Source organism: Pseudomonas rhizophila, from assembly GCF_003033885.1.
In the GTDB taxonomy this organism is placed as follows: domain Bacteria; phylum Pseudomonadota; class Gammaproteobacteria; order Pseudomonadales; family Pseudomonadaceae; genus Aquipseudomonas; species Aquipseudomonas rhizophila.
In genome coordinates, this window is record NZ_CP024081.1 from 338924 (window position 1) to 569609 (window position 230686).

Below are 230686 nucleotides of genomic sequence, written 5' to 3' on the forward strand. Positions count from 1 at the left end.
ACACCAAAAGGAAATACCCGACGCTGATCGGTGATCGTCTGCTGGTGCTGGCGGCCATGAACCTGTGCTCGCAGCAGATGGAAATGCAGAAGCAACATCAAGCGGAACTCGACCGTTACCAAGAGCAAGTCAGCGCCACGGTCGAGGTCATTTCCAAGACGATTCAGCAGGCTTGAAGTCGCAACTTGGCTTACAAAGCGTCGTTGTCTGTACTTAAGTCATCGCGAGCAGGCTCGCTCCCACATGGGGCTGAGTGAACGCAATATCCGTGTTCACCGCCGATTCACTGTGGGAGCGAGCCTGCTCGCGATTGGGTTTCAGCCGCGCCGCAAGAACTGGATCAGAACCACTCCTCCCGCATCCCAAGGCAGGTATCATCCCGCGCCTCAAGCAGCGCCAGCTCATGCTGACAACCCGGCACTTCCCAGGTCAGGAAATACCGCGCCGCTTGCAGCTTGCCCTTATAGAAGTCGGTGTCCGTCGCGTTCCCCTTGGCCAGGCCTTCCTCGGCCCGAATCGCCTGCTCCAGCCAGCGCCAGCCAATCACCATGTGCCCAAACACCTTGAGATACAGCGCCGAGTTGGCGAGGCTGCTGTTGACCTTGCCTTGGGCCAGGTCCGTCAGCAGGCCCAGGGTCACCGTTTGCAGGCGCGCCACCAGGGCTTCCAGCGGCTGACGCAAAGGCGTCAACGATTCGTACGCCTGGGCGCGTTCGCTGGTGTCGGCCACCAGGCGGATCAGTTGCTTGAGCCCTGCACCGCCGTTTTGCGCCAGTTTGCGGCCCAGCAGGTCCAGGGACTGGATGCCGTGAGTACCTTCATGAATCGGGTTCAAGCGGTTGTCGCGGTAATACTGTTCGACCGGGTATTCGCGGGTATAGCCGTGGCCCCCCAGAATCTGGATCGCCAGTTCGTTGGCTTTCAGGCAAAACTCCGATGGCCAGGATTTGACGATGGGGGTCAGCAGATCCAGCAACTCATGGGCGCGTCTGCGCTCGGCTTCGCTTTCAAGGGTGGTGGTGTCGTCGAACAGGCGTGCGGCGTACAGGCCCAAGTCAAATGCGCCTTCAACGTAGGCCTTCTGGGTCAGCAGCATGCGACGTACATCGGCGTGCTGGATGATCGCCACGGGAGCGGTGGTGGGGTCCTTGCTGTCGGGCACCCGGCCCTGCGGACGTTCGCGGGCGTATTCAAGGGAATACAGGTAGCCGGCGTAACCCAGCATGACCGCACCCATGCCAACGCCGATCCGCGCTTCGTTCATCATCTGGAACATGTAGCTCAGGCCGTGGTGCGGTTTCCCCACGAGGTAACCGACGCATTCGCCGTTGTCGCCGAAGTTCAGCGCCGTGGAGGTGGTGCCGCGCCAGCCCATCTTGTGGAACAGCCCGGCCAGCAGCACGTCGTTACGCTGGCCGAGGCTGCCGTCGTCGTTGACCAGGAACTTGGGCACGATAAACAGCGAGATGCCCTTAACGCCGGGTGGCGCGTCCGGCAGTTTCGCCAGGACCATGTGCACGATGTTTTCCGACAGCGGATGATCGCCGCCGGAGATGAAGATCTTGTTGCCCTTGAGCCGATAAGTGCCGTCGGATGCCGGCTCCGCACGGGTACGAATATCCGATAGCGAAGATCCGGCGTGGGGTTCGGTCAGGGCCATGGTGCCGAAGAAGCGACCATCGATCATCGGTTGCAGGAAACGTTGTTTCTGCTCCTCGCTGCCGAAGCTTTCGATCAGGTTCGCCGCGCCCATGGTCAGGAACGGGTAAGAGGTCGAAGCGGCGTTGGCCGACTGAAAGTGCGCGAAGCAGGCTTGGGACAGCAGCGTCGGCAATTGCATGCCGCCGGCGTCGAAACTGCGTGCGGCATTGAGAAAACCGGCCTCCAGGAAGGCATCCACCGCCGGCTTTACTTCCGGAATCAGGATCGCCTGACCGTCCTCGTAGCGCGGCTCGTTTTCATCGTTCTTGCGGTTATGCGGTGCGAAATATTTTTCGGCGATGCTGCGGGCGGTGCCGATGGCCGCGTCGAAGGTTTCGCGATTGTGCTCGGCGAACCGCTCGCGCTGGGTCAAGCCCTCGGCATCAAGGACTTCATACAGCTCGAAAGCCAGATTTCGGGAACTGAGCAACGTCTCGGACATGGCGGCTTACCTTTTTTTGGAATGGGCCGAGTCTAGGCGTGGCAATAGAGGCTGAACAGGATGATTGATTTGGGTGATGGAGGAGAGAGGGCGACGCTAATCAAAATGTGGGAGCGAGCCTGCTCGCGATAGCGGTGGGTCAGTCAGGAATGTTGTCGACTGATCCACCGCTATCGCGAGCAGGCTCGCTCCCACAGGGATTTTGATGACCAGGCACCCATTGCAGATGCCTGGTCTACAGCGGTTTAGCCGATGGTCATCAGGCTGGCGTTGCCACCCGCCGCAGCGGTGTTGACGCTCAACGCCCGTTCGATCACCAGACGCTCCAGTGCAATGTTGGTTTCGCCCTGGGACAAGCCTTGGACTCCGACAATGGCGCCGGCACGCTTGGCCACTTGCTGGCAAACGCTGCGCAGTTGATCCGAGTCGCCATGATGCAGGACGGCGTCGTAAGCCACTTCGTCCTTGGCCCAGTCGGAAACCCGCTGGATGCGCGCTTGAATTTCTTTCGGCAAACGTGCGAACAGAGCTTTGCTGGTGTCGGTTTCCGGCCAAACAGCCGAGCCGCCTACCGCCAGCACCGCGGCCAGTTGCGTCAGCAGATCGCCCTCTACGTCCGCCAGGCACAGCACGTGCTCGCGGGGCAGGATGGCGTAGCTGTTGCGTTCGCCGGTCGGGCCGGTCAGTTGGCGGGTGATACCGCTTTGCGACTGAGCCGCGAACTGTACGCACAGGGCGCTCAATTCGGCGAGTTTCTGGCTGTCTGCCCAGGCTTGCAGGGCGGTCAGCGGCTTGCTCATGGCGTCACGCAAGCGCAGGTCTGGCGCGTTGAGGGCGTCGTCACGGACGAACGACTGCTGGATCGCATCGGTAGGCCGTGTCGACAGCAGGCGGTACAGGTACAGCGGACCACCGGCCTTGGGACCGGTGCCCGACAGGCCTTCGCCACCGAACGGTTGCACGCCGACCACGGCACCCACGATGTTGCGGTTCACATAGACGTTACCGGCATGGACGTTATCGATCACCTTGGCGATGGTCTCGTCGATGCGGGTGTGTACGCCCAGGGTCAGGCCATAACCGGAGGCATTGATCTGGTTGATCAGTTGATCCAGTTCCTTGCGCTTGTAGCGCACTACGTGCAGCACCGGACCAAAGATCTCACGCTGCAGCTCGTCGAAGCTTTCCAGCTCGATCAGGGTCGGCATCACAAACGTGCCGCGCTTGCACTCGGCGCTGTCGGCGATTGCCATCTGGTACACGGTGCGACCTTTGTCGCGCATGGCCTGGATGTGTTTCTCGATACCGGCCTTGGCTTCAGCATCGATCACCGGGCCGATGTCTACCGACAGGCGCTCCGGGTTGCCGAGACGCGATTCAGCCATGGCACCCTTGAGCATTTCGATGACGCGGTCGGCCGAGTCTTCCTGCAAACACAGGACCCGCAGGGCGGAGCAACGCTGGCCGGCGCTGTCGAATGCTGAAGACACCACGTCGATGACCACTTGTTCGGTCAGGGCCGAGGAGTCGACGATCATCGCGTTCTGGCCACCGGTTTCGGCGATCAGCGGGATCGGACGCCCCTGGTTGTCCAGGCGCCCGGCGATGTTGCGCTGCAACAGACGAGCGACTTCGGTGGAACCGGTGAACATCACGCCTTTGACCCGATCATCACCCACCAGGCGGGCACCGACGGTTTCGCCACGGCCCGGCAGCAGTTGCAGCACGCCTTCCGGAATACCGGCTTCGAGCATCAGGCGCACGGCCTGGGCAGCCACCAACGGCGTCTGCTCGGCAGGCTTGGCCAGTACCGGGTTACCGGCGGCCAGCGCGGCGGCCACTTGTCCGCTGAAAATCGCCAGCGGGAAGTTCCACGGGCTGATGCAGACCACCGGGCCCAGTGGGCGGTGGGCATCGTTGGTGAAGTCGTTGCGGGCCTGCACTGCGTAGTAACGCAGGAAGTCCACGGCTTCACGCACTTCGGCGATGGCGTTGGCGAAGGTCTTGCCGGCTTCGCGGGCCAGCAGGCCCATCAACGGCTGGATCTCGCCTTCCATCAGGTCGGCGGCGCGCTCCAGGATCGCAGCGCGCTCGGCCGGTGGCGTGGCCTGCCAGATCGGCGCCGCGTTGAGGGCGCACTGGATGGCGTTGTCGACGTCAGCGACCGTGGCTTCCTGCACATGGCCGACCACGTCACGGTGATCGGACGGGTTCAGCACCGGTGCCGGTGCTTCTTCGCTGGCTGCGCAACCGAGCATCGGCGCGGCTTTCCAGTTGTTATGGGCGGTGGCCAGCAGGGCGCAGGACAGCGAGGCCAGGCGATGTTCGTTGGCCAGGTCGATGCCGCTGGAGTTGGCGCGTTCGCTGCCATACAGGTCACGCGGTAGCGGGATGCGCGGGTGCGGCAGGCCGAAGCCGCCTTCCAGGGTTGCCATCTGCTCGATGCTGGCTACCGGATCGGCCACCAGCTCCTGAATGGAAATGGACTGGTCGGCGATGCGGTTGACGAACGAGGTGTTGGCACCGTTTTCCAACAGGCGACGAACCAGATAAGCCAGCAGCGTCTCGTGGGTGCCGACCGGAGCGTACACGCGGCACGGACGGTTCAACTTGCCTTCGGAAACTTTGCCTACAACCTGTTCGTACAGCGGTTCACCCATGCCGTGCAGGCACTGGAACTCATACTGGCCCGGGTAATAGTTCTGACCGGCGATGTGGTAGATGGCCGACAGGGTATGGGCGTTGTGCGTGGCGAATTGCGGGTAGATGGCTTCCGGCACCGACAGCAGTTTGCGGGCGCAGGCGATGTAGGAAACGTCGGTGTACACCTTGCGGGTGTAGACCGGATAGCCTTCCAGGCCTTCGACCTGGGCGCGTTTGATCTCGCTGTCCCAGTAGGCGCCTTTCACCAGGCGGATCATCAGGCGGTGACGGCTGCGGCGGGCCAGATCGATGACGTAGTCGATCACGTACGGGCAACGCTTCTGGTACGCCTGGATCACGAAGCCAATGCCGTTCCAGCCGGTGAGCTGTGGTTCGAAGCACAGGCGTTCCAGCAGGTCCAGGGACAGTTCGAGGCGGTCGGCTTCTTCGGCGTCGATGTTCAAGCCGATGTCGTATTGCTTGGCCAGCAGGGTCAGCGACAGCAGGCGCGGGTACAGCTCTTCCATGACGCGCTCGTACTGGGCGCGGCTGTAGCGGGGGTGCAGGGCCGAGAGCTTGATGGAAATGCCCGGACCTTCATAAATCCCGCGGCCGTGGGACGCCTTGCCGATCGAGTGGATGGCTTGTTCGTACGAGGCCAGGTACTTCTGGGCGTCATGTTCGGTGAGTGCGGCTTCACCCAGCATGTCGTAGGAATAGCGGAAACCCTTGGTCTCGAATTTGTTGGCGTTGGCCAGGGCTTCGGCGATGGTTTCACCGGTGACGAACTGCTCGCCCATCAGGCGCATGGCCATGTCGACGCCCTTGCGGATCATCGGCTCGCCACTCTTGCCAATGATGCGGCTCAGGGAGGAAGTCAGGCCCGCTTCATTATGGGTGGCGACCAGTTTGCCGGTCAGCAGCAGGCCCCAAGTGGCGGCGTTGACGAACAGCGATGGGCTGTTGCCCAGGTGCGGGTGCCAGTTGCCGGTGCTGATCTTGTCGCGGATCAGTGCGTCGCGAGTACCTTTGTCCGGGATACGCAGCAGCGCCTCGGCCAGGCACATCAGCGCCACGCCTTCCTGGGACGACAGGGAAAACTCCTGCAACAGCCCCTGAACAATACCGGCACGGCCGCCGGCACTCTTCTGGTTGCGCAGTTTTTCAGCAATCGAGGAGGCCAGTTTGTTGGTGGCTTCGGCCATGTCTGCCGGCAGGCGCGCCTGCTCGATCAGCATCGGCACCACTTCCGGCTCCGGACGACGGTAAGCGGCGGTGATAGAGGCGCGCAGGACCGATTGCGGCAAAATGCTTTCGGCAAACTCCAGGAAGCACTGGTGCGCGTGGTCGACCTGGACGTCGCCGGCTTCATCGTTGTCGGCGCGGGTCGAACCGTTCAGTTCGGTCAGGGTTGCACCACCCTCGAGTTTTTCCAGGTAATTGAAAATTGCCTGCTTGATCAGCCAGTGGGGCGTGCGATCAATCGAGGTTGCGGCCGCCTTGAGGCGTTCGCGGGTTGGGTCATCGAGTTTGACCCCAAGGGTGGTGGTAGCCATATTTTTATCCTCATGTTTACCACGTATTGCGTGGCATCAGCTGGCGGCAAGATTAGCTGCGAGCTGGCCGAGGTGCAACCGGGTGCAACCTTTTTTCGTCGAAAAAATAAGCAGCTCATCAGGAAAGCAAAATTCGCGGCGTGAGCGGTGCTTCTGCTTAGTGCATTGGCTTCTAGCCAAAGGTTGATATCGCACTAAAAGGGAGCAAAAAACGGTCATTTGGCGAAAAAACCGACTGGGTGCAACTGAATCGAGCGAAACTGGTTGCACCTTATTTCATTTGTTGAATAGCATTCGTCGCCAAGGTGCAACCGGCTCGAAGCCGAGGGGCATCGGCTGATGGCTTTCCTGGGGAAACATCAGTCATAAATTCGCGGGTCCTGGAAACGTCAAGCAAGGTCTATGGTTGTCTTGTCGACGCTTCCTACTGCCACCGCTACATAAAAACAAAGCCAGGGCGTAACTCATGAGTGTTAGTAATCCCACCCTGATCACTTTCGTGATCTATATCGCTGTAATGGTCCTGATCGGCCTGATGGCTTATCGCTCCACCAATAACCTTTCCGATTACATCCTGGGCGGTCGCAGCCTGGGCAGCGTCGTGACTGCATTGTCCGCCGGTGCCTCCGACATGAGCGGCTGGCTGTTGATGGGCTTGCCCGGTGCTATCTACATGTCCGGCCTGTCGGAAGGCTGGATCGCCATCGGCCTGATCATCGGTGCCTACCTGAACTGGCTGTTCGTGGCCGGTCGCCTGCGGGTACAGACCGAGCACAACGGTGACGCGCTGACACTGCCGGATTACTTCTCCAGCCGTTTTGAAGATACCAGCGGCCTGCTGCGGATCATCTCTGCGGTGGTGATCCTGGTGTTCTTCACCATCTACTGCGCTTCCGGCATCGTGGCCGGTGCCCGTCTGTTTGAAAGCACCTTCGGCATGTCCTACGAGACAGCGCTGTGGGCCGGTGCGGCGGCAACCATTGCCTACACCTTCATTGGTGGCTTCCTGGCCGTGAGCTGGACCGACACCGTACAAGCGACCCTGATGATCTTCGCGCTGATCCTCACGCCGATCATCGTGCTGCTGGCGACCGGCGGCGTGGACACCACGTTCCTGGCCATCGAAGCGAAAGATCCTACTGCTTTCGACATGCTGAAAAACACCACGTTCATCGGCGTGATCTCGCTGATGGGCTGGGGCCTGGGCTACTTCGGCCAGCCGCACATCCTGGCGCGTTTCATGGCTGCTGACTCGGTCAAGTCCATCGCCAAGGCTCGTCGTATCTCGATGGCCTGGATGATTCTCTGCCTGGGCGGCACCGTGGCTGTCGGTTTCTTCGGTATCGCTTACTTCTCGGCGCACCCGGAAGTGGCCGGCCCCGTGACCGAGAACCCTGAGCGTGTGTTCATCGAGCTGGCCAAGCTGCTGTTCAACCCATGGGTGGCCGGTGTGCTGCTGTCGGCGATCCTGGCAGCTGTCATGAGCACCCTGAGCTGTCAGTTGCTGGTGTGCTCCAGTGCCCTGACCGAAGACTTCTACAAGGCTTTCCTGCGCAAGCATGCTTCCCAGTTGGAGCTGGTCTGGGTCGGTCGCGCCATGGTGTTGCTGGTGGCAGTGGTTGCCATCTTCCTGGCTGCCAACCCGGAGAACCGTGTCCTGGGTCTGGTGAGCTACGCTTGGGCCGGTTTCGGTGCTGCCTTCGGTCCTGTTGTCCTGATCTCGGTGATCTGGAAAAACATGACCCGTAACGGCGCGCTGGCAGGCATCCTGGTGGGGGCGATCACCGTGATCGTCTGGAAACACTTCGAGCTGCTGGGCCTGTACGAAATCATCCCAGGCTTCATCTTCGCCAGCCTGGCTATCTACTTCGTCAGCAAGATGGGCTCGCCTACCGCCGGTATGCTGCAGCGCTTCGAAGCGGCTGAGAAAGATTTCCGCCTGAACCAGTAAGACCTCCAGCGAGGCCTTGACGGCTCGCGCGAAGCTTCTGAATAGAGAAACGGCCCGTCCTCCCATGGAGACGGGCCGTTTTTTATGGGCATCAGTCCAGCTCTGTGTCGGGCTGATTGAGAAATATCAGCACGCCCAGTAGCGCCATGTAGGACCTGAAGGCTGCGTCCTGGCCATTCCAGATTTCTGATTGCCACATCAGAAACCATTCCCCGCCGACGACCATGAAGCCAAAGAACCAGACGAAGAAACCCACCGTCAAACCGATGATGGCGCAGCGTTTGGCCTGAGCGAAAACCACGCTCGGGGTTTTACGTGCCTGCCATAGTTCGAGCGCGCCATAGCCCAGCAAGCCTGCGGTGAGCGCTTCGCCAAGGATGATCAGCCAGTAGGCGCCGTGCCATGCCCAAGGCTGGTCGATGGCGCGATAGCGCGCGGCATTGTCGGGAAAGGTGGTGTCCATACTCAGCACGTGATGGACGAAATTGAAGTTGGAATGGTAGTCCGTGATGTTGTTGAACACGGTCAGCAAGGCGAAAGCGGCGAGAGCCAGGGTCATTGCGATTTTTGCGTAGCGAGTCGTCATGGGTTGCGTCCTTTGCTTTTTTGCGACGAAAGGACGTTAGCACGGCCCAGTGCGGTCCTGAGGCCGTCAGGTTGTAGGAATTTGCTGATTGTTTCCTGCGGCGACTTCGGTCACCACCATGCGCGGAATGTCTGTCGGAAAACGCAGCGGACAATGCGGCTTTAATCTCCTTGAATGTAAGGCAATTCTGTTTTTCCTGAGGTCCGATCAACTCTCCCTGGTGCTCATGCAGAATCGCCCGCTTTTATTCAGCAGAGGCACATCGGATGTTCGCGCCTGCCAACCAACCACGTTTCACCCTGGCACTCGACAGCGGGCCGAATGAACTCAAGGTGCTTGAGTTCAGGGGCAAGGAAGCCATCAGTCAACCCTATTGCTTTGATCTGGAACTGGTCAGTGAGCGGCCGGATCTGGCGCTGGAAGAGCTCCTGCATCGTCAGGCCTTTCTGGCTTTTGATGATCAGGGGCGGGGCATACACGGCCAGGTTTATAGCGCGGCCCAAGGCGACTCGGGCAAGCGCTTGACCCGTTACCAGATCAGACTGGTACCACGCCTGGCTTACCTGGACCATCGAATCAACCAGCGGATTTTCCAGCACCTGAGCGTGCCGGCAATCATTACCCTGATCCTGACGGATCACGGGATTCAGGGTGACGCGTTCCAGTTCAACCTCGGTGGGCAATACCCCGAACGCGAATACTGTGTGCAGTTTGGTGAAAGCGACCTGGCCTTCATCGGGCGGATCTGCGCCGAGGCCGGGATCCATTATCACTTCCGGCACAGCCGCGACGGCCATCTGTTGGTGTTCGGTGACGACCAGACGGTGTTTCCCCGCCTGCCCGAGGCGACGTTGTATCTGCCCGGCAGTGGCATGGCCGCCAGCGAGCCGGCGATCAAGCGCCTGGCTGTGCGTCTACAGACCCGGACCACGGCGGTGACGCTGCGTGACTACGATTTTCAAAAGCCCGGTCTGCTGTTGCAAACCAGTCTGGACAGTCAGCAGCAACCGGCTCTGGAGGCGTATCACTACCCCGGCCGGTTTTCCGATCGCGACCATGGCCGGCACCTTACCCGGCGCGCACTGGAGCGCCATGGCGCCGACCACCGTCTGGCCGAGGGGCGCAGCGACCAATGCGCACTCGTCAGTGGGCACTTCCTCCAAATCAACGGGCATCCTCGAGCGCAATGGAACGATCTCTGGCTGCTCACGCAAGTCACCCACCATGGGCGCCAGCCACAAGTGCTGGAGGAAACGGTCGGTGACAGTCCGGATGAGTTCCAGGGCTACAGCAATACGTTCCTCGCCACCCCCTGGGATGTTTTCTTTCGTCCGCCCCTGTCCCACGAAAAGCCAGCCGCCCACGGTTATCAGTCGGCGGTGGTGACGGGGCCGGTGGACAGCGAGATCCATTGCGACGAATACGGACGGGTCAAGGTGCAACTGATCTGGGATCGCCACGGTCAGCGCGACGAGCACTCCAGTTGCTGGCTACGGGTGGCCACGGGTTGGGCCCATGATCGCTATGGCAGCGTGATGATTCCCCGGGTCGGCATGGAGGTGCTGGTGGGTTTCATCGACGGTGATGTGGACAAGCCATTGGTCGTGGGCTGCCTGCCGAACGGCGCGACCCCGGTGCCCCTGGACCTGCCGGCCGATAAAACCCGCAGCATATTGCGCAGCCAGAGCAGCCCTGGCGGGGGCGGTTATAACGAATTGCGCATCGAGGATCGCCAGGGCGCCGAGGAGATTTACCTGCGGGCTCAACGCAACTGGACCCAGCATGTGCTGCATGATCAGCGGGTTCAGGTTGATCACGAACGCAGCATCGTTGTCACCGGCACCGCGCGGCATGAGCTCAAGGCCGATGAGTTGCGCATCACCCATGGTCAGCGCCAGGTTGAGGTCAGGCAGGATGATCATCTGGTGGTGGCCGGCGAGCGGCATATACGGGTAACCAGTCAGGCCCTCAATGCCACCCAGCAATTTCACGTCAGCGCCGGGCAGCAAGTGGTGCTGGATGGCGGCGTCAGCGCGACCATTCAGGCCGGTGGGCATTGGATCAACATCGGGGCTGGGGGGATCTTCAGCAGCGTGCCGATCCAGGTGGGTGGGGCACCGATGACGGCCAGGAGTGCCGCGCCAGGTTTACCCGGCAGTCCCGAAACACATGTCGCGGCCGCAGCCGCGCAACTTTCCCTCGCGCAAGTTTTCAGCCTGCAGGGCCAGGCGCCATTCTGTGAGGAGTGTGAGCGTTGCAAAGGAGGCGTCTGCGAACCATTGCCGGTGATGCCCAGGCGGGCTGGTGTCCAGGAGCGTCCATGAGTACCGGTCAATCTCCCCGCGCCTGGCTTGAGCAACAGCCCTTGCAGGCATCCGAGCAGCTCTACGCCATTTTCAGCAGCGCCAGCACCGCCGGGCCGCTGATGGCCTGGAGGCGTTCGATGACGGTGGCGCCCAGCCCGATCTGGGCCGATACGCCTTACGCCGACTGGGAAACGGTCATGCCCTATGTCGGAGCTGTCGCCCCGGACAGCGAGTTTCTTGACTGGGTCGCGACGACCGACTCGCTTGATTGGGGCTGGCTGGCGGTGACCGCTTGCAGCCAGCAAAGCCTTGCCGAACATCTGCGTGGGCTCACCCAGGTTCTGCTGCCCGGTGGCAAGTCGGTTTTTTTCCGCTTTTGGGATGGGCGTTTTATCCAGCCGATCCTGCGATCGGATGCGGTGGAGGTCAGCCAGCTGTTGCCCGCCATCAGCCGTTGCCTGATCAACGGTCGGTCTTTCGAGATCCCGGGAAATGCCCTGCGCCCGGCCCGGGCGTTCCCCTGGTGGGAAGTGCCTGCGCTGTTGTTGCAGGAACTGGCCGGGGATACGACGGACTGTCTGCTCAATAACCTGCTCAAGTGGTTGAGCGAAGAGCATCCGTATCTGTTCGAACAGGCCGACGAAAGCATCCTGCGCTGCAAGATCAGGCATTTTCTTGGGGCGCCAGGGATGGTCCATGGGCCAAAAGCCCCCCTGCAAGAATACTTGATGCAGGAGTTGGGCAGATGACCACCGGGTGTGGTCACGGCCCTTCCGTTCGGCTGCGACCCCCTGACGTTGGGCGCGCTTCAAGGTAAACTCCTCGGCCTTCGCAGGAGCCGCCATGAATTATCGCCACGCCTTCCACGCCGGCAATCACGCCGATGTGTTCAAACACCTGACCTTGACCCGTCTCATCGCTTTGATGTCGCGCAAGGAGCAGCCCTTCGCCTATCTCGATACCCATGCGGGCATCGGTCTGTACGACTTGCAGGGCGATCAGGCCAATCGTACCGGCGAATACCTTGAAGGCATCGCGCGGTTGTGGGGCCAGGAGGATCTGCCCGCGCTGACCGCCGACTACATGAAAGTGCTGCATGAAATGAACCCGGACGGGCAGTTGCGTTACTACCCGGGGTCACCGGAACTGGCGCGGCGCCTGACCCGTCCGCAGGATCGGGTACTTCTGAACGAAAAACATCCAGAAGACGGTGTGCTGCTCAAGGACAACATGAAAGGCGATCGTCGCGTGGCGGTGCACCTGGGCGAAGGCTGGCATGTGCCCCGGGCGCTGCTGCCGGTGGCGGAAAAGCGCGGCCTGATGTTGATCGATCCGCCCTTTGAGCAGCTTGATGAGATGCAACGCTGCGCCGCGTCACTCAAGGAGGCCATCGGCCGGATGCGCCAGACAGTGGCAGCAATCTGGTACCCGGTGAAAGACCAGCGGATGTTGCGCCGTTTCTACCAGGACCTGGCCGGCACCGGTGCGCCGAAATTGTTGCGAGTGGAATTGCTGGTGCATCCGCTGGCCACGCCCAATAGCCTGAACGGCTCCGGCTTGGCGATTGCCAATCCGCCATGGGGGCTGGAGGAGGAATTGCGCGAGCTGCTGCCTTGGTTGTCGAAGAAGCTTGGGCAGACCCAGGGCGGCTGGCAGATGGATTGGTTGATCGCTGAAAGCTGATCAGATGCATTGATACCGTCTGATAGGGCGCCTTCGCGAGCAAGCCCGCTCCCACATTGGTCAGACTCAGAACCATGTGGGAGCGGGCTTGCTCGCGAAGCTTTTCAGCGGCAAAAAGTCAGATCGGGCAAGTCACGCCCGTACCGCCAATTCCGCAATAACCTTCAGGGTTCTTCGCCAGGTATTGCTGGTGATAGGCCTCGGCGAAGAAGAACGTCGGGGCTTCTTCGATTTCGGTGGTAATGACGCCTTTGCCGGCCTTGGTCAATTCAGCCTGAAATACTTGCGCGCTGTGCTTGGCGGCAGCCAGTTGGGTTGGGTTGGTGGCATAGATCACCGAGCGGTACTGGGTGCCGATGTCATTGCCCTGGCGCATGCCCTGGGTCGGATTGTGCAGCTCCCAGAACATCTTCAGAAGCTGCTCGTAGCTGACTTTTTCTGGCTCGTAGACCACCAGGACCACTTCGCTGTGGCCGGTAAGGCCCGAGCAGACTTCTTCGTACGTCGGGTTCGGCGTAAAGCCACCGGCGTAACCCACCGCTGTACTGACCACGCCTTCGCGCTGCCAGAACTTGCGTTCCGCGCCCCAGAAACAGCCCAGGCCGAAGATCGCGAAATCCACGTCCATGGCAAACGGACCCAGCAGCGGCGCATCGTGGACGAAGTGTTTTTCCGGCACGGTCATTGGGGTTTCGCGGCCAGGCAGAGCTTGTTCTTGAGTAGGGAGCACGTTTTTGTTCACCAGGATTTCCGAGCGCAAGACCATCATCAGTCCTCTCAGTCAGATTGAGTTGAGCGAATGTAAGCAATGAGACCGTCAGTGTGCCCGAGTGTTACACCGCTTGTCAGGCAATTGGGCCGCGCGGATAACGCTTGAGCTTCTCGATCAGCTCCGCGCCGGGGATCGGTCGGTCGAACAGGTAGCCCTGGCCGACGTCGCAGCGGTGGCGCCGCAGGAACGCCAGTTGCTGTGCGGTTTCGATACCTTCGGCCACCACCTTGAGTTTCAGGTTGTGGGCCATGGCGATCACCGCGGAAGTGATTTCCATGTCGTCCTGGTTGTCCGGAATCTCGTGGATGAAGCTGCGATCGATCTTGATGATGTCGATCGGGAATTTTTTCAGGTAACTCAGGGATGAGTAACCGGTGCCGAAGTCGTCCATGGCCAGGGTCAGGCCCAGGCGCTTGAGTTGGTCGAGCTGCAGGTGGGTGTCTTCGGTGGCCTCCAGCAGCAGACCTTCGGTCAGTTCCAGTTCCAGCAGGCGGGCCGGCAGTTGTTCTTCCTTGAGGATGCTGGCGATCGAGGCGACCAGGTCCGGGTCGGAGAACTGCTTGGGCGAGAGGTTGATCGCCACTTGCAGGTTGCCCAGGCCAGCGGCGGTCAATTGCTTGCTCATGCGGCATGCCTGACGGGCGATCCATTTGCCGATGGGGATGATCAGGCCGGTTTCTTCGGCCACGCTGATGAACTGGTCCGGGCGAATCATGCCCTTCTCGGGATGGTTCCAGCGCAGCAGCGCCTCCATGCCCAGCAAGCGACCGCTGCGCAGGCACAGTTTTGGCTGGTAGAACACGTCCAGCTCGTTCTGGGTCAAGGCGCGGCGCAGGTTGTTTTCCACGAACAACTTGTAGCTGGCCTCGGCGTTCAGCGCCTCGGTGAATACCTGGACCTGATGCTTGCCGTTGGCTTTGGCCTTGTGCAGGGCGAGTCCGGCGTTGCGCATCAGGGTCTGGGGGTCGCGGCCGTGCAGTGGCGCGCAGGCCAGGCCCACGGAGCCGGTCACGCTGATCAGTTGGTTATCGACGAACATCGGCTTGTCGAGCGTCATCAGCAACTGGCTGGCGATCTGCTGCCCGGCCTCCAGGTCGGTGTCGTCCAGCAGTACGGCGAATTCATTACTGGCGAACCGTGCCAGGCTGCCGCTGGGGCTCAGGCTGTTGCGCAGGCGGCGGGCCAGGCTGATCAGCAGCTTGTCGCCGGTCTGATGGCCGAGGCTGTCATTGATGCGCTTGAAGTTGTCGATGTCCACCAGCAACAGGCTGATGGGCGAATCGCTGTCCCGGGCAAAGCGCTCATCGAGGTTGCGGATGAACGCCGGGCGGTTGCCCAGGTTGGTCAGGTTGTCGGTGTAGGCCAGGCGCTCGATGCGCTGCTGGGCCAGTTTGGTCTGGGTGATGTCTTCGTAAATGCCGATGTAGTGGGTCAGTTCACGGTTATCGCCATAGACCTTGGAAATCGACAATTGGCCCCAGTAGGGTTCCAGATTCTTGCGTCGGCTCTTGAATTCACCTTGCCAGCTATTGCTCTGGGCGAGGGCCGACGGTGCATCGAACAGCAGCTCGCTGAGGTTTTCCAGGGCCGGTAGTTCCGACAGTCGCTGGCCGTGGACTTCCTCGGTGGAATATTGGGTGATGGCGGTGAAGCTGGGGTTGACGTATTCCACCACGCCGTCGCAATTGACCAGCAGGAACGCGTTGGCGCTCTGCTCCACGGCGCGCTGGAACAAGTGCAGGGCGTTGGTGGCGGTCCGGCGGTTGTGGTTGTTGATGACCTGGGCGAACTGGTCAGCCAGTTCACCGGCAAAGGCGATCTCGTCGGACTGCCAGGCGCGGGTGACGCCTATCTGCTCCAGGCACAGTACGCCCACCACCTGGCCGTCGATACGAACGCTGGCGTCGAGCATGGCGTTGACTTCGCGGGTGCGCAGGCTTGCGGCCATTTCCCGGGTACGCGGGTCGCGCATCGCATTGTGCGCGTCGATGGCGCGGCAGGTCTGCAGCGCCTCCATGTAGTCAGGAAACTCGTTGGCGTTGATCACGTCCGGCAGAAAGTAGTCTTGGGAGGCGCGGTTATAAGCCGAAATCGGCACCAACTGGCCATCTTCCAGGTTCCAGATGCTGGCGCAATCAATCTGGTAGATGTCGCAGGCGCTGCGGGTGATGAGCTCGGCGGCTTCCTGCAGGGAATTGTTGGCGCTGTAGCGCTGGCGGGTCAGCAGCAGGATCAGGTCCTGCTGGGCGCGCACCCGGTCCAGGTGTTGCAGCTGCTCCTGCTGGGCGCGCTGGTTCAGTTCCAGGGCAATTTGCAGGCGCGAGTTTTGAGTTTCCAGGTCCAGGGCCGGCATCGACGGCTCGCTTGCCAGCAAATCGTCCACGGCCAGCAGGTAGCCGCGTAGTAGATGGCGATTGTGCTGTTTATAGGGCTCGCCCATTTCCAGCATATTCATGGCGCCCTTGGCGGTGTGGAGCGTGTAGCGGATCAGGTAATGCGGGGCCTGGGCCAACTGCTGCTGGATCGCATCGTGGAGTTGATAGCGCGCTTCGGGCTCCATCAGGCTGGCGTAGGGCGAACTGACCAGCGAGCAAAGCTCGACGGCCGGCAGACCGAAGTAACGCTCGCAGTTGGGGTCGAGGAACAGCAGCGCCCAGCTTGCTTCATTCAGCCGTTCGAAACGCAGCATGCCGAGCCGCGAGGGCACCGGTAACTGCGTCACTACCTCGGCCGCCATACGGCTGGCGGCATCGGGTTGGCTTTTCATGGGGAAACTCGCTTCGAAAATGCTGATCGCGCCGGGCTGACGCCCTCGTTATTACGGACTGCCGCAAGGTTGCATCATTGCGGCACTGGCTGACAAGAGAGATGAAGGCCAAGTGCTATAAACCTTTTATCGGCCGACGAAGGGATTTCTCCAGTCGCCCGCCGATCAGACGGCATGGGTGGTTATACCACCCGTCAGCGCAGCGGGATATCTACTGTCTGTAATGGGCTGCCATCACGATCGTGAAACGTGACCTGAACGCTCTGCGCCGTGACTTTCAGGTGGGCGAAGTTGTCCTGGCTGATGACCTTGCCGCTCAACCCATAGCGATAGTCCCCGCTGGGCGTCCGAGCCATGGCATCACCAAAAATAAAACTCGCGGCGCTGGCATAAGGAAGCAGTTTGCTGTTGCAAAACGGCGAGGAAACGATGGTATGTACCTCGAAGTCAGGGTCCTGGCTGTGACTCAGGCGACTGGTGAGAGAGCCATGGACGTCGCCGGACACGAAAATAACGTTCTTGATCCGATGGCGGCGAACGGTTTCCAGCAGGCGCAGACGCTGTTCCGGGAAGGCCTGCCAGGCGTCCGAGGTATTGAGCTTGCGGTCCGGGTAGAACATCACGCCGGTCACGATGAACTTGACCCGCGCCGGACTGTTGACCAGCCATTTGATCAGCGATCGTTCCTGCGCTTGATCCAGGATACGTCGATCATCCGGCGATAGATTGCGCTGGGTCCGACTGTCGGTGACGAACCATTCGATATCGCCGTGAGCGAACTGATACCAACATTGTCTCAATGGTTTGCTTAATGTTCCGTCACTTAACAGTTCATGTGCCGGACTATGGCTGGCTTGATAAAGCGCATAGGCGTCCATGGCATTGGCATAAAAGTTTTCGTCGCCTTTTTTCTTGCTGGCAGGCCAATTATCTTTGATTTCATGATCGTCGAGAATCATGTAGCTCGGTGTTCCCGCTATCAACTTTCTAATATGCGGCTGGGAAAAGGCGGTGCGGTATTTGAAAAGAATATCCTTTGGGTTCCGGTCCGGGGCGACAATATTCAAATCGTCTAGATAAACCTGGTCGCCGGTCATCACTACAGCACTGATCGGCGGGTCGGCCTGGGCCACGATGCGGTTGATGCCAGCGAAAGTCCGGTCGCCCAGTTCAGGTCTGGAGGGGACGCCGGCCGTCACCCGCAGGTAGCGGCAGGAACCCACGATATAGCTGCGCGGTGCACCGATTTTGCTGGACGGCGTGCGCATCTGGTAAATATCCCGAGGCCATTGCAGCGGCAGTTCCTGAACGGTTTCGATTGTATGAGTAGGGCTCAGGCGGCTGAACCAGCCGGCTTGGTATTCATAGGCGGTATCGGCTTGAAGGTTCTTCAATACGATGACATCGGACATGTCGCGGTAAGCATGCAACTGAACAAAGTGTCCTTTCGACCAGATTGAATCTCCCTGGCGCCGGTAACGGATGGCGGCAAATACCAGGCTGTTCTTATCGTTATCCCCTCGCAGGAATATCCGCGTGTGATGAGGTGTCGTGTGGCCGACAATAGGGCCAACAGTGGGTTTGAACATCATTCGAGTCCATTCGAAGTTAAAGTTTTTTAGGTAAGTAGTTAATGGCTTCCCTGAACTCATCCTAAAGCGATGCATGGGATAAATATTGATAGGAGAGGGGGCGCGTGTTGTGGGAAACGTCCAATAGATGACGTAGTCATCTAGGTGAAGTGCAGTAGGAAAGTTGGGCCCTGGAACGGGCTGCTCTGCAAGTTCGACTTTATTTCAGGCAAAAAAAAGCCCCGCCAAACGGGCGGGGTTGAGGTACGAGCGTGGCGCTCGGAAAACAGCGGTCCGAAGGGCCCTCCGTGGGGAGGGCCGCCCGGTGTTACAGCAAGATGGTACGGATGTCGCCCAGCAGGTCGCTCAGACGCTTGGTGAAGCGTGCAGCGGCGGCGCCGTTGATCACACGGTGATCGTAGGACAGCGACAGTGGCAGCATCAGCTTCGGCTGGAAGGCTTTACCGTCCCAGACGGGCTGGATGGTGGCTTTGGAGACTCCCAGGATCGCCACTTCCGGCGCGTTGACGATCGGCGTGAAGCCGGTACCGCCAATGTGGCCGAGGCTGGAAATGGTGAAGCAGGCACCCTGCATGTCGTCGGCGGTGAGCTTTTTGCTCCGGGCTTTTTCGGCCAGGGCAGCGGCTTCGCCAGCCAGTTGCAGCAGGCTCTTCTGGTCGACGTTGCGGATGACCGGTACCAGCAGGCCTTCCGGGGTGTCGACGGCAAACCCGATGTGCACGTATTTCTTGCGAATGACAGCCTTGCCGCTTGGGGCCAGCGAGCTGTTGAAGTCCGGCAATTCCTTGAGCAGGTGCGCACAGGCCTTGAGCAGCAGGGGCAGCACGGTCAGCTTGACGCCAGCCTTCTCGGCCACGGCTTTCTGCGCGACGCGGAAAGCTTCCAGTTCGGTGATGTCGGCCTGGTCGAACTGAGTCACGTGCGGAATGTTCAGCCAGCTGCGATGCAGACTCGACGCGCCGATTTGCATCAGGCGAGTCATTGCCACTTCTTCGGTTTCGCCGAAGCGGCTGAAATCCACCGCCGGGATCGGCGGGATGCCCGCACCACCGCTAGCGCCTTCGGCCGGAGCGTTCTTGGCCTTCTGCATCATGGCCTTGACGTAAGTCTGCACGTCTTCTTTCAGCACGCGGCCATGTGGGCCGCTTGGGCTGACGGCGGACAGCTCGACACCAAATTCACGGGCCAGCTGACGCACCGCAGGGCCGGCATGCACCTTGGCACCGCTGGGTGCAGGTGTGGCGGCAGGAGCAGGAGCTGTCTCGGCCTTGGCGGCAGGCGCGGCAGCCGGCGCTGGAGCAGGAGCTGGAGCGGCTTCGGCCTTGGCGGCAGGCGCAGCAGCCTGGGCTGGGGCAGCAGGTGCCGCAGCACCGGCCACTTTCAGCTTCAGGATCAGGTCGCCGGTGCCCACTTCGTCTTCCAGCTTGATCTCGACGCTTTCCACCACGCCGGCGGCCGGCGACGGGATTTCCATGCTGGCTTTGTCGGATTCCAGGGTGATCAGCGACTGGTCGGCTTCGACGGTGTCGCCGACCTTGACCAGCACTTCGATGATCTTGGCCTTGCCCGAGGAGCCAATGTCCGGAACATGAATGTCCTGGACCGTGGCAGCGGCAGGCGCGGCGGCAGGGGCGGGAGCCGCCTCGGCAACCGGTGCGGCGGCAGGCTTTTCAGCCGCCGCCGGGGCAGCAGGAGCCGCCGCCTCAGGCGCCGCAGCGGCGCCCTCGACTTCCAGCTCCAGCAGTTCGTCGCCTTCTTTCAGGCGATCGCCCAGCTTCACTTTCAGGCTTTTGACGATACCGGCCTTCGGCGCAGGCACTTCCATGCTGGCCTTGTCCGATTCAAGCGTCAGGATGCTCTGCTCGGCTTCGATACGGTCGCCGACCTTCACAAACAGTTCAATTACTTCACCTTCACCGCTGCCGATGTCAGGTACGCGAATGAGTTCGCTCACGGAAATTCTCCTCAGCAGTCCAGTGGGTTGCGTTTTTCCGGATCGATGCCGAACTTGACGATGGCCTCGGCCACCACCTTGGGTTCGATATCGCCACGGTCAGCCAGGGCTTCCAGGGCTGCCAACACAACGAACTTACGGTCGACTTCGAAGAAGTGACGCAGCTTCTTGCGGCTGTCGCTACGGCCGAAACCGTCGGTGCCCAGCACCTTGAATTCCTTGGAAGGAACCCACTGACGGATCTGCTCGGCGAACAGTTTCATGTAGTCGGTAGAGGCGATGACCGGACCTTTGCGGCCGTTCAGGCATTCTTCGACGTAGCTCAGTTTCGGCTTCTGGCCCGGGTGCAGACGGTTGCTGCGCTCCACGGCCAGGCCATCGCGACGCAGTTCGTTGAAGCTGGTAACGCTCCACACGTCAGCGCCGACGTTGAACTCTTCACGCAGGATCTTCGCTGCTTCACGCACTTCGCGCAGGATGGTGCCGGAGCCCATCAGCTGGACGTGGTGCGCCGCTTCGCGGGTGTCTTCTTCGAGCAGGTACATGCCCTTGATGATGCCTTCCTCCACGCCGGCCGGCATGGCTGGCTGCTGGTAGGATTCGTTCATCACGGTGATGTAGTAGAAGACGTCCTGTTGCTCTTCGGTCATCTTCTTCATGCCGTCCTGGATGATCACCGCCAGCTCGTAGCCGTAGGTTGGATCAAAGGTGCGGCAGTTCGGGATGGTGGCAGCCAGGATGTGGCTGTGACCGTCTTCGTGTTGCAGGCCTTCGCCGTTGAGCGTGGTCCGGCCGGCGGTACCGCCGATCAGGAAGCCACGGGTCCGGCTGTCGCCAGCGGCCCAGGCCAGGTCGCCGATACGCTGGAAACCGAACATCGAATAGAAGATGTAGAACGGCAGCATCGGCTGGTTATGGCTGGAGTACGAAGTACCGGCAGCGATGAAGGAGCTCATGGCGCCTGCTTCGTTGATACCTTCTTCGAGGATCTGGCCCTTCTTGTCTTCCTTGTAGAACATCACCTGGTCTTTATCGACTGGCTCGTAGAGCTGGCCGACGGAGGAGTAGATGCCCAACTGACGGAACATGCCTTCCATACCGAAGGTACGGGCTTCGTCCGGGATGATTGGAACGATGCGCGGGCCGATTTCCTTGTCCTTGACCAATTGCGCGAGGATCCGCACGAAGGCCATGGTGGTGGAGATTTCACGGTCGCCCGAGCCGTCAAGGATCGCCTTGAGGGTATCGAGCGATGGGGTCGGCACGCTGAAGCTCTGGGCGCGGCGCTGGGGCACGAAACCACCCAGTGCGGTGCGACGCTCGCTCAGGTAGCGGGCTTCGGCGCTGTTGGGCTCCGGCTTGAAGAACGGCAGGTTTTCCAGTTCCTCGTCCTTGACCGGGATGTCGAAGCGGTCGCGGAACAACTTCAGGCTGTCGACGTCGACTTTCTTGGTGTTGTGCGCAGTGTTTTTCGCTTCGCCGGCACCGGTGCCATAACCCTTGATGGTCTTGGCCAGGATGACGGTCGGTTGTTCCTTGTGGTTGACTGCTTCGTGGTACGCCGCGTAGACCTTGTACGGGTCGTGGCCGCCACGGTTGAGCTTCCAGATCTCGTCGTCGGACAGATCGGCAACCATTGCCTTGAGTTCAGGCGTGTTGAAGAAGTGCTCACGGACGAACGCGCCGTCCTTGGCCTTGTAGTTCTGGTATTCGCCGTCGATGACTTCGTCCATGCGGCGCTGCAGGATGCCGTCGACGTCCTTGGCCAGCAGTGGGTCCCAGAAACGGCCCCAGATGACTTTGGTCACATTCCACTGGGCGCCACGGAACACGCCTTCGAGTTCCTGGATGATCTTGCCGTTGCCGCGAACGGGGCCGTCGAGGCGCTGCAGGTTGCAGTTGATGACGAAGATCAGGTTGTCCAGCTTCTCGCGGCCAGCCAGGGAGATCGCGCCCAGGGATTCCGGCTCGTCGCACTCGCCGTCGCCCAGGAAGCACCAGACTTTCTGCTTGCCTTCGGGAATGAAGCCACGGGCTTCCAGGTACTTCATGAAACGCGCCTGGTAGATGGCCTGGATCGGGCCCAGACCCATGGATACCGTCGGGAACTGCCAGAAATCAGGCATCAGCCAAGGGTGCGGGTAGGACGATAGGCCCTGACCATCCACTTCCTGGCGGAAGTTGTTCATCTGCTCTTCGCTGATGCGGCCTTCCATGAATGCACGGGCGTAAACGCCTGGCGAGGTGTGGCCCTGGAAGTAGATCAGGTCGCCGCCGTGTTCGTCGGTCGGGGCCTGGAAGAAATAGTTGAAGCCGATGTCGTACAAGGTTGCGCTGGAGGCGAAGCTGGAGATGTGACCGCCCAGGTCAGAATCTTTCAGGTTCGTACGCATCACCATGGCCATCGCGTTCCAGCGTACCAGCGAGCGAATGCGGCGTTCCATGAACAGGTCGCCGGGCATGCGTGCTTCGTGGGTAACGGGGATTGTGTTGCGGTATGGCGTGGTGATGGCGTAAGGCAATTGCGAACCGCTGCGGGTTGCGAGTTCGCCCATACGGGTCATCAGATAGTGAGCACGGTCTTCGCCTTCTTTGTCGAGAACCGATTCCAGGGCGTCCAGCCATTCCTGGGTTTCGACGGGATCGAGGTCTTGCATGGCTTGCTCCAGGGCGGAAAGGCTACCAGAATCGGTTGCCTGAGTTTGCGACTGGCCTTGTGGGCAGACGGTATAAATTCTTGGATTGCCGAAGGTTGTTTCGGCGGCGTGTAGTTTTACTACAAATCGTCGGCCGTTTCAGCCTTTCGAATGTATAGACGAGTAGTAAAACTACACATGAGCGGCTTATAGCCCCTCGTTTCGTTGTGAGAATAATCGTTACTGTTGGTCGTTAGCCAACTCGTACAGGTAAAAACTTGATGTCGGCTGCCAATAAAATCAGATTTTCAGCTATTTATCATCTTTGTTCGACAGTCGATCAGGTAGTGGCAGTTGAAAAAACACTACATCCAGCCTTTCCCCGCGCCGATCAAGGATAGACCATGAGCCTGCCCCCGCTTACCGAAGTTCCGGCAATTCTCCAGTCATTGGTCAGTCGTGCCGAGCAGTCGTTCCGTGCGGCGGTCGCTTCCCTGGACGACGACCACGGGCTGTCCACCTGGGCGCCCGAACGCTGGAGCGAGTTCAACCGTGTCGCCGCCGCCAGTGATTTTTTTATCGAGCAGAGTGTTCGTGACCCCTCTATGTTGCTGGAACTGGTGCGCAGCGGCGAACTGGACCGCCACCTGGCTCCCGGCGAAATGTGCGCTCAGATTGGCGCAGCCGTCCAGGCCGCCGAGACTGAAGACGAACTGGGTCGCATCCTGCGTCGCCAGCGCAGCCGCCAACAGGTGCGGATCATCTGGCGCGACCTGACCCGCCAGGCCGACCTGGTCCAGACCTGTCGCGATCTCTCCGACATGGCCGATACCTGCATCGACCAGGCCTATCAATGGCTGTACCAGCGCCATAGTCAGCAATTCGGTACGCCTACCGGGCGGCGCAGCGGTGAACCGCAGCACATGGTTATCCTGGGCATGGGCAAGCTTGGTGCGGTGGAGCTGAACCTGTCGTCGGACATCGATCTGATTTTCGCCTACCCCGAGGGCGGCGAGACCGTTGGCGCCAAGCGGGCCCTGGATAACCAGGAGTTTTTCATTCGTGTGGGGCAGCGCCTGATCAAGGCCCTGGACCCGATGACCGTCGACGGCTTCGTATTCCGCGTCGACATGCGTCTGCGCCCTTATGGTTCGGCCGGAGCGCTGGTGCTGAGTTTCAACGCGCTGGAGCAGTATTACCAGGATCAGGGCCGTGACTGGGAACGCTACGCGATGATCAAGGCGCGGGTGGTGGCGGGAGACCAGGTGGCCGGCGCGCAACTGCTCGACATGCTGCGTCCGTTCGTTTATCGCCGTTACCTGGATTTTTCCGCCATCGAAGCGCTGCGCACCATGAAGCAGTTGATCCAGCAGGAAGTGCGGCGCAAGGGCATGGCCGACAACATCAAGCTGGGTTCGGGCGGCATCCGTGAGGTGGAGTTCATTGCCCAGGCGTTCCAGTTGATCCATGGCGGTCGTGACTTGAGTTTGCAGCAGCGCCCGCTGTTGAAAGTGCTGGCGACCCTGGAAGGCCAGGGCTATCTGCCGGCCAAGGTGGTCGATGAGCTGCGCCAGGGTTATGAATTCTTGCGTTACACCGAGCACGCGATCCAGGCCATCGCCGACCGCCAGACCCAGATGCTGCCGGACACCCCGCAGGATCAGGCGCGCATTGCGTTCATGCTGGGTTTTGCCGACTGGGCGGCCTTCCATGAGCAATTGATGTACTGGCGCGGTCGCGTAGCCTGGCACTTCGGCCAGGTCATCGCCGACCCGGATGAAGAGCAGGATGGCGAAAGCGAAGTGACGGTGGGCGGCGAATGGTTGCCGCTGTGGGAAGACAGCCAGGATGAAGGGGCGGCGTGTCGTCAACTGGAGGAGGGCGGCTTCGCCGACGCACCCAAGGCGCTCAAAGCCCTGGCCGCCCTGCGCGGCAGTGCGCAATTGCGCGCCATGCAGCGTCTGGGGCGCGAGCGTCTGGATGCATTCATTCCGCGCCTGTTGGCCCAGGCGGTGGAGCATGCCAATCCGGACCTGGTGCTTGAGCGCGTATTGCCGCTGGTGGAAGCCGTGGCGCGCCGATCGGCCTATCTGGTGCTGCTGACGGAAAATCCCGGCGCCCTGCGACGCCTGCTGACGCTGTGCGCGGCGAGCCCGTGGATTGCCGAGCAGATCACCCGCTTTCCCCTGTTGCTCGATGAATTGCTCAACGAGGGGCGACTTTTCAAGCCGCCCCTGGCGCCGGAACTGGCGGCGGAGTTGCGTGAACGCCTGACACGCATCCCCGAGGATGATCTCGAGCAGCAGATGGAGGCGTTGCGGCATTTCAAGCTTGCGCACCGTTTGCGGGTGGCCGCCTCGGAAATCGCCGGCAGCCTGCCGTTGATGAAAGTCAGCGATTACCTGACCTGGCTGGCCGAAGCAATTCTTGAACAAGTGCTGGCCCTGGCCTGGCGCCAGACCGTGGCCAAGTATGGCGTGCCGCTGCGCACTGACGGCAGCCTGTGCGATCCGGGCTTCATCATTGTCGGTTATGGGAAAGTCGGCGGTCTGGAATTGGGGCATGGTTCCGACCTGGATCTGGTGTTCATCCACGATGGCGATCCGCAGGCGGAAACCGATGGCCCGAAACCCATCGACGGCGCGCAGTTTTTCACCCGGCTCGGCCAGCGAATCATCCATTTGCTGACGGCCCAGACCAACTCTGGACAGCTCTACGAAGTGGACATGCGCTTGCGGCCGTCCGGAGCGTCGGGGTTGCTGGTCAGCTCCCTCGGGGCTTTTGCACGCTATCAGGAGAACGAGGCCTGGACTTGGGAGCATCAGGCTTTGGTGCGGGCTCGGGTGCTGGTGGGCAGCCAGGACGTGGGTCAGGCGTTCGAGAAAGTTCGTGCCCAGGTGCTGGGGCGCAAGCGTGATTTGTCGACGCTGCGCCAGGAAGTCAGCGAGATGCGCGCCAAGATGCGCGATAACCTCGGCAGCAAGGTCACCGCTGCCGGAACCGCAGCGAATGCCTTCGAAGCCACCGCGCCGTTCGACCTCAAGCAGGATGCCGGAGGTATCGTCGACATTGAATTTATGGTGCAATACGCGGCCCTGGCGTGGTCCGAGGAGCACCCGTCGCTGCTGCGCTACACCGATAACATCCGCATTCTGGAAGGGTTGCAGGACGTCGGGCTGATGCCGGTCGAAGACGCTACCCTGCTGCGCGAGGCCTACAAAGCCTACCGCTCAGCCGCCCACCGCCAGGCTCTACAGAAAGACGCCGGGGTGATTACAGGCGACCAGTTTGTGGATGAGCGCAGGCAGGTGCTGCGAATCTGGCGAGAACTGGGGCTGAGCTGAAGATTAAGTAATGTGGGAGCGGGCTTGCTCGCGAAGGCGGAGTATCAGGTGACATTGATGTTGGATGTGCCGGCCCCATCGCGAGCAGGCTCGCTCTCACAATGGATTTGTGGTGCTGCACCATACTTGAAGTAGATGAATTTCCCTGTGGGAGCGAGCCTGCTCGCGATAGCGGAGTGTCAGGCGACATTGATATTGGATGTGAGAGCCTCATCGCGAGCAGGCTCGCTCCCGCAGTTGTAGAGTGACGGCAGCAGGCAACGTCCTAAGCCACAGTGATTGTCGAGGCGGGGAGGCGTAGGCCTCCCCGCATCGTTTTTGGAAGCCACATGAATATTCTGATCGTAGGGCCCAGTTGGGTCGGTGACATGGTGATGGCGCAGACACTGTTCCAGTGCCTCAAGCAGCGCCACCCACAGTGCGAAATCGACGTGTTGGCCCCCGAGTGGAGTCGGCCGATTCTTGAGCGCATGCCCCAGGTGCGCAAGGCCTTGAGCTTCCCGCTCGGCCACGGTGTGCTGGAGCTGGCGACCCGTCGACGCATCGGCAAGTCCTTGGCCGGTCAGTACGACCAGGCGATCCTGTTGCCCAATTCGTTGAAATCGGCACTGGTGCCGTTCTTCGCCAGTATCCCCAAACGCACCGGTTGGCGTGGCGAGTTCCGCTACGGCTTGCTCAATGACGTGCGCACGCTGGACAAAGAACGCTACCCGCTGATGATCGAGCGCTTCATGGCCCTGGCCTACGAGCCAGGTGCCGAGTTGCCCAAGCCGTATCCGCGCCCAAGCCTTGCGATCGACCCGGTGACCCGCGAAGCGGCGCTGGCCAAGTTCGGTCTGAGCCTGGACCGCCCGGTGCTGGCTCTCTGCCCAGGCGCTGAGTTCGGTGAGTCCAAGCGCTGGCCGGCGGAGCATTACGCCCAGGTCGCCGAGACGAAGATTCGCGAAGGCTGGCAGGTCTGGTTGTTCGGTTCGAAAAACGATCATTCGGTGGGCGAGGACATCCGCTCGCGCCTGATCCCGGGCCTGCGGGAGGAGTCGGTGAACCTCAGCGGCGATACCTCCCTGGCCGAAGCCATCGACCTGTTGTCCTGCGCCGATTCGGTGGTGTCCAACGACTCGGGCCTGATGCACGTGGCCGCCGCCCTGAACCGGCCACTGGTGGCCGTGTACGGTTCCACTTCGCCGGGCTTTACGCCGCCGCTGGCCGAAAAAGTCGAAGTCGTACGCCTGGGCATCGAATGCAGCCCGTGCTTCGACCGCACCTGTCGCTTCGGTCATTACAACTGCCTGCGCCAGCTCATGCCGCCGTCGGTGAACGATGCCCTGGGGCGTTTGCAGGGCGCACCGGTGGAGGTTCAGTAACTTGCGGGTATTGCTGATCAAGACCTCTTCGCTGGGGGATGTGGTTCACACCCTGCCAGCGCTGACCGACGCGGCGCGGGCGATTCCCGGCATCAGGTTCGACTGGGTGGTGGAAGAAGGCTTTGCCGAAATTCCTACCTGGCATCCGGCGGTGGATACAGTCATTCCGGTGGCGATTCGTCGCTGGCGCAAGAACCTCTGGCAAACCATCAAAAGCGGCGAGTGGCGACGTTTCAAGCAAAGCGTGCGTGCCAAGAAGTACGATCTGGTGATCGACGCCCAAGGCCTGCTGAAAAGCGCCTGGCTGACCCGCTACGTCAAGGCCCCGGTGGCAGGCCTGGATAAAGAATCGGCCCGCGAACCCCTTGCAGCGCGCTTCTATTCCCGTCGCCTGGGCGTGGCTCGCGGTCAGCATGCGGTAGAGCGCGTGCGCCAGTTGTTTGCTGTGGCACTGGGTTATGACCTGCCCAAAACCATGGGCAGCTACGGCCTGAATGTCGATCGCCTGGTTGAATTGCCGCGCAGCTACCCCTACGTGGTGTTCCTGCACGGCACGACTTGGGAATCCAAGCACTGGCCTGAGCTCTACTGGCGTCAACTTGTTGAGCGCATGGGCCAGTTCGGCGTCGTGGTGAAGCTGCCATGGGGCAGCCCGCTGGAGAAAGCCCGGGCCGAGCGGATTGCCAATGGCCTGCGCAACGCCCTGGTATTGCCAAAGCTGAATCTGGGTGGGATGGGCAAGGTGTTGGCCGGCGCACAGGCCTGTGTGGCCGTGGACACCGGCCTTGGCCATCTGGCCGCGGCCCTGGATGTACCGACCATTTCACTGCTCGGCCCCACCAATCCGGTGCTGACCGGTGCCTATGGCAAGGGGCAGATTCACCTTGCCAGTGATTTCCCTTGCGCGCCCTGCATGCAGAAACAATGCACTTATCCGCCGACCGCCGAAGATGCCCGTCGGTTTGACCTGAAACGCGAGCAGCCTCTGTGCTTCACGCGTCTGAATCCCGAGCGTGTTGCCAGCCACTTGAGCACGTTATTGGCTGAGGAGCCGCGCTGATGCAATTGGCTTTTGTCCTTTATAAATACTTCCCTTTCGGCGGCCTGCAGCGTGACTTCATGCGCATCGCCCTGGAATGCCAGCGGCGTGGTCACCAGATCCGCGTCTACACGCTGATCTGGGAAGGTGACGTCCCGCCGGGCTTCGAAGTGCTGGTGGCGCCGGTCAAGGCGCTGTTCAACCACCGTCGCAATGAAAAACTCAGTGCGTGGATGGAAAATGACCTGGCCAAGCGTCCGGTCGACCGTTTGATCGGCTTCAACAAAATGCCCGGCCTGGACGTGTATTACGCCGCTGACGGCTGCTTTGAAGACAAGGCGCAGAACCTGCGCAATTCGCTGTACCGGCGTTGGGGGCGTTACCGCCACTTTTCCGAGTACGAGCGAGCGGTATTCGCCAAGGATGCCAAGACCGAAATACTGATGATTTCCGAAGTGCAACAGCCTTTGTTCATCAAGCACTACGCCACGCCGCTGGAGCGCTTTCACCTGCTGCCACCGGGCATCGCCCAGGATCGTCGCCGGCCCGCCGACGCCGATGAGGTTCGCGCCGCGTTTCGTGCCGAATTCGATCTGGCCGATGATGACCTGCTGCTGGTGCAGATCGGTTCCGGGTTCAAGACCAAGGGCGTGGATCGCAGCCTCAAGGCCCTGGCCGCGCTACCTTCGCAGCTTAAAAAACGCACCCGCCTGTTTGTAATCGGCCAGGACGACCCCAAAGTATTCCAATTGCAGAGCGCCGCGTTGGGGCTTGGTGACAACGTACGCTTCCTCAAGGGCCGCAGCGACATTCCGCGTTTCCTGCTGGGCGCCGACCTGTTGATCCACCCGGCGTACAACGAGAACACCGGCACCGTACTGCTTGAAGCGCTGGTGGCCGGCTTGCCGGTGCTGGTCAGTGCGGTGTGTGGATACGCCCATTACATCGCCGAGGCCGACAGTGGCCTGGTCTTGGACGAGCCGTTCGAACAGGCGCAGCTCACCGAGTACCTGGGGCGGATGTTGGGTGACGCCGACGCACGCGCGGCCTGGAGCCGCAACGGTCTGGCCTTCGCCGAGACGGCCGACCTCTACAGCATGCCGCAGCACGCGGCCGATGTGATATTGGCGGAGCACGCACAATGAAATTGATGCTGGCCGAACCGTTCAAGAGCCTTTGGGCCGGACGCGATGCGTTCGCCGAAGTCGAGGCGCTCAAGGGCGAGGTCTATCGCGAACTGGAAGCCCGGCGCACCTTGCGCACGGAGGTGGATGGTCGTGGCTTTTTCGTGAAAATCCACCGTGGCATCGGTTGGCGCGAGATCTTCAAGAACCTGCTGACCGCCAAGTTGCCGGTACTGGGTGCGGGACAGGAATGGAAAGCCATCCAGCGCTTGCAGCAGGTCGGTGTGCCAACCATGACCGCCGTCGCCTATGGCGAGAAAGGCAGCAACCCGGCCGACCAGCATTCGTTCATCGTCACCGAAGAACTGGCGCCGACCGTCAGTCTCGAAGATCTCAGCATGGACTGGGTCAAGCAGCCGCCACAGCCGAAGCTCAAGCGAGCCCTGATCGCCGAAGTGGCGCGCATGACCGGCATGATGCATCGGGCCGGGGTCAACCATCGCGACTGCTACATCTGCCACTTTCTGCTGCACACCGATAAGCCCGTGACCGCCACGGATTTCAAACTTTCTGTGATCGACCTGCACCGTGCGCAGATCCGTCCGGCCATCCCCCTTCGTTGGCGCAACAAGGACCTGGCGGCGCTGTATTTCTCTGCACTGGACATCGGTCTGACCCGGCGTGACAAGTTGCGCTTCCTCAAGGGCTATTTCCAGCAGCCGCTACGGCGGATCCTGGCCGAAGAAGCTTCGCTGCTGACCTGGCTCGAAGGCAAAGCCAACCGGCTTTATGCGCGCAAGCTGCGGTACGGGGGCGCGCTCTGATGTCGGGTTGGGTACTGGAGCCTTCCTACGCTGAGCTGGCAGAGGATTTCGGCAGTCTTGATGCAGTGTTCGCCCTAGAGGGCGAGCGTCTGACGCGGGACCCGCTGTCCGAGGTGATTCGGGTACAGCGCAGCGGCGTGAATTACTATGTCAAGCGCTACACCGGGGCCGGCAAGGGGCTGCGGCGATACTTGGGTAAGCCGCGGGTCAAGTCCGAATGGCAGAACCTCAAGCGCTTCGCCAAGTGGGGTATCCCCACTGCCGAAGTCGTGGCCTGGGGGCTGGAGCGACGTGGCGCAGCCTATGACCGTGGCGCGATGATCACGCGCGAGCTGCCGGGCACCGAAGACCTCTCGGCATTGGCAAGGCGTCACGATCCAAGGCTGGCCAATCGTGCCTGGGTCGACGGGGTGAGTCGGCAACTGGCCGGCTATACCCGGACCATGCACGAAAATCGTTTTACCCATAACGATCTGAAATGGCGCAACTTGCTGATCGACGAGCAGTCACGGCTGTTCTTTATCGATTGCCCCAACGGCGATTTCTGGCGCGGCTTCTGGCTCAACTATCGCATCACCAAGGACCTGGCGTGCCTGGACAAGGTCGCCAAGTATCATTTGTCGGCCACTCAGCGCCTGCGTTTTTACCTGCAGTATCGCCAGCGTAACCGGCTCGATGCGTGTGACAAGAAGCGCATCCGTCACGTAGTGAGATTTTTCGAGGGGCGTGAATGACTGATTTTCTGGCGACTGAAGACCAGTCATTGTTGCAACGCCACGGCCTGGATAGCTTCGAAGCCCTTTGGGACCTGCAATTGGATGCGGTGGATGAACCCAACACCGCGGGCGGCGGTTGGAGCAGTGTCTTCCGGCTGGAACTGGAAGGGCGGGGTTATTACCTCAAGCGCCAGAGTAATTACCTCACCAGGACGTGGTCCCACCCCTTCGGCGAGCCCAGCTTTTCCCGGGAGTTTCGCAACATCAGCCGCTACCGCCAACTGGGGATTCCGGCCCTGCAAGCGGTGTTCTATGGTCAGCGCAATGTGGGCGGGGAGGTGCGGGCGATTCTGCTGACGCGTGCCCTGGACGGTTGGGATGACCTGGATTCATTGCTGCAACGCTGGTCCAGCCTGGCGGCGACGCAACGCGCCACCGTCCTGCAGGCTTGCGGGCAGTTGGCGCGACGCCTGCACGGCATGCGCCAGGTCCATGGTTGCTTCTACCCCAAGCACATTTTTCTGCAAGCCACCGCCAGTGGCTATCAGGCGCAGTTGATCGACCTCGAAAAGACCCGGCCGCTATTGTTCGGTCAGCGGGATCGAATCAAGGACCTGGAGCCCTTGCTGCGTCGCGCGCGAGCCTGGAGTGACGACGATGTGCGCCAGATGCTCTGCACCTACCTGGATCAACCGCTCAAGAGTGCACTGGTTGACCGCTGGATGACTCGTCTGACCGCCCGGCGCAGCCATAAGGAGGCTCGTTGATGCATTTATCCGAATTGAAGAACGCCGGCCGCAGTCCCAGCCTGCCTTTGAGCCTGGAGCTGGCGGACGCCGCCGGCCCGGCGCAATTGCAGCTGCTTTCCCTGTTGCGTGTGTTGCCGGGACAGCGCTACGTCGGTGCTGGCGTCTGGCGCGGTCGTCCGGTGTTGGCCAAGTTGCTGGTCGGCAGTAAAGCGGGCAGGCACTTTCACCGCGAACTGCAAGGCGTGCGCCTGCTGGCCGAGCAGGGGCTGACTACGCCGCTGTTGCTGGCCGATGGCCTGAAAGAAGGCGAGGGTGGCTGGCTGCTGTTCGAATTGCTCGAGGGGGCCGAAAGCCTCGGGGACGCCTGGAAACAGGTCGAGGGCCTGCCACTGCTCGCCGACGAACAAACGGCGGTACTGGCCGAGGCGTTGGGAGCGATTGCACAACTGCACAGCAAAGGCCTGTGGCAGGAAGATCTGCACCTGGACAATCTGTTGCGTCACGGCGGCAAACTCTATTTGATCGACGGCGCCGGCATCCGCGCCGAAACCCCGGGCCAGCCATTGTCGCGCAACAAAGTGCTCGAAAACCTGGGGGTATTTTTCGCCCAGTTGCCCAAATCCCTCGAGCCTTTCAACGAAGAGTTGTTGGTGCATTACCTGCTGGGCAACGCCGAGCACGCATTGCCCATGGAGGCGCTGCAAAAACAGATCGACAAGGTGTACGCCTGGCGCCTGAATGACTTTCTGGAAAAAGTCGGGCGTGAGTGCAGTCTGTTCAGCGTGCAGCGTGGTCCGTTCGGTTTGCGAGCGATTCGTCGTGATGAAGAGGCGGTCATGGCGCCGGTACTGGAGCAGGCCGATGCCTTGCTTGACCAAGGCCACTTATACAAGACCGGTGGGTCGGCGAGCGTTGGTAAAGTCGATGTGGACGGGCGCTCTGTGTTGATCAAGCGCTACAACATCAAAAACTTCGCCCACTGGCTCAAGCGCTTCTGGCGTCCGAGCCGCGCCTGGCATGCCTGGCGCGAAGGTCATCGCCTGACGTTCCTCGGTATCGCCACGCCCAAGCCGCTGGCGCTGCTGGAAAAGCGTTTTCTGTGGCTGCGTCGCGGCGCCTACCTGGTGACCGAGCACCTGTCGGGGCCTGACATCATCGAACGCCTGGCCCCTTACGTCGAAAACGGCGCCGCTCCCGAGCCTGAGTTGCTGGCGCTGGACCGGTTGTTCGCCGGCCTGATCCGCGAGCGTATCAGTCACGGCGATTTCAAGGGCCACAACCTGCTCTGGCAGGACGATCGCTGGGCGCTGATCGACCTGGACTCCATGTGCCAGCACCGCAGCCTCTCCAGCTTCACCCCCGCCTATGCCAGGGATCGTGCGCGGTTCATGCGCAACTGGCCGCAAGACAGTGCGTTGTATCAGGTGATTGATCAGCGGTTGCCCAAAAGTTTTTGAAGGGTGCCCCGATAGCTGCTTTGGCACGTCTTCTGTGTAGGAACTGCTGAAGGCTGCGATCTTTGTTTTACCCCTTGAGGTTCAAGGGAAAGATCAAAATCAAAAGATCGCAGCTTCGGCAGCTCCTACGAGGCTTGCCAACGCTTTTAAGCTATAATCCCGCCCTTTAGCTGCCCCGCGCCCCGGCGTGCGGCACATCTTTTTTCGAGGCGTTTGTCGCCTCGCATGCAGACATTAAGAGGCTAGACCCCTGTGGCATTGACGATTCTTGGCCTGTCCGGCGCCCTTAGCCATGATCCCTCCGCAGCGCTGTATATCGACGGCAAGCTGATCGCGGCGGCCGAGGAAGAGCGCTTCGTACGCGATAAACATGCAAAGAACCGCATGCCCTACGAGTCGGCGAAGTTCTGTCTGGAACAGGCCGGCATCAAGCCGTCCGACGTCGACGTGGTGGCAATCCCGTTCGCCCCGATCAGCCTGTTCGGCGAAGCGCGCTGGCATTACGCCAAGCGTTACTGGTACGCCCCGGATCGCGCCCTCGATGCGATCCTGATGGGCAACCGTCGCTACAAGCGCTATCGCCGCAAGATTGTCTGGTGCCTGGAGCAGCTGGGTTTTGATCCGAAAAAGATCAAGATCGAGCCGGTCGAGCACCATCTGGCCCACGCCTCCAGTGCGTACCACTGCTCGGGCTTCCAGGAGAAAACCGCGATCCTGGGCATCGACGGCAAGGGTGAATACGCCACGACCTTCTTCGGCTACGGCGAAAACGGCAAGATCCACAAGATCAAGGAATTCTTCGACCCGGACTCCCTCGGCGGCCTGTATGGCGCGATCACCGAGTTCCTGGGTTTCGAGATGCTCGACGGTGAGTTCAAGGTCATGGGCATGGCGCCTTACGGCGATGCCAGCAAGTACGACTTCTCGCGCCTGGCCTCGTTTGAAAACGGCGAACTGGTGATCAATACCGACTACGCCAACGTGATCGGCCTGCGTCGATATAAAGAGAAGGGCAAAGGCTTCTACTTCTCGCCGAAGCTGATCGAATGGCTCGGCCCGAAACGTGAAGGCGACATCGCCGACGAGCCGTACATCCACTACGCGGCCAGCATGCAGGCGCTGTTCGAGAAGCTTGCGCTGCAGATGATTGACCACTATCTGGGCGACGTGCTCAAGGAAACCGGCAAGCTGGCGTTCGCCGGTGGCTGTGCGTTGAACGTCAAGCTGAACCAGAAAATCATCGCCCGTGACGACGTCAAGGAACTGTTCGTGCAACCGGCTTCCGGCGATGCCGGCACCGCCGTGGGGGCGGCAGCTTATGTGTCCCACGCCCGTGGCGTGCCGGTGGAGAAGATGGAACACGTCTACCTCGGCCCGGCCTACAGCAACGAAGACGTCATCGCCGCCTGCGCCCGCCATCCGAGCAAGCCTGCGTGGCGCAAGATCGACAACACCCCTGAGCGCATCGCCAAGATCATGGTCGACGGCAACCCGGTGGCCTGGTTCCAAGGGCGCATGGAGTTTGGCCCGCGTGCCTTGGGCGGTCGCTCGATCATCGGTTGCCCGAGCGCCAGCGGCGTGGCCGATCGCATCAACGAACAGATCAAGTTCCGCGAGCGCTGGAGGCCTTTCTGCCCGTCGATGCTCGACACGGTCGCACCGCAGATGATCAAGGTCGATCACCCCGCGCCGTTCATGACGTTCACCTTCGAAGTGGCTGAAGAGTGGAAAACCCGCGTGCCGGAAGTCGTCCACGAAGACGGCACATCCCGGGCCCAGGTACTCAAGCGTGAATACAACCCACGCTATTACGACATGATGAAGGCCCTGGAAGTACTGACCGGCAACGGCGTGTCCCTGAATACCTCACTCAACCGCCGTGGCGAACCGATGATCTGCTCGCCTACGGACGCTCTGAATATGTTCTTTGGCTCTGACCTGCAATACCTGATCATGGAGGATATTCTGGTGGTCAAAGACGGCGTGGATGCATATGACACGTTCGGCTGAGCGGCATGTATTGCAGTTCTGTCACGGTTACGATGGGCCGTTCCTCGACTGCGCCCGTCAGTATGCCAGTCTGTTCGCAGGCACTGGCTATCGCGTGACGACAGTGTTTCTTACCGGGGCGGCCGATACGGAAGTGGCCGCCCGTTGCGCCTCTGACGAGGTGCTGTTCATGGAGTACAGCTCCAGTGCCATCAGAGGCTTGAAGCTGGGCGCGATCAGCGATTTGAGAAAGATTGCCGCCTCGCGCAATTTCAGTTTTTGCATCGCCCATCGCTTTAAGCCGATCTACATCACCTTGCTCGCTACCGGTCTGCCGGTGATCGGAGTGCACCACGCGTTGGGGGACTATCAGCGGTTGACCAGACGGGTGTTCGTCCAGTTTTTCCGCAAACGCCTGAGCCTGCTTGGTGTCTCCGATGCAGTGCGTGACGACATTCGTCGTCTCTTGCCGAAATGGCCGGCTAGCCGGATCCAGACCCTCTACAACCGTATCGACCTGGAAGCCGTACAGGCTGGCCTGGTGTCCCGGGACGAAGCGCGGCATAGCCTGGGGTTGGATGCCCAGGCCTGGATTGTCGGCAATGTTGGCCGTCTGCACCCGGACAAGGACCAGGCCACGCTGTTGCGAGGTTTTGCCCTGGCGCTGGAGTATTTGCCCGCCAATAGCCAGTTGGTGATTCTCGGCAAGGGCCGTCTGGAACAAGACCTTAAGGAACTGGCGCTGGAACTGGGCATTGCCGACCGTGTGCTGTTCCTCGGTCAGGTGCCTGAAGCGCGTCGCTATTTTCGCGCCTTTGATGTATTCGCTCTGAGTTCTGACCATGAGCCGTTCGGCATGGTGCTGCTCGAAGCCATGGCCGCCGGTGTGCCGCTACTGGCCACCGCCTGCGGTGGAGCAAAGGAAGTGGTGGAGGGTGTCGGCATTTTATTTCCGCTAGGCGATGCCGAGCATATGGCGCAGGGACTGCAACACTTGGCGGCCATGGACGAGTTGCAGCGTCGCAGGTGTGCAGAGCTGATGCTTGATCGCTTGCGTGAACGCTTTTCCGATCGGGCTGCTCGTGAGGCTTTCTGGCGTTTGCCTATGGTCGCCGAACTGGCGTCAAGGGCCTGATCCAATAAGATCCGCAGTTGGCGTCGGCGTAGCAGCCTCGCATGATGAGGCGGGGAAGTCCGCCCGGCGCGATACCGGGTTATTTATCAAGTCGTTCGGTGCCGCAAGGAAGACGATGAAAGTTTTATTTTTGGTCCAGAAAGAGCAGCGGGCCATCCTGGACCGCCTCTATGAAGGCGTGGCAGCCCATTGCGAGTGTGACCTGCGCTGGCTCGACAGCAATGAGCAGCGTAACTTGCGAGGGTATTTCCGGCGTCACGTGGACGTATCGCGTTACGATCGGATCGTATTTTTCCTGCGCTTCAAGCAGGAGATCCGCCAGGCGGCATTCATTCGCACGATCCCGAATCTGGTGATCCTGGAACACGACGCCTATCAGAACTACATTGCGTGCAAATACACGGGCAAGTTCAGTGCCCATTATCGTCGTCTGCCATGGGTGCGGGTCATCAGCTCCGGTTTCATGGTTGCTCAACGTCTTCGCACCGAAGGTTTCGATGCGGTGTTCGTACCCAAAGGCTACGATCAATCGTTATTGCAAAATCAGAATCGCGAGCGGGATATCGAACTGGCCTTTGTAGGAAGCACCAACAGCGCCGCCTACAGTGGGCGCAAGATACTGCTGGATGAGTTGGCACGCGTTGAGCCGCTGGTGGTAACCCGCACCAAGTCCGGGGAAGAGTATTGCGAGACCCTGAACCGCATTCGTTTTTTTGTCAGCGCCGATGTGGGTATGGGCGAGTTCATGATCAAGAATTTCGAAGCCATGGCCTGTGGTTGTGTGCTGCTGGCTTTCGATCAGGGGGTCGATGAAGCGCGTGCGCTGGGGTTGCAGGACATGCATAACGTGGTGTTGTATTGCGACGTTGCGCAGCTTCAGGAAAAGCTTTACCGACTGCGAGCTGACCCCGAACTGGCCCATCGTATTGCGCGCAACGGCCATGAGCTGGCGCTGGAACAGTTCAGTTTCGCACGCATCGGGCAAAAAATCGTTGAGGCACTGGAGCCGCCCTTGCGGCCTCGTGCACCGTTGAGTCTGCTGGAAAAATTGCGCCTGAAATTGGGCGTTTGACGGGAACCGTTCAGCCATCTGGCGTTCGGATGGCGTTTGACTAAATGGTATTTCAGGTGCAGTTTTCCGACGAAAGTGACATTACCCTGGTGGTGACCAGTTGCGGTCGGCTCGATCTGCTCAAGCGAACCCTTGAGAGCTTCGACCATTTCAACACCGCGCCGATTCGTGAAGTCTTCATTACCGAAGATGCCGGCGACGAGGGCGTAAATGCAGTTATCCCAGCGCATTGGAAGGATCGCTGTACCGTATTAGTCAATCGACCGAAGCTGGGGCAATTGGCGTCTATTGACCTGGCGTACGGGCATGTGAAGACCCCTTACATCTTTCACTGTGAAGACGACTGGGAGTTCTATCGCCCGGCCTTTGTAGAAGACTCGCGCAAGATTCTCGAATTACGTCCAGAGATCCTACAGGTATGGCTGCGCAACTATGTTTACGACCTGTGTGTACACAGCCCTTACATTCGCCTGGGCGAGCGTGAGATCGTCGGCGGCGTGCCGTGTTATCCGCTTATATCCGACAAGCCCGAGTGGCAGAGTTTTTCCCTCAATCCCGGCCTGCGACGCCTGAAGGAGTATCAGCTGTGTGCCCCGTTTGCGGGCTATGGCGGCGAGAAGGCACTGTCGCTTCGCTATGCGCAACTGAACTTGACGGCGGTCACGCTGGAAGGGGATGCTGTTTTGCATACCGGATTCGGCGTCCATGTCGAAGTCCCTGTCGAGCGTCAGCGCAAAGCGCGTCGCAGACGCAGAGAGCAAATCAAGCTCTTTCTGGTTCTTTTGCTCGGAGTCTGCGTTGGCTGGATTATCAATTATTAGATGTCTCGAAGCACGAATCCTGGTCGGCGATAAAAGGTTTGCTGCTTGATGAGCATTATCAATGTTATGTGGGCAGGCGGTTTGCCGTTTGCTTCGGTACACAAGGTCCATCATCAGATCCTTTCGCGAATCGAGCCTGGGATGCCCGTAAAAACTTGGCTTTTGCAGGGGGCGGCTTCTGACTGTCAGGTCGATGTCGGGCCCGCGCATGAGTGGAATCTGACGTCAGCCCGACTCAAGGGGCGGCACATCTGGCGCCTGTTCAGACCCTGGATGCGAAGCCGTTTTCGGGAGGCTTTGCTCGACAGTGATGCCCGCGTGGTATTGCTCGATGGCCTGGGCGTGGCCCGGACTCTCTTGCCTGTGCTCAAGGACATGCCTCAGATCCGCGTGGTGGTGATCTTCCATGGCGCGACACGCCTGCACATTACAAGCCGTGAGTTGCTGCGCGGGTTTCCCGCTTCGCGCCTGAGTCTGGCGGCAGTCTCCGAGACCTTGGCTACGTCGCTGCAGGACGAACTCGGCCTGCCGGTCGTTGCATTACGCAGCGCGTTCGATCCGGTTGCCTTTCAGGCTTCACTCAAGTCCCGTGAGGAGGCTCGCGCTCGTTTGGGTTTGTCCTCTGCAGATCGGCGTGTATTTGGTGCCGTCGGCCGGCTGGTGGGTAAAAAGGGATTTGCCAGCTTGTTGGACGCGTTCGCGCGAGCGGCGTCGGGCCATGGCGATTGGCGCTTGGTCATTGTAGGTGAAGGGCCGAGACGCGATGCGCTCCAGGCTCGGATCGCCCAGCCGGATCTTGTTGGCAAGGTCTTGTTGACTGGGCATCTGGAGGATGTCGCGACGCTTTATAAGGCATTCGACTGGGTGTTGATTCCGTCACTCGACGAAGGGCTTGGTCTGATCCTTCAGGAAGCAATACTGGCAGGCATCCCGGTACTGGCCAGCGAAATCGCTGTATTCCGTGAGCAACTGGGGGATACCGGCTGGTACGCACCGGTCAATGACGAAGTGGCATGGAGTGAGGTGATTACGCTGGCCTCACAGGCTCCAGCCGACGCCGTGGCGCAGGCCCAGTACCAGGCGCTGGCCCCTGAGCAGGCTTGGCTGAGTTTCAGCCAGACTGCTCGGGAGTTGATCTCAGGCAGACAGTAAGGCGCTTTCCAGTGCCTGCATGGGAAAGCTCTCGTTCAGGTTCTCCCTGGCAATATAACGAGCGAAATGTTGCAGGTTGCGACGCACAAGGCGGCGTGGCAGTGGGGAGCGCAGGAAGCGCATGTCGGCCACGTCGATCAGTCCCAGCTTGTTCTCAGGAGTGACGACGATGTTACCCAGGTGCAATGAGCGAAAATAAATGCCACGAGCGTGAAGGCTGCGAATCAGCTCGACCAGTGTCGGAAGGGTCTGCTGCCAACTGAAGTTTTCCTGATTCGATAGTTGACGCAGGGTTTTTCCTGGCAGAGGTCGATACAGCACGGCGGTCATGCCGGGCTTTTGCAATTTGTAGAAGGCCAGCACTTCGAGCGTAGGCACGCCGAGTTCCTGCAATCGGGTCGCGTTGTTGATGAACCGCGCTGAATAAGGCCGTAAAAGGGCCGAAGAAAAAAACCGCTTGAGGCGAAACAATTTGAGGATATTCCCATCCTGCAACAGATAGACTTTCGGGCCGTGGCCGTCGGCCTCCAGAATACTGGCGCCTTCAATCAATTGATTCAAAGCGGCTTGGGGAAGCCGTGAGGATTGCATCGTAGGAAAGCCTTGTTGAAAAAAGAACCGGTGCCGTAGCGGGCCATGATGCCCAAAAGTTTGTGTTTTAACCATGCCGGTTTTGGCTGGTAGACCGTTTAGGAGCGATAGATGTACGCGACGCGTTGGGCACAGGTGTGGATGGCCTTTGGCTTGTTATGGTTTTTGATGGCGATAGCCCTGGCACCGACCAACAAGGTCTATCAGCAAGGTTTGATCGCGTTTCTCTGGTTGCCGGTGATTATCTTCGCTTGGTCAGCGCGCCATCGGCTGTTGGAGGTGTGGCGTGCCCAGCGGTTGATTTACCTGGCGCTTCTGGCGTTGGCGGCCTGGGCGCTGATTACACTGTTATGGTCCGAGGTGCCGGAGCCAGGCCGCGAAGCCAAGCGACTGCTCTATATCCTGGCGTTCCTGTTGTTTTTCCCAATCCTTGCCAATCGTCAGCCCGAGCGAGTGATTCGTATCATGCAGTGGGGAGGGCTGGGGCTTGCGCTCGTCGCGCTGGTGTCGATTGTCGACTTCTACGGCATTGAAGGGCGCAACTGGGTGGCGCGCCTGGAGGGGTTGGGCAAGCTTTCCCATCCGATCCTGGGCACCTACGTGATTGGGCTGGCGGCGGTCTGGATGCTGCACTGGGTGCCGCGCCATATCGGGTTGCAGGTACTTTGGGCGTTGGCGTTGGCTGTGCTGGGTGTCTTTGTTGTGATGTCCCAGAGTCGCGGCGCGGCCCTGGCCTTGTTGCTAAGTGTGCTGGCAATGCCTCTTTACTGCACCGACCAGCGTACACGGGTCATCGCCGCCATGACTGTGGTGCTGGCCATGCTGACCTTCTGGTTGCTTGAGCCGCTGGTGATGGCCAGAGGTGCGTCCTATCGGCCCGAGATTTTAATGTCGAGCCTGCATATGATCGCCGAACGGCCGTGGGGTGGCTTGGGGTTGGCGGGTGACTACAGGGTCGCGACTCCAGGCCACTCTTTTGATCACGCGCATAACCTGTTCAGCCACGTTGCCATTCAGCTCGGGCTGCCTGGGCTGCTGCTTTGGTGCACTGTCTGGTTCGCTGTGCTGCGTGAAGCCTGGCGTGCCCGGGACACCCTGCTGGGCCGAGGCGTGCTGGGCATGTGGGTATTTTCATTCCTGGCGATGCAGTTCGACGCCGCGAGCCTGACAGGAACCCCTCGCGCGGAATGGTTCATCAGTTGGCTGCCGATCGGCTTGGCCGGGGTTTTGGTCTGGGCACGGGCCAAGCCGGGCGCCTGTGATAAAGTTCCGTGTTCTTCTTAATCAGTGAGCTCGACAATGAGTGACGCACCGCCCAAAACGGAACAGGATTCCAGCCTGAAGATCTATTTTCGTTTGCTGGGATACGTCAAACCCTACGCTGGCATTTTCCTGCTGAGTATCCTGGGCTTCGTGATATTTGCGTCCACCCAACCCATGTTGGCGGGGATTCTCAAATATTTTGTCGATGGTCTGAGCAATCCCAATGCGGTGCTCTTTCCCACCGTTCCGTATCTCAAGGACTTGAAACTGCTGATGGCGGTGCCGCTGCTGATCATTCTGATCGCTGCCTGGCAGGGCCTGGGGTCGTTCCTGGGAAACTATTACCTGGCCAGGGTATCCCTGGGACTGGTGCACGACCTGCGGGTCGAACTGTTCAACAAGCTGTTGGTGCTGCCTAACCGCTACTTCGATACGCACAACTCCGGGCATCTGATTTCCCGAATCACGTTTAACGTCACCATGGTTACCGGCGCCGCCACCGATGCTATCAAGGTGGTGATTCGTGAAGGTCTCACTGTGGTCTTCCTCTTCGCTTACCTCGTCTGGATGAACTGGAAGCTGACGCTGGTGATGTTGGCGATCCTGCCTTTGATTGCATTAATGGTGAGCAGCGCCAGTAAAAAATTCCGCAAGCAAAGTAAAAAAATCCAGGTGGCCATGGGCGACGTTACTCATGTCGCGTCCGAGACCATCCAGGGGTACCGCGTAGTGCGCAGTTTTGGTGGCGAGGGCTACGAAAAGCAGCGCTTTGCCAATGCCAGCCAGGGTAATACCGATAAACAACTGCGCATGACTCGCACCGGCGCTGTCTATACACCCATGCTGCAACTGGTGATTTACACCGCCATGGCGGCTCTGATGTTCCTGGTGCTTTTTCTGCGTGGCGATGCGACGGCCGGCGATCTGGTGGCCTACATTACCGCGGCGGGCTTGTTGCCCAAGCCGATTCGCCAGCTTTCGGAAGTCAGCTCCACCATCCAGAAAGGCGTGGCCGGTGCTGAAAGCATTTTTGAACAACTGGACGTCGAGCCGGAAGTCGACAGGGGAACGGTCGAGAAGGAGCGCGTCAGCGGCCGTCTGGAGGTTCGCAATCTGAGTTTCACCTACCCTGGCGCTGATCGGGAGGTGCTCAAGGACATCAGTTTCACGGCGGCACCTGGGCAGATGATTGCACTGGTGGGGCGTTCAGGTAGCGGTAAGTCGACCCTGGCGAGCCTCATCCCGCGCTTCTATCACCATGACGTCGGGCAGATTTTTCTCGACGAGGTGGAAATAGAAGACTATCGCCTGCGCAACCTGCGTCGACATGTCGCCCAGGTCACCCAGCACGTCACACTGTTCAACGACACGGTGGCCAACAATATCGCCTACGGGGATTTGGCCGGCGCGCCACGGGCCGATATTGAGAAGGCGGCTGAAGACGCCTACGCCATGGACTTTATTGCGCAGCTGCCCAAGGGGCTGGACACCGAGGTGGGTGAAAACGGCGTGCTGTTGTCCGGCGGGCAGCGTCAGCGTCTGGCCATTGCCAGGGCCCTATTGAAGAACGCACCGTTGCTGATTCTCGATGAAGCCACGTCGGCCCTGGATACCGAGTCCGAACGGCATATCCAGGCCGCGCTGGATCAGGTCATGAAAGGCCGCACTACGCTGGTCATTGCGCATCGTTTGTCGACCATCGAAAAGGCCGATCTGATCCTGGTGATGGATCAGGGCCGGATTGTCGAGCGTGGTGTTCACAGCGAGCTATTGGCGCAGAATGGCTATTATGCTCGTCTCCACGCCATGGGATTGGACGCTCCCACTCAGGACATCGCCTGAGTACGGGTCAAGCCTGTGGGGGGCTGTGCTCCTGCAGGCATTTGTATCTAATCGCTTACTTGTAGTGACCAACCCACAATAAATCTATGACCCGCGCTTGATATGGTTCCGACTACAGGAAGTCCTGCTGAACGAATTTTGGATCATTAGGGGGTAACCCCCGGCGCGCGGGTATTCGAATGCTGCAACGTTATCTCTGGAAGCTGCTGCCCAAGTCGCAGCGCTCCTTCTTGTTGGGACGCTTGTCGGTGGTTGACCGACAGATCGTGAACAAATCGATGTCAGCCAACTGCCGCTTCCCCAAAGCCTTCGCGCAGCGCGCTTGTCTGTTCATCCATGTGCCCAAGTGCGCCGGAAGCAGCATTTGCACGGGCATGTTCGATGGCTACAGCCCGGGTCACTTGCCGCTGTACTGGTACCAGGAGCAATTTCCAGAGCAGTACGCGGGCAGCTTCAAATTTGCTTTTGTCCGTGACCCGTTGGAGCGCACATATTCGGCCTATGCTTTCCTGCGAGGGAATACGTTGGGAGCACGCGATCATGCCGCACAAAACCTGGTAAGTCATTATCGGGACTTCGATGATTTCGTCGCCCGCTGGCTGCATCCGGAAAACATTACACGGCAATTGCATTTCACCGCCCAGACGGATTTCCTCACCGACTCCCTTGGCCACTTGGCGATGGACTTCATCGGTTATCAGGAGTACCTGAGCCGTGATTATCAAAGGGTGTGCGAGCATTTGGGGTTGACTGCAACGTTGCCCCACGTAAATCGTACCCAGCAACGCGTGGCGTTGCCGGTCCGGGAAATCTGCTCTGTGCGTACCCGCCGTTTGGTACGGCGAGTGTATCAACGTGACTACGAGATGCTCGGCTATGAATGAAACGTCAAAGGTGTTGATGCCAAAGTCAGAGATTGGCCCTTGCGCACTGGCTGTTGCGCCAAAGGACCGGGCCGCGATCAAGTCCCAGAGGCCGCGTTGTATCTGGCTGACTGGGCTATCAGGTGCGGGCAAGTCTGCGCTGGGCAATGCTTTGGAGGTGCAGCTCAACCAGCAAGGCTTGCACACCTGCCTGCTCGACGGCGACAACCTGCGCCGGGGGTTGTGCCGTGACCTGGGGATGGACGCCGAGGCGCGCAAGGAAAATATCCGCCGGATTGGCGAAGTGGCGCGCTTGATGGTCGATGCCGGCCTGATCGTGATAGTGGCAGCAATCTCCCCGTTTCGCGCTGATCGGGAGACGGCGCGAAAATTGTTCCCTCAGGGCGTCTTTCTGGAGGTTTATGTAAGCACGCCTTTTGAAGTTTGCGCCCAGCGTGATCCCAAGGGGTTGTATCGGGAAGCGCGCGCCGGGCGGATCAAGAATTTCACCGGGCTCGACAGCCCCTACGAGGCGCCGCTGTCGCCCGACTGTGAGATCGATACCAGCGAGGTGGAACTGGCCCAAGCCGTTGGCCGACTTTCGGCACTGCTGCAAAAGGAATGAAAAAAGCGCAGGTCAGGAGGGCCATGGACGAGCCTTCGCCAACCCTGTGCTAATATCGCGGCCCTGTTCATTTTGTATGTGGGATGCTCCATGAAGTTGTCCATGCCGCGATTCGATCAAGCCCCTGTATTGGTGGTCGGCGATGTCATGCTCGACCGCTATTGGCATGGCGGTACCTCACGGATTTCCCCTGAGGCGCCGGTTCCGGTGGTCAAGGTCGAACACATCGAGGACCGTCCCGGTGGTGCCGCCAACGTTGCCTTGAACATCGCCGCCCTTGGTGCACCGGCCTCTCTGGTGGGGGTGACCGGTGACGACGAAGCCGCCGACAGCCTGACCAATAGCCTCAATGGCGCCGGCGTGCGGGCGATATTCCAGCGGGTTGCGCACCAGCCGACCATCGTCAAGCTGCGGGTCATGAGCCGTCACCAGCAACTGTTGCGGATCGATTTCGAAGAACCGTTCGCCACCGATCCCCTGGCCCTCGGGGCGGAGGTCGATAACCTGCTCGAAGGCGTCAAGGTGCTGGTGTTGTCGGACTACGGCAAAGGTGCGTTGAAAAACCATCAGGCGCTGATCCAGGCCGCTCGTGCCCGTGGCATTCCGGTACTGGCTGACCCCAAGGGCAAGGATTTCTCGATCTACCGCGGCGCGAGCGTGATCACGCCGAATCTCAGCGAATTCGAAACCATCGTCGGCGGTTGCGCCGATGAGCACGAACTGGTGAGCAAAGGCGCACAGCTGATGCAAGACCTCGACCTCGGCGCTTTGCTGGTGACCCGTGGCGAACATGGCATGACCCTGTTGCGTCCCGATCATCCGGCGTTGCACCTGCCGGCGCGTGCCCGTGAAGTGTTCGACGTGACTGGTGCCGGCGATACCGTCATTTCCACCCTGGCCGCAGCCATCGCCGCCGGCGAGGAACTGCCCCATGCGGTGGCCCTGGCGAACCTGGCGGCGGGCATTGTCGTCGGCAAGCTCGGTACTGCCGCCATCAGCGCCCCGGAGCTACGCCGCGCGATCCAGCGCGAAGAAGGCTCCGAGCGGGGCGTGCTGGGCCTGGAGCAATTGCTGCTGGCCGTCGACGACGCCCGTGCCCACAACGAGACAATCGTTTTCACCAACGGCTGCTTCGACATCCTGCATGCTGGCCACGTGACCTATCTCGAGCAAGCCAGGGCCCAGGGCGATCGCCTGATCGTCGCGGTCAACGACGATGCATCCGTGAGTCGTCTCAAAGGGCCGGGGCGGCCGATCAACAGCGTCGACCGGCGCATGGCGGTCCTGGCTGGTCTTGGCGCGGTGGATTGGGTGATCAGCTTCAGCGAAGGCACGCCGGAAAACCTGCTGCGCGAGGTCAAGCCGGATGTGCTGGTCAAGGGCGGTGATTACGGGATCGATCAGGTCGTGGGAGCGGACATTGTCGCGGCCTACGGCGGCACTGTGAAGGTGTTGGGGCTGGTGGAAAACAGCTCGACGACGGCGATTGTGGAAAAGATCCGCAATCACTGAGCCTTTGCTGGTGACAATGTGTCAGGCAATGCGCCAACCTGTGGGAGCGAGCCTGCTCGCGATAGCGATGTGTCAGCCAAATCGAGGCTGACGGGTCCAACGCCATCGCGAGCAGGCTCGCTCCCACAGGGCCCATCACCAACTCGATGACGTTAACGAGCCACCTTGCGCGGCACAATCTTCTTGAGCAATTGCCGGGCCTTGCCCCTCAGCCGGGTCAGCCCCGACTCCTTGCCCGGTGGCGTCAGCCCTTGCTGGTGCAGCCAATCCTTCCAGCGAATCCGCTCGTCTCGTACCAGCCAGCCGTCCTGCCTGGCAAAACTCTCCGCCAGGTACAGCCCGCGGGTGCTGGCCGGGTACAGTTGATCCTTCTTCAAGGTGTACAGCTCGGGCAAGGGTTGGCCGTCCTGTAGCGGCATCAGGTAAAGATCGGGTCGCTTGCGGTCCAGGCGCGCCACCAGTTGGTCTCCCTCCAGGCGCTCATCCACATGAAACAGGCTCAGGGACTTGGCTTCCTTAGGCACATCCAGGCGCAAATCGTAAATCAGTTGCAGCGAGGCCGTCGGCAGGTGCACGTAGGCGCGTGGTCGCTCGATCAGTTGCAGGTTGGCGCTGCGCACTGGGCGGGCCGAACCGGACAGCGGCGTCAGGCGAAACGGCAAGGCTTCACGATAATGCAGGGCGGTGGCGTAGGGCGCGGGCAACCAGGTGTCATTGAAGCGTCCGCCAAGCCAGCCCTCGGGGGTTTCCAGAAGGCATTCTTCGGCAATTTCACTGATGGCGGTGAGCAGCGGCAGGTTAAGCTCATGGGCCGGGACATAACCGGAAATCAACTTGAGCACCACGTCGCCGCGGTCCTGTCGACGCTGGCGCACCAGCACCCAATAGTCGCGGTTCTGCCAGTGCAGGGTCAGGCGCACCGAGACACCGAGGTTTGCCAGTTCCAGGGAAAAACGCTCGGGGTCGTCCACCGTCACCGGACGGCGCCGCTGCAGGGTTTGGGAAAAGTTCAATGGCATCCCGACGCTCTGGTAAGTCAGGCCTTCGGGTGTCGCTTCGACGAACAGGGGCAGGGTCTTGAAGTTGCTGGGGTTTTTTCTGATGAGCGTGCGCGGCATGTCGGCTCCTTCCTTAAGGCCGCGCAGGGCGGCGTCAGTTTTTACGTAGGACCTTGGCTACGGTCGCGACGTTATGGGCGAGGTGCAGCGGATTGATGGTGCCGACAATAGCACTGGCGACACCGGGATGTTCAAACAACAGTTCGAAGCTGGCCCGGACCGGGTCCACGCCAGGGTTCAGGCAGACGTGACCGCTGGCCAAGGCTTTCTTCACCAGAATGGCCTTGCCATGCAAGGCTGCGTAGTCAATGACAGTCTTCTCGTTTCGTTCGTTCAGATTGTAGGTGACCATCGCGCAATCGCCTTGCTCCAGGGCTTTCAAACCGCCCTCGACGGTTTTGCCGGAAAAACCGAAGCCGCCGATCTTGCCCTCGCGCTTGAGCGCCGCCAGGGTTGGGTAGACCTCGCTGTCGTTGAGGATCGCCAGGTCGTTGCCGTCGGAGTGCACCAGCACCATGTCGATGTAGTCCGTTTCCAGGCGCTTGAGGCTGCGTTCCACCGAGAGTCGGGTGTGGGCGGCACTGAAATCGTGGTGCGACTGGCCGTCACTGAACTCTTCACCGACCTTGCTGACAATCACCCAATCCTGACGCTGGCCGCGCAACAACGGGCCCAGGCGTTCTTCGCTGCGGCCATAGGCCGGCGCGGTGTCGATCAGGTTGATGCCCAGGTCACGCGCCAGTTTGAGCAGCATGCGCGCTTCGTCGTCATCGGGAATCTGGAAACCGTTGGGGTATTTGACCCCCTGGTCGCGGCCGAGCTTGACGGTCCCCAGGCCCAGGGGTGAAACCCGCGGGCCGTTATTGCCCAGCGGGCGATGCAAGTCGTGCAGGGTCGGTTGGCTCATGGCAGCAGTTGCTCCCAGGCCGGGATGCCCATGGGCGGTTTCTGCAGGTCCGGCAATGGCGCCGGATGGCTGGGGGTGATGCCATCGCGTTGCAGCGTGGCGATCACTCGATCGGCAAAGTCCGGGGCCAGGGCCAGTTTGGTCGGCCAGCCCACCAGCAGGCGATCCTGTTCGGCGAGAAAGGCGTTGTCCGGGCGGGTCAGGCCCGATTGCAGCGGTTCGGCGCGGTCGACCCGCAGCGTGGCCCATTGTGCGGCGCTGAGGTCGACCCAGGGCAGCAATTGGCCAAGTTCTTTCTGGGCGGTAGCAATCTGCGCGGCGGGCTCGCGGGCCACGCCGTCGGCTTCGGCAATGTCGCCGCCCAAGTACCAGACCCATTGGCCATCGGCGGCCGGGTGGGTGGTCACGGTGATGCGCGGCTTCGGCCCGCCCCCCAGGCAGTGAGCGTACAGCGGCTTGAGGCTCGGTCCCTTGACCAGCACCATGTGCAATGGCCGACGCTGCATGGCCGGTTGCTCCAGGCCCAGGGCACTGAGCAGATCGGCGGTGCCGGCCCCGGCGCTGAGGACGATACGCTGGGCGCGGATCTCGCGGCCATCAACCTTGAGGCCGATCAGTTCGTCGCCGTCGCGCAACGGCTCGATATCTTTGCCGGCCAGCAAACCATCGCCGGCCAGATCTGCCAGCCGCGCAAGCAGGCTGGGGACGTCCACCACCAACTCGGCCAGGCGATAGACCTTGCCCTTGAAGCGCTTGTCTTGCAGGGCCGGCGGCAGTTGCTCGCCCTTGACCTGATCGACCCGCCCACGCACGGCCTTGCTGGCGAAGAAGCTGGTGAGGTTGCCGGCCAGGGTGCCGGGAGACCAGAGGTAGTGAGCTTCGGACAGCAGGCGCACGCCGGACAGATCCAGTTCGCCCTCGCCGGCCAGGGCTTCGCGCCAGCGGCGTGGCATGTCGGCGATGGCTTCCGAGGCGCCGGTGAGGGCACCGTGCAAGGCGTACTTGGCGCCACCATGGATGATGCCCTGGGATTTGATGCTCTGCCCGCCGCCGAGGCTGGCGCTTTCCACCAACACAGTCGAAAAGCCCTGGCGGCGCAGGCGCGCATTCAGCCAGAGGCCGGCGACTCCGGCGCCGACAATCAGAACGTCGGTGGAAATAACGGATGGCATGCAGCGACCTCAGTGTTCAAGACGAGGGCGCAGTATACAGACTCGATGGATGGAGTTTTCGCCGCTCAACCTGTGGGAGCAACGCTTGCTCGCGATACCGGCGCCTCGGTTCCAGAGAGACCGCGTCATTTTATCGCGGGCAAGCCTTGCTCCCACAGATTTCTCCTTGCCACACATGTGCTATCAGCCCCATTAATCCATGTTTTCAGTGCCCGGCAGTCTTGGAAAACAGCTGGATCACCACCACCCCCAGTACAATCAACGCCATCCCCAGCATCGCCGGCACGTCCAGCTTCTGCCCGTAGATGAACAGCGCCGCCACGCTGACCATGACGATCCCCATCCCAGCCCAGACCGCATATGCCACGCCCACCGGAACGGTGCGCACCACCAGGGTCAGCATCCAGAATGCGATGCCGTAGCCGGCGATCACCAGCAGCAGAGGCAGGGGTGTGCTCAAGCCTTTGATCGCTTTCATCGACACGGTGGCGATCACTTCGGCGCAGATGGCGATGGCCAGGTAGTAGTAAGCGTTCATAGGCGAAAATCCTCTTGAAGGGTGCGTCTTTCTGTGTGGACATTTTAGGGCACGGTCAGATGGGGTAAAGTCATTACCTATCTGTATACGAGATAGGTCGGGGCATGAGTGTTCTGTGGAATCTGGAGCAGCTGCGGCTGTTTGTCGGTGTCGCCGAGAAACGTTCGTTTTCCGCCGTGGCGCGGGACCAGCGCAAGGCTCAATCGGCCATTAGCAGCGCGATTGCGTTGTTGGAAACCGACCTGGGCGTGACGCTGTTCGAGCGCAGCAGTGGCCGCCAGCCGAAGCTCACCGAAGCCGGCGAGGCCTTGTTGGAAGAGGCGCGGGAAGTGCTGCGCCAGTGTGAGCGTCTCAATGGCCGGGCCCTGGCCCTGATGCGCGGTCAGGAGGCGATGTTGCGCCTGGCTCAGGATGAGGCGATGCCCTATCAGCCGGTCATCGACAGCCTGGCGGCCCTGGCCGAGCGGTTCCCGACCCTCGAGGTACAACTGGCCAGCGCCGCGCAGGGCGATGTGGCGCGCAAACTGGTGGAGCGCCGCGCTGACCTGGGGTTGTTGTTTTATCACGACCAGATCCCCGAAGCGCTGGAGCGCCGGGTGCTGGGCAGCGTCGAGATGGTCACGGTCTGTGGCAGGGGGCATCCACTGGCGAGCCATGATTACGTGACCTGCCTGGAAATGGCCCGGCATCGGCAATTGCTCATGGCGACCCAGTCCAGTGTCTACCCCGGGAGTGAACAGGCCAGCCCGCAGGTCTGGCGCGCCGACAGTTTCTACGTCTTGGCCGAATGGCTGAGAAGCGGCCTGGGCTGGGCGTGGCTGCCACGGCATGTGGTGCAGTACCCGGCGTACCTGGGGGATATGGTCGAGCTCAACAGTGAGTGGACCCCGCCGGCCCTGGTGGTGGAACTGGTCTGGCGCCGCGACGAGCCTTTGGGCCCGGCCGCGCGCTGGCTGGCGGAACGTTTTGCCGTGCAGTTGCAGGCGATCGGCTGAAAACCCGATAAACTCCGCCGCCATGAACAGAACTCTCTATAGCGCATTGTTTTATCTGGGGCTGCCACTGGTAGCGATTCGGCTCTGGTTGCGGGCACGCAAGGCGCCGGCCTACGCCCGGCGCATCGGCGAGCGTTTTTCCTGGGGGTTGCCGGTGATGGTGCCGGGAGGCATCTGGGTCCACGCCGTGTCGGTGGGCGAGAGCATTGCCGCCGCGCCGATGATCCGCGCCTTGCTGCAACGTTATCCACAACTGCCGATCACGGTCACCTGCATGACGCCCACCGGTTCCGAGCGCATCCAGGCGTTGTTCGCCAACGAGCCGCGCATCCAGCATTGCTATTTGCCCTACGACTTGCCCTGCGCGGCCAACCGTTTCCTCGATCGGGTTCGGCCGGTGCTCGCGGTGATCATGGAAACCGAATTGTGGCCCAACCACATTCATCAATGCGCCAGGCGCGGCATCCCTGTTGCCCTGGCCAACGCGCGACTGTCGGAGCGTTCTGCGCGCGGTTATGCACGTTTGCCCAAACTCACCCGGCCAATGCTCGCCGAGATGAGCCTGTTCGCTGTCCAGACCGAAGCCGAGGCCGAGCGCTTGCGCCAGTTGGGTGCCCGCGCGCAAAACGTCGAGGTCACCGGTTCGATCAAGTTCGACCTGACCATCGACCCGCAACTGTTGGAAAGCGCCAGCGCCTTGCGCCATGAGTGGCAAGCGACGGAGCGCCCGGTATGGATCGCCGCCAGCACCCATGAAGGCGAAGATGAGGTGGTGCTGGCCGCCCACCGTCGGTTGCTCGCCAGTTATCCCGATGCGTTGCTGATCCTGGTGCCGCGCCATCCCGAGCGTTTCGATTCAGTGCATCAATTGTGTGAGAACGAAGGTTTCGCCACGGTGCGGCGTTCCAGCGCACAGCCTGTCACTGCCCAGACCACGGTGCTGTTGGGCGATACCATGGGCGAGCTGTTGTTTCTCTACGCGCTGGCCGACAGCGCGTTTGTCGGCGGCAGCCTGGTACCCAACGGCGGCCATAACCTGCTGGAACCGGCGGCACTGGCCAAACCGGTGCTCAGCGGGCCGCACCTGTTCAACTTCCTCGAAATTGCCGCGCAACTGCGCGAGGCCGGGGCGCTGACGGAAGTCGAAGACGCCGAAAGCCTGGCCTTGGCGGTACAACGCCTGTTCGAACTGCCTCGCGATGCCCAGCGCATGGCCGAGGCGGGGCTTGCGGTGATGCGCACCAATCAGGGCGCGTTGCAGCGGTTACTGGAGGGGTTGGGGCGGTTGATCGACTGAGTATCTGTGGGAGCAACGCTTGCTCGCGATGCAAGCGCCCCGGTTCCAGGGCGATCGAGTTGTATTCATCGCGGGCAAGCCTTGCTCCCACAGGGAGGTTGCTGAGGGGGCTTCCCTCCGAGGGGTTACTGCGTCGGCCGCGAGCGCAGTTGCTCCGCCGCAGCCTGTGCCAGATCCGGCGGTAGAAAGTCCTTGTCCGGGTTGTAGTCGGGTTTGAGATAGCGCGACAGGTCCTGCAGATCCGATGGGCTCAACGTACCCGCTGCCTGCTTGAGCCGCAGGTTGTCGAGGATGTAGTCGTAGCGGGCGTTGTTGTAGTTGCGCACCGAGGTGTACAGCTGACGCTGGGCATCGAGTACATCGACGATGTTGCGCGTGCCCACCTGGTAACCGATCTCCGTGGCTTCCACTGCGCTCTGGTTGGAGATGATGGACTGGCGGCGGGCCTGGACCTGTTCCACATCGGTATTCACCGCCCGGTGCAGGTTGCGGGTGTTCTCCACCACCTGCCGGCGCAGGGCCTCGCGCTGTTGTTCGGTCTGAGTCAGTTGCGAGTAGGATTCGCGAACCTGAGAGCTGGTCAGCCCGCCGCTGTAGATCGGGATGCTCAATTGCAGGCCGATGGTGCGTTGCTCGGCATCGCCACCATAACGCTGACCGGTGGGGCTGGGGTTGGTAAAACCGAGGCCATCGTTGTCGCCTTTTTTGTATTGGGCGATCGCATCGAGGGTCGGGGCATGCCCGGACTTGCGCTGACGCAGGGTGTCCTCGGCGGCCGTGACGGCGTAGTTGCTGGCCAGTAGATTGAGGTTCTGCTTGGCGGCCGTATCGACCCAGGCCTTGGCGTCGTTCGGTGCCGGCGGCAGGATCGGCAGCGTGTGGACGATGCCCTGGAGCGAGTTGTACTGACGGTTGGTCAGGGTGATCAGGGCTTCGAAGGCGTCGTCGACCTGCCGCTGGGCCAGGATCCGGTTGGCTCGCGCGGTGTCGTAGCTGGCCTGGGATTGCAGCACGTCGGTCTTGTCCGACAGACCCACGTCGAAGCGCTCGTTGGACTGGTCGAGCTGACGCTTGAACGCCGCTTCCTCGGCCTTGGTCGAGGCCAGGTTGTCCTGGCTGCGCAGCACGTTGAAATAGCTCTCGGCGCTTTGCAGGATCATGTTCTGTTCAGTGGCCGAGAGTTGCAGCGACGCTTGTTCGTTGACCGACTTCGCCGCCTGGAACTGAAACCAGCGATCGGCACGGAAAATCGGCTGGGACAGCGTGGCCTGGTAGACCGTACCGCTACGGGAGGCGGTCATGGCGGGCTCGTCGAGCTCGGTACGGGTGTTGTTCAGGTCGGCACCGGCCGACAGGTTGGGTAGCAACCCGGCGCGCGCCTGGGGCACCACTTCTTTCTGGGCGCCATACTGGGCGCGGGCGGCGGCCAGGTCGGCGTTGTTGTCCACCGCTTCCTGGTACACGCTCACCAGATCGGTTTTGGTGGTCAAGGGCGCTTCGGCAGCCCAGGCCATTCCATTGGACGCACAAGACACGGCAAGGGCCAGTGAGAGTTTGCGCAGCATGAGGCGTTCCCTACTTCTCAAATGATTGCGCACAAGAGGCGCGGCGTAGCGAGTGTAGTTGCGCCCGCGCACGGCAACAATCCTGTATATGCGCCATTCATCACGCCTTTTGCCCTGGCGATGGCGTTCTGGCGTGGTTGTGTCTAGACTGGCCGGGTTCTTGTCGGGGTGCCTTGCTATGAGGCTGAGATCGAATAATTTCGGATCCCGTTGAACCTGATCAGGTTAGCGCCTGCGTAGGGAACAAGATTTCTCGTCACCCGGCGAGTCCTCTTGTGCTTCGTCCGGGATGTTGTTCGACAATCGACTTTCGATCTTCGAGCAGCCTCGAGCAGCAAGCACAGCGTCCGCACTCTCGTGCAGGGACGCGTCCATTCGTTACAGGTTCGCTCCGACAAAAATCCACTGCCTGGATGTGTGTCTGGAGAGCCCGTGATGACGACAAAATCAAAAAACGCGACCAACCTCAGTGATTCGGCCAAGGTCGATGAGCAATCGGTTCAGCCCTTTACCCGCTCGCAAAAAATCTATGTCCAGGGCAGCCGCCCGGATATTCGCGTGCCCATGCGCGAAATCAGCCTCGACGTGACCCCCACCGACTTTGGCGGCGAAATCAATGCGCCCGTGGTGGTGTACGACACTTCGGGTCCCTACACCGACCCGAATGTGATCATCGACGTACGCAAAGGCCTGGCCGATGTGCGCTCACCGTGGATCGAAGCCCGTGGCGACACCGAGCGCCTGGCGGGACTGAGCTCCAACTTCGGCCAGGAACGCCTGGCCGATCCCGAGCTGACCAAACTGCGCTTCGCCCATGTGAACAACCCGCGTCGCGCCAAACCCGGCGCCAACGTCAGCCAGATGCACTACGCGCGCAAAGGCATCATCACCGCTGAGATGGAATACGTCGCCATCCGCGAAAACATGAAGCTGGAAGTGGCCCGCGCCGCCGGCCTGCTGGACCAGCAACACGCCGGCCACAGCTTCGGTGCCAGTGTGCCGAAAGTCATCACCCCGGAATTCGTGCGTGACGAAATCGCCCGGGGGCGCGCGATCATCCCGGCCAACATCAACCACACCGAACTGGAACCGATGATCATCGGCCGTAACTTCCTGGTGAAGATCAACGGCAACATCGGCAACAGCGCACTGGGCTCGTCCATCGAAGAAGAAGTGGCGAAGCTGACCTGGGGGATTCGCTGGGGTTCGGACACGGTCATGGACCTGTCCACCGGCAAGCACATCCACGAAACCCGCGAGTGGATCATCCGCAACTCGCCAGTTCCGATCGGCACCGTGCCGATCTATCAGGCCCTGGAAAAAGTCGGCGGCGTGGCCGAAGACCTGACCTGGGAGCTGTTCCGCGACACGTTGATCGAACAGGCCGAGCAGGGCGTCGACTACTTCACCATCCACGCCGGCGTGCTGCTGCGTTATGTGCCGATGACCGCCAAGCGCGTCACCGGCATCGTCAGCCGTGGTGGTTCGATCATGGCCAAGTGGTGCCTGGCGCACCACAAAGAGAACTTCCTCTACACCCACTTCGAAGACATCTGCGAAATCATGAAGGCCTACGACGTCAGCTTCTCGCTGGGCGATGGCCTGCGTCCGGGTTCGATTGCCGACGCCAACGACGAAGCGCAGTTCGGTGAGCTGGAAACCCTCGGCGAGCTGACCAAGATCGCCTGGAAGCATGACGTGCAGTGCATGATCGAAGGCCCGGGCCACGTGCCGATGCAGTTGATCAAAGAGAACATGGACAAGCAGCTGGAGTGCTGCGACGAGGCGCCGTTCTACACCCTCGGCCCGCTGACCACCGATATTGCGCCGGGCTATGACCACATCACCTCCGGTATCGGTGCGGCGATGATTGGCTGGTTCGGTTGCGCCATGCTCTGCTACGTCACCCCGAAAGAACACTTGGGACTGCCGAACAAGGATGACGTGAAGACCGGGATCATCACCTACAAGATCGCCGCGCATGCGGCCGATCTGGCCAAAGGGCACCCAGGCGCGCAAATCCGCGACAACGCCTTGAGCAAGGCGCGTTTCGAGTTCCGCTGGGAAGACCAGTTCAACCTCGGCCTGGATCCGGACACCGCCCGCTCGTACCACGATGAAACCCTGCCGAAGGATTCGGCCAAGGTCGCGCATTTCTGCTCGATGTGCGGGCCGAAGTTCTGCTCGATGAAAATCACCCAGGAAGTGCGCGAGTACGCGGCCAACCAGCGCATTGAAGCGGTGGATGTCGATGTCGCCCAGGGCTTGGCGGAACAGGCTGAGCGGTTCAAGAAGGAAGGTAGTCAGCTTTATAAGAAAGTCTGATCAATGCTGAGGGCGGCGGTGACTTCACCGCCGTCATCGCGAGCAGGCTCGCTCCCACAGTGGATCTCGGTTGTTCACAAATTTTGTGTTCGCCGCAAATCTCCTGTGGGAGCGAGCCTGCTCGCGATAGCAATCGCCAGAACAACAAATATCCCCCGAGATAACAACTTTGAACATCCAACCCAGCACCTACTCCCCCGACGCCGCCGTCCCCTTGGACAGGCGCGTCTTCGGCGCCCGCGATCTGTTTTCCCTGTGGTTCTCCCTCGGCATCGGCCTGATGGTCTTGCAGGTTGGCGCCTTGCTCGCGCCGGGCCTGGGCCTGAGCGGTTCGTTGCTGGCGATTTTCCTCGGCACATTGGTGGGCGTCTTGCTGCTGGCGGCCGTCGGGGTGATCGGCAGCGACACCGGCCTGTCGGCCATGGCCGCCCTCAAGCTCAGCCTGGGTGGCAAGGGTGCGAGCGTGCCGGCGGTGTTGAACCTGTTGCAGTTGATCGGTTGGGGCTCATTCGAAATCATCGTCATGCGTGACGCCGCCAGCCTGCTCGGCGCCCGGGCCTTCAGCGAGGGCAGCCTGGGCTCGAACCCTCTGCTGTGGACGTTGTTTTTCGGCGCACTGGCGACCCTGCTGGCGGTGAGCGGGCCGCTGACGTTCGTGCGTAAGGTCCTGCGCAAGTGGGGCATCTGGCTGCTGTTGGCGGCGTGCATCTGGCTGACCTGGAACCTGTTTGCCAAGGCTGATCTGGCGGCGTTGTGGGCGCGGGCGGGAGATGGTTCGATGCCGTTTGCCGTCGGTTTCGACATTGCGATAGCCATGCCGCTGTCCTGGTTGCCGCTGATTGCCGACTACTCACGCTTCGGCAAACGCGCAAAAAACGTCTTCGGCGGCACCGCGCTGGGGTTCTTTATCGGTAATTTCTGGCTGATGAGCCTGGGCGTGGCCTATACCCTGGCGTTCGCGCCGAGCGGTGAAGTCAACGCGCTGTTGCTGGCCCTGGCGGGCGCCGGGCTGGGCATCCCGCTGCTGCTGATTTTGCTGGATGAATCGGAAAATGCCTTCGCTGATATCCACTCGGCGGCGGTGTCCAGCGGCATGCTGACGGGGTTGAAAGTCGAGCACCTGGCCTTGGCGATTGGCGTGGTCTGCACCTTGATCGCCTGCTTCGCGCCGTTGGCGCAGTATCAGAATTTCCTGTTGCTGATCGGCTCGGTGTTCGCACCGCTGTTCGGGGTGGTGCTGGTGGACCACTTCATCCTGCGCAAGCGCGCCAGCCGGGTCGTGTCAGCGGCGTTGTGCTGGCCGGCACTGTTGGCCTGGCTGGGCGGGGTGAGCACCTATCACCTGCTGGCCAACTTCTACCCGGACATCGGCGCCACCCTGCCGTCGCTGGTCCTGGCAGGGTTGCTGCAACTGATACTGGGCCGGGCTTTCAACTACGGCCGGGAAACAGCTCGGGCTTGAGGATGCCATTGAGGCGCGGGTAAGCGATCTTCAGTTCGATGTGGCCCAGGGCGTATGGCGCGATGGTGCTCACTTGGTACTTGAGGATCACGCCGCCGTAGGTCAGCGCCACGTTCGGGGTTTTCTGGAACGGCCACTGCTTCACGAACTCCGGTTCCTGATCCAGTTTGGTGCTGATCAGCCAGCTGTTGTGGGCGACCTGCACGGCTTTCCAGAACGCCTCTTCCTGGCCCGGCAGCAGCATGTCCGACAGCGTCAATACCTTGTGCTGTTGGCGTGAATAGTTGATGAAACCACGACCCGGTGTACCGTGCGCACCGCCAGTGTCCAGGTAGCTGGACAATTCGATGATCACCAAGCCGTCATGCTGCTCCCGTACCTTGGCTTGCAAGTAACTGCTGTTGCGCGGCGCGGCGCTGCGCAAAAACTGCTCGCGGTAGGCGGCCAGCGTCGGCGCCACCGGAGCGTCCGGTGTGGTGCGGGTCATTTGCAGCAGGCGTTTCTCGATAATGCCGTCCAAGGCCGGCTCGGCGGGAAAGCGCAGGGTGTCAATGTTGACCAGGGGGCAGTCGGCGCTGGCGCATCCTGGTTGTAGTTGTTCCGAGGCATCGCGAGTGGTTTCCAGCGGAGCGCGGTAGTTGGGCTGGAACAGGCTTTGGCAAGCGCCCAGGGTCAGGGCAATAGCGGCCACGCAAAGGGTTTTGAAAAGCGACATGGGCGTCCTTCATGAAACAGGGAAAGGCGAAAAGTTACCCGCTTCGACTGTCGGCAGGGCAATCAGTTCGCCACTAAGCTCATTAGAGTGGCTTTGAGGGCAGCCGTCTATCCCGATGACTGGAAAGGGGCTGCATCAAACGGTACGGGCGCGTTAGGATGGCGCGAAGCCGAGGCTGGAACCTCGCATCGATCCGCTGCAAACGAGGACTGTCATGACCGATTTCGCCAACGCCACACCGAGCGCCGTGGACATCGTAAAGCGTGAAAACTGCTTTCAGGGTTTCTACAAACTCGATCGCGTCCACCTGCGCCACGAGTTGTTTGCCGGTGGCATGAGCCGTGAAATCAGCCGTGAACTGTTCGTGCGTCATGACGCGGTGTGCGTGCTGCCCTACGATCCGCAACGCGATGAGGTGGTACTGATCGAGCAGTTTCGCGTCGGCGCCATTGGCAAGACCACCAACCCCTGGCTGGTGGAACTGGTGGCCGGCCTGATCGACAAGGACGAGCAACCGGAAGAAGTTGCTCATCGCGAAGCGCAGGAGGAAGCTGGGCTTGTCTTCGCTGCGCTCTGGCCGATGACCAAGTATTTTCCATCGCCGGGCGGCAGTAATGAATTCGTGCATCTTTATTTGGGGCGTTGCGACAGTGCGGGGGCAGGTGGCCTGCATGGGCTTGTGGAAGAAGCCGAGGACATTCGTGTGAAGGTCTGGGCTTTTGAAGATGCCTTGCAAGCAGTGCGCGACGGGCAGATTTGCAACGCGGCCAGCATCATTGCCTTGCAATGGCTGGCCTTGAATCGCGATGAAGTGAGGGGGCTATGGTCTTAAGCAAGCTGCGCGACCGTTATCGCGTCGATCTGGTCGGGTTGCAGGCCGCCTGCGAGGCCAACTACGCCCGCCTGATGCGCTTGTTGCCGGACATGCGCAACGACCCCGCGCCCCGGCGCATCGCCGTGACCCATGGCGACCAGATGCTCGGCGTGCTGGCCATTGAAGTGCTGCAAACTTGCCCATACACCACCACCTTGCAAGTGCGCCAGGAACACAGCCTGCCCTGGTTGCCGGTGCCGCAACTGGAAGTGCAGGTCTATCACGATGCGCGCATGGCCGAAGTCGTGAGCGCCGAACATGCGCGACGTTTTCGCGGCATCTATCCTTATCCCAATGCGTCGATGCACCAACCGGATGAAAAGGCCCAGTTGAACCTGTTTCTGGGGGAATGGCTGAGTCATTGCCTGGCGCTGGGCCACGAATTCGAGGTTGTTCGGTAGCTGCCGGTCAAAAACTGGACACTGGTTGTGAACCGGTTCCGGTTCGCGGGTTTCCCCTTTCGATCTTCCCCAGCATAATTGCCGCTTCATCCAATGGCGTAGTCGCGCCTGGGAGAGAGCGATTTGCCGAGCGTATCCACCTTGACCACCGCCGATACGGCGCTGCTGGTCCAACTGTCTGACAGTCACCTGTTTGCCGAGGCCGACGCTTCGTTGCTGGGCATGAACACCCGCGACAGCCTGCGGGCGGTCATTGACTTGGTGCTCAGGCAGCAGCCGAGCATCGATCTGATGCTTGCCACTGGGGATTTGTCCCAGGACGGTACGCTGCAGTCCTATGAGGCGTTTCGGCAGCTGAGTGCGCGTATCGACGCGCCGGCGCGTTGGATTCCCGGTAACCATGATGAGCCGCAGGTGATGCTTGAGGCGGCGGTCAAGAGTACGTTGCTCGATCCGGTGGTGGACATTGGCAATTGGCGGGTGACGATGCTCGATTCTGCCGTGCCAGGTTCTGTGCCGGGGTTTTTGGCCGAGGAGCAATTGATTCTGTTGGCCAATGCTTTGAGCGAGGCGCCGGAGCGACATCACTTGGTGTGCCTGCATCATCATCCTGTTTCGATTGGGTGTGCGTGGATGGAGCCGATTGGGTTGCGTAATCCTGAGGCGCTGTTTGCGGTGTTGGATCGGTTTCCTCAGGTGCGTGCTGTTCTGTGGGGGCATGTGCATCAGGAGGTTGATCAGGTGCGTGAGGGGGTTCGTTTGTTGGCTTCGCCTTCGACCTGTATTCAGTTTGAGCCGGGGAGTGAGGATTTTGCGGTGGGGGGGCAGGCGCCGGGGTATCGGTGGTTGCGGCTCTTGCCGGATGGGCGGTTGGAGACGGGGGTTGAGCGGGTGGTTGGGTTTGCGTTTACCCCGGACTATGGCTCCAACGGGTATTAAGTTCGGCCCAACTGTGGGAGCGAGCTTGCTCGCGATGGCGGCCTTACAGCCGGCCAGGATGTTGTTGACCGGGTACATATCCATTGCTGCGGTAACGGCCACTTATGGTTCCGCCCTTACGGCGGGTCACTTTCGAAAAGCGCGAAAGTAACCAAAGCGCTTCTGCCCCACCACTCGGTGCCTCGCCTAGGCTCGGCATGCCCGAACGAAGGCATTGCTCCGTGGGCCCGCCGCGAAGGGCCATCCATGGCCCAGCGCGGCTACCTCGGCATCCATGCCGAGGTGCCCACTACGCAATACCTACGTTCGGCCAGCGTGGTTAACGGGGCGCCCAAGATCAACCTCCACCGCGAGGCGGCCTGATAGCCGGCCTGGTTTTAGCGGGTGTACACCCATCCGATTTGTTTGAGCAGGATCTGTGGGAGCAAAGCTTGCTCGCGAAGGCGGCGGTACATTCGGCATTGATGCAAGCAGACTCACCGCTATCGCGAGCAAGCTTTGCTCCCACAAGATTGGCGGTGGGCACTGATCTTATAAACGACCGAAACCAGTGTGGGAGCGAGCCTGCTCGCGATGGCGGCCTGACAGCCGACCAGGGTTTGTGGGAATGGTCGGACAGGCCTCCGGGCTGCAGTAGATTTTTCCGACGAACTCTGGCGGTTGCCGGGTGGGAAGGGCTGTCGCTAGTCTTTTTCCGTCGCTGCAAATTCAGCGGCCGGGCTTGGAAATCCGATAAGTAGACGGCGCGAAAGCGCCCTTCATAACGTATGCTTGCGGTCGTTTTTTGACCATGCTTTCGTTATGGCGGCTGTGCGCGGGAGACCTTCGGGTCTGTCGGGCTCGTTTACCCCGGTTTTCCAACCTGCGTACGGCTGCCACCCCCTCGCTTGGAAACGAACGTGGTAGCTCCAACCAGTAAACGGAGTGTCACCCTATGTTCAAAGCCACACCCAATCCCCCCGAAACTGATCCCTCATCACCCCACGCCGGTCTCGATCCCCAAAAACTCGATGAAGCCGCCAAGCGCGCCATCGACCATTATCTCGACCCCAAGCCCCAACCCAAGAAGAAACAACCCTCAAGCCAACTGTTCTCCGTCGCGGAGAGCGCAGACACCGAAACCCTCCTAGCCAACCTCAGCGAAACCCTAGCCTCCGCCAACGCCATGCTCGGCGACCTGACCTTCGACCTGGAAGGCTCGCGTCGGCATTTCGCCCTGGGAGTCCAGCAGATGATCGAACTCAGTGAATTGTTGGCGAACCGGGCGTTGGATATCGTCGATCCGCGCTAGCGCCGAGCGGAAGCATTGTGTGGGAGCACTTATCGCCGACCTGTCTCCGGTGGCAGTACTTCAATCCAACTGTGGGAGCGAGCTTGCTCGCGAAGATGGTGGTACATCCAACGCTGATGCAAGCTGGTCCACCGCCATCGCGAGCAGGCTCGCTCCCACATTTTTTTCGAGTTGTTCTCAGGTATCGCATTCACCACAAATCCCTGTGGGAGCGAGCCTGAACTGGTCAAGTAATTCTGGACACCAGTTAAGGTTTCACGCCGCCAGTTTCTCCATGGCTACCGGCGACCGGTAGTCGTTGTAGCTATGGAGCCTGACGTTGTTGTATCGCATCACATAACGTTGCACATCCACGCGGGCTTCATGCTCCGAGCTGTAGCCATCGTCTGGCACCCACTCTGATTTCAGGCTCCCAAAGAAACGCTCCATCGGGGCGTTGTCCCAGCACTCACCTTTACGACTCATGCTGTGCAGGAGATAGGTGGGGTGTGTAAGCGCTGTGAGGCGTTGAGCTAACCCATACTAATTGCCCGTGAGGCTTGACCATATAACACCCAAGCAATTTGCTGACCCGATACAGGGCACCAGATTGCGGTGTGTGAAGACGCTATGAACCGAAAGTTCGCACAACACACAAACCTATCGCATACCCATTCGCTGGAACGTGACCGCAAGGCACGCGCTGGCTACCGAATTTCTTGACGACCATAGAGCATTGGAACCACCTGATCCCATCCCGAACTCAGCAGTGAAACGATGCATCGCCGATGGTAGTGTGGGGTTTCCCCATGTGAGAGTAGGTCATCGTCAAGATTAAATTCCGAAACCCCTATCTGCTGACGCAGGTAGGGGTTTTGTTTTAGTAGAAGTTATCGATTTTCGCTGGCACGTTACTGTTGAACGGGCCGGTCACAGAATTTCTTGACGACCATAGAGCATTGGAACCACCTGATCCCATCCCGAACTCAGCAGTGAAACGATGCATCGCCGATGGTAGTGTGGGGTTTCCCCATGTGAGAGTAGGTCATCGTCAAGATTGAATTCCCAGAACCCCTGTCTGCTGATGCAGACAGGGGTTCTGTCGTTTTGGGCCGGTAATCGGATCGCCCCTCATGATTGCTGGCCACACACGGCAAACCCTGTGGCCATTGCTATGCTGTGATAGTCGGGGCATCTGAAAAATGGCCCGCGACGTCACTGGTCATGGGGATTCCAATAATGAAAAACCCTTATGCTCCTGGCTTCTGGTGCGCCCTCGCAGCGTTGGTGTTGCTTTCGGCCACTTATTTCTATGGCGTCATGCTGACTCACCAGATCGACAAAGCACTGATCTTCCTCGATAGCGCGGCTGCGCTGATCGGTGTGATATCCATCGCAATCGTGGCCTGGGCATCGCTCCAAGGCCAACGCATCAAAAAAAAGCATCTTGAGCAGGGCAAGACTCTGGTGCTGATCTGGGATACCAAGGTTGCATTACGCCGGGTCGAAACGGTCTTCGATCGTTACTTCTGGGGCAGTTACTGGCAGCCTGGCCGCACATTCCAGGAAGTCATGGGTGAACTCACCGGTACTCCATTGGAAAAAAGTCTCGAGGCCTTGAAGACCCAATGTGCGGCATTGGACAAACAGGTCGCCGAAGACGACTGGCATTGGCTGAACAACGCTCGTGAGCTCTGCGACGTCGCTAACGCTATGGCGCGGGAGCGCTATCAACTGGACTTCTGCGATCCTCGCGCGGACTCATCGGGCGCGACGGTGATCAATCGTGATTTCGAAGTGTTGGTGTACACCTGGACGGCACGGCTGAAGACGTTCGACCATCAACTCGATGAGATTGAAGTTCAATATTCGTAGACCCTCTCTCAAGAAAACGCTTCCCCCCTTTAAACATTGGGCCCGCTGGCATGCCTGATGGTAATCTCCCTCCACTTCGCGGCGTCGAGCCACACCCTTAGCGGTGTCAGGGAAGACGACGGCTTTTTCAACCATGGATATTGATCGGATCACTCATGAATAAATCAGCAAGCGTACTTCTGGGAATCGTTGTGGTCGTCGGTGCAATCAGCGCGGGTGGCGCCTGGTACACCGGAACGAAACTCGAAGGAGTGCTGCAAACCGCCATTGCCGACAGCAACAAGCAAATGCAAACGGCCCTGGCCGGGTCAAATGGCACGGCTTCGATCGAGCTGGTGTCATTGGACCGTGGGACTTTCAGCAGCACCGCCCATTATCGCCTCAAAGGTGAAGGCGAGATGTTTGGTGATGAACCGGTTGAATTGCTGTTCGTCGACAACATCGAACATGGCCCGCTGCCGTTCTCGCGCCTGATGACGCTCAAATGGTTGCCGGTCATGGCTACCAGCCACACCGAACTTGAACGCACGCCGTTGACCGAGAAATGGTTCGTCGCTGCCAAGGACAAGTCGCCGCTCAAAGGTGTGGTCAACCTGGGCTACGACCAGTCGACCCACGGCACGTTCGAGTTGCTGCCCCTGGACACCAAGCTGGATGAACAGTCCCAGCTCAGTTTCTCTGGTCTGAAGATCGACCTGGCCTCCAGCGCCCAGGCAGAGAAAATCAAGGCTGACGGTTATATGGACAGCTTCAAGCTGACCACTGTTGCTGAAGACCAGACGCCGGTGCAAGTCGAGCTCAACGGCCTGACGCTCGCCAGCAACCTGAGCAAGAGCACTTATGGTTATTACATGGGTGATAACGTTTTGATGCTCAGCAACAGCAAGACTACTTTTGGTGAGCAGAAGTCGGTCTTGGGCCTGAAGAACTTCGAAATGAAGAACAACAGCACCGAAAATGGCACCAGCGCATCGGGGCGTGCTGATTACAAGGTCGGTGAGTTGTCCTTCAACGATAAGGCTATCGGTTCTGCGCAGATGGCGGTCAGCCTGAAGAACCTGGACATCCCGGCCACCATGTCGCTCATGCAGGTCTATCAAACCAAGCTGCAACCCTACGAGCAGGCGGCGGCTGAAGCGGCAGCAGCCGGTGAGCCAGCGCCAGAGCTGGTGCTGAGCGAGGCTGAGGAGGCGCAGGTCAAGGCCGACCTGGAAAAACTCCTGGCCGGCGGCCCGCAAGTGGCACTGGAGAATCTGTCGTTCACTACAGCCAATGGCGAAAGCCGCGCGACGCTGGTCATCGACCTTACCAAGCCGCAATCCATGGACCTGCCGCCTGATCAACTGGGTCGTCAGTTGCTCGCCTTGCTGGATTTCAATTTGAAAGTCTCCAAGCCGATGCTGGTTGATCTGTTGACCGTGCAGGCGAAAATGGAAGGCCAGACCGACGCCAAGTTGATCGCCGATCAGGCCACTGCCACCAGCGATATGTTCAGCGCGATGGCGGTGGGCACAGAGCTGGCAACGCTTGAAGGCAACGATGTGGTCACCAAGCTGCACTACGCCAACAATCAAGTTGATTTCAACGGTCAGAAGATGACAGTCGAACAATTCACCGCGTTTGTGATGAACAAGTTGGGTGGCGGCGTAACCATCCAGTAATCGACTGGAGCAACATCCAAAGCCCGGCCTGTGCATTGCGCACAGGCCGGTTTTTTTTGCCCGCGAAAATCTGCATCGATTCTGAAGAATTATGGCGTTTTGGAAAACGACCCGCTCCAGAGTGCAAAACTAGGTCCATTAGAGCTTGGCTGGATTCCTTTGATCCGGCTTCCTGTTTGATGGGCAAGGGGGCACTGCGACCCGGCTGGCCATGTAAGGATGCTGACGAATGCCGCGTACTGTGGGTCCCTTTATTCAATGTGGTTTGCGCCCGTTGTTTCGCCTCGCGCTGTGCAGCCAATTGTGCTGGCCGGTGCTGGCGTTTGCCGATACCGCCTATGACCAGATGGTGCATGACGCTCGCGCCGGCCATTACACGCCTGCATTGACCGCCTTGCGCCAGGTCCCGGTCGATCAGGCCAGCACCGCGCAAATCAGTGACCATCTGCAGATTGCCAGCTGGGCCGGTTTCGATGCCGAGGTGGTGAAAGTCTATGAAGCCCAAGGCCGCTATCGCGACCTGCCCGTTGCGGCGCTGACTGCAACGGCACGTGCCTATCGCAATCTCAAGCGTTGGGACTCGGCCACCGCGCTCTATCGCCAGGCTTTAATCGTCGAACCTCAGAATCCCCATCTGCAACTGGGTCTGGCCTTAACCCAGGCCGACGCCGGTAAACCCGACGAAGCAGTCAGTCGTGCCAGGACCATGGTCGCAGCCAAACCTGAGGACCCGACGCGTCGACTGGCCTTGGGTTATGCCCTGACCCGTGCCAACAGTCCACACGAGGCGCTGTTCGAATACGACCAGGCCTTTACCCGCGCCGGCAACAATCTTGAGGTCGCCCGCGAATACATCATTGCGCTGCAACGTGCCCGCTTGCCTGAGCCGGCCTTGCGCCTGGCTCGTCTGCAACCCGGGTTGATCGATCAGGGCGTGCAGCGGCGACTGGAGGGCGATGTTGCGGCTGAACGGGTGCGCCTGGCGGACATGGCCAGCCGCAGCGAGAAGGATCGCTTCGTTATCGCAGACCGCGCCCTGGCCGATTACGACAAGCTGCTCGCCACCTGGACTCCGGTGGCCGAGGCTCATGACGATGTACTGCGCTGGCGCATCGACCGCATCGGCGCCCTGAACGCCCGTGCTCGACGAGCTGAAGTGATTGCTGAATACCAAAGGCTGCTCGCCGAAGGGGTTGCCATTCCCACCTATGCCTTGCGCTGGGTGGCGTCCTCCTATCTGGAGCAGCGTGAACCGGAGATTGCCGTCGATCTGTACCGCCGGGTACTGACGGCACCTGATGCCGATCCGGCGGACCGCTTCGAAGACAGCACCGCGCTCTACTACGCACTGCTGGAAAGTGAAAAATCCGAAGAGGCCCGTGCCCTGGCTGAAGACTTGGCCAAATCCCAGCAACCACGCGTCGAGCTCAAGGGGCTGCCCATCGGCAACCCCAATGACGAGTGGATGGACGCACAACAACTCGCCGCTCAGGCCGGCACATATGGCGCCGACCTGCCCACCGCCGAGACGCGTCTGGCGACCCTGGTCAATCAAGGCCCCGGCAACATCGGGTTGCGACTGGCCCAGGCTGATCTGTATCAGGCCCGGCAATGGCCGCGACGTTCTGAAAGCCTGCTCAAGGAAGTCGAGACCACGACCCCGCGTAACCGTGAGCTGGAAGTCGCCCAGGCCCGCGCCGCCATGGATCTGCAGGAGTGGCGGCAGATGGACGCGCTGACCGATGACGTGGTCGCCCGGTACCCGGAGAACGCCCACGTCAAACGCCTGCAACGCCAGCGCGAAGTGCACGACATGGCTGAACTGCGTATCGAAGCCTACACCGGCAAGAGTTATGGCGGCGGCAGCGGCGATGCCGGTGCAGTCACCGGTAGTCGCGACTTCGGCATTGAAACGCTGCTCTACAGCCCACCCATCAATGAAGACTGGCGGCTATTCGGTGGCGTCGGTTACGCCACCGGTGATTTCGAAGAAGGCACCGGCCACCATCGCTGGCAGCGTCTGGGTGTGGAGCGCCGCACCCGTGACATGACGCTGGAAGCGGAAGTCTCCAACCACTCGTACGGCTCCGGTGACAAGCAGGGGGCACGCCTGGCCGTGGCCCGGGACATCAACGATCACTGGCAGTACGGTGGCAGCCTGGATTACCTCTCGGCCGCCACCCCGCTGCGGGCGCTCAACAGCGGTATCCGCGCCAACGGCGGCAGTGGTTTTGTTCGCTGGCGTGCCCATGAAAGCCGGGAGTGGCAACTGGCGGTCAGCCCATCGCATTTCAGTGACGGTAACAACCGTCTCGAAACCCTGCTCACCGGTCGCGAAGGCATTTACAGCGCTCCGCGGCTGCAAGTGGAGCTGGGCCTGGAAGTGGGTGCCAGTCGCAACAGCGGCTCTGACGAAGTCCCCTACTTCAACCCCAAGTCAGATCTGAGCGTCATGCCGACCGTCAGCGCCAATCATGTGTTGTACCGCCGCTACGAAACGACGTGGAGTCAGCAGTTCCAGGCCGGCGCCGGTACCTACAGCCAGCGCGACCACAGCACCGGTGCCATGGGCCTGCTCAGCTACGGCCAGCGTTTTATCTGGAACGACGTGCTTGAGGCAGGTGCCGCACTGAGTTGGCTCAACCGCCCCTATGACGGCGACCGCGAAAGCGATCTGCGCCTGCTTGTCGACCTCACCTACCGCTTCTAGAAGAGTTTGAAGATGCCTGTCATTTCGCGATTCATCCTTCTGCTGGGGGTCTTGCTGATCAGCGCTTGTGCCCAGCAAGCCCCGGCGTTCACAGCGCCCTCACAGCGCCCGCTGGCGGCCAACGACGCCCCGTGGCCGAAAAACCATGTGCTCGGCATCGCCTATCACGACGTGGAAGACCGCGACCCCGACCAGGCGCTCGTGGCCGTGCGTACCGAACGCCTGATCGAGCAATTGGCTTGGCTGCGGGAAAACAACTACCAGCCGGTAACCGTGGACCAGATCATCACCGCTCGCAACGGTGGCCCGGAACTGCCGCCGCGGGCGGTGTTGTTGAGTTTTGACGACGGTTACTCAAGCTTTTACACCCGCGTCATGCCGATCCTGCGCGCCTATAACTGGCCGGCGCTATTGGCCCCGGTCGGTAGTTGGATCGACACGCCGTCGAACCAGCCGGTGGACTTCGCTGGAGTGCCGCGCAAGCGCTCCGAGTTTTTGACCTGGGAGCAAATTCGCGAGGTCTCGAAATCGGGCCTGGTGGAAATCGCCGCCCACACCGACGCCAATCACAAAGGGGTACTGGCCAACCCGCAAGGCAACCTGCAACCGGCGGCGACGACCCGGCGCTACGATCCCGCCACCGGTCGTTATGAAAGCGAAGCTGATTTCCAGGCTCGCCAGCGCAAGGACGTGGTGGCCATTTCCGAGAAGATCCGCAAGGTCACCGGCTACAGTCCGCGCGTGTGGGTCTGGCCCTACGGTGCCGCCGATGGCACCGCCTTGCAGGTGATTGGCAGCGAAGGCTACCAAATGGCCCTGACTCTGGAAGATGGTCTGGACAGCCTCAATAACCTGATGAGTGGCCCGCGTTTTCTGGTGGCCTCCGATCCGGATGGTGCGCACTTCGCCGAGAGCGTCGTCGGCGTGCAGACCATGGACCCGTTGCGGGTGGTCCATGTCGACCTGGATTACGTCTATGACCCGGATCCTGTGCAGCAGGAAGCCAATGTCGGCAAGCTGATCCAGCGCATTTACGACCTGGGCGCCAACACCGTTTTCCTGCAAGCCTTTGCCGATCCGAAAGGTGATGGTCTGGTGCATTCGCTGTACTTTCCCAACCGTCATCTGCCGGTACGGGCCGATCTGTTCGATCGGGTTGCGTGGCAACTGAAAACCCGGGCCAACGCCAAGGTCTTCGCCTGGATGCCAGTGCTCAGTTTTGGCCTGGATTCGAAACTGCCCCGCGTACAACGTTGGGACCCGGAAACCGGCCGCACGGGTGTGGACCCGGATCAGTACGTACGTTTGTCGCCCTTCGATCCGAGCGTGCGGCGGGTCATCGGCGAAATCTACGAAGACCTGGCGCGGATGAGTTCGGTGGACGGCGTTCTGTACCACGACGACGCCGTGTTTTCTGACTTCGAGGACGCCGGCCCCGCCGCCCTGAAAGTCTATGCCGCCAACGGCCTGCCGACGTCCATCGCCGCCCTGCGGGACGACCCAGCGGCGATGCAGCGCTGGACTCGTTTCAAGAGCCGCTACCTGATCGACTTCACCCACGAGCTCACTGCCAAGGTCCGCGCGATTCGTGGCCCGCAGGTGCTGACAGCGCGCAATATTTTTGCCGAACCGATGCTCAATCCCGAAAGCGAAGCCTGGTTCGCCCAGAACCTGGACGACTTTCTTGGCGCCTACAACTGGACGGCCCCGATGGCCATGCCGTTGATGGAAAAGCAGACCCGCGAGCAATCCGGTCCCTGGCTTGAGCGCCTGGTGGAGACCGTCAAGGCCCGCCCCGGTGCGCTCAAGCGCACGGTGTTCGAATTGCAGGCCCGTGACTGGCACAGCAAACCGGTCAGCGACATCGACGGCGAACAATTGGCCGAATGGATGGGACGCCTCAAGCGTTCAGGCGTGACCAGTTTCGGCTACTACCCGGACAACTTCATCGAAGACCAGCCCGCTGTGAAAACCGTGCGGCCGGCGCTCTCCAACAAGTGGAATCCTTGACATGCTCGACAGACTGCTCGCCCTGCTGGTGCTGGCGATCGTCCTTGGGGTGCCCCTGGGCCTGATCTTCCTGGTCACCGGGCAATTCCTGATGGACTTCGTGTTCTTTTACCCGCTGTTCATGTCCGGGCTGTGGATCGCCGGCGGCCTGTATTTCTGGCTGCACTGGGAGCGTCACTGGCCGTGGAAGGACGACACCCTGCCGCCGCCGCTGGCCGGGGAACCGCTGATCAGCATTCTGATTCCGTGCTTCAACGAGGGCGACAACGTCGCCGATACCATACACGCCGCGCTGGGCCAGCATTACCCGAACATCGAGGTCATCGCCATCAACGACGGCTCGAAAGACAACACCGCGCAAGTGCTCGACCAACTGGCGGCTGATGACCCGCGCCTGCGCGTGCTGCATCTGGCGGAAAACCAGGGCAAGGCCGTGGCCCTGCGCATGGGCGCCATCGCGGCGCGCAGTGAATACCTGGTGTGCATCGACGGTGATGCGCTGTTGGCACCCAACACTTGCGCCTACCTGGTGGCACCGATGCTGGACAATGCCCGCCTCGGTGCAGTGACCGGTAATCCGCGTATCCGTACTCGTTCGACTTTGATCGGCCGGGTGCAGGTTGGCGAGTTCTCCTCGATCATTGGCTTGATCAAGCGTACCCAGCGCGTCTTCGGGCGGATCTTCACCGTCTCCGGTGTGATCGTCGCCTTCCGTCGTACGGCCCTGCACCGGGTCGGCTACTGGAGCCCGGACATGATCACCGAAGACATCGACATCAGCTGGAAGCTGCAACTGGACCACTGGAGTATCTTCTACGAACCCCGTGCCCTGTGCTGGATCCTCATGCCCGAAACCCTGCGCGGCCTGTGGCGGCAGCGCCTGCGCTGGGCCCAGGGCGGGGCCGAAGTGCTGTTCAAGAACATCCGCGGCATCTGGCAATACCGCCACCGCTACCTGTGGCCGCTGCTGTTCGAATATTGCCTGTCCACCGGTTGGGCGTTCACGTTCCTGCTGTCGGTGATCTTCTGGGGCGCCGGTAAATTCGTCGAAATGCCAGCGGCCATCGCGGTCGATCACCTCATGCCACCGGCCTTCACCGGGTTGCTGTTGGCGGTGGTGTGCCTGATGCAGTTCGCGGTGAGCATCCTGATCGATCGCCGCTACGAAAAAGGTTTGTGGCACATCATGTTCTGGGTGGTGTGGTACCCATTGGTGTTCTGGCTGATCAGTCTGTTCACCACCTTGGTGAGTTTCCCGAAAGTGCTGTTCGGGCAGCATCAGAAACGCGCGCGCTGGGTCAGCCCGGATCGCGGCATCAAACCGTTCGATGACGAAGAAGAGGAAGTGATCCGATGAAAATTATCAGGACCCGACAAAGACCTTTTCTGGTGGTCATCGATGCGCTCTTTACCGTGCTGGCGTGGCTGGGGCTGTTGTATCTGTTGGTCAACGGGCTCTGGCCCCTGTTTGACAGCCAGGCAGGCCCGCGCCTCGGTGGCTCGCTCATGGACACGCTCGGGACGTTGCAGATATATGGCTGGATCGCCTTGGTCAACGCGGTGATCCTGATTACCTGGGCGCGCTATCAGCAGCGCAAAAGCCGCAGCTTCGCCCAGCGTCGGCTGCCAGCGCCGGTGGTGGACGATCAAAGCTTGAGCGAAAGCTTCAAATTGACCGACGCGCGTCTGGACACGTTGCGCCGGCCCGGCTCCAAGATCATCCATAACAACCAGGACGGTGATATCAGCCACGTCGTGGCGCATTTCCATCTGCTGAGCCCGGAACTGCAACCGCCGCCACTGGCACCGCTGGAAAGGCCCCGGGTGATTCACCTGCCGGTCGATCACTCGGTGTAAGCGCTGCCGCAGGCTGTGATTGTTGATCTTGTTGCTTTCCAGTTCCTCGGAGATTTCCTTCAAAACGCCGCGTTCGCTCCCACAGAGTACGGTCAGCACAAATCAAAATGTGGGAGCGAGCCTGCTCGCGATAGCGGTATTTCAGTCAACATGGATGCCAACTGAACCATCGCCATCGCGAGCAGGCTCGCTCCCACAGGGGGATGGGTGATGTCGCGAATCACGGTCAACGCAGATCGATGTGGCGGATTCGAAGTTCATCGTAATTGTCACTGAAACCTGGCAGGCGCTGCGGCTATAGTTCGCAGGCCGTCCATGGCCTGATCTGCATAAGGTGCCCGGTATGACTCGATCGACTTCCCTTACTCCCTGGCTGGCGGCCATCGCCCTCGTGCTGTGCGCACAAGGGGCGGCCCAGGCTCAGGAACGTTTCACCCTCAGCATGCCAGGTGTGTCGGATAACCGGCTGTTCACCGCGGCGGCCGCCAGTGACGCCAACAACTGCGGCGGTAAGAACATTTCCCCGGCCTTGAGCTGGACAGCGGGCCCGCCCGGCACCCTCAGCTACGCCATTGTCATGCACGACCCGGACGGCCAGAAAGGCCAGGGAGTCGACCACTGGGTTCATTACGGCATCAAGGCCAGCACGCGGCATATTCCGACCGGCATGGGCACCCAGTCCGCCCTTGAAGGCGTAAGCGGTACCAACAGTAAAAACACCCGCGGCTATATAGGCCCTTGCCCACCTATCGGCGACAGCGCTCACCATTACCTGATTCAGATATACGCGCTCGACCTGCCCCCGCACGCCTTGCCAGCCGGCCTCACACGCCCTCAACTGATGGAAAGAATCAACGGTCACGTCTTGCGCAACAGTAGCGTAGTGCGTCGCTACCACCGCTAACCCAAGCAACAGCTCCCTGTGGCCAGGGAGCTTGCTCCCGCTGGGTCGGGCAGCAACCCTCAACCACAAAATTGGCATCACGCGCCAAAAGCGAGCACTATCGAGCCCCTGTTCATTCATACCGGAGGATGGCGATGACGCAGAAACCCGACGGCATCGCCCGCCTCAAGAACTGCCCCACCAAAGGCGACGAAATACGCCGGGCCATCGCCCAGAGCCGCAAGGATTTCCTGCCTGCTGAAGAGGCCGAAGACGCTGAGCCAGACCAACCACCGGCACAGCCCATGGACGACGGCCAAGACGCCTGAACCGTCCTTCTCAAAAACTTTTCTTGTTTAAATCTGCCCATGACTGCCACAACTCATCTGCCAGACGCCCGATTCAGCCGATCCGACTACAAAACCCTGGGCCTCGCCGCCCTGGGTGGCGCGCTGGAAATCTACGATTTCATCATCTTCGTCTTCTTCGCCCTGGTGCTCAGCCAACTGTTCTTCCCGCCGCAAATGCCCGAATGGCTACGCCTGTTGCAAAGTTTCGGGATTTTCGCCACCGGCTACCTGGCACGGCCCCTGGGTGGCATCCTCATGGCGCACTTCGCCGATCGCCTGGGGCGCAAGCGGGTGTTCAGCCTGAGCATCCTGATGATGGCCTTGCCTTGCCTGCTTATCGGCGTGATGCCGACCTACGCGCAAATCGGCTATTTCGCCCCGTTGCTGCTGCTGGCGCTGCGCATCCTGCAAGGCGCGGCGGTGGGCGGCGAAGTGCCGAGCGCCTGGGTGTTCGTGGCCGAACATGCACCGCTGCAGCATCGCGGCTACGCGCTGGGTTTCCTCCAGGCTGGTCTGACCTTCGGCTATTTGCTGGGCGCCCTGACCGCCACGGCGCTGGCGCAGATATTCACTGCAGCAGAAATTCTCGATTACGCCTGGCGCTTGCCGTTCCTGCTGGGTGGGGTCTTCGGTGTAATCGGCGTCTGGCTGCGCCGCTGGCTGAGCGAAACGCCGATCTTCATGGCCCTGCAAGCCAAGCGCGAGGGCGCGACGGAACTGCCGCTACGCACCGTGCTGCGGGACCATCGCCACGCCTTGTTGCCCGCCGCCATTCTCACCTGCGTGCTGACGTCCGCCGTGGTGGTGTTCGTGGTCATCACCCCGACCGTGATGCAAAAAAGTTTCGGCATGACCCCTAGTCACACGTTCGCTTTGAGCAGCCTGGGCATCGTCTTCCTGAACATCGGCTGCGTTCTGGCCGGCCTCATCGTCGACCGCATCGGCGCCTGGCGCACTGTCATGCTCTACAGCCTGCTGTTGCCGATGGGCATCGCCGTGCTCTACGCCAGCCTGATCAGCGGCGGCGCCTGGCTGGGCCTGGCCTACGCTGTGGCGGGCCTGGGTTGCGGCGTGGTCGGTGCGGTGCCATCGGTGATGGTCAGCCTGTTTCCGCCGAAAATCCGCGTGTCCGGCATCTCGTTCACCTACAACATTGCCTATGCCTTGTGGGCCAGCGTGACGCCTTTGGTGCTGATCGCACTGATGCCGTGGAGCCCATGGGTGTGCGTGGGGTATTGCGTGGTGATGGGCGCGGTGGGTGTGGCTGCGGCGGCGTATTTTCCCGCCCGGCATTCGAAGACCGCGCAGGCCTCGTTGGCCTGTGAATCGTAAGGACTCTGCCCCAGGTGCACGACTACACTCATGAATGACCCCGTTTCCAACTTGAGGAGGACGGCCATCATGAAGGCGCACAAGCACGACCTGCTGGAACAAGTCCTGATTGCCCACGGCGGTCTCGAGCGCTGGAACACTTTCAACACTGTCCAGGTCACTCTTGTGACCGGCGGTTCGTTGTGGGCCATGAAGGGGTTAACGCAAGACAATGCTCCACGGCAGATGACTGTCTGGCTGCATGAACAGCGCGCCTCGGTCATGCCGTTCGGTGCGCTGAACCAGCGCACCGCCTTCACGCCTGATCGCATCGCCATCGAAACCACCGAGGGCAAAGTGATCGCTGAGCGTTCGGACCCCAGGGCTTCGTTCTTCAAGCACGAGCAAACCACTCCGTGGGATCCGCTTCACCGTGCCTACTTCAATGGATATGCGCTCTGGTCCTACCTGACCATGCCGTTCCTGTTTACTTTTCCGGGTGTCACCAGCCAGGAGCTGGAACCCTGGAAGGAAGGTGGCCAGGTCTGGCGCCGCTTGCGGGTGAACTTCCCGGACACCCTCGCCACTCACTGCCCGGTCCAGGACTTCTACTTTGGCGATGACTATCTGCTGCGCCGGCATGATTACACCGTGGACGTGAGCGGTGGCCTGCCGGCGGCCCAGTATGTGGAGGACTACATCAAGGCCGATGGGCTGTGCATGCCCAGCAAGCGCCGGGCGTATCGGCGGGATGCGGACGATCAGGCGGTGGAGGGGGAATTGCTGGTGGCGATTGATATCAGTCAGGTTCGTTACGCATAACCGGCTGCTCAAAGACGCTCGCGCAGAAAATCCACAAAGGCGCGAGTTCTTGCCGAGCGGCGCCGGTCTTGGCTGAACACGGCGCTGATGGGCAGCGCTACGGGTTGATAAGCCTCCAGCAGGCTGGACACGGTTCCCTGGCGAACATCCGCGGCGAATAACCACTGCGGTGAAAGCGAAATGCCCAGCCCGCTAAGAACCATCTCGCGAATTGCCTCGCTGCTGTTGCTGGTGACATTGCCCTTGATCGTCACGCGGTGCTGTTTGTCCTGCTGGTCGAAACGCCAAACGTCGTAATGCTCCAGCAGCGTGAAGCCCAAGCAATTGTGGCGGGCAAGATCCGCCGGCTCCAGCGGGGTGCCGTGTTGTTGCAGGTAGGCGGGAGCGGCATACACCCGGCGCGGACTATCGCCGAGGGAAACCGCGACCAGCCCTTCGTTTTTCACCACGCCGATACGAATGGCGACGTCGATGTTTTCTTTCAGCACATCTTCATTTTGGTCGTTCAGTTTCAGGTCGATTTGAACCTGTGGATGGCGCGCCAAAAACTCCCTCATCAAGGGCGCAATGCACAGCCGCCCGAAACTCACCGGGGCGGCCACACGCAAAGGGCCGGCGATCTGCTCCTGGCCACGGGTGAAACTGAGCCGGGCCGTGTCGAGGCTGCTGAGTATTTCCTTGCTGTGGATATAGAAACGCTGGCCTTGGTCGGTCAGCGCAAGATGGCGAGTGCTGCGGGCAAACAACGCACCGCCAAGGTGTTGTTCCAGCGCGCGGATCTGCTTGCTGACCGCTGGTTGACCCAGGTTCAGCTCCCGGGCGACCGCCGAGAACGAACCGCGCTCTACCACTCGCACGAACATCTGCATCGCGTCGAATAGATCCATCGGGATTTGGCCTCTGGTTGGAATAAATCCTATCCATAGTTGCTTACTTATCGGAATGCGTCGACGGCCGCAACATGTACTCACCCACTCATTGGAGGTTTACTGTCATGAACAACACCATGTTCGCCGCCATTGCCCAAACCGCTCAGGCTCCGCTGGTCGTTCGCTACATTCCCCGGCCTGTTCCCGGCAAAGGACAGGTATTGATCAGGGTTCACGCCGCAGGGATCAATCCTCTGGATACCAAGATCGCGGCAGGTGGCGGCGCTCATGCCCGCCAGCCGCTGCCCGCCGTACTGGGTATCGATCTGGCCGGAACAGTCGTTGAGCTGGGAGAGGGCGTGCACGATTTCGCCCCCGGCGATGACGTGTTCGGCATGGCCGGCGGCATCGGCGGCGCCCAGGGTGCGCTGGCCGAATACATTGCCGTCGATGCTCACCTGATTGTGCTCAAGCCCGGTTCGTTGAGCATGCGCGAAGCGGCAGCCTTGCCATTGGTCTTCATCACCGCCTGGGAAGGGTTGGTAGACCGGGCCAATGTTCGGGCCGGCCAACAAGTGCTGATCCACGGCGGCGCGGGCGGCGTCGGTCAAATGGCCGTGCAAATTGCCAAGGCCCGCGGCGCCGAGGTCTATGCCACCGGCTCGGCCACCAGCCTGGATTTCATCCGTGAACTGGGCGCGACCCCTATCGACTACCGGGCGCAGGACACCGACAGTTACGTGCGCCAGCACACCGGCGGCGAAGGCTTCGACATCGTCTACGACACCGTCGGCGGCTCGACACTGGATGCGTCCTTCAACGTAGTGAAAACCTATACCGGCCACGTACTCAGTTGTCTCGGCTGGGGACAACACAGCCTGGCACCGTTGTCGTTCAAGGGGGCGAGTTATTCCGGGGTGTTTACCTTGATGCCGTTGCTGACCGGCAAGGGGCGCGAGCACCATGGTCGGATATTGCGCGAAGCGGCGGCTTTGGTTGAGGCCGGGGTACTGCGCATCAAGGTAGACCCACATCGGTTTGGCCTGGGAGACGTGAATGAGGCGTTTGCGCAAGTAGCGCAGGGGCGTGGGCAAGGGAAGACGGTGGTAGAGATGGCGGGGGAGTGACGCGGTCTGCAACTGTTATCCGGAAGCCGCACCCATAAAATCGCCCCGGTCTGCAACGGCCGGGGTTTTGCCGCCATCCGCTGCCGCCAAAACTTGAGAACCCGTCCAAACTCCGTAGAATGAAGCTGTCACTATGCCACTACCTTTCAGGGACGAATTCAGACATGCGCGTTTTTGCCATATTCCTGGCCCTCTGCCTTATGGCGGGCTGTGCCTCCAAACCCGATTACTATGTCTCCGCCACTCCGGTAACGATTCCCAAAACCGCCACCTTCTGGATCGACACCTTCGACGTTGAAGTCGTAGGCAAGAACGATCGCTTTTTGCCTGACGAAAAGGTCCGTGAGCAATTGCACACCGACCTGATCGGTCGCCTGCTCGAGGACAATCGCTATGCCTCCAGCAAGGAAACCGCCGACTATCTGCTGGACGTCAACAGCGTCTACGCGCGACGTATTCAAGACACCCAAGGCGGCTTCATGAGCAAAATCGTTGCCGATGGCACGCTCCTCGCCAGTGTCGATTTCAGCTATCAGGTCAAGGTGAAGAAGGCCGGCGCAGAGGTTTTGCACTTTGCCCAGGCCCGTCAGGGCCTGATGCCGGGCGGCGCGATCGGGCAATTCCAGAACATGAGAAGCATGGTGGGCGCTCTGACCAACAGAGGTAACTCGGATGTCGAAGGCTTCTACACCGGCCAATTGAGCCGCTTTATCGCCGACGACCTGCGGGCCATTCCGTCCCGTTAGGCATGCTCGCGTATTAAAAGAATATCGTGGTCGTTAACCCGAACCACGAGTGCCTCGCGTCTGACCCTGTGAACGGATCATTCATTTATGGCTGTCCCGGCAGCTATGCCAATGTGCGACGTCTGCTCAATCACAAGGCCCCCAAAAAAAGGCGCTTCCCCACTCAAGGAGAAGCGCCATCTTTTTAAGTGAACAGCATTCCGCCGGCTGGCGGGGTTGCTTATCAGGCCGTTGCAGGCCGTAGCGAGTAGGTCTTGAGCTGGTCAGCGAAGTCGCGCAGGGACTGGATGCCGCTGGCCTCGGCTTCGTGAATCCATTCCTTGATGGCCGCGAGCATGTCGTGGCCGTTGCTGCTGGTCTTGGCCCAAATCTGCTGCAAGGCCAGGCGTTTTTCGTAGATCACCTTCAACGCCTGACTGTGTTCCAACATGCTCTGGATGCGCGCGTGGTGACGCTCATCCAGCAGGCTGGTTTCCCGCGATAACAGGCGTTTGGCCCGGTGGAATTGGTGGCGGACCGAGTGATCGACCTTTTCCAGTTCCTGCTTGACCAGCGGCGCGATGACCAGCCTGCGGTACTGGGCCATGATCTGGAAACGGTTGTTGAGGATCGCCATGGCGGTGTCCATGTCCAGATGCCCCTTGCCCTCGACACGGTGGGCGATCGGCGCGACGCGCTGGACCTTGGCCAGGCGCAGGAAACTGAATACCTGGATCCAGGCCCAGCCCAGGTCGAACTCCCATTTGCGTACCGACAGCTTGGCCGAATTGGGGTAGGTATGGTGATTGTTGTGCAGTTCTTCGCCACCGATCAGGATGCCCCAGGGCACCAGGTTGGTCGCCGCGTCGCGGCATTCGAAGTTGCGGTAGCCCACGGCATGACCCAGGCCATTGACCACGCCCGCGGCCCAGACCGGAATCCACATCATCTGGATGGCCCAGATGGTGATGCCGATGGTGCCGAACAGCAGCAGGTCGATGACGCCCATGATCGCCACGCCCATGAGTGGGAAGCGGCTGTAGAGATTACGCTCGATCCAGTCATCAGGGCAGTTCTTGCCGTAGATGCGCAGGGTTTCGGGGTTTTCCGCTTCGGCGCGATAGAGTTCGGCGCCTTTGCGCAGCACGGTGGACAGGCCTTTGATCACCGGGCTGTGGGGATCATCGACGGTTTCGCATTTGGCGTGGTGCTTGCGGTGGATAGCGGTCCACTCGCGGGTGTTCTGCGCCGTGGTCAACCACAGCCAGAAGCGGAAGAAATGTTTGAGGCCGGCGTTGAGCTCCAGGGAGCGATGAGCCGAATAACGGTGCAGGTAGACCGTGACGCCAATGATCGTGACATGGGTCATCAGCAGGGTGACTGCCACCAGTGACCAGGGCGACAAGCCAAGAAAACCTTCGTACCACATAGGCTATAGGGCCCTCGATAAAGATAGAAACAGCCGTTGCATTATCACCTGCCGCACAGATAAAACCAGTCGGCCTTTCAGATAACAGTGGCAGGATGTTTCTTACTCTATAATTCCCACCTCTTTGTGGGGACATGGATCGCCGAATGACCGTCTATCACCGCAGCGCCATGCGTGGAGCGCTGCTTTATCTCGTGCTGTCGGTCGTCTGGCTGCAGCTGGTTGGTTATTTATTGAGCAGCTTTTTCGATCAATCTGCCGATCAGCTTCGCTGGCAGTTGATCAACGGATATGCCTGGGTCCTGGTCAGCGCCGGATTGGTTTTCCTGGCGGGTGTGCGGATATCCCGGCTTTTCGGAAAAGGTGAACACCGTGCCGACGGCGAACGTTTGCGCCAGGCCGCCGCCGTCTTCGATTGCACGCGCGAAGGGGTGTTGGTGACGGACCCGAACGGCCTGATCGTGCACGTCAATCGCGCCTTCATGACGATTACAGGGTATGCCCGGGATGAGGTGTTGGGCCGGCGGCCCAACCTGTTCAAGTCTGGCCGTCATGGGGCGGATTTCTACCAGGAGATGTTTGCGTCCCTGGGCAGCCGTGGCGAGTGGAGCGGCGAGATCTGGAACCGACGTAAAAGCGGTGAGATCTACCCGCAATGGCAAACGATCCGCGTCGTTCGCGACGATAACGGTCAGGTCAGCCATTACGTCGCGGTGTTTTCGGACATCAGCGCGATCAAGGATTCGGAGCACGAACTGGCGTACCTGGCCCACCACGATCCGCTGACCGGTCTGCCCAATCGCCTGCTGTTTTCCGATCGCGCCGAGCAGGCGCTGGCGTCGTCGCAGTTGCACAAACGCGGCTGCGCCTTGTTGCTGGTGGACCTGGACCATTTCAAGAACATCAACGACAGCCTGGGGCATCACGTTGGCGATCAATTGCTCAAGAGCGTGGCGGAGCGATTCCGGGGGTTGTTTGCGCCAGGCGTGACCTTGGCCCGGCTGGGGGGCGACGAGTTTGCGGTGCTGGTGGAAAATTGCTCGCAGCCGGCGCAGGCGGCGGTGCTGGCCCAGCGCATTATCGATGCCCTGAAAGAACCGTTGCGCCTCGAAAACCAGCTCTTGTTCATCAATGCCAGCGTGGGCATCAGCCTGTTTCCCGGGGATGCCCTCAGCGCGGGGCAACTGCTGCGCAATGCCGACTCCGCGTTGTTCAAGGCTAAGAGTGCCGGGCGCGATGGCTACGCCCTGTATACCGAAGAACTCACCGCTCATGCCCAGCAACGAGTCGAGATCGCCTTCGAACTGCGACGCGCGCTCCAGCAGCAGGAGCTGCGGGTTCATTACCAGCCGGTACACGATCTGGCGACCAGCCGCCTGATCGGTGTCGAGGCTTTGGTACGCTGGGAGCATCCCGAGCGCGGGCTGGTTTCGCCGGCCGAGTTCATTCCCATCGCCGAGCGCACCGGGCTGATCGCCCAAATCGATGCCTGGGTCATGGAGCAGGCCTGTCGACAGATGCGTCAATGGCAGGAGGCTGGGGTGGCGTTATCGTTTGTCGCGGTCAACGTTTCCAGTCGGCTGTTCGCCCGTCGCGAGTTGTACGAACAGGTCGCGCGGGTGCTGCACGTTTCAGGCCTGGACCCGGCCTGTCTGGAGTTGGAAGTGACCGAAAGCGCGGTGATGGACGATCCGGAAGTGGCCCTGGAGCAAATGCACCGTCTGCGGGAATTGGGGGTGCGACTGGCTATCGATGATTTTGGTACCGGTTATTCGTCGTTGCTGCGACTCAAACGCCTGCCTGTCCAGAAGCTCAAGATTGATCAGGGCTTTGTGGCCGGGTTGCCGTGGGATGAGGACGACGCAGCGATTGTCCAGGTAATCATCGCCCTGGCCCGCAGCATGGGTATGCAAGTGCAAGCCGAAGGCATCGAGCAGCGCGAGCAGGCAGCGTTTCTGCTGGAACATGCCTGTGGGATGGGGCAGGGCTACTGGTTCGGGCGACCCGTTGCCGCGCACCAGCTGGATTGGGATCGCGCGCCCGCAATCAATTAATTGCCTTTGCACATCGGCTGTTTGTGTTTTTGGTTATATAAAAATTCTTAAATAGTCTTTTTAAGAATATCTAAGCCTATCTAGTATTGCTCCTACGCCACAAACGGTGCCGCCCACTTCCAGGCATTCAAGGAGCAATAGCATGAGCGCATCTCTACGCAGCGTTGACGGTCAGGACGAAGCAACTCTGTTGCGCGAGATCCTCAATGCCTTGCGGGACCTTCGTTTTGGCGCGGTGGAAATCACCGTGCACAACGCGCAAGTCGTCCAGATCGAGCGCAAGGAAAAATTCCGGTTGCAGCAGCCGAGCCACAAACCGGGTTGAAGACCAACACTTCACAAACATAAAAAACCGGAATTCCAGGAGTTTTCACCATGCCGTCAATTCGCCGTTATGCCTTGGCCGTCTTGGCCAGCGCTGTTTTTGCAGGTTCCGCCGTCGCCAAGGATTACGAGTTGCTTAACGTGTCCTACGACCCGACTCGCGAGCTGTACCAGGATTACAACGCCGAATTCGCCAGTTTCTGGAAGAAAGCGCACCCGGACGATAGCGTGAAGATCCAGCAATCTCACGGTGGCTCGGGCAAGCAGGGTCGGGCGGTGATCGATGGCCTGCGGGCTGACGTGGTGACCCTGGCTCTGGCTGGCGACATCGACGAAATCGCCAAGCTGGGCAAGTCCCTGCCGGCGGATTGGCAAACACGCCTGCCGGAAGCCAGCACACCGTACACCTCAACCATCGTGTTCCTGGTGCGCAAGGGCAACCCCAAGGGCATCAAGGACTGGGGCGATCTGATCAAGGATGACGTGTCGGTCATCACCCCGAACCCGAAGACCTCCGGCGGTGCTCGCTGGAACTTCCTCGCCGCCTGGGCCTATGGCCTCAAGGCCAACGGTGGTGACGAAGCCAAGGCCAAGCAATACGTACAAGCACTGTTCAAGCATGTGCCGATCCTCGATACCGGCGCCCGTGGCTCGACCATTACCTTCGTCAACAACGGTCAGGGCGACGTGTTGCTGGCCTGGGAAAACGAAGCTTTCCTGGCGCTGAAAGAAGACGGCGGCGCGGACAAGTTCGACATCGTCGTGCCGTCGTTGTCGATCCTCGCCGAGCCGCCGGTGGCGGTGGTGGACAAGAATGCCGAGAAAAAAGGCAACCTGGAGATCGCCGAAGCCTACCTCAAGCACCTGTACAGCCCGGCCGGCCAGGAAATCGCCGCGAAAAACTTCTATCGTCCACGTGACAAGGACGTGGCCGCCAAGTACTCCCGGCAGTTCCCGAAATTGGACCTGGTGACCATCGACAAGGACTTCGGTGGCTGGAAAACCGCCCAGCCGAAATTCTTCAACGATGGCGGCATTTTCGACCAGATCTATCAGGCGCAGTAAGCTGGGCAGGCCTGAATGAGCTGATTACAAGCTAAGGCCGGACACTGAATCTGTGGCGAGGGGATTTATCCCCGTTGGGGCGCGAAGCGGCCCTGAATCTGGCATGTCTTTATGCTCAGGTGAATTGAGTCGGCTGCTTTGGGGCTGCTTCGCAGCCCAACGGGGATAAATCCCCTCGCCACAGTTTTTGCGCGTTCTCAACCAAGGACCTTTATGTCGCGTCGCATATCCCCCGTCATACCCGGCTTCGGGCTGACGCTGGGCTACACCCTGGTGTACCTCAGTCTGATTGTGCTCATACCCCTGGCGGCAATGTTCGTACATGCCGCCCAACTTACCTGGGAACAGTTCTGGGCGATCATCTCCGCGCCACGGGTGCTGGCGGCCTTGAAGCTCAGCTTCGGCACTGCTCTGTGCGCGGCGATCATCAACGGTGTGATCGGTACGCTGTTGGCCTGGGTGCTGGTGCGCTACACCTTCCCCGGTCGCAAGATCATCGATGCAATGATCGATCTGCCGTTCGCCCTGCCCACCGCCGTGGCCGGTATCGCGCTAACGGCGTTGTATGCGCCGACCGGCCTGGTCGGCCAGTTCGCCACCGACCTGGGTTTCAAAATCGCCTACACCCCGCTGGGCATCACCCTGGCGCTGACCTTCGTGACGCTGCCGTTCGTGGTGCGCACGGTGCAGCCGGTGCTGGCCGATATCCCCCGTGAAGTCGAAGAGGCCGCCGCCTGTCTCGGTGCCAAGCCGTGGCAGGTGTTCCGCCACGTCCTTGTGCCGGCGTTGTTGCCGGCCTGGTTGACCGGCTTCGCCCTGGCTTTTGCCCGTGGCGTGGGTGAGTACGGGTCAGTGATTTTCATCGCCGGCAACATGCCGATGAAAACCGAGATCCTGCCGCTGCTGATCATGGTCAAGCTCGACCAATACGACTACACCGGCGCCACCTCCATCGGCGTGCTGATGCTGGTGGTTTCCTTCGTCCTGTTGCTGCTGATCAACCTGCTGCAGCGGCGCATCGAAACCCCATAAGGAGGCGCGAACATGTCCCAATCGTCTATTTACGCGGCCTCCACCAACGCCGCCCGCCGCGGCAGTGCAACATCGCGGCGAGTCCTGATCGGTCTTGGCTGGTTGATCTTTGCGCTGTTCCTGCTGCTGCCGCTGTTCATCGTAGTCTCCCAGGGGCTGAAGCTGGGCCTGGGGGCGTTCTTTGCCGCAATCTTCGAACCCGATGCCCTGTCGGCGCTCAAGCTCACGGTGATCGCGGTGCTGATCTCGGTGCCGCTGAACCTGGTGTTCGGGGTCAGCGCCGCGTGGTGCGTGAGCAAATATTCATTCCGTGGCAAGAGCATGCTGGTGACCCTGATCGACCTGCCGTTCTCGGTGTCGCCGGTGATCGCCGGCCTGGTCTATGTGCTGATGTTCGGTGCCCAGGGCCTGTTCGGGCCGTGGCTGTCGGATCACGACATCCAGATTGTGTTTGCGCTGCCGGGCATCGTGCTGGCGACGATCTTCGTCACCGTGCCGTTCGTGGCCCGTGAGCTGATCCCGCTGATGCAGGAGCAGGGCACCCAGGAAGAAGAAGCCGCGCGGCTGTTGGGTGCCAATGGCTGGCAGATGTTCTGGCATGTCACCGTGCCGAACATCAAGTGGGGGCTGATCTATGGCGTGGTGCTGTGTACCGCCCGGGCCATGGGCGAATTCGGCGCGGTATCGGTGGTGTCCGGGCACATTCGCGGGGTCACCAACACCCTGCCTTTGCACGTCGAGATCCTCTACAACGAATACAACCACGTGGCCGCGTTCGCTGTGGCGAGCCTGTTGCTGATCCTGGCGCTCTTCATCCTGCTGCTCAAGCAGTGGAGCGAAAACCGAATCAACCGCCTGCGCGCCAGCGCCGCGGAGGAATAAGTCATGTCGATCGAAGTTCGTAACGTCAGCAAGAATTTCCACGCCTTCAAGGCCCTGGACGATATCAGCCTGGACATCCAGAGCGGCGAGTTGGTGGCCCTGCTGGGGCCGTCGGGTTGCGGCAAGACCACTTTGCTGCGGATCATCGCCGGCCTCGAAACCCCGGACCAGGGCAACATCGTGTTCCACGGCGAGGACGTTTCCGGCCACGACGTGCGTGATCGCAACGTCGGTTTCGTATTCCAGCACTATGCCCTGTTCCGCCACATGACGGTGTTCGACAACGTTGCCTTCGGCTTGCGCATGAAGCCCAAAAACCAACGCCCGAACGAAAGCCAGATCGCGACCAAGGTCCACGAGTTGTTGAACATGGTGCAACTGGACTGGCTCGCCGACCGTTACCCCGAACAGCTTTCCGGCGGCCAGCGCCAGCGTATCGCCCTGGCCCGTGCCCTGGCGGTGGAGCCTAAAGTGCTGCTGCTGGATGAACCCTTCGGCGCCCTCGACGCCAAGGTTCGCAAGGAACTGCGGCGCTGGCTGGCGCGGTTGCACGAGGACATCAACCTGACCTCGGTGTTCGTGACCCACGACCAGGAAGAAGCCATGGAAGTCGCCGACCGGATCGTGGTGATGAACAAGGGCGTGATCGAGCAGATCGGCTCGCCGGGCGATGTCTACGAAAACCCGGCCAGTGATTTTGTGTACCACTTCCTCGGCGACTCGAACCGCCTGCACTTGGGTGAAGACCGGCATGTGCTGTTCCGCCCTCACGAAGTCTCGCTGTCGCGTTCGGAACTGGAGGATCACCACGCCGCCGAAGTGCGCGACATTCGCCCGCTGGGTGCCACCACCCGGGTGACCCTGAAGGTGGAAGGCCAGAGCGAGCTGATCGAAGCTGAAGTGGTGAAGGACCACGACAGTCTGGTGGGCCTGGCGAAGGGCGAGACGCTGTTCTTCAAGCCGAAGGTCTGGCAGAAAGTCGCTAACCTCTAGGATCAAAAGCATCGCGAGCAGGCTCGCTCCCACAGTGGAATGGGCTTGACCACAAGTCTGTGGGCAACCCAAAAAAACCTGTGGGAGCGGTGTCGGCCACAACATCTGCGGCCCAGCCCCAGTCTCCTGTGGGAGCGAGCCTGCTCGCGATGGCGGTCCCACTCACGCCCCGATCAGAATCTGAATAACCCCGCCCAACCTTGCTTCGATTGGTTCTACACCAATACCTTTTCCCATCTAAATCCCTACCTAGACTCTGACTTGCCAGGAGGCAGTAAGAGTCCAATGACGGACCGGTGTTATCTCCTGGCGCCCTGATGCCAAGGAGATAAAGCATGAGAATGGAAGTCAGTCGGCATGGCCCGTTTGGCTGTGCCTTGCTAAGCGTTTTATTGAGCCCATCCGTCAGCGCCACCCCCTCGTTGTCACCGCAGATACCCTTCGATGTCACGGTTGCCGAGGAACATCCCACGCTGGCCAGCCTTCAGCGCGATTTCGATGACCTGTCATGGCAGACCTTCATTGCCCTGAACTGGCCGGCGCTGGACAACGGCAATCCCAATACCGGCACCTCCATCGGCAAGCAGGATGGGGCAACGGTGTGGGAAAGCTGGAAAGAGAGCTACCAGATCTTCCGGGCCAAGGGTCAGGCGCCGTTGGCCTGGGACGCGCCGGCGACGCTTCCCGAAGCGTGCAAGTCGCTCAAGTCCGGGCGCCTGTTGCAGCAGATGGGCAAGGTGCCCGATGTGCTGGATGAGTTTATCCAGCCTTTCGAGAGCGGCCCGCTGGTGGATCAGAACGGTACCTATACGCGCAACGAAATCGTGGTCAACCGATCGATGTTCAATTCCATTGTCGACAATGGTCTGTACAGCATCGAAGGCCAGCAGAAGTTTTTTGCCGCAAACCCGACCAACGCCGTGGCTTTCAGTTGCGGCTCGGCCAAGACACAGGACGTCGGCGCGCTGATGGTGAAAGCATCGTGGAAAGTGCTGGGCGCCAATGATCGTCCGCAGGATTTTCACACCGTCGATGCGCTGGTCTATACACCGGGAAACAGCGACCCGAGCAAAGGACCCATTGTCGGGGAGTCGTGCAAGTCCGAACCGGTGGGGTTGGTGGGACTGCACATCGTTCACAAGACCGACAGCGCCGCGCAGTGGGTCTGGTCGACCTTTGAACATGTAAAAAACGTACCCGAACAGACCACCCCCCCGGCCCAACGGGTGGGACCTTATCTGTTCTACAACGCTGCCAGCCAAAGCGATATCAACCAGCCGCCGCCCCGGCCATGGAACCCGGCGGTCAAGGCAACCCCCTCGCAGATCGTGCGTGAGATACCGCTGACCGAAGCCACCAAAACCCTGAACGCCACCTATCAAGCGCTGTTGCGTACGGTCAACCCACAGAGCGTCTGGGCGAACTATCAATTGATCAGTACCCAGTGGCCGTCGGCACCACAGCCCAACTGTCAGATATCAGCCGCCAACCCGCTGGGCAATCCTGCCCCGTTGTTCCTGGCCAACGCCACACTGGAAACCTACATCCAGGGCACCGTGCCCCAAGCGTCCTCCAGTTGCATGGCGTGTCATGGCAATGCGGCAACCCATGTCACCGAATCGCCGCGCACCAGCTTCGCGGATTTCACCTATTTGCTCGAACGCGCGCAGTCCACGACTGGACAAGGAGTCAAGCATGAGCAGTGAACTGGAAAATTTCGTAGGCCTTTCATCGGTCCTGACTGGCATTTCCACTGAGCGATTGGCACCGGCGATCGACCAGGTGGGTTTGCCTCCGCTGTTTCTTGAATTCATCACGCCAAGAATCACGCCTGATGTGCTCAGTACATTGCTGACTCAATACGCCAACCTGGCGGGGGACAATCAATCCCCGGATCAGATCGCCCAAGCGGTATTGATGGACGGAGCGCTACCGGCCGACACGCAGACCGCCAAAGCCGCGCGTTCGATCATGAAGCTGTGGTTGCTGGGCGTCTGGTACCAACCCTATGACGCGGCGAGTTTCAAAAAGGATGAGCAGACGGTGGTGTCCGACCAGGCTTATATCAATGGATGGGCCTGGAAAGCCGCCCAGGCTCACCCTATGGGCTACAGCGAGATGTTCTTCGGCTACTGGAACACGACGCCGCCCAGCCTTGAGGATTACACCGGAGTAGCTGCCAACGCGCAGCAAGGAGCTTCGTCATGAGTACCGAACAAGCAGAGGTGGTCATCGTTGGTGCGGGGCTGGCCGGCAGCATCATCGCTTATCAGTTGGGCATGGCTGGCGTGGATGTGCTGGTGCTCGAATCGGGCCCGGAGATCCCGGCCAATCGTACGCAGTATCTGGAGCGCTTCTACACGGCGACCCTGAAAACCCCGGAGTCGCCCTATCCTCCGGTATCGACCCTGGACACACCGCGCGACCCGACCAAGGAAAATGCCCCGCGGGCAACCATCGCCGATCTGATCCTGGGTTGGGACAAACCGGAAATCAGTTACCTGGTGCAGAAAGGCCCGTTGCCCTTCAACAGCACCTATGAACGGGTGGGCGGCGGGACGACCTGGCATTGGGTCGGAACGTGCCTGCGCATGGTGCCGAACGATTTTCGCCTGAAGAGCAAATACGGCGTCGGGGTGGACTGGCCGATCGGCTACGACGATCTGCAAAGTGCCTATTGCCGGGCCGAGGCGGAAATCGGTGTGTCGGCCAATGTCGCCGACCAGGCTTATCTGGGCATGACCTTTCCCGAGGGCTATTCATTCCCGATGCACAGCATTCCGCTGTCACTGGTTGACGGCAGTTTTGTCAGCGCCGTGACCGGGCAGACGTTCGACGGCTTGCCGCTGGTGGTCAGTCCGACCCCGGCGGGGCGCAATTCCCAGCCCTACGCCGGGCGCCGGGTGTGTGCCGGCAATACCAACTGCACGCCGATCTGCCCGATCCAGGCCAAGTACGACGCCACGGTGACCATGAACAAGGCCCGGGCCACCGGCAAGGTCCGGGTCATGTACCGGACCGTGGCCAGCAAAGTGACCGTGGGCCCGGACAAGAACATCAATGGCATCGAATTCATTCAATATCAGCTTGGCGAGGGACCGAAGACGGGAAACGGTGTGGCCATCGGGCAGCGTTACGTGATCGCGGCCCATGCCATCGAAACCCCTAAATTGTTGCTCAACTCCAAAACCCCGGACTGGCCTAAAGGTGTGGCCAACAGCAGCGGGCAGGTGGGACGCAGCCTGTCCGATCATCCGATTTACCTGGCGTGGGGGCTGATGCCGGAAGGCAAGACGGTTTTCCCATATCGTGGCCCGGTGTCCACGGCGGGCATCGAGAGCCTGCGTGACGGTGCCTTCCGCAGCCAGCGAGCGGCATGGCGCATCGAAATTGGCAATGAAGGCTGGAACTGGCCGGTTGGCGATCCTTACGTCACCGTGGCCGATTTTATCGACGGGAAGAACATAAGTCGCACCAATCCATTGCCGGCGAAAGAGACACCGCCGCCGCCCACTGAAGCGCTGTACGGCACGGCACTGATCAAAAAACTCAACGAACTGTTCATCCGCCAGTTTCGGATCGGCTTCCTGGTGGAACAGGTGGAAGACCATCCCGACCAGTCCAATAGCTACATCGTGCCCTCGACGGATAACTACAAGGACGGGCTCGGCATTCTTCGGCCGGAAATCCACTACGACCTGTCCGATTACACCAAGGAAGGTTTCAGGCAGGCGAAGATACTGGCGAGCCACATCATCAAGGACCTGCTTGGCGCCGTGGAACTGACAGCACCCATTGGCAAAGGGACCTTCAACTACAAAGGCGAAGATTACAGCTTCCAGGGCGCCGGACACCTGATGGGGACCTATCGCATGGGCGATGATCCAGCCAAGTCGGTGGTGGACAAATACCAGCGCAGTTGGGACCACAAGAACCTGTTTCTGGTGGGCGATGGCGTGTTCCCCAGCACGGGCACCTCGAACCCGAGCCTGACGATTGCGGCGCTGTCGTTCCAAGCCGGGGACACCGTGGCCAACGACCTGAAGGCGGTGACCATGCAGGTCCAATCCAACATCGCCTGGCAGGGCACTGGAGTGCAGATCAACGGGTTGATACCGCGCGTGGTTCGCTACGTCAGTGGGTTATGGTGCGCGAGTCCGCAGGGCGGCAATGTCGATGGAAACGGTGGTTCGCGGCACATCGACTACAGCAGCTATGCCTTGCCCGGTGCCGCCGAAGGCGCCTTGATCGGTCGTGTGGGCAACGATGGAACGCCGTTCCTGGTGGGTGATCTGGCGCAGGTTCCGAGCGACCAGCAAGGGGAACTGCAACTGTGCATCAACGATGACCTGACCGGGCAACATGGGTCTGGCTTGAAAGATAACACCGGCGCGCTGACGATACGGGTCGAGTTTGGTGCGCTGTAACCTGAGCGGTAAGGCCTGACTCTTGTGGGAGCGAGCTTGTGGGAGTAAGGCTTGCCCGCGATGCAAACACCTCGGTGTAGCTTGATAGACCGAGGCGATGCCTTCGCGGGCAAGCCTTGCTCCCACAGATTCAGACGGCCGAGCGTTGGTGACGCAAGGCCACGGGCCCGGCGCGTTCTTCAATGGCCCGCTTCAGTTCGCTACGAAGCCCCAGCAGGAAACCCGCCTCCACCACCACGAACAGAGGCCCGACAATCAACCCGGTGAGGTCATCGACGAACGCCGGTTTACGGCCTTCGTAATAGTGACCGACGAACTGGATCACCCAGCCCACCACGAACATCCCCAGGCCACTGCCCAGCCACACCAAGGTGCTTTGCGCGGCGAGCACCTGGCCCAGCCATAGCGCCAGGGCCAGCAGTACCGTCATCAGCACCCCCAGGCGCAACTCAAGGCGTAGATAGAACCAGGCACTGGCTACCGCTATCAGCAGCGCCGGCGACACCAGAACCGCGCCCACCGGCCAACCCGGCCGTGACAGCAGTACGGCGACGGCGACGAAAATCAGCGGAATACCGATGAAGTGCGTGGCGATGTTGCGTGGGTCGCGGTGGTAGGCAGCGTATTGACTGAGATGATCAACGAGGCTTTTCATTGTTGTTCCTCCTGAGGTGATGCCTGCATGATGCCCGGGTTCCACGAGGCGTTCTGTCAGTTAGCCGACACTTGTCCCGGAGTTTCCATGAATACCCATCCCTGGCACTCGCACCTGTTGGCCGGTCACTGGTACAGCCACTTGCCCGCTGAGTTACAGAGTAGTCTGTTGGGCATGTCGCGGGTGCGCCGCCTGGTGCCGGGGCATCGGCTGTTTCAGCGCGGTGACCCACCCTGCGGGATGTACGCCGTATTGGAGGGCGCGGTACGGATCGGCGCAGTGAACGAACAGGGCAAGGAAGCGCTGCTCAGTGTGGTGGAAGCCCCCCACTGGTTTGGTGAAATCTGCCTGTTCGATGGCCAGCCGCGCACCCATGACGCGGTGAGCGTGGGCCAGTGCACCTTGCTGCACTTGCCTCAGGCGCCGTTGATGGCGTTTCTGCAAGAACATCCGGTCTATTGGCGAGATATTGCACGGCTGATGAGCCACAAACTGCGCCTGACCTTCATCAATCTCGAACACCTGAGCCTGATGCCCGCCCCGGTACGTGTTGCCAATCGCCTGCTGATGATCGCCGAAGGCTACGGCGAAATCGAACCGGCGCGACGGGTCTTGCAACTGCCCCAGGAGCAACTGGCGCTCATGCTCTCACTGTCGCGCCAGACCACCAACCAGATCCTCAAGGACCTTCAGGCCCAGGGCATTGTGCAGTTGGCTTATGGTGAGATTGAAATCCTGGATATCGAGCGGTTGCGGGCATTGACCACGATCTGAAGGCCTTTATCGACTGATCCACCGCTATCGCGAGCAGGCTCGCTCCCACAGCGTTGGTGGCGGGCCTGAATGTTGAGTTCACCTCAAGACAATGTGGGAGCGAGCCTGCTCGCGATAGGGCCGGCCCAGCCAACGCAAACCCCTAGCGCAACCCATCCCGAAACTGCCCCGGCGTCATTCCGGTCCAGCGCTTGAACGCCCGGCTGAAGCTGCTGGCATCGGCAAAGCCCAGAAGATAACCGACTTCACTCAGTGAGCACTGCGGGTCGCGCAGGTGCAGCAGTGCCAGGTTTTCCCGACATTCGTTAAGCAGCGTGTCGAAGCGGCAGCCTTCATCGGCCAAATGCCGTTGCAGGCTGCGCAGGCTCAGGTGCATGGCCTGGGCGATGCGCTCGGCGCTGGGTTCGCCTTCGGGCAGTTGGGCCTCGATAGCGGCTCGCACCTTGCGCTCCCAGGTCAGCGGCTGGAGCTGGGCGAGGGTGCGCTTGAGTACCGTCTCGTTGTGTTCAGCCAGCTCCGGATTGGCGTCGTCCAGGTGGCTGTCGAAATCGACGAGGCTGAATTCCAGGCAATCTTGCTCGGCGCCGAAATACACAGGTGAACGGAACACTTTATGCCAGGGGCCGGGGTCCGTCGGTTCCGGGCGCCGCAAGTACACCGCCAGCGGCGCGTAATCGCGGCCCAGTCGGTTGCGACACGTGCGCACGTAAATCGCGGCGAACGCATCGATGGCTTCAAAGGCCGGCGTCGCCCGGCCTTGGGGCACGTCGAGCGTGAAGCGGTATCGGTCTTCGCAGCGGCTCAGTTGCAGCATCAACGCATCGCTGACCACCGGGTGATAACGCACGATTCGCTCAAACACTTCTCGCAAACTGCCGCTGGCCACCAGGGCATAACCCAGAGCGTGGAACGTGGTGGGACTGACGAAGCGCGAAACCCGCAGGCCGATCGCCGGATCACCGCTGGCCTGCACGGCCAGTTCCCACAGGCGCGTGGTGGCCGAGAGCGGATAACGGGCATTCGGGTCGTCCATCAACTGCGGATCGAGCCCGGCCTCCAGGCACAGGGCATGGCTGTCCAGGCCCAACGCATCAAGCTGTTTGCGCAGGGCGCGGGTCCAACTGGCGAGGGAGGTGGGTTCAGTCATGGCGATTGGCGCTTGCGGTCAACAGGTTGGCGTTTACGGCTACCACCCTAGGGGGCATCGCCCGGCAGGATGAGCACATCGATAGAAGAGGATGTAAGCCATGCACGGCACTTGCGCAAGCCCCGAGCGATTGAATGCACAACAGCGATCGGCCCATATTCGCCAGGTGGTCTTGGCCCGAGGCGAAGAACTGCGCCAGCGCTACCCGATCCTGCGTCATCAGGATGCGTTGGGCGCGGGCATCCTGGCGTTCGCCCTGGCCGGGATGGTCGGTTCGGCGCTGCTCTACATCAACGGTCACCTGGCCGGTTGGGCATGCCTGCTGCTCAACGCTTTTTTCGCTTCACTGACCCACGAGCTGGAACACGACCTGATCCACAGCATGTATTTTCGCAAGCAACGTGCACCCCACAACCTGATGATGGGCCTGGTCTGGCTGGCGCGGCCCAGCACCATCAACCCGTGGATCCGCCGCCATTTGCACCTCAATCATCACAAAGTGTCCGGCAGCGAGGCCGACCTGGAAGAGCGGGCCATTACCAATGGCGAGCCCTGGGGGCTGGCGCGCTTGCTGATGGTGGGCGACAACGTGATGTCGGCCTTCATTCGCCTGCTGCGGGCCAAGACCTGGGCGCACAAGCGCAGCATCCTCAAGCGCACGCTGAAGGTGTATTTCCCGCTGGCGCTGTTGCACTGGGGCGCGTGGTACGTGTTTCTCGGTTTCCATGGGGCCAACGCTGTCGCCTATTTGCTTGGCACGTCGATTGATTGGTCGCCGACCACGCTGGCAGTGATGCACGTGATCGATATCGCAGCGGTGGTGATCATCGGCCCGAACGTGCTGCGCACCTTTTGCCTGCATTTCATCAGCTCGAACATGCATTACTACGGCGACATCGAGCCGGGCAATGTCATCCAGCAAACCCAGGTGCTCAACCCCTGGTGGCTGTGGCCATTGCAGGCGTTCTGCTTCAACTTCGGCAGTAGCCACGGGGTCCATCATTTCGTGGTCAAAGAGCCGTTCTACATCCGCCAGATGACGGTGCCGGTGGCCCACAAAGTGATGCGTGAGATGGGCGTGCGGTTCAATGATTTCGGCACGTTTGGGCGGGCGAACCGGTTTGTGCGGGAAGAGGGTGTGGTGCGGGAGGAAGGGGATGCGGTGCGGGTTTGACGCAAACAGGTTCGAGAAGTAAAAACCGAACCTTGTGGCGAGGGAGCTTGCTCCCGCTGGGTGGCGCAGCAGCCCCCCAAAAAACAGGGCCGCTTCGCGTCCAGCGGGAGCAAGCTCCCTCGCCACAGAGAATGAGTTACCAAAGAGAACGGGTCAGAACTGGTAACTCACCGTCGCCGCCACGTTGCGTTCTTCGCCCAGGTAGCAGTAGCTCAGGCTGGCGCAGGAGGCGACGTAGGTTTCGTTGGTCAGGTTGTTTGCGTTCAGGCGCACGTCCACGCCTTTCAAGCCGACCTTGCCCAGGTCATACCCCACCGACGCATCGAACAACGTATAGGACGGCACCTTCATGGTGTTTTCCGCATCGGCCCAGCTGTAGCCGACATAACGTACGCCACCGCCCAGTCTCAGGCCATCGAGCGCGCCGCTGTCGAACTTGTAGTCCGCCCACACCGAAGCCATGTGGCGTGGGGCCTGGGTCGGTGAGTTGCCCTTGTTTTCGATGATGTCGGTGGCGGTGCTCAACGTGCTGATCATCGATTTCGAATATTCGATATCGGTGAAGGTGTAGCTGCCCAGCACTTTGAACTGCTCGGTCAGTTGCAGGTGCGCTTCCAGTTCCAGGCCCTGGGAGCGAACGGCACCGACGGCGCGGTAGAAGTTTTCCTGGGGCAGTTTGGTCGCCAGGTTCTCCTGGTCGATGCGGAACAGCGAGGCGGTGTACAGGTCATCCGTACCCGGTGGCTGATACTTCAGGCCCAGTTCCCATTGCTTGCCATCGGTCGGCGACAGCGGGTTGCCGGCGCTGTCGGCGTAGGAGTTGGGGTTGAACGACTCGGAGTAGCTGACGTACGGCGCCAGGCCGTTGTCGAACAGGTACAGCGCCCCGGCACGGCCAGTGAGCTTGCTGCGTTTGTCGTTGATCTCGGTGCCTTCCGGGCGGCCGAACTCAGCGATGCGGTTTTCATCCGAGGTTTTCACCCAGTCCTGACGCAGGCCCAGGGAGAAACGCCATTTATCCATCTCGATCAGGTCTTGCAGGTAGACACCGGTCTGTTCCAGGCGCCGCAGGTAGCTGGTGGGGCTGAAGTAGGTGATGGCCGAGTTGCCATAGACCGGGTCGAAGGCGTTGATCGGGGCTAGGCTGCCGCTGGTCCAATCCACCACGGTCTTGCGCCGCTGATAGTCAGCGCCCATTAACACGGTGTGCTTGGTCGCCCCGCTGAAAAATTCAGCCTGCAGCATGTTGTCGACGATGAACGAATGCAGTTTTTCTTCGGCACCGGTGTAGTAGCGGTTCAGCTCGTTGCTGGTCGGCGTGGTCCAGCCGTAGGCGTAGACCTGATCATTGGTGACTTGGGAGTCCAGGTAACGGAAGTTCTGCCGGGCGGTGAAGACATCGTTGAAACGGTGTTCGAACTGGTAGCCGAACGACTGCTGATCACGTTCATAGCCATCGACGCCTGGCTCGCCTTCGAAGAAATTTTCCGAGATACGCTTGCCGTTGCGCTGATGCAAGGTGCCGTCGGCCGGCATGCCGCCGTGATAACCACCGTCGGGGTCGTGCTGCAGGTAGGCCTGAAGCGTCAGCGACGTGTCTTCGGTAAAGTCGATGCTCACCGTGGGGGCGAGGGCAAAGCGCTTTTCCTTGGTGTGGTCGAACTGCGTGTCGGACGTATCCGCCAGCCCCACCAGGCGATAGGCGATGCGTTTGTCATCATCCACCGGCCCGGTAAAGTCGAAGCCCATGCCGCGTTGGCCCTGGGTGCCGACCGTGGCCTGGATTTGGTGATAGGCCTCGTACAGCGGTTTCTTGCTGGTGAGCGCCACCAGGCCGCCGGGCGAGCTGCGCCCGTAGAGCACCGAGGATGGGCCTTTGAGAATGTCGACCCGCTCAAGGAAGTACGGGTCGACTTGCATGGAACTGTAGGTGCCGCTGTCGCCCATGGACTTGAGGCCGTCGAGGTAGATGTTGTCCACCGAGCCATCGTTGAAGCCGCGCATCGCCACGTAGTCGTAGCGATGGGTCGCGCCGTAGGGGTTGGTCAATACCCCTGGGGTGTAGCGCATGGCCTGGGAGACGGTTTGCGCGCCTTGGTCGTCCATTTGCTCGCGGGTGACCACGGAGACGCTTTGCGAGGTTTCCCGCAGGGCGGTACTGGTCTTGGTGGCGACCTGGCTGTGGGTGGCGTTGTAGCCCGCCATGCTGCCCAAGGCGTTACCCAGGGCAAATCCCTTGATGTCGGTGGTCGGCAGCGCCAACGTGCCGCCCGAGGCCTCGGCTTGCAGCACATAGCTGCTGCCATCCGGGCTGACGGCGGTCAGGCCTGAAGCGCTGAGCAGATGGCTCAGGGCCTGGTCCGTCGAATACTCGCCGTGCAGTCCCGGGGACTGGATGCCGCTCGTCTGCTGCGGAGTGCTTGCCAGGGTGATGCCGGCCTGACGAGCGAACTGGTTCAGCACATCGTTCAGGGGGCCGGCGGCAATGTTGTAGCTCTGGCGCGCGGTGGTGACACCGTCTTGCGCCGCGACGGCGAACATCGGCACGGCGCCCGCACTCAACACCGTGCAGAACAGTGCAGCACGGATGGCATGGCGCAACAGGCCTGTTTGCGAGGAGCAGCCAAAGGGGATGTTGAGGTTTACGCGCTCAGTCATTGTGGGTTTCCGTTGGAGTCGCTAAGGGCAGATAAGCGTTGCTTACTGTCCTAGCCGGACTTGCGCGCAAAACCCGCCAAAAAAAATCAGACCGATTCCTGCACCGTGACCCACCAACGGGTTCGATAGCGTAATTGAACGGGGAGCGTGCGCGGCAGGACGGCCAGCAACCTGTCGGTGTCTTCCAGGCGGAAAACGCCTGACAAGCGCAGGTCCGCAATCGACGCGGCGCATTTCAGATAGCCCTGGCGGTAACGTCCTACCTCGTTGAGGAAGTCCTCCAGACGCATGTTGCGCGTCACGAGCAAACCCTCCGCCCAGGCACCGATGTCCATATCCAGCGGCGGCGCCATGGTCGCTGTCGATGAGCTGAGCAGATAGCTCTGCCCGGCGCTCACCTGTAGCGGGGCACCATCGGCGCCACGGTGCGAAAGGATCGCGACCCTGCCACGGGTGACGCTCAGGCGTGTGCAGGCATTGTCCTGCCGCACCACGAAGCGCCCGTCCAGCCCTTCGAACAGGCCATGTCGGCTGCGCACCAGCAGCGGCCGCTCGGGATCGCGACCGCAGGTGAGCATGATTTCACCTCGCGTCAGGCTGATCAGGCGATGCTCGGTCGTGTAGTCCAGGTCGGCGGCGCTGTCAGTGTTCAGTTCAAGCCGCGTACCGTCGGGCAACTGGAAACCTCGATGTTCGCCGGTGGCAGTGGCGAAATCCGCGCTCCACGGCTGCCAGCCCAGGTCCTTGCCCAGCCAGGCGGCGGAGCCTATCAGCGCCACCCCCGACAACAGTTTCAAGGCCTGGCGCCGACCGAGTCGCTGGGCGCTGTTTTCCAGGGTGTCGAGAGCGACGTGGGCGCCGGGGACCGCCCGCAGGTTCGAGGTCAACTCACTGTGCAGCGCTTGCACCCGCTGCCAGGCCAATTCGTGTTCGTGATGGGCGGCGCGCCAGACCTCGCATTGTTGGCGCAAGGCCGGATTGGCAGCATGGTTGCGCAGGCGCAGCAGCCAGTTGATCGCTTGCCTGACTACCTGTTGGGATGGGCCGCTGCGTCGATTCAACACGTTATCCACAGGCTCAGCTTTCATAGCGCAACACATAGCAGTGATACAGCGCATCGGCGACGTATCGTTCCACCGAGCGCAAGGAAATGCCCATCTGCTCGGCAATCTGCTTGTACGTCAGGCCTTCGCACTGGGCCAACAGAAATGCCCTGCGCACTTTCGGCTTCAGGCCCTCGAGCATTCTGGCGATGGCTTCCAGCAGCTCCAGGATCAAGGCCTGGGCTTCGGTGTCGGGGGCTTGGGCGGGTGGCAGGTGGGCGATGGATTCCAGGTAAGCGCGTTCGATTTCTTCCCGGCGCCAATGATCGATCACCAGGCCTTGGGCGATGGTGCGTAGAAAGGCGCGGGGCGACTTGAGCTCCAGGCGTTCGGTGCGTTGCAGCAGGCGCACGAAGGTGTCCTGGGCCAGGTCCGCTGCGTCGGCAGCATTGCCCAAGCGGCTGCGCAGCCATGTGTGAAGCCAGCCGTGATGGTTGCTGTAGAGCGTCTGTACTGCAAACTCGGGAGATGACATGAACGCGAAGGCCTGGATGTCGCAAATGATAATAGGTCGCATTGTCGTCAGGGGTCAGTGAATTTGCAACCACCGTTCGACGCACCGTGTCCTTCCGTCGCCCATTTGTTTAAAGGGCTCATATTTTTTTAACTTTTGCCGACAGCGTTATATGCGTGCACCAAAGTGGAGCAGATCACAAGTCCGCCCGCGCTGTGACATGAATGCTGCAACCGGAATGCACCCCCACTCCCTGCATAAGAAGCCTGTCGATGAATCTGAAGTTCAGCCATAAAATCCTTCTGGCCGCCTCTGGTGTGGTCGTTCTGGCTTTTGCCCTGTTCACGCTCTACAACGACTACCTGCAACGAAAAACCATTGGCAGCAGTCTCGAATCCTCCATCCAGCAGTCCGGCGACCTGACGGCCAGCAGCGTCCAGAACTGGATGAGCGGCCGGGTGCTGGTGCTGGAAAACCTGGCGCAGAATATTGCGCACCAGGGCGCGGGTGCCGATCTGCCGGGGCTGGTGGATCAGCCGGCGCTGACGTCGAATTTCCAGTTCACTTACGTGGGTCAGGCCAACGGCGTCTTCACCCAGCGCCCTGACGCAAAAATGCCCGACGGCTACGACCCGCGCCAGCGCCCCTGGTACAAACAGGCAGTCACCATCGATCAAACCATGCTGACCCCGCCCTACCTGGCTGCGGTCGGCGGCCTGGTGGTGACCATCGCCCTGCCGGTGAAGCACAACGGTGAGTTGCTCGGTGTGGTGGGGGGCGACCTGAGCCTGGAAACCCTGGTGAAAATCATCAACTCCGTGGATTTCGGCGGCATCGGCCATGGGTTTCTGGTCAGCGGCGACGGCCAGGTCATCGTCAGCCCGGACAAGGACCAGGTGATGAAGAACCTCAAGGACATCTACCCCGGTACGCCAGTGCGCATCGAGAAAGGTATCCAGGAGGTTGAGCTCAATGGGCAGGATCGCATTCTTTCGTTTACCCCCGTCGCAGGCCTGCCGAATACCCAGTGGTACATCGGTCTGTCGATCGACAAAGACAAGGCCTACGCACCGCTGAGCCATTTCCGTACCTCGGCGCTGATTGCGATGTTTGTGGCGGTGGCGGCCATTGCGTTGTTGCTGAGCCTGTTGATCCAGGTGTTGATGCGTCCATTGACCACCATGGGGCGCGCCATGCAGGACATCGCCCAAGGTGAAGGCGACCTGACCCGGCGTCTGGTGGTACAGGGCAAGGATGAGTTCGGTGAGCTGGGCAGCTCGTTCAACCAATTCGTGGAGCGGATTCACGCGTCGATCTCGGAAGTGTCTTCCGCCACTCGGCAAGTGCATGACCTGTCGCAGCGGGTGATGACTTCGTCCAATGCCTCGCTCATTGGCTCCGACGAACAGAGCGCCCGCACCAACAGCGTGGCGGCGGCCATCAACCAGTTGGGCGCCGCGACCCAGGAAATCGCCCGCAATGCCGCCGACGCCTCGCAACAGGCCAGCGGTGCCAGCGAACAAGCCGATGACGGACGCCAGGTGGTGGAAAAAACCATCCAGGCCATGACCGAGCTGTCACAGAAGATCAGCCTCTCGTGCACCCAGATCGAAACCCTGAACGCCAGCACCGACAACATCGGGCACATCCTGGACGTGATCAAGGGCATCTCTCAGCAAACCAACCTGCTGGCGCTGAACGCTGCCATTGAAGCGGCCCGTGCCGGTGAAGCCGGGCGTGGGTTTGCGGTGGTGGCCGATGAAGTGCGCAACCTGGCGCACCGCACCCAGGAGTCGGCGGAAGAAATCCACAAGATGATCACCTCGCTCCAGGTCGGTTCCCGTGAAGCGGTGACGACGATGAACGCCAGCCAGCTTTCCAGCGAAGAAAGTGTGGAAGTGGCCAACCAGGCGGGTCTGCGGCTGGTCAGCGTGACGCAGCGCATCGGTGAAATCGACGGCATGAACCAGTCGGTGGCCGCGGCCACCGAAGAACAGACCGCCGTGGTGGAAACCCTCAACATGGATGTCAGCCACATCAACCTGCTGAACCAGCAAAGCGTCGCCAACCTCAATGAAACCCTGAAGGATTGCGATGCCCTGTCGCAACAGGCCAATCGGCTGAAGCAGTTGGTGGACAGCTTCAAGATCTGATCTCAGCCGACCTCACCGCCAACCGTGCCGCCGCCATCGCGAGCAGGCTCGCTCCCACAGGGGATTGGCGGTGTGACTGGATCTTGCGGCCAACCGAAATCAGTGTGGGAGCGAGCCTGCTCGCGATGGCGACAGCACAGCCAACATCATCGCCAGCTGACCCGCCGCTTTCGCGAGCAAGCCCGCTCCCACAGGGGATTGGCGGTGTGACTGGATCTTGCGGCCAACCGAAATCAGTGTGGGAGCGAGCCTGCTCGCGAAGACGGCGGCACAGCCAACATCATCAGCCAGCTGACCCACCCCTTTCGCGAGCAAGCTCGCTCCCACAGGGGATTGGCGGTGTGACTGGATCTTGCGCCCACCCCGGAACCAAAACTGTGGGAGCGAGCTTGCTCGCGATGGCGACAGCACAGCCAACATCATCGCCAGCTGACCCACCGCTTTCGCGAGCAAGCCCGCTCCCACAGGGAATCGGCGGTGGGACTGGATCTTGCTGCCAATCGAAATCAGTGTGGGAGCGAGCCTGCTCGCGATGGCGACAGCACAGCCAACATCATCGCCAGCTGACCCGCCGCTTTCGCGAGCAAGCTCGCTCCCACAGGGGATTGGCGGTGTGACTGGATCTTGCGGCCAACCGAAATCAGTGTGGGAGCGAGCCTGCTCGCGATGACGGCAGCACAGCCAACATCATCGCCAGCTGACCCACCGCTTTCGCGAGCAAGCTCGCTCCCACAGGGGATTGGCGGTGTGACTGGATCTTGCGCCCAACCGAAATCAGTGTGGGAGCGAGCCTGCTCGCGATGGCGACAGCACAGCCAACATCATCGCCAGCTGACCCGCCGCTTTGGCGAGCAGGCTCGCTCCCACAAGGTTTACTTGAACATCACTTGCACATTCCCCATCGCCTCATCGGCAAACCCTTGCAGGAAATCTCGGAAGCCGGACGGGGTATGGGCATCGGTGTGGTCGGCGATGATGGTCCAGGTAGCGCGGCAGCGGTTGTCCGCCAGGGGCTCGACGCGCATTGCCGCCCACAGGTTATCGATGCCCAGGGTGTTGTAGATCAGCGTCCAGGTCATGTGCATGGCCTGGTCATCATGGCTGTTGAGCTGTTCCACCACCAGGTTCTGCCCGTCGCGGAAAAACTTCTTGCGCAGGGACCTCACGCCCTCGCCGGTCATTTCGATGTGCTCAAGTGCCGGGATGAATCGATCGAACCTTGCAAAATTGCCCACCACTGCCCAGACGCTCGCCGCGTTGGCGGGTACTTCCACTGACGTTTCGACCTCGCAGGCGTGGGGGTTCTTGATCAAGGTGTCGGGTTGAAGTGCATTCATGGTCTTGCTCCTTTTTTTACAGTTGAGGGGTGCTTCAGATGAAATCGATGGCCTTGAGGTAATCAGCGCCGCGGCGCAGCAGGGCCGGGGATTTTTCCGGGTAGCGGGCACCCATCTGCCGTACACCGGCCCGGGCGTTGGCGTGGTTGATCAACGAGATGTCGCCGATGTCTTCCTCGAAACCGTTGAGGTAGAAACCCAGTACGCCGAACAGCGCATTGTCAGCATCGACCCGGCCCAGTTGCCGTTGCCAGTCGGCGACGCTGACCAGGGAAAATTCCCGGCCGCTGTCACGAAACGACGCCACATAAGCGTCCCAGCTCAAGGGCTCGGGGTTGTGCAGGTTGAATACCGCCTGCGTCGGCTGATAACGACTGGCGTGGAAGGCGATGAAGCGCGCCAGGAAGTCCACCGGCATCAGGTCGAAGTTGAGGGACAGATCCGGCACCTGACCGAGCTGGATCGAGCCCTTGAGCATCAACATCAACCGGTTCTTGTGGGGCTGGCAGACCCCGGTCAGGCTGTTGAAACTGATGTTGCCGGGGCGAAACAGATTGACCCACACCCCGCGATCCCGAGCGCGCTGCAGGATCCGTTCGCCGACCCATTTGGACAGGTTGTAGCCGTTCTTGATGTAGATCGGCGGCGTCTCTGCGGCGGGCTGCTCCAGGACCTGGCCGTCGGCATCCAGCGCACTGGACGCCGACAGCGTAGAGACGAAGTTGAAGATCTTCTTGCTGCGCCCTTCACACAGGCGCAGGCATTCGAAGATCGGCTCCACGTTGTCCCGCGCCAAAGACTCGTAGTCGAGCACATGATTGACGTGGGCGGCGTTGTGCACCAACGCGCCGAAGGTGCGGTCGATGCGGGCATAGACGTCGTCTGGCAAACCCAATTGCGGTTGGGTGATGTCGGCGGCGTAGACACTGACGCGGCTCAGGTCCAGGTGGTTCAGCCGATTGTCCCGCAGGGCCTGGGCAAAGCGTTCGGCCGCGCTTTGTCCGCCGGATTCGCGCACCAGGCACGCGACTTCGGTGGCGCCCCAGGCCAGCAAGGCCTCGACGATGTGTACCCCAAGAAAACTGTTGGCGCCGGTCACCACCACCTTGTGCACATCACCACACCGGCTGACAGGCAGGGGATCGAGGTTGAGTTCCGCTTGCGCATCGATCAAGGCCTGGGGGCTGAGGGTCGATGTGCTGTTTTGCGCAGGATCGTCCAGTAACTTCGCCAGCGTGATCAGCGTAGGTGCTTCGATGAAGCGATTGATCGACAGGCTGCGCCCGAAGGCTTCGCGGACCCCCAGCAACAGTTGTGACAGCAGGATCGAATGGCCACCGAGATTGAAGAAGCTTTCATCGGTGGCGATGTCGTCGACCGGCAGCTCCAGCAACTCGGCCCACAGTTGCCGCAGCTGCGTTTCCAGAACGTTCTGCGGCTGGCGCCGATGGCTGCCGACCTGCACTTGCACCGCCGTGGCGAGCAAGGCCCGGCGATCGACTTTGCCATTACTGGTGTAGGGCAGGCTGGGCAATTGCACGTAGGCCGCCGGGTGCATGTAGCTGGGCAGCGCGTTTTGTACATGCTCGCGCAAAGCCTGAAGGGCAGCGCCGGCCCGCTCTTCCCGAGGGTGAACCAGAAACGCCAGGATCCGCCGTCGGTCATCGACCCCCACCGCTACTTGGCGAAACAACTGGCTGTCGCGCAGGCAATGCTCGATTTCCTCGGGTTCGACCCGGAAGCCACGGATCTTCACCTGGTTATCGCGCCGACCACACAGTTCGATGCCGTGGTCGGTCCATTGGGCGATATCGCCTGTGCGATATACCCGCAGCGTTGGCCCGTCGGGCAGCGTCAGGTTGAGGTAGCGGCTCGCGGTCAACGTCGGGTCGTTCAGATAGCCGAGGCCGACCCCAGGCCCGGCGATGTACAGCTCGCCCGGTGTGCCTTGGGGCACCGGTTGCAGCTGCTCATCCAGAATCAGCACCCGGCCATTGGCGATGGGCACACCGAGGTTGCGGTTGTTGTCACCGACACCGAATTGCCGGGTGGTGACCAGCACCGTGGTTTCGGTGGGGCCGTAGATGTTGTGGAAACTGCACTGCGGTGCGAGCTGCTCGATCACGAACGGCTCACAGACATCGCCGCCGGTAATCAGATGTTCCAGCCCCAACGGTGCATCCAGCGGCATCACGCTCAGCAGCGCGGGCGGCAGGAAAGCATGAGTGACACGCTGTTGCTGAATCAGCGCCACCAGTTGCTGCGGGTCGCGACGCTGGTCTTCGCTGGGCACCACCAGCGTCGCACCCTGGATGAAGGTCGGCAGGATATCCAGCAGCGATGCGTCAAAGTTGATGGTGGAGAACTGCAATGCCCGGCTGTCACGCTGTAAGCGGACATAGTCGCTATACCAGGCGCAGAAATGGCTGAGGTTGCGATGACTGAGCAGCACGCCTTTGGGTTGGCCGGTGGTGCCGGACGTGTAGATCGCCACGGCCGGTTCGTCGCTGTCCACCACGCGGCGGATCAGCGAGGCCGGGATGCCGGGTTTGGGTGAAGGCAGCTTGCGTACATCCAGCGTCGGCAGCGACAGCTCGCCCAGGTCGCTGTCACCGTCGTGCAGCAGTAAGTCGGCGTTGGCGTTCTCCAGGATAAAGCGCCGTCGTTGCGCGGGGTGCTGCGGGTCCAGCGGCAGGTACACCGCCCCGCAACCCAGCACCGCCAGGATAGCTGCGTACAACTGTGCGGACTTGGGCAGGCAGACACCAATCACTCCAGGTTTTGCCCCGGCCAGTTGCTTGAGCATCGGCTCCTGCAAGCGCAACGCCAGACTGCGCAAGGACTTGTAATCGACAAGCTGACCGTCGACCCACAGGGCCGCTTGCGTACCGTCATTGAGCATGCGCTGCTCGATGTCATGCATGACCGGCACTTCGGCTGCAGCCAGCAGCCAAGGCACCGCGGGCCGATTGAGGTGGTGTTCGAAGGCCAGCGGCTCCAACACATCCAGTCCCTGCAACGATTCATCGCAGGCGTCGGTCTGCACCGTCGGCCAGTGATCGAAGCAGGCTTCGTCCCGGGAAAGCTGGCTGACCAGTCGCGCACCGTGCTCGACCACACCCGCCAAGGCGCGCAGTCGCAAAGACTGGCCGTTGCCGCAGCCTTGCGGGGCGATCACTTCCTGGGACAACGGCCGATGCGCGCTGTCGCGGAAAACCACCACCGGCTGTGGCAATGCCTGGCCGGGAAAAGCCTGGAGCGCCACACGCACCTGAAGGTTTGAGCGGGCGTCTAGGGTGCAGGGCAGCGTCCCGTCATCAATCAACAGGTCTACCGCTGTGTGGTGGTTCGCTGATTCAAGATGCACAACACCGTGGCCGTGCAGTTCGAGCTCCTGGGCCAGGTCGGTCATGGCCTGGCTTGTGCCAGACACGGCAATTTCGAGGCGTCTCATGGGCGGATCCTCATGGGGTCAGGTAGTCGGCCAGGGCGTCACGCACGCAGGGGGACGCCAGCATCGAGCTGCTGCGAAAAAAGCGCGTGATATTGCCCACCAACGGGTGAAAACGATTGATGGGATACGCCAGCGCACTGGCCTCCTCGCGCAATGACTGGCGCACCGATTCGTCGACGGGCAGGTGTGCGATCAGCTGGAAATCGAACGCCTGTTGCAGATCGCTCGCCAGGTACTGGCTGATGAAGCCGGGCATCAGTCGCGCAATCGCATCGCGGTCAGCTTCGGGCGCGCTGCGCCAGTAGATTTGCACCAGGCGCGTCCAGAATCCGGAGTGCCGTCCCTCATCCAGCAAGTGGTCGGCCATCAGGCCCTTGATCGACGCCTTGACCGAATCATCCCGGGCGAATGCCGCCACCTCGTTGGTCACGGTGTTCTCGGCAATGGCGATGCAGATCAGCTCCACGGCGCTGAGCAAATGCTCCGGTGCCTGGGCCAGCGTCGCCGGGATGGCGCGGCTGAGCTCGATCTGATCGGGCAACGGGATCGGCGCAATGCCAGTCATGTCGATGGTCTGCTGCATGAAGTCCATCGCCACCAGTGCGTGATAATCCTCGTCTACTACCACCGTCATTGCGTCGTAGCGGCAGGCGAACGGGAACTCGATGCCGAAGCTGTTCTTGGCAATGCGCCGGGCGGTGTGGTCCACCAGCTCGGTCTCGAAGATCACCACATCGTTGATGAACTTGTAGAGGCTCTGCACCAGCACAAAATCGCGCAGTTGCGGGCAGTGGCTGAGGAAGGTCTGGCTGTGCACCAGAGGCTGACGGCTCATGGGGAAGATCAACTTGTCGTCGTCTTCGACCCGGCGCCGTGGCCGGGTGCGGATGGTCGCGCGGCTTTCCCAGGCGTCGGCGAAGGATTGGTATTCGACAGCGTTCATGGCGCCACCTGCGCAAGCGGTTGGGCCATGCTCTGGCGTAACCCGTCCCACAGCGCGGTGCGGCTTTGGACGGCGGCGAGTGCAGCGGCCAGCACCTCGGTTTCGCGCTGCGGGTCGCCATCGATCAGTCGGGCCAAGAGTTTTTCCGCTGCCGGGCCGTGGTCCTCGGAATCCACTTCGATGTGCCGCTGCAGGTAATAACGAAACGTCGGCGCCTGATCCAGGCCGATGCCCCAGGCGTCCAGCATGCGCTGGAACATCTGCGGGATGACGCTCTCGCGACCATGCACGAAGGCGGCGGCCACGCTGTGGGCCGGTGCGTGCAGCGCCGTTTGCAGTGTCTGGCGGACGAACCGGGCCGCCGCCGGCTCCACTTCGACGCTCTCCAAGGCTGTTTCGGGACTGACGCCTTCCTGTTGCAAGGTGATGAACTGCTCAATGGCGCGAGTATCGGCGCCAACCTCGCGCATGGCGTCCAGGTACAGTTCGAAATGGCTGCAATAGCCGGCTCCGGGGCGGTCATCCGACTCCTCGCCCAGGACGATTTCGTTGATCAAACGTGCAGCGTGTGGGTCGGCCGGCGGTAACCAGGGCAAGTGGACACAGGTCAGCTCCCGTTGCAGCCGTTTGGTCAGTGACATGAAATCCCACACGGCAAAAACATGGCTTTGCATAAAGCGGCGCAGCAGATCGATTGATGTTATTTCAGAAAAAACCGGGTGTTGGCCAAGGGCGTGTTTTTTCAGAGATAGTTGTTCTTTGGTTGGCTGCATCGGAACGTCCTCATCAATGATGTTTGTTCGGAAAAGTCACCCGGGCTTTAATAAAAACGAGCGGGTGCCTGAACCGGAGTCCATAAGTTTCGAAAGTATTGAAGTGCTCGTCTTAACTGCGCATTCATGGCGTGCGGGCAAGGTTTTTAAGGCCTAAGCCATAAATGTAAGCGGTCGATAACAACTCGACGGATAAAAAACTAATACACCGAACAAGTAAGCGGCAAGTGTTTTTTTAATTATTTAAAGTGGGTTATTTATTGGGCGCGAAGAGGGGTGTTAAAACTTTTAATATAAGTTTTATTCAGGCGAAGCCGCTCCTTCCGATAGAGAAGTATCAGAATCGAAGAAGTTGAGTGAATGCCTCACTCGGAGCACTTCAGGGGACAGGGAAATAAGAAGTTGTTGTTTTATGGGGGGGACATCGGACGGACTTCCGATCATCCCGCCGGTTGGGCGGTGCTCCTTGCGTGTTGGCTTCGATTCGCCTGGCTGCGGCCAGGCGCTGACTTCTTCAGGTCTGTTTTTTAATCGACAAACGCAAGAGTGGGCCCAAATCGATGGCAGTGCCATTGAACTGATGGGGGCGACAGGGCGCGGCTACGCTGCGGCCTCGTCGGGCGGGCGAGAAACCGTGTAGGAGGGATGTGTAAGAAAGTGATGCGCCCCTCGGGGCGCGGGGGGCAGGTCAACGGCTTGGTTGTTGTTCCAGATAGCGACGGATGGTGACGCAGGCTTTTTCCAGATGCAGCTCCAGCAGGGCAACCGCTCTGTCGATGTCCTGCGCCGTAGCGGCCTCCAGCAGCGCGCGATGATCGTCCTGGGTCAGTTTGCCCAAGCCCATGGACGACAGATGGAAGCGCAAGAAGCGTTCTTCCTCATTGAGCTCGCGCTCGATCAGGTCCAGCAGTTTGCTGTTGGGTGCCTTGTGATAAAGCGACATGTGAAACAGCCGGTTGAGCCTGCCGATTTCAGCGTGGTCGGTCTGGGCTTCCAGTTGCTCGATGTAATGGGCGGCCATGGCCAGGTCCTCGGCATCGAGGAGGGGAATGGACAGGCGCAATGCGAAAGATTCAAGGACCGAACGCAGGGCGTACGTTTCGATCGCATTGTTGGTGATCAACGGGGCTACCACGGCGCCTTTGTGCTGAACCACATTGAGCAGTGATTGCGCCTCGAGCTGGCGCAAGGCCTCGCGTACCGGCATGCGGCTGACGCCGAACAGGTCGGCCAGTTCCTGCTGGCGCAGGGCGGTGCCGCAGGGCAGGCGCCCGTCGAGTATGGCCTCGCGCAGGGATTCTTCGATGATTGAGCGGGCCTGGGCAGCGGGAATGGGCCCGTTGACCTGGATAGTGCTTAGCGGTTTGGGCTTCTGTGTCACGACAACGCACCCTGACTGGTAGTAACAAAAATTGGATCCAAGCCAACAGTAGTTACAGATTGCCAAGCCGTCAAAACCTCGCGGCCCCGGTTCCTGAACTAAAGTTTAGTCTGCTCGTGGTGATCGCACCTTGCCATTGTCTTTTGCCGGGCCAGGCTTCACCATCCAACGCATTTCCCACGGCCCTTTTTGGACGTATTTCCCTTGGCTGCACCTTTCCCTGTTCCCAGGTCCTTGCGCTGGCTGTGTTCGACATTGTTGCTGGCCGGCCTCATGCTGGGCGGCCTGCAGGCTGACTGGGACTTTGCGCAGATCAGCCGGCGGGCGCAAGCGTTATATGGGCCGTTGGGCGAAGGGCAGCAACGGATCGATGCCTGGCAGCAATTGTTGGCGACCCAGAAGCAGACGCCGGAGCTTGAGCAGCTCAAGGTGGTGAACCTGTTTTTCAACAAACGGGTGCGCTACGTCGAAGACATCGACTTGTGGCGTCAGGTCGATTACTGGGAGACCCCGATCCAGGCCTTGTGGAAAGGGGCCGGGGATTGCGAGGACTACGCCATTGCCAAGTACTTCAGCCTGCGTCGTCTGGGGGTGTCCAGTGACAAGCTGCGCATCACTTACGTCAAGGCGTTGCGGCAGAACCGTGCGCACATGGTGCTCACTTACTACGCAACCCCCGATGCCATGCCGCTGGTACTCGACAGCCTGATCGACGGCATCCTGCCGGCCAGCCAGCGGACCGATCTGTTGCCGGTCTACTCTTTCAATGCCGAGGGATTGTGGCTGCCAGGCGCCAAGGGCAACAAGAAAGTGGGTGACACCAAGCGCCTGTCCCGGTGGCAGGATGTGTTGAAAAAAATGCAGGCCGAAGGTTTTCCGGTCGAGACGACTAACTAGGAGCGCGCGCTCAGATGTCCTTGTTCAAACAGCTGTTGATCGCTATCTGTCTGTTCCTGGTGGTTGCCTTCAGCGGCAGCTTCATGGTCAGTCTGGAAAGCTCGCGGGCCCAGTACGTCAACCAGTTGCGCTCCCACGCCCAGGACGCGGCCACGGCGCTGGCGCTGTCCCTGACGCCGAACATCGACGACCCGGCGATGGTGGAGCTGATGGTCAGTTCGATTTTCGACAGCGGCTATTACGCAACCATCCGTGTGGTCGATGTCGCCACCGACCAAACCCTCGTCGAGCGTACCGGCACGCCCGACGCCGGCAACGTGCCGCAATGGTTCATCAAGCTCATCGGCCTGGAGCCGGCCGGTGGCGATGCGATTGTTAGCCGTGGCTGGGAACAGGCGGCGCGGGTCGAAGTGGTCAGCCACCCGATGTTCGCCCTCGCCAAGCTGTGGCAGAGCGCATTGGGCAGCCTGGGCTGGCTGCTGCTGTGCGGCGCGGTGAGCGCGGTGCTGGGGGCCTTGCTGCTGCGTCGTCAGCTCAAGCCGCTGGATTACATGGTGCACCAGTCCCATGCCATCGCCCGTCGCGAGTTCCTGAGCCTGCCGGAGTTGCCGCGTACCCCGGAACTGCGCCGGGTGGTGCAGGCGATGAACCAGATGGTCGAGAAGCTCAAGGCGCTGTTTCAGGAGCAGGCCGAGCGTAGCGAAAAACTGCGGGTCGAGTCTTATCAGGACAATCTCACGGGCCTGGCCAACCGGCGGTATTTCGAAATGCAGCTCCACGCCCGGGTGAGCAACCCCGAGCAGGCCAGTTCCGGTTATCTGCTGTTGCTGCGGGTCAAGGACCTGGCCGGGTTGAACCAGCGGCTGGGCGGGCAGCGCACCGACCAGTTGCTCAAGGCCGTGGGCGAACAATTACAGCGTGAATGCGCCCGCTACCCTGAAACCCACAACATGGTGACGCGCATCCGCGGTGGGGAGTTCGCCGTGCTGGCGCCGGGGCTGGTGCGCGAGGAAGCGCTGCAACTGGCGCAGAACCTCGAAAGCGCCTTGGCCAGCCTGCATGCCACCGGTGCGACCGATGTGGCTTCGGTGGCCTCCATCGGACTGGCTCCATTCGTCCATGGCGACTCGCCGCAAGCCGTGCTCCAGCTCGGCGACCAGGCCCTTGCCCAGGCCGAAAGCCAGGGCGAACCGGGTTGGGCCTGCCTGGACCACAGCGCCTCGGCCAGCGTCGGTGACGATCATCATGCCTGGCACAATCTGCTCGACCAGGCCTTGAGCAATCAGCGCTTCGAGCTGTACTTCCAGCCGGTGGTGGCCGCCCAGGACACCCAGGTGGTGCTGCATTACAAAGTGCTGTCACGGCTGCTGGACGAGCAGGGCCAGACCATCCCCGCCGGGCGTTTTCTGCCATGGCTGGAGCGCTTCGGTTGGACCGCGCGTCTGGATCGTTTGATGCTCGAACAGGTGCTCAAGCAAATGGCCGGGCATGACCAGTCCCTGGCGTTGAACCTGTCTTCGGCGACGTTGGCCGATCCGCAGGCGCTGAACAAGGTCTTTGAGATCCTGCGGGCGCATTCCAACCTTGGGCCGCGCTTGACCCTGGAGATTGGTGAAGAGCAACTGCCGGAGCAAGCGGTGCTGGAGGAGTTGACTCGGCACCTGCGTGAGCTTGGTTTCTCCCTGAGCCTGCAGCGTTTTGGTGGGCGGTTCAGCATGATTGGCAACTTGTCGCGGTTGGGGTTGGCTTATCTGAAGATCGATGGCAGCTATATCCGTGCCATTGATCAGGAGAGTGACAAGCGCCTGTTTATTGAAGCGATCCAGCGTGCTACTCACAGTATTGACTTGCCGTTGATTGCCGAGCGGGTTGAGACGGAGGGGGAGTTGGCGGTGATTCGGGAGATGGGGTTGTTTGGGGTGCAGGGGCAGTTGGTTGGGGAGCCTCGGCGTTGGGGGTGAGGTTTGTTGACCTTATGACCGAGTACATATCCATTGCTGCGGTAACGGCGGCTTATGGTTCCGCCCTTACGGCGGGTCACTTTTGGCAAACGCCCCAAAAGTAACCAAAAGGTCTTGCCCCACCACTCGGTGCCTCGCCTAGGCTCGGCATGCCCGAACGCAGGCATTGCTCCGTGGGCCCGCCGCGAAGGGCCATCCATGGCCCAGCGCGGCTATCCCGGCATCCATGCCGGGATGCCCACTACGCAATACCTACGTTCGGCCAGCGTGGTTGACGGGGCCCCAGATCAAAATCAAAAGCGAGGCGGCCTGACAGCCGGCCTGGCTTTGGCGGGTGTACACCAATCAGACTTGTTTGAGCAGAACCTGTGGGAGCAAAGCTTGCTCGCGAGGCGGCCTTATAGCCGGCCTGTCTCTTGCGGCTGTGCATCAATCGGACCTGTTTGAGCAGGCACTTGTGGGAGCAAAGCTTGCTCGCGAGGCGGCCTTATAGCCGACCTGCTCTTGCGGCTGTGCACCATCAGACCAGTTTAAGCAGGATTTGTGGGAGCAAAACTTGTTCGCGATGAGGCCGACACATCCAACATCCAACATCTTCATCAACTGAACCACCGCCATCGCGAGCAAGCTTTGCTCCCACAGGATGAACGCGGTCATCAGAAAACAGGTCGGCTGTCAGGCCGCCTCGCCAAGCTTTTGATCTGGGACGCCCCGTTAACCACGCTGGCCGAACGTAGGTATTGCGTAGGGGGCACCTCGGCATGGATGCCGAGGTAGCCGCGCTGGGCCATGGATGGCCCTTCGCGGCGGCCCCCGGAGCAATGCCTTCGTTCGGGCACACCGAGCCTAAGCGAGGTGCCGAGTGGTGGGGCAAAGCGTTTTTGGTTACTTTTGGCGCTCTTCCAAAAGTGACCCGCTGTAAGAGCGGAACCGCCAGTAGCCGTTACCGCAGAAACGGATATACACCCCCTCTAAAAGTCAGGTCCTAGGAGATTTCCTTCGAGTTGTGGCGAACTTGGTGAACTTGTCCGGCGTCTGCCCCGTGGCTAGTCTGGGTTTGTCACTGAAAAAACGGTGACACCGGCGTGCAAGCCGGTTAGAAAGACGCCCAACAATATCACCAGCCACTTATCGTGCATTCGTGCTCATGTTTTATGGCAGCTGTGTGCGGGAGACCTTCGGGTCTGCCGAGGTTTTTGGGCGTTGTCTTACTCGGTCTTGCACACTCGCACATAGCTGCCACCCTTCATCGCGTGCAAGCGAGCCAGGGCGGCTCTGAATTGAATAGGAAGCCCAAACCATGTTCAAAGCTACGCCTAACCCTCCACAGCCCTCATCCAAATCCCGAGTCGAAACCCTGCAAGCAAAAAAACTCGACGAAGCCGCCGAGCGCGCTCTCGACTACTATCTCAAACCCAAACCCGTCGACGAGGCCCAAGCAGGCCAGCTCTTCATCGTATCCCCGAACATCGACACCGAAACCTTACTGGCCAATGCCTCCGAAGACCTGCTGTCCATCAGCGCCATCGCCGCCGACCTGGCTGATGACGTCGACGGCTCGCGCCGCAGCGTGATTCTGGCGATCAGCCGAATGGCCGACGGGGTGCATTTGTTGGTGGAGCGGGCGATGGATCGGCTTGAGGTTCAAACGTCGAACTGACAGGCCTGTGGCGGATTGAAGATGGCCATCGCGAGCAGGCTCGCTCCCACAAGAGGCCTGTTGGCGAATGGAAAATTGCGCCCTGACACAAATCCAATTGTGGGAGCGGGCTTGCTCGCGAAGGCGTCGGCACATCCAACATCATCGCAAACTGACCCACCGCTTTCGCGAGCAAGCCCGCTCCCACATAAGAACTGCGTGACGGCAATATCTGCGACTTGCCCCATCCCCCTGTGGGAGCGAGCCTGCTCGCGATGAGGGCAGCCCCGACACCGATGAACCAGGCTTAGATCAACCCCTTCTCATCATCATCGATCAACCGGCTCAACCCGCCCAAGGCTTCCCGGGCCTGGTTGCGGTCCATTAGCTTGGCCTGGGCCGCGGGGGGCAGGTCGGTGACGCGGATGACGCCTTTGCTGGTCAGCACTTGGATCAAGTCGTCAAGGACCCGGATCATTTCCAAGTCGCTCTGCTTGAGCTGCTTGAGGCTGTTTTCTACCGCCTGGTTGGCGAACCAGTCCTGGATTTCGTGGCTGTCGGCCGGCAGGGTTTCGGTGGCCTCCGCATAAGCGGTGGCTTCCACGCGCACCAGCAGGCCTTGTGCATCGCGTTGCACATAAAACATCGGGCATCCCTCATGTATGAAGCGGCGTCATGCTGGGCAGCATAGGCCAACTGCGCGCGAGTATGGAGGGTGGCGACAAAATCGTCATCCTGGATGCAGCCCGGTACGACCGCCCCTAAGGGCGGCCGTTAAGCCACGGTCAGCTGTTGTTGTGATCGACCTTGATGGTCGGATCACTGCCGGCGATCAACGAGTTCAGGTTGATGTTCGACCAGTTGTTACCTTCCAGCTTGATCGTCACATCAGGGGTGGCCGCTGCGGCGTCGCCCGCGTTGAACTTGCCGGAGGTGCTGACCTGCAGCGACGACACGCCATCGACCGTGCTGATCTTCAGGAAGTTGTCGATGGTGCTACCGGTTTCGCCCTGCAGCAGATCCCGCAGGTCGATCCGGTCACCCTCGCTGGCCTTGAAGTCCTTGATCACGTCGGTGCCGGTGTCGCCGGACTTCCAGACGAAGGTGTCGCCACCCAGACCACCGATCAGGGTGTCGTTGCCCTGGCCGCCGATCAGCGTGTCGTTGCCTTTGCCGCCGAGCAGGATGTCATTGCCCTTGCCGCCGTTGAGCAGGTCGTTGCCGCCCTGGCCGAAGATGATGTCATTACCGGCACCGCCCAGCAGTGTGTCATTGCCATCGTTGGCACCGGACACATCGAAAGCGTTGTAGTGCTCGGTGATGTACTGGTGCACGTTGCTGGTGGTGACTTTGCTGACTTCCACACCGCTCTGCTGGGCCACGAAGGCCTGAATGGACTGATAACCTTCGCCGGCGATGCCATTGAAGCTCACCAGGTCGCCGAACAGGATGTCGTTGCCGTCTGCCCCGTTGACTGTGTCAGCGCCCGGCAGGGTCGCTTCGGTGTGTCCGATGATGGAGTCGGCCAGGTTCTTGGGATCGATGTTGGTCTGCGGAGTCTTGTCCGAGTCGTAGTCCTTCAGGTCATCCAGCGTCACGCCTTTGTTCAGGCCGATGGCTTCCACGCCAGATACCGAACTCAACAGCGCGAAAGCGCTCAGGGAGTTGCTGGTGGTGGTCGAGCCGGTGCTGCTGCCGGTGCCGTCGCGGTACGACAACTCATAGGTGCCGTCGCCTTGGGCGCGCAATGTGCCCAATTCCTCACTGCTCCAGTAACCGCCCCAGGATTTTTTCCAGGTGAGCAGGGTGAGATTGCCGGATTCATCGACCTGAACGCGGTGCGTACTGTCGAGCTCGGCGCTGAACGTCTGGCCCAGCTTGTAGTTGGTCGTGGTGATCAGACTGTCGAGCTTCACGTCGCCATACAAGGTCGGGTTCGTCTGCTCGCCGGACTGATAGTAGGTCGGCTGGCCGTCGGTGATGAAGTACGTCAGGTTCGTCGCGCCGGTGTTGCTCAGGGCTTCGCTGCTCTTGAACCAGTTGGCCGTGGTCTTGAACACGTCCTCGTAGTTGGTACCGCCGCCGGACACCATCGAATCCAGCACACTTTTGAGCAGCGCGAGTGCGTTCGGATCCTTGAGGTTGACCGATACGGTTTTATTCACCTGGCTGTCGAAGTCTGCCAGGAAAATGTTCACCGTCCCGGAGTTGCCGCCCATGCTCTGCTTGAGGGTGTTGAACACCGACGTCAACGAGTCCTTGGCGGCTGTGACGGACGCTGCGCTCATGCTGCCGGAGCTGTCGACCATGAAGGCGATGTTGTAGTTGACGCCTGGCACGACGGTCAGCCCGCCGATGTCGGCGACCACAATGTCGTTGCCGTCGGTGCCGGTGACGTTGTCACTGCCAGAGGTGGCCGTGGCGGAGTTGTAGACCGCCGGATGAACCGTGACCGGTATCTGCGCCGTGGTGGTTGCCGAGCCGCCGAGGGCTTCGGTGGAAGTCGAGGTTACGGTCAGGTTGAACTGGCCGTTGTAGTAGGTCGGTGGCGTCAGGGTCAGGCTGCCCAGATTCCAGCCGGTGACCGAGGCCTCGCCATTGCTGCCCACGGTCGCCGTGTGGCCGGCACCGTCGCTCAGCACGCTGCCTTCCGGGATCCCGCCGATTTTCACGCTCAGGCTTTCGGAGCCGTCGGTATCGGTCAGCGCCGTGGTGATCTTCGACAGGTTCACACTGCCGCCTTCGGCGCCTTCGTTGAGCTTGAAGCCGTCGTAGTAGCCTTCACCATTGGTGCCGTGCAGGTCCGAAACAGTCACGCCCGCATTCACCAGATCAGCCACGCCGGTGTACAGCGGCACGCCGGCACTGCTCAGGTCGGTCGGGGTGCTGCCGTTGACCGACAGGTTCACGTCATAGCTGCCCGGGCCGGTCTGGTTGTGGTGGTAGATGTCCAGGGTGTAGTAGCCGCTGGTGGTCGGGGTGAACGAGCCATTGAGCTTGCCGCCCGCTCCCCAGGTGATGCCCGCGACATCCTTGCCACCGATGGTCACCAACAGGCTGTCATCGCCGGTACCGCTGAAGGTGTAGGTCTTGCCAGCTTCGAGGAAAATCAGGCCCGAGGTTTTCGACGCGGTGCCCGGATTCACGTTGCTGTCGGACTGCACGTTGTTCACGGTGGTGCTGCTGTTGGGGGTTCCGGCGGCATCGATCACCGACTTCAGCGTACCGGACGGCGCGCCGCTGCCATCGGTGCCCAGGCCCGACAGACCGGTCCAGACTTCCTTGACCAGGCCAGTGGAGGTCACGGCGTTCCCGGCTACGTTGAGGGTCGGTGCGTCAGCGACCGGCGTGATGTCGATCTTCACGGTGCCGGTAGTGCCCAGCGCCTGACCGTCGGTTGGCTGGAACTTGATCTGCGCGTAATCGGATTTCTGATCGCCCACGCCGTTCGCGTTGCCGTTGGCGCCGGACTCATGGGTATCCGGTGTGAAGCGCAGTTTGCCGGCGTCGATGTCGGCCTTGGTGAAGGTCTGGTTGTTGGCCACGTCCTTCCACGTTGCACCGTCCAGATACTGCAACTTGCCGTCAGCGGGCAGTCCGGTGATTTTTACCCCAAGGCTGGATGCCGAACTGTCCACATCGCTGACACCAAAGGTCGACCAGCCAAGAATCAACGAGGTGTCTTCGGTACCGGTCACCGCGCCGCCGGTTGCGACCGGCGCATCGTTGACCCCGACCACGTTCACGGTGGTGGTGGCCGTGTTGGAGTAGTTTGTGCCGTCGGTCACCGTCACGGTGATGATGCGCGGCACGGTGCTCGGGTCGTCGCTGCTGTTGGTGAAGCTGATGTTCTTGATTTGCTGCATGTAGTCGGCCAGCGTCGCATTGCCCGACAGGGTCAGGGTGACCGTGCCGTTGGTGCTGTTGGCGTTGATGCTGATGCCGTTGACGCTGTTACCCAGGTTCAGCGCATCGCCGGGCTGACGGTTGGTCAGCACGATGGTGGCGCCGGTCAGCATCGTGCTGTCCGGGTCGGTGATTTTCAGGTCGGTGTCGCCGATGGACACGCCCGGACCGGTGGTGCCTTCGGTGAAGGTCACCTGGTAATCGGCGCCGGTCTTGCCGCTGGAGTTGTTGGCATCCAGGTCCAGTACCGGCGGTGCATCGTTGTCGATGATCGAGGTACTGACGCTGCCGTTGGTGCCGCTGACGGCCAGGTTTTCGAAGTTGCCGCCGGTGGCCGAGTCGATCTTGACCACGAAGTTTTCGGTACCTTCGGTGATCTTGTCGTCCAGCGTCGCCACGTTGAAAGTGGCGCTGGTGGCATTGGCCGGAATCTTCACGGTGTAGACGCCGGTGAAGTCCGTACCGTCGGCGGCGGTACCGCTGTAGACGATCTTGAGCGTCACTTCGGTTTGCGCCGGGTTCGTCAGGCTCACGGTGTACGTCGCGGCCTGGCCTTCGGTGACCGAGGTGCTGCCGGTGATGCTGACGATGGTGTTGTCGACGGTGTCGGTCACGTCGGTGACGGCTGGCGTGGTGCTCGGTACCAGGTTTTCGAAGTTACCGCCGGTGGCGTTGTCGATGCTGACTTCGACCTTGCCGGCGTCTTTGTAGACGTCGTCTTTTGGCGCATCGACAGTGACCGTGCCGGTGGTGGCGCCAGCGGCGATGTTGATCACGGCGCCGTTGCTCAGGGTCACGGTGACTGGCGAACCAGCGGCGTTGGTCAGGGTTGCGGTGTAAACAATCGAACCACCTTCGGCAACAGTGTCAGTGGCCGAGAGCGTCAGGCCGGTCGAGTCCTGCACGTCGGTAACGGTGGTGTCCGCTGGAGTGGCGTCGATGTCCAGTTTTTCGTAGTTACCGCCCTGGGCATCGTCGATCTTCACGCTCAGGTTGTCGCCGCCAGCAAGGGCGTCGTTCTGGGTCACGAAGTTGACCGAACCGCTGCTGGAGCCAACTGGGATGGTGATGCTTTGACCGTTCGACAGGGTGACGACCAAAGGAGCGCCCGTTACCGGGGCGTTGACCGAAGCGGTGTAAACCACGGTGCCGCCTTCAGCCACGGAGGAAGTCGCGGTCAGGCTGACAGTCGACGTGTCGATGGTATCGGTGACATCAGTCACTGCCGGAGTCGTGCTCGGAACGAGGTTCTCGAAGCTACCTCCCGTGGCGTTATCGATGCTGACTTCGACTTTGCCGGCGTCTTTGTAGACGTCGTCTTTTGGCGCATCGACAGTTACTGTGCCAGTGGTAGCGCCGGCAGCGATGTTGATTACAGCGCCGTTGCTCAGTGTCACGGTGACCGGAGTACCAGCAGCGTTGGTCAGGGTTGCGGTGTAGGTGATCTGACCGCCTTCAGCAACCGAGTCGGTAGCGCTCAGGCTCAGGCCGGTGGTGTCCTGCACGTCGGTAACGGTGGTGTCCGCTGGAGTGGCGTCGATGTCCAGTTTTTCGTAGTTGCCGCCCTGAGCATCGTCGATCTTCACGCTCAGGTTGTCGCCGCCAGCAAGGGCGTCGTTCTGGGTAACGAAGTTGACCGAACCGGAGCTGGAGCCGACTGGAATGGTGATGCTCTGACCATTCGACAGGGTGATCACCAGCGGAGCGCCGGTCACCGGGGCGTTAACCGAAGCGGTGTAAACCACGGTGCCGCCTTCAGCCACGGAGGAAGTCGCCTTAGCCCCCTCGGGGGTCGAACCCAAGCGCTCTTTGCGAACCTGGTCGACCCAACGGCGCAAGGCGGTAGGGCCAATATCCAGGCTGGCACAGACTTCGGGAACGGACTGGCCCTCGTCCAGCACCATGCTGGCAGCCTTGAGCTTGAACTCACTGGAATAAGATTTGCGCATATCCAAACACCTCAGATTTGGGCGCCATCATAGCGCCCGATTGAAGTGTCCAAAATCATTAGGCCAGTTCAGCCTGCTCGCGATGGCAGCGGCACATTCAGCATTGATGCAAGCAGACCCATCGCCATCGCGAGCAAGCTCGCTCCCACAGGAGAAACGCGATCACGCTAAGCCAGGTCGGCTCTCAGGCCGCCTCGCGGTGGACGTTGATCTTGGGCGCCCCGTTAACCACGCTGGCCGAACGCAGGCATTGTGGAGTGGGCATCCCGGCATGGATGCCGGGATAGCCGCGCTGGGCCATGGATGGCCCTTCGCGGCGGGCCCACGGAGCAATGCCGGAGTGAGGGCACACCGAGCCTAGGCGAGGTGCCGAGTGGTGGGGCAAAAGCGTTTTGCTTACTTTTGCGCTTCTCAAAAGTGAGCCGCTGTAAGAGCGGAACCATAAGTAGCCGTTACCGCAGCAATGGATATGTACTCAATCAGACCGCCATCGCGAGCAGGCTCGCTCCCACAGTTTGATCGAAGTACAACCGGGAGAAACAGATCGGCTACAAAGCCGCCTCGCGAGCAAGCTTTGCTCCCACAGGTGCTGTGATCGACGGATCATAGGAGGCGACAACACGGGCAAATCCCCCCCAATCACCGCAATCTCCCTGTAAACTCCGCCCTTTGCCCAACACCCAGGGAGTCGGCAATGTCGGGTTCGATCCTTTACATCCACGGCTTCAACAGCGCCCCAGCGTCGACCAAGGCCAGTCAGTTGATCGAAGTAATGGCACGCCTCGGCCTCAGCGACCAGCTACAGGTGCCCGCCTTGCATCACCACCCCCGCCAGGCCATCGGTCAGCTGGAACAGGCGATTGCACAACTGGGCCGCCCACTGCTGGTCGGCAGCTCGCTCGGCGGCTACTATGCGACTCACTTGGCCGAGCGCCACGGGCTCAAGGCCCTGCTGGTCAACCCTGCAGTCAGCCCCCATCGGATGTTCGACGGTTACCTGGGCACGCAGAAGAATTTGTACACCGATGAAACCTGGGAATTGACCCACGACCACGTCACGGCCCTGGCCGAACTGGAAGTGCCGGCGCCCCAGGATCCGCAGCGGTATCAGGTATGGTTGCAAACCGGTGACGAAACGCTGGATTATCGCCACGCCCAGCAGTATTACCGCGCCTGTGCCTTGCGCATCCAGGCCGGCGGCGACCACAGTTTCCAAGGGTTTGCCCAGCAGTTGCCGGCGCTGTTGAGTTTTGCCGGCATTGGCGCCGATTTGTACCAGGCGATCGACTTCACGTCGCTGTGAGCCATCGCCTCTTTTTCATTGAACACTGACGACGAGACCCCATGGCCACTCCCAGCGCTAGCTCTTATAACGCAGACGCCATCGAAGTCCTCTCGGGCCTCGACCCGGTGCGCAAGCGCCCCGGCATGTACACCGACACCAGTCGGCCGAACCACCTTGCCCAGGAAGTCATCGACAACAGTGTCGACGAAGCCTTGGCCGGGCACGCCCGTTCGGTGCAGGTCATCCTGCACGCCGATCACTCGCTGGAAGTCAGCGACGACGGTCGCGGTATGCCGGTGGATATTCACCCTGAAGAGGGCGTATCCGGCGTCGAGTTGATCCTCACCAAGCTCCATGCGGGTGGCAAGTTTTCCAACAAGAACTACCAGTTCTCCGGCGGTTTGCACGGGGTAGGTATTTCCGTGGTCAACGCCTTGTCGACCCTGGTCCGCGTGCGGGTCAAGCGTGACGGCAACGAATACCAGATGACGTTCGCCGATGGCTACAAGGCCACCGAACTGGAAGTGGTCGGCACCGTCGGCAAGCGCAACACCGGGACCAGCGTGTATTTTGCGCCGGACCCGAAGTATTTCGATTCGCCTAAATTCTCCGTCACCCGCCTCAAGCACGTGCTCAAGGCCAAGGCCGTGTTGTGTCCGGGGCTGCTGGTCAGTTTCGAGGACAAGGCCACCGGCGAGAAAGTCGAGTGGCATTACGAGGACGGCCTGCGTTCTTACCTGGTGGACGCGGTCAACGGTTTCGAACGCCTGCCGGACGAGCCATTCTGCGGCAGCCTGGCCGGGAACAAGGAAGCGGTGGACTGGGCGCTGTTGTGGCTGCCCGAAGGCGGTGAAAGCGTCCAGGAAAGCTACGTCAACCTGATCCCCACCGCTCAGGGCGGCACCCACGTGAACGGGTTGCGCCAGGGTTTGCTCGACGCCATGCGCGAGTTCTGCGAGTTCCGCAACCTGCTGCCCCGTGGCGTGAAGCTGGCGCCGGAAGACGTCTGGGAGCGCATTGCCTTCGTATTGTCGATGAAGATGCAGGAGCCGCAATTCTCCGGCCAGACCAAAGAGCGTCTGTCGTCCCGCGAAGCGGCGGCGTTTGTTTCCGGGGTGGTCAAGGACGCGTTCAGCCTGTGGCTCAATGCTAACCCGGAAACCGGCTTGGCCCTGGCAGAACTGGCGATCAACAACGCCGGCCGGCGCCTCAAGGCCAGCAAGAAGGTCGAGCGCAAGCGCATCACCCAGGGGCCGGCGTTGCCCGGCAAGCTCGCTGACTGTGCCGGGCAGGACCCGATGCGTTCCGAGCTGTTTTTGGTGGAAGGTGATTCCGCCGGCGGTTCGGCCAAGCAGGCGCGGGACAAAGAGTTCCAGGCGATCCTGCCGTTGCGCGGCAAGATCCTCAACACCTGGGAAGTGGACGGCAGCGAAGTGCTGGCCAGCCAGGAAGTGCATAACATTGCCGTGGCCATCGGTGTCGATCCGGGCGCCGCGGACATGAGCCAACTGCGTTACGGCAAGATCTGCATCCTCGCCGACGCCGACTCCGACGGTCTGCACATCGCCACGTTGCTCTGCGCGTTGTTCGTCCAGCATTTCCGCCCGCTGGTGGACGCCGGTCACGTCTACGTGGCGATGCCGCCGCTGTACCGCATCGACCTGGGCAAAGAGATCTACTACGCCCTGGACGAGGCTGAGCGCGATGGCATTCTTGATCGTTTGGTGGCCGAAAAGAAACGCGGCAAACCGCAGGTCACCCGATTCAAGGGCCTTGGCGAGATGAACCCGCCGCAACTGCGCGAAACCACCATGGATCCGAACACGCGCCGCCTGGTGCAGTTGACCCTGGATGATTTCGAAGCGACCTCGGAAATGATGGACATGCTGCTGGCGAAAAAACGCGCTGGCGATCGCAAGTCCTGGCTCGAATCCAAAGGGGACCTGGCCGAGGTGCTGGCCTGATGCGCAACGGTTTCGCCCTGGCGTTGTTGCTGTGGGCGGGGGTGGTGGTCGCAGGTCCTGCACCGCAGTTGAAGTTGCTGTCCGAGCATGCCGTCGAGGATTTGCGTGGCGGTAACTTGTCCGGGCTGGCCGTGTGCGGGGGTGAAATGTGGACGGTGTCGGATCGCGATGACGATCGGATCTACCGTCTCAAGTCTTCTGATGCGCCGGTCTGGCAGGCAGAAGCCGTTGAAATCGAGGTGCCGCCGGTGCCGGACAGCGGTTTGCCGTGGGGTTTGAGATCGCGGACCTGGGCTGCGTCGTACCTGCGCGGTGGCGAGCTGGATTTCGAAGGCATCAGTTGTGACAGTGCCGGCAATCGCTACGTGGTCAGTGAATCCCATGCCGCGGTGTTGCAGGTGTCGCCGACGGGCGCCGCGTCCTGGTTGAAAATCGGACCGGCGATGATCCGCCAGGCGCGGGCCAGCGGCATGTTGCTGCATTTCAATGCGTTGTTTGAAGGCTTGGCGATCAATCCGGCCGGTGATCAGCTATGGCTGGCCGCTGAGCGGGAGCGTCGCGGGTTGTTGCTGATCAAGCGTCAGCAAGCGGTGTGGGAGTGTGATGGCAACTGCGTGTTGCTCAGTGAAGCGGGGAAGCAGATGCAACCTGAGCAGTTTCTCAATGCCCGGGCGGTATCACGGGATTTCGCCGATCTGTCACTGTTCGACGGCAAGCTGTTTACCCTGGAGCGCAACGCTTATCAGATTTGCCGGCGTGACTCGCAAACCGCTCAAGTGGAGCGTTGCTGGTCGTTCGCCGCCGAGGCGTTGCAGGAAAACCGTCGTTATTCACAGAACTACGGCTTGGCCGAAGCGCTGGTGGTGGATGCCGAGGGCGCCTGGGTTGGTCTGGATAACAACGACGGGGCACGGGCCGACGGTGAACGGCGGCCGATCATCTGGCGCTTTGCCGCGCCGGACGGTGGTTGGGGCGCCACGCCATGAGCCAGCAACCGCCGGGCAAGCGCGCCGGCCGGGTGTTGATGATACTGGCCTGGTGCGCGGCGCTGTTTCTGGCGACGCGGTTTTTTGCCCAGTGGGAGCAGCGTGCGCAGAATCCCAATACCGAGGTGTATTCGCAAAAGGGTGAAGGTTTTATCGAGGTGAAGCTGGTCAGCAATAAACAGGGGCATTTTGTCGCCAGCGGCCAGATCAACGGCCAACCGGTGGACTTCATGCTCGACACCGGCGCCACGGACGTGGCGATCCCGCAGGAGCTGGCTGCGCGCCTCAAGCTGGAAAAAGGTTTCGGTGTGACGTTGAGCACCGCCAACGGTTTGAGCGAGGGTTATCGCACCCGTATCGACCGTTTGCAATTGGGTGACATCGTATTGCGCGATGTCCGTGCCCTGGTGGCGCCAGGCCTGGGCGGCACGCAAGTGCTGCTGGGCATGAGCGCCCTGAACAAACTTGAATTTACCCAGCGCGGCGGCACCATGTTGCTGCGCCAGACAACGAACTGATGAGGCCCGCATGAGCGACATTCTTGCAGACAGCTTAGACGGCGTAGAGCGCCGGTCGCTGGCTGACTTCACCGAAAATGCCTACCTCAATTACTCCATGTACGTGATCATGGACCGCGCCTTGCCGCACATCGGCGACGGTCTGAAGCCGGTTCAGCGGCGGATCATCTACGCCATGAGTGAGCTGGGGCTGGATGCCGATTCCAAGCACAAGAAGTCGGCGCGTACCGTCGGTGACGTGCTCGGTAAGTTCCATCCTCACGGTGACTCGGCCTGCTACGAAGCCATGGTGCTGATGGCCCAGCCGTTCAGCTACCGCTACACCCTGGTGGACGGCCAGGGGAACTGGGGTGCGCCAGACGATCCCAAGTCTTTTGCTGCCATGCGTTACACCGAGGCACGGCTGTCGCGTTATTCCGAAGTGCTGCTCAGCGAGCTGGGCCAGGGCACCGCGGACTGGGGGCCGAACTTCGACGGTACTCTCGATGAACCCCTGGTGTTGCCAGCGCGTTTGCCGAACATCCTGCTCAATGGCACCACCGGTATCGCCGTGGGCATGGCCACCGATGTGCCGCCCCACAACCTGCGGGAAGTGGCCACCGCGTGCGTGCGTTTGCTGGACGAGCCCAAAGCCACGGTGGAGCAGCTCTGCGAACACATTCAGGGCCCGGACTACCCAACCGAAGCGGAAATCATCACCCCGCGCGCCGACCTGCTGAAGATCTACGAAACCGGTCGCGGTTCGGTGCGTATGCGCGCGGTGTACCACATCGAAGATGGCGACATCATCGTCACCGCCCTGCCGCACCAGGTTTCCGGGGCCAAGGTGCTGGAACAGATTGCCGCGATGATGCAGGCAAAACCGTCGAAAGCACCGCAAGTCGCTGACCTGCGCGACGAATCCGACCACGAGAACCCCTGCCGGATTGTGATTATTCCGGTCAACAGTCGGGTTGATCATGACGCGCTGATGCAGCACCTGTTTGCCAGTACCGATCTTGAGTCCAGCTACCGGGTCAACATCAACATCATCGGTCTGGACGGCAAGCCACAGCTGAAAAACCTGCGGGCGCTGCTGGTGGAATGGCTGGAGTTCCGGGTCAAGACCGTGCGCCGGCGCCTGCAATTTCGCCTGGACAAGGTCGAACGTCGCCTGCACCTGTTGGACGGTTTGCTGATTGCCTACCTCAACCTGGATGAAGTGATTCATATCATCCGTACCGAGGAGCACCCCAAGGCCAGCCTGATCGAGCGTTTCGCCTTGAGCGAAATCCAGGCCGACTACATTCTCGATACCCGCCTGCGGCAACTGGCGCGGCTGGAAGAGATGAAGCTGCGGGCCGAGCAGGATGAACTGCTCAAGGAGCAGGCCAAGCTGCAAGCTTTGCTGGGCAGCGAAGCCAAGCTCAAGAAGCTGGTGCGCACCGAACTGCTCAAGGACGCCGAAACCTACGGCGACGACCGTCGCTCGCCTATCGTCGAGCGCGCCGAAGCCAAGGCGCTGAGTGAGCACGATCTGCTGCCGAACGAGAAAGTGACTGTCGTGCTGTCAGAAAAAGGTTGGGTACGCTCTGCCAAAGGTCATGATATTGACGCGACGGGGCTTTCCTACAAGGCCGGGGATGGCTTCAAGGCCCTGGCGGCCGGGCGTTCCAACCAGTTTGCGGTGTTCGTCGACTCCACCGGGCGCAGTTATTCGGTGCCGGCGCATACCCTGCCATCGGCTCGCGGACAGGGCGAGCCACTGACCGGTCGATTAACTCCTCCACCGGGTGCAACTTTTGAATGCGTGCTGATGCCTGATGATGACGGGCTGTACGTTATTGCGTCGGACGCCGGCTACGGGTTTGTCGTCAAGGGTGAGGACCTGCAAGCCAAGAACAAGGCGGGCAAGGCGTTGTTGAGCCTGCCGAATAACGCCAAGGTCATAGCGCCGCGACCTGTGTCCGATCGTGAGAACAACTGGCTGGCATCGGTGACGACCGAAGGTCGGTTGCTGGTCTTCAAAATCAGTGACTTGCCACAGTTGGGTAAAGGTAAAGGCAACAAGATCATCGGTATTTCCGGCGAACGGGTGGCAAGTCGTGAGGAATATGTCACGGATATTGCAGTGTTGCCGGAAGGCGCCACGCTTGTGCTGCAGGCTGGAAAGCGTACGCTTTCGTTGAAGGCAGACGATCTTGAACACTACAAAGGTGAACGCGGTCGGCGGGGCAACAAGCTTCCGAGAGGGTTTCAGCGGGTCGATGCACTGCTCGTCGAAAACCTCAATTAAGCGTGCTAGAGCGCTCGGTCTGCGATTAAAAGCCGCAGATCGGCACTTTCGCGCTGGAGTCGGAGCGCATATTCACGGATGATAGGCCCTTTCAAGCGCCGGCGTGGCCGAGCGTTCTTCATATTGACCGAGTATTTTTTCACTGTGGTAAGCCTTGTGGCCGCCACCTGGACGGGACGATGACTGCTCTGCGCCTTCCTATTTTGTGGCTCGCCGGCCTGCTTGGCTTGGCGGGCTGTAGCGTCAATCAGCCAGTGTCGCTGTATCAACTCGACAGCGGAAACCCGGCCCAGCCTGCACAAAGCGCAGGCATGGCGGTATTACTGGGCCCGGTATTGATTGCCGATTACCTGCAACGTGAAACCCTATTGCAACGCCAACCGGACGGCAGCCTGCAGGCCGCCACCGACGGTCGTTGGGCCGGCAGCCTGTCGTCGGACATTGACCAGCTGTTGCTGCGTCAGGTCGCCGGGCATCTGGACAGCCAGCGCGTAGTACTCGCGCCGGCCACCCAGGGCTTTACCCCGGATGTTCAGGTCTTGCTGTCGATTACCCGGCTGGATTCGGGCGAATCGCAACCGGCGGTACTGGATGCCCAGTGGCGCCTGATCGATCGTCGCGGAAAGGTTCGCGAGAACCGGATCATTCATCTGCAGGAGCAACATGCCGGCGGTACCGCGGCGCAGGTCCAGGCTCAGGGCGTGCTGCTGCAACGTCTGGCCGAGCAACTGTCCGTGGCGCTCAAGCCTTTGGCCAACCAGCCGCCTGTCGCAGAGGTGCCGCGCAAATCTGCTCCTGCAGCGACCAAAAAGGTCGAGAAGGAAAAGGACAAGATTCCAATGGCCTTGCCGATCCGTACGGACATGGAAGTGTTCAGGTTCTGATGGTTGAACTGGATGCAAAACAAAGCCCGCGTTGATGCGGGCTTTGTTGTTTCTGTGGGGTGCTGTCTCGGGTGTCTATGCCGGCCTCATCGCGAGCAGGCTCGCTCCCACACTGGATCTGTGGCTAGCAGAGGTCCCTGTGGGAGCGAGCTTGCTCGCGATGAGGTAGGCGAAGGCCACAAAAAAGCCCGCAGACAATCACTCATCTGCGGGCTTCGTCATTTCAGGTGTTGAGGCTCAGGCCTGACGCTCATGCATCCGCGCCAGTTGTCGCTCCAGCATCGACGGATAAGGCTCCATCAGTCGCTCGACGCAGCATGCGCCTTCCGGGCTGGCGATAGGGCGGATGCGGGCGCGCTGGCGGATCAGGGCGTCGTCGTTGATCTTGCGCTCCACCAGCAGCAGATTGCGGCTGTGTTGCGACAGGGCCAGGGCGTCCTGGGCGGTTTCGGTCAGCAGCAGGTCGATCTGGCTCAGGCCGAACAGCCCGTCACCCAAGGTCAGGCCCAACTGCAATTGCAGGGTGATGCCGCTGTCGGCGACTTCGATCTGCAACTGGTGTCCCAGGGCTCTGAGCAACTCACCGCAGCAAATGGCGTTGGTGAGGTAGTCATCACCGCTGTCCTCGGTGTGGAACAGCATCAGCGTGCTGCCATCGTTCAGGGTGTGCAGTTGGCCCTGATACAGCGATGCGGCTTGGTCGAGGCAGTCGCGGTAACGCTCAAGCAGTTCCTTCAGGCGCGCCTGGGGCAGCCGGCGCAGTTGGTCCTGGGCGCCCAGTTGCACGGCCAGCACGGCACTGTGTTGGGGCAGGTCCGAGGCGACGGGTCTGGCGACCGATTGCGGCTCATCGGCGATTGAGTCGTCACGCAGGTCGGCGAAAGCATCGTCGTCTTCATCGTCCTCTACCGTGCGGACCACCCGGCGTGGCCCGGGCCTGGAGGCGGGTAGAGGTTGGCTTTCATCGAAGTCCGGGTCCCGCAGGTTACGCACTTCGAAACCTGGTTCGGCTTCGTCGTCGTCACTGTAGTCGATGTCTTCAGGCTCCGGCACGGGGGCAGGTTCCGGGGCGAAGCTGGCGTGCAGTTGCCGAGCCAGATCGCCAATTTCGTCCTGGCGCTGGGTCGCTGGGGTGTGCTCGTCGATATCCCGCAGCCAGACCCGCAGTTGCAGCAATGGCGTAGAGATGTGCCGTCCCAGGCGCAAGCTCAAGGCCAGCGCCAGCGCCAGCAATATCGCGCTGAGGATGCCCATGCTTTGCAGGCTGATGGTCATCGGCTGCTGGAACTGGTCCATGTCCAGGCTGATGCGCAGTTGCCCGGCGGTCACGTCCTGGAAAGTGATCCTGCTCTGGTACATGCCGCCGGATTCGCCCAGCAGGCCCGGCTTGGGACGCTGGCCGGCTTCGGCGAGGATGCGGTTGTCCACGCTATAAATGGCGGCGTGGGCCACCAGTTTGTTTTTGGTGAGGTTGTTGAGCAGCACGTTGAGGCTGAGGATGTCGTTGGACACCAGTAGCTCGGTGGCGGACGTGGCGGTCTGCGTGGTCAGGCTCTCGCCCAGGGCGTCGGCCTGTTCGTGCATTGCCTGCTTGAACTGCAGGCCCATCACGCAGGCATAGATCACCAGGGCCAGGGCGACCAGGATCACGTTATGGCTGGCAATGCGCAATGCAATCGGCACGCGACGGTGGCGCAGTGCACGGAAGATCAGCAGAAAGAAATTGTCGGTTTTGACTGGCGTGGGCCGGTTCACTGAGCTCGGCTCTTTGTCCGTGAAATTGACGCGCAGTATAGCGACAGGCCCATGACCGGCAAAGCACCGACGGTGCCCGATGGTCACTGAAAGTGGGTAGAATGCGGTTTTTTTCCACCTGCGGGGGTGCGCCTTGCGCGAAATCGTCCTGATAAACATCACTGGCAGTGACCGTCCGGGTCTGACTGCGGCCATTACCGGCGTTCTGGCCCAGGGTGGTGTGAACATTCTCGACATTGGTCAGGCGGTGATTCACGACACACTGTCGTTCGGCATCCTGGTTGAAATCCCGGACGCCGAGCAAAGCAAGTCGGTGCTCAAGGACATCCTGTTCACCGCCTACAAGCTCGACCAACAGGTGCGTTTCACCCCGGTGTCCGAAGCCGATTACCAGCATTGGGTCAATGGCCAGGGCAAGAAGCGTCACATCGTGACCCTGTTGACCCGCAAGGTTACCGCCGAGCAATTGCAGCGGGTCAGTTCGATCACTGCCAAATACGACCTGAACATCGACCACATCGACCGTTTGTCCGGGCGCATGCCGCTGGATACGCCGGATGACAAGGGCAAGGGCTGCATCGAATTCTCCGTGCGCGGCGAGCCGGCCGATCCCCAGGCGCTGCGTGCCGAGTTCCTCAGCGTGGCCCAGGAGTTGAATGTCGACATCGCGTTCCAGGAAGACTCGCTGTTCCGCCGCAACCGTCGCCTGGCGGTATTCGACATGGATTCGACGCTGATTGAAGCCGAAGTCATCGACGAACTGGCCAAGGCCGCCGGCGTGGGCGACAAGGTGTCGGCCATCACTGAGCGAGCCATGGCCGGCGAGTTGGATTTTCGCGCTAGCTTCAAGGAGCGCCTGGCGCTACTCAAGGGGCTGGACGTCAGCGTGCTGGACTCCATCGGCGCTTCCTTGCGCCTGACCGAAGGCGCCGAAACCCTGTTCGCCGAACTCAAGCGTCTGGGCTACAAGACCGCGATCCTGTCCGGGGGCTTCACCTACTTTGCCAAGCAGTTGCAGGCCAAACTCGGCATCGACTACGTGTTCGCCAATGAACTGGAAGTCGTGGATGGCAAGGTCACGGGCGTGGCCGTCGAGCCGATCGTCGATGCCCAGCGCAAGGCGGATCTGTTGCGCGAACTGGCCGAGAAGGAAGGCCTGCGCCTGGAACAGACCATCGCCGTCGGCGACGGCGCCAATGACCTGCCAATGCTGGCGATCGCCGGTCTGGGCGTGGCGTTCCGGGCCAAGCCGCTGGTCAAGCAGTCGGCCCGGCAGGCGATCTCAACCCTGGGGTTGGATGGGGTGTTGTATCTGCTGGGCTTCAGGGATCGCGACGGGCAGCTCTGACTCAATCTCCTGTGGCAAGGGGATTTATCTGTGGGAGCAAGTTTTGCTCCCACAGAGAGCTCTCTCTTCACAAAGGGTTATGTATTGGCGGTCTAAAGCGACTTCCACAACGAATCAAAATCCCCTTCATTGTCGTGGCCATCTCCGGTGGTCGCTGAGTCTTCCTGTCGATAAGCAAACTGGTTGAAGCTGTGCGTGCTGGTCACCCGTCGGTCCAGGCTGGCGCGGCGTTCCTGGCCGTTGGTGTTGATCAGCACTTGCTGGCCTTCCTGGAAAGGCAGACGGGGCGCGATCATGGTGGGAGGCAGATCAATGGCGCTGATCTCAGGCAGCAGCAGCCCTCGCAGGTAGTGACCATGCTCATCCTTCTCTCGTACCAGTTGCAGCCCGCAAGGCTGGGCATGGGGCGCGACCAGCTCGATACCCATTTGCATGGCGCCATTGCGCACTTGCCTGATCCAGCGCACCACGGCGATGCTCCAGGCTTGATCGTTAGTGTCGCGAATGCCGACCATTTCCCCGGCCTGCAGTTGCTCAGGCACCTCCTTCGGCCAGCCGAGGCAGTAACCTCCGGGGCTGTGATTGATGATGGGCAGGTCGTAGGTCGCGAAGTGGTGCTGGTTGTCGGAGCTGGCGCCGTCGTCATCGGCTGGATTGACCGGGTACTCGATTTCTTCATAGGGCAACAGATCACTGTCACCGGCCGCAGCTGCGTCGAAAGCCTGGCTCCAGGTGTCGTTGGTCTTGGTCGGTGTGGCCTCGAACCGGGCCTTGCGCGTTGCAGAGTCCTTGAGGATTTCGCTGAAAGAGCGCTCGCCGCCCAGGTAATAGTGCAAAGCGCTCATGCCCACGCAGAGCGTCAGCGTGCCGTTGCCCTCCGTGCGCTGGAAGCTGCGTTCGACCGCTTCGCCCCAGGCCGCTTGCAGGTGATGCAAGGTGTCGGCGTTCATTGCGCCAGGCACGGGCAAGGTGTGATCGTCGGGTTGCTCCAGATGAGTGGCAATGGCGCGCACCAGCGGCTGCGGATCGAAACCCAGCAGGCTGGGCTGTTGCTCGGCCCTGAACTTGGAGCGATAGCGCGGCCCGATATCCAGTTGCGGTGCAACGGCGAACAGGCTCGTGGCGGTGGTGGCCGGGTCCAGCGTGACCTTCTGACTCCAGGATTCGAGCACCTCGACGAGTCGCGCAATCTGGCCCTGGCGCAGTTGATTGCTGCGTGAGGTGCCCAGCAGCAGGGCGACCACGTAGGTTTGCTCGACATTCAACTGGTGCACCTGGCTGGCCAGTTCATCGCTGACGCTGAGGTGTTGCAGCCGATGGTGGCAGGCGATTCGGTACAACTGATGCAAATCGAGCCACAGCCCTTCGGGTACCGGGCTATACAACTGGCTGATACGCAGCAGCGTGCCGTCCAGGGCATGCATCGCGCGTTGCAGCGCGGTGCTCAGCAGCCGGGCGCGGTCCTTGGAGTATTTCGGCGAGATGCGCGCGACGATCTGTTTGTAACCCATGGCCAATTGGGTTTGCAGGGCCTGGCACAGGTTGACGATCTTGCGCGAGCGCTCATCCAGAACGATGGCCTGTTGCAAAAAATGCCGCTCCAGGTGTTTGCAGACGTAATACACCTCGGGCCGCAACAATTCGAGCAGTTGCAGGCGATTATCGCTGGGGGTGATCAGTTGGTTGAGTTCGCCGATGGCCTGGTACAACAGGCGTGCGGTTTCGCCGATATTGGCCTTGGGCAGGTTGGCGATCCAGCGCTTGAGGTCGCGCGGCGTGGCGTCGCAGAACGACAGGCGCGACTGGGTCGGTGTCAGAACGCGCGAAAGCTGGAGAGGGCTGGTCTCATTCATGCCGTGGATGGGCTCCGGCGGGAAATGAAAGGGATGTTCCCAACTCTAGCAGCTGACAGAGAAGCGCGCCGCGCTGGATGTGCTGTGGAAGCCAAGCTTGCTCGCGATGCAGGCGCCGCGGTCTTTGTTTCAGACTGCGTTATCGTTCATCGCGGGCAAGCCTTGCTCCCACAGGCCGGCTTCCAAGGGCGTGAATCAGGCTTTTGGCAATGCCAACCCCTGGCCCATCTGCACCGGCGAACCGGCCACCAGGTCTTCGACCCATTGCACCTGATTCGGGCCGAACAGCACGATGGCGGTCGATCCCAGTTTGAAGCGGCCCAGCTCGGCGCCTTTCTCCAGGTGGATCGGCGCCCGGGCGGCTTCGTCGTAACGGAAGGTTTTCAGTTCGCGCTTGGGTGGCGTCACCAGGCCGGCCCAGACGGTTTCGATGGAGGCAACGATCATCGCGCCCACCAGCACCACGGCCATCGGCCCGCGCTCGGTGTCGAAAATGCACGCCACGCGCTCGTTACGGGCGAACAGTTCCGGAACGTTTTCGGCGGTGGTCTGGTTCACCGAGAAAATCCGTCCCGGGATGTAGACCATTTCCCGCAGGGTGCCGGCCAGTGGCATGTGCACGCGGTGATAGTCCTTGGGCGACAGGTAGATGGTGGCGAAATCGCCGCCCATGAACGGCGCTGCGTTGGCTGCATCGCCGCCCAGCAGTTCCAGCACGCTGAAGCTGTGGCCCTTGGCTTGGAATACCCGGCCGTGCTCGATGGGACCGAGTTGGCTGACGGCACCGTCGGCGGGGCTGAGGATCGCTCCCGGTGTTGGGTCCAGCGGGCGGGCGCCTTCTTTCAGCGCTCGGGTGAAGAACGCATTGAAGTGCTCGTAGGCCGTAAGGTCTTCGACCAGCGCCTGGGACATGTCCACCTGATAACGTTTGGCGAACCATTGGGTGAAGGCGTTCTTGAACCAGCGCACGCGGCATTCGGCAATGCAGCCGGCCAGCCGAGACAGCAGGTGGTGGGGTAGCAGGTATTGGCTGAGGATGAACAAGCGGTTTTTCATTAACTGTCCTTAAGAACCTTCAGAGCTCGATGGGGGTATCAGGGTGGTTGCCCCATTCGCCCCAGGAGCCGGCATAGCCTTTGACTCGCGGATAACCGAGCGCCTTGGCCACCAGATAGGTGAAGCCAGAGCGGTGGTGGGTCTGGCAATGGGTGATGATTTCTTTGTCAGGCGTGATGCCCAACTGTTCGAGGATCTGCGGCATGTCGCTGCGGATGCGCAGGTTGCGTGCCTGATCCATGCCGGCGGTCCATTCGAAGTTGATCGCGCCGGGAATATGTCCGCCCCTGGCTGCGACGACTTTCTCGCCGGAATATTCCAGCGGCCCGCGTGCGTCCCAGATCGCCAGGTCAGCGGCACCGAGGCGGCTTTGCAGGTATTCGCGGGTGGCGGTGGGTTCATCGTGCAGGGTCAGGCTCACCGGGCCTGTGGCGGGCGGCGGCACTTCAGTGGACACCGGCAGGCCTTCGTCCAGCCACGACAGCAAACCACCGTCGAGGTAGTGGTAGTTCGAATGGCCGATCACATCCAGCAGCCAGATAAAGCGCCCGGCCCAGCCACCGCCTTCATCGTCATAGACCACGTAGACCGCATTCGGGTTGTGCCCCAGTTCGCCGAACAGCGTCTCGAGGTCGGCTTTTGCTGGCAACAGGCCTGGTGCCGGGGGCTGGCCCAGTTGGGTGCGCTTGGGGTCGACGAAGCGTGCGCCAGGGATGTGCCCGGTGCTATAGCGGGCGGCGCTGGTCAGGTCCACCAGAATCAGTTCGCGGGCGTCGAGGCGCGACAGCAGGTCGCTCGGCTCGATTACCAGCGGCAAGCCAGAGAAGTCAGGCATGTGAGGTCTCCAGGGGCGCAAAGGGAAAAGATTGTATCAAGATCAGCGACCGCGGTTGGTAAAGCTGTGCAAGGCGCGTTCGATACACTGCACGGTTTTGCCGAAGGCCTGCACCGTCACGTCCGAGAAGGGCCCGCCGCCCTGGTCCACCGCCACCAGCATGATCACCCGGCCGTTGCAGGTCAGTGAACGCAACAGCAGGTGTTCGCCGCGAAACAGGCTGCGCAGGCCCGGCGGCAGCAACGCCGAAAACTGAGCGTTGTTGTCCGGGTTCAGGCGAACCTGGGCCTGCTGGGCCTGCAACCGTTGCAACACTTTGCTTTGGCTGATGGAAAAACTCATGGCCGCCGCTTCTTTGGGCAGGCCGGCGATCTGATGCACGCGCAAGCTGGTCTGGCTGCGGTCGGCCATCAGAATCATCACTCGCCGCATGCCGCAGGCCACCAAGGCGTCCCGTGCCGAGGTGGTCAGGTGCATGGCGTTGCTGAACGGGCTCGGTTCCAGCAGCAATTCGGCGCATTGCTTGCGCCACTGGGTCAGGTCTTCGGCGCTGGGCGGGGCGGCCGGCAGCAGCCCCGGGTGGACGCGTCGGCTGCCCCAGGGCCAGATCAACGCCACAGCCGGATGCCAGAGGTCCGGCATGGTGTTGTGGCGGGCACTGATGACGGCTTGCTGGTGCAATTGCTGCTGGACGTCATCCATGGACATCTGCAGATACAAACTTGTCAGATATTGCCAGCGGGTGCTGTGAGGGCCGTCCCACGCCTGTTGCGCTGAAAGGGCCAGGCCGTTGGCTAGCAGCACTGTGTTGGCTGGCTGATTGAGCCAGCGCCGCAGGGTCGGGTCATCGTCCAGGCGATTCTGCTGGCGCAGCGGGTGTTCACTGTCCCGGGCGATGCGTAGGACTTTCACCAGCTCGCGGCGTTCGTTGAGCAGCAGGCGGTAGCCCTGCGCCACCCAGACCGGCAGGCGCCAGGTCTCTACCAGCGCCAGGCAGATTTTCAGCAGGCTGACGCCGAACAACTCGCGCTCCACTTTGCTCGCTGACTGGCCTTTATGGACAACCCGCAATTCCCACTCGCCCAGCAATCCCGGATGAGTCAGGGCCAGTGGCCAGAGCGGTGACAGAAACAGCAGGCTGCCCCAGTGGATGTCTTGCCATAGCCGCGCCAGGCGGCTGGCAAAAAAACCATTGGCCTGTTGCGTTGCGTGCTGGCTGATCAATTGCAGTTGGCGCAGCGCGAGGGGGATTTGCTGTTCCGGCAACGAGGGCAGTCGGGCGAGCAGTTCTTCGGTGCGCTTGAGGCCGAGGCGGTTGATGGCCACTTCGAGATTTTCTGCCGGTTCGGCAAAGTTGCCATGGGTGTGATGGTTGGCTTCACGAATGACGCTCAGCGCCAGGGCGGGGCTGTCCTGGATCAGCTCGGCAATGTCGCGCAGTGAGCGGCGGCTGTCGGCAATGGCTTTGCAGACCAGGTCATGACTGGCTTGCGGCACTGGCAGATGGACGCCCTCGAGCAGCTTGACCCAGCCTTCGAGCGTGTTCGGTCGTGGAGTTGGAACCTTCGTTTCATTAGCCATGGCTGGACGCGATCATCATAGGGAGTATCTACGCCCGGAACGGGGCAAATTGGCTTTTCGCCTGAACTGGCTATAGTCTGGCGCAGTTTTGCCGATAAGTAGAAGAAGAGATTTTTCAGCTTCCGAATATGACCTTGAACCCGACTTAAATAAGTACTTTCTATCTATGGCTAAAATTATCGGCATCATTGTCGTGTTCGCGAGCGTTCTGGGCGGATACGTGCTCTCCCATGGCAAGATTGCCGCCCTGGTCCAGCCCTTTGAGGTCTTGATCATCGGCGGCGCGGCCCTTGGCGCATTCCTGCAAGCCAACCCCGGCTACATGACGATGCACGTGCTCAAGAAGTCCTTGAGCATGTTCGGCTCGCGTTTCAGCCACACTTTCTACCTTGAGGTGCTGGGGCTGATCTACGAGATCCTCAACAAGAGCCGCCGCGAAGGCATGATGGCGATCGAAGGGGATATCGAAGACGCAGCGTCCAGCCCGATCTTCGCCAAGTACCCCACGGTACTCAAGGATGAGCGCATGACGGCGTTCGTCTGTGATTACCTGCGCATCATGTCGTCCGGCAACATGGCTCCCCATGAGCTCGAAGGCCTGTTCGACATGGAACTGTACAGCCTCAAGGAAGATCTGGAGCACCCGTCTCACGCGGTCAACGGCATCGCCGACGGCATGCCGGGTTTCGGTATCGTCGCGGCGGTATTGGGCATCGTGGTGACCATGGCCTCCCTGGGCGAAGGCGACCAGGCATCTATCGGCCTGCACGTAGGTGCGGCACTGGTAGGTACCTTCTTCGGTATTCTCGCCGCGTATGGCTTCTTTGGCCCGTTGGCCCATTCCCTGGCCCACGACGCCAAGGAAGAACTCAATGTCTACGAAGCCATCAAGGCATCGCTCGTGGCCTCGGCTTCGGGCATGCCTCCATCGCTGGCTGTGGAGTTCGGTCGCAAGGTCCTGTACCCGGCGCACCGTCCAAGCTTCGCCGAGTTAGAACAAGCGGTTCGCGGTCGCTAAGATGGAAAACAACCAGCCGATCATTATCAAGCGCGTCAAGCGCATAGCCGGCGGGCATCACGGGGGCGCCTGGAAAATCGCCTTCGCCGACTTCGCGACGGCGATGATGGCGTTCTTTCTGGTGCTGTGGCTGCTGTCCACCGCGACTCCAGAGCAGAAAATCGCCATCGCCGGTTATTTCAAGGACCCGGTGGGTTTTTCCGAAAGCGGCACGCCGTATATCATCGACCTGGGCGGCTCGCCGGTCCTGGCGCCGGAAAACACCCTCAACCCTGAAGTCGAATCCCAGCCTCAGCCCGACAAGGCGAAGGTAGACGCCAATGACGCCGAAGGCATGGCCGAGGAGGTCGAGCGAGAGCGTCTGGAGTTGTTGCTGCAAGAGTTGCAGAACAAAGTCGAAGAGAACCCTCAACTGCAGAAGTTCAAGGACCAGATCCTGTTCGAAATCACGCCGAACGGCTTGCGCATCCAGATCATGGACGCCGAGAACCGTCCGATGTTCGACTCTGGCAGCGCGCGCCTGAAACCTTATTTCGAAGATATTCTGCTGGCCATGGCCGACACCATCAAAGCGGTGCCGAACAAGATCAGCATCAGTGGTCATACCGATGCCAAGCCCTTCATCGGCAAAGGCGATTTCGGTAACTGGGAACTCTCCGCCAATCGCGCCAATGCGGCTCGTCGGGCCCTGGTGGCCGGCAGTTATCCGGACGAGCAGGTGGCGCGGGTGGTCGGTTATGCCTCCTCGGCGCTGTTCGACCGCAAAGACCCGTTCAACCCGGTCAACCGGCGGATCGATATCGTGGTGTTGACCAAGAAGGCCCAGAAAGCCATCGAAGGTTCGCAAACCGATGACCCGGCGCCGGACCCGGCCCAGGGCGCCGGCGCGCCGGGTGAAGTGCCGGTTACGCCCGGCGCGGCGGCGGATCCGAACGCATTGCCGGCGGACCAGCAGCCTGTTCCCGCCCATGAGGTGCGCGAACGTCTGAATCTGTTCGATGATCTCGCGCCGAAACCGGCCGAGCCGCCTGCGCAGTGACCTGACTGGCGAGCGTAAACCTGTGGCGAGGGGATTTATCCCCGTTGGGCTGCGAAGCAGCCCCTCTTTTTTCATCTGATATTCGGGGTGATAAAGGGGGGGCGCTTCGCGCCCCAGCGGGGATAAATCCCTTCGCCACAACTGTGTCCGGCTTGCCTTCCTTTCAGATCAGTAACTGCTTTCCGGCAAGCTGGCGATGATCGAGCGATAGCTGTTCATCCGTTGCTGCTGCACACGACCGTCTTCCAGCGCCTTGAGCAGTGCGCAACCGGGTTCGCGGTCGTGCTTGCAGTCGCGGAAACGGCAGGTGCCGATCAGGTCGTTGAACTCGATGAACCCCGCTTCCACATCGGCTCGGCTGACGTGGCCCAGGCCAAACTCGCGGATGCCCGGCGAGTCGATCAATTCACCGCCGCCGGGGAAGTGGAACAACCGCGCAGTGGTGGTGGTGTGAGTGCCCTGGCCGGACAGCTCGGACAGCGGCCCGACGCGCGTCTCGACTTCCGGCAGCAGGCTGTTGACCAGCGACGACTTACCGACACCGGACTGGCCGACAAACACGCTGATGCGCCCGTCCAGTTGTTCCTGCAATTTTTCCATGCCGTCGCCGTGGTGAGCCGAAACCTCCAGCACCGGGTAGCCCAAGTGCCGATAGACCGAGAGCAGTGCGTTCAGCGCCGGGGCGTTGTGTTCATCGATCAGGTCGAATTTGTTGAGCAGCAACAAGGGGCGGATGCCGGCGTGTTCGGCCGCGACCAGATAGCGGTCGATCAGGTTGGCGTGGGGCTCGGGTAGCGGGGCGAAGACGATGACGATCATGTCGACGTTGGCCGCCACCGGCTTGAGCTGGCCTCGGCTGTCCGGACGGCACAGTTCGGTGTGGCGCGGCAGTTGAGCCACGATCACGCCGATGCCTTGGTTGCCGGCACGCCAGACCACCTGATCACCAGTGACCAGGGCCGGCAGGTTGGCTCGCAGGTGGCAGCGGAATACCTGGCCGGCCAATTCGCCTTCACGGGCCTCGACCTCGACCTGTACACCGAAGTGCGCGATCACCAGGCCGGTCTGTTCAGGGCCCAGGTCGCCGCCCTCCAGCGCTTGTACCGCGCTGGATTCGCGTTTGGCGGCGCGGGCGGCGCGCTCGCCCTGAATCTTTTCGATGCGCCAGTTTTGACGACGATTGAGTTGGCGTTTGGCCATGGGTGTTCCGTATGAAGAATGCAGCGATTAGGTAAAAACGGCCGCGAGTTTAGCACGCTCAAGGCCCTGCCTCGGGTTTGAACGAAAAGTCGCCGAGCAGCGATCAGGCAGGGCGAAAACAGGCGAGGAAACGTCGTTGACTGGTGGTCAATGAGCATTCCGAGGCTGTTTTCAACGCAGCATGATCGTCGCGCAGGCACTTTTCGTTCAAAGCCTAAGCTAAACTGCGCAGCTACGCCGAGGAGCTCCCCCATGCAGAACCCGCAGAACCTGATCTGGATCGACCTGGAAATGACCGGTCTGAACCCGGACACCGACGTCATCATCGAAATGGCCACCATCGTCACCGACAGTGATCTCAACACCCTGGCCGAAGGCCCTGTGATCGCGATCCATCACAGCGACGAGGTCCTGGCGGGTATGGACGAATGGAACACTCGCCAGCACGGCGGCTCAGGCCTGACCCAACGGGTGCGCGAGAGCAAAATCAGCATGGCTGAGGCCGAAGCCCAAACCATCGCCTTTCTTGAGCAGTGGGTGCCCAAGGGCAAGTCACCGATCTGTGGCAACAGCATCTGCCAGGATCGTCGCTTTCTCTATACCCATATGAAATCCCTGGAAAGCTACTTTCACTACCGCAACCTGGACGTCTCCACCCTCAAGGAACTGGCCGCCCGCTGGGCACCTGAGGTGCGTGACAGCTTCCAGAAGGGCGGCAGCCACCTGGCCCTGGACGATATCCGCGAGTCCATCGCCGAGCTGCAGCACTACCGTAAGCACTTCATCAAGTTCTAAGTCGGCTCCTCGGCTGTTGTGCGAGCACGCTTTTGTGGCGAGGGAGCTTGCTCCCGCTGGCCTGCGAAGCAGGCCCAACAGCTTCAGGTAGATCGAGTTGTCCGGTTTGGCGACTGCTGCGCAGCCGAGCGGGAGCAAGCTCCCTCGCCACAGGGGTAGTTTGAACGGGCGGCATGGCGCTCAGGCAGAAGACGGTGTCGCGCCCTCTTTTGGTGCCTGCCCAAACTGGCTAGACTGCGCGCCTTCCTGCAAGGACCGCCATCATGTTGCTGATGCTTTACCTGATCGCCATCACCGCCGAAGCCATGACTGGGGCTTTGTCTGCCGGGCGTCGTGGCATGGACTGGTTTGGCGTGGTGCTGATCGCCTGCGTCACCGCGTTGGGTGGCGGCTCGGTGCGCGATGTGCTGCTCGGTCATTACCCGCTCACCTGGGTCAGGCACCCGGAATATCTGGTGCTGACCACCGCGGCCGCGATGCTGACGGTGATCCTGGCGCGCTGGATGCGCCATTTGCGCTCGTTGTTCCTGGTGCTTGACGCCGTGGGCCTGGTGGCGTTCACCCTGATCGGCTGCATGACCGCCCTGGAAATGGGCCATGGCATGTTGGTGGCTTCGGTCAGTGGCGTGATTACCGGCGTTTTCGGTGGCATCCTGCGTGACATTTTTTGCAACGATATCCCGCTGATCTTCCGTCGCGAGCTCTATGCCAGCGTTTCGTTTGCCGCGGCGTGGTGCTACATGCTGTGTGTCTATCTGCAGTTGCCGAGCGAGCAGGCGATCCTCATCACCTTGTTCGGCGGTTTCCTGTTGCGGCTCCTGGCGATCCGCTTTCACTGGGAAATGCCGAAGTTCGTCTACAACGACGAGGTCTGACGCTCGGCGTGTTGGCGCAACGCCCACTCCACATGCTCGCGCACCAGTTCCGATGGGTAATCGCGCCGCGCTTCAAGCGCTTGCATGACCGGGATGGTTGAAGGTGCATTTCCCAGCCCCACCGCCAGGTTGCGCAACCAGCGTTCGTACCCGGCGCGGCGCAGGGGCGAGCCCTCGGTACTGCTGAGGAATTTTTCCTCGTCCCACATGAACAACTCGGCCAACCCGGCATTGTCCAGGTTGTGTCGCGGTTTGAAGTCGCTTTCTCCGGACGGTCGGGCGAAGCGGTTCCACGGGCAGACGATCTGGCAGTCATCGCAACCGAACACCCGGTTGCCGATCAATGGCCGCAGTTCCTCGGGGATGGCGCTTTTGAGTTCGATGGTGAGGTAGGAAATGCAGCGTCGGGCATCCAGGACGTAGGGGCCGACGAAGGCATTCGTAGGGCAGATGTCCAGGCATGCGGTGCATTTTCCGCAGTGTTCGCTGGCGTGGGGCGGGTCAACCGGCAGCGGCAGGTCGACGAACAGTTCGCTCAGGAAGAAATAGCTGCCGGCCTTGCGGTTCAGTACCAGGGTGTTTTTACCGATCCAGCCCAAGCCGGCCTGCTCGGCGATGGCTTTTTCCAGCACCGGTGCGCTGTCAACGAAGGCGCGATAACCGAAGGGGCCAATGACCGCCTGAATTTTTTCTGCCAGTTGCTGCACGCGTTTACGGATCAATTTGTGGTAATCGCGGCCCAATGCATAACGCGAGACGTAGGCTTTTTCCGGTTGGCCGAGCATCTGCGCCATTTGCGTGTCGCCCGGCAGGTAGTCCATGCGCAGGGAAACCACACGCAATGTGCCCGGCACCAGTTCCTCGGGGTGCGAGCGTTTGCTGCCGTGGGCGCCCATGTAGTCCATCTCGCCGTGATAGCCCGCGTCGAGCCAGCGCTGCAAATGTTGCTCATGCACGGCCAGGTCCAGGCCGCTGATGCCGACCTGCTGGAAACCCAGCTCGCGGCCCCAGTCCTTGATGGATTGGGCGAGGGCGGGGAGGTCTGTGGGAATGACGGGCATGAGGCGAGAGAAACCGGAGCTGAGATGCGTATAATTCTGCCAGACATCGGAGCCCGAAGACGCATGCCGCACACTAAAGATGATTTTCCCGACGCGCTGTACAGTGCCGCGCAGGTTCGGGCCCTTGACGCACAGCTGATTGCGGCAGGCACGACTGGCTTCGAATTGATGCAGCGAGCCGCCCGCGCCACCTGGCGCGCCATTGTCCGGCACTGGCCAGACGCCAGCGAGCTGACCGTGCTGGCCGGGCATGGCAACAACGCCGGCGACGGTTATCTGGTGGCGACCCTGGCCCGCCGTGCCGGCTGGTCAGTGCGGGTGCTGACGGTGGGTGAGCCCCGGCGTTTGCAGGGGGATGCCGCCAATGCCCACGCCGAGGCGGTGGCGGTGGGTGTGCCGGTGGAGCCATGGTCGGACGAGTCCGACTTGCGCGGCGTGCTGCTCGACGCCTTGCTCGGCACGGGATTGAGTGGCGAAGTACGCGAGCCCTACGTTCGGGCAATCGACACCATCAATGTCAGTGGCCTGCCAGTGGCCGCGGTGGATATCCCTTCGGGGCTGTGTGCCGACACGGGACGGGTGCTGGGTACGGCAGTGACGGCCGACCTGACCGTAACCTTTATCGGCCTGAAGCTGGGCCTGTTCACAGGCGATGCGGCGGACCGGGTCGGTGAACTGATATTCAATGATCTGCATGCCGATCCCGACATCGTCGAGGCGGCGCCGGCCACGGCCCGGCTTCTGCAGCCCGCTAATCTGCCGGGTCTGACGCCGCGCGCGCGCACATCCCACAAAGGCAAGTTCGGTCATGTTCTATTGATCGGCGGCGATCGAGGTTTTGGCGGGGCTATCCAGATGAGCGCCGAGAGTGCCCTGCGTTGCGGCGCGGGGATGGTGTCCATGGCCACTCGCAACGAGCATGTGTCCGCTGCGCTGACGCGTTTACCCGAAGTCATGGTGCAGGGCACCCACTCAGCAAACCAATTGATGGGGTTGCTTGAGCAGGTCAGTGTGTTGGTGGTGGGGCCGGGCCTCGGTCAGGCTGCGTGGGGACGTAGCTTGTTGTCGGCGGCGGCCAACGCATTGCTGCCCCAGGTGTGGGATGCCGATGCGCTGAACCTGCTGAGCAGTGGCGCGGTCAGTTTGCCCGCGCACTGTGTGATCACCCCTCATCCGGGCGAGGCGGCGCGGCTTCTGGGTATCTCCACGGCTCAGGTGCAGGCCGATCGTCCGGCGGCGGCCCACGCATTGAGCAAACAATACGCGGCCACAGTGATTCTCAAAGGCGCTGGCAGCCTGATTGCCAGTCCAGACGGTCGCCTGTCGGTTTGTAGCCAGGGCCATCCGGCCATGGCCACGGCAGGCCTCGGGGATGTACTGGCCGGGGTGGTCGGTGCGTTGCTCGCCCAAGGCATGGATGGCTTTGACGCCGCCTGCCTGGCGGTGTGGCTGCATGCCAATGCCGGTGCGCAAGCCGGTCAGTCGGGCCGGGGATTGGCGGCGACCGATCTGATCCCGGCCATTCGTCAGTTGTTGGAGGAGCATTCACCGTGTCTGAAGTAACCCTGTACGTGGCGGACGAACAAGCCATGACGCAATTGGGGGCGCGCATTGCGCGTACCACGGCAGGCCATGGTCTGATTTTTCTGGAGGGCGACCTCGGCGCGGGAAAAACCACCTTGTCCCGCGGCATTATTCGTGGCCTGGGACACGTCGGCGCAGTGAAAAGCCCTACGTTCACGTTGGTTGAACCCTACGAAATCGGCGACATTCGTGCCTTCCATTTTGACCTGTACCGACTGGTGGACCCTGAAGAGTTGGAATTCCTCGGTATCCGCGATTACTTCGAAGATGACGCCTTGTGTCTGATCGAATGGCCCCAGAAGGGTGCAGGCTTTTTGCCAAAGCCCGACCTGACCATTACCATTGGCGCGCAGAACGGCGGGCGTTCGTTGATACTGACGCCGCAAGGCTCGCGTGGCGAGTCGTGGTGTGCCGCTTTGGCACTGGAAACTAATTGATGATGGGGTTTGGTATGCGCTTTCGCGCGGTGGTTGCTGTCGTAGGAATGTTGCTTACGGCACTGGCCGTCGATGCTGTGGCACAGACGAAGGTCAGCAGCGTTCGTCTGTGGCGGGCGCCGGACAACACTCGTCTGGTGTTCGACCTGACGGGGCCGGTGCAGCACAGCGTATTCACCCTGACCGCTCCGGATCGCCTGGTGATCGACATCAATGGCGCATCCCTGGGGGCGCCGCTGACAGCCGCCACCGCCAACACGCCGATCACGGCCATTCGCTCGGCTCAGCGCACGCCGACTGACCTGCGGGTGGTCGTCGATCTGAATAAGGCGGTGACCCCGAAAAGCTTCACCCTGGCGCCCAACGCCCAGTACGGCAACCGACTGGTGGTGGACTTGTTCGACAACCCGGGCGATGCCGCGCCACCGCCTGCGCCGCCGACCAAAGTCGCCACAGTGCCGGCGGTGCCGGTCACGCCGACCGAGCCTGCTCTCAAGCTACCGCCGGCGCCTTCCGGCAAGCGCGATATCATCGTTGTGATCGATGCCGGTCACGGGGGGGAGGACCCGGGTGCCTCTGGCTCGCGAGGGCAGCGTGAAAAGGACGTGGTGTTGTCCATCGCCCGTGAGTTGCAGCGCCAGGTCAATGGTATGAAGGGCTTTCGCGCGGAGCTGACCCGTACCGGAGACTATTTCATCCCCTTGCGTGGCCGTACCGAAATCGCCCGCAAGAAGGGCGCGGACCTGTTCGTCTCGATCCATGCCGACGCCGCCCCTTCAAAAGCCGCGTTCGGGGCCTCGGTGTTTGCCCTGTCTGACCGGGGGGCCACCTCCGAGACCGCCCGTTGGCTGGCTGACAGCGAAAACCGTTCCGACCTGATTGGCGGTGCCGGTAACGTCAGCCTCGATGACAAGGACCGCATGCTCGCCGGCGTGCTGCTCGATTTGTCGATGACCGCCTCGCTGACGTCCAGCCTGAACGTCGGTCAAAAAGTCTTGAGCAACATTGGACGTGTCACGCCGCTGCACAAGCGACGCGTCGAGCAGGCCGGGTTCATGGTGCTCAAGTCACCGGATATCCCGTCGATTCTGGTGGAAACCGGGTTCATCTCCAACGCCAACGAAGCCTCGAAGCTGACATCCTCCAGCCACCAACAGGCCCTGGCCCGTTCCATCAGCAGCGGCGTGCGACAGTTCTTCCAGCAGAACCCGCCACCGGGCACCTACATCGCCTGGCTACGAGACTCCGGCAAGATCGCCCAGGGGCCGCGAGACCATCGGGTCAATCCTGGCGAAACCCTGGCAATGATCGCGGTGCGCTATCAGGTGTCGCCCGCGTCGTTGCGCAGTGCCAATAATCTCAAGAGCGACGAGCTCAAGATCGGCCAGACCCTGACCATTCCCGGCAACGAAGTGGTGGTCAAGCAATGAGCGATGAACTGACCGGCAGCACTGCCCGCATCGAACTGCTCAGCCCCCGGCTGGCGAACCAGATCGCTGCCGGTGAGGTGGTCGAGCGTCCGGCGTCGGTGATCAAGGAGTTGCTGGAGAACAGCCTCGACTCCGGGGCCCGGCGCATCGATGTGGATGTCGAGCAGGGCGGTGTCAAGCTGCTGCGTGTGCGCGATGACGGTGGCGGCATTCCTGCCGACGACCTGCCGTTGGCCCTGGCGCGCCACGCCACCAGCAAGATCCGCGATCTGGAAGACCTCGAGCGGGTCATGAGCCTGGGGTTCCGTGGCGAGGCGCTGGCCTCCATCAGTTCGGTGTCGCGCCTGACGCTCACCTCGCGTACCCGCGAAGCCGACCAGGCCTGGCAGGTCGAGACCGAAGGCCGGGACATGGCCTCTCGCGTCCAGCCCGCGGCCCATCCGGTGGGCACCTCGGTGGAAGTGCGCGACCTGTTCTTCAATACCCCGGCGCGGCGCAAGTTTCTCAAGGCCGAGAAGACCGAATTCGATCATTTGCAGGAAGTCATCAAGCGTCTGGCGCTGGCGCGTTTTGACGTGGCGTTCCATTTGCGCCACAACGGCAAGACCATCCTCAGCCTGCACGAGGCCCATGATGATGCGGCCCGTGCTCGACGCGTCGGCGCGGTGTGCGGTGCCGGGTTCCTGGAGCAGGCTCTGCCCATCGAAGTGGAGCGCAATGGCCTGCACCTGTGGGGCTGGGTCGGGCTGCCGACTTTTTCTCGCAGCCAGGCGGACTTGCAGTACTTTTACGTGAACGGGCGGGCGGTGCGCGACAAGCTGGTGGCCCATGCGGTGCGCCAGGCCTATCGCGACGTGTTGTTCAACGGTCGGCATCCAACGTTCGTGCTTTTTTTCGAAGTCGATCCCGCGGTGGTGGACGTCAACGTCCATCCCACCAAGCATGAAGTACGCTTCCGTGACGGGCGCATGGTGCACGATTTCCTTTACGGCACCTTGCACCGCGCCTTGGGCGATGTGCGCCCCGAAGATCAATTGGCGGCACCGGCGGCAGTTGCCGGCATGGTCCGGCCAACGGGGCTGGAGGCTGGCGAATTCGGGCCTCAGGGCGAAATGCGCCTGGCCGCCAACGCACTGCTGGAGCAACCCCAGCCCCAGCCGACCTACAACGCCGCCGGGACCGGCGCGGGCAGCGGTTACCAGTACCAATACACCCCGCGTGCGCAATCGAGCGTGCCCGCCGCCGAAGCTCAGGCGGCTTATCGCGAGTTCTTCAAGCCCCTGCCTGAGGCCGGTGCGGCGGCGTTGCCGGACGGCCAGGGTGACATTCCGCCACTGGGTTATGCCCTGGCGCAGCTCAAAGGCATCTATATCCTCGCGGAAAATGCCCAGGGCCTGGTCCTGGTAGACATGCATGCCGCCCACGAGCGGATCATGTACGAGCGGCTGAAGATCGCCATGGCCAGCGAAGGCCTTAGCGGGCAACCGCTATTGGTGCCTGAATCCCTGGCGGTCAGTCAGCGTGAGGCCGATTGCGCCGAGGAGCATGTGAGCTGGTTCCAGCGCCTGGGCTTTGAGCTGCAGCGCCTGGGCCCGGAAACCCTGGCGATCCGGCAGATCCCGGCGTTGTTGAAGCAGGCCGAGGCCAACCGACTGGTCAGCGACGTGCTGGCGGACCTGATGGAGTACGGCACCAGCGACCGGATCCAGGCGCACCTGAACGAACTGCTCGGCACCATGGCCTGCCACGGCGCAATCCGCGCCAACCGGCGTCTGGCCTTGCCGGAAATGAATGGCCTGCTGCGGGATATGGAAAACACCGAGCGCAGCGGCCAATGCAACCATGGCCGGCCGACCTGGACCCAACTGGGCCTGGACGACCTGGACAAACTGTTCCTGCGCGGTCGTTGATGAGCCAGTTACCACCTGCGATCTTTCTGATGGGGCCGACCGCAGCCGGCAAGACCGACCTGGCCATTGAGTTGACCAAAGTGCTGCCCTGCGAGCTGATCAGCGTCGATTCGGCCTTGGTCTACCGGGGCATGGACATCGGCACGGCCAAGCCGTCAAAAGAGCTGCTGGCCGAGTTCCCGCACCGACTGATCGACATCCTGGATCCGGCCGAAGCTTACTCGGCAGCGGATTTTCGTCGCGATGCCCTTCAGGCCATGGCCGACATCACCGCCAGAGGCAAGATTCCGCTGCTGGTGGGCGGCACGATGCTGTACTACAAGGCTCTGGTCGAGGGGCTGGCGGACATGCCGGCTGCCGATCCCAGCGTGCGCGCGCAGATCGAAGAAGAGGCTGCACGCCTTGGCTGGCAAGCCCTGCATGAGCAACTGGCGGTCATCGACCCGGAGTCGGCGGCCCGCATTCACCCCAACGACCCGCAACGGCTCAGCCGGGCGCTGGAGGTCTATCGGGTCAGCGGGCAGAGCATGACGGCCCTGCGACAGCGACAATCTGCGCAAAGTACTGAAGCAGCCGCTTCGGGAATGCAACAATTGCCCTATACTGTCGCCAATCTGGCCATCGCTCCGGCGAACCGGCAAGTGCTGCATCGGCGAATTGAACAAAGATTCACATTAATGTTGGAACAGGGATTCATAGACGAGGTCGTAGCCCTGCGTGAGCGAAGTGACCTGCATGCCGGGTTGCCGTCTATACGTGCGGTGGGTTATCGACAGGTCTGGGACTATCTGGACGGCAAGCTGACGTCAGCCGAGATGCAGGAGCGTGGAATCATTGCCACGCGCCAATTGGCGAAACGCCAGTTCACCTGGCTGCGGAGCTGGACTGACTTGCATTGGCTTGACAGTCTTGATTGCGACAATCTGCCGCGCGCCTTGAAATACCTTGGGACCATCTCCATATTGAGCTGAGTCCTTGCAATTGCCGTCTATCCTTGGGGGTGTGACGGCCCAAGCCATCTGATTCCGATTTTAATTATTGATCCTTAAAGGAGTGCGGCACATGTCAAAAGGGCATTCGCTACAAGACCCTTACTTGAACACTTTACGTAAAGAGAAAGTTGGGGTGTCCATCTATCTGGTCAACGGGATCAAACTGCAAGGCCATATCGAGTCTTTCGACCAGTTCGTCATCCTGTTGAAAAACACCGTCAGCCAGATGGTCTACAAGCACGCGATCTCGACAGTAGTGCCTGTGCGTGCGATTCGTCTGCCTAGCGCAACCGAATCCGAAGCCGGTGACGCTGAACCGGGTAACGCTTGATAGGAGTCTCCTTTGTTCTTTGAGCGCCACGGTGGGGGTGAGCGGGCCATTCTCGTTCACTTGGATGGACAAGACCCTGAGGCGCGCGAAGATCCGCAGGAGTTTCAGGAATTGGCACTTTCGGCCGGCGCCGAGACCGTCGCGTTTTTTAACGTGCCGCGTCATCGGCCAACCGCCAAATACCTGATAGGTAGCGGCAAGGTCGAGGAATTGCGCGACCTGGTCAAAACCGAGCAGGTCGACCTGGTGATTTTCAATCACATCCTCACGCCCAGTCAGGAGCGTAACCTCGAGCGTGTGTTCGAGTGTCGCGTGATCGACCGGACGGGGTTGATTCTCGATATCTTCGCCCAACGCGCCCGTACCCATGAAGGCAAGCTCCAGGTCGAACTGGCCCAGCTTGAGCACATGAGTACGCGCCTGGTTCGTGGCTGGACCCACCTTGAGCGGCAGAAGGGGGGGATCGGTCTGCGCGGTCCGGGTGAGACCCAGCTGGAAACCGACCGGCGCCTGCTGCGGGTTCGCCTGCGCCAGATCAAGGGGCGTCTGGAAAAGGTCCGCAGCCAGCGCGAGCAATCCCGGCGTGGCCGCAAGCGTGCTGATATCCCGACGGTTTCATTGGTGGGTTACACCAACGCCGGCAAATCGACGCTGTTCAATAACGTGACCCAGTCCGATGTCTACGCCGCCGACCAGTTGTTCGCCACGCTCGATCCGACCCTGCGCCGGCTCGATCTGGACGACCTCGGGCCGATTGTGCTGGCCGACACCGTGGGCTTCATTCGGCATTTGCCGCATAAGCTGGTGGAGGCTTTCCGGGCTACGCTCGAAGAGTCGAGCAACTCCGACCTGCTGCTGCACGTGATCGATGCCGCCGAGCCGGACCGGATGCTGCAGATCGAGCAGGTCATGGTGGTGCTGGGCGAGATCGGAGCCCAGGACTTGCCGATCCTCGAGGTATACAACAAACTCGATTTGCTCGAAGGCGTGGAGCCGCAGATCCAGCGTGATGCCGATGGCAAACCGCAGCGGGTCTGGTTATCGGCCCGCGACGGCTCCGGCCTCGACCTGCTCAAGCAGGCCGTGGCGGAGCTGCTGGGCAACGACTTGTTTGTTGGCACGCTGAAGTTGCCGCAACGTTTCGCTCGGCTGCGGGCCCAGTTCTTTGAACTCGGAGCGGTGCAGAAAGAAGAACACGACGAAGAAGGCGTCTGCCTGCTGGCGGTTCGCCTGCCTCGGACGGAGCTCAATCGACTGGTCAGTCGCGAAGGGCTGCAGCCGATGGAATTCATCGAGCAACACACTTTGCAATAAAAGCCTGAGAAAGCTGTGTCAGGCATTCTGTAGCATTGGTCGGCGCGCCGTGGGTGCGTCTTTGCTTTATCAGATGGAGAGCGCTATGGCTTGGAATGAGCCGGGTGGCAACTCGAATAATCAGGATCCCTGGGGTGGAAAACGTCGTAACAACGGCGACCGCAAGGGGCCACCGGATCTCGACGAGGCCTTCCGAAAGCTGCAGGAAAGCCTGAACGGTTTGTTCGGTGGTGGTAAGAAACGCGGTGACGATGGTGGTGGCCGTTCGGGCAAGGGTGGCGGTTATGGCCTGCTCGGCATTGGTCTCGTCGTGCTCGCGGCTGTCTGGCTGTACAGCGCGGTATATGTCGTGGACGAGCAGGAGCAGGCCGTGGTGCTGCGCTTCGGCAAGTACTACGAGACTGTCGGTCCGGGTCTGAACATCTATTTCCCGCCGATCGACAAGAAGTTCATGGAAAACGTCACGCGTGAGCGTGCCTATACCAAGCAGGGCCAGATGCTCACCGAAGACGAGAACATCGTCGAAGTGCCGCTGACCGTGCAATACAAGATTTCCAATCTGCAAGACTTCGTACTGAACGTCGACCAACCGGAAATCAGCCTGCAGCACGCCACTGAAAGTGCCTTGCGTCATGTGGTGGGCTCTACCGCCATGGACCAGGTGCTGACTGAAGGTCGTGAGTTGATGGCCAGCGAAATCAAGGAGCGCCTGCAAAGGTTCCTCGATACCTATCGCACCGGTATCACCGTTACCCAGGTCAACGTTCAGAGCGCAGCGGCACCGCGTGAAGTCCAGGAAGCCTTCGATGACGTGATCCGTGCCCGTGAAGACGAGCAGCGTTCGCGCAACCAGGCCGAGACCTACGCCAACGGCGTCGTGCCGGAAGCCCGTGGTCAGGCCCAGCGCATCATTGAAGATGCCAACGGTTACCGCGACGAAGTGGTCTCCCGCGCCAAGGGTGAGGCGGATCGCTTCACCAAACTGGTGAGCGAGTATCGCAAGGCGCCTGAAGTCACCCGCGAGCGTCTGTACCTGGACACCATGCAGGAAGTCTTCAGCAACACCAGCAAGGTCCTCGTGACCGGCAACAAGAACGGCCAGAGCAATCTGCTGTACTTGCCGCTGGACAAGATGGTCGAAGGCGGTCGTAAAACCGGCACGCCACCGTCCAGCACGGCAGCGGCCAGCAATGAAGCCAATGCCCGCGCGGCGGCGGAGCAGCAGCAACAGCAAGCACGTACCAGGGAGAGTCGCTGATGAGCAATAAATCGCTGATCGCCCTTATTGTCGGTGTCGTCGTGGCGATCGCTGCCTGGAACTGCTTCTACATCGTGGCTCAGACCGAGCGTGCGGTGTTGCTGCAATTCGGTCGCGTGGTCCAGGCGGATGTCCAGCCGGGCCTGCATGTGAAAGTGCCGTACGTCAACAAGGTGCGTAAGTTCGATGCCCGCCTGATGACACTGGATGCACCGACACAACGCTTCCTGACGCTGGAAAAGAAAGCCGTGATGGTGGACGCCTACGCCAAGTGGCGCGTGAAAGATGCCGAGCGCTTCTACACCGCGACTTCCGGTCTCAAGCAGATTGCCGACGAGCGTCTGTCCCGTCGTCTTGAGTCGGGCCTGCGTGACCAGTTCGGTAAGCGTACGCTGCATGAAGTCGTGTCTGGTGAGCGTGATGCGCTCATGGCCGACATCACTCGTTCGCTGAACGCGATGGCGGAAAAAGAGCTGGGTATCGAAGTTGTCGATGTCCGGGTCAAGGCCATCGACCTGCCCAAGGAAGTGAACCGCAGTGTGTTCGAGCGGATGAGCACCGAGCGTGAGCGTGAAGCTCGCGAGCACCGCGCCAAGGGTAACGAGCTGGCTGAAGGCATCCGTGCCGACGCCGATCGTCAGCGTCGCGTATTGCTGGCCGAAGCCTACCGTGAATCGGAAGAGCTGCGCGGTGACGGTGATGCCCAGGCCGCTGCGATCTACGCCAAGGCCTATGGTCAGGATCAGGAGTTCTACGCGTTCTACCGTAGCCTGCGTGCCTACCGTGAAAGCTTTGCGGACAAATCCGACGTCCTGGTCCTTGACCCAAGCAGCGACTTCTTCCAGTACCTGGAAAAGTCCAAGCCTTGATGCGACGTTGACCTGAAGCACTCCGCCCGGCGGCTAAAGCGTCGGGCGGGGTGATCCTTTGGGAAAACGTGTGTATGATGCGGCAGCCGGGAAATTCCCGGCTTTTTTGCGTCTGCACGTTCGATTGCGGTTTTTGTTGCAGGCGTCGGGTTGAACGGCTCGACAGGTTTTTCGAGGAAAGTGCTTGGCGAGGCCGACTACAGGCCATTCGTCACGTTGCTCATGCGCGGGGTTTGCGCATGTGGCGGGCACTTTCTGCTTCACTCAAGGCTTGCCCGAGGGCTGGCCGCCCGGACCATAGGGGAATGGCGTAATGGCAACGGTAGACCGCTGGCTGCTGCCAGATGGCATCGAAGAAGTACTGCCACCGGAAGCTGCGCGTATTGAAGTAGCGCGTCGGCAGGTGTTGGATCTGTTCCAGAGCTGGGGTTACGAATTCGTCGTTACCCCGCATATCGAGTACCTGGAATCCCTGCTGACCGGCGCGGGCCAGGACCTGGATCTGCGCACCTTCAAGGTTATCGACCCGCAGTCGGGCCGGCAGATGGGCTTTCGTGCCGACATCACGCCGCAAGTGGCGCGTATCGACGCCCACACCCTGCGTCGTGAAGGTCCGAGCCGTCTGTGCTATGCCGGCAGTGTGCTGCACGCCCAGCCGCGCGCCCTGTCGTCTTCGCGCAGTCCGATCCAGCTGGGTGCCGAGTTGTATGGCGATGCGAGCCCGAGCAGCGACGTGGAAGTCATCAGCCTGATGCTTGCCATGCTGCAACTGGCCGACGTACCGGATGTCCACATGGACCTGGGCCACGTTGGCATCTATCGTGGCCTGGCGCGTGCGGCCGGTTTGTCCGGCGAAGTGGAGCAGCAGTTGTTCGATGCCTTGCAGCGCAAGGCCATCGATGAAGTGATCAGTCTGACCGAAGGCCTGCCGGCCGATCTGTCCGGCATGTTGCGGGCGCTGGTGGATCTGTGCGGCGGTCGCGAAGTGCTGGCCGCTGCCCGCGAGCGGCTGGCCCATGCGCCGGCGCCGGTGCTCGCGGCACTGGACGATTTGCTGGCGATTGCCGAGCGACTGTCGGTGCGTTTCCCCGAGTTGCCGCTGTACTTCGACCTGGGTGAACTGCGCGGTTATCACTACCACACCGGTGTGGTGTTCGCGGTGTTCGTGCCGGGGGTTGGCCAGTCCATCGCTCAGGGCGGTCGATACGATGATATTGGCGCCGACTTCGGTCGTGCCCGTCCGGCGACCGGCTTCTCTACCGATTTGAAAACCCTGGTGACCCTGGGGCGTGCTGAAGTCGAGCTACCGTCTGGCGGTATCTGGATGCCTGACAGTACGGATGCAGCACTCTGGCAGACGGTCTGCCAGTTGCGCAGTGAGGGTCAGCGTGTCGTCCAGGCCTTGCCTGGGCAGCCTTTGGCCGCCGCCCGTGAAGCGGACTGCGACCGGCAATTGATTCAGCAGAACGGGCTTTGGCAAGTATTGCCGCTGGCTTCTTGAGTTTTCCTGCCGGCCGCGGCCGGCACCAAGTTTGCGCGAATGAGGACAAGTGTTATGGGTAAGAATGTCGTAGTCCTGGGCACCCAGTGGGGTGATGAGGGCAAAGGCAAGATCGTTGATCTGCTGACCGAACATGCTGCCGCCGTAGTGCGCTACCAGGGTGGCCACAACGCAGGTCACACCTTGGTGATCGACGGTGAGAAAACCGTACTGCACCTGATTCCGTCGGGCGTGTTGCGCGAAGGCGTGCAGTGCCTGATCGGCAACGGGGTGGTGGTTGCCCCTGACGCCTTGTTGCGGGAAATCATCAAGCTGGAAGAGAAAGGCGTACCGGTGCGCGAGCGCCTGCGTATCAGCCCGTCCTGCCCGCTGATCCTGTCCTATCACGTTGCGCTGGACCAGGCCCGCGAAAAGGCCCGTGGCGAGCTGAAGATTGGCACCACCGGTCGCGGCATCGGCCCGGCCTACGAAGACAAGGTGGCCCGTCGTGGCCTGCGCATCGGTGACCTGTTTCACCGTGAGCGCTTCGCCGCCAAGCTGGGCGAGTTGCTGGACTACCACAACTTCGTTCTGGTCAATTACTACAAAGAGCCGGCCATCGACTTCCAGAAGACCCTGGATGAATGCATGGAGTACGCCGAGCTGCTCAAGCCGATGATGCTCGACGTCACTGCCGAGCTGCACGAGCTGCGTCGCGCTGGCAAGGACATCATGTTCGAAGGTGCCCAGGGGTCGCTGCTGGACATCGACCATGGTACCTACCCGTACGTCACCAGCTCCAACACCACTGCCGGCGGCATCGCCACCGGCTCGGGTTTCGGCCCGATGTACCTGGATTACATCCTCGGTATTACCAAGGCATACACCACTCGCGTCGGTTCGGGTCCGTTCCCGACCGAGCTGTTCGATGATGTTGGTGCGTTCCTGGCCAAGCGTGGCCATGAGTTCGGCGCCACCACTGGCCGTGCCCGTCGTTGCGGCTGGTTCGATGCCGTCATCCTGCGTCGCGCCATCGACGTCAACAGTATCTCGGGCCTGTGCCTGACCAAGCTGGACGTACTGGACGGCCTGGAAACCATCAACATCTGCGTGGGCTACAAGAATCAGGACGGCGCGGTCATCGACGCACCGACTGACGCTGACAGCTACATCGGTCTGGAGCCGGTATACGAGCAGATGCCAGGCTGGACTGAGTCGACCGTGGGTGCCAAGACCCTGGAAGAGCTGCCAGTAGCGGCTCGCAATTACATCAAGCGCGTCGAAGAGTTGGTCGGTGCACCGATCGACATTATTTCGACGGGGCCGGACCGCAACGAAACCATCGTTCTGCGTCACCCGTTTGCCTGATAAGCCGTTGATGTAAAACACAAAGGACCCTCGTTTGGGTCCTTTGTCGTTTCTGCCTGCCAGACGGCACGACACTTGCTATACACCATGAATAATAAGTGCTTCTTGTGAAGTGCCATCAAATTAATGGCGTTAGTAGAGGGATTCCCTGTGTCGGCCGTTCTCTCATTGTTACAAAGCCGCCTGTTGCGGCCTGTGTTCGTTACTCTTGGTGTCGCCCTTTTGGTGCAGGTGCTGGTCGCTGTCGCGCTGACGCGAAGCACGGTCACTGCGCTGGAGGCTGATCTGGAGGCGCGGCTCGGCGGCGACAGCCAGAAGTTGTCTGGCGAACTGGAGCAGGCCGGGCGTGAAGTCACGTCGAGCCTGGACAGCTTGTCTGCCAGCACTCGTCAGCGCCTCACCGCCGGTTTATCTGCGCGACTGAAGGATGAGCAGGCACAGTTGCGGGCGACGCTGGAAAAATCGCTCAAGGACTCTGCCAATGATATGGCGCAACTCCTGGCTTCGGTTGCGCCCCGCGCCATGTGGGACAGCGACGTGCCTGCGCTCTCCGAGTTTGCCCGTCGGGCCCAGCGCAATCCCAACGTACTCTTCGTCATTTATGACGACGCCACCGGCCAGCACCTGACTCGCTACCTGAATCGGGAGAACCCGATCAACAAGGCTTTGTTGGAGAAAGGCCAGGGCGACCGGGCGCTGGACAAGGTGTTGGACGCGGCGAAGAACGACCCTTCGGTGTATTACCTTGAGGCCTCGATCAACCCCAACGGCGTAGAGATCGGCAAGGTGTTGATGGGCGTTTCCACGGCCTCCGTTGAAGCTGACCTGGGGGCGTTGGACCAGCGCTTCTCGGCCTTGATCGCCAGTGGTGACCAGTTGGTGGGTGATAGCCTCAAGGGGGCGGCAGCCGACAGCGCCACGGCAATGCGCGGGCGCCTGGAGTCGGCTCAGTCCACCGCGACGCAAATGCAGGCCAACACCGCCACCACCGTACAGGACGCTGCGGGCACTTTGCGCTGGCGGATCGGCCTGGGTCTAGCGCTGGTGGGGTTTGGCGTGCTGGTGCTGCTGGCGGTGGTGTTGGGGCGGCGAGTGGTCAATCGTTTGAAACTGTTGATTGCCGCGATGAACGATCTGGCGGCGGGTGAGGGCGACCTGACCAAGCGCGTGCAAATCAGCAGCAAGGACGAAATCGGCGAGATGGCCTCGGCGGTCAATCGTTTTGTGGATAAGTTGCAGCCCATCGTGCGAGAGGCGGGGGATGTGGCCCAGCGCACCGGTGTGGAAATCGGTGCAATGACCTTGCGTAACTCCGGTGCCGATGCGGCGGCCGGAATGCAGCGTGATGAAGTGGCCGAGAGCTTGCGAGCGTTGTCGCAGATGGCCGATGAAGCGCAATCGGAAAGCCAGGCGATGCAGGCTGCCTTGCAGCAGGTGGTGGAGATTCGCAAGGCCACCGACGAAAACACCCGAACCTCGGCCAAGGTCGGTGGTTTGATCGAAGCGCTGGCCGGGCAGGTCGACACGGGGGCAAAAGTCATCGAGCGGCTGGCGCAACAGAGCGAGCAGATCGAAGTGGTGCTCACGGTCATTCACGGCATTGCCGAACAAACCAACCTGCTGGCCTTGAACGCGGCCATCGAAGCGGCGCGGGCCGGGGAAACCGGGCGCGGGTTCGCAGTGGTGGCCGACGAGGTGCGTGCGCTGGCAAGCAAGACCCAGAGTTCGACCGGCGACATCCAGGCGCATATCGTCGCGCTGCAGCAGGGCGCTCGCGAGGCGGTGGCTGCCATCGGCCAGGCCGGGCGTCAGGCCAGCGAGGGGTTGTTGGTGCTGCGTGACAGCGCGCGCTTGCAGCAGTCGGTACAGACCTCTGTAGAGCAGGTGCATGCGGCCATCGGTCTGGCCACGCAAGCGGCGGCTCACCAGGCGCAAGGTGCGCAAGCGGTGCGTGGGCGGGTGGAAACCATTCACGCCCAGGCCGAGAAAGCGGCTCAGGCTGTGGTCGAGACCACGGCCAGTGGCAAGGTATTGGATAGTCTGGCGGCGCAGTTGAAGGCGAGCCTGGGGCAGTTCCGGGCTTGATGGGCTGGCCTCATCGCGAGCAGGCTCGCTCCCACATTGATCCACTGTGAACAGAGTATCTGTGAGCGCTGGAGATCCCGTGTGCGCGATAGCGGTTTCAGTGGCTCAGAGGCATCTTGTCGTCAGCCAATAAATCGCCAACCCCAGAAACGCAAAAACCCGCTTTCGCGGGTTTTTGTGAGTTCAAGGCCGTAACCTTGAAGCTTGAATTGGTGCCCAGAAGAAGACTCGAACTTCCACGACCTTGCGGTCACCAGCACCTGAAGCTGGCGTGTCTACCAATTTCACCATCTGGGCAGCATCTTCAGCGTTGCCGCTGTCGATGTGGCGCACTATACGGAGCGAGTTTTGATCTGTAAACCCCTGTTTTTGTTTTAGTAATTACCAGTCGGATTCCAGGGGCCGAAAATGCAAAAACCCGCTTTCGCGGGTTTTTGGGGAGCTGGCAGATCATTGATCTGTCGCTCGAAATTGGTGCCCAGAAGAAGACTCGAACTTCCACGACCTTGCGGTCACCAGCACCTGAAGCTGGCGTGTCTACCAATTTCACCATCTGGGCAGTATCGGCAACGTGTGTGCGTCGTCGATGGCGCGCACTATACGGAGCGTGTTTTTAACTGTAAACCCCTCACGAGAAAAAAACCGCTAAATTTCACGAGCGGTGCATTTCCGGGCTTCAAGAGGGGTCAAAAGGCTTCAGAAAAAGGCATTGGATGCTTGAAATTTCCCGTTTCATTACGCCTATGCCAAACTAACCCGCATATAGACAAGGTGAAAACTCTCTAATGGCCGATTGGCAGTCCCTCGATCCCGAGGCCGCTCGTGAAGCGGAAAAATACGAAAACCCTATTCCTAGCCGCGAACTGATCCTGGCGCATCTCGCCGATCGGGGTTCGCCTGCTAGCCGCGAGCAACTGGTCGAAGAGTTCGGTCTGACCACCGAAGACCAGCTCGAAGCCCTGCGCCGCCGTCTGCGCGCCATGGAGCGCGATGCGCAGTTGATCTACACCCGGCGCGGCACCTATGCGCCCGTGGACAAGCTTGACCTGATCCTGGGCCGCATCGCCGGTCACCGTGACGGTTTCGGCTTCCTGATCCCGGACGACGGCAGCGACGACCTGTTCATGAGCCCGGCGCAGATGCGTCTGGTGTTCGACGGTGACCGGGCTTTGGCCCGGGTTTCCGGCCTGGACCGCCGCGGCCGCCGTGAAGGCGTGATCGTCGAAGTAGTGTCCCGTGCCCACGAAAGCATCGTCGGCCGTTACTTTGAAGAAGGTGGCATCGGCTTTGTCGTCGCCGACAACCCGAAGATCCAGCAGGAAGTGCTGGTCACCCCGGGCCGCAATGCCAACGCCAAGGTCGGTCAGTTCGTCGAGGTGAAAATCACCCACTGGCCAACCCCGCGCTTCCAGCCCCAGGGCGATGTGGTGGAAGTGGTCGGCAACTACATGGCGCCGGGCATGGAAATCGATGTTGCCTTGCGCACCTACGACATTCCCCACGTCTGGCCCGAAGCGGTCCTGAAAGAAGCCGCCAAGCTCAAGCCGGAAGTCGAAGAGAAAGACAAAGAGAAGCGCATCGACCTGCGTCACCTGCCATTCGTCACCATTGATGGCGAAGACGCCCGGGACTTCGACGACGCGGTCTACTGCGAAGCCAAGCCTGGCAAGCTGCGCCTGTTCTCCGGCGGCTGGAAGTTGTACGTGGCGATTGCCGATGTTTCCAGCTACGTGAAACTCGGTTCGGCGCTGGACGCCGAAGCCCAGGTACGCGGCAACTCGGTGTACTTCCCCGAGCGCGTCGTACCGATGCTGCCAGAGCAACTGTCCAACGGTTTGTGCTCGCTCAATCCTCACGTCGATCGCCTGGCCATGGTTTGCGAGATGACCATCTCCAAATCCGGCGAGATGACCGACTACTGCTTCTACGAGGCGGTGATCCATTCCCACGCCCGCCTGACCTACAACAAGGTCAGCGCGATGCTGGAAACCCCGAAACTTGCCGAATCGCGCAAGCTTCGTGGCGAATACACCGATGTCGTGCCGCATCTCAAAGAGCTGTACTCGCTCTACAAAGTGCTGCTGGCGGCCCGTCACGTGCGTGGCGCGATCGATTTCGAAACTCAGGAAACCCGGATCATCTTCGGCTCCGAGCGCAAGATCGCCGAGATTCGTCCGACGGTGCGCAACGATGCCCACAAGCTGATCGAGGAATGCATGCTGGCCGCCAACGTCGCCACTGCTGAGTTCCTGAAGAAGCACGAGATTCCTGCGCTGTACCGGGTCCACGATGGCCCGCCGCCGGAGCGCCTGGAAAAACTGCGGGCCTTCCTCGGTGAGCTCGGCCTGTCCTTGCACAAAGGCAAGGACGGTCCGTCGCCCAAGGATTACCAGGCCCTGCTGGCCAGTATCAAGGATCGTCCGGATTTCCACCTGATCCAGACCGTGATGCTGCGCTCGTTGAGCCAGGCGGTATACAGCGCCGATAACCAGGGCCACTTCGGCCTGAATTACGAAGCTTATACCCACTTTACGTCGCCGATCCGTCGTTACCCTGACTTGCTCACGCATCGGGCGATCCGCAGCGTGATCCACTCGAAGATGGACACCCCGCACGTCAAACGTGCCGGTGCGATGACCATTCCCAAGGCGCGCATCTACCCCTACGACGAGGCGGCCCTGGAACAACTCGGCGAGCAATGCTCGATGAGCGAGCGCCGTGCCGATGAAGCGACTCGCGACGTAGTGAACTGGCTCAAGTGCGAGTTCATGAAGGATCGCGTGGGTGAGTCGTTCCCGGGCGTGATCACTGCCGTGACCGGTTTTGGCCTGTTCGTCGAACTGACCGACATCTACGTCGAAGGCCTGGTGCACGTCACCGCGCTGCCGGGCGATTACTACCACTTCGACCCCGTGCATCACCGCTTGGCGGGTGAGCGCACCGGTCGCAGCTTCCGTCTTGGCGATACGGTCGAAGTGCGGGTCATGCGCGTTGATCTCGACGAGCGCAAGATCGACTTCGAGATGGCGGAAAAAACCATCAGCGCGCCGATTGGCCGCAAGAAGCGCGGCACTGAAACTTCTGCGCCTGCGGCCAAGACCGCCGCCGAGCCTGCTGCGGCCAAGTCCGGGCGTCGCGGTCCGGCCAAGGAAAAGGCCGTCGAAGCCTATCGCCCAAGCGATGCGGCGGCAAAAAACGCCGAGCTGCGCAAAAGTCGTGAGATGAAACAGGCGTTGCTCGCCGAAGCCAAGAGCGGCGGTAAAGCGGCGTCTGGGGGAAAGACCGGACGGTCGGCGCCGGACAAGGCGACCGGCAAGCCGAGCAAACACCGTAAAGGCCCGCCGAAAGCGGGCTCGGCCCCAGCCAAGAGCGGCGGGGCGCGTAAACCCAAGGCCAAGTCATGAGTCAGTTGGAAAAAATCTACGGTGTGCATGCCGTGGAAGCATTGCTGCGTCACCATCCCAAGCGGGTCAAGCAGATCTGGCTGGCGGAAGGCCGCAGTGATCCGCGGGTCCAGACCCTGATCGAGCTGGCTGGCGAGAATCGCGTAGCGGTCGGCCAGGCCGAACGGCGGGAAATGGACGCCTGGGTCGAAGGTGTGCACCAGGGGGTGGTGGCTGAGGTCAGCCCGAGCCAGGTCTGGGGCGAGGCGATGCTCGACGAGTTGCTCGATCGCACTGAAGGCGCGCCATTGTTGCTGGTACTGGATGGCGTGACCGATCCTCACAACCTTGGCGCTTGCCTGCGCTCGGCCGATGCGGCGGGTGCATTGGCGGTGATCGTACCTAAAGACAAGTCGGCGACGTTGACGCCGGTGGTGCGTAAAGTCGCCTGTGGCGCGGCGGAAGTGATCCCGTTGGTGGCCGTGACCAATCTGGCGCGTACCCTGGAGAAACTCCAGCAGCGTGGCCTGTGGGTGGTCGGCACGGCGGGCGAGGCCGAGGTCAGCATTTATGACCAGGACCTGACGGGCCCGACGATCCTGATCATGGGGGCCGAAGGCAAGGGCATGCGGCGCCTGACCCGCGAGCATTGCGACTACCTGGTCAAGCTGCCGATGGCCGGCAGTGTCAGCAGCCTCAACGTTTCGGTCGCGACCGGCGTGTGCCTGTTCGAGGCTCAGCGCCAGCGTAGCGTCAAGGTTGCTGCGGCCGCCAAGAAATCCTGATCCAGTTGTATTCCTGTGGGAGCGAGCCTGCTCGCGATAGCGGAGTGCCGTTCAACGCAAATGTTGAATGGAGCGCCCTCATCGCGAGCAGGCTCGCTCCCACAATGGTTTGTGTGGGTAAACATTGGGGTTGTTCAAATAATCACCAATCACCTTGCGCCGCCCTCGGCCCTTCTCTACAATTGCGCCCCTTGCTGTGATGGCAGGCACTTATGTGTCTAGCGTCCACAAGTCCATAAGTGTCATTCACTCCTTGTCTGACCGTTTTTGAGCGGCAGGCTACAACCCGTAAGGAGCATTCATGCGTCATTACGAAATCATCTTTTTGGTCCACCCGGATCAAAGCGAGCAAGTCGGCGGCATGGTTGAGCGTTACACCAAGCTGATCGAAGAAGACGGCGGCAAAATCCACCGTCTGGAAGATTGGGGCCGTCGTCAACTGGCCTATGCAATCAACAATGTTCACAAGGCTCACTACGTGATGCTGAACGTTGAATGCACCGGCAAGGCCCTGGCCGAGCTGGAAGACAACTTCCGCTACAACGATGCAGTGATCCGTAACCTGGTCATCCGTCGCGAAGAAGCCGTCACCGGCCAATCCGAGATGCTCAAGGCTGAAGAAAACCGCAGTGAGCGCCGTGAGCGTCGCGACCGTCCTGAGCACTCTGACAGCGCCGATGGCGATGACAGCGATAGCGACAGCGACAACAGCGATAACGCTGACGAGTAATCCACGGACCTTTTAAGGAGCCAATCACATGGCACGTTTCTTCCGTCGTCGTAAATTCTGCCGCTTCACCGCTGAAGACGTGAAAGAGATCGATTACAAAGATCTCAACACTCTGAAAGCCTACGTATCCGAGACCGGCAAAATCGTTCCAAGCCGTATCACCGGTACCAAAGCTCGTTATCAGCGTCAGCTGGCCACCGCTATCAAGCGCGCCCGCTTCCTGGCCCTGCTGGCCTACACCGACAGCCACGGCCGCTGAGACCGGGCAGTCGACACGTAGCAAAGGATTGAATGCATGCGCGCCTTAGCTGAGTTCATCATGCGCGGTCGTATGCAGGCCACTCTGGTAGTGGCTGGATGCGCGGCATTGCCGTTGTTGTATTGGTTGGGTGCTGCCGCGGTGAGTCTTGTACTCCTGCGGCGCGGATTGAAGGACGCCCTTGGCGTTCTTGCTCTGGGACTGCTGCCGGCTTTGCTCTGGTGGTTGTATTCCGCTGACCCGCGGGCACTGATGGTGCTGCTGGGGTCTTCGGCGCTGGCGTTGGTGTTGCGCGCAAGCGAATCCTGGAACCGCGTGCTGCTGGTCAGCATAGCGATGGGAGTGGTGTTTTCAGTGGTGCTCGGGGTGGCTTTCGCGCCCCAGATCGAGATGCTGTCGCAGGCTTTGATAAAAATCCTGCCCGAGGCCCTCGGTGATCTCTACCAGCAGATGTCGGTAGAGGAGCAAGCGCGTTTCGCGTCCCTGATCGCACCGGTCCTGACCGGCCTGATTGCGGCCTTGTTACAAATCGTCAGTGTGCTGAGCCTGATTATCGGGCGCTACTGGCAGGCGTTGTTGTACAACCCGGGTGGTTTTGGTCGCGAATTTCGCGCCATCCGTTTCCCGCTTGGGCTGGCGATGTTGCTGCTGGCGGGCATGCTTCTGGGGCCGAACTTCGGTCCGCAGATGGCCATGCTCACGCCGTTGTGCAGTGTACCGCTGGTATTTGCCGCTCTGGCCCTGATTCACGGGCTGGTGGCGCAAAAGCGACTGGCCAGGTTCTGGCTGGTGGGGTTGTACGTCACGTTGTTGCTGTTCATGCAGCTGATCTATCCGTTGCTGGTGGTCCTGGCCATCGTCGACAGCCTGATTGATTTTCGCGGTCGTATGGCGCCGAAAGACGCCGACAACGCGAACGGTGAAGGTTAAAAGTTAGAGGATTTTCACATGCAACTGATCCTTCTGGAAAAAGTCACCAACCTGGGCAACCTGGGTGACAAAGTAAACGTTAAGGCCGGTTACGGTCGTAACTACCTGCTGCCTTACGGCAAAGCCACCGCTGCGACCGCTGCCAACCTGGCCGCGTTCGAAGAGCGTCGCGCTGAGCTGGAAAAAGCCGCAGCAGACCGTAAGACCTCGGCTGAAAGCCGTGCTGCCCAACTGGCCGAGCTGGAAGTGACCATCACTGCCACCGCTGGCGACGAAGGCAAGCTGTTCGGTTCGATCGGTACTCACGACATCGCTGACGCACTGACCGCCTCTGGCGTTGAAGTGTCGAAGAGCGAAGTTCGTCTGCCGAACGGCACCATCCGCAACGTAGGCGAATTCGACGTAGCCGTGCACCTGCACGCCGAAGTTGAAGCCACCGTACGCGTTGTCGTGGTAGCAGCTTAAGCAATACCTGTCGGCTGGCACCCTCGGGTACTAGTCGGTAACATCGGGCACGATCCTGTTTACAGGTCGTGCCCTTTGTCTTTCTGCAATTGCTGATTTTCAAAACCCCCTGCGTTTCCAAAAGAATCAAGTGGCCATGAACGAAATCACCGCTCCCGAGCAATACGATCTGCAAACCGCAGCCCTGAAGGTGCCTCCGCACTCCATCGAGGCCGAACAGGCCGTGCTCGGTGGTCTGATGCTGGACAACAACGCCTGGGAACGCGTGCTCGATCAAGTATCCGACGGCGATTTCTACCGACATGACCACCGCCTGATTTTCCGTGCCATCGCAAGATTGGCCGATCAGAACATGCCGATCGACGTGGTGACCCTGGCCGAGCAATTGGACAAGGAAGGCCAGACGTCTCAGGTTGGCGGCCTCGGTTACCTGGGTGAGTTGGCAAAAAACACGCCGTCTGTCGCCAACATCAAGGCCTATGCCCAGATCGTGCGCGAACGGGCGACCTTGCGCCAATTGATCGGTATCAGCACCGAAATCGCGGACAGCGCCTTCAACCCGGAAGGCCGAACCGCTGCCGAGATCCTCGATGAAGCGGAACGGCAAATCTTCCAGATCGCCGAGGCCCGGCCAAAAACCGGTGGCCCGGTGAGCGTCAACGATCTGCTGACCAAGGCCATCGACCGCATCGACACCCTGTTCAACACCGACAACGCCATCACCGGCCTGTCCACCGGCTACACCGACCTCGATGAGAAGACCAGCGGCCTGCAGCCATCGGACCTGATCATCGTCGCCGGCCGTCCGTCCATGGGTAAAACCACCTTTGCGATGAACCTGGTGGAAAACGCCGTGCTGCGCAGCGACAAGGCCGTACTGGTGTACTCCCTGGAGATGCCAGGTGAATCGCTGATCATGCGTATGCTCTCGTCCCTGGGACGTATCGACCAGACCAAGGTCCGTTCCGGCCAACTGGAAGATGACGACTGGCCGCGCCTGACTTCGGCGGTCAACCTGCTCAACGACCGCAAGCTGTTCATCGACGATACTGCCGGTATCAGCCCTTCGGAAATGCGCGCCCGGACCCGTCGCCTGGTGCGTGAGCACGGTGATATCGCGCTGATCATGATCGACTACCTGCAGTTGATGCAGATTCCGGGCTCCAGTGGCGACAACCGGACCAACGAGATTTCCGAAATCTCCCGTTCCCTCAAGGCCCTGGCCAAGGAATTCAACTGCCCGGTGGTGGCGCTCTCTCAGTTGAACCGTTCCCTGGAACAGCGCCCCAACAAACGCCCGGTGAACTCCGACTTGCGTGAATCCGGAGCGATCGAGCAGGACGCCGACGTGATCATGTTCGTCTACCGTGACGAGGTGTACCACCCGGAGACGGAGCACAAGGGCATCGCCGAAATCATCATCGGCAAGCAGCGTAACGGCCCGATCGGCTTCATTCGCCTGGCCTTTATCGGTAAATACACCCGATTCGAGAACCTGGCGCCGGGTAGCTACAATTTTGATGACGACGAGTAACCTGTTTGGCTCCTGTGGGAGCGAGCCCCTTCTCCAGAAGGTTGCACTTCCCCTGTGGGAGCGAGCTTGCTCGCGATAGCGGTGTAACCGTCAGCACATGCATTGAATGTGCTGGCCCTTTCGCGAGCAAGCTCGCTCCCACATTTGATGTGCGGTGCGCCACCGATTTCCGACCATAGCCGTCGGAATTGGTTAATTTTTGTGCTATATTCCGCGCCCGCGATTTTTCATCTTTCATACCGGTCATCGACATGCAAGCAGCCAAGCCGTTATTTGACTATCCCAAGTACTGGGCCGAATGTTTCGGCCCCGCGCCGTTCCTGCCCATGAGCAGGGAGGAGATGGATCAGCTCGGCTGGGATTCGTGCGACATCATCATCGTGACCGGTGATGCCTACGTCGATCACCCGTCGTTCGGCATGGCGATCATCGGTCGGCTGCTGGAAGCCCAGGGCTTTCGCGTCGGGATCATTGCCCAGCCAAACTGGCAGTCCAAAGACGACTTCATGAAGCTCGGCGAGCCGAACCTGTTTTTTGGCGTCGCGGCCGGCAACATGGACTCGATGATCAACCGCTACACCGCCGACAAGAAAATCCGTTCCGACGACGCCTACACCCCGGGTGGCATGGCGGGCAAGCGGCCGGACCGTGCGAGCCTGGTCTACAGCCAGCGCTGCAAGGAAGCCTACAAGCATGTGCCGATCGTGCTCGGCGGTATCGAAGCCTCCCTGCGCCGCATCGCCCATTACGATTACTGGCAGGACCGGGTGCGCAACTCGATCCTGATCGACGCCTGCGCCGACATCCTGCTCTACGGCAACGCCGAGCGGGCGATTGTCGAAGTCGCCCAGCGCCTGTCCTATGGCCACAAGATTGAAGACATCACCGATGTCCGTGGCACCGCGTTCATCCGCCGCGACACCCCGCAAGGCTGGTACGAGGTTGATTCCACCCGCATCGACCGCCCGGGCAAGATCGACAAGATCATCAACCCGTATGTGAACACCCAGGACACCGCTGCCTGCGCCATCGAGCAAGAGAAAGGTCCGGTTGAAGACCCGAGCGAAGCCAAGGTCGTGCAGATTCTGGCGAGCCCGCGCATGACTCGCGACAAGACCGTGATTCGTCTGCCGTCGGTGGAAAAGGTTCGTGGCGATGCGGTGCTCTACGCTCACGCCAACCGCGTGCTGCACCTGGAAACCAACCCGGGCAACGCCCGTGCTCTGGTGCAGAAGCATGGTGAAGTCGATGTCTGGTTCAACCCACCACCCATTCCGATGACCACTGAGGAAATGGACTACGTGTTTGGCATGCCTTACGCGCGTGTTCCGCACCCGGCGTACGGCAAGGAAAAGATCCCGGCCTACGAGATGATCCGTTTCTCGGTGAACATCATGCGTGGCTGCTTTGGCGGCTGCACCTTCTGCTCGATCACCGAGCACGAAGGCCGGATCATCCAGAACCGCTCTGAAGAATCGATCATTCGCGAGATTGAAGAGATCCGCGACAAGGTCCCGGGCTTCACCGGCGTCATTTCCGACCTCGGCGGCCCGACCGCGAACATGTACCGCATTGCCTGCAAGAGCCCGGAAATCGAATCCGCGTGCCGCAAGCCATCCTGTGTGTTCCCCGGTATCTGCCCGAACCTCAATACCGACCATTCTTCGCTCATCCAGCTGTACCGCAGCGCCCGGGCATTGCCTGGGGTGAAGAAAATCCTGATTGCCTCCGGCCTGCGTTACGACCTGGCGGTCGAGTCGCCGGAATACGTCAAGGAACTGGTGACCCACCACGTGGGTGGTTACCTGAAGATCGCCCCGGAACATACCGAGGAAGGTCCGCTCAACCAGATGATGAAACCGGGCATCGGCAGCTATGACAAATTCAAGCGGATGTTCGAGAAGTACACCAAGGAAGCCGGCAAAGAGCAGTACCTGATTCCATACTTCATCGCCGCCCACCCGGGCACCACCGACGAAGACATGATGAACCTGGCGCTGTGGCTCAAGGGCAACGGTTTCCGCGCTGACCAGGTGCAGGCGTTCTATCCGTCGCCGATGGCCACCGCCACGGCCATGTACCATTCGGGCAAGAACCCGCTGCGTAAGGTCACCTACAAGAGCGACGCGGTGACCATCGTCAAGAGCGAGGAGCAGCGCCGCCTGCACAAGGCCTTCTTGCGGTATCACGACCCCAAGGGCTGGCCGATGCTGCGCGAAGCGCTGACCCGCATGGGCCGCGCCGACCTGATCGGGCCGGGCAAGAATCAATTGATTCCGTTGCACCAGCCAGCCACCGACAGCTACCAGAGCGCCCGTCGCAAGAACTCGACGCCGGCTGGCAGCCACAAGGTAGGCAAGGAAACCACCAAGATCCTGACCCAGCACACCGGTCTGCCACCGCGCGCCAGCGACGGCGGCAACCCGTGGGACAAGCGCGAGCAGGCCAAGGCCGCGGCATTCGCCCGCAACCAGCAGGCCGCCAAGGAGCGCAAGGACGCCGCCAAGGGCAAAGGGCCGAAACCGGCGCGCAAGCCAGTCGTACCGCGCTGATCGCCAAGCCACATTGCAAACGCCAGCTTAAAAGCTGGCGTTTTGCTTTCTAGCGGCTGTGCTACTCGTTTGCTATCGTGGCGACCGCCAATGCCAGTCAGTTCCGTGCAATAAAGCCAAACACCGCTCTTGCTCCCTCGCCACAGATGTCAGTGTTGGCCCTGGCAGAGCCCGGCTTGCCCGCAATCACGGCCACACAGGCAATAAAGTTCTCACCCTCGGATTTTCAAGGACGATTCATATGAGTACCCCTTTACCGGGTATCGGCATGGACTACAGCCCCTCCCAGTTCATGGCCCGCCAACGCATCGAAAGCCAGATCAACCTGCCGCGCCTGTTCGCGGCCATCGACGCCGATCCCAGTATCGTCGGCGCTGGCGTGGTGTACATCGATGCCGAATTCAACGTGGTGACCCTGCGCGAGTTCAAGCCGATTTGCAGTATCAAGCCCAAGCGGATCATCTTGCGCGAGGCGCAGAAGTACATTGCGCCGGCTCAGTTTGCTGATCAGGTAAAGAACAACCCGCGTGAGTCTCGTTTAGTGGGAGAGGCTGTCAATACGACGTTATCCTGCGCTGGCGCCATTCTGGGCTGGATTGTGGTTTTCAGTGGCACGATCGCAGTTCCATTTACAGCGGGTGCAAGCCTGGTTGTCACAGCCGTGGGGGCAACCGCCGCCGCTGCCAGTACTGCGCAGTGCGTGGTTGGGAGCATGCGTACCTACAACGAACTCAACGATCCAGCAGCTAATGATGATATGGACAGTGAGGACTGGTATCGCTACGCAATGCCAGTGTTGGATGCCGCGTCATTGCTGGGAGCCGGGGCATCCACTTTAACAACGCTCAAACTCTTGCAAGCGAGGAAGGTCTCGACTGGCAGGAGTTGGTACGAGCTTTCCAAAGGTTTGACTCGTCAGCAAAGAAAGGCATTGACCAAAGAGTTGTTAACACTGAAGGACCCAAGCCTGACTAACAAACTATTGAAGCTTCGCCAGCGTTCGGGGACGCTTGCAAAGCGTTTCACGGCTACCCAGATCAATCACGCGACCGTGACCCAGATTCGCGACTCTCTGGGGGCCGCCATCGGCTTAACGGGCAGTAGCTTGTCTGGGAACCTGAAGACAATTGCCGTGGGGCTGTATGAGGAAGTTGAATAATGGACCGCAAGCATTCATTGAACACTTTCCTCGCTCATTATTTTCCAACCTTCATCTGCGCTTTTTTTCTAGCCTGTTTCGCGGTTTCCGCTTCAATTTCATTAGTCTCTAGCACTTACTTTCGAGGCGATCCTGAACGGGCCAAGTATTCTTTTCTGGTTGCGTTGATCCTCTCTTTGCTCTTGGCGTTGAGCCATTTTGTCATGATCAGGGGGCGGTCATGGGGTGTTCGTGCCATCGTTGTGTTCTATCTGGCGTGTCTCTTCACGGTCCTCCCCACCTACGGCTACAAGCCGCATCCTTTTGCCTATGTGACGGGGTTGTTGTTCCCGTTGCTGGGGCTGCTATTGCTCAACAGTAAGCGCCATCGAGAGATGCGCCAGAAATTGTCGGAGTTGCGCGAGGAGCGTATGGCGATAAGGTCTGCCGTCCGTTTACAGAAGAAAAGGAAAGGACGCTAGATGGAAAACTATCCGACTTTCATCCATTTTATGAAGCGCTACTTTCCGACCTTCATCGCAACGATATTCGTGGCGAAAATATCGTGTTTACTGGCGCTCTTTGCTCTTCTCGACAGTTTTTTTGTGCGCGCTACGTTGTCGAGCCAAGCGAAAATTTCCGCTGTATGCATTGCTATTTGTACGTTGGTTCTGGTCCATAGCAACTTTATGGTCGTGCGCGGCAGAGCGGGTTGGGTCTGGGTGTTTGTCGGGCTTTTTGTGGTCTGTCTGTTGTGTGTCTTGCCGACTATTGGTTATCGCCCGAATCGATTCGTTTATGCGGCGGGTCTGTTTTTTCCATTGCTCGGGCTGCTATTGCTCAACAGCAAACGTCACCGCGAAATGCGCAGCAAACTGGTAGAAGTCCGCCACCAACGCGAGCTCTTCATCCAGGCCGCCAAAGCCTCCCGCTCACGGCGTTGAGTCGATTCGCTACCACCGCTGCCACATTTATGTGCTTAGCTTTGCACCCGAATGCGAGCATCGCGCGCTTTTAGTGCTCTACTGCCTTGAGTAGACGAAGAAAGTGTCCGGCTTGCCTGCATGGCATAAGTCTTGCGCCGCTTTCGATAACGCCCAGGCTCGCAGGAGGTACGTCGTGTCGATTCACGTCGCATTGCACCATGTCACGCATTACCGATACGACCGCGCTGTCGAGCTCGGTCCGCAGATCGTTCGCCTGCGCCCGGCGGCCCACAGCCGCACGCGCATTCTTTCTTATGCGCTGAAGGTCGCGCCCGATCAGCACTTCATCAACTGGCAGCAGGATCCCCAGGGCAATTACCTGGCGCGGTTGGTGTTTCCCGAGAAAACCCGGGAGCTGCGCATTGAAGTCGATCTGCTGGCTGAAATGGCGGTGTTCAATCCGTTCGACTTTTTCCTGGAACCCTACGCGGAAAAAATCCCGTTCACCTATGCCGCCGATGAGCGCAAGGAGTTGGCGCCTTACCTTGAAACCCTGCCGTTGACGCCGAGATTCCAAGCCTATCTGGACGGCATCGACCGCACGCCGTTGCCGGCGGTGGATTTCCTGGTGGCGCTCAACCAGCGCCTGAGCGAAGACATCAACTACCTGATCCGTATGGAACCGGGCGTCCAGACCCCGGAGCACACCCTGGAGCATGCGTCCGGATCCTGCCGCGACTCGGCCTGGTTGCTGGTGCAGTTGTTGCGCAACCTTGGCCTGGCCGCGCGGTTCGTTTCCGGTTACCTGATCCAGTTGACCGCCGACGTGAAAAGCCTCGACGGTCCGTCCGGTACCGAGGTGGATTTCACCGACTTGCATGCCTGGTGCGAGGTCTACCTGCCCGGTGCCGGCTGGATCGGCCTGGATGCGACGTCCGGGTTGTTCGCCGGTGAAGGGCATATTCCGTTGGCCTGTAGTCCCGATCCGTCCTCGGCGGCGCCCATCAGTGGCTTGGTGGAACCGTGCGAGTGCGAATTCAGCCACGAAATGTCCGTCGAGCGGATCTGGGAAGCGCCACGGGTCACCAAGCCCTACACCGAAGAGCAGTGGCTGGCGATTCAGGCGTTGGGCCGGAAAATTGATGCCGACCTGCTGGAAGGCGATGTGCGCCTGACCATGGGGGGCGAACCGACCTTCGTCTCGATTGATGACCCGGACGGCGCCGAATGGAACACCGCCGCGCTGGGGCCGGACAAACGTCGCCTCTCCGCCGAGCTGTTCCAGCGCATGCGCAAGCATTATGCGCCCCAGGGGCTTGTGCATTTTGGCCAGGGCAAGTGGTACCCCGGTGAGCAGTTGCCGCGCTGGTCGCTCAACTGCTATTGGCGGCGTGACGGAGTGCCGATCTGGCACAACAGTGCGTTGATCGCCGACGAGCAGCAGGACTACGGCGCCGACGGCGAAATGGCCGGGCGCTTTCTGACAAGCGTTGCCGAGCGTTTGAAAATTCCTGCGCGATTCGTGTTCCCAGCCTACGAGGACAATTTCTATTACCTCTGGCGCGAAGGTGCATTGCCATCGAACGTCACGGCCCAGGACCCCCGCCTGGAAGATGCTTTGGAGCGGGAACGGTTGCGCAAGGTCTTCAGTCAGGGCCTGGATAAAGTGATCGGGCAGGTCCTGCCGCTGGCGCGTACCGCCAAGGGCGATCAATGGCAAAGCGGTCGATGGTACCTGCGCGATAGTCACTGCCGGTTGGTACCGGGGGATTCGCCCTTGGGCTACCGCCTGCCATTGGCTTCCCAGCCCTGGGTGACAGCGGCCGAATACCCCTTCATTCATCCCACCGACCCGAACCAGGACCTGCCGGCGCTGCCCGATGCCGAACGCCTGGCCCGTCATGGTGAGCCGGCAACCGAGCAGGATCGTGCCCCGCAGATCGACGAATCCGCCGACTGGCTTACCCGCACGGCGTTTTGTGCCGAGGCTCGCGAGGGGCGTTTGTACCTGTTCATGCCGCCCCTGGAGCGGGTCGAGGATTATCTGGAACTGGTCAGCGCCATCGAAGCGACAGCCGAGGAGCTGCATTGCCCGGTACTGTTGGAAGGCTACGAGCCTCCGAGCGACCCGCGCCTGAGTAACTTTCGCATCACCCCCGATCCGGGTGTGATCGAGGTTAACGTGCAGCCGTCCGCGACCTGGGATGAACTGGTCGAGCGCACCGAGTTTCTTTACGAAGAGGCGCGACAGACCCGGCTGACCACCGAGAAATTCATGATCGACGGTCGGCACACCGGCACCGGTGGTGGCAACCATTTCGTACTGGGGGGCGCAACCCCGGCCGACTCTCCCTTTCTACGGCGCCCTGACCTGCTGCGCAGTCTCATCAGCTACTGGCATAACCACCCGTCGTTGTCCTACCTGTTTTCCGGCTTGTTCATCGGCCCGACGTCCCAGGCGCCCCGGGTGGACGAAGCGCGCAACGATGCGTTGTATGAGCTGGAAATTGCCTTCGAACAAATGCCGCAACCTGGCGAAGAGTGCCCGCCCTGGCTGGTTGATCGGCTGTTGCGCAATCTGTTGATCGACGTGACCGGCAACACCCATCGTGCCGAATTTTGCATCGACAAGCTCTATTCGCCGGACGGCGCCACCGGGCGTCTCGGTCTATTGGAGCTGCGGGCTTTTGAAATGCCGCCCCACGCCCGTATGAGCCTGGCCCAGCAGCTATTGCTGCGGGCGCTGGTGGCGCGGTTCTGGCGTGAGCCCTACCTGCCTGCGAAGCTGGCGCGGTGGGGGACCGAACTGCATGACCGCTTCCTGTTGCCGCATTTTATCGAACAGGATTTTGCCGACGTCATCAATGAACTGAACGCCGCCGGTTACCCGCTGCGGGCCGAATGGTTCGCCGCGCACCTGGAGTTTCGTTTTCCCAAGGTGGGTGATTACGCGGTCAGCGGCATCGAACTGCAATTGCGCCAGGCCCTTGAACCCTGGCATGTACTGGGAGAAGAGGGGGCAGCGGGCGGCACCGTGCGGTATGTGGACTCTTCTCTTGAACGTTTGCAGGTCAAGCTTAGCGGCCTGGCGCCGCAACGGTATCTGCTGACCTGCAACGGTGTTCCGGTGCCGCTTCAAGCCACCGGCCGGGTCGGCGAATTTGTCGCCGGGGTGCGTTTTCGCGCTTGGCAACCGGCCAACTGCCTGCAGCCGACCATTGCGGTCCATGCGCCGTTGGTCTTCGATTTACTCGACACCTGGACGCAACGTTCGGTGGGGGGGTGCCAGTATCATGTGGCCCATCCGGGGGGACGTAATTACGACAGCCTGCCGGTGAATGCCAATGAGGCGGAGAGCCGGCGAATGGCGCGTTTTTTCCGTCTCGGACACACGCCTGGGAAACTTCCGATACCTCACCTGACAGTGGACGACGAGTTTCCCCTCACGCTCGATCTGCGACGTTTTTGAGAGCGCTCCCTAAGTCGTACACGACACCCGGATATTTCAACTATCCGGGTGTCATGCGCTTGCGCTAGTCTCACGTTTCATTGCTGCCTGCCGAGCTTTCCATGCCTGACCTGCTTGACCGTTACCCGCTGACGACGGGCACCTATCACGAATTGATGGACGACAGTGGCGCGGTGCGCGGGCACTGGCGCCGCCTGCTCGACCATTTGCAGCGCAGTACGCCGGCCCAACTGCTCCAGCGTCAGGCACTGTTGGCCCGGCAGATCCAGGAAAACGGTGTCACTTACAACGTCTATGCGGACCCGAAGGGCGCCGACCGGCCGTGGGAGCTGGACCTGCTGCCCCACGTGATCGATGCGCAGGAGTGGAAGCAACTGTCGGCGGGCATCGCCCAGCGTGCACGCTTGCTCAACGCAGTACTGGCCGACCTGTACGGGCCGCAACGGCTGATCAGTGAGGGGCTGCTGCCGGCGGAACTGGTGTTCGGGCACAACAATTTTCTCTGGCCGTGCCAGGGCATAACGCCACCGGACGGCATTTTCCTGCACCTGTATGCCGTGGATCTGGCCCGTACGCCCGACGGTCGCTGGTGGGTCACGGCGGATCGGACCCAGGCGCCTTCGGGGGCCGGGTATGCGCTGGAAAATCGCATGATCGTCTCCCGCGCCTTTCCCGATTTGTATCGTGACCTGAAGGTCAAGCACCTGGCCGGTTTCTTCCGCACCTTGCAGCAGACCCTTGCGCGTCAGGCCCCCAGTGATGGCGAGTCGCCGCTGGTGGTGCTGTTGACGCCTGGACGGTTCAACGAAAGCTATTTCGAACACCTTTACCTAGCGCGCCAGCTGGGCTATCCGCTGGTGGAAGGGAGCGACCTGACCGTTCGCGACGCCACGGTGTACCTCAAGACCCTGAGCGGGCTACGACGGGTTCACGCCATCATGCGCCGGCTCGACGATGATTTCTGCGACCCGTTGGAGCTGCGCACCGATTCGGCCTTGGGTGTACCGGGATTGCTGGAGGCGGTGCGCCAGGGCCGGGTGCTGGTGGCCAATGCCTTGGGCAGCGGCGTGCTGGAATCACCGGGCCTGTTGGGCTTTTTGCCAAAGATCAGCCAGTTTCTGTTCGGTGAGGAACTGATACTGCCGTCCATCGCCACCTGGTGGTGCGGTGAGCCGCCGGTGCTGGCCCAGGCCTTGGAAAAACTGCCGCATTTGCTGATCAAACCGGCGTTTCCTTCCCAAAGTTTCAGCCCGGTATTGGGGCGCGACCTGAACGAACAACAGCGTGCACTTCTGGCCGCGCGCATGCAGGCGCGTCCCTACGCCTATGTCGCCCAGGAACTGGCGCAGCTGTCCCAGGCACCGGTCTGGCAGGCCGAAGACGGTCAGCTTCAGCCGCGGGCCATCGGCATGCGCGTGTATGCCGTTTCCGGGGAGGATGACTATCGGGTGCTGCCGGGCGGCCTGACCCGCGTGGCGGCCGAGGCCGACGCTGAAGTGGTGTCGATGCAGCGAGGCGGCGCCAGTAAGGACACTTGGGTCCTGGGCGAACAGGCGCCCAGTGGCGAACAATGGAAGGCCCAGCGAACCGTGGGCGTCCACGATCTGGTGCGACGTGATCCCTATCTGCCGTCCCGCGTCGTGGAAAATCTGTTCTGGTTCGGTCGCTACTGCGAGCGCTGTGACGACAGTGCGCGGCTGCTGCGGATCATGCTGGCGCGCTATGTCGATGGCGACGACCCGCAAGCGCTGCTGTCGGCGGTGTCCCTGGGGGAAAGCCTGATGCTGTTGCCGGAGGAGGGCGAACTGCCCGAGCGACTGCTGGCGGCCTTGTTGGGGGACGATTGGTCGTTCAGCCTGCGTTCCAACCTGCAGCGATTGCAGTGGGCGGCCTCCCAGGTTCGCGGCAAGCTGTCCCGGGAGAACTGGCAGGCACTGGTGGAGCTGCAGCGCGAAGCCATGGAGCTGGAAACCGCGGAGCCGGATTTCGGTGAGTTGCTGGATTTTCTCAACCGTTTGGTGATGTCCCTGGCGGCGTTGTCCGGATTCGCGTTGGACGACATGACCCGCGACGAGGGCTGGCGTTTCCTGATGATCGGTCGTCGTCTGGAGCGCCTGCAATTTCTCAGCAGCAGCCTGGCGGCGTTCCTGCGAGGCGAGGCGGTGTTCGACCAGGCGGGGCTGGACTGGTTGCTGGAACTGGGCAACAGCAGCATCACCTATCGTTCGCGTTACCTGGCGGTGGCCCAGTTGATTCCGGTGCTCGACCTGCTGTTGCTGGACGAACAAAACCCTCACGCGGTGCTCTTCCAGTTGAAACTGGTGGCCCGTACCCTCAAGCGCTTGAACGATGACTTCGGCGCGCCCAGGGAAACCGCCTTGCCAGAGCTGGTCGCTCGCCTGTCATGCTTTGACCTGCGTTGCCTGGAGAGTCCGCTGTTCGGCGAGGCCAGCCTGCGCGCAGCCCTCGATGGCTTGGCCGATCTGTTGCAGGAAGTGGCCGACGTCAGCGGCCAGGTGTCCGATCGCCTGGCCTTGCGTCATTTCGCTCACGTCGATGACGTCAGCCAGCGTACGGTGTCCGTCTGATGAGCGCTCGTTACCAGATCTTCCACGACACCCACTACCATTACGACAGCCCGGTATCCCTGGCCCAGCAGCTTGCTCACCTGTGGCCGCGCCCCTGTGAGTGGCAGCGTTGCACCGAGCAGCAGTTGTTGATCAGCCCGGAGCCGACGACCCGACGCGATGAGCTGGATGTGTTCGGCAACCCACTGACCCGCCTGGCGTTCGAACGGCCCCATGACGAGTTGCTGGTCAACGCGCGTCTGAGCGTGGAAGTGTTGGCGCGTCCTGTGCTGGACTTCAGTTTGTCCCCCGCCTGGGAGTCAACCCGTCATGCGTTGACCTACAGCGGCCGGCCAATGGCTGCTCCGTTGCTGGATGCGTGCCGCTATCGTTTCGAGTCACCCTATGTGCACCTCAAGCGCAGCTTTGTCGAGTTTTCCGAAAGCTGTTTCGCGCCGGGGCGCCCATTGATGCTCGGCGTGCGGGCGCTGATGGAGAAGATATTCGAGGAGTTCACCTTCGATGCCGAAGCCACCCAGGTGGCAACGCCGCTGGTGGAGGTACTGGAACGGCGGCGGGGCGTTTGCCAGGACTTTGCTCACCTGATGCTGGCCTGCGTGCGCTCCCGCGGGTTGGCGGCGCGTTACGTCAGCGGCTACCTGTTGACTCAACCGCCGCCGGGTCAGCCACGGTTGATCGGTGCCGATGCCTCGCACGCCTGGATCTCGGTGTTTTGCCCGGTGCTGGGCTGGGTGGACTTCGACCCGACCAATAACGTTCAGCCGGCGCTGGAACACATCACATTGGCCTGGGGCCGGGATTTTTCCGATGTGTCGCCGTTGCGGGGAGTCATTCTGGGCGGCGGTGATCATGACCCCGAAGTGCGGGTGACGGTGATGCCGCTTGAATCGTAAACAGATCCCAGTGTGGGAACGGACTGGGCTGTGAGGGCCGGCAGCGAGGCTGCCGACCCTGGACACAGAACCGGGGGGCCGGATCAGATCATCGGGCCCTGAGGGTATCAGGCGTCGGGCGTCTGATCTTTCGGTGCATCAACATCTACGTCTGCTGCCACGTCGCCTTCGGTATCCGGGGTCAGTGCTGCTGCTTCTTCTTCAGCGGTAGCTTTCTTGCGCTGAAGCTTTTCCTCTTTCTTCTGCTCCTTGGCCAAGTCTCTCTGACGTTTGGCGAAGGAATAATTGGGTTTGGCCATGGGCGATCCTCTGGGGTCGAAGGTGAGGTTGAGCGGCGCGTATTCTGCCCTGTATCGGGGTCGAGCCGTTAGCTGGGTTTTTGTTCGGCCCACTTTGGCTGCACCGACGGTTGCCATTCGTCCAGCGCATCGAGCAGGTGGTGGGGTGATTCGCTCACTTGCAGCATGTCACGGTGGGGCCCACGGACGAAGCCTTCGCCGACGATATGATCAAGAAAACCGGTGAGTTTGCTGTAGAAACCGTTCACTTCCAGCAGCCCCAGCGGTTTGCTGTGATAGCCGAGCTGGCCCCAGGTCCAGACTTCGAACAACTCCTCCAGCGTGCCAAGGCCGCCGGGCAGGGCGATGAAGGCATCGCTGAGCTGAGCCATGCGTGCCTTGCGGGCGTGCATGCCGTCCACCACTTCCAGGCGGGTCAGGCCGCTGTGGCCGATTTCCTTGTCTTTGAGGCTCTGCGGGATGATACCGATCACTTCGCCGCCGGCCGCCAGGGCCGCATCGGCGACGATGCCCATCAAGCCGACCGCGCCGCCGCCATAGACCAGGGTCAGTTTTCGTTCTGCCAACGCACGCCCCAAGGCCTGCGCCGCTTCACGATAGGCTGGGTGGCTACCGGTGCTGGCGCCGCAAAATACACAAACAGACGCTAAAGACATGCCTTACTCCGTGGTCAGTAACTGGACCAGAGTAAAGCCTGGCTTTGGCTGCGCAAAGCAATTAAACCTCGCGCCGGGGTTTTTCGTAGGTGCCACTGGCACCGCAGGCGTAGGCGGCAAGCAAGCTGCACAGCAGGCCGTTGAGGTTCATGATGCGGTACTCCAGAGAGGTGATGGAGCTGATCATATGGCCGGCTCATACCTTTGGCTGGTTGATTATGCTCATCAGGCTGATAGCCTTAAGTTGTATACAATCTTTGACTCAGGTCATAGGAACTTGTCTGAAATTCAGGCAGTCTTCCCCATTGACGGAATTTTTCTAACCATGCCTTGGAGATTCACCATGTTTGCCAAACTTGCTGCAGTATCCCTGTTGACGCTGGCCAGCAGCCAGCTGATGGCAGCCGAGTGCAAGACCACCATCGACTCGACCGACCAGATGTCCTTCAGCACCAAGGCCATCGAGATCGACAAGAGCTGCAAGACCTTCACCGTTGAACTGACTCACTCAGGCAGCTTGCCGAAGAACGTCATGGGCCATAACTGGGTACTGAGCAAAGAAGCTGACATGCAGCCGATTGCTACCGATGGCCTGGCAGCCGGCATCGACAAGAACTACCTGAAAGAAGGCGATGCGCGCATCATCGCTCACACCAAGCTCATTGGGGCCAAGGAGAAGGACTCGGTGACTTTCGATGTATCGAAACTGAGCGCCGATGAGAAATACGGCTTCTTCTGCTCGTTCCCGGGCCACATCTCGATGATGAAAGGCACGGTTACCCTGAAGTAATCACATCAGGCATAAAAAAAGCGCCCGTTTCAGGGCGCTTTTTTGTGCCTCGCCAATAACCGCACATCCTGTGGGAGCGAGCCTGCTCGCGATGACGGCAGCACATTCAACATCAATGCAAACTGACCCACCGCTATCGCGAGCAGGCTCGCTCCCACAGGGATTGCCGGTCACGGCGCGTACGGCATCACCCGCTTGTGCTCGGTCTTGCGATAGGTCTCGCAAATGATTCGAGCGGCTTCTTCGCGCACCGGCAGCCCATGCAGGAACGCATCGATCTCGCCATAGGTCACGCCGTGGGCGGCTTCGTCGGGCTTGCCGGGCGACAGGTCCTCAAGGTCGGCAGTGGGGACTTTTTCCACCAGCGATTCCGGCGCGCCGAAGTCTCGGGCAATAGCCCGGACCTGGTTTTTCACCAGGCCGCTCAACGGCGCCAGGTCACAGGCGCCGTCACCGAACTTGGTGAAGAAACCCATCACGGCTTCGGCCGCATGGTCGGTGCCGATGACCAGGCCTTGCTCGGCACCGGCGATGGTGTACTGCGCCACCATGCGCATCCGCGCCTTGGTATTGCCCAGCACGAAATCCCGGGAGCCCGGCCCTTTGCCTTCGAACGCCAGCACTTCCTTGGCCAGTGCCTTGACCGCCGGACCGATGTTGACGGTATGGCGCTCGTCCGGCTCGATGAAGTCCACGCAGGCCTGGGCTTCATGTTCGTCGAACTGGGTTTCGTACGGCAGGCGCACGGCAATGAACTTGTAGGCGGCGTTGCCGGTTTTCTCCCGCAGTTCACGCGCTGCGCGTTGGGCCAGCAGGCCGGCGGTCAGCGAATCGACCCCGCCGCTGATGCCCAGTACGAGGGTCTTGAGTCCGGAGTTGACCAGACAATCCTGGATAAAGCCCACCCGACGAGCGACTTCGGCCTTGAGGGCAGCGTCATCGGCGAACGGTGGCTGAACCTTGAGCTGTTCAGCAATCTCACGCTGTACGGCTTGCATGAATTCACTCCTTGCTTGGTGTGTCAAAGGGCGGCAGGTACTTGGAAAACGTGTCGCATGTAAGCGACGAAATTCGGGTCTTTGCAGTGGGTCTTGCCGGGCTCGTCTGAAATCTTGGCCACGGGTTGCCCGTCACAGCTGATCATTTTAAGCACGATGCTCATCGGCTCCACACCCGGGATGTCACACGTCAGGTTGGTGCCGATACCGAAGCTGACATTAATGCGACCACGCAATGCCCGAAAAATCTCCAGGCATTTGGGCAGTGTCAGGCTATCGGAGAACACCAGCGTCTTGCTCATCGGGTCGATACCGAGCTTGTGGTAGTGAGCAATGGCTTTTTCGGCCCAGATGACCGGGTCCCCGGAGTCATGGCGCAAGCCGTCGAACAGCTTGGCGAAGAACAGATCGAAGTCCTTGAGGAAAGCGTCCATGGTGATGCAATCGGTCAGTGCGATTCCCAGCAGGCCCCGGTACTCACGCACCCAGCAATCGAGGGCGGCGATCTGACTGTCGATCAGCCGCGGGCCCAGTTGCTGATGGGCCATGATCCATTCGTGGGCCATGGTGCCCAGGGGTTTCATGTCCAGCTCGCGGGACAGGTGCACATTGCTGGTGCCGACGAAGCGTCCAGGGAAATCGTGCTTGAGCACGTTGACGACTTCTTCCTGGACGCGATAGGAAAACCGCCGGCGGGTGCCGAAGTCCGCGACCTGCAGTTCGGATAACTCGTCGGCGCTGGCGTTGGCGGTCAGCCAGTCGAACTTGCGATACAGCTGTTCGCGCGCCTGCTCCAGAACGATCTCGCGGTAGCGATAGCGATTACGTACCTCGCTGACGATGGCCAGCAGCGGCACTTCGAACAGAATCACATGCAACCATGGCCCACGCAGGCGGATAAACAGCTCGCCGTTCTCGATACCGGTGTGCACATAGCGCAGATTGAAACGGAACAGGCCCAGAAAACGCAGGAAATCGGGTTTGAGGAAGCTGATGCGCTCCAGGAAGCCCAACTGGTCGACGCTCAGACTCAGCTCGGCCAGGCGTTCGATCTGAAAGCGGATCTCCGCCAGATACGGGCGCAGGTCTTCGCTGTTGCGGCAGCGAAATTCCCATTCGACTTCGACGTTGGGGTAGTTGTGCAGCACCGCCTGCATCATTGTCAGTTTGTAGAAGTCGGTGTCGAGCAGGTTCTGCACGATGCGATCGGCAAATACACTCTCGCTCATGGCGGGAATCTCCAGACAGGCCGCTGCGGCGGGCAGCGGGGTGCAGCGGTTGGTGGTGAAGGGGCTAGTGGCGCATAACCCTGGTGAGTATTGCCAGCGATTTTTTAACGGCGGGTACTCCGCTGGAGTGTCTGGATATGCCAACGGGCCTCATCGCGGGCAAGCCTTGCTCCCACAGAAGAGCGTGCGACCGGCAGCTGTGCCCACCCCCTGTGGGAGCAAGGCTTGCTCGCGATAGCCATGCTCAAGGTGCCATCGAAACCTCGTTCTGCTCCAGCATCCACTCCACAAAAAGCCTGACCTTGGGCACTTCCGCCGAATGTTCAGGATAGGCCAGGTAATAGGCATCGGTACTGGGCATCGCATAGTGCCAGGGGATCACCAGCTTGCCGTCAGCCAGTTCTTCTTCCACCAGAAAGCGCGGCAGCAGGGCGACGCCGCAGCCAACCTGGGCGGCCCGGATGCACATGTAGAACGTTTCGAAGCGCGGCCCGTGGTAGCTGTGTTCGGTGTGATAACCCTGGCTGGCGAACCAGTCGTGCCAGGCCTGGGGGCGTGAGGCGTTTTGCAGCAGCACCAGATCGGTCAGTTGCGTCGGGTCGCTGAAGGGCTGGGCCGGCAGATTGCCAGGCGCGCAGACCGGCACCAGCTCTTCGCCGAACAGTTTCAGGGATTCGGCGCCGGGCCGTGAGCCCTGGCCGAAATAGAACGCCAGGTCGCTGCGCCCCTGAAGCAAGTCGTCGGCCTCCTGCTCGCTGCACAGGTCCAGATGAATTTTCGGGTGCCGCAGGCGCCAGCCTTTGAGCCGTGGGACCAGCCAGCGAGCTCCGAAGGTTGGCGGTGTGGAAACCCGTAGGACTTCGGTATCGCCGCCGTAGGAGCGCAAGTAGTGGGTCGACATCTCCACCTGCGTAAGGATTTTTCGTACCTCCCCCAGGTACAAATCCCCGGCCGGTGTCAGCTGCAAGCGTCGACGTACGCGGCGAAACAGCAAATGCTGTAGCAGTTCCTCCAACTGTGCGACCTGTTTGCTGACGGCGCTCTGAGTCAGGTTCAGCTCTTCGGCGGCGCGAGTGAAGCTCAGGTGTCGGGTCACCGCTTCGAAGCACTGTAGCGCCGTGATCGACGGCAAATAGCGTTTATTGATCATGATGAGGCCTTATTTCTTGTGGCGCTGCTTATCCGGTCATGGCCAGCATGAATAAACGGAATGATATCTCGCTTAAAGGTCGTTTGTTGGCAAGTCTCGGGCCAGCTACAACTACAGGTCTGATCAGCCGTGATCGTCCGGCTGCCAATTCTTTGTCTTTTGTTTGAGGAATTAACCATGGTTGCTGCATTGCTTGATCGTCTGGGTGTTGAACCGGCCTTGTACCAGAGCGGCACACAACCGGTGCATTCGCCCATCGACGGCAGTCGCATCGGCGCCGTGAACTGGGAGGGCGCCGCAGAGGTTGAGCAGCAGGTCAGCCGCGCCGAGCATGCGTTCGACCTGTGGCGCCAGGTGCCGGCCCCTCGCCGCGGCGAGCTGGTACGTCAATTCGGTGACCTGCTGCGCGAGTACAAGGCCGACCTCGGCGAGCTGGTGTCCTGGGAAGCCGGCAAGATCACCCAGGAAGGTTTGGGTGAAGTGCAAGAGATGATCGACATCTGCGACTTCGCGGTCGGTCTGTCCCGTCAGTTGTACGGCCTGACCATCGCCTCCGAGCGTCCGGGCCACCACATGCGTGAATCCTGGCATCCGCTGGGCGTGGTCGGCGTGATCAGCGCTTTCAACTTCCCCGTGGCGGTCTGGGCCTGGAACACCACGCTGGCGCTGGTGTGCGGCAATGCGGTGATCTGGAAACCCTCGGAAAAGACCCCGCTCACCGCCCTGGCCTGCCAAGCGTTGTTCGAACGTGTGCTGAAGAACTTCAGCGATGCGCCACCGTACCTCAGTCAAGTGATCATCGGTGGCCGCGATGCTGGCGAAGCGCTGGTGGACGATCCGCGCGTCGCGTTGATCAGCGCCACCGGCAGCACCCGCATGGGCCGTGAAGTGGCGCCGAAAGTCGCCGCGCGCTTTGCCCGCAGCATCCTCGAGCTGGGTGGCAACAATGCGATGATCCTGGCCCCCAGCGCCGATCTGGACATGGCCGTGCGCGCCATCCTGTTCAGCGCCGTCGGCACCGCCGGCCAACGTTGCACGACGCTGCGCCGCCTGATTGCCCATGAGTCAGTGAAAGAAGAGATCGTCAGCCGGCTCAAGGCCGCTTATTCGAAAGTGCGCATCGGCCATCCGCTGGAAGGCAACCTGGTCGGGCCGCTGATCGACAAGCAGAGCTTCGAAAACATGCAGGATGCACTGGAGCAGGCCTTGAGCGAAGGCGGGCGAGTATTTGGTGGCAAACGCCAGCTTGAAGACCAGTTCCCGAATGCCTACTACGTATCGCCGGCCATCGTCGAGATGCCGGAGCAGAGCGATGTGGTGTGCCACGAAACCTTCGCGCCGATCCTTTATGTGGTCGGCTACAAGGATTTTGCCCAGGCCCTGCAACTCAATAACGCGGTGCCTCAAGGCCTGTCGTCCTGCATCTTCACCACGGACGTGCGTGAAGCCGAGCAATTCATGTCAGCAGTGGGCAGCGACTGCGGCATCGCCAACGTCAACATCGGCCCGAGCGGCGCGGAAATCGGCGGCGCGTTCGGCGGCGAGAAAGAGACCGGCGGCGGACGTGAGTCAGGCTCCGATGCATGGCGCGGTTACATGCGTCGCCAGACCAACACCGTGAACTACTCGCTGGAGCTGCCGTTGGCGCAGGGGATTACCTTCGACTGAGAAACTGGATCTTCGACCGATGAAGATCCCCTGTGGGAGCGAGCTTGCTCGCGATAGCGTCGGATCAGCCAACATGGATGTTGCAAGGTAAACCGCATCGCGAGCAGGCTCGCTCCCACAATGAGTTTATGTGTAGTGGTTGGGTTTCATTTCCGGAGTCTGGCAATGCCGTTACGCGAAGAATGTCTGTGGGAAAAACTGACGCCGCAAAGACCTGAAAATACCGCCCTCACCGGCGAAATCACGGTGGATGTCTGCGTGATCGGCGCAGGTTTTACCGGTTTGTCGGCGGCGGTGCATTTGCTCGAACAAGGCAAGCGCGTGGCTGTGCTGGAGGCCCATCGGGCCGGGCATGGTGGGTCGGGGCGCAATGTCGGATTGGTCAACGCCGGCTTGTGGATCCCGCCGGATGAGATAGAAGCCGGCTTCGGCGAAGCGGTGGGCAGCCAGCTCAATCGCATGCTCGGGGCGGCGCCGGCGCTGGTGTTCAGCCTCGTCGATAAATACAACATTGATTGCCAGCTGCGCCGCGAAGGCACGCTGCACATGGCTCACAACACCAGGGGCGAAGCGGACCTGCGCAGTCGTGAAGAACAATGGAAGCGCCGTGGCGCCCCGGTGGAGTTGCTCACCGGCCAGGCGTGTGCCCAGGCCACGGGCACCTCGAAAATCGCTGCGGCATTGCTCGACCGGCGTGCCGGCACGCTCAATCCGATGGCCTACACCAGTGGGCTGGCCAAGGCTGCCAGCGACCTTGGTGGCCAGTTGTTTGATCATTCCCCCGTCACGCGCCTGGAACGCCAAGGGCAGCGCTGGTCGGTGCAAACTGCCCAGGGTTCGGTACTGGCCGAGCAAGTGGTGATCGCGTCCAATGCCTACACCGAAGGTGACTGGACGGAGCTGCGGCGCAATTTCTTTCCCGGTTACTACTATCAGGTTGCTTCCGCTCCGCTGACCGACGAAGCGGCGCAGCGCATCCTGCCAGGCGGCCAGGGCTCGTGGGACACCCGCCAGGTACTGAGCAGCATTCGTCGGGACAAGGACGGGCGTCTGTTGCTGGGCAGCCTGGGTAATGGCAATCGCAAACCCACCTGGTTCCTCAAGGCGTGGGCCGACCGGGTGCAACAGCACTATTTCCCTTACCTCAAGCCGGTGGAATGGGAATGCACCTGGACCGGGTGTATCGCCTTCACCCCCGATCACCTGATGCGCCTGTTCGAGCCGGCCCCCGGTCTGGTGGCCGTGACGGGTTACAACGGCCGCGGCGTGACGACTGGCACAGTAGTGGGCAAAGCCTTTGCCGACTATCTGTGTCACGGCGACGCCAGCGCGCTGCCGATTCCCTTCGCCGCCATGCGGCCACTGGCCGGGACAGGCTTGCGCAGCTGCTTGTATGAAGCGGGTTTTTCGCTGTATCACGCCGGCCAGTGCCTGCGAATTGTGATCTGAATGTTGAAAAATGTTGCCGCAGCGCTCGTTTTCCACCACAACGTCTAGCCTGTTATGGTGCGGGTTGTAGCAGTTGTGCACCGCCAGTGTGCAGTTCGGTGACGCGGGTTGTTACAGGTGGGTTGCACGTCGTTTCGTGTGATGGTTGCAATGATGGCTCAGGGAGGGTTGTACCCATTTGGTTCTATGGTTGTACCTTGTGCGGTTTAGACGGTTGCACGCCCAATAAAAAAGGGCTCGAAACAGTCGAAATAACAATAAAGCAGCGACTTTTTTAAGAATAAAAAACCGATGGCACGGCGCTTGCTCTGAGCTTTTCAGTGAAGTCGCAGTGCCAACTAAAAAAAACCTTGGAGCACCACCTCATGTCCCAGACGTTTTACAAGAAAGGCTTTCTGGCCCTCGCAGTGGCAGCTGCGCTGGGTGTTTCTGCGTTTGCTCAGGCCGACGTCAAGATCGGCGTAGCGGGTCCGATGACCGGTGCCAACGCGGCATTTGGTGAGCAGTACATGAAAGGCGCACAGGCCGCGGCCGATGCAATCAACGAAGCGGGCGGCATAAACGGCGAGAAAATCGTTCTGGTACCGGGCGATGACGCCTGCGAACCGAAGCAGGCCGTGGCGGTGGCCAACCGTTTTGTCGACCAGGACAAAGTTCTCGCCGTGGTCGGTCACTTCTGCTCCTCGTCCACCATCCCGGCGTCCGAGGTCTACGGCGATGCCGGCATCATCTCCATCACTCCGGGTTCCACCAACCCGCAGGTCACCGAGCGCGGCCTGAGCGCGATGTTCCGTATGTGCGGTCGTGACGACCAGCAGGGCATCGTCGCCGGCGACTACATCGTTGACGTGCTCAAGGGCAAGAAAATCGTTGTCCTGCACGACAAGGACACCTACGGTCAGGGCCTGGCGGATGCTACCAAGGCTCAGTTGGCCAAGCGTGGCGTGGAGCCGGTGCTGTACGAAGGCCTGACCCGTGGCGAGAAAGACTTCAGCGCCGTGGTCACCAAGATCCGTTCGGCCGGTGCCGACGTGGTCTACTTCGGCGGTCTGCACCCGGAAGCCGGCCCACTGGTCCGCCAGTTGCGTGAGCAAGGCCTCAAGGACGTGAAATTCATGTCCGACGACGGCATCGTCACCGACGAACTGGTCACCACCGCCGGCGGCCCGCAATACGTGGATGGTGTGTACATGACCTTCGGCGCCGACCCGCGCCTGCTGCCAGACAGCAAGGCCGTGGTGGACGCGTTCCGTGCCAAGGGCACCGAGCCGGAAGGCTACACCCTGTACGCCTACGCCTCGGTCCAGGCCTTGGCGGCCGGTTTCAACGGCGCCAAGAAAAATGACGGCGAAGCCGCGGCCGAATGGCTCAAGGCCAATCCGGTCCAGACCGTGATGGGCAAGAAGGAGTGGGACTCCAAGGGCGACCTGAAAGTCTCCGACTACGTGGTTTACCAGTGGGACAAGGACGGCAAATACCATCAGCTGGAAAAACAGAAGTGACATGAACGGCTGAATCGCCCGGCGCCCCTGGTGCCGGGCGGTTTACCCGTGTTCATGCAGTACCTGTCTTTTCTCCCGAGAGCTGCGCGCACATCGTGCAGCGTCGGCGGCTGAACCCCGGTCCGTCGCAGCGGTGTGCGTGCAGTCTCTCAAATGCGTGAGATTGCGTTATGGATGGTATTTTCCTGCAGCAACTGATCAATGGCCTGACCCTCGGGTCGGTCTATGGTCTGATCGCCATCGGCTACACAATGGTCTACGGCATCATCGGCATGATCAACTTCGCCCATGGCGAGGTTTACATGATCTCTGCGTACCTCGCGGCGATCAGTCTGGCTCTGCTGGCCTGGTTCGGTATCGAATCCTTCCCCCTCATGATTCTCGGCACGCTGGTGTTCACCGTGGTGGTGACCGGCGTCTACGGCTGGGTGATCGAGCGCGTCGCCTACAAACCCCTGCGTAACTCCACTCGCCTGGCACCGCTGATCAGTGCCATCGGCATTTCGCTGATCCTGCAGAACTATGCCCAGATCAGCCAGGGCGCTCGCCAACAGGGCGTGCCCACGTTGCTCGAAGGCGCCATGCGCGTGGACATCGGCAGCGGCTTCGTCCAGCTGACCTACACCAAGATCTTCATCCTGGTCGCCGCATTCGCCGGGATGGCCTTGCTGACCTACATCATCAAGTACACCAAGCTCGGCCGCATGTGCCGCGCGACCCAGCAAGACCGCAAGATGGCCTCCATCCTCGGGATCAACACCGACCGGGTGATTTCCTATGTGTTCGTCATCGGTGCGGCCATGGCGGCCCTGGCCGGTGTGCTGATCACCATGAACTACGGCACCTTCGACTTCTATGCCGGCTTCATCATCGGCATCAAGGCGTTCACCGCGGCGGTACTCGGCGGCATCGGTTCCCTGCCTGGGGCGATGCTGGGCGGGATCATCCTCGGCATCTCCGAGTCGCTGTTCGCCGGTCTGATCAACTCTGACTACAAAGACGTGTTCAGTTTCTCGCTGCTGGTGCTGATTCTGATTTTCCGTCCCCAAGGCCTGTTGGGTCGCCCACACGTGGCGAAGGTATAAGTATGTCTGCTGCCAATAAACCGATTGATATCAAAAAGAGCGTCATCGACGCGATCCTGGCCGGCCTGATCTCGCTGATCGTGTTCGGGCCGATTGTCGGCGTGGTGCTCGACGGCTACAGCTTCAACCTGCAACCGGCCCGCGTGGGCTGGCTGGTGGCGATCGTGATGGTCGGGCGCTTTGCCTTGAGCCTGTTTCTGCAAACCCCCAAGGGTCTGAAGATTCTCCAGGGGTTCGAAAGCACCAGCTCCGGCGTGCATGTGCTGCCGCCAGACTACAAGTCGCGCCTGCGCTGGATCATCCCGGCGTTGATCGTGATTGCCATCGTGTTCCCGTTTTTTGCCAACAAATACGTGCTCACGGTGGTCATCCTCGGGCTGATCTATGTACTGCTGGGCCTGGGGCTTAACATCGTGGTCGGCCTGGCCGGGCTGCTCGACCTGGGTTACGTGGCGTTCTATGCCATCGGCGCCTATGGCCTGGCGCTGGGTTACCAATACCTGGGGCTGGGGTTCTGGACGGTGCTGCCGCTGGCGGCGATTGCGGCGGCGATGGCCGGGTGCATATTAGGATTCCCCGTGTTGCGAATGCACGGTGACTACCTGGCCATCGTGACCCTGGGTTTTGGCGAGATCATCCGGCTGGTGCTCAACAACTGGCTGTCGTTTACCGGCGGGCCGAATGGCATGCCGGTGCCGTCGCCGACCTTCTTCGGCCTGGAGTTCGGCCGGCGAGCGAAGGAGGGCGGGGTGCCGTTCCACGAGTTCTTCGGCATTGCCTACAACCCCAACGTCAAATTCCTGTTCATCTACATCGTCCTGTTCATCACCGTGTTGCTGGTGCTCTACGTCAAGCATCGCCTGACCCGCATGCCGGTCGGTCGCGCCTGGGAAGCCTTGCGCGAAGACGAGATCGCCTGCCGCTCCATGGGCCTGAACCATGTGCTGGTCAAGCTCTCGGCGTTCACCATTGGTGCTTCCACGGCGGGCCTGGCAGGCGTGTTCTTTGCCAGTTACCAGGGCTTCGTCAACCCGTCGTCGTTCACCTTCTTCGAGTCGGCGCTGATTCTGGCGATCGTGGTACTGGGCGGCATGGGGTCGACAGTGGGCGTGGTCATCGCTGCATTTGTCCTCACCGTGGCGCCGGAGTTGCTGCGCAGCTTCTCGGAATACCGGGTGCTGCTGTTCGGCGTGCTGATGGTGTTGATGATGATCTGGCGCCCGCGCGGCCTGATTCGCATCAGTCGTACCGGGGTGACGCCGCGTAAGGGAGTAGCGCCATGAGCGAAGTCGTGCTTACCGTTGAAAACCTGATGATGCAATTCGGTGGGATCAAGGCCCTCAGCGACGTCAGCCTGCAAGTCAAGCGCAACTCGATCTTCGCCCTGATCGGCCCCAACGGTGCGGGCAAGACCACGGTGTTCAACTGCCTGACCGGTTTCTACAAGGCCACAGGCGGCAAAATCGAGCTCAATGTGCGCGGCGAGCGGACCGATGTCATCAAGCTGTTGGGCGAACCGTTTCGTCCCACTGACTTCGTGTCCCCCAAATCCTTCGCCAGCCGGGTGTTCTACAAGATGTTCGGCGGCACCCACCTGGTGAACCGTGCAGGCCTGGCGCGGACCTTCCAGAACATTCGCCTGTTCAAGGAAATGTCCGTGCTGGAGAACCTGCTGGTGGCTCAGCACATGTGGGTCAATCGCAGTCTGGTGGCGGGCGTGCTCAACACCAAGGGTTACCGCCAGGCAGAAAGCGATGCCCTGGACCACGCCTTCTACTGGCTGGAAGTGGTGGACCTGGTGGATTGCGCCAACCGGCTGGCGGGCGAACTTTCCTATGGCCAGCAACGGCGCTTGGAAATTGCCCGGGCCATGTGCACCCGCCCGCAGATCATCTGTCTCGACGAACCGGCCGCCGGCCTAAACCCTCAGGAAACCGAAGCGCTGAGCGCGATGATCCGGCTGCTGCGCGACGAGCACGATCTGACCGTGGTGCTGATCGAACACGACATGGGCATGGTAATGAGCATTTCCGACCACATCGTGGTGCTGGACCACGGCAACGTGATCGCCGAGGGCGGTCCCGAGGCGATTCGCAACGATCCGAAGGTGATCGCAGCCTACCTGGGTGCCGATGAAGAGGAGTTGGTATGAGTGGACCTATCCTCGAACTCAAGGAGCTGGACGTATTCTACGGGCCGATCCAGGCCCTGAAAAAAGTCTCGATGCACATTGGGGAAGGTGAAACCGTCAGCCTGATTGGCTCCAACGGTGCCGGCAAGTCCACGTTGCTGATGTCGATTTTCGGCCAGCCGCGGGCGGCGAGTGGGCAGATTATCTACCAGGGCGTGGACATCACGCACAAGTCGTCCCACTACATCGCCTCCAACGGCATCGCGCAATCGCCGGAAGGACGGCGGGTATTCCCTGACATGACTGTTGAGGAAAACCTGTTGATGGGCACCATTCCCATCGGTGACAAGTACGCCAGCGAAGACATGCAGCGCATGTTCGAGCTGTTCCCGCGGCTCAAGGAGCGGCGCAACCAGCGGGCCATGACCATGTCCGGCGGCGAGCAGCAGATGCTCGCCATCGCCCGGGCGCTGATGAGCCGGCCCAAATTGTTGCTGCTCGATGAACCCAGCCTGGGACTGGCGCCGATCGTGGTCAAACAGATCTTCGCCACCTTGCGGGAGCTGGCGTCCACCGGCATGACGATCTTTCTGGTGGAGCAGAACGCCAACCACGCCCTCAGGCTGTCGGACCGGGCCTATGTGATGGTCAACGGTGAAATCCGCCTGACCGGCACCGGCAAGGAACTGCTGGTCAACGAAGAGGTGCGCAACGCGTATTTGGGCGGCCATTGACACAAGGCCAGCCATGAAAAAACCGGCGATTGAATCGCCGGTTTTTTTATCTTTCAAATCCACCACCCATCCCCTTGTGGGAGCGAGCCTGCTCGCGGTGGCGCCGGACCATCCAACCTCTTTATATCGGACATGACCCTATCGCGAGCAGGCTCGCTCCCACAGGGTTTGGCGCTGTGCCCGAGAATTGTGGACAACAATCCTGAGCCCCTGCGAAACCGCGACATAAAGTCGCCGCAAACAGTTGTTTTGTCACGGTTTTGACTTGTCCCCGTTTGCTGTGGAACCGGCTGTGGGTAAGGTGGGAGTAGCTGGCTGCAAGCCTCTGAATACGTGGCTTTCAGGCGTGTGGTTGTTTTTTGATCAGAGGATTTCGGTCAAGCGGGTACGAGGGGTGTCAACACTTTTATGAGGGTCGCCAAAGGCTTGAAAATCTGTGCGCAAGCCTGTGGATAAGTCTGTGATTAAACTCTGGAAAGACTGCGCTGAGGGCCGAATTTGCTGGCTTGAAGCCATCGTTCTTTTTACCGTCGGCTTATAGCAGATAAGTCGATCTGCACAACCTGCATTGCAGGGTCAAGGGAAAAAATTTTCCAAATCCCTCGCAAAGCCTTATGCACAGCGGCTTGGGAAGTTTGCACTTGCCCCCGATTGCTGTGGACCCGCCTGTGGATAAGTTGCGGGCAACCGCCTGTGGCCCTTGTTTCATAAGGCCTGGCGCCGATTGGTTGTTTTATGAGCAATGCTCGAATGAAACCTCGCTTCCAGAAGTCTTGCCCATGCTGTGCCAGGCCGGGCATGCTGTGGGCCGATTTCCATTCATTGGCTGTTTTGAGCCCCAAGGAGAACACGATGTCCAACACCCTGTTTATTACCGGCGCAACGTCCGGTTTCGGTGAAGCCTGTGCCCGTCGTTTTGCCGAAGCAGGCTGGAAACTGGTGCTGACCGGTCGTCGTGAAGAACGCCTCACTGCCCTGTGCGCCGAGTTGTCGAAGCAGACTGAAGTCCATGGTCTGGTGCTTGATGTGCGTGACCGCACAGCCATGGAGGAGGCGATCGCCAACCTGCCACCGTCCTTCGCCAAATTGCGGGGCTTGATCAACAACGCCGGTCTGGCGCTGGGCGTTGATCCTGCGCCCAAGTGCGACCTCGATGACTGGGACACGATGGTCGATACCAACGTGAAAGGTTTGATCTACAGCACCCGCCTGCTGTTGCCGCGGCTGATCGCTCATGGCCGTGGTGCCGGGATCGTCAACCTGGGGTCCATCGCCGGCAACTATCCGTACCCTGGCAGCCACGTGTACGGGGCGAGCAAGGCGTTCGTCAAACAGTTCTCCCTGAACCTGCGTTGCGATCTGCAAGGCACTGGCGTGCGGGTAAGCAACATTGAGCCGGGTCTGTGCGAGAGCGAGTTTTCCCTGGTGCGCTTTGCGGGTGACCAGGAACGCTACAACGCGACCTATGCCGGGGCCGAGCCGATCCAGCCGCAGGATATCGCCGACACCATTTTCTGGGTGCTCAACACTCCGGCCCACATCAATATCAACAGCCTGGAATTGATGCCTGTGAGCCAGACCTGGGCCGGGTTTGCCATTGAGCGCAACAAGGCGTAAGACCGCGTTATCGTTCATCGCGGGCAAGCCTTGCTCCCACAGAGTTGGCTCATCTATGGGGCAAGCCTTGCTCCCAAAGAGTTGACTCATCTATGGGGCAAGGTCGGCCAAATGTCTGTGGGAGCAAGGCTTGCCCGCGATAGCGATTTACCGGTCAGGCCAGATAATCAGCCAGCCCGCGGTAGCAGGTCAGTAGGTGATACGGCGTGGTCGATGGCATGTCCTGGCGGCTGACAGTGCCGTCGGCGTCCAGGCATTCGTTCCAGCCTTTGGCATGCAGGAAGTGCTGCTGCAACGCCCGTAGTTGATGCAGCAATGCGCCCTGATTGCCCGGGCGTAATGTCAGTGCCCGCAAATATTCCGCCTGAGCCCAGATGCGCTGGGTGGCGTCCCGCGGTACCTGTGATCCCAGGCTCAGCATGGCGCACACCGCGCCGGACTGCGGGCTCACGCCTTGCTGTTCGGTACGGCTGAAGCTGCTATCAAGGGCTGTGTGCAACTTGCCGCCGCGCAACAAGGGCGATGAGGCCAGCAAGTAATACCACTCGAACTGATGGCCTGGCTCAAACCAGTTATCCACAGCCTTGACCGGTTTCTCCATCATGACGCGCTGCTGCGGGTCGATGAAGTGCTTGAACATGGCATCGCACAGGGCCAGCAATGCCTGGCGCACGTTGATGTCGTCGCGAACCGAGAGGGTGGCGAGGAAGGCTTCGGCCAGGTGCATCAACGGGTTTTGCAGCGGGCCGGATGCGCGGGTCGACCAATCGCGTCCCAGGCTGGCCTCGTAAAGGCCGTCTCCGGTCGCAAAGCGCCGGGCGATGACTTCCAGGGCCGCGTTGAGTACCGACTCCACCAGCGGCTCGCGAACCTTGCTCCAGTAATGGGCGCAGGCAAACAGGATGAAAGCGTGGGTGTAAAGGTCTTTGCCGGTGTCCAGCGGTACGCCTTGGGGGTCAATGCTGTAGAACCAGCCACCATGTTCGCCATCATGGAAGTGCCGCTGCAGGGAGCGGAACAGTGCGCCAGCCCGTTCTTCGGCCTGTGGCGCTTCGCCGATCAGGCTGGCGAACACGTATAGCTGTCGCGCACAGGCCATCGCCCGGTAGCGCTGGGGCTCGAGCGGCTTGTGCCGGGTATCGAGGGATTCATAGGGCAGCGCCAGCTCGGCATTCCATCCCGGGCCTTGCCACATCGGCACGATCACGTCGTGAAAGTGCTGACGTACCGTGGCGAACAGGGCAGTCAGTTCAGGTGCAGGAGCGGGGCGGGAAGCATCGGGCATTGGTGGACGTCGTCACGGCTGGAGGGGTGATTGCGCGACATGGTAGCAGAGTGGCAAGTTCGAGAGAGGCGAGGCCTTCCAGTCCGTCATCGCGAGCAGGCTCGCTCCCACATTTATTGGCGTATGCCATACCCTGTGGGAGCGAGCCTGCTCGCGATTAGCCTTGATGGGTGCTGAAAATCAACCCGCCAACAACCACACTCCAGCCGCCGCCGAACCCGCTCCGGCCAGACGCACCAGAGGGGCGGCCGCTTGCGGCAAGACGCGAACCACGGCGTAGCCTGCGCCATGCAACGCCGCCGTCGCCGCGACAAAACCGGCCGCATAAGCCCAAGGGCTTGTCATGTCCGGCAGTTCCAGACCATGGGCCACGCCATGGAACAGCGCGAACACCGCCGTCGCGCCAATCGCCAGGCTCAGCGGCGGGCGCACCGCCAGTGCCACCGCCAGGCCCAAGGCCAGCACCGAGGCGGCAATCCCGCTTTCCAGCGCAGGCAGGTCCAGGCCTTCAAAGCCCAGCAAACCGCCGATCAGCATGCTGACGACGAAGGTGCACGGCAGCGCCCAGCGCGCCGCGCCTTGTTGTTGGGCGGCCCACAAGCCGACCGCCAGCATGGCCAGCAGATGATCCAGCCCGCCGATGGGGTGACCGAGGCCGGCCATCAGGCCGTTATCGCCATGGCCAGGGTGAGCAAAGGCCAAGGCCGGGGTCAGCAACAGGGCGAGGGCGCCAAGCAGGCGTTTGAATGTCATGGATAAGCTTCCTTGTTGAGCGTGTGAACAGTTGAAGTTGAAAAATCAGGCGGCGGTCAGCAGGCCCTGGCGTTCGATGAAGGCGATGATCTGCTCCAGGCCCTGGCCGGTTTTCTGGTTGCTGAACACGAACGGCTTGCCGTTGCGCATCCGACGGGTGTCGCTGTCCATCATTTCCAGGGACGCACCCACCAGTGGCGCCAGGTCGATCTTGTTGATCACCAGCAGGTCGGATTTACAGATGCCCGGTCCGCCTTTGCGCGGCAGCTTGTCGCCGGCCGAGACATCGATCACATAAATGGTCAGGTCCGACAGCTCTGGGCTGAAGGTCGCCGAAAGGTTATCGCCGCCCGATTCCACCAGGATCAGATCCAGCCCCGGAAACCGTCGGTTCAATTGATCCACGGCCTCAAGGTTGATCGAGGCGTCTTCGCGGATCGCCGTGTGCGGGCAACCGCCGGTTTCCACGCCGATGATCCGCTCCGGCGCCAAGGCTTCGTTACGCACCAGAAAATCGGCATCTTCACGGGTGTAGATGTCGTTGGTGACCACCGCCAGGTTGTAGCGTTCACGCAGGGCCAGGCACAGGGCCAGGGTCAGGGCGGTTTTGCCGGAGCCTACCGGGCCGCCGATACCGACGCGCAGAGGTTGTGTATTCATGAGGGTCTCCTAGGAACGGAACAGGCGGCTGTACTGGCGCTCATGGGCCATGCACGCCAGGGACAGGCCAAACGTGGCGCTGCCGTAATGGTCGGGATCAATGTTCGAGGCGTTGTGTTGAGCCTGTTGCAGCAGTGGCAGCAGTTCGCTGGTCAGGCGCTGGGCGGCTTGCTGGCCCAGGGGCAGGGTCTTCATCAGGACGGCCAACTGGTTTTCCAGCCAGCTCCATAACCAGGCGGCCAGGGCGTCCTGGGGGCTGATGTTCCAGGCGCGGGCGGCCAAGGCCCAGCCCAGGGCCAGGTGCGGTTCAGTACGTTGTTCAAGAAAGCGCCGTGCCGCGGCATCGAGTTCCGGCAGGCCGCCCAGCAACTGCTGCAACGAATAACCCATCTGCCGACTTTCCTGATGCAGCTCGCGGGTTTCCCGGCTGGCGCGGTGTTCCTCGCAGTGTTGCAGCAAGGCGTCCCAGTCGTCGGCGGCGGCGGCGGTGCAGTGGGCCAGTAGCAAAGGCGCCTCGAAGCGTGCCAGGTTCAACAGCAACTGATCGCTGATCCAGCGACGGGCGTCGTCGCAGGTTTTGACCTGGCCGTTATCCACTGCCATCTCCAATCCCTGGGAATAGCTGTAGCCGCCGATCGGCAATTGCGGGCTGGCCAGACGCAGCAGCGCCCACGCCGGGTTCATGTGCGTACGCCGAACTGATGCAGGCGTGGCGCGTAGTTGAAATCTTCGTCGCCGTGTCGGGAATGATGATGGCCGCCGCCATACGCGCCGTGTTCCGGTTGGAACGGAGCCTCTATGTTTTCGGCACTGGCACCCAGTTGCTCGAGCATCGCCTTGAGCACGTAATCGTCCAGCAGGCGCAGCCAGCCATCGCCCACTTGCAGGGCGACATGGCGATTGCCCAGGTGATAGGCCGCGCGGGTCAGTTCAAATGCATTGGCGCAGGTGACATGCAGCAATTGTTCGGGGCGGGCGCAGACGCGCACGATGCGTCCGTCTTCAGCTTGCAGGCATTCGCCGTCGTATAACGGCGGCTGACCTCGCTCAAGGAACAACCCCACATCTTCACCCTCGGCACTGAAACAGCGCAGGCGGCTTTTGCTGCGGGCGTCGAAGGTCAGGTGCAGCTCGGCGTCCCAGCGGGGTTGAGTGTCGATTCTGCGGTGAATCACCAGCATCGGAGTGCTTCCAGCAATGAACGGTGCTGTGTTTAGAGCAAGGGGCTTGCCAATCGAAGAAGGTGTAGGAAATAGCTGGGATGGCGTTTCAGGATGGGGCGGATTGCGTGCCGTTATGGTGCGCTTGTCGATATCGCGCACCATTTTGCAGCTTTCGCGAAACACTGTGGGAGCGAGCCTGCTCGCGATATCAGTGCATCAGAAAATCAACGCTGACTGACCCACCGCTATCGCGAGCAGGCTCGCTCCCACAAAGGAAACGTCTCGGTGGCTACTCGGTACTGCCCAGCCCTTGCCAATGTTTGAGGCCAATAAAGATGAACCGCAGTTGCTGGGTAATCTTCGCCTGGGGCGTGAGGTGTTCGGGGAGAGCGTGAGCGGGTGGGTCGATAATGTCAGGCAGGGTGGCGAACACGCTTTTGACGATCAGGTCGGCCATTACGCTCAAAGCGGCAAGGTCCAGGTGCTGCAACTTGGGCATCAATGCCAGGTCGGCGGCCAGGTCCGAGCTGATGCCTTCACGCAGACAGGCGATGGCCTTGCGCACGGGCAGCGAGCCGCCGTATTGCTCACGGGCCAAAAACAGGAATTGCGAACGGTTGGCTTGGACCACGTCGAGGAAAATACGCACGGAGGCATCAATGATGCCGCCCATGACGAATTCGTTGTGGCGTACCAGCCGGATCGTTTCGCGAAAGGTCTGACCGACTTCGCTGACCAGAGCCAGGCCCAGTTGGTCCATGTCGTCGAAATGCCGGTAGAACCCGGTGGGTACGATGCCGGCGGTCCTGGCGACTTCGCGCAGGCTCAGGCTGCCGAACCCTCGGCCGCACTCCATCAAATGACGGGCTGCATCCATCAAGGCATTGCGGGTCTGTTGTTTCTGTTCGGCGCGGGGCAGCATCGCAGGGCTGACTTCTGATTCACGGAAGCGACGCACTCTAGCAAATCGGCTTTGCCGACGTCGAACGGTAGAGGGGGATATAGCGGGGAAAACGAGGTTCTCGGAAAGTCAAAAGCCCGATTGCAGGAATCGGGCTTTTTTCCAGGCCACCATGGGCTCAGCTCACTGCGCTGTTGCGTTCGATCACACGGTCACCACCACCTTCGGCAATGGCGCCCTGTGGGGTGCGCTCGTAGCCACCTTCAACCAGGCCTTTTTCTTCCAGGCGGTCACGGCCACCTTCAGCGACTTCCTGACCCTGAGGGGTACGTTCGTAGCCACCTTCAGCCACTTCCTGGCCCTGAGGGGTACGTTCGTAGCCGCCTTCGGCTACTTCTTGACCTTGAGGGGTACGTTCGTAGCCGCCTTCAGCTACTTCTTGACCTTGAGGGGTACGTTCGTAGCCGCCTTCAGCCACTTCCTGACCTTGACGGGTCTGGTCGAAGCCATCTTCAGCAACGGTCTGGCTATAGACCGAACGGCTGTCTTTAACCTGCGGCGTGGCTTGTTCGGAGGCTGGCAGTGCGAAAGCAGTGGAGGCCAGCATTGAAAGGGTGAGGCTCATCAGTAATTGGCGTTTCATGATCATTGCTCCTTGGGAGGGCGATAAAGTGGGTACGGAGGCAATGCTACTCTCGATAAGTCGATATAAAAGTTCATAAAGGCAATGGTAATAATCAACGGAATTGATTGTTCTGTGGAAAGGCTCTAGAACGGGCCTTTGCGAGGCGTGGTTTTGCACCGCAGTGGGTATTTTGTACCCATTGATGCCACGCAAAAGTGCGGGGGCGGTAACAGGTAGTTGGCGGTTTGGTCAGGATTTTTTCAGTTTTTTGTACCGCCCGTCGCCCAAAGTGTTAAACCAGTTGGCCGTATCGCCAGTCCTACTCTTCACAACGAGCCGATTACAGGCTCGTGTTTCCAAGGCGTCGCCGTCCGGACGCAGATTTGTCATCAGGAGCCTTGTGCATGACGCGCACCTCAAAAATCTTCGCCTGGACCTTCGCCAGCCTTGTTTTCCTGCTGGCCGTATTGGTGCTGGTCATCGCGTTCTTCGATTGGAACCGGATAAAGCCGCCGCTCAATGCCAAGGTTTCCGAAGAGTTGCATCGCCCGTTCGCCATCAATGGCAACCTGGCGGTGGTCTGGCAGCGCGAACCGCTGGAAGGCGGCTGGCGGGCCTGGGTGCCGTGGCCCCATGTGGTGGCCGAAGACTTGAGCCTGGGCAACCCGGACTGGTCGAAAACTGCGCAAATGGTCACGCTCAAGCGCGTCGAATTACGCATTTCGCCCCTGGCCTTGCTGGCCCGGCGAGTGGCAATTCCCCGCATCGACCTGACCGAGCCCGACGCCAACCTGCAACGCCTGGCCGATGGTCGCGCCAACTGGACGTTCGAGTTCGATCCGAAAGACCCCGACGCCGAGCCGTCCAGCTGGGTCGTGGACATTGGTACCATCGGCTTTGACAAAGGCCATGTCACTATTGATGACCAGACGCTGAAAACCCGCCTGGACCTGTTGATCGACCCGTTGGGCAAACCCATCCCGTTCAGCGATATCGTCGGCGACAATGCTGCGAAAAAAGCCCGGGACGCAGGTGCGGCTCCCCAGGATTATGCGTTTGCCTTCAAGGTCAACGGCCAGTACCACGGGCAGAACCTGGCAGGCTCCGGCAAGGTCGGTGGCCTGTTGGCTCTGCAGGATGCCTCGCAACCTTTTCCGTTGCAGGCTCAGGCGAAGATCGGTGATACCCGTGTCGAACTGGCCGGCACGCTGACCGACCCGATGAACCTGGGGGCGCTGGATCTGCGCTTGAAGCTGGCCGGGAACAGCCTGGCCAATCTTTATCCGCTGACCGGCGTGACCCTGCCGGATTCGCCGCCCTATTCCACCGATGGCCGCCTGATCGCCAAACTCCACGAGCCCGGCGGGGCACTGTTTCGTTATGAGGCCTTCAACGGCAAGATCGGCGATAGCGATATTCACGGTGACCTGGCCTACGTTGCCAGCCAGCCGCGGCCAAAACTCAGTGGCGCGCTGGTGTCCAATCAACTGTTGTTCAGCGACCTGGCCCCCCTGATCGGCGCCGATTCCAACGCCGAACAAAAGGCCCGAGGCGGCGCGAGCAAACAGCCGTCCGACAAAGTGCTGCCCGTGGAAGAGTTTCGTACCGAGCGCTGGGGCGTGATGGATGCCGATGTGGAGTTCACTGGCAAACGAATCGTCCACAGTGAGCAGTTACCGTTCACCGACCTTTACACGCATCTGGTGCTCAACGACGGCCAACTAAGCCTTGAGCCCCTGCGCTTCGGTGTGGCCGGTGGCCGGCTCGACGCGCAGATCCGCCTCAACGGCCGCACCCGGCCCCTTGAGGGACAGGCGAAGCTGACGGCGCGGGGTTTCAAGCTCAAGGAGTTGTTCCCCGGTTTCGCGCCGATGAAAACCAGCTTCGGTGAGCTGAACGGCGATGCCGATATCACCGGCCGTGGCAATTCGGTGGCGGCGTTGCTGGGCACCTCCAACGGCACGTTGAAAATGCTCATCAACGACGGCGCCATCAGTCGGGAGCTGATGGAACTGGCGGGGCTGAACGTCGGTAACTATGTGGTGGGGAAAATCTTTGGCGACGAGGAAGTGAAGATCAACTGCGCGGCGGCGGACTTCGACATCAAGACCGGCCTGGCGACCACTCGCCTGTTCGTGTTCGACACGGCGAACGCGATCATTTATGTCGATGGCACGGCGAACATGGCCACCGAACAACTGGACCTGACCATCACTCCGGAGTCCAAGGGCTGGCGCTTGATTTCCCTGCGCTCGCCCTTGTACGTGCGCGGCACCTTCGCCAAGCCCGCGGCGGGCGTCAAGGCCGTGCCGTTGATGCTGCGTGGGGCCGGGATGGTGGCGCTGGGCGTCATTGCCGCGCCGGCGGCCGGGTTGTTGGCCCTGGTTGCGCCCAGCGGTGGCGAGCCGAACCAGTGTGCGCCGTTGCTGGAGCAGATGAAGGCCGGCAAGGCACCGGTGACGGTCAAACCAACCCGCTAGCCAGGCTTTGCGGTGAGGTTACTGGCCCCATCGCGAGCAGGCTCGCTCCCACATCGACCGCGACAGGACACGATTCAATGGGGGAGCGAGCCTGCTCGCGATAGCGGTATTACAAATCGGCCAGGATGTCGGCCATGTCATCGGCATGCTCTTCTTCCTGAGCCAGGATGTCTTCGAAGATTCGCCGGGTGGTCGGGTCCTTTTCGCCGATGTACTGGATGATTTCCCGGTAGCTGTCGATGGCGATCCGTTCGGCGACCAGGTCTTCGTAGACCATTTCCTTGAGGGTGTTCCCCGCCACGTACTGGGCGTGGGAGTTACGGGTTAACAGGTCGGGGTTGAACTCCGGCTCGCCGCCCAACTGCACAATGCGCTCAGCGAGCTTGTCGGCGTGTTCGGCTTCCTGGTTGGCGTGTTCGAGAAACTCGCTGGCCGCCACGCTGGCCTTGAGGCCGGTGGCCATGAAGTAGTGGCGCTTGTAGCGCAGCACGCACACCAGCTCCGTGGCCAGCGCTTCATTGAGCAGGCGAATGACTTCCGGTCGATCGGCGCTGTAGCCCTCGGTCACCGCGCCGTTCTGCACGTTCTGCCGTGCCCGTTCGCGCAGGGTGGTTACATCGGATAGGTGCATGTCACTCATAGCATTCTCCTGGAGGCTGATCCGGTAGGGCGTCACGCTCTGTTGGCGTGATCGCTCTAAATCTGAGTGACGCGATCCTCGAAAAGTTTTACCGAATTTTTCAGTGCATGAGCGGACTGCCGCGCCTCTTCCTCCAGCCACTGGAAGAATGCCCGCACCGGCGGATGGCGTTCACGGCCTGGAACGCACAGGGCACTGTAGCCAGCGCCGTTGACCTGAATCTGCGGCCGATAAGCCACCAACAGGCCACTGGCGAGGCTTTCGGAAGCGAGGATGTTGCTCGCCAGTACCAGGCCTTGCCCGGCTATCGCCGCTTGCAGGGCGTAATGCTCCTCATCGTACTCGCGCATGCAAGGTTGCCGGGCCAGCCAGGTTTCGCCGGCCTGAGCGCACCAGGCTTCCCAGCCATGGGCATACAGTTTGGAATTGTGCCAGCGCACGCTGATCAGCGTGGGCTGCCTCTGCGCGGCCAGGGCCACTTGTTCCGGCGAGCCGTACACGCCGAAGTGTTCATCGAAAAGGCACAGGCCGTACAGGTTCGGGTAGCTGTCCAGGCTGTAGCGCACCACCAGATCGACGCTGGCGTCCTGATGCAGATCGACCACTTCGCAGTGGGTGTCCAGGCGCACGTTGATATTCGGATGACGCGCATAAAACCGGCCCAGGCGCGGCACCAGCCACAGGGTGGCAAACGCTGCGGTGGTGGACAGTGTCAGGTGAGTGTTGGTGCGTTGCGGGCGCAGGGTGTCGACGCTTTGCGCCACTTCCAGCAGGGCCCCGTGCAGGCTGTGGAACAAGCGTTGGCCGCCGTCGGTGAGCCGCACCTGGCGCGGCTGGCGTTCGAACAGCTGCACACCTAGCCAGGTTTCCAGGGCGCGGATCTGATGGGAAACCGCTGTGGGTGTCACCGACAGCTCCGCCGCCGCAGCCTTGAAGCTGAGCAGCCGTGCGGCAGACTCAAAGGCCCGCAGTGCGTTGAGGGGCAGCGTGGCAAACATTACTGATCTCCTGAAGTGCCATGGGTGAAATTAACTCATCTTGCGTGACGAGCCCTCATTTGCCCGGCTACCGCGTTGGACATCAAGCTTTAAGCCGAAAGGTTCTATTGATTGTAGTCGCAACCCAAGGAGATTCAGATGAGCAAAATTCTTGTCGTGCATGGCAGCCCTCGTGGCGAGCGTTCTCACTCCCGACGCTTGACCGAAAGCTTTGTCTCGGCCTGGCAGGCGGCCCATCCGCACTCCCAGTTGAGCCGGCGCGAAGTGGGGCGCACCGTGATTCCTCCGGTCAACGAAGCGTTCATCGCGGCGGCGTTCTACCCCGAACCGCAAGCCCGACCGTTGACCATGCAGGCGGATCTGGCACTCAGTGATGCATTGGTGACGGAATTGCAGGCCCATGATCGGTTGGTCATCTCCGCGCCCATGCACAACTTCAGCGTGCCCAGCGGTGTAAAAGCCTGGATCGACCAGATCGTGCGGATCGGGCTGACGTTCAACCACAGCCTGGATAACGGTGTGTCGCAGTACGAACCGCTGGTACTGGGCAAGAAAGCGCTGATCGTGACCAGTCGTGGCGACTTCGGTTTCGGGCCGGGTGGTCAGCTTGAAGGGATGAACCACGCCGACACGCTGCTGCGCACCGTGCTGGGTTTTATCGGTATCACCGATGTGACGGTGGTTGCCGCCGAAGGTGAGGAGTCGGCTGAGCGCAGTTTCGCCCAATCCTGTGCCGAGGCCGAGCAACGCTTGCTGGGGTTGGCGCAGACGTTCTGATGGCGCGGGTGTCATAGACTGGTCATCATCGATACCGATGCTGACCACCTATTGATCAAGGATGTCGCCATGTCACAACAGTGCGCCACTCGTTACCCGCTGGTGCTGGTCCCCGGAATGCTCGGGTTCATTCGTCTGGTGCTGTATCCGTATTGGTACGGGATCGTCTCGGCGTTGCGCCGGGGTGGGGCAGTGGTGGTTGCTGTGCAGGTGTCACCGCTGCACTCATCCGAGGTGCGCGGCGAGCAGTTGCTCGCGCGGATCGAGGAGATCCTCACGCAAACCGGTGCGCAGAAGGTCAACCTGATCGGCCACAGCCAGGGCGCCCTCACGGCACGCTACGCGGCGGCCAAGCGCCCGGACCTGGTGGCATCGGTCACTTCGGTGGCCGGCACCAACCATGGGTCCGAGCTGGCTGATTACCTGCAGGCCCATTACCCGGCCAACAGCGCCAAGGGTCGCCTGCTCAGTGCTTTGCTGCGGTTGATCGGCGCCCTGATGAGCCTGCTGGAAACCGGTTATCGCGGGCCCCGGTTGCCGGTGGATATCCAGGCGTCCCACGCCTCTCTCACTACCGCGGGCGTGGCCCTGTTCAACCAGCAGTATCCCCAGGGCCTGCCGGAAACGTGGGGCGGGAACGGACCGGAAGTGGTCAATGGCGTGCGTTATTACTCCTGGTCCGGAACCTTGCAGCCAGGCAAGACCAACAGGGGGCGTAACCTGTTTGATGGCACCCACCGGAGCTGCCGGCTGTTCGCCCGCACTTTCGTGCGTGAGGCCGGGCAGTGCGACGGCATGGTCGGGCGTTACAGCTCGCATTTGGGCACGGTGATCGGCGATGACTATCCGCTGGATCACTTCGATATCATCAACCAGTCGCTGGGGCTGGTGGGCAAGGGCGCCGAGCCGGTTCGCTTGTTCGTCGAGCATGCGCAGCGGTTGAAGGCTGCCGGCGTGTAGGGCTTCAGGTCGGGTTGTCCGTCATCGCGAGCAGGCTCGCTCCCACATTCGGATTGGGTTTCTTCTGGCGGAGTGCGGTCAACTGTGGGAGCGAGCCTGCTCGCGATGACGGTCAATCAGGCACGGAAATTCGCGCAGATGAAGGTGTAACAGGCGTTGTCTACACTGCACCTCATCGCCGTACCCATCGTGCGGCAGCCAGGAGAAAACATCATGAAGATGCTGCGTGTTCCTTTGTTGGTGATCGGGTTGCTGCTGTCTTCCCAGGGTTTCGCCGCCACGGCCCAACAGAACAAGATGACCACCTGCAATGCCGACGCCACCGCCAAGGCCCTCAAGGGCGACGAGCGCAAAGCCTTCATGAGCAACTGCCTCAAGGCCACCCCCGTCGATGCCAGCACCCCGCAGGAACGCATGAAAACCTGCAACGCCACGGCCACGACCCAGGCACTGAAAGGCGATGCGCGTAAAGCGTTCATGAGTGAGTGTCTGAAGAAAAAATAACCGCCGGGATTTTTTCAGACGGTGAAGGCCTCATCGCGAGCAGGCTCGCTTCCACAGTTGATTTGCACTGCCCGGTCCATTGTGGGAGCGAGCCTGCTCGCGATGGGGCCGGCAAAGGCGCTACAAAAAACACCTGCACTGTGATCGAGGTCAGCCGATACAATCCCTAGTGCTGTTGGTGGAACGCTGGCAGACTGCCGATCCTTTCACGCCGTTTTGTTCTGAGGCTGTATGCCAACGTTTTCTCAGCGTCATGTCTTGTTGGTGATCAGTTGGGTGATCATTTTTGGTGGGTTGTTGCTGGTGCTGCCACTGCGCCTGTTGCCGAGCCTTTTGGCCGGTTTGCTGGTGTTCGAGCTGGTCAACATGCTCACCCCGCAGTTGCAACGGCTGATCGAGGGCCGGCGGGCCCGCTGGTTGGCGGTGGCGCTGCTGGGCACGCTGGTGGTCAGTGTGCTGTCGTTGATTTTCGCCGGGGCCTTCAGTTTCCTGCTCCATGAGGCGGAAAACCCTGGCGCATCCCTGGACATGTTCATGACGGTGGTCGACCGCGCCCGGGGGCAGTTGCCACCGTTCATCGACGCCTACCTGCCGGCCAGCGCGGCCGAGTTTCGGGTGGCCATTGGCGACTGGATGAGCAAGCACCTGAGCGAGCTGCAGTTGGTGGGCAAGGATGCGGCCCACATGTTCGTGACGTTGTTGATCGGCATGGTCCTGGGGGCTATCGTCGCCCTGCAGCGCATCCCCGACCTGACCAAGCGCAAGCCCCTGGCGGCGGCGCTGTTCGACCGTCTGAGCCTGTTGGTCAAGGCGTTCCGCAACATTGTGTTCGCCCAGATCAAGATTTCCCTGCTCAACACCTTCTTCACCGGGATTTTCCTGGCGGTGGTGCTGCCGCTGTTCGGCATCCACCTGCCGCTGACCAAGACCCTGATCGTCATGACGTTCCTGTTGGGGCTGCTGCCGGTCATTGGCAACCTGATGTCCAACACCCTGATCACCATCGTCGCCTTGTCGCTGTCGATCTGGGTGGCAATGGCGGCGCTGGGTTACCTGATCGTGATCCACAAGCTCGAATACTTCCTCAATGCCCGCATCGTCGGTGGGCAGATCAGCGCCAAGTCCTGGGAATTGCTCATGGCGATGCTGGTGTTCGAAGCCGCGTTCGGCCTGCCGGGCGTGGTGGCGGGGCCGATTTATTATGCTTACTTGAAGAGTGAGTTGAAGCAGGTGGGGATGGTTTGATCTGATCGGCGTCGCCTGTTCTGACGCCATCGCGAGCAGGCTCGCTCCCACCGTTGAGCGAGTTCCTTCAGAGGGAATGCGGTTCAATGTGGGAGCGAGCCTGCTCGCGATAGATGCGCCGCAGAACTTGAATCAGACCTGCGTGCCGTAACGCTTCATCGCCTCGATCGCCAGCCCGCTGCCGATACTGCCGAAGATATTGCCTTCCACATGCCGGGCCAGGGGGAGCATCGCCGAGACGCTGTTGCGCAGTGCCGGGATGCCGCTGGAGCCACCGGTAAAGAACACCGTATCCACCTGATCGACGCGTACGTTGGCATCGTTGAGCAATTGCGTGACGCTGCCGCGCACCCGCTCCAGCAGGCCGTCGATGGCCGATTCGAACAGTTCCCGGCTCAGGTCCACGCTCAGGCCTGCCTCGATCCGGTCCAGGAGCAAATGGCGCTGGTCGGAGTGGGTCAGCTGGATCTTGGTTTCTTCCACTTCCATCGCCAGCCAGTGCCCCGCGCGCTGTTCGATCAACTTGAACAACCGGTCGATGCCGCCGGTGTCTTCGATGTCGTAGCGCATGCTGCCCAGAGCCAGGGTGGATTTCTGCGAGTACACCGCGTTGATGGTGTGCCAGGTCGCCAGGTTCATGTGGTGGCTGGTGGGCATGTAGGCGCCGCTTTTCATGCGGCTGCCGTAGCCGAACAGCGGCATCAGGCCGGCCAGCGAGAGCTGCTTGTCGAAGTCGGTGCCGCCGATGTGCACGCCACCGGTGGCGAGGATGTCGGCGTGACGGTTGTCATGGGTGCGCCGCTCGGGCGACAGGCGTACCAGGGAGAAGTCCGAAGTACCGCCACCGATGTCGACGATCAGTACCAGCTCTTCCCTCTCGATGGTCGACTCATAGTCGAAGGCCGCCGCGATGGGCTCATACTGGAACGAGACTTCCTTGAAGCCGATGGCGCGGGCCACGTCCACCAAGGTGTTCTCCGCTTCCTGATCGGCCATTTCATCGTCGTCGACGAAAAATACCGGGCGACCCAGTACCACTTCTTCGAATTCCCGACCGGCGGTGGCCTCAGCGCGCTTCTTCAACTGGCCGATGAACAGTCCCAAAAGATCCTTGAACGGCATGGCCGTGCCCAGCACGCTGGTGTCGTGCTTGATCAGCTTGGACCCCAGCAGGCTCTTGAGCGAGCGCATCAGCCGGCCTTCGTAGCCTTCCAGGTACTCGTGCAGGGCCAGGCGGCCATACACCGGGCGGCGTTCCTCGAGATTGAAAAAGACCACCGAGGGCAGGGTGATCTTGTCGTCCTCCAGCGCAATCAGCGTTTCCATGCCGGGGCGCAGCCAGCCGACAGTGGAGTTGGACGTGCCAAAGTCGATGCCGCAGGCACGGGCCGGAGATGCGTTTTTCATGTCTTTCGGATTCCAGTTGAAAAAACGGCCGCGCAGTGTATGTCAGTGCGGCACGGATTCGAAGGCCGGTTATCTGCTAATTCGTAAACTCTGGCCTTGAAAGACAGCGTCGCACCCCCAAACTTGCTGGCATGGGCCTGGCAGCCACAAGGCGAGTACAAGAACCGCCACCGGCTGCCGATAAACTTCTGAAGCGCCGCCCGGTCACAAACCTTGAGATCGGTCAAACCCCAGGACTTGTATCACGAGCATGCTGCGGGTGGCGGTGCGATATCGATAACGGATGGTGATCCTTCGATGGACTTCAAAGACTATTACAAGATTCTGGGTGTGGAGCCGACGGCTGATGACGCCACGATCAAGGCTGCTTATCGCAAACTGGCCCGCAAATACCACCCGGATGTGAGTAAGGAAAAGGATGCCGAGACCAAATTCAAGGACGTCTCCGAAGCCTATGAAGCGCTGAAGAGCGCCGACAAACGCGCCGAGTACGATGACCTGCGTCGCTATGGCCAGCACGGCCAGCCTTTCCAGGGACCGCCGGGCTGGCAAAGCCGGGGCGGCTTTGGCGGTGGACAGGACACCGGCGATTTTTCGGATTTCTTCAGCTCGATTTTTGGTAATCGCGGGCCGGGTTTCGGTGGCGGACAGTCAGGCCGCAGCACCGGCCGTCGAGGGCAAGACGTGGAAATGGAACTACCGATTTTCCTGGAAGAGACCCTGTCGAGCGAATCGAAGAAGGTCAGCTTCCAGGTGCCGCAGTACAACGCCGCCGGCCAGCACGTCAGCAATACCAGCAAAAGCCTGAACGTGAAGATTCCCCTGGGCGTGACCGACGGCGAACGCATCCGCCTCAAGGGCCAGGGTGCGCCGGGTATTGGCGGCGGTGCCAATGGCGATTTGTACCTGACCATTCGTTTTGCCCCGCACCCCAAGTTCGACGTCGAAGGCCAGGATCTGATCATCACGTTGCCCCTGGCGCCGTGGGAATTGGCACTGGGCACTGAAGTGGCGGTGCCGACCCTCACGGGCAAGATCAACCTCAAGGTTCCGGCCGGCAGCCAGAATGGCCAGCGCATGCGCGCCAAGGGCCACGGCCTGCGCAACAAGGCCGGCGAGCGCGGTTACCTGTTCGTACAGCTCAAGGCCGTGATGCCCAAGGCCAGCGACGAGGCAGTCAAGGCGTTGTGGGCGGAGCTGGCAAAGAAGGCTGCGTTCGATCCGCGGGAGAATTTCTGACTGTTTTGAGGCGCTAGACTCGACAGTTAAAGCATTGGGAGAAGCAGACCATGAACAACCCGATCATTGAACTGAACCTGATGGAATTTTGCGAGGCCGCTGCGTTGGCGGATGTCCATGTGATCGAAATCGTCGAGCATGGCATTCTCGAACCCCATGGCGCGGCCCCGGCGGATTGGCGCTTCACCGATTACGAACTGGTCTTGGCCCGGCGTGCGGCCAAGCTGCGCCGCGAGCTGGAACTGGAATGGGAAGGTGTCGCCCTGGCGCTGGACCTGCTGGAAGAAGTGCAGCAACTGCGCAGCGAAAACCGCATGCTCAAGCAGCGGTTGGGGCGGTTGGTGGAGTAAAAAACGCTCAATGAACAAGCGCCAACCTGTGGGAGCAAGGCTTGCCCACGATGAATTCAACTCGGTTCTCAAGAGTTGAGGCACCTGTATCGCGAGCAAGCTTTGCTCCCACAAGTCTTGCTCTCAGGTCCTCACTCCATTCAAAACAGAAAATAGCGCTGCGCCATCGGCAGCACATCAGCCGGTTCACACCACAACAACACCCCATCGGCCTTGACCTGGTAGGTCTGTGGATCGACATCGATGTTCGGCAGGTAGTCGTTGTGGATCAGGTCGGTTTTCTGCACATTCCGGCAGCCTTTGACCACGGCAATTCTCTTCTTTAGTCCAAGCTGTTCGGGCAGCCCCGCCTCGGCGGCGGCCTGACTGATGAACGTCAGGCTGGTGGCGTGCCGCGAGCCGCCGAAGCTTGCGAACATCGGTCGGTAGTGCACCGGTTGCGGTGTCGGGATCGAGGCGTTGGCGTCGCCCATCAGGCTGGCGGCAATCGCCCCGCCCTTGAGGATCAGGGTCGGCTTGACGCCGAAGAACGCCGGGCGCCACAGCACCAGGTCGGCCCACTTGCCCACTTCGATGGAGCCCACTTCATGGCTGATGCCATGGGTGATCGCCGGGTTGATGGTGTACTTGGCGATGTAGCGCTTGATGCGGAAATTGTCGTTGCCTTCGCCATCGCCGGGCAGGGCGCCGCGTTGCTTTTTCATCTTGTCGGCGGTCTGCCAGGTGCGGGTGATGACTTCACCGACGCGGCCCATGGCCTGGCTGTCGGAACTGATCATCGAGAACGCGCCCAGGTCGTGGAGGATGTCTTCGGCGGCGATGGTTTCACGACGGATGCGGCTTTCAGCGAAGGCCACGTCTTCGGCGATGCTCGGGTCCAGGTGATGGCAGACCATCAGCATGTCCAGGTGTTCGTCGATGGTGTTGCGGGTGAATGGCCGGGTCGGGTTGGTGGAGCTGGGCAACACATTGGCAAAGCCGCAGGCCTTGATGATGTCTGGCGCATGGCCGCCACCGGCGCCTTCGGTGTGATAGGTGTGGATGGTGCGGCCCTTGAACGCGGCCAGGGTGGTTTCCACGAAACCCGATTCGTTGAGGGTGTCGGTATGGATCGCCACCTGCACGTCGTACTGATCGGCCACGCTCAGGCAGTTGTCGATGGCTGCCGGCGTGGTGCCCCAGTCTTCGTGCAGCTTCAGGCCGATGGCACCGGCCTTGACTTGCTCGATCAACGGCTCTGGCAGGCTGGCGTTGCCCTTGCCGGTGAAGCCGATGTTCATTGGGAAAGCGTCGGCGGCCTGGAGCATGCGCGCCAGGTGCCACGGCCCGGAGGTGCAGGTGGTGGCATTGGTCCCGGTGGCCGGGCCCGTACCGCCGCCGATCATGGTGGTCACGCCACTCATCAAGGCTTCTTCGATCTGCTGCGGGCAGATGAAGTGAATGTGGGTGTCGATACCGCCGGCGGTGAGGATCATGCCCTCACCGGCGATCACTTCGGTGCTGGCGCCAATGGCGATGGTCACATCGGGCTGGATGTCCGGGTTACCGGCCTTGCCGATGGCTTTGATGCGCCCGTCCTTGAGACCGACATCGGCCTTGACGATGCCCCAGTGATCGATGATCAGCGCGTTGGTGATCAGCGTGTCGACGACCTCGGCGGCCAGCAGCTGGCTCTGGCCCATGCCGTCGCGAATCACCTTGCCGCCGCCGAATTTCACTTCTTCGCCATAGGTGGTGAAGTCCTTTTCCACTTCGATCCACAGTTCGGTGTCGGCCAGGCGGACCTTGTCGCCGACGGTGGGGCCGAACATGTCGGCGTAGGCTTGTCTCGAAATCTTCATGTGCTTGCCTTGGAATTCAATTGAATGTGGAAACCGTTCGCTTCGCTCACTCATCGCGAGCAGGCTCGCTCCCACAGTTGATCGCATTCCCCTGTGGGAGCGAGCCTGCTCGCGATGGGGCCGGTGCTGGCACCCTATGGCTTAAAGGTCGCCCATCACCCGCCCGGCAAACCCGAACACCCGGCGATGGCCCGCCAAATCCACCAGTTCCACCTCGCGGCTCTGGCCCGGTTCGAAGCGCACCGCGGTGCCGGCCGGAATGTTCAGGCGCATGCCACGGCTGGCGGCGCGGTCGAAGGTCAGGGCGTCGTTGGTTTCGAAAAAGTGATAGTGCGAGCCGACCTGGATCGGCCGGTCGCCGCTGTTGGCGACGTTCAGGGTGAGGGTGCGGCGACCGACGTTGAGTTCGATGTCGCCGGGCTGGACCTGGTATTGGCCTGGAATCATTGCGGTTGCCCCAAAGTCTTGTAGTAAATGGCGGTCGGGGTGTACGTCCCGTCCGGGCTCTGGCAGTAGTCGGGCAGTTCACCGACGCGGGTGTAGCCCATGGCGCGGTAGAATGCCTCGGCCTCGGAACCAGCCTCCGTGTCGAGGTACAACAGGCCGCGCTTGTGCTGGCGGGCGCCGAGTTCCAGGGCGCTCATCAATTGCTGGCCCAGGCCGCGGCGGCGAGCCTCGCCGCGCACCAGCAGCTTTTGCACTTCGGCACGGTTGAGGCCGTTGGGTTTCTGGCACAGGGCAAGTTGGACGCTGGCCTGCACCTGTTCATCCTTGACCACCACCCACAGCAGCAAGTGGCCCTGATTGAGACTGGCCTGAACCTCATCGAAATAGGCGCGTGCCTGGACCGCATCGAGATCGGCCATGAACCCCACGCTGGCGCCATAGCCGACGGCGTCGAGCAACAGATCAATCAGGCCCTGGCGGTAGTGCGCAAAGCTCTCGGCGTGGACTCGGCGCAACTGGGCGGGGTTCATAGGCATCACTCCTTGTCGACGGCAGGCGGTAGCGCCCCTGGGTTGAGGATCAACTGCATGAAAGTCAGGTCCAGCCAACGGCCGAACTTGGTGCCCACCTGGGGCATCTGCCCGGTGGTGATGAAGCCAGCCCGCTCGTGCAGGCGAATCGAGGCGGCGTTGCCGCTTTCGATGGCCGCGACCATGACGTGTTTGCCGCACGCCCTGGCGCGCTCGATCAGGGCCGTCATCAACAGTGAGCCCAAGCCGTTGCCGCGTTGGTCATCACGTACGTACACCGAATGCTCCACGGTGTGCCGGAAACCATCGAAGGGTCGCCAGTCGCCGAACGAGGCATAGCCGAGGACGTTATCTTCGTCATCGACCACCACCAGCACCGGATAGCCTTGCGATTGACGGGCGCTGAACCATGCCTGGCGATTGCCCAGGTCCACGGCCTGTTCGTTCCAGATCGCCGTGGTGTTCAGCACCGCGTCGTTGTAGATGTCACGGATCGCTGGCAAGTCGGCGTGGCGGGCGTCTCGAATGTCATAGGTCATGGTGCGGCCTCACGCGATCGGCTGGTGGACAGTGACCAGTTTGGTGCCGTCGGGAAACGTCGCCTCGACCTGGATCTCCGGGATCATTTCCGGGATGCCCTCCATTACCTGTTCGCGGGTCAACAGCGTGGTGCCGTAATGCATCAGCTCGGCCACGGTCTGGCCATCGCGGGCGCCTTCGAGCAGGGCGGCGGAAATATAGGCCATCGCCTCCGGGTAGTTGAGCTTCAAGCCGCGAGCCAACCGTCGCTCGGCGACGAGGCCGGCGGTGAAGATCAGCAGCTTGTCTTTTTCGCGTGGGGTCAGGTCCATGTGCAATCCATAAGGGCAGATAAAAAATTCTTGCTGTAAACACAGATCTCCTTGTGGGAGATCCTTTGTGGGAGCGAGCTTGCTCGCGATAGCGGTGTGTCAGTCGACATTAATGTTGAATGTTCCATCGCCATCGCGAGCAAGCTCGCTCCCACAGGAAAGCAGATTCATGTACTCCAGATTCTGGGCGGCATGGCCTCTCTTCCAAGCAATGCAGGCCTGAGCAAACGCCACAATTCAATCAACCAACCCCGCGCCAGCAGCGCCTCGCTCGCCAGACACCGGGCCACGATCAGGCCGGGCAATTGAGTCAGGTCGCCGCGCACGTCATGGCCCAGAGATCGGCACTGTTCCAGCAACGCACTATCGATTTCCCCGGTCACCAACAACGTGGCAAACACCGGATCGCCGCCCAGCCCGATGGGCGAGTCGAGCAATCCGTCACCGCCCACAATGCGCTGGCGTTCATGCCAGAGCAACTGCCCGTCGCGGCGGATGTCCAGCCGCGACTGGAAGTGCCCCAGGTCAAATCGTTCACCGCTGGCCGGCCGGCCGAGGGCCACCATGTCCCAGTAGAACAGGCGCCCGTCACCCTGCAGGTCGATGCTGGTGCTGAGTTCGGCCTGGGCGGCGCTGAAGACGATGGTTTCCTGGGGCAGCCATTCCAGGGTCGCCCCCGCGGCCACGCTCAGGTTCAGTTGCTGATAGGCCGGGCCGGCGGCGCGATACCACTTGGCCGCGCCGGGACTGGTCAACTGCGCCCAGGCAGCGGGGCCGACGTGGGCCGCGATGTCCAACCGATCACCGCCGGCAATCCCGCCGGGCGGGTGGACGATGATGTGTTGGCACACTTCGGGGCCCTCGGCGTACAGGTGTTTTTGCACCCGCAGCGGACCTTTGTGGCGGCGCTGCACCGGACGCGTGCAGTCACCGAACCGGGCATAACCCAGTTCCAGCTCGGCATGCCAGCTGGGGGTGAACAGGGCCGAAGGCGCCAGTAAGGAGACAGGTAGGTTCATGATTTCCGATTATCGTTAGAGCGCTACAGACTAGATCGTAACCAGCCCGCGCACACCCTCGGCTTCCATATTTTCTCCGCGCCCCTGCTGCACGATCTCGCCCCGGGACATCACCAGGTATTGATCGGCCAGTTCGGCGGCGAAGTCGTAGAACTGCTCCACCAGCAAAATCGCCATGTCGCCCCGGGCCGCCAGTTTCTTGATGACCACGCCGATCTCCTTGATCACCGACGGTTGAATGCCTTCGGTGGGCTCGTCGAGAATCAGCAGGCGCGGACGGCTGGCCAGGGCCCGGCCAATGGCAAGTTGCTGTTGCTGGCCACCGGACAGGTCACCGCCACGGCGTTGTTTCATTTGCAGCAGCACCGGGAACAATTCGTAAATGAACGCCGGCACCTCTTTGGCCTCGGCGGCGGGAAAACGCGACAGGCCCATCAGCAGGTTTTCTTCCACCGTCAGCCGTCCGAAAATCTCCCGGCCCTGAGGCACGTAGGCAATACCGGCGTGCACCCGTTGGTGCGGTTTGAAGGTGGTGATGGGTTTGCCTTCCCAGCTCACCGCCCCTTCCTTGGCCGGCAACAGGCCCATCAGGCATTTGAGCAGGGTGGTCTTGCCCACGCCGTTGCGGCCCAGCAGGCACGTCACCTCGCCGACCTTCACGTCGAATGACAGGCCGCGCAGGATGTGGCTACCGCCGTAGTATTGGTGCAGCTTGTCGACTTGCAGCATTTTCCAGATTCTCCTCGAACCCCTGTGGGAGCGAGCTTGCTCGCGATAGCGTCAGAACATTCAGAATGGATGCTGACTGACACACCGCCATCGCGAGCAGGCTCGCTCCCACATAAAAAGCAATTTTGCGCCTCAGCGCCCGAGATACACCTCGATCACCCGCTCATTGTCCTGCACCTGCGCTAGCGACCCTTCGGCCAGCACGCTGCCCTGGTGCAGCACGGTGACGTGGTCGGCAATCGCGCCGACGAAGCCCATGTCGTGTTCCACCACCATCAGCGAATGCTTGCCCGCCAGTGATTTGAACAGCTCGGCAGTGAACTCGGTTTCGGCGTCGGTCATGCCCGCCACTGGTTCGTCGAGCAGCAAGAGTTGTGGGTCCTGCACCAGCAGCATGCCGATCTCCAGAAACTGTTTCTGCCCGTGGGACAGCAACCCGGCGGCGCGATTGACCGACGTCGTGAGGCGGATGGTCTCCAGCACTTCGCTGATGCGCTCGTGTTGCTCGCCAGTGAGTTTGGCCCGCAGGCTGGCCCACACCGATTTGTCGGTTTTCAGCGCCAGCTCCAGGTTCTCGAACACGCTCAAGGCTTCGAACACCGTGGGTTTCTGGAATTTGCGACCGATGCCGGCCTGGGCGATCTGCACTTCGCTCATGCTCGTCAGGTCCAGGGTTTCACCGAACCAGGCCTTGCCGTGGCTGGGCCGGGTCTTGCCGGTGATCACGTCCATCAGCGTGGTCTTGCCCGCGCCGTTGGGGCCGATGATGCAGCGCAATTCGCCGACGCCGATGTACAGGTTAAGAGCGTTCAGGGCCTTGAAACCGTCGAAACTGACGCTGATGTCTTCCAGGGTCAGGATGGTGCCGTGACGGGTGTTCAGGCCCTTGCCGGCGGCCTGACCGAGGCCGATGGCGTCGCGACTGCTGCCTTGGTCTTTGTTGGGATCCAGTATGGGTTCGAGCATGAAATCGGCTGTGGGTGTGATTCGCATCATCCGCCCCTTTTCTTGAGTAGCCCGATCACACCCTTGGGCAGATACAGGGTCACAACGATGAACAGCGCGCCGAGGAAGAACAGCCAGTACTCGGGAAAGGCCACGGTGAACCAGCTCTTCATGCCGTTGACCACACCGGCCCCGAGCAGCGGCCCGATCAGCGTGCCGCGCCCGCCGAGGGCCACCCACACGGCGGCCTCGATGGAGTTGGTCGGCGACATTTCGCTGGGGTTGATAATGCCCACCTGCGGCACATACAACGCCCCGGCCAGGCCGCACAACACCGCGCTCAATACCCAGACGAACAGCTTGAAGCCACGGGGATCGTAGCCGCAGAACATCAGGCGGTTTTCCGCGTCGCGCAGGGCGGTCAGCACTCGGCCGAACTTGCTGCGGGCCAGGCGCCAGCCGATGAACAGACTCGCCACCAAGAGCAGCACCGTGGCCAGGAACAGCACCGCTCGGGTGCCCGGCTCGGTGATACCAAAGCCCAGGATCGAGCGAAAGTTGGTGAAGCCGTTGTTGCCGCCAAACCCGGTTTCGTTGCGGAAAAACAGCAGCATCCCGGCAAACGTCAGGGCCTGGGTCATGATCGAGAAATACACGCCCTTGATCCGCGAGCGGAAGGCGAAGAAGCCGAACACCAGCGCCAGCAACCCCGGTGCCAGCACCACCAGGCACATGGCCCAGACAAAGCTGTCGGTGCCGCTCCAGTACCAGGGCAATTCGCTCCACGACAGAAAGGTCATGAACGCCGGCAAGCCGTCACCGGCGGCCTGGCGCATCAGGTACATGCCCATGGCATAGCCGCCCAGGGCGAAGAACAGACCGTGACCCAGGGAGAGCAGGCCGGCGTAGCCCCAGACCAGGTCCAGCGCCAGGGCGACGATGGCGTAGCAGAGAATCTTGCCCACCAGGGTCAGGGTGTAAGCCGAGACATGCAGCGGGTTATCCACTGCCAACAGCGACAGCAGCGGCAGGCTCAACAGCACTGCCAGGATCACCACGCCGACGGCGAGGGTGACTTTCGGGCCGGCCTTTTGCGCGGCCGTGAGCATCAGGGGCTGGTTCATCAGTCGATTACCCGTCCTTTGAGCGCGAAGAGGCCTTGCGGACGCTTCTGGATGAACAGAATGATCAGCGCGAGGATCAGGATCTTGCCGAGCACGGCGCCGATCTGCGGTTCAAGAATCTTGTTGGCGATGCCCAGCCCGAACGCGGCGAACACACTGCCGGCCAACTGACCGACGCCACCGAGCACCACCACCAGGAACGAGTCGATGATGTAGCTCTGGCCCAGGTCCGGGCCGACGTTGCCGATCTGGCTCAGGGCCACGCCGCCAAGCCCGGCGATGCCCGAGCCGAGGCCGAAAGCGAGCATGTCCACGCGGCCGGTGGGCACGCCGCAGCAAGCGGCCATGTTGCGGTTCTGGGTCACCGCGCGCACGTTCAGGCCCAGGCGGGTCTTGTTCAGCAACAGCCAGGTCAGCGCCACCACGAACAGGGCGAAGGCGATGATCACGATGCGGTTGTAGGGCAGTACGAGATTCGGCAGTACCTGGATGCCGCCGGACAGCCAGGCCGGGTTGGCGACTTCGACGTTCTGCGCGCCGAACACCAGGCGCACCAGTTGGATCAGCATCAGGCTGATGCCCCAGGTGGCGAGCAGGGTTTCCAATGGCCTTCCGTAGAGATGGCGAATCACCGTGCGCTCCAAAACCATACCGATGGCGGCGGTGATGAAAAACGCCACCGGCAGGGCGATCAGCGGGTAGAACTCGATGGCATTCGGGGCGAAGCGCTGGAACAGCATCTGCACCACGTAGGTGGAATAGGCCCCCAACATGAGCATCTCGCCGTGGGCCATGTTGATCACCCCCAGCAGGCCGAAGGTGATTGCCAGGCCCAGGGCGGCCAGGAGCAGGATCGAGCCCAGGGACATGCCGCTGAAGGCCTGGCCCAGCAATTCACCGATCAGCAGCTTGCGCTTGACCTGGCCGAGGCTGGTTTCGGCGGCGGTGCGTACCGTGGCGTCGGTTTCAACGCCGGGTTCGAGCAGGCCTTCGAGGCGGGTGCGGGCCAACGGATCGCCGGTTTCTCCCAATAGCCGCACGGCAGCCAGGCGAACCGACGGGTTGGGGTCCACCAGTTGCAGGTTCGCCAACGCCAGGCTCAGGGCTGCATGCACGTCTTCGTCCTGCTCGCCGGCCAGTTGCCGATCGAGAAACGCCAGTTGGGCCGGGCGGGCGCTTTTTTGCAGTTGCTGGGCGGCGCTCAGGCGCACGCTGGCGTCAGCGGCCAATAGTTGATGGCTGGCCAGGGCGGTTTCAATCAACCCTCGCAAGCGGTTGTTCAGGCGCAGGGTCTTGGGCTGGCCGTCGACGGTCAACTGGCCTTGTTGCAAGGCGTTGATCAGTTCGACACGCTCAGGTTCCGGTTGCGCGGCCCAGGTTTCCAGCAGCGTGGCTTGCTGGGGCGGCTTGGCGGCGAGGAAATCTTCGGCATCACCGGCGTGGGCCTCCAGTGGCAACAGCAGCACCAGGGCGAGGATGAGGCGGTAGAGGGCGGTGGGCATATGCTTGGCCTTGCGCGAACTTCTTTCTTATGTGGGAGCGAGCCTGCTCGCGATAGCGGAGAGTCAGTCACATCATTTCTAGCTGACCCACCGCTATCGCGAGCAGGCTCGCTCCCACAAGGTTGTGTGTCGGTCCCGGGATCCAGGACCGACACCCATGGGCTCAGTTGCTCTTCACCGCATAGTCAGGCTTCTTGTCGTTGCCTTCGATGAACGGGCTCCACGGCTGGGCGCGGATCGGGCCCTCGGTCTGCCAGACCACGTTGAACTGACCGTCGGCCTGGATCTCGCCGATCATCACCGGCTTGTGCAGGTGGTGGTTGGTCTTGTCCATGGTCAGGGTGTAGCCCGACGGTGCGTCGAAGGTCTGGCCGGCCAGGGCTTCGCGGACTTTGTCGACGTCGGTGGACTTGGCTTTTTCAACCGCTTGCGCCCACATATGGATGCCGACGTAGGTGGCTTCCATCGGGTCGTTGGTCACGGCTTTGTCGGCGCCCGGCAGGTTCTTGGCTTTGGCGTAGGCCTTCCAGGCGTCGACGAATTTCTTGTTCGCCGGGTTATCCACGGACTCGAAGTAGTTCCACGCCGCCAGGTTACCCACCAGCGGCTTGGTGTCGATGCCGCGCAGCTCTTCTTCGCCCACCGAGAACGCCACCACTGGTACGTCGGTGGCTTTCAGGCCCTGGTTCGCCAGTTCTTTATAGAACGGCACGTTGGAGTCGCCGTTGACCGTGGAGATGACCGCGGTCTTGCCGCCGGCCGAGAACTTTTTGATGTTGGCCACGATGGTCTGGTAGTCGCTGTGGCCGAACGGGGTGTAGACCTCTTCGATGTCCTTGTCTGCCACACCTTTGGAATGCAGGAACGAACGCAGGATCTTGTTGGTGGTGCGCGGGTAGACGTAGTCGGTGCCCAGCAGGAAGTAACGCTTGGCACTGCCGCCTTCTTCGCTCATCAGGTATTCCACCGCCGGAATGGCCTGCTGGTTCGGCGCCGCGCCGGTGTAGAAGACGTTCGGCGACATCTCTTCGCCTTCGTATTGCACCGGGTAGAACAGCAGGCCGTTGAGCTCTTCGAACACCGGCAACACGGATTTGCGCGACACCGACGTCCAGCAGCCGAACACCACCGCGACCTTGTCCTGGGTCAGCAATTGACGGCCTTTTTCGGCGAACAGCGGCCAGTTCGAGGCCGGGTCCACGACCACCGCTTCGAGCTGCTTGCCGTTGACCCCACCCTTGGCGTTGATCTCGTCGATGGTCATCAGCGCCATGTCCTTGAGGGACGTCTCGGAGATCGCCATGGTGCCGGACAATGAATGCAAGATGCCGACTTTGATGGTTTCGGCGGCCTGGACGGTCCAGGCCATGCCCATCGCGGCAATGCTTGCCGAGAGTGTAAAAGCCTTGATCAAGCTACGACGCTTCATTGTGCGATCTCCGTGCAATTATGAGTTTTTTTCGATGGCAGATGCGGACGCTGAAGGGGCTTTTGCAAGGGGTGTGCCCGGTTGGGCAAAGGCATTGAGAATGCGGGGTTGGCGCGCTGGGGTAAAAGTGCGAATGCACCACTAGCGACCGCGGCCTAGGCGCTGGTGCGATCAGATGCGCCACATTGGGGCGAAGGCTTGCAGTTCCCCTGTTATTTGCAAGTCAGGGAAACAGGGGGTGGATTCAGCGACGGCGCATCAGGCCGATGAAGAACAGGCCACCGATAGCGGCAGTGGCGACGCCAATGGGCAAGTCCTCCGGTGCGATCAGGGTCCGGGCCGCCACATCCACCCACACCAGGAACAGGCTGCCCAGCAGAACACACGCAGGCAGCAGCCGACGGTGTTCGGCACCCACCAGGCGCCTGGCAATGTGCGGCACCATCAGCCCGACAAAACCGATCGAGCCGCTGATGGACACCAGCACGCCGGTCATCAGCGAGGCGATCAGGAAAATCCACAACCTCACCTTCGCCGCGTTCAGGCCCAGGGTCACGGCGGTCTGTTCGCCCGCCATCAGTGCATTCAGCGGCCGGGCCATGCCCAGCAGCAATCCCAGCCCCAGCAACACACTGGCCGCCGGCACCGCCAGCAATTCCCAGCGCGCCAGGCCCAGGCCGCCGAGCATCCAGAACATCACTGCGGAACTGGCGCGATGGTCACCCAGAAACAGCAAGAGGTTGGCCGCCGCCATCATCACGAATGACACCGCCACGCCGCACAGCAACAAGCGATCGCTTTCCAGACGGCCTTGGCGGCTGGCGATGGCCAGTACCAGCAACATGCTCAACAATGCGCCGATAAATGCGGCCAGCGGCAGGGTCAGCAGACCAATGATCTCACCGACATGCAGCACCACAATGACCGCCCCCAGGGTCGCGCCGGACGTGACGCCCAGCAGGTGCGGGTCGGCCAGGGGGTTGCGCGTTACCGCTTGCAGGACCGCACCGATCAACGCCAGTCCTGCGCCCACCAAGGCTCCGAGCAGCAGGCGCGGTACGCGGATCAGCCAAACGATATGTTCCTGGCCGGGCGACCAATACACGTCACCCACACCGAAAGCCTTGTTCAGCAGAATGTCCCAGACCACAGCCACCGGCACCCGCGCCGGACCGAACCCCAGGGACACCACGCACGACACCAGCATCAGTGCACCGAAGCACACCAGCAACGCGCCATAGCGACGATTGCTCATGGACGGTGAAAACCCTTTGCCAGGGTTTGCACCGCTAATACGTTATCGATACCCGGCGTGGCCTGAACGTAAGGGATCACGATGAAGCGCCGGTGCTTGATCGCATCCACCGATTGCAGGGCCGGGTTGTTCAGCAGGAATTGCTGCTTTTGCTCGGCGCTGACTTCGCCGTAATCGACAATCACGATCACTTCGGGGTTGCGCTCGACCACGTTCTCCCAGCTCACCCGGGTCCAACTGGTCTGCACGTCATCAAGAATGTTGCGCCCGCCGGCCGCATCGATCAGGGCCTGTGGCATGCCGAGACGGCCGGAGGTCATGGCGCGGTCTTCGCCACTGTCGTACAGGAACACTCGGGGCTGATCAGCAGGCAACTGCTTGCGCACTTGCGCCACCTGGGCCTGCATCGAGGCGATCAACTCATTGGCGTGATCCTGCACATCGAAAATCCTTCCCAGGTTGCGCAGGTCGTTATAGGTGTCTTCCAGGGTGGCCGGCGGGCGTTTCATCACGAACGCGCAGGATTCGGTCAACTCGTACACATTGATGCCCAGCGGTTGCAGGGTTTGCGGCGTCAGGTCGCCGCCCACCCGCATGCCGTAGTCCCAGCCGGCAAAGAAGAAATCCACGTTGGCATTGAGCAGGGTTTCCACCGACGGGTATTTGGCCGCCAGCTCCGGCAGGCCATCGAGGATTTTCTCCATGTCGGGCGTCACTGACTTCCAGCCGCTGATGCCGCTGTAGCCCACCATGCGCGACTTGAGCCCCAGGGCGAGCATCATCTGGGTCATGTTGATGTCATGGCTGACGGCGTGTTTCGGCGCCTGGTTGAAGGTGACTTCGCGATTGCAGCTTTGGATCGTCAATGGGTAGCGGGTGGCCTCGGCCAAAGCATGTGCACTGCCGAGCAGCAGCGGCAGAAGCAGCAGGGAACGCAAGATCATGGTTGGGTTATCCAGGTGATTCGGGGGTGGGCGGCCAAGGGGTGTTCGTCAATCAGCGCCTGCACGCCAAAGACGTCGCGCAATAGCGTGACCGTCAGCACTTCCTTGGGCGTGCCGCTGGCGACGATGTGTCCGTGGTCGATGACGTAGAGCCGATCACAGAACGCGGCGGCCAGGTTCAGGTCGTGGATGCTGGCGAGGGTGCCGATCCCCAGGCGTTTGATCAGTTGCAGCAGTTGGAGTTGATAACGCGGGTCGAGGTGATTGGTCGGCTCATCGAGGATCAGCACCTGCGGCTGCTGCGCCAGGGCGCGAGCCAGGATCACCCGTTGCTTTTCCCCGCCCGAGAGTGTGGCGAAAGCATGGTCGCCGAAGCCTTGCAACCCGACCGCTTCGAGGGCCTCGATGACCAGACGGCGGTCTTCGTGACTGTCGCCATCGAACAGGCCTTTGTGGGGCGTGCGCCCCATGGCGACGACTTCCTGGACCGTCAGGCCGAAGGCGTCGGGAAACTCTTGCAGCACCACAGCGATGCGTTGGGCGCACCAGCGCGAGGACTGTTTCCAGACGTTGTGATGGTCAAGTTTGACCTCTCCCGCCTCCGGCTGACTGAACCGATAGGCGCAGCGCAACAGACTGGTCTTGCCGCTGCCATTGGGCCCGATCAACCCGACAAACTCCCCGGCACCCACCTGCAACGTGGCGTCACGCAGCTGGAACTGATGATGGCAGTGGCCATGGCCCAGGGGTGTCCAGGCGAGGTGGGAGAGGGTTAGTGCGGTCATGCAGCTACTCAAATGGTTGGATCGAGACACAGCCCCCTGTGGGAGCGAGCCTGCTCGCGATAGCGCTGGATCAGCCTGCGCAGAGGTGGCTGACAGACCGCTATCGCGAGCAGGCTCGCTCCCACAGGAACACCGTGTTCACAATTCGCAAGGCGGGCGCGATTGTAGAGGTTTCGCGCCGTCTTTCGTTAACGCACTGTCTTCAACTTGAAGATGAAACCACCTCAGGCTGGCGATTGAAACGGGTGACGAGCCGATCCAGCAACCCCATCACCAGCAGCGACGCCCCCACCAGCGGAAACACCACCGCCAGGGCCAGCATAATGAACACCCCGGTCTTCCAGGTCGGCAAGTCGTGACGCAGTGCCGGTACGCCGAACTTGCCCTGGGGCCGACGCTTCCACCAGATCACCACGCCGCTGACGGCGCTGAGCAGGATCATCAGGCAAATCAGCAACACGATGATCTGGTTCAGCGGGCCGAACATCTTGCCTTCGTGCAGCATCACGCCGGTTTCGGTGGCGCGGGCGACGACGCTGTAATGTTCCCAACGCACATCCGCCAGGACCTTGCCGGTGTACTGGTCCACGTGCAGGGTCGCGTCGTTGCGCGGGTCGTCGGCGAATACAGCGATGGTGAATACGCCGGTAGCGGTGGTCGGCAGGGTGATGCTGTAGCCAGGTTCCACTTTGCGTTCGGTGGCGATGTCCTGCACCGCTTGCAGGCTTATGGTCGGCGCGGCGGGACCTTCATGGGCGCCGCCGTGGGCCATGTGTTCGGCATGGTCGCCGGACATCGGCATCGGGGTATTTTCCACGGCCCAGGGTACGGTCTGGCGGTGCGCATTGTTGAGGCTGCCGGCGGCGACGTCGGACTTGGGCATGTCGTTCCACATGGCAGCCGGGAAGCGGTTCCAGAGGTCAGCATATTGCTTGCCCCAGAAGCCGGTCCAGGTCATGCCGCTGAGCAGCATCACCAGCAGAAACGCCGCGCCCCAGAATCCGACGACCCCATGCAGGTCGCGCCAGAACAAACGACCGCGAGCGCTCCAGCGTGGCCACAACACTCCGGCCGACGACTGCCCGCGAGGCCACCACAGGTACAGGCCCGACACCACCAGGACCACGCCCCAGCCGGCGGCCATTTCCACCAGTCGGTCACCCACGGTGCCGATCATCAACTCACCGTGGATGGCCCGGGCGATGGCTTGCAGGTTGTCCTTGGCGTCCTGTTCACCGAGGACATCGCCATGGTACGGGTCAATGAACACGTTAAGCTCGCGGCCCTTGTCGATCACCACGAATTGCGCACTGCGCTCGGCATTGATCGGCGGCAGGTACTGTTTGACCTGGCCTTGAGGGTAGGCTTGCCTGACCTGTTTGAGCAGGTCGTCCGCCGCCATCGTGTGATGGCCGGCCGGCACGTTCAGCAGGCTGCCGTACATCAGAGGGTCGAGTTGCGGCTTGAACAGGTAAATGATGCCGGTCAGGGCCAGCATCACCATGAACGGCGCCACGAACAGCCCGGCATAAAAATGCCAGCGCCAGGCCAGGTTGTAGAAATTGGGTTTCGGTTGGCTCATTTTAGAAGCGCTCCGCAGGGCAAATGTGATCGTTATGTTTTTTGCGGTTGCTGCGCAACCGATCGCGGGCAAGCCTTGCTCCCACAGTACTTGTCAGTGCAGTGGGACAAGTTGTGCCCCTCAGCAATGAACTACCTGTGGGAGCAAGGCTTGCCCGCGATGCTTTCAGAAACTCATATCCACCTTGGTCCAGAGCGTGCGCCCCGGTTCGTTGATGGCTTGCGGGTCACTCGCCGGGTAGCCGAACCCGGCGTTGCCGGCCAGGTTCAGATGTTCGGCGTAGGCTTTGCCGAACAGGTTGTCGACGCCGCTGCTGACCTTCCAGTGTTTATTGATGCGGTAGGCACCGTTGAGGGAGAACACCCCGAACCCGGAACTCTTGCCGTAGTCCTTGCCCACCACGTTGCCCTTGTTCTCGTCGACACGGTTTTGCGCGGCCACCACGCGCCACAGGGCACCGGCGCTCCAGCGATCTTCGCTGTAGGTCAGGCCCAGGCGGGCGTCGAGCGGCGGCATCTGTGCCAGGGCGCTGCCATCGCTGCTGTTTTTGCCCCAGGCGTAGGCCAATGTTGCATCGGCTTTCCAGCGCTCGGTCAGCTTGTAGGCCGCGCCCAGCTCACCGCCCATGATCCGTGCATCAATGTTCTCGGCCCGGGAGGTGGTGCCCATCATGCCGGGCGTGTAATCGAACAGGATGTAGTCGCGCACCTGCCCGACATAACCCGACGCCCAGGCTTCGAGGGTTTCGGTTTTGTACTGCAGGCCGAAGTCGAGTTGGGTGGTTTTCTCCGGTTTGATCGAGTCGAAAGCATTCAGCGAACCGGCGGGGCCGGCGTTGGCCGAAAACAGCTCCCAGTAATCCGGGAAACGTTGCGCGTGGCCCAGGCCCGCATAGAGGGTAGTAGGGCTGTCGGCCAGATCGTGTTCGTAGCGTACGAAACCACTGGGCAGCGTGTCGGCGCGGGTTTGGTCGGCAGTGGGATTGGGCCGGACGGACATGCCGGAGCCGATGCTTTGGCGGTAATCCTTGGCCGAGGCGCGGTCGAGGCGGGCGCCGCTGACCAGCCGGTCGCGGTCGGCGGCGTACCAGGTCAACTCACTGAACACGCCGTAGTTATGAAAGTCGGCGTCCTTGGTGCGCGGCCGTTCCTTGTAGGTGTCGATGCCCATGCTGCTGCGTTGGCGATGCTCGTTGGTCTGGGCGTCCAGGCCACTGATCAATTGCACATCGGCCCAGCGCCAGGTGGCCTTGATGCGTGCGCCGAGGGTGCGGCGGTCGACGTTGGACGCCATGGGGCCGGCCATCATCCCGGTGCCGGACGGCGTGCGCAGCGTGTAGTTGTCCATCACATGGTCGGCGTAGTTGTAGTAGACCTGCGCTTCGAGCGTATCCAGCACATCGCCCATGTTCGAACGCTCGAAACGCAAGCCCAGGCTTTCACGCTTGAACTGCGAGCCATCCATGCCACGTCCGGCGTAGCGTGCTTCACCGTCGCCCTTGCCAGCGGTCAGTTCCAGCAGGGTATCGGCATCCGGCGTCCAGCCCAGCGTCACGTCGCCGTTCCACTTGTCGTAGCGCGACGGCACCGTGTCGTTGTTGCCGTCACGATAATCGTCTGAATGAGCGGTGTTGCCGATCACCCGCACGTAACCCAAAGACCCGCCGGCGGCCGCATCCACGACCTTGTCGAAGCGCCCGTTGGAACCGGCCAGTACGCTGGCGTTGACCCGGGTGCCCAGTTCGCCGAACTGCTCCGGCTCGCGTTCGAACAGCACGGTCCCGGCCGATGCACCAGGGCCCCAGAGCACGGTTTGCGGGCCCTTGATAACGGTGAGTTTGTCGTAGGTTTCCGGCGAAATATAGGACGTCGGCGCGTCCATCCGGCCCGGGCAAGCGCCCAGCAGCATGCTGCCATTGGTGAGAATGTTCAGCCGCGAGCCGAACATGCCCCGCAGTACCGGGTCGCCATTGGTGCCGCCGTTGCGCACCAGGGCGAAGCCGGGAATGGTCTTGAGATAATCGCCGCCGTCGCTGGCCGGCACCGGTTGGCGCGGATCCTTGGGGTTGGTGACCACGGTCAGGGGCGAGCTGGGAGCGACGGCGGTAATGACCGTCGGGCTCAGCTCTTCGATCTGAGCTTCGTGGTGAGCATGCTCGTCGGCCAGCGCACAGGGCGTGAGCAGCAGGCCGCACAGTGCGGTGGCGGTGTAGCGAAAACGAACCCGTGGCTCGTTCGGGGAGCAGCGAACCTGGGCTGCGCCCAATGCGATGTCGGCAGAAAACCTGGACATGATGATTCCATCGAACAGACGTAAACGACACGGTCGGGCAACCTGGGGCTGTCTTTTGCGACCGGGTGAGGTAAGTGTCGGGGGTCTACGCGTCGAGGGGCGGTGCGCGGGTGCGGGCACCGGGGAAGAATGACGTCCGGGCATGGCCCAGGCGTGGCGAGGGGCTGGTGTAGGTGTGGGGTGGCAGGGTATCGAAGACGGCGAAGCTATGCCCCCCCGTCAGCGCGGGGCAATTGAACAGCAGGCTGCAATAACCACACTTTTCCCACAGTACGTGATGCTCGCTCTGGGGCGGGCAATGTTCGGCTTTCGGTGCTTCATGCTCGGCGTGAACGCCCGCCGACATGTCCATTTCCATGTTCATGGTCATGGACGAAGACATGCGCTGATCCATCGGCATCGACTGAGAAATCAGCGGACCGATAAAGATCATCAGCATGGCGAACAGGCTGATCCAGCTGCCGCGTGTCAGGCTCATCAGCTGACGGCGGGGCATGACCGACCTGGCGCGGGGCGTTCGCATGGGCAAAGGTGATCAGTGGGCGTGCGTTTGGGTTTTGCTGCTGTCGGGGGCTTTTTTCTGCACCGCGACATCGACCGTGACATCCCCCGCTTTTTCGAAATGCAGGGTCAGAGGGAAGCGTTTGCCGTCGCTGAGCAGGCTGCGATCCTCCAGCCCCAGCAGCATCACGTGATAAGCCATCGGCGCGAAGGTGACAGTCGCACCGGGGGCGATATCAACGACGGGCACCGCTTGCATTTTCATCAGGTCGTTTTGCATCACGTGTTCGTGGAGCTCGGCTTTGTCGGCAATCGGCGAATCGACGCTGAGCAGTTTGTCGGCGGTTGTGCCCTTGTTGTGAATCACGAAGTACGCGGCCACGGTCGGCGCATTGGGCGGCAACTCCTGGGACCATGGATGAGCGATTTCAAGCTCGCCCGCTTTGTACTGGTGAGCTTGGGCGAAGCCGACGGGAAGCAGCAGGGCGGCCAGCAGGATAAGTCTGTTCAGCATGGGTCATTCTCCGGAACGATTCAGGGCGCAGGGGCATGCGGGAAGAATCAGGCCAGAGGTGAGGCGCGGGGATTGAGGCTCGGCCATTGCTGGCGCGGTGTGGGGCTGTCGAGCAGTGGGTGGGCAGCGCCGCGATGGGCCGGCTGAGCATTTAGGTACAACTGCGGCTCGTGCCCGGTGAGCGCCACCAAGGGCGGCGACCCCGCACAGCACCAGCAATGCTGCATCGTCGAGTGATCGTCGTTCTGCGGCGTGCTCTGCTCGAACTTGCCCAGGGAAATCGCCACCAGTTTCGTTCCGCTGGAAGAGCAGAAACTGCCCCACAGCAATTGCTCGGCTGGCGACTGGGCCTGTGCCATCGCCCCACCGCTGCCGGAAAGCGGCATGGCAAGCATGTTGAACAGCACTGCGAAGCAGGCGATCCAGGCAAATGCAAGCCGTTGTCGGGACATGGGGCAATCCGCTCGATGGTCGATCAGGTGGCGGTATTTAGCCTGATCGGGGTTGATAAGTAAAAAGAGCACGTGCGGTGTAGGGTCGCAGGGCTTGGGTTAACAGTAGCAACAGATCTTCAAGGAAGTGCTTTTATGGCAAGGGATTTTGATCATCTCCGGCTCTGCGTTCAAAAGCAGAGTAGGGGCTTCATCATGTGTTTATAGCTTCGTGTCAGGGCCATAGCATTCCTTTGAAAATCTAGGGGTGTGCGCACTCTTTGTGGCGAGGGGATTTATCCCCGTTGGGGCGCGAAGCGGCCCTGGGTGCAGGGGACTGTCAGACCAAATGCCGAAGCCCCTGCAGCACCTCACCCACCGTCCCAAACTCCCGATCCACCCCCGGCAACACCGGCCGCTTCAACACCAACACCGGCAGCCCCCGCTCCCGCGCTACTTCCAGCTTCGGCTCGGTGGCCGTGCTGCCGCTGTTCTTGCTGATCAGCACATCGATCCGCCGCCGTTCGAACAGTTCGCGCTCACCGTCAATATGAAACGGTCCACGAGCACCTATGACTTCGCAGCGCTCATTACCGGGGTAAACCTCCAGGGCCCGCAGGGTCCAGAATTGCTCGGGCGGGATTTCGTGCAGGTGTTGCAGCGGCTCGCGGCCAAGGGTGAAGAGGGGGCGGTGGAACGGCAGCAGGGCCTGGATCAGTTCGGCCCAGTCGGCCACTTCGCGCCAGTCATCCCCGGCCTGGGGTTGCCATGCCGGACGGCGCAGGGCCCAGCAGGGAATGCCGCAAGCGCGGGCTGCGTGGGCGGCGTTGTGGCTGATCTGTGCGGCGTAGGGGTGGGTCGCATCCAGCAACAGGTCGATGCTTTGGTCACGAATGAATTGCGTCAGCCCTTCGGCGCCGCCGTAGCCGCCGACGCGCACCTGACAGGTCAGGTCGGTGGGAACGCGGCCGATCCCCGCCAGGCTGTAGAGGTGTGTTGGGCCCAGGGTGCGGGCGATGGCCAGGGCTTCGGTGACACCCCCCAGCAGCAGGATGCGTTTCATTTGAAAGCTCCGGCGTGACCGACGACGGCGCCCTGGCGGTCGATGGCGAAGACTTCGACCTGGACCTGGGCTGGTACGATGCCGCGAGCGAAGGCCAAGGCGTGTTCGCAGACTGCGTCGCCGAGGGCGATGCCAGCGGCGCTGGCCATCGCCAGGGCTTGCTGGCTGGTGTTGGCCTGGCGAATGCCTTGCTGCAATGCCTCATCGGCACCGATGGCGGCTGCCCATTGCGCCAGTTGTGGCAGGTCGATACTTGAATGACGGCTGTGCAGGTCCATGTGACCGGCGGCCAATTTGCTGATTTTGCCAAAGCCGCCACAGAGGCTGAGTTTCTCCACGGGCACCTTGCGCACATGCTTGAGCACCGCCCCGACAAAATCGCCCATTTCGATCAGGGCGATTTCCGGCAGGTTGTAGACCCGGCGCATGGTGTCTTCGCTGGCGTTGCCGGTGCAGGCGGCGATGTGCAGGTAACCGTTGGTTTTCGCCACGTCGATGCCCTGGTGGATCGAGGCAATGTAGGCCGCGCAGGAGAATGGTCGGACGATGCCGCTGGTGCCGAGGATCGACAGGCCGCCGAGGATCCCCAGCCGGGGATTCATGGTTTTCAGCGCCAGCGCTTCGCCGCCCTCAACGTTGACCGTGACCTCGAAGCCGCCGGCATACCCGGCTTGCTCGGCCAGCCGTCCCAGGTGGTCGCCGATCATTTTACGTGGTACCGGATTGATCGCCGGCTCACCGACGTCCAATACCAATCCTGGCCGCGTCACGGTGCCCACGCCACGCCCGGCAATGAAGCGCACCCCAGGCTCGGCTGTCAGCCGCACTTGGGAAAACAGCAGCGCGCCGTGGGTCACGTCCGGGTCATCGCCGGCGTCCTTGATCGTCCCGGCTTCGGCGCCTTGCTCGGTCAGGCGGCAGAATTCCAGGCGCATCTGCACGTGCTTGCCTTTGGGCAGCACGATCTCCACGGCATCGGCCTGGATGCCGCAAAGCAGCAGCCGGGCGGCCGCCAGACTGGTGGCGGTGGCGCAACTGCCGGTGGTCAGGCCGCTGCGCAGGGGCGCGGGTTGTTCGGCGGTTTCGTCACGCATCGAAGGGTTTGACCAGGTCGAGCAAGGTGATGGGCAATGCCTGGCGCCAGGTGTCGAACTCGCCCAATGGCTGGGCCTGGGCGATGTGGATACGGGTCAGTTCGCCGCCATGAAGTTCGCGCCAGTTCATCAGCGTCATCTCGCTCTGCAGCGTCACGGCGTTGGCCACCAGCCGTCCGCCGGGCTTGAGTCGAGCCCAGCAAGCGTCGAGCACGCCCTCGCGGGTTACGCCGCCGCCGATGAATACCGCGTCCGGCGGCTCCAGTCCTTCCAGAGCCTGCGGTGCCCGCCCGCGGATCAGTTGCAGACCGGGCACGCCTAGGGTGTCGCGGTTTCGTTCGATCAACCCTTGGCGGCCTTCGTCGGCCTCGATGGCCAGGGCTCGGCAACTGGGGTGGGCGCGCATCCATTCGATACCGATGGAGCCGCTGCCCGCCCCCACATCCCAGAGCAATTCACCGGGCATCGGGGCCAGACGGGCGAGGGTAATGGCGCGCACGTCACGTTTGGTGAGCTGGCCGTCATGTTCAAACGCAGTGTCCGGCAAACCGGCCAGGCGCGACAGGCGCAACGCCGAGGGTTCGGCGCGGCATTCGATGGCGATCAGGTTCAGGTCCGCGACGGTGGGATCGGACCATTGTGCCGCACAGCTTTCGATCCGCCGTTCGGCGGCGCCGCCCAGATGTTCGAGCACGGTCATGGGGCTGGGGCCGAAGCCGCGCTCGCGAAGTAGCGCCGCCACGGCGGCAGGACTGTGGCGGTCGTTGCTCAGCAGCAACAGCCGGACGCCTGTGGATAAGTGAGCGCTGAGTGCCGCCAGGGGCCGTGCCACCAGCGACAGGGTGACCACCTCCTGCAAGGGCCAACCCATGCGGGCCGCCGCCAGCGAACAGGACGATGGCGCTGGAATGACCCGCATCTGCTCGCCAGGCAGGTGTTTGGCGAGGCTGGCGCCTACGCCATAGAACATGGGATCGCCGCTGGCCAGCACGCACACGGGGTCTCCGCGCCGTGCCAGCAGCGGTTCGAGGGAAAATGGACTGGGCCACAGCTCCCGTTCACCGCGGATGCACAGCGGCAATAGCGCCAACTGGCGCTCACTGCCCAGAATACGCGAGGCCTGCAGCAAAGCGTGGCGAGCCGCTCGGCCCAGGCCCTTGAAGCCGTCTTCACCGATGCCCACTACGGTCAGCCAGGGGGTCATCTCTGTTCCTCGAATGGATAGGTTTGATCGGCGGGCTTGTTGCGCACGCGAACCGGGCCGCCATCATACCGTGCGCCTTCGGTTATGGCGTGGGCCGTTGGGAGCCTGCCGGCGTGCGGCACCGATTCAGACAGACCGCTTCGCGAGCAGGCTCGCTCCCACAGTTTTGATCGGGGGAGGCACAAGGTCTGTGTTTGCCACAGGTCCCCTGTGGGAGCGAGCTTGCTCGCGATGGCGCCGGCACATTCAACATCACCGTCTCAAGCAGGCAGCCGATTCATCGGTAGACGTATTTGAGGATATAGGCATACAGATCGTTGTAGACCGAGTCGGGTACGTGTTCAGCATGGGGCTGGGTCTTGAGCAGTGTCAGGTGGCACTCCTTTACCATTTCTTCGCGGTCGCCGATGAGGTGGAGGCGGTTGTTGGTGATGATCTCGAAGGCATTTGCATAAACCACCTTCGGTCCCGCGATGAGCAAAGTCCCGTCCGGATCGAGGGTATAGGTGCTTTGGGTGCGCAGGATCCGTTCCTTCAAAGGGCCGAACCCGCGCTCGTACAAGCATATCTGCGAGCCGCTGACTGCTTTGGCCGCCGTCTCGATAGCCAGCAGGGTCGGCTGGGCGTTGCCCAGGCTGGCATTGAGCGCCGATAGCGTGACGAACCTTTCCAGCTCCTGTTTTTCCAGGCTTCTGAGGGCTCTTTTGATACTCGATAGATGAGCGAACTCTTTTTTGCAGGCGATGATGTGGGTTTCCAGCTGATAGCCCGCTGCCGTGGCCATCGCCGGGAAGGCCGCGAAATCGATGCTATCGAACGCGCATTCCATGATGATGTTGTATTTTTTCCTGAACGCCTCTGCGAAGATTTTCGAGCAAACCTCTCGAACAAAGGCCTCTGTATGCTCATAAGCATGCAGCACACCGCGTTTGATCATTTCGGCGTAGTGAGGGTGTTTTTCCCGGTACTCGGGCAGGTACAGGCGCACATGATTGTCGTAGCGTTGGGAGGGCAGGAGGCTTTTTTCCAGCAGATAGGTTTTACCCGATCCCTGCGATCCGGCGACGATCAGCATTTTGGGGACGGACTCGACCGTAATGCCATTGAACAGCGTGTCGGTGATTCCGGTGAATGCGGTCGTGACCTGTTCCGGGGTGTAGGCGTAATTCGATGTGTGTGGCATATCCTGATGTCCTTATCAAAGATTCCCATGAAGTGAAGTGAGTGGTTGCCCTTTGAATAAAGCGGGGTTTTGCGGCTTGTTCAAATGAGCATGTGTTCCAAGATATGTGCCTGTTTTTTAAGGTAAAAATCCCTACATGGAAGGCGCCGGAAACTTACGTCAGCGTGCCTGACACCGAACCCCTTTGGCGGGCTTGCTCGCGAAGGCGTTGGCACATTCAACATCACCCTTTCAGGTGGACCGCTATCGCGAACAGGCTCGCTCCCCCCGTTTTGTGGCCGTGATCGGCTCCCTGGCGCAGCGCGATGCCCGCAATCCGACCAGCAAGCTTTTCATGCCCCCCGGCAAAGCAGGCATAATGGCGGGCCTTCGCCGTTGCGGCGTGCCTTATCGACCGGTTTGCCCTTGAACGAACGTCCATCATCCAGCGTCATACGCCCCTCGGGTTGTCCGGGGTTGCTGCGTGTCGTCCAGGCGCTGGACGGAGGGATCTGCCGGATCAAGCTCGACGGTGGTTCCATCCAGGCGGATCAGGCCGACGCCGTGGCGTTGGCGGCCGAGCGGTTCGCCGGTGGCGTCATCGAGGCGACCAACCGCGCCAACCTGCAAATCCGTGGGATTGGGCCCCAGCACGATGCGTTGATCGAGCCCTTGCTGAACGCCGGACTTGGCCCCCGCAAACTAGCCGGCGATGACGTGCGCAACCTGATGCTCAGCCCCACGGCCGGGATCGAC

General features: G+C 61.0%; 187 protein-coding genes, 2 tRNA genes, 2 rRNA genes, 3 pseudogenes and 1 riboswitch (2 of these 195 cut by a window edge). Of the genes and pseudogenes, 115 read left to right on the forward strand and 79 right to left on the reverse strand.

Annotation, left to right across the window (positions count from 1 at the left end; genetic code table 11):
- Positions 1-176, forward strand: the 3' portion of a protein-coding gene (locus CRX69_RS01600; protein ID WP_047225923.1) for a cell division protein ZapA. 127 nt of this gene lie to the left of the window's left edge; the window shows 176 of its 303 coding nt (coding positions 128-303); its start codon lies off the left edge, out of view; it ends in the stop codon at positions 174-176.
- 164 nt (positions 177-340) lie between these two features.
- Here CRX69_RS01600 and CRX69_RS01605 read toward each other — a convergent pair whose 3' ends face one another.
- On the reverse strand, positions 341-2143 hold the full coding sequence (locus CRX69_RS01605; protein WP_107321426.1) for an acyl-CoA dehydrogenase: 1803 nt from the start codon (positions 2141-2143) through the stop codon (positions 341-343).
- A gap of 245 nt (positions 2144-2388) precedes the next feature.
- Positions 2389-6342, reverse strand: coding sequence for a trifunctional transcriptional regulator/proline dehydrogenase/L-glutamate gamma-semialdehyde dehydrogenase (gene putA / locus CRX69_RS01610; RefSeq protein ID WP_047225921.1), 3954 nt, complete (start codon positions 6340-6342; stop codon positions 2389-2391).
- Positions 6343-6808: 466 nt separating this feature from the next.
- On the opposite strand from putA, the gene putP reads away from it, so the two are divergent.
- Entirely contained in the window at positions 6809-8293 is a 1485-nt protein-coding gene (gene putP, locus CRX69_RS01615) for a sodium/proline symporter PutP (RefSeq protein WP_047225920.1), read from the forward strand.
- Between the two features lie 91 nt (positions 8294-8384).
- On the opposite strand, the gene CRX69_RS01620 is transcribed toward putP, so the two are convergent.
- Entirely contained in the window at positions 8385-8879 is a 495-nt protein-coding gene (locus CRX69_RS01620) for a DUF2165 family protein (protein WP_107321427.1), read from the reverse strand.
- A 266-nt stretch (positions 8880-9145) separates the two neighbouring features.
- On the opposite strand from CRX69_RS01620, the gene CRX69_RS01625 reads away from it, so the two are divergent.
- The 3 genes from CRX69_RS01625 to CRX69_RS01635 all read left to right on the forward strand — a co-directional run bounded on the left by CRX69_RS01625 (position 9146) and on the right by CRX69_RS01635 (position 12868).
- The gene (locus CRX69_RS01625; protein WP_107321428.1) at positions 9146-11203 is read left to right on the forward strand and encodes a type VI secretion system Vgr family protein; all 2058 of its coding nucleotides are present in this window, start codon (positions 9146-9148) and stop codon (positions 11201-11203) included.
- Positions 11200-11934 (forward strand): DUF4123 domain-containing protein, encoded by a 735-nt coding sequence (locus CRX69_RS01630; RefSeq protein WP_076382942.1) that lies wholly within the window; start codon positions 11200-11202, stop codon positions 11932-11934. Before CRX69_RS01625 ends, CRX69_RS01630 begins: the two co-directional genes overlap by 4 nt.
- Positions 11935-12028: 94 nt before the next feature.
- Positions 12029-12868 (forward strand): 23S rRNA (adenine(2030)-N(6))-methyltransferase RlmJ, encoded by an 840-nt coding sequence (locus CRX69_RS01635; RefSeq protein WP_076382940.1) that lies wholly within the window; start codon positions 12029-12031, stop codon positions 12866-12868.
- Positions 12869-12986: 118 nt separating this feature from the next.
- Here CRX69_RS01635 and msrA read toward each other — a convergent pair whose 3' ends face one another.
- From msrA to aceE, 5 genes are all read right to left on the reverse strand, one after another.
- A complete protein-coding gene (msrA, locus tag CRX69_RS01640) occupies positions 12987-13634 on the reverse strand; it encodes a peptide-methionine (S)-S-oxide reductase MsrA (RefSeq protein ID WP_047226186.1) in 648 nt (215 codons plus the stop codon).
- Positions 13635-13713: 79 nt separating this feature from the next.
- Positions 13714-16407, reverse strand: coding sequence for a putative bifunctional diguanylate cyclase/phosphodiesterase (locus tag CRX69_RS01645; protein ID WP_047225915.1), 2694 nt, complete (start codon positions 16405-16407; stop codon positions 13714-13716).
- A gap of 194 nt (positions 16408-16601) precedes the next feature.
- Positions 16602-17996 (reverse strand): alkaline phosphatase D family protein, encoded by a 1395-nt coding sequence (locus CRX69_RS01650; RefSeq protein ID WP_107321429.1) that lies wholly within the window; start codon positions 17994-17996, stop codon positions 16602-16604.
- 310 nt (positions 17997-18306) lie between these two features.
- Entirely contained in the window at positions 18307-19953 is a 1647-nt protein-coding gene (gene aceF / locus CRX69_RS01655; protein ID WP_107321430.1) for a dihydrolipoyllysine-residue acetyltransferase, read from the reverse strand.
- Between the two features lie 11 nt (positions 19954-19964).
- Positions 19965-22610: a pyruvate dehydrogenase (acetyl-transferring), homodimeric type gene (aceE, locus tag CRX69_RS01660; protein ID WP_047225912.1), complete on the reverse strand. Its 2646-nt coding sequence runs from the start codon at positions 22608-22610 to the stop codon at positions 19965-19967.
- 383 nt (positions 22611-22993) lie between these two features.
- Here aceE and glnE point away from each other — a divergent pair, with 383 nt between their 5' ends.
- The 13 genes from glnE to CRX69_RS01725 all read left to right on the forward strand — a co-directional run bounded on the left by glnE (position 22994) and on the right by CRX69_RS01725 (position 39375).
- Positions 22994-25933 carry a bifunctional [glutamate--ammonia ligase]-adenylyl-L-tyrosine phosphorylase/[glutamate--ammonia-ligase] adenylyltransferase gene (gene glnE, locus CRX69_RS01665; RefSeq protein WP_107321431.1) on the forward strand — a complete coding sequence of 980 codons (2940 nt, stop codon included), beginning with the start codon at positions 22994-22996 and terminating at the stop codon, positions 25931-25933.
- Positions 25934-26262: 329 nt separating this feature from the next.
- Positions 26263-27297, forward strand: coding sequence for a lipopolysaccharide heptosyltransferase II (waaF, locus tag CRX69_RS01670; RefSeq protein ID WP_107321432.1), 1035 nt, complete (start codon positions 26263-26265; stop codon positions 27295-27297).
- 1 nt (position 27298) lies between these two features.
- Positions 27299-28357 (forward strand): lipopolysaccharide heptosyltransferase I, encoded by a 1059-nt coding sequence (gene waaC / locus CRX69_RS01675; protein ID WP_047225909.1) that lies wholly within the window; start codon positions 27299-27301, stop codon positions 28355-28357.
- On the forward strand, positions 28357-29481 hold the full coding sequence (locus CRX69_RS01680) for a glycosyltransferase family 4 protein (RefSeq protein ID WP_047225908.1): 1125 nt from the start codon (positions 28357-28359) through the stop codon (positions 29479-29481). Before waaC ends, CRX69_RS01680 begins: the two co-directional genes overlap by 1 nt.
- Positions 29478-30284, forward strand: coding sequence for a lipopolysaccharide core heptose(I) kinase RfaP (gene rfaP, locus CRX69_RS01685; RefSeq protein ID WP_047225907.1), 807 nt, complete (start codon positions 29478-29480; stop codon positions 30282-30284). The genes CRX69_RS01680 and rfaP overlap by 4 nt, the downstream gene beginning before the upstream one ends.
- Positions 30284-31018 (forward strand): lipopolysaccharide kinase InaA family protein, encoded by a 735-nt coding sequence (locus CRX69_RS01690; RefSeq protein WP_076382932.1) that lies wholly within the window; start codon positions 30284-30286, stop codon positions 31016-31018. Before rfaP ends, CRX69_RS01690 begins: the two co-directional genes overlap by 1 nt.
- The gene (locus tag CRX69_RS01695; protein ID WP_076382930.1) at positions 31015-31767 is read left to right on the forward strand and encodes a lipopolysaccharide kinase InaA family protein; all 753 of its coding nucleotides are present in this window, start codon (positions 31015-31017) and stop codon (positions 31765-31767) included. Before CRX69_RS01690 ends, CRX69_RS01695 begins: the two co-directional genes overlap by 4 nt.
- Positions 31767-33206 (forward strand): lipopolysaccharide kinase InaA family protein, encoded by a 1440-nt coding sequence (locus tag CRX69_RS01700; protein WP_107321433.1) that lies wholly within the window; start codon positions 31767-31769, stop codon positions 33204-33206. Before CRX69_RS01695 ends, CRX69_RS01700 begins: the two co-directional genes overlap by 1 nt.
- Positions 33207-33458: 252 nt before the next feature.
- Positions 33459-35216, forward strand: coding sequence for a carbamoyltransferase family protein (locus tag CRX69_RS01705; RefSeq protein ID WP_047225903.1), 1758 nt, complete (start codon positions 33459-33461; stop codon positions 35214-35216).
- Positions 35200-36330, forward strand: a complete 1131-nt coding sequence (locus CRX69_RS01710) for a glycosyltransferase (RefSeq protein ID WP_047225902.1) — start codon at positions 35200-35202, stop codon at positions 36328-36330. The genes CRX69_RS01705 and CRX69_RS01710 overlap by 17 nt, the downstream gene beginning before the upstream one ends.
- A 115-nt stretch (positions 36331-36445) precedes the next feature.
- Positions 36446-37402, forward strand: coding sequence for a glycosyltransferase family protein (locus CRX69_RS01715; RefSeq protein WP_047225901.1), 957 nt, complete (start codon positions 36446-36448; stop codon positions 37400-37402).
- Between the two features lie 56 nt (positions 37403-37458).
- Entirely contained in the window at positions 37459-38223 is a 765-nt protein-coding gene (locus tag CRX69_RS01720) for a glycosyltransferase family protein (RefSeq protein WP_047226185.1), read from the forward strand.
- A gap of 48 nt (positions 38224-38271) precedes the next feature.
- A complete protein-coding gene (locus CRX69_RS01725) occupies positions 38272-39375 on the forward strand; it encodes a glycosyltransferase (RefSeq protein ID WP_047225900.1) in 1104 nt (367 codons plus the stop codon).
- On the opposite strand, the gene CRX69_RS01730 is transcribed toward CRX69_RS01725, so the two are convergent.
- Entirely contained in the window at positions 39361-39966 is a 606-nt protein-coding gene (locus CRX69_RS01730) for a lipopolysaccharide kinase InaA family protein (protein WP_047225899.1), read from the reverse strand. The two genes, CRX69_RS01725 and CRX69_RS01730, sit on opposite strands and share 15 nt — an antisense overlap.
- Positions 39967-40077: 111 nt before the next feature.
- Between CRX69_RS01730 and CRX69_RS01735 the strand changes: the two genes are divergently transcribed.
- The 5 genes from CRX69_RS01735 (at position 40078) to hldE (ending at position 46071) form a co-directional block, all read left to right on the forward strand.
- Positions 40078-41250, forward strand: a complete 1173-nt coding sequence (locus CRX69_RS01735) for an O-antigen ligase family protein (RefSeq protein WP_047225898.1) — start codon at positions 40078-40080, stop codon at positions 41248-41250.
- A 15-nt stretch (positions 41251-41265) separates the two neighbouring features.
- On the forward strand, positions 41266-43071 hold the full coding sequence (gene msbA, locus CRX69_RS01740) for a lipid A export permease/ATP-binding protein MsbA (RefSeq protein WP_047225897.1): 1806 nt from the start codon (positions 41266-41268) through the stop codon (positions 43069-43071).
- Positions 43072-43250: 179 nt separating this feature from the next.
- Positions 43251-43955: a sulfotransferase family 2 domain-containing protein gene (locus CRX69_RS01745; protein ID WP_107321434.1), complete on the forward strand. Its 705-nt coding sequence runs from the start codon at positions 43251-43253 to the stop codon at positions 43953-43955.
- Positions 43948-44559 (forward strand): adenylyl-sulfate kinase, encoded by a 612-nt coding sequence (cysC, locus tag CRX69_RS01750; protein ID WP_173407452.1) that lies wholly within the window; start codon positions 43948-43950, stop codon positions 44557-44559. The genes CRX69_RS01745 and cysC overlap by 8 nt, the downstream gene beginning before the upstream one ends.
- Before the next feature lie 90 nt (positions 44560-44649).
- On the forward strand, positions 44650-46071 hold the full coding sequence (gene hldE / locus CRX69_RS01755; protein ID WP_047225895.1) for a bifunctional D-glycero-beta-D-manno-heptose-7-phosphate kinase/D-glycero-beta-D-manno-heptose 1-phosphate adenylyltransferase HldE: 1422 nt from the start codon (positions 44650-44652) through the stop codon (positions 46069-46071).
- Positions 46072-46223: 152 nt separating this feature from the next.
- Here hldE and CRX69_RS01760 read toward each other — a convergent pair whose 3' ends face one another.
- From CRX69_RS01760 to CRX69_RS01775, 4 genes are all read right to left on the reverse strand, one after another.
- Complete coding sequence (locus CRX69_RS01760; protein ID WP_047225894.1) at positions 46224-47189, reverse strand: hypothetical protein; 966 nt, start codon at positions 47187-47189, stop codon at positions 46224-46226.
- A gap of 34 nt (positions 47190-47223) precedes the next feature.
- Positions 47224-48036: an aldo/keto reductase gene (locus tag CRX69_RS01765; RefSeq protein ID WP_047225893.1), complete on the reverse strand. Its 813-nt coding sequence runs from the start codon at positions 48034-48036 to the stop codon at positions 47224-47226.
- Entirely contained in the window at positions 48033-49208 is a 1176-nt protein-coding gene (locus tag CRX69_RS01770; protein ID WP_076382920.1) for an NAD(P)/FAD-dependent oxidoreductase, read from the reverse strand. Before CRX69_RS01770 ends, CRX69_RS01765 begins: the two co-directional genes overlap by 4 nt.
- A 205-nt stretch (positions 49209-49413) precedes the next feature.
- Positions 49414-49746 (reverse strand): DMT family transporter, encoded by a 333-nt coding sequence (locus CRX69_RS01775; RefSeq protein ID WP_047225891.1) that lies wholly within the window; start codon positions 49744-49746, stop codon positions 49414-49416.
- Positions 49747-49850: 104 nt separating this feature from the next.
- Between CRX69_RS01775 and CRX69_RS01780 the strand changes: the two genes are divergently transcribed.
- Together CRX69_RS01780 and waaA are read left to right on the forward strand one after the other, a co-directional pair.
- Positions 49851-50741: a LysR family transcriptional regulator gene (locus tag CRX69_RS01780; RefSeq protein WP_047225890.1), complete on the forward strand. Its 891-nt coding sequence runs from the start codon at positions 49851-49853 to the stop codon at positions 50739-50741.
- 22 nt (positions 50742-50763) lie between these two features.
- Entirely contained in the window at positions 50764-52038 is a 1275-nt protein-coding gene (gene waaA, locus CRX69_RS01785; protein ID WP_107321435.1) for a lipid IV(A) 3-deoxy-D-manno-octulosonic acid transferase, read from the forward strand.
- A 125-nt stretch (positions 52039-52163) separates the two neighbouring features.
- On the opposite strand, the gene CRX69_RS01795 is transcribed toward waaA, so the two are convergent.
- A complete protein-coding gene (locus CRX69_RS01795; RefSeq protein WP_047225888.1) occupies positions 52164-53603 on the reverse strand; it encodes a TolC family outer membrane protein in 1440 nt (479 codons plus the stop codon).
- 154 nt (positions 53604-53757) lie between these two features.
- Positions 53758-53863: riboswitch (TPP riboswitch) on the forward strand.
- Positions 53864-54038: 175 nt separating this feature from the next.
- Here CRX69_RS01795 and thiC point away from each other — a divergent pair.
- Positions 54039-55928, forward strand: a complete 1890-nt coding sequence (thiC, locus tag CRX69_RS01800; RefSeq protein ID WP_047225887.1) for a phosphomethylpyrimidine synthase ThiC — start codon at positions 54039-54041, stop codon at positions 55926-55928.
- 169 nt (positions 55929-56097) lie between these two features.
- The gene (gene cytX, locus CRX69_RS01805) at positions 56098-57390 is read left to right on the forward strand and encodes a putative hydroxymethylpyrimidine transporter CytX (protein ID WP_047225886.1); all 1293 of its coding nucleotides are present in this window, start codon (positions 56098-56100) and stop codon (positions 57388-57390) included.
- Here cytX and CRX69_RS01810 read toward each other — a convergent pair.
- Positions 57359-58105 carry a DUF3298 domain-containing protein gene (locus CRX69_RS01810; protein ID WP_047225885.1) on the reverse strand — a complete coding sequence of 249 codons (747 nt, stop codon included), beginning with the start codon at positions 58103-58105 and terminating at the stop codon, positions 57359-57361. The genes cytX and CRX69_RS01810 overlap by 32 nt on opposite strands.
- A 214-nt stretch (positions 58106-58319) precedes the next feature.
- Between CRX69_RS01810 and CRX69_RS01815 the strand changes: the two genes are divergently transcribed.
- From CRX69_RS01815 to CRX69_RS01835, 4 genes are all read left to right on the forward strand, one after another.
- The gene (locus CRX69_RS01815) at positions 58320-58937 is read left to right on the forward strand and encodes an NUDIX domain-containing protein (RefSeq protein WP_076382912.1); all 618 of its coding nucleotides are present in this window, start codon (positions 58320-58322) and stop codon (positions 58935-58937) included.
- Positions 58928-59380: a DUF1249 domain-containing protein gene (locus CRX69_RS01820; protein ID WP_047225883.1), complete on the forward strand. Its 453-nt coding sequence runs from the start codon at positions 58928-58930 to the stop codon at positions 59378-59380. Before CRX69_RS01815 ends, CRX69_RS01820 begins: the two co-directional genes overlap by 10 nt.
- A gap of 123 nt (positions 59381-59503) precedes the next feature.
- A complete protein-coding gene (cpdA, locus tag CRX69_RS01825) occupies positions 59504-60319 on the forward strand; it encodes a 3',5'-cyclic-AMP phosphodiesterase (RefSeq protein WP_107321436.1) in 816 nt (271 codons plus the stop codon).
- 934 nt (positions 60320-61253) lie between these two features.
- Positions 61254-61610 carry a DUF6124 family protein gene (locus tag CRX69_RS01835; protein WP_047230571.1) on the forward strand — a complete coding sequence of 119 codons (357 nt, stop codon included), beginning with the start codon at positions 61254-61256 and terminating at the stop codon, positions 61608-61610.
- Positions 61611-61865: 255 nt separating this feature from the next.
- On the opposite strand, the gene CRX69_RS01840 is transcribed toward CRX69_RS01835, so the two are convergent.
- The gene (locus CRX69_RS01840) at positions 61866-62075 is read right to left on the reverse strand and encodes an integrase core domain-containing protein (RefSeq protein WP_420821197.1); all 210 of its coding nucleotides are present in this window, start codon (positions 62073-62075) and stop codon (positions 61866-61868) included.
- Between the two features lie 232 nt (positions 62076-62307).
- On the opposite strand from CRX69_RS01840, the gene rrf (CRX69_RS01845) reads away from it, so the two are divergent.
- The 12 genes from rrf (CRX69_RS01845) (at position 62308) to CRX69_RS01900 (ending at position 75068) form a co-directional block, all read left to right on the forward strand.
- Positions 62308-62423 (forward strand): 5S ribosomal RNA (gene rrf, locus CRX69_RS01845).
- Between the two features lie 107 nt (positions 62424-62530).
- Positions 62531-62646: ribosomal RNA gene (gene rrf, locus CRX69_RS01850) — 5S ribosomal RNA — on the forward strand.
- A 182-nt stretch (positions 62647-62828) separates the two neighbouring features.
- Positions 62829-63464 (forward strand): hypothetical protein, encoded by a 636-nt coding sequence (locus CRX69_RS01855; RefSeq protein WP_047230327.1) that lies wholly within the window; start codon positions 62829-62831, stop codon positions 63462-63464.
- Between the two features lie 155 nt (positions 63465-63619).
- Positions 63620-65125 (forward strand): YdgA family protein, encoded by a 1506-nt coding sequence (locus CRX69_RS01860; protein WP_107321438.1) that lies wholly within the window; start codon positions 63620-63622, stop codon positions 65123-65125.
- Between the two features lie 229 nt (positions 65126-65354).
- Positions 65355-67835, forward strand: coding sequence for a poly-beta-1,6 N-acetyl-D-glucosamine export porin PgaA (gene pgaA / locus CRX69_RS01865; protein ID WP_107321439.1), 2481 nt, complete (start codon positions 65355-65357; stop codon positions 67833-67835).
- A 12-nt stretch (positions 67836-67847) separates the two neighbouring features.
- Complete coding sequence (gene pgaB, locus CRX69_RS01870; RefSeq protein WP_047230324.1) at positions 67848-69845, forward strand: poly-beta-1,6-N-acetyl-D-glucosamine N-deacetylase PgaB; 1998 nt, start codon at positions 67848-67850, stop codon at positions 69843-69845.
- A gap of 1 nt (position 69846) precedes the next feature.
- Positions 69847-71202 carry a poly-beta-1,6-N-acetyl-D-glucosamine synthase gene (gene pgaC, locus CRX69_RS01875; RefSeq protein ID WP_076383117.1) on the forward strand — a complete coding sequence of 452 codons (1356 nt, stop codon included), beginning with the start codon at positions 69847-69849 and terminating at the stop codon, positions 71200-71202.
- Positions 71199-71702 (forward strand): poly-beta-1,6-N-acetyl-D-glucosamine biosynthesis protein PgaD, encoded by a 504-nt coding sequence (pgaD, locus tag CRX69_RS01880; RefSeq protein ID WP_047230322.1) that lies wholly within the window; start codon positions 71199-71201, stop codon positions 71700-71702. Before pgaC ends, pgaD begins: the two co-directional genes overlap by 4 nt.
- Before the next feature lie 343 nt (positions 71703-72045).
- Positions 72046-72606: a YbhB/YbcL family Raf kinase inhibitor-like protein gene (locus tag CRX69_RS01890; protein ID WP_047230321.1), complete on the forward strand. Its 561-nt coding sequence runs from the start codon at positions 72046-72048 to the stop codon at positions 72604-72606.
- Between the two features lie 134 nt (positions 72607-72740).
- Complete coding sequence (locus CRX69_RS27640; RefSeq protein ID WP_171061296.1) at positions 72741-72914, forward strand: hypothetical protein; 174 nt, start codon at positions 72741-72743, stop codon at positions 72912-72914.
- A 39-nt stretch (positions 72915-72953) separates the two neighbouring features.
- The gene (locus CRX69_RS01895; protein ID WP_107321441.1) at positions 72954-74267 is read left to right on the forward strand and encodes an MFS transporter; all 1314 of its coding nucleotides are present in this window, start codon (positions 72954-72956) and stop codon (positions 74265-74267) included.
- A 69-nt stretch (positions 74268-74336) separates the two neighbouring features.
- A complete protein-coding gene (locus CRX69_RS01900; RefSeq protein ID WP_047230319.1) occupies positions 74337-75068 on the forward strand; it encodes a hypothetical protein in 732 nt (243 codons plus the stop codon).
- Between the two features lie 8 nt (positions 75069-75076).
- Here the strand turns inward: CRX69_RS01900 and CRX69_RS01905 are convergent, their stop codons facing one another.
- Positions 75077-75955 (reverse strand): LysR family transcriptional regulator, encoded by an 879-nt coding sequence (locus CRX69_RS01905; RefSeq protein ID WP_107321442.1) that lies wholly within the window; start codon positions 75953-75955, stop codon positions 75077-75079.
- 107 nt (positions 75956-76062) lie between these two features.
- On the opposite strand from CRX69_RS01905, the gene CRX69_RS01910 reads away from it, so the two are divergent.
- A complete protein-coding gene (locus CRX69_RS01910; RefSeq protein WP_107321443.1) occupies positions 76063-77064 on the forward strand; it encodes a zinc-dependent alcohol dehydrogenase family protein in 1002 nt (333 codons plus the stop codon).
- A gap of 164 nt (positions 77065-77228) precedes the next feature.
- A complete protein-coding gene (locus CRX69_RS01915) occupies positions 77229-77810 on the forward strand; it encodes a hypothetical protein (RefSeq protein ID WP_107321444.1) in 582 nt (193 codons plus the stop codon).
- A gap of 223 nt (positions 77811-78033) precedes the next feature.
- Here the strand turns inward: CRX69_RS01915 and desA are convergent, their stop codons facing one another.
- Positions 78034-79218, reverse strand: coding sequence for a delta-9 fatty acid desaturase DesA (gene desA, locus CRX69_RS01920; RefSeq protein WP_076383221.1), 1185 nt, complete (start codon positions 79216-79218; stop codon positions 78034-78036).
- 146 nt (positions 79219-79364) lie between these two features.
- Between desA and dibA the strand changes: the two genes are divergently transcribed.
- From dibA to CRX69_RS01965, 9 genes are all read left to right on the forward strand, one after another.
- A complete protein-coding gene (gene dibA / locus CRX69_RS01925) occupies positions 79365-81272 on the forward strand; it encodes a phosphodiesterase DibA (protein WP_107321445.1) in 1908 nt (635 codons plus the stop codon).
- Between the two features lie 142 nt (positions 81273-81414).
- Positions 81415-81597: a sulfur starvation response protein OscA gene (gene oscA, locus CRX69_RS01930; protein ID WP_047230313.1), complete on the forward strand. Its 183-nt coding sequence runs from the start codon at positions 81415-81417 to the stop codon at positions 81595-81597.
- 50 nt (positions 81598-81647) lie between these two features.
- Positions 81648-82661: a sulfate ABC transporter substrate-binding protein gene (locus CRX69_RS01935; protein WP_107321446.1), complete on the forward strand. Its 1014-nt coding sequence runs from the start codon at positions 81648-81650 to the stop codon at positions 82659-82661.
- A 213-nt stretch (positions 82662-82874) separates the two neighbouring features.
- Positions 82875-83693, forward strand: a complete 819-nt coding sequence (cysT, locus tag CRX69_RS01940; RefSeq protein WP_047230311.1) for a sulfate ABC transporter permease subunit CysT — start codon at positions 82875-82877, stop codon at positions 83691-83693.
- A gap of 12 nt (positions 83694-83705) precedes the next feature.
- Positions 83706-84575: a sulfate ABC transporter permease subunit CysW gene (gene cysW, locus CRX69_RS01945; protein WP_107321447.1), complete on the forward strand. Its 870-nt coding sequence runs from the start codon at positions 83706-83708 to the stop codon at positions 84573-84575.
- Between the two features lie 3 nt (positions 84576-84578).
- A complete protein-coding gene (locus CRX69_RS01950) occupies positions 84579-85568 on the forward strand; it encodes a sulfate/molybdate ABC transporter ATP-binding protein (protein ID WP_047230309.1) in 990 nt (329 codons plus the stop codon).
- A 335-nt stretch (positions 85569-85903) separates the two neighbouring features.
- Complete coding sequence (locus tag CRX69_RS01955) at positions 85904-87274, forward strand: hypothetical protein (RefSeq protein WP_047230308.1); 1371 nt, start codon at positions 85904-85906, stop codon at positions 87272-87274.
- Entirely contained in the window at positions 87264-87776 is a 513-nt protein-coding gene (locus tag CRX69_RS01960) for a sorbitol dehydrogenase (protein WP_107321448.1), read from the forward strand. Before CRX69_RS01955 ends, CRX69_RS01960 begins: the two co-directional genes overlap by 11 nt.
- Complete coding sequence (locus CRX69_RS01965; protein WP_076383225.1) at positions 87773-89995, forward strand: GMC oxidoreductase; 2223 nt, start codon at positions 87773-87775, stop codon at positions 89993-89995. Before CRX69_RS01960 ends, CRX69_RS01965 begins: the two co-directional genes overlap by 4 nt.
- A 130-nt stretch (positions 89996-90125) precedes the next feature.
- Here the strand turns inward: CRX69_RS01965 and CRX69_RS01970 are convergent, their stop codons facing one another.
- Positions 90126-90650 (reverse strand): Mpo1 family 2-hydroxy fatty acid dioxygenase, encoded by a 525-nt coding sequence (locus CRX69_RS01970; RefSeq protein ID WP_076383226.1) that lies wholly within the window; start codon positions 90648-90650, stop codon positions 90126-90128.
- Between the two features lie 87 nt (positions 90651-90737).
- Between CRX69_RS01970 and CRX69_RS01975 the strand changes: the two genes are divergently transcribed.
- The gene (locus CRX69_RS01975; RefSeq protein ID WP_107321449.1) at positions 90738-91424 is read left to right on the forward strand and encodes a Crp/Fnr family transcriptional regulator; all 687 of its coding nucleotides are present in this window, start codon (positions 90738-90740) and stop codon (positions 91422-91424) included.
- 142 nt (positions 91425-91566) lie between these two features.
- Here the strand turns inward: CRX69_RS01975 and CRX69_RS01980 are convergent, their stop codons facing one another.
- Positions 91567-92571, reverse strand: coding sequence for an AraC family transcriptional regulator (locus CRX69_RS01980; protein WP_047230303.1), 1005 nt, complete (start codon positions 92569-92571; stop codon positions 91567-91569).
- A gap of 100 nt (positions 92572-92671) precedes the next feature.
- Here CRX69_RS01980 and CRX69_RS01985 point away from each other — a divergent pair, with 100 nt between their 5' ends.
- Entirely contained in the window at positions 92672-93745 is a 1074-nt protein-coding gene (locus CRX69_RS01985) for a fatty acid desaturase (protein WP_107321450.1), read from the forward strand.
- Positions 93746-93898: 153 nt separating this feature from the next.
- On the opposite strand, the gene CRX69_RS01990 is transcribed toward CRX69_RS01985, so the two are convergent.
- From CRX69_RS01990 to CRX69_RS02000, 3 genes are all read right to left on the reverse strand, one after another.
- Positions 93899-96403 (reverse strand): TonB-dependent siderophore receptor, encoded by a 2505-nt coding sequence (locus CRX69_RS01990; protein WP_107321451.1) that lies wholly within the window; start codon positions 96401-96403, stop codon positions 93899-93901.
- A gap of 86 nt (positions 96404-96489) precedes the next feature.
- Positions 96490-97491 (reverse strand): FecR domain-containing protein, encoded by a 1002-nt coding sequence (locus tag CRX69_RS01995; protein ID WP_047230300.1) that lies wholly within the window; start codon positions 97489-97491, stop codon positions 96490-96492.
- Positions 97481-97981 carry a sigma-70 family RNA polymerase sigma factor gene (locus tag CRX69_RS02000; RefSeq protein WP_047230328.1) on the reverse strand — a complete coding sequence of 167 codons (501 nt, stop codon included), beginning with the start codon at positions 97979-97981 and terminating at the stop codon, positions 97481-97483. Before CRX69_RS02000 ends, CRX69_RS01995 begins: the two co-directional genes overlap by 11 nt.
- A 251-nt stretch (positions 97982-98232) precedes the next feature.
- Between CRX69_RS02000 and CRX69_RS28155 the strand changes: the two are divergent.
- Positions 98233-99210 (forward strand): annotated as a pseudogene (locus CRX69_RS28155) (cache domain-containing protein); the annotation flags it as partial.
- Between the two features lie 117 nt (positions 99211-99327).
- Positions 99328-100113, forward strand: a complete 786-nt coding sequence (locus tag CRX69_RS28160; RefSeq protein ID WP_371517439.1) for a methyl-accepting chemotaxis protein — start codon at positions 99328-99330, stop codon at positions 100111-100113.
- An 872-nt stretch (positions 100114-100985) separates the two neighbouring features.
- On the opposite strand, the gene CRX69_RS02020 is transcribed toward CRX69_RS28160, so the two are convergent.
- The 5 genes from CRX69_RS02020 to CRX69_RS02040 form a co-directional block, all read right to left on the reverse strand.
- The gene (locus CRX69_RS02020) at positions 100986-101450 is read right to left on the reverse strand and encodes an SRPBCC family protein (protein WP_047230510.1); all 465 of its coding nucleotides are present in this window, start codon (positions 101448-101450) and stop codon (positions 100986-100988) included.
- A gap of 34 nt (positions 101451-101484) precedes the next feature.
- Positions 101485-104904 (reverse strand): non-ribosomal peptide synthetase, encoded by a 3420-nt coding sequence (locus tag CRX69_RS02025; protein ID WP_107321455.1) that lies wholly within the window; start codon positions 104902-104904, stop codon positions 101485-101487.
- Between the two features lie 10 nt (positions 104905-104914).
- Entirely contained in the window at positions 104915-105847 is a 933-nt protein-coding gene (locus CRX69_RS02030; protein WP_076383234.1) for a diiron oxygenase, read from the reverse strand.
- Positions 105844-106620, reverse strand: a complete 777-nt coding sequence (locus tag CRX69_RS02035; RefSeq protein ID WP_076383235.1) for a DUF3050 domain-containing protein — start codon at positions 106618-106620, stop codon at positions 105844-105846. Before CRX69_RS02035 ends, CRX69_RS02030 begins: the two co-directional genes overlap by 4 nt.
- 688 nt (positions 106621-107308) lie before the next feature.
- Positions 107309-108001 (reverse strand): GntR family transcriptional regulator, encoded by a 693-nt coding sequence (locus CRX69_RS02040; protein WP_107321456.1) that lies wholly within the window; start codon positions 107999-108001, stop codon positions 107309-107311.
- Positions 108002-108274: 273 nt separating this feature from the next.
- Here CRX69_RS02040 and lapG point away from each other — a divergent pair, with 273 nt between their 5' ends.
- The 3 genes from lapG (at position 108275) to CRX69_RS02065 (ending at position 112519) form a co-directional block, all read left to right on the forward strand.
- Positions 108275-108898 (forward strand): cysteine protease LapG, encoded by a 624-nt coding sequence (lapG, locus tag CRX69_RS02045; RefSeq protein WP_370695181.1) that lies wholly within the window; start codon positions 108275-108277, stop codon positions 108896-108898.
- Positions 108899-108912: 14 nt separating this feature from the next.
- Positions 108913-110859, forward strand: a complete 1947-nt coding sequence (gene lapD / locus CRX69_RS02050; protein ID WP_107321458.1) for a cyclic di-GMP receptor LapD — start codon at positions 108913-108915, stop codon at positions 110857-110859.
- Positions 110860-112159: 1300 nt separating this feature from the next.
- Positions 112160-112519 carry a DUF6124 family protein gene (locus CRX69_RS02065; protein WP_047230544.1) on the forward strand — a complete coding sequence of 120 codons (360 nt, stop codon included), beginning with the start codon at positions 112160-112162 and terminating at the stop codon, positions 112517-112519.
- Between the two features lie 286 nt (positions 112520-112805).
- Here CRX69_RS02065 and CRX69_RS02070 read toward each other — a convergent pair whose 3' ends face one another.
- The 3 genes and pseudogenes from CRX69_RS02070 to CRX69_RS27780 all read right to left on the reverse strand — a co-directional run.
- Positions 112806-113144: a hypothetical protein gene (locus tag CRX69_RS02070; protein WP_047230543.1), complete on the reverse strand. Its 339-nt coding sequence runs from the start codon at positions 113142-113144 to the stop codon at positions 112806-112808.
- 139 nt (positions 113145-113283) lie between these two features.
- A pseudogene (locus CRX69_RS02075) lies at positions 113284-118179 on the reverse strand (LapA family giant adhesin); the annotation flags it as partial.
- Between the two features lie 12 nt (positions 118180-118191).
- Positions 118192-118353: pseudogene (locus CRX69_RS27780) on the reverse strand (transposase); the annotation flags it as partial.
- Between the two features lie 694 nt (positions 118354-119047).
- Here CRX69_RS27780 and CRX69_RS02085 point away from each other — a divergent pair.
- The 6 genes from CRX69_RS02085 to CRX69_RS02110 all read left to right on the forward strand — a co-directional run bounded on the left by CRX69_RS02085 (position 119048) and on the right by CRX69_RS02110 (position 126265).
- Positions 119048-119656: a YqiA/YcfP family alpha/beta fold hydrolase gene (locus tag CRX69_RS02085; RefSeq protein ID WP_047227287.1), complete on the forward strand. Its 609-nt coding sequence runs from the start codon at positions 119048-119050 to the stop codon at positions 119654-119656.
- Positions 119657-119697: 41 nt separating this feature from the next.
- Positions 119698-121602, forward strand: coding sequence for a DNA topoisomerase IV subunit B (gene parE / locus CRX69_RS02090; protein ID WP_047227288.1), 1905 nt, complete (start codon positions 119698-119700; stop codon positions 121600-121602).
- Positions 121602-122588: an esterase-like activity of phytase family protein gene (locus tag CRX69_RS02095; protein ID WP_076382908.1), complete on the forward strand. Its 987-nt coding sequence runs from the start codon at positions 121602-121604 to the stop codon at positions 122586-122588. The genes parE and CRX69_RS02095 overlap by 1 nt, the downstream gene beginning before the upstream one ends.
- Positions 122585-123106: a retropepsin-like aspartic protease family protein gene (locus CRX69_RS02100; protein WP_076382906.1), complete on the forward strand. Its 522-nt coding sequence runs from the start codon at positions 122585-122587 to the stop codon at positions 123104-123106. Before CRX69_RS02095 ends, CRX69_RS02100 begins: the two co-directional genes overlap by 4 nt.
- A 10-nt stretch (positions 123107-123116) precedes the next feature.
- Positions 123117-125381 carry a DNA topoisomerase IV subunit A gene (gene parC / locus CRX69_RS02105; RefSeq protein WP_047227291.1) on the forward strand — a complete coding sequence of 755 codons (2265 nt, stop codon included), beginning with the start codon at positions 123117-123119 and terminating at the stop codon, positions 125379-125381.
- A gap of 179 nt (positions 125382-125560) precedes the next feature.
- Positions 125561-126265 (forward strand): PqiC family protein, encoded by a 705-nt coding sequence (locus tag CRX69_RS02110; RefSeq protein WP_047227292.1) that lies wholly within the window; start codon positions 125561-125563, stop codon positions 126263-126265.
- A 237-nt stretch (positions 126266-126502) separates the two neighbouring features.
- Here CRX69_RS02110 and CRX69_RS02115 read toward each other — a convergent pair whose 3' ends face one another.
- Positions 126503-128020 carry an AhpA/YtjB family protein gene (locus CRX69_RS02115; RefSeq protein ID WP_047227293.1) on the reverse strand — a complete coding sequence of 506 codons (1518 nt, stop codon included), beginning with the start codon at positions 128018-128020 and terminating at the stop codon, positions 126503-126505.
- A gap of 133 nt (positions 128021-128153) precedes the next feature.
- On the opposite strand from CRX69_RS02115, the gene serB reads away from it, so the two are divergent.
- Complete coding sequence (serB, locus tag CRX69_RS02120) at positions 128154-129368, forward strand: phosphoserine phosphatase SerB (protein WP_076382904.1); 1215 nt, start codon at positions 128154-128156, stop codon at positions 129366-129368.
- A 92-nt stretch (positions 129369-129460) separates the two neighbouring features.
- Here the strand turns inward: serB and CRX69_RS02125 are convergent, their stop codons facing one another.
- From CRX69_RS02125 to CRX69_RS02140, 4 genes are all read right to left on the reverse strand, one after another.
- On the reverse strand, positions 129461-131221 hold the full coding sequence (locus tag CRX69_RS02125) for a hypothetical protein (protein ID WP_047227295.1): 1761 nt from the start codon (positions 131219-131221) through the stop codon (positions 129461-129463).
- Positions 131222-131416: 195 nt separating this feature from the next.
- Positions 131417-132277 (reverse strand): archaetidylserine decarboxylase, encoded by an 861-nt coding sequence (asd, locus tag CRX69_RS02130; RefSeq protein WP_047227296.1) that lies wholly within the window; start codon positions 132275-132277, stop codon positions 131417-131419.
- A 19-nt stretch (positions 132278-132296) separates the two neighbouring features.
- Positions 132297-133112 (reverse strand): rhodanese-like domain-containing protein, encoded by an 816-nt coding sequence (locus CRX69_RS02135; RefSeq protein ID WP_076382902.1) that lies wholly within the window; start codon positions 133110-133112, stop codon positions 132297-132299.
- A gap of 42 nt (positions 133113-133154) precedes the next feature.
- Positions 133155-134693 (reverse strand): HDOD domain-containing protein, encoded by a 1539-nt coding sequence (locus CRX69_RS02140; protein WP_047227298.1) that lies wholly within the window; start codon positions 134691-134693, stop codon positions 133155-133157.
- A 166-nt stretch (positions 134694-134859) separates the two neighbouring features.
- Here CRX69_RS02140 and motA point away from each other — a divergent pair, with 166 nt between their 5' ends.
- Both motA and motB read left to right on the forward strand, forming a co-directional pair.
- Positions 134860-135711 (forward strand): flagellar motor stator protein MotA, encoded by an 852-nt coding sequence (gene motA / locus CRX69_RS02145; protein ID WP_047227299.1) that lies wholly within the window; start codon positions 134860-134862, stop codon positions 135709-135711.
- Position 135712: 1 nt separating this feature from the next.
- Positions 135713-136750: a flagellar motor protein MotB gene (gene motB / locus CRX69_RS02150; protein WP_107321460.1), complete on the forward strand. Its 1038-nt coding sequence runs from the start codon at positions 135713-135715 to the stop codon at positions 136748-136750.
- Between the two features lie 168 nt (positions 136751-136918).
- Here motB and rsgA read toward each other — a convergent pair whose 3' ends face one another.
- Positions 136919-137950 (reverse strand): small ribosomal subunit biogenesis GTPase RsgA, encoded by a 1032-nt coding sequence (gene rsgA, locus CRX69_RS02155; protein WP_047227301.1) that lies wholly within the window; start codon positions 137948-137950, stop codon positions 136919-136921.
- A gap of 252 nt (positions 137951-138202) precedes the next feature.
- Here rsgA and orn point away from each other — a divergent pair, with 252 nt between their 5' ends.
- Positions 138203-138745: an oligoribonuclease gene (gene orn / locus CRX69_RS02160; RefSeq protein WP_047227302.1), complete on the forward strand. Its 543-nt coding sequence runs from the start codon at positions 138203-138205 to the stop codon at positions 138743-138745.
- 260 nt (positions 138746-139005) lie between these two features.
- Complete coding sequence (locus CRX69_RS02165) at positions 139006-139620, forward strand: trimeric intracellular cation channel family protein (RefSeq protein ID WP_171061284.1); 615 nt, start codon at positions 139006-139008, stop codon at positions 139618-139620.
- Here the strand turns inward: CRX69_RS02165 and queG are convergent.
- Positions 139602-140681 carry a tRNA epoxyqueuosine(34) reductase QueG gene (gene queG / locus CRX69_RS02170; protein ID WP_047227304.1) on the reverse strand — a complete coding sequence of 360 codons (1080 nt, stop codon included), beginning with the start codon at positions 140679-140681 and terminating at the stop codon, positions 139602-139604. The two genes, CRX69_RS02165 and queG, sit on opposite strands and share 19 nt — an antisense overlap.
- Positions 140682-140744: 63 nt before the next feature.
- Between queG and CRX69_RS02175 the strand changes: the two genes are divergently transcribed.
- The 12 genes from CRX69_RS02175 (at position 140745) to CRX69_RS02230 (ending at position 155739) form a co-directional block, all read left to right on the forward strand.
- Positions 140745-142244: a bifunctional ADP-dependent NAD(P)H-hydrate dehydratase/NAD(P)H-hydrate epimerase gene (locus tag CRX69_RS02175; protein ID WP_047227305.1), complete on the forward strand. Its 1500-nt coding sequence runs from the start codon at positions 140745-140747 to the stop codon at positions 142242-142244.
- Entirely contained in the window at positions 142232-142702 is a 471-nt protein-coding gene (tsaE, locus tag CRX69_RS02180) for a tRNA (adenosine(37)-N6)-threonylcarbamoyltransferase complex ATPase subunit type 1 TsaE (protein ID WP_047227306.1), read from the forward strand. The genes CRX69_RS02175 and tsaE overlap by 13 nt, the downstream gene beginning before the upstream one ends.
- Entirely contained in the window at positions 142702-144132 is a 1431-nt protein-coding gene (locus CRX69_RS02185; protein WP_047227307.1) for an N-acetylmuramoyl-L-alanine amidase, read from the forward strand. The genes tsaE and CRX69_RS02185 overlap by 1 nt, the downstream gene beginning before the upstream one ends.
- Positions 144129-146042, forward strand: a complete 1914-nt coding sequence (gene mutL, locus CRX69_RS02190; RefSeq protein ID WP_076382898.1) for a DNA mismatch repair endonuclease MutL — start codon at positions 144129-144131, stop codon at positions 146040-146042. Before CRX69_RS02185 ends, mutL begins: the two co-directional genes overlap by 4 nt.
- Positions 146042-147013 carry a tRNA (adenosine(37)-N6)-dimethylallyltransferase MiaA gene (miaA, locus tag CRX69_RS02195; protein ID WP_047227309.1) on the forward strand — a complete coding sequence of 324 codons (972 nt, stop codon included), beginning with the start codon at positions 146042-146044 and terminating at the stop codon, positions 147011-147013. Before mutL ends, miaA begins: the two co-directional genes overlap by 1 nt.
- Before the next feature lie 91 nt (positions 147014-147104).
- The gene (gene hfq / locus CRX69_RS02200) at positions 147105-147365 is read left to right on the forward strand and encodes an RNA chaperone Hfq (RefSeq protein WP_047227310.1); all 261 of its coding nucleotides are present in this window, start codon (positions 147105-147107) and stop codon (positions 147363-147365) included.
- Between the two features lie 12 nt (positions 147366-147377).
- Positions 147378-148679, forward strand: coding sequence for a ribosome rescue GTPase HflX (gene hflX, locus CRX69_RS02205; RefSeq protein WP_047227311.1), 1302 nt, complete (start codon positions 147378-147380; stop codon positions 148677-148679).
- An 85-nt stretch (positions 148680-148764) separates the two neighbouring features.
- A complete protein-coding gene (gene hflK, locus CRX69_RS02210) occupies positions 148765-149937 on the forward strand; it encodes an FtsH protease activity modulator HflK (RefSeq protein ID WP_047227312.1) in 1173 nt (390 codons plus the stop codon).
- On the forward strand, positions 149937-150806 hold the full coding sequence (hflC, locus tag CRX69_RS02215) for a protease modulator HflC (RefSeq protein WP_047227313.1): 870 nt from the start codon (positions 149937-149939) through the stop codon (positions 150804-150806). The genes hflK and hflC overlap by 1 nt, the downstream gene beginning before the upstream one ends.
- Positions 150807-151119: 313 nt before the next feature.
- Complete coding sequence (locus CRX69_RS02220; RefSeq protein WP_047227314.1) at positions 151120-152307, forward strand: ATP phosphoribosyltransferase regulatory subunit; 1188 nt, start codon at positions 151120-151122, stop codon at positions 152305-152307.
- Positions 152308-152361: 54 nt separating this feature from the next.
- Complete coding sequence (locus CRX69_RS02225; RefSeq protein WP_003186407.1) at positions 152362-153654, forward strand: adenylosuccinate synthase; 1293 nt, start codon at positions 152362-152364, stop codon at positions 153652-153654.
- A gap of 150 nt (positions 153655-153804) precedes the next feature.
- Positions 153805-155739: a methyl-accepting chemotaxis protein gene (locus tag CRX69_RS02230; RefSeq protein ID WP_107321461.1), complete on the forward strand. Its 1935-nt coding sequence runs from the start codon at positions 153805-153807 to the stop codon at positions 155737-155739.
- 210 nt (positions 155740-155949) lie between these two features.
- Here the strand turns inward: CRX69_RS02230 and CRX69_RS02235 are convergent.
- Positions 155950-156036 (reverse strand) — tRNA-Leu (locus CRX69_RS02235).
- A 175-nt stretch (positions 156037-156211) separates the two neighbouring features.
- Positions 156212-156298: transfer RNA gene (locus tag CRX69_RS02240), tRNA-Leu, on the reverse strand.
- 226 nt (positions 156299-156524) lie between these two features.
- Between CRX69_RS02240 and rnr the strand changes: the two genes are divergently transcribed.
- The 14 genes from rnr (at position 156525) to CRX69_RS02320 (ending at position 175391) form a co-directional block, all read left to right on the forward strand.
- Positions 156525-159143 carry a ribonuclease R gene (gene rnr, locus CRX69_RS02245; RefSeq protein WP_047227316.1) on the forward strand — a complete coding sequence of 873 codons (2619 nt, stop codon included), beginning with the start codon at positions 156525-156527 and terminating at the stop codon, positions 159141-159143.
- Complete coding sequence (gene rlmB, locus CRX69_RS02250) at positions 159140-159907, forward strand: 23S rRNA (guanosine(2251)-2'-O)-methyltransferase RlmB (RefSeq protein WP_107321462.1); 768 nt, start codon at positions 159140-159142, stop codon at positions 159905-159907. Before rnr ends, rlmB begins: the two co-directional genes overlap by 4 nt.
- Positions 159908-160208: 301 nt before the next feature.
- Positions 160209-160637 carry a 30S ribosomal protein S6 gene (rpsF, locus tag CRX69_RS02260; RefSeq protein WP_003186395.1) on the forward strand — a complete coding sequence of 143 codons (429 nt, stop codon included), beginning with the start codon at positions 160209-160211 and terminating at the stop codon, positions 160635-160637.
- 28 nt (positions 160638-160665) lie between these two features.
- On the forward strand, positions 160666-160896 hold the full coding sequence (gene rpsR, locus CRX69_RS02265; RefSeq protein ID WP_002551829.1) for a 30S ribosomal protein S18: 231 nt from the start codon (positions 160666-160668) through the stop codon (positions 160894-160896).
- 36 nt (positions 160897-160932) lie between these two features.
- Positions 160933-161826 (forward strand): YybS family protein, encoded by an 894-nt coding sequence (locus tag CRX69_RS02270; RefSeq protein WP_047227318.1) that lies wholly within the window; start codon positions 160933-160935, stop codon positions 161824-161826.
- 18 nt (positions 161827-161844) lie between these two features.
- Positions 161845-162291 (forward strand): 50S ribosomal protein L9, encoded by a 447-nt coding sequence (gene rplI, locus CRX69_RS02275; protein ID WP_047227319.1) that lies wholly within the window; start codon positions 161845-161847, stop codon positions 162289-162291.
- 136 nt (positions 162292-162427) lie between these two features.
- A complete protein-coding gene (gene dnaB, locus CRX69_RS02280; RefSeq protein ID WP_027911801.1) occupies positions 162428-163825 on the forward strand; it encodes a replicative DNA helicase in 1398 nt (465 codons plus the stop codon).
- Positions 163826-164076: 251 nt separating this feature from the next.
- A complete protein-coding gene (locus CRX69_RS02290) occupies positions 164077-166377 on the forward strand; it encodes a YgiQ family radical SAM protein (protein WP_047227320.1) in 2301 nt (766 codons plus the stop codon).
- Positions 166378-166618: 241 nt separating this feature from the next.
- Positions 166619-167536: an Ssp4 family T6SS effector gene (locus CRX69_RS02295; protein ID WP_047227321.1), complete on the forward strand. Its 918-nt coding sequence runs from the start codon at positions 166619-166621 to the stop codon at positions 167534-167536.
- On the forward strand, positions 167536-167997 hold the full coding sequence (locus CRX69_RS02300; RefSeq protein WP_107321464.1) for a hypothetical protein: 462 nt from the start codon (positions 167536-167538) through the stop codon (positions 167995-167997). Before CRX69_RS02295 ends, CRX69_RS02300 begins: the two co-directional genes overlap by 1 nt.
- Positions 167998-168459, forward strand: coding sequence for a hypothetical protein (locus CRX69_RS02305; protein ID WP_107321465.1), 462 nt, complete (start codon positions 167998-168000; stop codon positions 168457-168459).
- A gap of 175 nt (positions 168460-168634) precedes the next feature.
- Complete coding sequence (locus CRX69_RS02310; protein WP_107321466.1) at positions 168635-171910, forward strand: transglutaminase family protein; 3276 nt, start codon at positions 168635-168637, stop codon at positions 171908-171910.
- A gap of 101 nt (positions 171911-172011) precedes the next feature.
- Positions 172012-174498: a circularly permuted type 2 ATP-grasp protein gene (locus CRX69_RS02315; RefSeq protein ID WP_107321467.1), complete on the forward strand. Its 2487-nt coding sequence runs from the start codon at positions 172012-172014 to the stop codon at positions 174496-174498.
- Entirely contained in the window at positions 174498-175391 is an 894-nt protein-coding gene (locus tag CRX69_RS02320) for a transglutaminase family protein (protein ID WP_047227326.1), read from the forward strand. The genes CRX69_RS02315 and CRX69_RS02320 overlap by 1 nt, the downstream gene beginning before the upstream one ends.
- A gap of 107 nt (positions 175392-175498) precedes the next feature.
- Here CRX69_RS02320 and CRX69_RS02325 read toward each other — a convergent pair whose 3' ends face one another.
- The 3 genes from CRX69_RS02325 to CRX69_RS28045 all read right to left on the reverse strand — a co-directional run bounded on the left by CRX69_RS02325 (position 175499) and on the right by CRX69_RS28045 (position 176533).
- A complete protein-coding gene (locus CRX69_RS02325) occupies positions 175499-175690 on the reverse strand; it encodes a hypothetical protein (RefSeq protein ID WP_047227327.1) in 192 nt (63 codons plus the stop codon).
- Positions 175691-175758: 68 nt separating this feature from the next.
- A complete protein-coding gene (locus CRX69_RS02330; RefSeq protein ID WP_107321468.1) occupies positions 175759-176346 on the reverse strand; it encodes an LOG family protein in 588 nt (195 codons plus the stop codon).
- A 61-nt stretch (positions 176347-176407) separates the two neighbouring features.
- Positions 176408-176533, reverse strand: coding sequence for a hypothetical protein (locus CRX69_RS28045; protein ID WP_257220608.1), 126 nt, complete (start codon positions 176531-176533; stop codon positions 176408-176410).
- Positions 176534-176689: 156 nt separating this feature from the next.
- Between CRX69_RS28045 and azu the strand changes: the two genes are divergently transcribed.
- Positions 176690-177136 (forward strand): azurin, encoded by a 447-nt coding sequence (gene azu, locus CRX69_RS02335; RefSeq protein ID WP_107321469.1) that lies wholly within the window; start codon positions 176690-176692, stop codon positions 177134-177136.
- A 170-nt stretch (positions 177137-177306) separates the two neighbouring features.
- Here azu and nadE read toward each other — a convergent pair whose 3' ends face one another.
- The 3 genes from nadE to CRX69_RS02350 all read right to left on the reverse strand — a co-directional run bounded on the left by nadE (position 177307) and on the right by CRX69_RS02350 (position 180513).
- The gene (gene nadE, locus CRX69_RS02340) at positions 177307-178134 is read right to left on the reverse strand and encodes an ammonia-dependent NAD(+) synthetase (protein WP_047227330.1); all 828 of its coding nucleotides are present in this window, start codon (positions 178132-178134) and stop codon (positions 177307-177309) included.
- Between the two features lie 23 nt (positions 178135-178157).
- Positions 178158-179363, reverse strand: a complete 1206-nt coding sequence (gene pncB, locus CRX69_RS02345) for a nicotinate phosphoribosyltransferase (RefSeq protein WP_047227331.1) — start codon at positions 179361-179363, stop codon at positions 178158-178160.
- A gap of 244 nt (positions 179364-179607) precedes the next feature.
- Positions 179608-180513 carry a LysR family transcriptional regulator gene (locus CRX69_RS02350; RefSeq protein ID WP_107321470.1) on the reverse strand — a complete coding sequence of 302 codons (906 nt, stop codon included), beginning with the start codon at positions 180511-180513 and terminating at the stop codon, positions 179608-179610.
- A 177-nt stretch (positions 180514-180690) separates the two neighbouring features.
- Here CRX69_RS02350 and amaB point away from each other — a divergent pair, with 177 nt between their 5' ends.
- From amaB to CRX69_RS02395, 8 genes are all read left to right on the forward strand, one after another.
- Positions 180691-182181: an L-piperidine-6-carboxylate dehydrogenase gene (gene amaB / locus CRX69_RS02355; RefSeq protein WP_047227333.1), complete on the forward strand. Its 1491-nt coding sequence runs from the start codon at positions 180691-180693 to the stop codon at positions 182179-182181.
- A gap of 165 nt (positions 182182-182346) precedes the next feature.
- The gene (gene amaA / locus CRX69_RS02360) at positions 182347-183630 is read left to right on the forward strand and encodes an L-pipecolate oxidase (protein WP_107321471.1); all 1284 of its coding nucleotides are present in this window, start codon (positions 182347-182349) and stop codon (positions 183628-183630) included.
- A 365-nt stretch (positions 183631-183995) separates the two neighbouring features.
- On the forward strand, positions 183996-185132 hold the full coding sequence (locus CRX69_RS02365; RefSeq protein ID WP_107321472.1) for a branched-chain amino acid ABC transporter substrate-binding protein: 1137 nt from the start codon (positions 183996-183998) through the stop codon (positions 185130-185132).
- A 170-nt stretch (positions 185133-185302) separates the two neighbouring features.
- Positions 185303-186217: an ABC transporter permease subunit gene (locus tag CRX69_RS02370; RefSeq protein WP_047227336.1), complete on the forward strand. Its 915-nt coding sequence runs from the start codon at positions 185303-185305 to the stop codon at positions 186215-186217.
- 2 nt (positions 186218-186219) lie between these two features.
- The gene (livM, locus tag CRX69_RS02375) at positions 186220-187500 is read left to right on the forward strand and encodes a high-affinity branched-chain amino acid ABC transporter permease LivM (protein ID WP_047227337.1); all 1281 of its coding nucleotides are present in this window, start codon (positions 186220-186222) and stop codon (positions 187498-187500) included.
- On the forward strand, positions 187497-188369 hold the full coding sequence (locus tag CRX69_RS02380) for an ABC transporter ATP-binding protein (RefSeq protein ID WP_047227338.1): 873 nt from the start codon (positions 187497-187499) through the stop codon (positions 188367-188369). Before livM ends, CRX69_RS02380 begins: the two co-directional genes overlap by 4 nt.
- Positions 188366-189082 (forward strand): ABC transporter ATP-binding protein, encoded by a 717-nt coding sequence (locus CRX69_RS02385; protein WP_047227339.1) that lies wholly within the window; start codon positions 188366-188368, stop codon positions 189080-189082. Before CRX69_RS02380 ends, CRX69_RS02385 begins: the two co-directional genes overlap by 4 nt.
- An 852-nt stretch (positions 189083-189934) precedes the next feature.
- A complete protein-coding gene (locus CRX69_RS02395) occupies positions 189935-190699 on the forward strand; it encodes an SDR family oxidoreductase (RefSeq protein ID WP_047227340.1) in 765 nt (254 codons plus the stop codon).
- Between the two features lie 154 nt (positions 190700-190853).
- On the opposite strand, the gene CRX69_RS02400 is transcribed toward CRX69_RS02395, so the two are convergent.
- The 7 genes from CRX69_RS02400 to CRX69_RS02430 form a co-directional block, all read right to left on the reverse strand.
- On the reverse strand, positions 190854-191984 hold the full coding sequence (locus CRX69_RS02400; RefSeq protein ID WP_047227341.1) for an AGE family epimerase/isomerase: 1131 nt from the start codon (positions 191982-191984) through the stop codon (positions 190854-190856).
- A gap of 180 nt (positions 191985-192164) precedes the next feature.
- Complete coding sequence (locus CRX69_RS02405) at positions 192165-192737, reverse strand: HupE/UreJ family protein (RefSeq protein ID WP_047227342.1); 573 nt, start codon at positions 192735-192737, stop codon at positions 192165-192167.
- A gap of 45 nt (positions 192738-192782) precedes the next feature.
- Positions 192783-193397, reverse strand: a complete 615-nt coding sequence (ureG, locus tag CRX69_RS02410) for an urease accessory protein UreG (RefSeq protein ID WP_047227343.1) — start codon at positions 193395-193397, stop codon at positions 192783-192785.
- A gap of 9 nt (positions 193398-193406) precedes the next feature.
- A complete protein-coding gene (locus CRX69_RS02415) occupies positions 193407-194081 on the reverse strand; it encodes an urease accessory protein UreF (protein ID WP_076382884.1) in 675 nt (224 codons plus the stop codon).
- Entirely contained in the window at positions 194078-194578 is a 501-nt protein-coding gene (ureE, locus tag CRX69_RS02420; protein WP_047227345.1) for an urease accessory protein UreE, read from the reverse strand. Before ureE ends, CRX69_RS02415 begins: the two co-directional genes overlap by 4 nt.
- Before the next feature lie 271 nt (positions 194579-194849).
- On the reverse strand, positions 194850-195482 hold the full coding sequence (locus tag CRX69_RS02425; RefSeq protein WP_047227346.1) for a TetR family transcriptional regulator: 633 nt from the start codon (positions 195480-195482) through the stop codon (positions 194850-194852).
- A gap of 157 nt (positions 195483-195639) precedes the next feature.
- A complete protein-coding gene (locus CRX69_RS02430) occupies positions 195640-196104 on the reverse strand; it encodes a hypothetical protein (protein WP_047227347.1) in 465 nt (154 codons plus the stop codon).
- Between the two features lie 386 nt (positions 196105-196490).
- On the opposite strand from CRX69_RS02430, the gene CRX69_RS02435 reads away from it, so the two are divergent.
- Complete coding sequence (locus tag CRX69_RS02435; protein ID WP_076382880.1) at positions 196491-198566, forward strand: AsmA family protein; 2076 nt, start codon at positions 196491-196493, stop codon at positions 198564-198566.
- Between the two features lie 109 nt (positions 198567-198675).
- Here CRX69_RS02435 and CRX69_RS02440 read toward each other — a convergent pair whose 3' ends face one another.
- Positions 198676-199206 (reverse strand): ferritin-like domain-containing protein, encoded by a 531-nt coding sequence (locus tag CRX69_RS02440; RefSeq protein WP_047227349.1) that lies wholly within the window; start codon positions 199204-199206, stop codon positions 198676-198678.
- Between the two features lie 56 nt (positions 199207-199262).
- Complete coding sequence (locus CRX69_RS02445; RefSeq protein WP_047227350.1) at positions 199263-200204, reverse strand: LysR substrate-binding domain-containing protein; 942 nt, start codon at positions 200202-200204, stop codon at positions 199263-199265.
- 138 nt (positions 200205-200342) lie between these two features.
- On the opposite strand from CRX69_RS02445, the gene CRX69_RS02450 reads away from it, so the two are divergent.
- The 4 genes from CRX69_RS02450 to CRX69_RS02465 all read left to right on the forward strand — a co-directional run bounded on the left by CRX69_RS02450 (position 200343) and on the right by CRX69_RS02465 (position 203690).
- Positions 200343-200981 carry an FMN-dependent NADH-azoreductase gene (locus CRX69_RS02450; RefSeq protein WP_047227351.1) on the forward strand — a complete coding sequence of 213 codons (639 nt, stop codon included), beginning with the start codon at positions 200343-200345 and terminating at the stop codon, positions 200979-200981.
- A 69-nt stretch (positions 200982-201050) separates the two neighbouring features.
- Positions 201051-201941, forward strand: a complete 891-nt coding sequence (locus CRX69_RS02455; protein ID WP_047227352.1) for an esterase/lipase family protein — start codon at positions 201051-201053, stop codon at positions 201939-201941.
- 213 nt (positions 201942-202154) lie between these two features.
- The gene (locus tag CRX69_RS02460) at positions 202155-202445 is read left to right on the forward strand and encodes a PsiF family protein (protein ID WP_047227353.1); all 291 of its coding nucleotides are present in this window, start codon (positions 202155-202157) and stop codon (positions 202443-202445) included.
- Between the two features lie 231 nt (positions 202446-202676).
- A complete protein-coding gene (locus tag CRX69_RS02465) occupies positions 202677-203690 on the forward strand; it encodes an AI-2E family transporter (protein WP_047227354.1) in 1014 nt (337 codons plus the stop codon).
- 132 nt (positions 203691-203822) lie between these two features.
- Here the strand turns inward: CRX69_RS02465 and CRX69_RS02470 are convergent, their stop codons facing one another.
- Positions 203823-205097 (reverse strand): Hsp70 family protein, encoded by a 1275-nt coding sequence (locus CRX69_RS02470; protein ID WP_076382874.1) that lies wholly within the window; start codon positions 205095-205097, stop codon positions 203823-203825.
- 297 nt (positions 205098-205394) lie between these two features.
- Here CRX69_RS02470 and CRX69_RS02475 point away from each other — a divergent pair, with 297 nt between their 5' ends.
- Both CRX69_RS02475 and CRX69_RS02480 read left to right on the forward strand, forming a co-directional pair.
- A complete protein-coding gene (locus CRX69_RS02475) occupies positions 205395-206336 on the forward strand; it encodes a DnaJ C-terminal domain-containing protein (protein ID WP_047227356.1) in 942 nt (313 codons plus the stop codon).
- 50 nt (positions 206337-206386) lie between these two features.
- Positions 206387-206686: a chaperone modulator CbpM gene (locus CRX69_RS02480; RefSeq protein WP_047227357.1), complete on the forward strand. Its 300-nt coding sequence runs from the start codon at positions 206387-206389 to the stop codon at positions 206684-206686.
- Between the two features lie 140 nt (positions 206687-206826).
- Here CRX69_RS02480 and ureC read toward each other — a convergent pair whose 3' ends face one another.
- The 23 genes from ureC to CRX69_RS02600 all read right to left on the reverse strand — a co-directional run bounded on the left by ureC (position 206827) and on the right by CRX69_RS02600 (position 229951).
- Positions 206827-208527, reverse strand: coding sequence for an urease subunit alpha (gene ureC, locus CRX69_RS02485; RefSeq protein ID WP_047227358.1), 1701 nt, complete (start codon positions 208525-208527; stop codon positions 206827-206829).
- A gap of 141 nt (positions 208528-208668) precedes the next feature.
- Positions 208669-208974, reverse strand: coding sequence for an urease subunit beta (locus CRX69_RS02490; protein WP_014336352.1), 306 nt, complete (start codon positions 208972-208974; stop codon positions 208669-208671).
- Positions 208971-209504, reverse strand: a complete 534-nt coding sequence (locus CRX69_RS02495; protein WP_003197345.1) for a GNAT family N-acetyltransferase — start codon at positions 209502-209504, stop codon at positions 208971-208973. The genes CRX69_RS02490 and CRX69_RS02495 overlap by 4 nt, the downstream gene beginning before the upstream one ends.
- Before the next feature lie 5 nt (positions 209505-209509).
- Positions 209510-210043 (reverse strand): GNAT family N-acetyltransferase, encoded by a 534-nt coding sequence (locus CRX69_RS02500; protein ID WP_047227359.1) that lies wholly within the window; start codon positions 210041-210043, stop codon positions 209510-209512.
- Between the two features lie 9 nt (positions 210044-210052).
- Positions 210053-210355, reverse strand: a complete 303-nt coding sequence (ureA, locus tag CRX69_RS02505) for an urease subunit gamma (RefSeq protein ID WP_047227360.1) — start codon at positions 210353-210355, stop codon at positions 210053-210055.
- A 167-nt stretch (positions 210356-210522) separates the two neighbouring features.
- Positions 210523-211374 carry an urease accessory protein UreD gene (locus CRX69_RS02515; protein ID WP_047227361.1) on the reverse strand — a complete coding sequence of 284 codons (852 nt, stop codon included), beginning with the start codon at positions 211372-211374 and terminating at the stop codon, positions 210523-210525.
- Between the two features lie 30 nt (positions 211375-211404).
- Positions 211405-212103 carry an urea ABC transporter ATP-binding subunit UrtE gene (gene urtE, locus CRX69_RS02520; protein WP_047227362.1) on the reverse strand — a complete coding sequence of 233 codons (699 nt, stop codon included), beginning with the start codon at positions 212101-212103 and terminating at the stop codon, positions 211405-211407.
- Between the two features lie 132 nt (positions 212104-212235).
- Entirely contained in the window at positions 212236-213096 is an 861-nt protein-coding gene (gene urtD, locus CRX69_RS02525; RefSeq protein ID WP_047227437.1) for an urea ABC transporter ATP-binding protein UrtD, read from the reverse strand.
- Positions 213096-214172: an urea ABC transporter permease subunit UrtC gene (gene urtC, locus CRX69_RS02530; protein WP_107321473.1), complete on the reverse strand. Its 1077-nt coding sequence runs from the start codon at positions 214170-214172 to the stop codon at positions 213096-213098. Before urtC ends, urtD begins: the two co-directional genes overlap by 1 nt.
- Positions 214172-215674, reverse strand: coding sequence for an urea ABC transporter permease subunit UrtB (urtB, locus tag CRX69_RS02535; protein WP_047227364.1), 1503 nt, complete (start codon positions 215672-215674; stop codon positions 214172-214174). The genes urtC and urtB overlap by 1 nt, the downstream gene beginning before the upstream one ends.
- A gap of 163 nt (positions 215675-215837) precedes the next feature.
- The gene (gene urtA / locus CRX69_RS02540) at positions 215838-217103 is read right to left on the reverse strand and encodes an urea ABC transporter substrate-binding protein (RefSeq protein WP_047227365.1); all 1266 of its coding nucleotides are present in this window, start codon (positions 217101-217103) and stop codon (positions 215838-215840) included.
- Positions 217104-217347: 244 nt separating this feature from the next.
- The gene (locus CRX69_RS02545; RefSeq protein ID WP_047227366.1) at positions 217348-218358 is read right to left on the reverse strand and encodes a FecCD family ABC transporter permease; all 1011 of its coding nucleotides are present in this window, start codon (positions 218356-218358) and stop codon (positions 217348-217350) included.
- A complete protein-coding gene (locus CRX69_RS02550) occupies positions 218355-219302 on the reverse strand; it encodes an ABC transporter substrate-binding protein (RefSeq protein WP_047227367.1) in 948 nt (315 codons plus the stop codon). The genes CRX69_RS02545 and CRX69_RS02550 overlap by 4 nt, the downstream gene beginning before the upstream one ends.
- A complete protein-coding gene (locus CRX69_RS02555) occupies positions 219299-220087 on the reverse strand; it encodes an ABC transporter ATP-binding protein (RefSeq protein WP_047227368.1) in 789 nt (262 codons plus the stop codon). The genes CRX69_RS02550 and CRX69_RS02555 overlap by 4 nt, the downstream gene beginning before the upstream one ends.
- Positions 220088-220289: 202 nt before the next feature.
- Positions 220290-221669 carry a PepSY-associated TM helix domain-containing protein gene (locus CRX69_RS02560; protein ID WP_047227369.1) on the reverse strand — a complete coding sequence of 460 codons (1380 nt, stop codon included), beginning with the start codon at positions 221667-221669 and terminating at the stop codon, positions 220290-220292.
- Between the two features lie 165 nt (positions 221670-221834).
- Positions 221835-223961 (reverse strand): TonB-dependent copper receptor, encoded by a 2127-nt coding sequence (locus CRX69_RS02565; protein WP_047227370.1) that lies wholly within the window; start codon positions 223959-223961, stop codon positions 221835-221837.
- 85 nt (positions 223962-224046) lie between these two features.
- On the reverse strand, positions 224047-224439 hold the full coding sequence (locus CRX69_RS02570; RefSeq protein WP_047227438.1) for a DUF2946 domain-containing protein: 393 nt from the start codon (positions 224437-224439) through the stop codon (positions 224047-224049).
- A gap of 57 nt (positions 224440-224496) precedes the next feature.
- Complete coding sequence (locus tag CRX69_RS02575) at positions 224497-224976, reverse strand: copper chaperone PCu(A)C (RefSeq protein WP_047227371.1); 480 nt, start codon at positions 224974-224976, stop codon at positions 224497-224499.
- 47 nt (positions 224977-225023) lie between these two features.
- A complete protein-coding gene (locus CRX69_RS02580) occupies positions 225024-225428 on the reverse strand; it encodes a DUF2946 domain-containing protein (protein WP_076382856.1) in 405 nt (134 codons plus the stop codon).
- Between the two features lie 319 nt (positions 225429-225747).
- The gene (locus CRX69_RS02585; RefSeq protein WP_047227373.1) at positions 225748-226470 is read right to left on the reverse strand and encodes a cobalt-precorrin-6A reductase; all 723 of its coding nucleotides are present in this window, start codon (positions 226468-226470) and stop codon (positions 225748-225750) included.
- Entirely contained in the window at positions 226467-227564 is a 1098-nt protein-coding gene (locus CRX69_RS02590; RefSeq protein ID WP_047227374.1) for a cobalt-precorrin-5B (C(1))-methyltransferase, read from the reverse strand. Before CRX69_RS02590 ends, CRX69_RS02585 begins: the two co-directional genes overlap by 4 nt.
- Positions 227557-228768 (reverse strand): precorrin-6y C5,15-methyltransferase (decarboxylating) subunit CbiE, encoded by a 1212-nt coding sequence (gene cbiE / locus CRX69_RS02595; protein WP_076382854.1) that lies wholly within the window; start codon positions 228766-228768, stop codon positions 227557-227559. The genes CRX69_RS02590 and cbiE overlap by 8 nt, the downstream gene beginning before the upstream one ends.
- Before the next feature lie 277 nt (positions 228769-229045).
- Positions 229046-229951, reverse strand: coding sequence for a zeta toxin family protein (locus tag CRX69_RS02600; protein WP_107321474.1), 906 nt, complete (start codon positions 229949-229951; stop codon positions 229046-229048).
- A 405-nt stretch (positions 229952-230356) separates the two neighbouring features.
- Here CRX69_RS02600 and cobG point away from each other — a divergent pair, with 405 nt between their 5' ends.
- Positions 230357-230686 carry the 5' end (the start) of a precorrin-3B synthase gene (gene cobG, locus CRX69_RS02605; RefSeq protein ID WP_240539578.1) on the forward strand. It continues 990 nt past the right edge of the window, so only the first 330 of its 1320 coding nucleotides appear in the window; its start codon is at positions 230357-230359; its stop codon lies beyond the right edge, outside the window.

Bases quoted from the DNA above. Each gene is read 5' to 3' on its own strand.
- CRX69_RS01620 (WP_107321427.1), bottom strand. From the start codon at position 8,879: ATGACGACTCGCTACGCAAAAATCGCAATGACCCTGGCTCTCGCCGCT.
- CRX69_RS02000 (WP_047230328.1), bottom strand. From the start codon at position 97,981: ATGTCATCTCCCGAGTTTGCAGTACAGACGCTCTACAGCAACCATCAC.
- CRX69_RS02030 (WP_076383234.1), bottom strand. From the start codon at position 105,847: ATGAACGCTGTCGAATACCAATCCTTCGCCGACGCCTGGGAAAGCCGC.
- CRX69_RS02085 (WP_047227287.1), top strand. From the start codon at position 119,048: ATGTCGGGTTCGATCCTTTACATCCACGGCTTCAACAGCGCCCCAGCG.
- CRX69_RS02100 (WP_076382906.1), top strand. From the start codon at position 122,585: ATGAGCCAGCAACCGCCGGGCAAGCGCGCCGGCCGGGTGTTGATGATA.
- CRX69_RS02320 (WP_047227326.1), top strand. From the start codon at position 174,498: ATGAGCGCTCGTTACCAGATCTTCCACGACACCCACTACCATTACGAC.
- desA (WP_076383221.1), bottom strand. From the start codon at position 79,218: ATGTGGTACGAAGGTTTTCTTGGCTTGTCGCCCTGGTCACTGGTGGCA.
- rnr (WP_047227316.1), top strand. From the start codon at position 156,525: ATGGCCGATTGGCAGTCCCTCGATCCCGAGGCCGCTCGTGAAGCGGAA.
- CRX69_RS02220 (WP_047227314.1), top strand. From the start codon at position 151,120: ATGGCAACGGTAGACCGCTGGCTGCTGCCAGATGGCATCGAAGAAGTA.
- CRX69_RS01745 (WP_107321434.1), top strand. From the start codon at position 43,251: ATGCTGCAACGTTATCTCTGGAAGCTGCTGCCCAAGTCGCAGCGCTCC.
- CRX69_RS01710 (WP_047225902.1), top strand. From the start codon at position 35,200: ATGACACGTTCGGCTGAGCGGCATGTATTGCAGTTCTGTCACGGTTAC.
- miaA (WP_047227309.1), top strand. From the start codon at position 146,042: ATGAGCCAGTTACCACCTGCGATCTTTCTGATGGGGCCGACCGCAGCC.
- CRX69_RS02435 (WP_076382880.1), top strand. From the start codon at position 196,491: ATGACGCGCACCTCAAAAATCTTCGCCTGGACCTTCGCCAGCCTTGTT.
- hflC (WP_047227313.1), top strand. From the start codon at position 149,937: ATGAGCAATAAATCGCTGATCGCCCTTATTGTCGGTGTCGTCGTGGCG.
- CRX69_RS02125 (WP_047227295.1), bottom strand. From the start codon at position 131,221: ATGAATGAGACCAGCCCTCTCCAGCTTTCGCGCGTTCTGACACCGACC.
- CRX69_RS01735 (WP_047225898.1), top strand. From the start codon at position 40,078: ATGTACGCGACGCGTTGGGCACAGGTGTGGATGGCCTTTGGCTTGTTA.
- waaF (WP_107321432.1), top strand. From the start codon at position 26,263: ATGAATATTCTGATCGTAGGGCCCAGTTGGGTCGGTGACATGGTGATG.
- amaB (WP_047227333.1), top strand. From the start codon at position 180,691: ATGGTTGCTGCATTGCTTGATCGTCTGGGTGTTGAACCGGCCTTGTAC.
- CRX69_RS01645 (WP_047225915.1), bottom strand. From the start codon at position 16,407: ATGAAAAGCCAACCCGATGCCGCCAGCCGTATGGCGGCCGAGGTAGTG.
- CRX69_RS02565 (WP_047227370.1), bottom strand. From the start codon at position 223,961: ATGTCCAGGTTTTCTGCCGACATCGCATTGGGCGCAGCCCAGGTTCGC.
- dnaB (WP_027911801.1), top strand. From the start codon at position 162,428: ATGAACGAAATCACCGCTCCCGAGCAATACGATCTGCAAACCGCAGCC.
- ureE (WP_047227345.1), bottom strand. From the start codon at position 194,578: ATGCTGGTGATTCACCGCAGAATCGACACTCAACCCCGCTGGGACGCC.
- CRX69_RS01935 (WP_107321446.1), top strand. From the start codon at position 81,648: ATGCCGTCAATTCGCCGTTATGCCTTGGCCGTCTTGGCCAGCGCTGTT.
- CRX69_RS01995 (WP_047230300.1), bottom strand. From the start codon at position 97,491: ATGAAAGCTGAGCCTGTGGATAACGTGTTGAATCGACGCAGCGGCCCA.
- CRX69_RS01725 (WP_047225900.1), top strand. From the start codon at position 38,272: ATGAGCATTATCAATGTTATGTGGGCAGGCGGTTTGCCGTTTGCTTCG.
- CRX69_RS02270 (WP_047227318.1), top strand. From the start codon at position 160,933: ATGCGCGCCTTAGCTGAGTTCATCATGCGCGGTCGTATGCAGGCCACT.
- ureA (WP_047227360.1), bottom strand. From the start codon at position 210,355: ATGGACCTGACCCCACGCGAAAAAGACAAGCTGCTGATCTTCACCGCC.
- CRX69_RS02065 (WP_047230544.1), top strand. From the start codon at position 112,160: ATGTTCAAAGCTACGCCTAACCCTCCACAGCCCTCATCCAAATCCCGA.
- hfq (WP_047227310.1), top strand. From the start codon at position 147,105: ATGTCAAAAGGGCATTCGCTACAAGACCCTTACTTGAACACTTTACGT.
- CRX69_RS02515 (WP_047227361.1), bottom strand. From the start codon at position 211,374: ATGAACCTACCTGTCTCCTTACTGGCGCCTTCGGCCCTGTTCACCCCC.
- CRX69_RS01780 (WP_047225890.1), top strand. From the start codon at position 49,851: ATGAGTGTTCTGTGGAATCTGGAGCAGCTGCGGCTGTTTGTCGGTGTC.
- CRX69_RS02400 (WP_047227341.1), bottom strand. From the start codon at position 191,984: ATGCCCGATGCTTCCCGCCCCGCTCCTGCACCTGAACTGACTGCCCTG.
- CRX69_RS02035 (WP_076383235.1), bottom strand. From the start codon at position 106,620: ATGCAGCCAACCAAAGAACAACTATCTCTGAAAAAACACGCCCTTGGC.
- CRX69_RS01630 (WP_076382942.1), top strand. From the start codon at position 11,200: ATGAGTACCGGTCAATCTCCCCGCGCCTGGCTTGAGCAACAGCCCTTG.
- CRX69_RS01695 (WP_076382930.1), top strand. From the start codon at position 31,015: ATGACTGATTTTCTGGCGACTGAAGACCAGTCATTGTTGCAACGCCAC.
- CRX69_RS02175 (WP_047227305.1), top strand. From the start codon at position 140,745: ATGCCGCACACTAAAGATGATTTTCCCGACGCGCTGTACAGTGCCGCG.
- CRX69_RS02395 (WP_047227340.1), top strand. From the start codon at position 189,935: ATGTCCAACACCCTGTTTATTACCGGCGCAACGTCCGGTTTCGGTGAA.
- mutL (WP_076382898.1), top strand. From the start codon at position 144,129: ATGAGCGATGAACTGACCGGCAGCACTGCCCGCATCGAACTGCTCAGC.
- nadE (WP_047227330.1), bottom strand. From the start codon at position 178,134: ATGCAAGCCGTACAGCGTGAGATTGCTGAACAGCTCAAGGTTCAGCCA.
- CRX69_RS27640 (WP_171061296.1), top strand. From the start codon at position 72,741: ATGACGCAGAAACCCGACGGCATCGCCCGCCTCAAGAACTGCCCCACC.
- urtE (WP_047227362.1), bottom strand. From the start codon at position 212,103: ATGCTGCAAGTCGACAAGCTGCACCAATACTACGGCGGTAGCCACATC.
- pgaB (WP_047230324.1), top strand. From the start codon at position 67,848: ATGCCTGTCATTTCGCGATTCATCCTTCTGCTGGGGGTCTTGCTGATC.
- hflK (WP_047227312.1), top strand. From the start codon at position 148,765: ATGGCTTGGAATGAGCCGGGTGGCAACTCGAATAATCAGGATCCCTGG.
- CRX69_RS01970 (WP_076383226.1), bottom strand. From the start codon at position 90,650: ATGAAAAGCCTCGTTGATCATCTCAGTCAATACGCTGCCTACCACCGC.
- CRX69_RS01605 (WP_107321426.1), bottom strand. From the start codon at position 2,143: ATGTCCGAGACGTTGCTCAGTTCCCGAAATCTGGCTTTCGAGCTGTAT.
- ureG (WP_047227343.1), bottom strand. From the start codon at position 193,397: ATGAATACACAACCTCTGCGCGTCGGTATCGGCGGCCCGGTAGGCTCC.
- CRX69_RS28160 (WP_371517439.1), top strand. From the start codon at position 99,328: ATGACTTCGTCCAATGCCTCGCTCATTGGCTCCGACGAACAGAGCGCC.
- CRX69_RS02300 (WP_107321464.1), top strand. From the start codon at position 167,536: ATGGACCGCAAGCATTCATTGAACACTTTCCTCGCTCATTATTTTCCA.
- cysW (WP_107321447.1), top strand. From the start codon at position 83,706: ATGTCCCAATCGTCTATTTACGCGGCCTCCACCAACGCCGCCCGCCGC.
- orn (WP_047227302.1), top strand. From the start codon at position 138,203: ATGCAGAACCCGCAGAACCTGATCTGGATCGACCTGGAAATGACCGGT.
- CRX69_RS01775 (WP_047225891.1), bottom strand. From the start codon at position 49,746: ATGAACGCTTACTACTACCTGGCCATCGCCATCTGCGCCGAAGTGATC.
- CRX69_RS02575 (WP_047227371.1), bottom strand. From the start codon at position 224,976: ATGCTGAACAGACTTATCCTGCTGGCCGCCCTGCTGCTTCCCGTCGGC.
- CRX69_RS02600 (WP_107321474.1), bottom strand. From the start codon at position 229,951: ATGCCACACACATCGAATTACGCCTACACCCCGGAACAGGTCACGACC.
- CRX69_RS01900 (WP_047230319.1), top strand. From the start codon at position 74,337: ATGAAGGCGCACAAGCACGACCTGCTGGAACAAGTCCTGATTGCCCAC.
- CRX69_RS01815 (WP_076382912.1), top strand. From the start codon at position 58,320: ATGACCGATTTCGCCAACGCCACACCGAGCGCCGTGGACATCGTAAAG.
- CRX69_RS01960 (WP_107321448.1), top strand. From the start codon at position 87,264: ATGAGCAGTGAACTGGAAAATTTCGTAGGCCTTTCATCGGTCCTGACT.
- CRX69_RS02405 (WP_047227342.1), bottom strand. From the start codon at position 192,737: ATGACATTCAAACGCCTGCTTGGCGCCCTCGCCCTGTTGCTGACCCCG.
- CRX69_RS01795 (WP_047225888.1), bottom strand. From the start codon at position 53,603: ATGCTGCGCAAACTCTCACTGGCCCTTGCCGTGTCTTGTGCGTCCAAT.
- oscA (WP_047230313.1), top strand. From the start codon at position 81,415: ATGAGCGCATCTCTACGCAGCGTTGACGGTCAGGACGAAGCAACTCTG.
- CRX69_RS02545 (WP_047227366.1), bottom strand. From the start codon at position 218,358: ATGAGCAATCGTCGCTATGGCGCGTTGCTGGTGTGCTTCGGTGCACTG.
- CRX69_RS02095 (WP_076382908.1), top strand. From the start codon at position 121,602: ATGCGCAACGGTTTCGCCCTGGCGTTGTTGCTGTGGGCGGGGGTGGTG.
- CRX69_RS01770 (WP_076382920.1), bottom strand. From the start codon at position 49,208: ATGCCATCCGTTATTTCCACCGACGTTCTGATTGTCGGCGCCGGAGTC.
- CRX69_RS02560 (WP_047227369.1), bottom strand. From the start codon at position 221,669: ATGAGCCAACCGAAACCCAATTTCTACAACCTGGCCTGGCGCTGGCAT.
- CRX69_RS01890 (WP_047230321.1), top strand. From the start codon at position 72,046: ATGACTCGATCGACTTCCCTTACTCCCTGGCTGGCGGCCATCGCCCTC.
- CRX69_RS01730 (WP_047225899.1), bottom strand. From the start codon at position 39,966: ATGCAATCCTCACGGCTTCCCCAAGCCGCTTTGAATCAATTGATTGAA.
- lapG (WP_370695181.1), top strand. From the start codon at position 108,275: ATGCTGGGCGGCCTGCAGGCTGACTGGGACTTTGCGCAGATCAGCCGG.
- CRX69_RS01820 (WP_047225883.1), top strand. From the start codon at position 58,928: ATGGTCTTAAGCAAGCTGCGCGACCGTTATCGCGTCGATCTGGTCGGG.
- CRX69_RS01990 (WP_107321451.1), bottom strand. From the start codon at position 96,403: ATGACTGAGCGCGTAAACCTCAACATCCCCTTTGGCTGCTCCTCGCAA.
- CRX69_RS01680 (WP_047225908.1), top strand. From the start codon at position 28,357: ATGCAATTGGCTTTTGTCCTTTATAAATACTTCCCTTTCGGCGGCCTG.
- CRX69_RS02110 (WP_047227292.1), top strand. From the start codon at position 125,561: ATGACTGCTCTGCGCCTTCCTATTTTGTGGCTCGCCGGCCTGCTTGGC.
- CRX69_RS02370 (WP_047227336.1), top strand. From the start codon at position 185,303: ATGGATGGTATTTTCCTGCAGCAACTGATCAATGGCCTGACCCTCGGG.
- pgaD (WP_047230322.1), top strand. From the start codon at position 71,199: ATGAAAATTATCAGGACCCGACAAAGACCTTTTCTGGTGGTCATCGAT.
- cysC (WP_173407452.1), top strand. From the start codon at position 43,948: ATGAATGAAACGTCAAAGGTGTTGATGCCAAAGTCAGAGATTGGCCCT.
- CRX69_RS02135 (WP_076382902.1), bottom strand. From the start codon at position 133,112: ATGCCTGACTTCTCTGGCTTGCCGCTGGTAATCGAGCCGAGCGACCTG.
- CRX69_RS02465 (WP_047227354.1), top strand. From the start codon at position 202,677: ATGCCAACGTTTTCTCAGCGTCATGTCTTGTTGGTGATCAGTTGGGTG.
- parC (WP_047227291.1), top strand. From the start codon at position 123,117: ATGAGCGACATTCTTGCAGACAGCTTAGACGGCGTAGAGCGCCGGTCG.
- CRX69_RS02430 (WP_047227347.1), bottom strand. From the start codon at position 196,104: ATGAAACGCCAATTACTGATGAGCCTCACCCTTTCAATGCTGGCCTCC.
- cysT (WP_047230311.1), top strand. From the start codon at position 82,875: ATGTCGCGTCGCATATCCCCCGTCATACCCGGCTTCGGGCTGACGCTG.
- CRX69_RS02140 (WP_047227298.1), bottom strand. From the start codon at position 134,693: ATGGCTAATGAAACGAAGGTTCCAACTCCACGACCGAACACGCTCGAA.
- CRX69_RS02225 (WP_003186407.1), top strand. From the start codon at position 152,362: ATGGGTAAGAATGTCGTAGTCCTGGGCACCCAGTGGGGTGATGAGGGC.
- CRX69_RS02495 (WP_003197345.1), bottom strand. From the start codon at position 209,504: ATGAACCCCGCCCAGTTGCGCCGAGTCCACGCCGAGAGCTTTGCGCAC.
- CRX69_RS01840 (WP_420821197.1), bottom strand. From the start codon at position 62,075: ATGAGTCGTAAAGGTGAGTGCTGGGACAACGCCCCGATGGAGCGTTTC.
- ureC (WP_047227358.1), bottom strand. From the start codon at position 208,527: ATGAAGATTTCGAGACAAGCCTACGCCGACATGTTCGGCCCCACCGTC.
- thiC (WP_047225887.1), top strand. From the start codon at position 54,039: ATGACGACAAAATCAAAAAACGCGACCAACCTCAGTGATTCGGCCAAG.
- CRX69_RS02295 (WP_047227321.1), top strand. From the start codon at position 166,619: ATGAGTACCCCTTTACCGGGTATCGGCATGGACTACAGCCCCTCCCAG.
- putP (WP_047225920.1), top strand. From the start codon at position 6,809: ATGAGTGTTAGTAATCCCACCCTGATCACTTTCGTGATCTATATCGCT.
- CRX69_RS02425 (WP_047227346.1), bottom strand. From the start codon at position 195,482: ATGCTGCCCCGCGCCGAACAGAAACAACAGACCCGCAATGCCTTGATG.
- CRX69_RS01810 (WP_047225885.1), bottom strand. From the start codon at position 58,105: ATGTCGCTTTTCAAAACCCTTTGCGTGGCCGCTATTGCCCTGACCCTG.
- CRX69_RS28045 (WP_257220608.1), bottom strand. From the start codon at position 176,533: ATGATCAGCTCCATCACCTCTCTGGAGTACCGCATCATGAACCTCAAC.
- CRX69_RS02455 (WP_047227352.1), top strand. From the start codon at position 201,051: ATGTCACAACAGTGCGCCACTCGTTACCCGCTGGTGCTGGTCCCCGGA.
- CRX69_RS02365 (WP_107321472.1), top strand. From the start codon at position 183,996: ATGTCCCAGACGTTTTACAAGAAAGGCTTTCTGGCCCTCGCAGTGGCA.
- CRX69_RS01955 (WP_047230308.1), top strand. From the start codon at position 85,904: ATGAGAATGGAAGTCAGTCGGCATGGCCCGTTTGGCTGTGCCTTGCTA.
- CRX69_RS02380 (WP_047227338.1), top strand. From the start codon at position 187,497: ATGAGCGAAGTCGTGCTTACCGTTGAAAACCTGATGATGCAATTCGGT.
- CRX69_RS02445 (WP_047227350.1), bottom strand. From the start codon at position 200,204: ATGTTTGCCACGCTGCCCCTCAACGCACTGCGGGCCTTTGAGTCTGCC.
- CRX69_RS01635 (WP_076382940.1), top strand. From the start codon at position 12,029: ATGAATTATCGCCACGCCTTCCACGCCGGCAATCACGCCGATGTGTTC.
- CRX69_RS01860 (WP_107321438.1), top strand. From the start codon at position 63,620: ATGAATAAATCAGCAAGCGTACTTCTGGGAATCGTTGTGGTCGTCGGT.
- CRX69_RS01950 (WP_047230309.1), top strand. From the start codon at position 84,579: ATGTCGATCGAAGTTCGTAACGTCAGCAAGAATTTCCACGCCTTCAAG.
- CRX69_RS02440 (WP_047227349.1), bottom strand. From the start codon at position 199,206: ATGAGTGACATGCACCTATCCGATGTAACCACCCTGCGCGAACGGGCA.
- azu (WP_107321469.1), top strand. From the start codon at position 176,690: ATGTTTGCCAAACTTGCTGCAGTATCCCTGTTGACGCTGGCCAGCAGC.
- CRX69_RS02500 (WP_047227359.1), bottom strand. From the start codon at position 210,043: ATGACCTATGACATTCGAGACGCCCGCCACGCCGACTTGCCAGCGATC.
- CRX69_RS02070 (WP_047230543.1), bottom strand. From the start codon at position 113,144: ATGTTTTATGTGCAACGCGATGCACAAGGCCTGCTGGTGCGCGTGGAA.
- CRX69_RS01835 (WP_047230571.1), top strand. From the start codon at position 61,254: ATGTTCAAAGCCACACCCAATCCCCCCGAAACTGATCCCTCATCACCC.
- CRX69_RS01690 (WP_076382932.1), top strand. From the start codon at position 30,284: ATGTCGGGTTGGGTACTGGAGCCTTCCTACGCTGAGCTGGCAGAGGAT.
- rfaP (WP_047225907.1), top strand. From the start codon at position 29,478: ATGAAATTGATGCTGGCCGAACCGTTCAAGAGCCTTTGGGCCGGACGC.
- CRX69_RS02450 (WP_047227351.1), top strand. From the start codon at position 200,343: ATGAGCAAAATTCTTGTCGTGCATGGCAGCCCTCGTGGCGAGCGTTCT.
- parE (WP_047227288.1), top strand. From the start codon at position 119,698: ATGGCCACTCCCAGCGCTAGCTCTTATAACGCAGACGCCATCGAAGTC.
- CRX69_RS02025 (WP_107321455.1), bottom strand. From the start codon at position 104,904: ATGAGACGCCTCGAAATTGCCGTGTCTGGCACAAGCCAGGCCATGACC.
- CRX69_RS02185 (WP_047227307.1), top strand. From the start codon at position 142,702: ATGATGGGGTTTGGTATGCGCTTTCGCGCGGTGGTTGCTGTCGTAGGA.
- pgaA (WP_107321439.1), top strand. From the start codon at position 65,355: ATGCCGCGTACTGTGGGTCCCTTTATTCAATGTGGTTTGCGCCCGTTG.
- CRX69_RS02490 (WP_014336352.1), bottom strand. From the start codon at position 208,974: ATGATTCCAGGCCAATACCAGGTCCAGCCCGGCGACATCGAACTCAAC.
- CRX69_RS01895 (WP_107321441.1), top strand. From the start codon at position 72,954: ATGACTGCCACAACTCATCTGCCAGACGCCCGATTCAGCCGATCCGAC.
- CRX69_RS02590 (WP_047227374.1), bottom strand. From the start codon at position 227,564: ATGCGTGACGAAACCGCCGAACAACCCGCGCCCCTGCGCAGCGGCCTG.
- CRX69_RS01965 (WP_076383225.1), top strand. From the start codon at position 87,773: ATGAGTACCGAACAAGCAGAGGTGGTCATCGTTGGTGCGGGGCTGGCC.
- waaA (WP_107321435.1), top strand. From the start codon at position 50,764: ATGAACAGAACTCTCTATAGCGCATTGTTTTATCTGGGGCTGCCACTG.
- hldE (WP_047225895.1), top strand. From the start codon at position 44,650: ATGAAGTTGTCCATGCCGCGATTCGATCAAGCCCCTGTATTGGTGGTC.
- pncB (WP_047227331.1), bottom strand. From the start codon at position 179,363: ATGAGCGAGAGTGTATTTGCCGATCGCATCGTGCAGAACCTGCTCGAC.
- rpsR (WP_002551829.1), top strand. From the start codon at position 160,666: ATGGCACGTTTCTTCCGTCGTCGTAAATTCTGCCGCTTCACCGCTGAA.
- CRX69_RS02305 (WP_107321465.1), top strand. From the start codon at position 167,998: ATGGAAAACTATCCGACTTTCATCCATTTTATGAAGCGCTACTTTCCG.
- CRX69_RS01980 (WP_047230303.1), bottom strand. From the start codon at position 92,571: ATGACTGAACCCACCTCCCTCGCCAGTTGGACCCGCGCCCTGCGCAAA.
- urtD (WP_047227437.1), bottom strand. From the start codon at position 213,096: ATGCGAATCACACCCACAGCCGATTTCATGCTCGAACCCATACTGGAT.
- CRX69_RS02020 (WP_047230510.1), bottom strand. From the start codon at position 101,450: ATGAATGCACTTCAACCCGACACCTTGATCAAGAACCCCCACGCCTGC.
- motA (WP_047227299.1), top strand. From the start codon at position 134,860: ATGGCTAAAATTATCGGCATCATTGTCGTGTTCGCGAGCGTTCTGGGC.
- lapD (WP_107321458.1), top strand. From the start codon at position 108,913: ATGTCCTTGTTCAAACAGCTGTTGATCGCTATCTGTCTGTTCCTGGTG.
- rlmB (WP_107321462.1), top strand. From the start codon at position 159,140: ATGAGTCAGTTGGAAAAAATCTACGGTGTGCATGCCGTGGAAGCATTG.
- CRX69_RS02550 (WP_047227367.1), bottom strand. From the start codon at position 219,302: ATGATCTTGCGTTCCCTGCTGCTTCTGCCGCTGCTGCTCGGCAGTGCA.
- livM (WP_047227337.1), top strand. From the start codon at position 186,220: ATGTCTGCTGCCAATAAACCGATTGATATCAAAAAGAGCGTCATCGAC.
- CRX69_RS02325 (WP_047227327.1), bottom strand. From the start codon at position 175,690: ATGGCCAAACCCAATTATTCCTTCGCCAAACGTCAGAGAGACTTGGCC.
- CRX69_RS01855 (WP_047230327.1), top strand. From the start codon at position 62,829: ATGAAAAACCCTTATGCTCCTGGCTTCTGGTGCGCCCTCGCAGCGTTG.
- CRX69_RS01715 (WP_047225901.1), top strand. From the start codon at position 36,446: ATGAAAGTTTTATTTTTGGTCCAGAAAGAGCAGCGGGCCATCCTGGAC.
- motB (WP_107321460.1), top strand. From the start codon at position 135,713: ATGGAAAACAACCAGCCGATCATTATCAAGCGCGTCAAGCGCATAGCC.
- CRX69_RS02330 (WP_107321468.1), bottom strand. From the start codon at position 176,346: ATGTCTTTAGCGTCTGTTTGTGTATTTTGCGGCGCCAGCACCGGTAGC.
- CRX69_RS01650 (WP_107321429.1), bottom strand. From the start codon at position 17,996: ATGTTCAAACCCACTGTTGGCCCTATTGTCGGCCACACGACACCTCAT.
- aceE (WP_047225912.1), bottom strand. From the start codon at position 22,610: ATGCAAGACCTCGATCCCGTCGAAACCCAGGAATGGCTGGACGCCCTG.
- CRX69_RS02475 (WP_047227356.1), top strand. From the start codon at position 205,395: ATGGACTTCAAAGACTATTACAAGATTCTGGGTGTGGAGCCGACGGCT.
- asd (WP_047227296.1), bottom strand. From the start codon at position 132,277: ATGAAAAACCGCTTGTTCATCCTCAGCCAATACCTGCTACCCCACCAC.
- amaA (WP_107321471.1), top strand. From the start codon at position 182,347: ATGCCGTTACGCGAAGAATGTCTGTGGGAAAAACTGACGCCGCAAAGA.
- CRX69_RS01625 (WP_107321428.1), top strand. From the start codon at position 9,146: ATGTTCGCGCCTGCCAACCAACCACGTTTCACCCTGGCACTCGACAGC.
- CRX69_RS01905 (WP_107321442.1), bottom strand. From the start codon at position 75,955: ATGGATCTATTCGACGCGATGCAGATGTTCGTGCGAGTGGTAGAGCGC.
- msbA (WP_047225897.1), top strand. From the start codon at position 41,266: ATGAGTGACGCACCGCCCAAAACGGAACAGGATTCCAGCCTGAAGATC.
- urtB (WP_047227364.1), bottom strand. From the start codon at position 215,674: ATGCCCACCGCCCTCTACCGCCTCATCCTCGCCCTGGTGCTGCTGTTG.
- CRX69_RS02570 (WP_047227438.1), bottom strand. From the start codon at position 224,439: ATGAGCCTGACACGCGGCAGCTGGATCAGCCTGTTCGCCATGCTGATG.
- CRX69_RS02315 (WP_107321467.1), top strand. From the start codon at position 172,012: ATGCCTGACCTGCTTGACCGTTACCCGCTGACGACGGGCACCTATCAC.
- rsgA (WP_047227301.1), bottom strand. From the start codon at position 137,950: ATGGCCAAACGCCAACTCAATCGTCGTCAAAACTGGCGCATCGAAAAG.
- pgaC (WP_076383117.1), top strand. From the start codon at position 69,847: ATGCTCGACAGACTGCTCGCCCTGCTGGTGCTGGCGATCGTCCTTGGG.
- urtA (WP_047227365.1), bottom strand. From the start codon at position 217,103: ATGAAGCGTCGTAGCTTGATCAAGGCTTTTACACTCTCGGCAAGCATT.
- CRX69_RS02585 (WP_047227373.1), bottom strand. From the start codon at position 226,470: ATGAAACGCATCCTGCTGCTGGGGGGTGTCACCGAAGCCCTGGCCATC.
- CRX69_RS02350 (WP_107321470.1), bottom strand. From the start codon at position 180,513: ATGATCAATAAACGCTATTTGCCGTCGATCACGGCGCTACAGTGCTTC.
- CRX69_RS02555 (WP_047227368.1), bottom strand. From the start codon at position 220,087: ATGACCGCACTAACCCTCTCCCACCTCGCCTGGACACCCCTGGGCCAT.
- CRX69_RS02415 (WP_076382884.1), bottom strand. From the start codon at position 194,081: ATGAACCCGGCGTGGGCGCTGCTGCGTCTGGCCAGCCCGCAATTGCCG.
- glnE (WP_107321431.1), top strand. From the start codon at position 22,994: ATGAGCCTGCCCCCGCTTACCGAAGTTCCGGCAATTCTCCAGTCATTG.
- dibA (WP_107321445.1), top strand. From the start codon at position 79,365: ATGACCGTCTATCACCGCAGCGCCATGCGTGGAGCGCTGCTTTATCTC.
- CRX69_RS01985 (WP_107321450.1), top strand. From the start codon at position 92,672: ATGCACGGCACTTGCGCAAGCCCCGAGCGATTGAATGCACAACAGCGA.
- CRX69_RS02290 (WP_047227320.1), top strand. From the start codon at position 164,077: ATGCAAGCAGCCAAGCCGTTATTTGACTATCCCAAGTACTGGGCCGAA.
- CRX69_RS02580 (WP_076382856.1), bottom strand. From the start codon at position 225,428: ATGTCCCGACAACGGCTTGCATTTGCCTGGATCGCCTGCTTCGCAGTG.
- CRX69_RS01700 (WP_107321433.1), top strand. From the start codon at position 31,767: ATGCATTTATCCGAATTGAAGAACGCCGGCCGCAGTCCCAGCCTGCCT.
- msrA (WP_047226186.1), bottom strand. From the start codon at position 13,634: ATGGTCTTGCGCTCGGAAATCCTGGTGAACAAAAACGTGCTCCCTACT.
- CRX69_RS02470 (WP_076382874.1), bottom strand. From the start codon at position 205,097: ATGAAAAACGCATCTCCGGCCCGTGCCTGCGGCATCGACTTTGGCACG.
- CRX69_RS02460 (WP_047227353.1), top strand. From the start codon at position 202,155: ATGAAGATGCTGCGTGTTCCTTTGTTGGTGATCGGGTTGCTGCTGTCT.
- CRX69_RS01760 (WP_047225894.1), bottom strand. From the start codon at position 47,189: ATGCCGCGCACGCTCATCAGAAAAAACCCCAGCAACTTCAAGACCCTG.
- rpsF (WP_003186395.1), top strand. From the start codon at position 160,209: ATGCGTCATTACGAAATCATCTTTTTGGTCCACCCGGATCAAAGCGAG.
- urtC (WP_107321473.1), bottom strand. From the start codon at position 214,172: ATGAACCAGCCCCTGATGCTCACGGCCGCGCAAAAGGCCGGCCCGAAA.
- CRX69_RS01975 (WP_107321449.1), top strand. From the start codon at position 90,738: ATGAATACCCATCCCTGGCACTCGCACCTGTTGGCCGGTCACTGGTAC.
- CRX69_RS02385 (WP_047227339.1), top strand. From the start codon at position 188,366: ATGAGTGGACCTATCCTCGAACTCAAGGAGCTGGACGTATTCTACGGG.
- CRX69_RS02480 (WP_047227357.1), top strand. From the start codon at position 206,387: ATGAACAACCCGATCATTGAACTGAACCTGATGGAATTTTGCGAGGCC.
- CRX69_RS01765 (WP_047225893.1), bottom strand. From the start codon at position 48,036: ATGAGCCAACCGACCCTGCACGACTTGCATCGCCCGCTGGGCAATAAC.
- putA (WP_047225921.1), bottom strand. From the start codon at position 6,342: ATGGCTACCACCACCCTTGGGGTCAAACTCGATGACCCAACCCGCGAA.
- queG (WP_047227304.1), bottom strand. From the start codon at position 140,681: ATGCCCGTCATTCCCACAGACCTCCCCGCCCTCGCCCAATCCATCAAG.
- rplI (WP_047227319.1), top strand. From the start codon at position 161,845: ATGCAACTGATCCTTCTGGAAAAAGTCACCAACCTGGGCAACCTGGGT.
- cbiE (WP_076382854.1), bottom strand. From the start codon at position 228,768: ATGACCCCCTGGCTGACCGTAGTGGGCATCGGTGAAGACGGCTTCAAG.
- CRX69_RS01915 (WP_107321444.1), top strand. From the start codon at position 77,229: ATGCGCGTTTTTGCCATATTCCTGGCCCTCTGCCTTATGGCGGGCTGT.
- CRX69_RS01910 (WP_107321443.1), top strand. From the start codon at position 76,063: ATGAACAACACCATGTTCGCCGCCATTGCCCAAACCGCTCAGGCTCCG.